Origin of the sequence: Mucilaginibacter sp. Mucisp86 (assembly GCF_047324315.1) — a bacterium.
GTDB lineage: Bacteria > Bacteroidota > Bacteroidia > Sphingobacteriales > Sphingobacteriaceae > Mucilaginibacter.
In genome coordinates, this window is record NZ_CP168503.1 from 6,743,401 (window position 1) to 6,974,086 (window position 230,686).

The window sequence follows — 230,686 nt, forward strand, 5'->3', positions numbered from 1 at the left end:
GTTGTCTCCAAATTGCCGTCTGTTAGTTGTTTCAAAGTAAAACTGCCTGCATTGGAAGTGATTTTTGGAGCCAGATCAGTCAATGAAATATCTGCCGCTGGTAAGCGGTACGCTACCACTGCCACATCTTCATAATACTCCGGCGGTGCAGCTGTTTTTAAACGGATGACAGAAGTTTCCTTTGGGATAGCCAGGTTTTGGAAATCCCCTGTCGTGGCAGGCGGCCTGGGCAATGTGCCGGTAAAAGGCTGCCCTCCTTTTAATCGCACCTCGCTCCAAATCAATTTTTTCATCCCGTCTTTAGCAGCTACCCAGGGCCCTCCGCTTTCACTCCAGCCCGGCGAACCGGCAATGGCCATTTCCAATTTTAACGAATCGGCCAGTTTGGTGGCTAACCTGAAAGCATCTTTCCATTCTGGCGTCATATACAATAAGCGCTTCGCAACAACTTGCGGAGTGACAACACCTGCATCAAAATTTTGAAAGCCGCCGATCCCGCTACGCTTCATCCATAACAGATCTTTGCGAATACCATCTTTGGTAATATTGCCATTTATCCAGTGCCACCAGACGCGTGGTTTGGCGGCATTATCCGGATGTACAAAACCTTTGTAAAGGCTACTTACAGGCACTTTACTACTTTGTGCATTTGCAGAAACCGGTACTGAAAGCGCCACGCTTATGCAAACCTTAGCGGCGAGATTCCTGATATTAAATGTCATTTGCCAGTTTATTTATTAATAGTTCGTATTTAAGTGGATTGTATTTCATGGAGCAAGTCATGTTCAGTTATCGCTGCCAATCCAATAAAACTTTTTATGAAGATTATTTTTCTTCAATAATTAGTACATCCCATGGTTCAATTTCAACAACGGCTTCCTGCATTATTACCTTCCCTGTAACTAATTCAATACCAGCCGTGTATGGATAAGTAACATTCAATCTTTGTGAACTATAATTATAATAGTAATGCACTTTTTTACCGGCATCATTATTGCCGCTTTTGGTAACCAGTGGCCAATGCATCTTTTGGTCAATGGTTTTAATTCCGGCCCTATCCATTTCCTGAAGAATTAATTTTTCCTGAATGGCATCCGAGACATTGGTTGCTTCATAAAGCAGTGTTCCCTTACCAAAGGTGTTGATAGTTACCGCGGGATATTTGCCAAAGTATGGATGATCATAAAAAGCCAGCGGTTTAGCCGTTTCGGGTATAAGGTATTCTCCCCAATCATAAACTTTATTCCCGGCTGTATCGACCCGGAACGGATTGTCTTTTAATGACAACGCTTTAAAATTCGTAAATTCCTGATAATAGAATCCGCAGGCTTTACGCAGCGGGCCAGGTGCAAGCATAGGGCGCACCATGGAGTTTTCGTCGCAAAACCCGCTTTTAAACTGCATGATCACATGACCGCCACCAGCGATATAGTTATTGATCTTATCCAGCAGGGTATCACTGGCAATGTACAGGGAGGGAATAATAATCAATTTGTAATCCCCGAAATTAGTACTCTCCGGAAAAATGAAATCTGTACCCACGCTGTTCCTGAAAAGCACCTTGTGGAACTGAGCAACCAGCTCATTCCGATATATATTGGCTGGTTTTCCCGGAATGCTGACCTTCGGATCTTTGAACGGCATCACATTCAGGCCGGTATTGGCATCATGACTAAAAAGGATGGCTACATCATTTTTGATCTTCAGATTGACCAGCTTACTGCCGAATCGTTGCAGCTCGTGGGCCGTTTTTGAATACTCTGCGTAGGCGCGGTTAGGCTGAAGGTCGTGGGAAAGAATTCCTTTCCAATAGGTTTCCTGACCGTAATGAATGGAATGCCAGTGCCAGTATTCCACCATATTAGCGCCTGATCCCATGTGGGCATAAACGTTCATCCTGAGCTGACCATCATAGGGAGGCGCTTGAGACTTTGAATCCCAGCCGGTGGTTTGGGCATTAGTTTCAGTGATAAGGTAATTTTTTCTTTTTACGGACCTGAAATAATCTCCCGCAAAAGCAATCTCTTCACCGGTCAGCTTATCCTGTGAACCATGATAAACGTTAACTGCCAGCACATCCATGTTTTTGGCGCTTTCCACCTGATCAATATCCTGGACCGCCGGCATGAAACAATGGGTCACAAATTGATCAGGCCGTTTATATGCCCTTACAATTTCCGTCTGCCAGTTCAGGTAGTCGGCTACGGCCTTGCGCTTAAAGCGCTCCCATTCCAGTTTATAGCCGGTATTGGTTACACCATCCCTTTCCGGAAATTCTTCCCAGCCATTCATGGTCATTCCCCAATAATTCAATCCCCATATTTTATTAAGCCGCTCTACAGTTCCGAATTTCTTTTTCAGATAGTCAACGAAGCTGATCTGAAAATCATAATTATTGGCATTATAAGAGGTGGTTTCATTATCAACCTGAAAACCAATAATAGCAGGATTTTTGGTGTAATGTTCCATCATCTTCCCGATGACCCGCTCTGCATAAAACAAAAATGCCGGGTTAGTAATATCCATGTTCTGCCGAATGCCATAATAGGCATTAGCACCTTTTTCATACTTCAACAGCACCTCAGGGTGTTTATGCCATAACCAGGCTGGTATAGAATAAGTAGGTGTACCCAAAATTACCTTTATGCCATTTTTGTGTAAACCGTCAATAATCCTGTCCATCCATGCAAAATCAAACTCCCCTTCCCTTGGTTCAAACAGGCTCCAGCTCGATTCACCCAATCTCACAACTGACATTCCTGATGCTTTCATCAGTTTAAGATCTTCCTCCAGGCGGTCTTCCGGCATATATTCCTGGTAATAGGCTGCACCATAAAGAATATTATCCAACTTTTTTGTTTGTGCTGAAACACGTTCAGTAAATGAGCAAACGGCCAGCAGGATAATAATTAATTTTTCACGTTTCATATTTTGTTCAATTCGGGCGATAGAACCAATTTTAATTCGACAAGATAAAGAGCGTCAGATAACCACTGACGCTCCTTAAGGAGGATTAAATTTTGTCATTGGTCAGTTTTTCTACCGCTGGGATTGGAAATACGGTAGATGGCGGCAGCCTCTTGCCTGCGGCAGGAAGCTCTGTTTTATATCTGCCTGTTCTAAGCAAGTCAAACCAACGCTTATCTTCAGCGAAAAACTCATAACCTCTCTCCCTGAATACCAAATCATCAAATGTAGCTTGAGTTAAACCGCCAGGAAGATCAACTGCCGCGTTAGCCGTGTTGATGCTAACGCCGTAACCTCTTCTTCTGACCATATTGACCGCGTTGTAGGCGTCAGAGGTCGGGCCGTTAACCTTATTTTCTGCTTCAGCGAATATTAACAGCACATCTGCATAGCGGTACAGAAAGAAATCGTTACCAGCTGCAGTCTCGGCAGGTGCAAGCGGGTCCCGGAATTTTCCATACAAAAGGTCATTAGGTGCTGCCACATTAATGACTACCGTTGCACCATTGATCACCGTTTTGTTGTAAAGTGTCCAAACTTTCCTTGGATCGTTGTTGTCCCAGTTTTTGATGAACGGCAACGTGCTTGTTGTCCCAAAATTTTCATTTCCAGTCGCGGCGAAACCCTGATATTGTGTAGTGGATGCCGAATATGATGGAAGAAAATTACCCAGTCCTACGGATCTTGTAAATTTCAGCGCAAAGACCTCTTCTGAACTGGTTGCTGAAGTAGGCGAAAAAATATCAGTAAATGATGGCAGCAGCTCATAACCATAGGTAGATTTATTATCCATTACTTCTTTAGCTTTAGTTCGCGCATCACTAAATCTGCCTAACGTTAAATAGACATCAGCAAGGGCCGTTTTTGCTGCGCCGGAGGTTGCTCTCCCGTATTGGGTCGTCGTCGCAGGCAGGTTTGCTTCGGCAAATTGGAAATCACTGATAATCTGGTTATAAATATCAGCAACCTCAGCCAGCGGCTGCCCAGTATTTTGAGCATCGGTGACCGGCACAAGCCTTAAGGGCACTTTTCCAAACGCCCTCACCAGTTGATAATAGGCTATTGCCCGAACAAATCTTGCCTCGGCAATATATTTGTTGCCATTGGCAAAGCTTCCGCTTGTCACTACCTGAATTAAGGTATTTGCCCTGGAAATTGCCTGATAAAATGTCGGCCAGAAATTATCCTGGTAGGTGACCTGGGTGAAATCGTAATTTGCAAAGGCTTCCTGGGGCGCATATCTGGAATGGGAGTAATCTTCCATCAGCGTCAATGCTGTGGTGTAATGTGTTTCCCATAAGCGGCCCCTGCTGCGCGTGAATGGTTCATACACGCCTACCGTTGCTGACTCTATAGAATTCGCGTCAAAATTCCCATAGGTAAGCTGACTTACTGGTTGTTCCGTAAGAAATTTTTTGCATCCCGTGCCAAACACCAGGACGGTGAATATTGTTATCAAAAAAAGCTTTTTCATAATTTAAATTCTAAGTATTTAAAATGTTACGTTAAGGCCGAAAGTCACTGTTTTGGCTGTCGGATAGGAAAAATAATCAACGCCCTGGCGGCTGTTTGTACCGCTGAAACTATTGATCTCCGGATCATAACCTGTGTATTTGGTGAAAGTGATCAGGTTTTGCCCGCTTACGTATAGCGACAGGCCACTTAACTTAGCGGATTTCAAAGGCACTTTATAAGCCAGCTTAATGTTCTTCATCCTAAAAAAAGATGCATTTTCAACAAATTGGTCAGATTCACGCGCTACAAAGCGGTTAGACGGGCTGGGATAATAATTATAAATGGTACTTAGTTTGTTAAAGTCAATGTAAGATGTTGTTAGTGCAAAGGCTGTAAGATTGTCTATTTTAGCACCATACACCCCGGCCCAGTTGGTGGTCAGGCTGAAGTTTTTGTATTTGACATCTATATTGGCACCATAAAAGAAGTTGGGCAGCGCGGATCCGGCAATCTGGTTATCGGCGGCGTTGATTAAACCATCCTTATTCACATCTTGATATACCGGCGCTTTACTGGCATCATAACCCAGGAATTTCGGTGTATAAAATGAAAATAAAGGTTGACCAACACGGATAATCGTTAAAGCGCTTACATTGGCATTTAATGGATCGGTAATAATATCCTGGTTTTTGTTTGTCGCTTTTACCACATTGATGTTCCTTGAAAAGTTAACATCCATGTCAATGGAAAAATCTTTTTTGTTCACAAGCGTTGCGCCAAATGTGAGCTCGAACCCTTTGTTTTGAACCCTGCCCACATTAGCTGAAATGGTGCTGAACCCGGAGGACTGCGGTAACTGAACAGTAGCCAAAAGGTTTTTTGTATCTTTATCATAATAATCCAGTGACAAGCGATACTTATCCTGTTTGATGCCAAAATCAATACCGATATCTACCTGCGATGTAGTTTCCCAGGTCAGATTTCTGTTTGGTAGATTGGGAGCTAAGCCCACCCCAATGCCGCTTCCGCTACCTTGAGCCGTATTAACAACGGTTGCCAGATAAAGCGACTGATAAGGACTAATGGCCTGATTACCGGTCTGCCCCCAGCTTCCTCTTAACTTTAGATTAGAGATGTCCGTGTTCTTAAGAAATTCTTCTTCATTGATGCGCCAGCCCGCAGAAAACGAACTAAAACCTGCCCATTTGTTTAAATCTGAAAAAACCGATGCGCCATCACGTCTATAGCTGGCTGACAATAAATACTTACTGTCATAATCGAGCTGGGTCCTGCCGAAAAAAGAAGCTATTGTCGTTTTATAAGCAGTTGTAAATGGCACTGCTGATATGGTTGCCGCCTGAATGGCATTGTCCAGCAACTGGTCTGACGGAAATCCCGTCCCGGCCAGAGTGATCGAACTGAAATTATCTTGCTGGGCAGAAAAGCCGATTACCGTTTCTGTTCTTAATTTTTTAAATGTCCTGGTGTAACCGACAAAATCTTCAAAAAGATACCCTGTTTTTTTGCTTTCCACTAACTTCGCAGACTGCGGTGTTAAGATCTTTAAAACAGATGGGAAATAAGTATCCCCCCTGTTACTGGTATAATTAAAGCCTAACCTGGTTGTATTGGTCAAACCCTTGATAGGATTGGCAATTAAATCAAACCCACCCTGATAATAATAGGAGGTGTTCCGGTTAAGTACCTGCAATATGGCTACCGGATTTTCGCCACCCGCACCGCTGAAACCATAAGGAGCAGCCCTTGAAAAAGAGCCGGTATTATCAAATACCGGGACTGTAGGCACGGCAAGCAAGGTTGCACCCAGCCCGCTGCCGGCCCCGCTGGTACCATTTGATCCGTCTGTATTATCAAAACCATTTTGTTCAGTCCTGCTGGCGGTTGAACGTGTTACCAGCGTCAGCCAGTTGGCTATTTTGGTATTCAGGTTTAGCCTGATGGCATATCTGCCAAAATCTGTTGCTTTGATAATCCCATCCTGTTTATTGAAATTACCCGATATATAGTACTGGTTGCCTTCTGTACCACCTGAAACACTAAGGTTATAACTTTGATTCAGTGCGCTGCGAAGTATTTCGTCTTGCCAGTCGGTGTTGGCATTTCCACCAATAGTAGCAAGCTGATTTAAATATTGGGTTACTGTAGCCGGATTTAGATTAATTGAATTATTCAGGTAACTGGTTACATAACTTTTAAATTCTGGCGCATCCATCACCGGAAGCTTCTTCCTGACGCTCTGAACCCCTAAATAAGTATCAAAAGTTACTTTCGCTGCTCCGGTTTTCCCTTTCCTGGTAGTAATCAAAACCACCCCATTAGCGGCTCTTGAACCATAAATGGAAGTGGCGGCAGCATCTTTCAATACTTCTATCGACTCAATATCATTAGGATTCAGACTGGCCAATCCGTTAGCGTTTCTGACATCTGAATTAAATTGTGGCAATCCGTCAATCACATACAACGGTTCATTTCCTCCGGCTATGGACGCAGCTCCCCTGATCTGAATACTGATACCCGCTCCCGGTTGTCCTGAAGTTTGCTTTACCTGAACACCGGAGAGCCGACCGGCCATCCCCTGTTCCAAAGAAGCAACAGGAGCCTCACCCATTACATCGCCTTTGATCGATGAGATTGCGCCTGTAACAGAAGTTTTCTTTTGCGTGCCGTAACCAATCACAACCACATCATTCAATGATTTAGGTTGCTCAATTAAAGTAACGTCGATAACCGTTTTGTTGTTAACTGCAATTTCTAATGGGTTATAGCCGATGTAAGAGAAAACAAGTGTCCCACTGGGATCAGGCAACTTGATCGTATATTTACCATCTGCTCCTGTTACCGTAGCGGTGGTGGTTCCTTTTAGTTTTACCGTAACACCTATTAATGTTTCGCCCTTAGCGTCTGTTACCATTCCGGTTACCGTGTGAGTAGCCGCAGGCGGCGGATTAGACCTTTCAGGCCCCGGCGTTGGAACTGGAAGAGGTTTAGGAATGATTACTATAGTTTTTTGGTTGATCTTATAACTGAATGGCTGATTAAAAAAGCATTGTTTTAGCGCATCTTCCAGGGATACATCTTTAACATGTAAATTTATATTTATGGCATTTTTAATCAGGTCAGCATCGTAAATGATGCTGTAACCACTTTGGTGATGAATATCGTTCAAAATCTCGCGCAGTGATGTATTATTCTTATTAATATTAATTTTTTGAGCGATGGAAGCCGCGCTCACCTGCATCAGGGAGATAAGACATAAAAATGTTGACAGTCTCATGATCAGTAACAATTTAGGGATACGGGATTGGTGCCCGCATTTCTTTGCAGTATATTTTTTATACATTTGAATGTTGGTTAATCTAAAAATTGGTTATTTGAACAGTGATCGTTTGCGGATATCTAACAACAGTTTCCATACTGTTGCCGGGGGCGGTGGTACGCTTCCGGCTATTTTGTTAGATGACCATTACGTAAGGTAAATTAGTCAGTCAATAAAATCCTCCTTCCTTCTATTTGATAATGAAAACCACCGGATTCACTCATATTATCAAGTAATTCGGTAATATTTTTATAGCGCGATATACTGCCGCCAAACTTTTTATTTTCAACGCTGCCATGGTAGCTCACTTCAACATCATACCAACGGGCTGCTATTTTCATCACATCTTTGATACTCGTATCTTCGAAAGCAAAATAGCCGTTTCTCCAGGCCATAACCTGTTCCATATTTGCTTTTTGCACGGCTATATTTTGTTGATTATTGAAAGCGACTCCTTGTAAACCCGGCGTAAGCATGGCTTTAACGGTGCCCTTATTAAGTTGTACTGAACCTTCTAAAAGTGTTGTTGTAATAGCCGCATCATCGTCGTAGGCCGTAACATTAAAATGGGTGCCTAATACTTTAACATCCAATTTATTGGTAGTGACTACAAATGGCATATGTTTATTTTTTGCAACTTCAAAATAGGCTTCTCCCTGTAGTTTAACAGCCCTGGTTTTACCGGTAAAAGCTGTAGGGTATACTATGGTAGATGCCGAGTTCAGCCAAACGTGTGACCCGTCGGGCAGTATAACCTGAAATTGTCCGCCACGGGGAGTGCTAAGTGTATTGTATTGAACTTTGCCATTACTAATGTTAGCGTCCTCGCGAGATGATTGATAAACAAGCTGGCCATCGGCTGTTTTGGATATACTGATTCCACCTGCTTTAGCCAATACGCCACTACCGGCATCTGTTAAATTAATCTTTTCGCCTCCGGGCAGCGTTAATATTGCCTTATTAGTACCCGGCTTTATAGGCCCTGTTTCTTGTTGCGCAGTCAATTGTGATTTAGCAGAATATCCCAATAGAAAATAACCACCAACAGAGAGTACCAAAAGAATGGAAGCTGCAGCTAACCATACCTTAACACTTACCTTAAATGACTTGATTTGACCACCCGGAACTTCAACCGGTAGAGCCAGACGCTCACGAAGTTCTTCAAACGATCGTTCAGCCGAAGATTTGATTTCCTCGGCATCGTCGTTAAGGTATTTTTTATTACCGGCATCATATTCATCGTACCAGCGTTCTACCTCCTGTTTTTCAGAAGGAGTACACTCGCCTGCTAAATACTTTGCGATAAGATGGCGTGGCTTATCGTTATTCATAATTGGTGCTTATAATTACATATTGCATCAAATTTGTAATCCCCCCATATGCCAAAAAAAAATTTAATTTCCATAAAAAACCGTTGATTTGCATAACCCAAATTATCAAACTAAGTGCCGCGCTCAACAGGATTTACGGACAATCAGTTGCTCGAAATGATACGAGACGGTGATGCTGTTGCTTTTAAATTGCTTTACCTGCGTTACTTTTCAAAACTCTGTAAATCAGGGTTTCAAAAAATCCAAAATGAAAAGATCGTAGAGGAAATTGTACAGGATATTTTCTTTGATCTTTGGCGAAAGCGGCAGGAACTTGATGCCAATCAGGAAATCGCCGCCTTTTTAAACGCACTTTTGAGAAATAAGATTTTACATGAATGGCGGGCAAACTCGATAAGGACTAAGCATGTAGCATTGTATTCCCAATTGAATAATTCAATCATAGATGAGAGTCTATCCGAAATGCATTCCGCACGTGAAATTCAGGAAAAATTAGCTATTGCGATCAGTAATCTATCTCCGCAATGCCGACAGGCTTTTGAATTGAGCCGTTACGAAGATCTTTCCTACCGTGAGATCAGCGAACGGATGGCAATTTCGGTTAAAACGGTTGAAAAGCATATAGGAAAAGCCTTAAAGATATTGAAACTTCAATTCAAAGAACATAACATTGGGCAAAACACACCGAAAAACCGGTCGGATCCATCGAGGCACATCTACATCGCCCTCCAAACTGATGAATAGCAGCTTTGGCCTTCGTGACCAACCTCATTAATAATTGGTTCATAGATTCCCTAAAAAAATATTCACCATCAGCGCCAAACGGTTCCGTGCCATATTTCCGGTCAAGTAGCCGGGCATATCCACCAATATGCCCGGCTATAAAGAAGGTGATATACCCGCACAATCTCCACAACCATCGGGTATGTACTTTGAACCACTCTATTTATTCTTTTTTATATCAGGAACCTATAACAAAAGCACTTAACGGAGCATTCCCGGTACCCCTGTAGGTAATCCTTGAGCCAGGTCTACCGAAATTTTATGTTTTCCCAGCTCCGCTTGAATGGTACCTGATGACCTGCTCGTAACGCTGAATATGACATGCTGTGCCTTCAGAAAACCTGTCTTTTTTCCTGAAACCTGAATATCTGCATCCCAGTACACCTTATGTCCATACGATCCGGTAGTTGAGGATTCACTTCCATTCAGAATAGATACACCGTCATCTGTAAAATTGAAGTATTTAATAACGCGGCGCGGCTCCCCGGGTGTTCCCTCCGCAGGTTTTACTGTGCTTATTTCTGCATAGCCCGAAACCAGGCCCTTAATTGTTCCTTGTTCAGGTACAGTCACATCAGGCCACTTAATATCTTTCAGATCGGTTGCCCACTTCATCTCCGGGCTGAATGGCACCAGGGGGATGGTAGGTTTCCTGGAGGTAAATCTGATCATCCGGAGGCGGCCACTTTGTTCTCCCGGTTTTACCTGCTTTGGGTCCTTTTGCTCCCAGAATACACCATGTGTACTGGTAGGGTCCCAGGTTAGGTTTCCAAAATGATTATACAGCGCAAAGTTATCTTTAGCAATGGTTATGTCCTGGCCGGTGTAACCATCCTCCGGCAGCCTTGCCCGGTCGCCATATTGATCAACCATGCTCAGCCCATAAAACCGCCTTGCCGGGTCAAAACCTTCAAATGCCGCATTCCGCAGTTCGGCCACCGCGGGCACCTGAGGTAAACCAGCGATAAGCGGGCGCGGAATTAATCCAAATGCATCCATTCTTGTGGTTTGCCTATGGGTCTGAAATATTACCCATTTGCCATCCGGCGAAGGATAAGTACCCTCCTCGTAGCTGAAATGCTTGGTAAGCCTGGTCACCTCACCTGTTGTAAGATCAATTTTAGCCAGGTCAAAGTTGTTGCCTTCAAATAAGGAACTGCACACAAGAGAACGTCCCCTATCTGCAAAACTTTTAACTTCGCCACTACCATGCAGGAAGGGTCTGAATGGATTAGGGTCCGCCTGATCTCCGGCTATTACTTTGGGATTTTTAAGTTCATAATGGTCGCCTTTTTCGTCAGAAACCCTGGTCAATTCACTTACCAAAACAAGCGCTCCTTTTGTAGTGATAAGCGTACCTGCAACATGAATCCCGTCCGGCGACATGTTTGAAGCTATCCGCATCAAGATACGAGAACCGGGTATGGCCGGATATACCAGTGGCAGGATCTTAGCTTCCTTACAATCCACTACTGATGGCGTGCATTCCAGTATTCCCGAAGGAGTATAAACCCGTTTTCCATCCGGAAGGGGTACCGGCATTTCGCCGCCGATCTCTTCTTTTAAGTCACAGGTCAGGCACTTAAACCCGCTCCCGTCATCCAGCATCACCCCAAGGTCAGTCTTTTTCTTTCCGGCCATGTGAATCTCCATGATCAGGTGCTTTGCATCCGGAAGATAATTGATCAAAACGGCGTCACTGACATTATCCGGAAGAGGTATTGTAGTAACCTTAAATGGTTCCGGCTTCGGAGCCGGAGGAAGTTTTGGTATAATGGAATAATTTTTGTCTTGTGCATATCCCTTAAAGGCTATAAGGAATGCTAAAATTACTACACCCGGTAGTAGCCTTTTTAACTTTTTCATAATGTTATTTTACTGGTTTTTAGTTTATAAATAATAGCCGTTGTGATTGCTTCACGACTCTTCAATTAATTGTATTAGCAGCGTATTGGCCAGGCGATAAAGCTTTGTTACTGACTGGTAATCCCATACTTTTTCATTTGCTTATTGATAAAAGAAGCTGCAGTTTTTGGACTGATCCTGTTAAAAATACCCAGGAACCTCGAATCAGAACCTACATATACCTGGTAATCATTATTTTCTATCCCCCTGACAATGATCTCCGCCGCTTTTGCCGGCGTTAGGACCTTCGATTCCGCGGATACCTGATTACTTTTTTGTGCCATGCTCATATTCATCGTGACGCCTGAATTCGCTGTGATATTGGTAGCCACAGCGCCGGGGAAAACTACAGTCACATGTACATTGGTATGTTGCAGTTCTGAGTGAAGTCCTTCTGTGAGCAACTTAACGGCTGCCTTCGTTGCGCCATAGACAGTTTGACCCGGAACCGGCAAAAATCCGCCCATACTGGAAACGTTGACAATATGTCCCTCAGCTCTGTTCAGTAAGTGTGGTAAAAAAGCCTTGGTGACAAACAGCGTTCCATATAAGTTGACATCAATTACCCTTTTAATGGTCTTATAGTCGAGATCTTTTAAATCAACAAAAGGCTGAATTATCCCGGCGTTATTGATAATAGCATCTACATAGCCATTTTTTTCAATAGCGTTCCCAACCAGTTCACCAACCGCAGCACTGTCGGTAATATCTACCGCGAATAGGCCCAAGTTGGCATCAGACGTTCCGCTAAGCGCTAAGGTTTCCTGCAATGCAGGCAAATTGATATCGACAGCAATTACCTTTGCCCCTTTTGACAGCAGATTCAACACCAGCTCCCGGCCAATGCCGCTACCACCACCGGTAACCAAAACCACCTTTCCTTTTACTTTCATATGCTCGTTATCTTATATTTATACTCAGTTAAAATTATAGGAAAGGCTTAAAAAATATGATCTTGGTTGTGTTGGCCTTGCGCCATATGTTGCGTTAGGATTCGCAGCAACCTGTGCCTTAGTTAAAGCCTCGGGCGATAAGTTACCGGGAAATCCTCCGGGAGCATACCAACCTGTCACACCAATGGAATTAAACACATTATTGATATTGAGATTAGCATAAAGCCTTGACGAAAGCTGATACCCGGCCTGGTAGTTAAATGTACTATATCCGGGTAGGGTAAATGCATTTGCAGCATTTGCAGCAGAGGAACCGACGTACCTCCATCCGAGAGAAGTCATAAATTTATTTAACCGGTACGAAGGGGTGATACTTGTCAGCACGGCAGGCGTCAGGCCTACCTTTCCGCCCCGCGTTTCCACAACCTGGTCATCGTCGGGGCCGGGCTTGCCTACATTCCAGTGCCGTTCTACCACCGAAGTTGCATGTTGCAGGGTAACAGCACCCCGGACGTTAATATGGTTGCCAATGTTAAAAACGCTTTCCATTTCTACCCCAATAGTGCGTTGTTCACTAAATACGGCCTTGGTATAATAGTAAGTATTAACCTGTACGTCCTGTGTATAGTCGAAAGTCGGTTTATTCGAAATATCACTGTAAAATGGTGTAAAATACCCGGTGAAACCTCCTTTCTGAACCTTATACCCAAGTTCGGCCTGCACAACGTGGATCGGGATAAACGATACCGCATCTGCCTGCGCCTGGGAGCTAACCGCGGTGACCGATTGCAGATCGGGCGCTTTGCGGCCTTCAGAGTAGCGTACATAGATTGCCTGTTCTTCCGAAAATTTATAATTCAGCGCTGCCGAATAGGATAAGCTTTTTACTGTTTTGTTAATGTTAAACGGCGTATTGCTTACGTAAACGTTGTTATCATAATAGGTGAGTAAGTTGTTATCATAACCGCCCGCTGCGGTTGCGTTGGCATCAATTACCGCATTATTGGACGAACCTGTAAATTGATTATAGTTATACCTGAATCCATAATCGAGCGTAAGGCGGTCTGTTAACGGGGACGACTGGCCGAAGAAAGCGTCAAACCTGTTGTTCGTAATAGCACTACTGCCGTACCCCGAGCCGTAAGCAGTAAAGCCGTTGGCGTCAGTAACCTTGGTAACCGCGCCCGAAAAGTTAGTATAGGTTAAGCCCAAAGGGTGCGGCTTATCTTCAAGGGTAGTAAAGGACTGACCGGCATAACCTTTTACAAAGCTGATATTGGAATGACCGACATAAACACCGGCATTAAAAGTTGTTTTACCCACCACCTTGCGCACGCTGAACTGCTCCATTACCTCCTTAACTTTATTATGCAGCGCATTGGCTAGTTCAAATAAAACCGGGGCCGATTGCACCTGGCCGTTGGGCAACTGGTTATAAGTCTTGGTGAAATTAATGCCTAAAAACTGGCCCGTCGGCGACAGGTTTGGGGACTGTACTACGGTAAGCATTTTTTGCCCTGTGGTCAGGTCTGTAAAATTATAGGTTCCGAATTTACCGGCTAAGCCCTGCAAGCCATAAAAGAGGATACCATCGGCAGAAAGGATGCCAAGGGGTGCAGCAGCATTCCAGGTTGCTTCCTTGTTGCTGTATTTAAAGTTATTAGTAATTGACCAGTTATTTCCCAGGCTTTGCTGATATTCCAACCCAATTGCCCTATCCAGGTTATGGATGAGGTTTGATGGCTGAAAATGGTTAACTTTTCCATCAGGCGTGTACTTAAAATCCAGCGTTTGGCTTGCCGGACCGGCCAAAGTAACGTTGTTGGAAAAATCGGCTGCCGGTTGTGGATTGATATAACCTGTAAAAGGAAGAAAGTCAAAATAGCCATTCTTATCGTCAAGGAATTTACCATATAACTTGATACGTCCCGTACCGAACTTTTTAACCATGTTAAATTTCAATTGTCCACCTTTATTCAGGGGATAGCCTGCATATCTGGCCCCATCGCTGTAGCGGTAAAATCCACCTATATCATAGGTTAGGTCGCCCGTTTTATTTAAGGGGCCGCCAATATTCAAATCGGCACGATAATAAGGATTAGAATTTCCTTCCAGTCCATATTTAACGATGGCTTCGCCTGCGAATTTAGCCCCGCCCATTTTGGAGGTATAGTTAAAAAGGCCGCCGGGGGCATCAGAGCCTGTAATTGAAGCTGATCCGCCACGTACCGCTTCTACTCTTGCAGTTGTGGCATCTGCGCGCAAAAAATAATCAGGACCATAATTAGCCCCGGTAAAATTGGTAACGGGCAGGCCATCTTCCTGCATGGATACATAGAAATAACCAATTGAGACGTCGTTCGAGGTAGGCGTACCCCTTACGGCAACCTGGTTACGGATTTCGCCGGCAGATGAATTGACATACACACCAGGAACATTCTTCAACAGATCAGCTGCGCTTTGAGGCGTTTGAATTTTTATTTGCTGGGCGCTGATTGTAGAGATGGCTATAGATGCATCGAGTCGTTTTCTTGAATCGAACACACCGGTTACAATAATCTGCTGCAGCTCGCTTACGTTATCTGTAAGCCTTATGGTTACTGAGCTGCCTGCTTTAACGGTTTGTTCGGCAGTCTTATAGCCGACCATTGAGAACATCAACACGGATGAGGGTGATGGAACTGATATGGTAAACTCACCTTTAGAATCTGTCGACGCGCTGCTTTTGCCGTCCTTTACATGGATGGTTACACCTGGCAGCGGATTGCCTTTCTCATCAGTAACTGTACCTTTTACCTGCTGTTGGGCGAAAGCAGGAAGGCAACAAAGTATCGCAAACGCTGCTTGCACAAGCACTTTTTTCGCGAGTTTACACCAAACACGTTTGTGAGTAAGTGTTTTTTTCATAATTTTAGGGAATTTTAATTAATAAAATAATCGGTTATTTGGTTGGTTAAAATATCACCGGTAATGTTTGCAGCATTACCGGTTCTTTTTTTGCGGTATTTATTTATCCATATTATCTGTTTAAGTGAATATTCTGTTACGGTTTTTTTATTATTAGCCTATAGGCTTCGTATGCTGATCTGCTCATCGAGCGCAATGCTCCCCTCATGCGTACAAATACCTCTGATAGCCAAGGCAATGGTATTTAGCAGTAAGTCGTAAGGTGATAAATTAAATGCCTTAAAATGTTCTGCACGAACAACAGCGGTATACAATACAAAAATGCTTTCAAGCACAACTTCGGGTATAATATCCTTTCTGAACAGCCCTTCCTTAATACCCCGGTTAATAACATTTAAGAACTCAGGCGTAAACCTTCCGCTGTTTGTCGCATTACTCCTGGCGGCTAAATCCGGATAATAGTAATACAGGTCATGGAAGAAAACTTTGTTGACCTGATACGAAACGTCAATTGACGTTAACCAAATATCGAAGAAGCGTGCAGCGGCATTTTGGGCCACGTTTAACTTCCTGAAATCCTGATATTGCTGGTTAAAGTACAGGTCCAGAGCATCAGCTAAAAGCTCCTCTTTGTTCTTAAAATATTTATAAAACGTTTTGGTCGAAATACCAAGGCCATCCACAATCTTTTGAACGGAGGTGTCCCGGATTCCGTATTGCAGGAATTGCCGAAGTGAAACTTCAAGAATTTCGGTTTTCATCATTATAATTGGTTGGAAAATATTTTTAGAGAAATATTTTCCATAAAGTAAAAGGAAAATATTTATAAAAACAAATTTTCCGTAGTTTTTCTTTAAAATAATCTGGCTTTTAACCTGAAGGGAATTTAAGTTGCGTCTTTATTTAAAAATACTGGTTTAATTAAAGTGAATCATCTTTTGGCTCGTGCGGCAGACAAAGACTGGTTGAAAACGTATTGACCACTGACTGATCAACCCATTCGAAAATTAAGAACCTAAATCTACTAGGATAAATCTGATTCATCCCCAGTAGATTTATAACTAAAAAAGTTGAGTAGTTTAGAGTACTACTCAACTTTTTCAGCTCCCCTAACTGGGCTCGAATCAATAGCTAATTTGAGCTGCGATCCAATAAGAGACTACTCTTAATTAGCTTTATAAATCGATAGATTTTGGTTTGGCTATTTAATCCCTCAATAATTAGATGTTTTATAAATAGGAAGCGCTTCATCTCACTGAGTCGCAAAAATGTAAGCGCCTGATTTATAAAAAAATTGTAGTGTTCGATAACCAAACACTACGATCACATAAAAGACCATTACTAATTAGCTTCAGAATCAGAATGATAATGGAGCAATCGCACTTTGGCCGTACGGGGTCAAGGTGTTGTGGCTTATCCACTATCAAAACCCGTTTTATAAAATTGCGTGCCCTGGCAAATACGCAAAATAGCGACGCGGTGGGTTATTCTGAAATTGATGTAATTACGGACTAATGATGGAATAAATCAGTAAACTTTTGGCACAACACACCAGATTGCTTTTATTCCAATCGGGTGAAAATACCCCATGTACAAAACACAGAGATATTAGCAGCCTTAGTACCGGATTACCGTAAAATAATCTTGCTGATCTGAATGAAAATGCAGGCTGCATAAAATTATTAACAGATACATCGTTATACCATCTGATACCCCGGCGCCATTTGGGTGCCAGGGTATTAAAGTTTTAACAGTGTATAATTATTTATCCCAAAATACAGGTGTATCCAGGTCATCGGTGCCTATGCTGGCTACGGCTGCCCGGTAATTATCAGCATTAATGGCCGACTCGGTTTGCGGGTAAGTGTACCTGCGAACGAAACTGCCTTTAATTTGCTTGCCGGGATATGTGTTTGGCGATAATGCCGGGAAACCGCTTCTCCTGAAATTAGCCCAGGTTTCAGCACCATTTCCAAATGAAGTTATCCAATACTGGGTATTGATCAGTTTCAAAGCATTGGCATCAGAATATGCAATTGTCGGGGTGTTTAAATAGGCGTTTTGTGCATCGCTGTTAATGACAGCAGCAGCGTCGTAGGTGGTAAATTGATCCATAGCCGCCTTAACACCGTTGTTGTAATAGGTACTTGCCGTACCTGTAATGTATCCCCTGAAAGCAGCCTCGGCCAACAACAACTGCGTTTGTGCATATGTTACGAAAAATTGCGGCGCCGTTATTTTACCAAATACGCTGTAATTCACCTGCGAATATTTGAATCCAGAACCGCTCACGCCGCGAAATCCCGGTGCTGTTGGTAGTGTACCGCTATCGTAGCCTATAGGCAACCCAAACTGGTTGGCTGATACTGTATCAGGCGTAAGGGACAATGCTTTTCCCGGATCGGCATACATGGCCGAGATGTACTTCAGCCTTGGGTCGCCGGTAGATTTTAATTGTGTAATAAACGGCTCGGCAAGATAGTAGGTGTTGGTTAACTGCTGAATTTGCTGCGTAACCAGGTTAGGATATGCATTGTTGTATTTAAGGTAACAGTTATCCGCGTTAGATTGCATTACCCCCCCGGTAACCGCGGCCTGCACAATAGTTTTTGCCTTGCCTGCATCTATTTTAGAATAACGCATACCTATACGCAGCAACAGTGAATAACCCAGGCGTTTCCATTGCGAAATATCTCCTCCATAAAACACATCTCCCTTAACAAGATCTTTCGCAGGATCTAATGCTGCGGTGGCCGTTGTCAGTTCGTTTACCAGATCAGCATAAATATCCTGTTGCTTATCGTATTTGGGCAGGAAGGCAGAATTGAGGTAAGCCTGCCCCGCCTGGCTGTATGGCACATCGCCATAAGTATCTACCAGCATCATATAATTATAAGCCCGCCATATCCTGGTTTCGTTGTACAAATTAGACCGCGAAGCGTTTCCTTTTAAATCCGGCAAAATGTGCTCAAGTAATTTTATGGTATTTGGATAAGCGTTATTCCACCGCATCACCGTATAGGTTTGATTTAATACGTTGAAGTTAAATGCCGAGGTAACCCCACCAAAAGGATCAATAAACTGCTGAACAACCGTAGGTTCAGTTTCCATTAATGCCGCATACGTTAAAACTTCCGCATTGGAAAACAAAAAAACCGGGTCGAGACTGGTAGTGTTATTGGGATTAACATTTAACTCTCTGAACCCTTTATCGCAACCTGTTGCAGCAAGCAGACAGGCAGCAACCAGTATGATCTTTATATAATTTTTCATGATCGTGCTTTTTTAAAATTTGACGTTTAGGTTAAATCCATAAGTCCGCGTTGTAGGTAGCGAACTTTGCTCGTAACCGGTTAAAATATCACCACTTGAAGAGATGGCCTCCGGATCGATATTTGGTGTATACTTTTTAATGACGAGCACGTTGTGGCATACTGCAGAAAGCACCAGCCCTTTTATAAATTTAGCTTTCATCATCTTCGAAAAGTCATAGCTAACCGAAAGGTTTCTCAACTTGATAAAGTCTGATTTATAAACGAACGGATCCAGGATGCCCTGCGAGCGATAATTGGCATAAAAGTCTTCAGCGTTCACTGCGGTAGTGTTAGGCGTGCCATCGGCATTCACCGCATCAAACTTTACGCCTCCTTCCCTGCCAACCAGCGATTCTTTTGACAAACCTTCGCGCAGGAAATTCAGGTTGGAACTTGACAATATTTTACCACCTTTTTTATAATCAATATGTGCCATCAGGGTAAACCTCTTGTAAGTAAATGTATTTACCCAACCGCCTGTAGCTTTGGGCAATGCACTGCCAAAAAGCGCAGGAGATGTACTTGCCACTGGTTTACCACCCGATACAATGATTTTACCATTGGCATCCCGGCGGTAAGTTGATCCTTGTATCTGATTTAACGGCAGACCAACCTGATCGACAATGGAGCCGAAGAATTCTCCTGCACCCAGTGTCAATTGTTTTTGACCGTTAGCCAGCGCTAAAACTTTAGACGAATTTATGGCTGTATTAAATGCTGAACGCCAGGTAAAATTCGGTCTTCTGATAGGTACTAACTCCAGCAAAAACTCCATACCCCGGTTTTGCAACTCGCCAAGGTTTACAATGGTACCGGTATAGCCCGACGCGTTGGAAATAGCAACGCTTAAGATCTGGTTAGTGGTATGCTTATCATATGCAGCAATGTCCAGGTTCACCCGGCTGTTAAACATGCGCAGTTCGAGCCCGATTTCTTTTTCTTTTACGCTGTATGGTTTGATTGACTGATTTGGCGTGGTTACGTTGCTGATACTCCCCAGCGGAATACCATTGAACGCGTTTTGTGAAAGTGTGAAGGTAAGCGAATTACTGTAAGGGCTAATACCGTTAGCACTACCCACGTTGGCATAGGTCGCCCTGATTTTTCCGAACGTTAGCCATGAAGGTGGATTCTTTAAAAACTCCGAAAAAACAAAACTACCACTTACCGATGGATAAAAATAATGGTTATGTTCAGGGCTTAGCACGGAGAACCAGTCGTTACGGCCGGTTACATTTAAAAACAAATACGATTTATAGCCAAACTCGGCGGTTCCATAAAGCGAGTTTACTGTTGATTTGGAAACCGCAAAGGCCGACGTATTGGTTACACCGTTTCCAAGAGTATAAAAATCCCTGACATAGAAATTTGTGGCGGTAACAGTATATCCTTGCGATGAAGAGGGAAAGGTATTTCCACCCACCGTGGCATCAAAAGAAAATGGCCCCCATTTGTGTCCGCCGCCTAATAAGAAATCGGCATTCAGCGCGCGGTAAGTATTGTCATTTGAGTTATAGCTGCCATTATAGAGGCCAACAGGCGCAGCTGCATTTGCCAGGGTTCCGGTTGGTGCATTTTGCTCATAATATGATGTACTGTATTCCATATTCACCCGGCCCTGCAAGTAAAGCCAATCAAAAAACTGGTAGCGCAGGGTTGCAGTACCTAAAAGGTGGTCTTTAGTTTGCTTTGTAAATTGCTTGTTCATGATCCAGTACGGGTTGGTAAGGGTAGTGAAACGTGATGTGGGCGTTTCGTTCCCATTGGCATCAACCGCAGCTGCCTTTAATACATCCAAACTAACCGAGTTTGAATAACGGTAGATATAATTGGTAACAGATGATCCCTGAATACCAATTACCGGTGGGTTGTTGTTATTCTCATGATCATAATTCACATAGATTTGGGCCGACAGTTTAGGTGTGAAGTTGTAGTTGAGCCCCAGGTTGAAGATCTTTTTGTGATAATCATTATTAGGTATTATGCCTTGGGCATCCTGGTTTGAGTATGAAAACCGGAAGCTGCCCTTATCGTTACCGCCGGAGAACGCGATGGTATTTGTCCACGCGTTGGCAAGCCTGAAAAATTTGCTGATGCGGTTTTTTTCGGGCGCGTAAGGGCGTTGTACTCCATCAAACTGGAAGGTGGGGGCATTATCAAACTTCTCCCCGAAACTCCATGCACCCGAACTTTGTGCCTGACCTTGTGTTTTGGGGCGCACATTATTTTCGCCCTGTCCATATTCGTACTGAAAGTCGGTAAAATCCAGTGCCTGGTTTTGCGTAAAGTTTGAGGTGAACTCAATGCCGATTCCGCTGTTTTTATTACCGCTTTTGGTGGTGATGATCAGCGCGCCGTTACTTGCTCTCGACCCGTAAAGCGCCGCAGCTGTGGCCCCTTTTAATACCGTCATCGATTCAATATCATCGGGGTTTATTTGCTGCATATTATCCCCAAGATCTACCGATTGTGTGTAACCGTTGGTACTTGACGGGCTTTGTGATAATGGAAGACCATTTAATACAATTAATGGCGCGTTATCGCCCTGGAATGCAGACTGTCCGCGCAACCTGATCTTGGTACTGCCTCCTGGACCGCTTGCCGGTGGAGATATATCCAAACCAGCAACCTTTCCCTCGAGCGAATTGACAAAGTTGGTTGACCGATTAGTGGTTATTTCGCCCACGCGTACATTTTCCGCCGCATAGCCTAATTTTTTAGATTCACGTTTGATACCTAAGGCAGTTACAACTATCTCGTTGATGGTGGTTGATTTTGGCTCCAGTGTAACATTGAGCGTGCTGCGTCCGTTGAGGGGCTCGGTTTTAGGGTTGTAGCCCACATAGCTGAATAACAAAACCGCGTTATCGGCAGATACCTGGATCTTGTAATTGCCGTTTGCATCGGTTACTACGCCATTCTTAGTCCCTTTTTCGCTTACGCTAACGCCGGCAAGCGGGCTGCCCTTTTCGTCGAGCACTTTACCGGTAACTGTTTGTACATTAATTTCGACGCTGGTCCGAACACCGACGGCATTTCCTGCCCGTACATCCGCTGCGCACATAAGTGTAAAAAGAACACTTATTACAATGGACAGCATCATCCCAGATGCTTTGATTCTTTTTTCCATGATTTTAGGTTTAATTCAATTGGTTAATCTTAATTCAACTACCTTCTCAATAATTGGTAATGGAGAAAGAGCTTGTTCCAAGCAGCGTTTTACTGCCGTTTTTTTGATTTTAGTATAGTTTTTTCTTCATGTTTACGCAGGTTTTGGGGTTTGAAATTGGTTTATATACATTTAGTAGGTATAATCTATTTAAAGCAAAAATCTAACAGCAAAACACCCGCAAGCCCTATTACAGCTACCAGGCTTTCCATCACAGTCCAGGAGCCGAGCGTTTGCTTTACTGATAACCTGAAATATTCTTTACATAGCCAGAAAGCCGTATCGTTTACGTGTGAGCCAAACAGGCTTCCCGCCCCTATGGCCAGCACCAGCAGATTGGTGTTAATGGCGGCATGATGAGCTATCGGGAATAACACTCCCGCGGCAGTTATACCCGCAACCGTGGCCGAGCCGAGGCAAAGCCGTAAACAAGCCGTGGCAAGCCAGGCAAGTAATAAGGGATGTATAGTGCTATTCATCAGCATGCCGGCAAGGGCATCACTTAAATGGCCATCTACAAATACCTGCTTTAACGCGCCCGCGCTGCCAATAATGAGCAACACCATGGCTATATCTTTTACCGCACACACGTAGCCATCCATTATTTTTGCCAGTGGTTTGCCTTTACGCAACCCAAGCGTATAGGTGCTTATAATGATGGTTACCAACATGGCAATAATTGGCTCTGCAAGCCATGAGGCCACATTTTTCACAAAATGCGCTTCACCAAAAAGCACAGGCAGCAAATAGGCCACGCCAATCAGTACCACAGGCAAAAGGGATGAGAATATGCTGTTAATAATACCCGGTAGCTCATCGGCAGGCAGGCTTACCAGACTATTGGCAAATTGAAAAACGTTAGGGCCTACTTTTTTTAGGGTAGCCGAAAATATCGGCCCCGCAATTATTATAGCGGGAATAGCAATGATAAGCCCGTAACCAAATGTTTTTATTACATCTGCGTGAAAAACGCTGATGAGTGTCATCGGCGAAGGATGCGGCGGTAAAAAACCATGCATTACCGATAAAGCTGTAAGCATGGGCATTCCAACATACAGCAATGGCAAACGGTAACTGTAAGCAACCGAAAAAATAATGGGCACTAACAATATGAAACCTACGTTATAATACAAAGGAATACCTACAATAAAACCCGTTAGGGCCATGGCGTAGCTTACATACCGGGCACCAAACAAATCATGCATAAAATGGGCTATGCGCTGCGCGGCACCGCTTTCGGCAACCAGTTTACCCAACATAGCTCCCAGTACAATAATGATTGCTACCGATCCTAAAGTATCGCCCAGTCCTTTGTTTATTGACGCAATAACCATTGTAAAAGGCATACCGAAGCAACAGCCTGCCACCAATGCCACAATGATAAAGGCGAGGAAAGCATTCACCTTTACCCACGTTATCAGCGCAACAAGCAGTAAAATACAAAGGATCAATACAAGTATTGTCATCGTTATCAGCTTGATTTAATGCGAATCGCGTGTTACAACAGATCCGGAGTTCCCTACCAGGAAATCGAGATCTGCCCCCTTATCGGCTTGTTGCACGTGGCGCTGGTACATGGATACATAACCCCTGTCGGTATGATAAGCAGGTTGTTTCCATAACTGCCTCCGTTTTTCCAGTTCAGCCTCATCTACAAGCAGGTCTATCCTTCGTGCGGGTACATCAAGGCGTATCAGGTCCCCGTTTTCCACAAGTGCCAGGTTACCGCCAACGGCCGATTCTGGCGACACATGAAGCACAACTGTGCCGTAGGCAGTACCGCTCATGCGTCCGTCCGAGATCCTTACCATATCTGTGATCCCTTTATCCAACAGCTTTTTGGGCAGTACCATGTTACCAACTTCAGGCATGCCGGGATACCCTACCGGGCCAACGTTTTTTAATACCATTACACAGGTTTCGTCAATATCAAGCCCAGGTTCGTCAACCCTTGCGTGGTAATCTTCAATAGTTTCAAAAACCACGGCCCTGCCGGTATGCTGCATCAGCGACGGTGTGGCTGCCGAAGGTTTGATAACCGCACCGTTAACGGCAAGGTTCCCTTTTAAAACGGCTATTCCCCCTTCGGGGATAATTGGGCTATGGTAGCCTGCAATAACCTCATTGTTATAGCAAATCCCGTCATCTTTTATATTTTCTGCATGCGATTTACCGGTTACAGTTATTGCATCCATGTCCAGTTCACTGCTTAGTTCCTTCAAAATAACCGGCATCCCTCCTGCATAGTAAAAATCTTCCATCAGGTATTTTCCCGAAGGCATCAGGTTGAGCAACAAGGGTATTTTGCTACCCAGCCTGTCGAAATCATCCAGGCTTAGGTCTACGCCGATACGCCCGGCAATTGCTGTAAGATGGATAATGAAATTGGTGGAACCTCCTATTGCCGCGTTTACTTTGATAGCGTTTTCAAAGGCGGCACGGGTAAGTATTTTCGATATCGTTAATCCCTCCTTTACCATTTCAACAATACGCCTGCCTGATAGCTGCGCCAATACTTTTTTCCTTGAATCAACCGCCGGGGTGGCCGCGGCCTGCGAAAGACACATCCCCAACGACTCGACCATGCAAGCCATTGTAGAGGCCGTACCCATGGTCATACAATGCCCCGCGCTTCTCGACATGCAGCTTTCTGCAGCAAGATATTCGTCGTTAGTTATTTTACCGGTTTTGAGGTCATCAGTCAACTGCCATACTATCGTACCCGATCCGATATCAGCGCCCCTGTACTTACCATTCAGCATCGGACCACCCGGAACCACGATAGTGGGCAAGCCTACGCTTGCGGCCCCCATCAAGGTTGATGGTGTGGTTTTGTCGCATCCGGTTAGCAGCACAACTCCGTCTATCGGGTTGCCGCGTATCGATTCTTCGGCATCCATACTGGCCAGATTGCGGAAAAGCATAGCTGTAGGTTTAAGCAAAGTTTCACCTAAACTCATAATCGGAAATTCCACGGGGAAACCGCCGGCCTCATAAACTCCGCGTTTAACAGATTCCGCAAGATCGCGCAAATGTGCATTACAAGGCGTTAGCTCCGACCATGTATTGCAGATTCCGATAACAGGTCGGCCGTCGAAAAGATCGGTCGGCATGCCCTGATTTTTCATCCAGCTCCTGTATAAAAACCCCATTTTACCTGTTTTTCCAAACCAATCGGCACTTCTGAACTGTGACATTTTATATTTTTTTATATTTAATTTATTTTGTTGCTGTGTTGCAATTACCTGCCCACCTGGTTTGTAAGTGTACCTATGTTACTTATGGAAATGTCTATCACATCGCCGTAGTTAAGTGTGAAGGAATCAGGCGGAACTATGCCGGTACCGGTCATTAGATATGCACCCGCAGGGAATGACATCTCCATAAAAAGGTAATTGGCAAGTTCGTGGTGGGTACGCTTCATCCTGTTGATCAAAATCGCTTCAGCAAACACCTTATCGTCCCCTCTTCTTATTTCAATTTGAATTTCGGTGTCAGGCGAAATAGCCGTATCCGGTACATAAAGACATGGGCCAATCGCTGCCGCGCCATCGTATGATTTAGCCTGGGGAAGGTATAACGGGTTTTCTCCTTCTATATCTCTTGATGACATGTCGTTACCTATCATATATCCTTCAATGGTGCCCCCGCTGCAAATGAATAACACCAACTCCGGCTCGGGAACGTTCCATTTCGAATCTTTCCGGATGCGAACATTACCGCCAGGTCCCACGGCTCGGGAGGCCGAAGACTTGAAAAATATCTCAGGGCGTTCGGCACTGTAAACCCTTGCATAAAAATCGCCGCCGCCGGCATCTTTGGATTCTTCCATTCGGGCGTCCTTACTGCGTAGATAGGTTACGCCCGACGCCCAGATCTCCTGGCTACCAATAGGTGTGCTTATGTGTTCCAGATCGTGAGCCAGCAAAGGGTTGGCCGTAATGTTTTGGAGATCTTTTAAAACCTCGCTGTACAATGCTTCGCGATTTATAAAACTATCCCAGTTCCAATCCGGCGAACTGTAAAGCAGGCCGTTATGTTTTACAATAACTTTGTTGGTGGTTTTAAATATATGCATAGCCATTTTGCGCTACCTGCGTTTGTGCGGTAGTTACTCGTTTATTAAAAAATGTAACAAATAGGTTACTTGGTTATGTACAAAGAATGCTAAACCAAATTGCTTTGTCTTCCAAAAAAACACAGTGTTGATTTTTACACAAAAGCTTGTGGCAAAAACCCGCGCTGCATCAACGCTCAGTTGTGTTTTGCGAAGCAGCCGTTGGGCCGGGTGCCGGCTTTTTTTTATGCCAGTACGAGGCCAGTAACGAGCCGGTGATATTCATAAAAGTTGAAAAGATAACCGGTGCCAGGCCCAGCGTAGCAATTTTTCCCATGCCTTTGGCAAGACCTGCGGCCATACCACCGTTTTGCATTCCAACCTCTATGGCAATGGTACGGCAGTCACGCTCTTCCATCCCCAACGCCTTTGCCGACCAAAAGCCCAGTAAATAACCGCCTATATTATGCAGCAATACCAATACAGCCAGCAGCAGGCCAACTTTAAGCAGGCTGTCCCGGCCCGCGGCAGTTATAATAATGATAATGCCAATGATACCGCCCATAGAAATAAAAGGCATTATCCTTTTTAGCCAACCACTACGTTCTTTAGCTACCGAAGAAAACACCACGCCTAAAGCAATAGGGATCATCACCATTTTAAAGATATCTGTTACCATAGCCCAGGGATCTATTTTAATAAGCGGACCGGCGAGTAAATTCATTAAAAACGGCGTTAATAACGGCGAAAGCAGGGTGGAAATACTGGTTATAGTAACCGATAAAGCCAGATTTGCCTTAGCCAGATAGGATATCACATTAGATGCCATACCATTGGGGCAGCAGCCTATCAGTACAATACCGGCTGCTATTTCGGCAGGCATTGCGGTTAATTTCACACTAAGTGTAGCTATGCTGAAGCCCAGTAAAGGCATAATGATAAAATGGCTCACCACCCCTATAATTATTCCCCCGGGCGATTTTAAAACGCCGAGAAAATCATGATAATGCATGGAAGTCCCCATACCAAACATGATAAGCTGGATAAGCGGGATAATAAGCGTGGCGTACTTAAAATTGCCATAACCGATAAAAAACGCAGGATAGTAAAGCGCCATGGCGGCTGCTCCAAAAATCAGCGTTGTATATGCAAAGCTTTTGGTTTTTGGCGAAGCGCAAAGACTTATGGCAAGCAGTACAAAAAACGTAAGCACATACGGCCCGGCATGCTCCAAACCCTTAGAAATCATGATCAATACGGCAACAAGCGCGGCAACGGTTAGGGTTGTGGTCACTTTATAAAAAGTTTTCATACCGCGTTGATCAGGCGAAAAATGGAACTCCGGGCATTGCATACTTCTTCAGCCCTTCCTCGTTAATCTCAACACCCACACCAGGCTTATCAGACAGCACCAGGAAGCCTTTCTCGATAAAAGGCTTGTCATATTGCACTATTTCCTTCCATTTTGGCTCGGTGTCACTCAATGTCTGCCACTCCAGGATATGGAAATTGGGTACTGAGGCACAAACGTGCGCAGTTGCCATCGCGCCAAGAAAGGACCCTACCATGTGCGGCGAAAACGGCACGTAGTATAAGTTGGCAAGGTTGGCTATCCGTTGCCCCTCACCCAGCCCACCACATTTTTGAAGATCGGGCATTACAATATCAATGCCAGCTTCCGAAAGCAGCCTGGTATAGCCATAGGCCAGGTAAAAATTCTCGCCGGCGCAAATAGGCGTGCTTGTTTCCTGGGTTATTGTTTTATACACATCAATATTATCCGCAGGAATAGGTTCCTCCAGCCACATCAAATTAAGGGGCTCCATCATTTTTGCAACCCTGCGACCGGTTGTGGCATCATAACGGCCATGCATATCCACACAGATATCAATATTCGGCCCAACCTCCTTCCTAACGGCAGCTATGGCATTATACATTCTGTCGAGCTCGGCGTTGCTGGCAGTCCAGTTATAGCGGTCAAACTTATTCGGGTCGCGGGCATCGTCAATATCAAATTTCACAGCTGTATATCCGCGGTTAACCGCGCCGCGGGCTGCTTTGGCATAATCTTCGGGCACCGGGTTTGTGGCAGTGTATAGTTCCGTATCGCAGTAAACACGACATTTATCGCGAAATTTACCTCCTAATAACTGGTATACAGGCAAGCCCAAAGCCTTGCCTGTCAAATCCCACAGGGCTGCTTCCACTGCTGTAAGCACCGCAACAAACATCCCGGATTGCGCCCCGGCGAAAAAGTTGGCTTTCCTTATCTCCTCAGCTATCCTGTTGGGATTTAAGGGACTCCGGCCTTTCAGCATCCACTCCAGGCGTTTAACCAGGTAATAAGTTCCCGCTATGGCATCAACCCCCTCACCCGAGCCCCAGATACCCTGGTTGGTATATATTTTTACAAAAAGCCCGCCGCCCGCATAGGCACACTTAACTTCGGTAATTTTAAGATCGGACGGGGATGATGCCTGCGGGGTACGCTCTTTGGCATCTATCAGCCCTTGTCCAAATGTTTTATTTAAGGGTGCGGCCAGTACAGCAGCACCGGCTAAAACAGTTTTCGATAGAAAGCTGCGCCTGTTTTGATAGTTTGACATACTTTTTATTTAGATAGATTTATTTACCAGGTTCGGTTTTTCAGGATATTTTGGACCTGCTCTTTGGGTACCGGCAATTCATTGATATGCGCGTTGAGCCATGCCGAAAAATCCTTTTCGATATCGGTGCTCCAGCGGGCATCTATTTGCCCGGCTGTGTATTTGCCTTCTTTTAAGCGCAGGTGGCCAAACATGTCCCTTAACCTCACTATTTCGGAGGTGGTTACTACCTTCTCGGCCAGGTGCGGCGGAATAAATATCACTACCCCATTCTCGCCCAAAACCACATCTCCTGGCATTACGGTAGCCTGCTTTATCCTGGTAGGCTGATTGATGCCGATAATCATGGTATTCAGATCGCCGGGAGGGTTATGGTACGATGGGTCGTAGCTTTCTACAAAGGATGTAAAGCCACCAATCTCTTTTAGTCCGCGCAGGTCTCGTACAGCACCATTATAAACTATGCCGTTGCCGGTTTTCGCGTAGATGGCATTGCCCACATTGTCGCCAATAGTAGGTCCGTTTTTGTGTGCGCCAAACTGATCGGCCACATATACATCACCTTTCACCAGCAAATCCACAGGCCAGGTGTTTTGCCCTTTTTTCCCCTGGGTTTTGCCCCTGTCATCAATCGCCTTCCATACATCTGGGCGGGCGGGCATGAAAACAGCAGTTACGGCGCGGCCTACTAAAACGCTATCCGGATTTATAACCAGCCAGTTCTCGGTTAACTGGTAGCCGTAGCCAGCGTTTTTTAAAACGGCCCAGGCTTCTTCAATACTAACAAGCTTCATCCGGGCCAGAATACCATCAGGCACTTTAGGACGGCCATCGGCAAAGCGTTCGCCCTTCCACTCCGGAGTAAGGAAGATCAATTCATCCCTTGAAATTTGTTGCGCAAACGTGCTATTAAAAAACAAACAACAATGCAGTAATACAATGCCCGCAATGCGAAAAAAAGGAATCCACTTTTTCATGATAAATTTTAATGAGCACACTATTTAGGGAATTAGCGGCTTTGGTTATTATTATAATTGGTTATGAATGCATACAAAGTATCATAATATTAAAACAGGAAAATACCATTAAAAAACAGCGTTGGTTTTTATACAAATCTTAGTTTTATATTATGTAAACTTGCTTTACATGGATATTCCTTTGGTTATCCTGCATCTGTTGCGGTACGGAGATTGCAGCAACGCATACCAATTATAATCCTGGATGAATCAACTGATACTTCGGCAGGGCATATCTAAAGAACTTGTGCATTTTCCGCATATTCTGGAGTTTGCCCACAGAAAGAATAATACTATCCAACTCAACTCCTTCAACAGCAACGTTACGGACTGCATTTGCATGTATTATATTTTGGAGGGGAAATTTACCTGGATGATTGATTCGCAACAACATACCTTGTATCCAGGTGATTTTGCAGTAATATTACCAGGGCAACGCATCGGTGGTGAAAGCGGGATATTAAATATCGGTGTGTTATTCGGGATAAAGATTTCAACAGAAGATTCCGGAAAGCTTTTACTGGGAAGATGGAGCGGGTTTACCAAAAAAGAAAAATTATCCATTAACCAGATTTTGCTTGTAAATAAGCAAAATCTCGTTTTAAAATTGAAAGAAGCGCAGGTATTAATGCACAATTTACAACTGGAATTGCAAAACGAGGAGGTTGGCTTTTACACCCGCGTAAACCAGTTGCTTGATGAACTTTTTGTACTGATCGGCAGGCAATTGATCAGGCAAAAAAATTCCAGGAGAGATTTCCCCCAAACATTCCTGAAGCTTGAACAAACCTTGCGGCAAAACCTTGCCCACCAATGGACGGTGGAAGAAATGGCAGCACTCACCGGGATGGGAACTACCGCCTTTACCGAAAAAGTAAAAAGCTACTCCGGGTTTTCGCCATTGAATTACTTAATCAACATCAGGATAACCGAGGCTACCAAGCTGCTTAAAAAAACCGAGTTGAATGTTACCGACATAGCACTCAGCACCGGCTTTTATTCGTCACAGCACTTCTCTACAACCTTTAAAAAACTTACAGGGTATACCCCGAGCGAATTCAGAAAAAATAAAACACCAGATTATCAGCATACATCATGAATTGTATCATCATTATAGAAATGGGCACGGCTGCTGTACGGGTCTTTGCCTTTGATCTTTCCGGTAATTTAATCAGTTCTTCAAAGGGGCACTACCCTACCTTTCACGAGCAGCCCGATCATAGCGAGCAGGACCCGGAGCAGATGTTTATTACCATGCTCTATATTCTGAAAAACCTGCTTATTGAAAAAATCTATCCTAAAAAATATACGGTAACCTGTATTTGCTTCGGCTCATCTATGCATAGTTTACTGGCAGTGGATAAAGACGGCATACCATTAGGCAACGCGATTACCTGGGCTGATAACCGGGGTAAAAAAGAAGCTGCTGATCTTAAAAAAAGCAGTCTGGGCGAGGAAATTTATAAAGCTACCGGAACCCCCATCCACCCCATGTCATCGTTGATAAAAATTGCATGGATGAAAAATCACGAACCTGAAAAATTCAGGATGGCAAAGAAATTCATGCCTATAAAAACCTATATAATTCAACAACTTACAGGTGCCTGCGTAATAGATTACAGTATTGCCTCTGCAACCGGGCTGATGAACATCCACAATTTAACCTGGGATGAAGCTGCATTGGAATTTGCTGGGATCACTCCCGGGGAACTTCCGGATCTGCACCCGGTTTTCTACTCGGGCGTAACACTAAAAAAGGAATATCAAAGGGTTTTAAAATTGCTGCCAACAGTTAAAATCCTGATCGGATCAAGTGATGGTTGCCTTGCCACCCTCGGTGCCGGTGTATGGGAAAACAGTATGGCTACCATTACTATTGAAGACAGCGGCGCCTTCCGGATCATCGGCGATAAAATAATAGAAGATCCCAAACAACAAATTTTCAATTACCTGCTTACCGAGAAACATATCATCACTGGCGGCCCCACAAGCAATGGCGGTGTGATATTCAATTGGTTTGCAAAGCAATTCGGTGATTTTCAGGAAGCTTTTGATATTGACCAGTCGATGGATATGCTGATAGAGGAAGCCGCCGGTGTTGAAGTTGGCTCGGGCGGGCTAATCTTCCTCCCATTTTTACATGGCGAACGGGCACCTATCTGGAACCCAAATTCGAGAGGGTGCTATTTTGGCGTCAATATCCGGCACGAGCGCAAGCATTTTATACGTGCCACGATAGAGGGTATCTTATTTGAGATGTACAGCATTGGCCGCACATTAGAGCAACACCGTCACATCGAGAGCCTCTCTATTAACGGCAGTTTTGCATCTATACCGTTTTGCACCCAGATAATTGCCGATATATTTAACAAGCCGGTTAGCACATTGAGCCATGCCGATAGCATTGGCAAAGGCGCATTTCTGTTAAGCGCAACCGAGATGGGCCTTTATCCTTCTTTGGAGGAAGCTTCCAAAACGGTATCCATGCATCAAACTTATTTACCCAACGCCGAAAATCACCGGATCTATGCTCAATACTTTAAAGTATTTGAAAGCCTGATAACGAAGGTCGGTGATGAATTTGATGCTATATCGGATTTGCAGCAGCGTTATAGTCAATGACCGTAGCATTGGGACGGAAGTTCATCTCATTTTATAACAAAAATTTACTTTACCTGATAGGCTAACCCCGAGGTACAGGCAGATTAGCTCTCCTGAATTATTGCTGTTTAAATGCTTTATTCGTTGCTCTAAATGCAGCAGAATATTTTGCAGAAACGCGAAGGGAAGAAATGGTTACTACCCTTATCACCATTGTTCGTCGGCTTATCACTGCAGGTATAAGGCCCGAGAGGTGAATGAAATTTTTATGGCACAGATGCAGCAGTTTGCGGTAAAGCCGGAATATGCCGACCTTTTTTTAACAGGCTATCATCGGTAGATATAATCAGGAAAAGCCTGGCAACTACGGCCGGGCTTTTTTACATAAAGCAAATTTCATTTAATCAAAAACCTGGTTTAAAAAATGATCAATATCATTTTTTAAACTGAATATCGTTATGCCCCGTTTGCCAATAGGAGCTGATATTTGTTTGCCACTTAAAAATCATCCCGGGTTTATATGGAAAGCGCGGCATTGTTGAACGCTATTATTGAAAACGCTATCGATGGAATTATCACTATCGACCACCGCGGACTGATCGAATCGATCAACCCCTCGGCATGCAAGCTGTTTCAATACTCGCCCGCCGAAGTGACCGGTAAAAACGTATCTATATTAATGCCCCCGCCTGATCGGGAACAACATGACGAATACATCAGGAGATATCAGCAAACCGGTCGCAGACATATCGTCGGCATTGGCCGTGAAGTAACCGGTTTGCGAAAAGACGGGACCCTTTTTCCGTTTCGCCTTGCAGTTAACGAAGTAAAATATTCCGGGCGTATAATATATACCGGCTTTATACACGATCTAAGCCGTGAAAAAGAAGCTGAAGACCAGCTGAAAGAGTATGCGGCCCACTTAGAAGATGAAGTGGAAGAGCGCACCCAATCGCTCATGCTATCGGTTAAAGAGCTTGAGAAAGCTAAAGACGAGGTAAGTATCTCGCTCGAAAAAGAAAAAGAACTGGGGCAATTAAAAAGTCGTTTTGTATCAATGGCTTCGCACGAATTTCGCACGCCATTGAGCGCGGTGCAACTTTCTGCCTCGCTTATTGAAAAATATGCCGGGCAATCGCAAACCAAAAATATCAGCAAACATGTGGGTAAAATTAAAAATGCTGTAGGCAATCTTACTACTATCCTGAATGATTTCCTATCGCACGAAAAACTGGAGGCCGGGCGTGTTGAGCCCTCTCCAACAGTTTTTGACCTCGTTAAACTGGCCGAAGAAATAACTGAAGAAATGCAGCTGATTGCCAAGAAAGATCAAAATATTATATACCTGCACACCGGCAGCAACAGCAAGGTTAACCTGGACCTAAACCTATTAAAAAACTGCATCATCAACCTCATTGCCAATGCCATCAAATACTCGGGCGAGAACACTTTTATCGAGTTTAATACTGAGTTAAGCAAAAGCGGATGCACCATCACTGTTAAAGATAACGGTATAGGTATTCCCGACACAGATCAAAAACATCTGTTCGGGGCTTTTTTCAGAGCGCATAACACCGGTAATATTCCAGGTACCGGTTTAGGCCTCCATATAGTAGCCCGCTACGTGCGCCTCATGAACGGCAACGTAACTTTTAAAAGCAGTATTAATAAAGGCACTTTATTCACTATTTCATTTCCCGAACAATGAGCAAAAAAGTTTTGATTATTGAAGATAATAACGACATCCGCGAAAACGTAGTTGAAATACTTGAGCTTGCCGGCTACAAAGTATTTGAAGCCGCCAATGGCCGTGTAGGGGTTGAACTGGCTATAAATAACATTCCTGATGTTATTTTGTGTGATATAATGATGCCCGAGCTTGACGGATACGGTGTATTGTATATGTTGAATAAAAACCCTGTTACGGCAACAATCCCTTTTATATTTCTAACCGCGAAAGCCGAGCGCATTGACTTACGAAAAGGCATGGAAATGGGAGCCGACGATTACCTTACCAAACCATTTGACGACATGGAATTACTGAATGCCGTTGAAAGCAGGTTAAAAAAAAGGGAGGCGCAGCAATCCTTCTACAGCAAATCGCTTGATAATTTGAATTTATTGCTTACTAAAAACAAAGGGCTTACCGAGCTAAAGCGGGTAATTGACGAACGCAAAACCCGGCAGTTAAAAAAAAATCAGGTATTGTATTACGAGGGCGATAAGGGGAATGGTCTTTACCTGGTTGTGAAGGGCCGTATTAAAAGCACCAAAATGGCCGAAGACGGCCGCGAGCTGATGACCGGAATTTACACAAGCGAAGAGTATATCGGCGTCCATTCATTTTTATCTAACGAAACATACAGCGAAACGGCTACCGCGCTTGAAGATAGCTTGCTTTGCCTGATCCCGAAAGATCAGTTGGATGAACTGCTTAATTTATACCCTGACGTTGCGAGGGAATTTATCAGGGTATTGGCCAACAACATCCGCGAAAAAGAAGAACAGCTATTACAATTGGCCTACCATTCGGTACGGAAAAGAATGGCCGAAGCTATGTTGCGCCTTAACAGGCAATATACCTGCAACGCCGAAAGTTTTAAGATCTCGAGGGAAGATCTTGCAGCTATGGCCGGGATGGCTACCGAAACGGTGAGCAGAACACTGTCTGATTTTAAAGATGAGGGATTGATTGATAAAAAAGGCAGTGTGATTACAATTTTAGATCCTGCCCGGCTTTCAAAAATGAGAAACTGATAAACATCACATTTCGGATTGATGAGCCTCATTCGGCAAGCCTGGCACCCGGGCTAACTTTGTTACATTAATATTATTGCAAATGAAAGCGGTAGCCTACAGTATAAAGCCTTTTGAAAAGGAGTTTTTGGCAAAAGCCAATCAAAAGAAACACGACATCACCTTAATATCCAATGCCCTCAGCATCGATACAGCCGTATTTGCAGAGGGAAAAGACGCAGTAATTGTTTTCACCAACGATGATGTATCGGCAGCGGTAATTAAACAACTTGCGAATTATGGTGTAAAACTTATCATAACCCGATCAACCGGTACCGATCATATCGATAAACAGATTGCCGCTACATACGGCATCAACATTGCAAATATCCCCTCCTATTCGCCTCAGGCCATTGCCGAACATGCGGTAGCGCTGGCCTTTGCGCTAAACAGGCAGATTATCAGGGCAGATAAACACAGTCATTATTTCGATTTCAGGAACGATGAACTGATTGGTTTTAATTTTGCCGGCAAAACTGTTGGACTGATAGGTTTGGGCAATACAGGCAAAGCTGCGGCAAAGATATTTAACGGACTTAGCTGCAACGTAATAGCTTACGACCCCGCATTTTCGGCCGATGTTGAACATATTACACCGGTAACTTTAGAAGAACTATTGGCTAATGCCGATATTATATCTCTTCATTTACCGCTTACAGCGGCCACAAAACATCTTATCAAAAACCAAACCATCAGCCAGATGAAAAATGGTGTGATGCTGATTAATACCTCCCGCGGGGCACTCATCAGAACAACCGATGCCATAGCCGCATTAAAGAGTGGCAAAATAGGTTATCTGGGCCTTGATGTTTATGAATTTGAAAAAGGCTTGTTTTTTGAAGATCATGAAAACGATGCCGTTAAAGACCCCATGCTACACAGTTTATTAAACTATCCCAATGTTTTGGTTACGCCGCACCAGGCATATCTAACCAAAGAAGCCTTGCAGGAAATTGCAGACAAAACCATCCGCAACCTGGATCAATGGCAAATAAATAAATACGCGGGCAATAATTGTGCATGCGCTAACAGCTGCCGCGTTGACCTGCCTACTGAAATTAAAATTTAATTTTATGGAACCATCACTAACAGCTAAATATAATGTGGCTGCTCCCCGGTACACCAGCTACCCAACTATGCCTTATTGGGATACCGGGGCTTTTACTAAAGAAGAATGGATAAAAACTGTAAACTGTTCATTTTGCGAGAGCAATACACAGGAAGGTATAAGCATTTACATTCATTTACCTTTTTGCGAAAACCTTTGCACCTATTGCGGCTGCAATACCCGGATCACCAAAAACCACAGGGTTGAGGAGCCTTATATTAAAGCCTTATTGCTGGAGTGGGCCATGTACAAAAATATTTTTGGCAAGAAGCCTGTGATCAGGGAGATACACCTGGGTGGAGGTACGCCTACTTTTTTTAGTCCGGCAAATTTAAAAGCACTTATTAGTGCTATCCTGCTGCATGCAGAAATACACCCGGATGCATCTTTCAGCTTTGAAGCGCATCCGGCCAATACCACCGTTAACCATTTGCAGGTTTTGTATGATCTTGGTTTCAGGCGGCTAAGTCTTGGCATCCAGGATTTCGACCCTAAGGTTCAGTTTATCATTAACCGCCAGCAAAGTATTGATCAGGTGCGTACGGTTACCGGGCAGGCAAGGCGTATAGGTTATACATCCATCAATTATGATCTGATATATGGTTTACCGCTGCAAACCTTAGCCGGCCTGGCTACAACCCTGCAGGAAGTAGCCGCATTAAAACCCGATAGGATAGCTTTTTATAGCTATGCCCACGTGCCATGGTTAAAACCGGGCCAGCGCCGCTTTACAGAACATGATTTGCCGGATGCAAAACTTAAAACTAAACTGTATGATGTTGGCCGCGCACTGCTAAAACAGTACGGCTATCAGGAAGTGGGTATGGATCATTTCGCTTTACCCGGCGACGAATTAATATTGGCTGAACAGGCAGGCAAACTCCATCGCAATTTTATGGGTTATACACATCAGCATACGCAATTGCTGGTTGGCTTGGGAGTATCCTCTATCAGCGATTCGCGATATGCTTTTGCCCAAAATGTAAAATCTGTTGAAGAATACCTTGAACTGGTAAAAAACGGCGAACTACCTGTTTTTAAAGGTCACCTGTTAACCAAGGATGATATCATTATCCGCAGGCATATCCAGGAGATCATGTGCAAAGGCCAAACCATTTGGAATCATCATGCTCAGCCATGTGAAGCATTATTAGATGGGATTGAAAGGTTACAGTTGCTGGCCGATGATGGGTTGATAGAACTTAATTCGTGGGGATTAAAAGTAACACCCGCGGGCAAAAACTTTTTACGAAACATTTGCATGGCGCTCGACGCCCGGCTTTGGGCCAATAAACCGGCAACACAGCTGTTTAGTATGGCGATATAGTACATACGTATCATCGGTCAACATATCAAACAGTTTTTTTTCGCAGCAGGCGCTAAGAATAAGGCTTTCTTAGCGCCTGCTTACTTAAACCTATCGGCAAATACCAACAGCCGATGATTGTTTAGCCGGGCTTAGGTATGGAATATCCAAATTCAATCCCCTCAAAACAAACCAAAAACCAAGGCACACCATCAGGTAAGGCACCGCCCTGTTTATACGTCGCCTAACAACAGGCCCTGCAAAGCCCGAACTAATGGTTGCAGCCAGCATCAAAGGAAATGTGCCCGCACCAAACCAAAACATATAGCCGGCAGCGTTGACAGGCGATGAAGTATTAATTGCCCCAACCAATGCCAGGTAAACAAAGCCGCAAGGCAAAAAGCCATTAAGCAACCCAACTACCAAATGCCCGGCACGATGCTGCAACGCGTAGTACAATAGTTTGTTAACTGGTTGTAATAAGCGGGGGATAAATGTCATCCCGGCCAACCGTAGTTTAAATAAGCGCGAAAAGCCGGCCATAATGATCAATATACCGCTTAACAAGCTTATGCCCTGCTGTAAACCGTAAAGCCATAGTTGTTTCCCGGCAAAGCCAATAAGCAACCCTAAAAATGTATAGGTAATTACCCTGCCGGTGTTATACTGCAATTTATCAGTTATAACATACCACCATCGGTTTTGCGAAACCGGTACAGCAAAAGCCAGCGGCCCGCACATGCCTATGCAATGTACACTGCCAAACAGGCCGATAAAAAAAGCTATCTGGTTGTTGCTCATTTTATAAATACCTCCTTATGATACAGGTAAGCTTTATGGCAACTCTCCCACTCCAGTATTAATTGCCAGGGGCCCTTGGCCATATCTTTCAAACTGATACTTGCAGTTTTGCCTGCACCATTATTAAATTGAAATGCTTTGTCCTGCGTTTTATCTGAAGGTCTCATAAAACTTATCCGGCCGGTTGCAGGCATGCTAAAAGCGATGCTGAGCCGATCGCCCTGCTGCGTTATTACCGGCTCGGCATGATCTTTAATTACCTGCTCTTCGCGGTTATGATCTTTGTTAAAGCTCATTCCTTTTTCATAGTACTGGTGGTCGTAGTCGTCAACCGGTACATTGAACATATAAATACACATGCTCAGGATGAACAGCATAAATATCGCCATTCCCATTATAATTCCTTTTCCCCAATTCATTTGCTTAATCATTTACGGGTCCTATAAAGTTGGTACTTACTGTCTGGATCACCTGGCAGCTAACTACCAGCTTTAAGCGGATTTTAGTTTTGGCGGCATGAATGTGCGACGCCGGGAGCATAATAAAAAACACAACTTTTTCTGTTGCCCCTTTACCGATAACATCCGGTGCCTGTATATATTTTATTTTAACCGACGGATCATCTGCCAAGATGGTTACTGTTTTCTCTTTATCGGTTTTATTGATGATCTCGGCGTTATAAATATTGCTAATGTAACCGTTGGGCTGTTGCTGGTACAGCATCCCGGCACTGCGCATTACGGTAAGATCCATATCTGTCCTGCTAAGAATAAAATAGCTTAAAACGGCTATTAAAACTGTTATCACCGCTGTGTAAGCCATCATCCGTCCGGTAAAAGTTGGCTTCTCTTTCAGGCGGATCATGTTTTCCGAAAAGTAGCCAATCAGGTTACGGGGCTTGTGTATTTTATCCATCACCTGGTTGCATGCGTCAATACAGGCCGTGCAATTAATGCATTCAATCTGTGTTCCCTTCCGAATATCAATACCGGTTGGGCAAACGGCTACGCACAGGTTGCAGTCTACGCAATCGCCCTTCAGGTTAAAAGGATCAGCCTCCCTGCTAAGCCTTCCCCGTGGCTCGCCGCGTACTTCATCATAAGCAACTACAAGCGTATGCTGATCTATCAAAACACTCTGCAACCGGCCATACGGGCATATGAGTATACAAACCAATTCACGTACCCTACTGTAAACCAGGTAAAACACGGCGGTAAACACCCAAATACTAATAAACCCCACCCAATGAGCAGTAACGGGTTCGGTAATAATGCTAATTAAACTTTCGCTGCCAATGATATAAGCGAGAAAAGTGTTGGCGATGAGGAACGAGATTAAAATAAATATAACGTGCTTGCTTACTTTTTTAATGATTTTTTCCTTATTCCAGCCGGCGGCGTCAAGCTTTTTGCGCTTGGGTGCATCCCCTTCTATCCAAATCTCTACCTTCCGAAAAACCATTTCCATAAAAATGGTTTGCGGACAGATCCACCCGCAAAAAATACGGCCAAACGCAATTGTGAATATCACCACGCAAACCAAAAACACCAAGGATGCCAGCACAAACAGGAAGATATCCTGCGGCCAGAAAACCTGCCCCAATAATACAAACTGCCTGTCTATTACATTAAGCAACAGCAAAGGCCTGCCATTGATCCGTAAAAACGGCCCGCTAAAAAAGAACAACAGGTAAAAATAGCTTAACCAACTGCGCCATTTGTAAAACCTGCCCTTTCGTACCAGCGGGTACATCCATTGCCTTTTCCCACTCTCCTTTCCTGCCAGTAAGCCTTCCATATCGGTTATATCTTAGCTATCGCTTTATCTTTTGCTGCAATACCATCTGTTTCTTTTTCGCCTTGGGGCTCCTTGGCACCGGCTGGATTAGTGCCATGTAATGATTTGATGTAGTTGGCAACATCCGCGATCTGTTTAGGCGATAGTTGCTTCTCCCAGGTTGGCATTCCCTTAGCCGGCACACCATACTTTATGGTTTTAAACACATCGCTTATCTTGCCGCCGTGCAGCCAGTAATCGTCGGTAAGATTAGGCCCAACCACACCCTGTGCATGATCGCCGTGACAGGGAACGCAACTTTGTTTAAATATTGCGTGCCCCGAGTTTAATACAGCCGGATCGCTTAGCTGCTTTACGGTATTTTCATCAACCCTATTGGCAGCCTTGCTCAGATATTGTTGTTTGGCGATATCGGCCTGGGCCATTTCGGTTTTGTATTCGTCATATTGTAACTGCCCGAAGCCAAATACATGATAAGTTAAGATATAACCCACTGCAAAAATGATAGTGATATAAAACAGGTACATAAACCAACCGGGTATAGGATTATCCAATTCCTGAATTCCGTCATAATCATGCGCGATGATCAATTCATTTTCTTCAGATAGTGGCCTTAACGACAGGATTTTGTTCCAGGTTTCGCCTTTGGGTTTCTTAACCTTTTTGACTGGTGTCAATTCGGCAATGATCTGCTCTTCGGTATATCCTTGTGCTTTTAGTGTTATCCTTGTAACTGCTTTAAGCGCACGAAGCAATACCAGCATCGATAAAATAAACAATACAAGCATTACGATAATAGCCCCAAAGCCTATCTCGTTCATTAAGTCAGCCGGAATTAAATTATCATCGGCGGCTAAGGCGGGCTGTACCGATAATATCAGTACAATTAAAATCAACGGGCTCTGGTATTTCATAAGTTACGGGTATTAAAAGTTTCGCCATTACCGTCGTGCAGGGGCAAATCGCGCATGTGGTCAACATGTTGTTTCCTCAATCTGAAAAGCATAACGGTCACTACTATAAAAAATACAAGGAAGATTCCGAGCGAGAACAGCAGGTACGCCTGGGCACCAGACAGGTTCTCTGTAAATTGCTTAAACATGACTTTATTATTTAGCAGCGGTTTTATTTGCCTTGATATCGGTGCCTAAACGTTGCAGATAGGCTATTACCGCAATGATCTCTTTATTATTTTTAACCTTGATATGATCGTTGTTCAGATTATCCGCAATTTCCTTTTCCTGCTTTTGCAGATCGGTGTTGGCCATTTTTTCATAACCTTCGGGATACGGAACGCCAAGAGTGCGCATGGCTTTTATTTTGGCGGCAGTAGTGGCCGTATCAAGGTTTTGAGTTAACAACCAATCATAATTGGGCATAATACTACCCGGCGACATCAGCCTCGGATCCATGAGGTGATTGTAGTGCCAGGCGTTACCATATTTACCGCCTTCGCGGGCCAGATCCGGACCGGTACGCTTCGAGCCCCATAAAAACGGGTGATCGTACACAAACTCTCCGGCTTTGCTGTACTCGCCGTAGCGTTCTGTTTCGGAGCGAAAAGGCCTAACCGTTTGCGAGTGACAATTTGAGCACCCTTCCCTGATATAAATATCGCGTCCCTGCAGTTCAAGTGGGGTGTAGGGCTTTACCGCAGCTATGGTTGGGATATTTGACGATATGGTTAATGTTGGCATCAACTCGATAAAAGTACCTACAAGTATTACCAGCAGCGCGGCAATCATCATTTGTATGGGCTTGCGCTCCAATGCCCTGTGCCATTTTTCCTGTTGGTTGGTTTTACTTAAAACAGGCAGCGGCATAGCCTGGGCCGGTTCATTCGCCACCAGTTTGCCTTGTAAGGCAGTGCGGCATAAGTTGTAAGCCATTACAATAACTCCTAACAGATACAGGGCGCCACCAACCGAACGCATTACATGCATAGGCAATATGCGCATGGTAGTTTCTAAAAACGCAGGATATTTCAGGATACCCTCGGGCGTAAATTCCTTAAGCATCAAACCTTGTGTAAACCCGGCCCAGTACATTGGCACGGCATAAAACAGGATACCCAAAGTACCTATCCAAAAATGGAACGAGGCGAGTTTTTTAGAGAAGAGCTCGGTTTTATAAATGCGGGGAATAAGCCAGTATAGAATGGCAAAAGTTAAAAAGCCATTCCAACCTAAAGCACCAACGTGTACGTGCGCTATAATCCAATCGGTAAAGTGCCCTATTGCGTTTACCTGTTTTAATGAAAGCATCGGGCCCTCAAAGGTAGCCATACCGTAAGCTGTAAGGCCTACTACCATAAATTTCAGGATCACGTCATCACGTACCTTATCCCAGGCCCCCCTAAGCGTTAACAGACCGTTAATCATACCGCCCCAGCTTGGTGCTATCAGCATAATGGAAAAGGCAACCCCTAATGATTGTGCCCAGCCCGGTAAAGTAGTGTACAGCAAATGATGCGGACCGGCCCAGATATAAATAAATATCAGCGCCCAAAAGTGAAGGATACTTAATTTGTACGAATAGATGGGCCTTTTGGCCATTTTAGGCAAAAAGTAATACATCATGCCCAGGTAAGGCGTTGTGAGGAAAAACGCCACCGCATTGTGCCCATACCACCACTGCACCAGAGCATCCTGTACACCTGCATAAACCATGTAGCTTTTAAAGGCTGATACCGGCAACTCGAACGAATTTACAATATGCAACACCGCTATGGTAACAAAGGTGGCAATGTAAAACCAGATAGCCACGTACAAATGCCGTTCGCGGCGTTTAAATATGGTACCGAACATGTTTATGCCAAATACTACCCAAATCAATGTAATGGCGATATCAATAGGCCACTCCAGTTCGGCATACTCGTGCGAGGTGGTTAACCCTAAGGGCAGGGTTATAACCGCCGATAAAATAATGAGCTGCCATCCCCAAAAATGTATTCGGCTGAGCGCATCGCTAAACATACGTGCTTTTAATAATCGTTGCAGCGAATAATAAACGCCCATAAAGATAGCATTGCCCACAAAGGCAAAAATCACTGCATTGGTGTGTAGCGGCCGGATACGGCCAAAGGTGGTGTATTGGTTACCCATGTTCATGGCCGGGCTATACAACTGTATAGCTACAATGAGGCCAACGGTCATCCCAATAATACCCCAGATCACGGTGGCTATACCAAAATTCCGTACAATCCTGTTGTCATAGTAAAATTTTTCGGGCTGCATAAAGTGTTTTTATTATGGTGTAAAACTATTGTCTTGCGCTAATCGGCAGAATGATGAGTGTTTGTGTAAATGATGATGTTGGTCACTTTTCAGGATCAGCATCATCCGGATCGTCCAATAAAATCCTTACTGATGGCGTATAGAGGTCTTCGTTTTGCCCGGTTCTCTGAGCCCAGAAAAAAGCAGTGAGAAATACCAGCGCAAGCAATACACTGCAGGCTATCAAAAAATAGATAATGCTCATGATAGTTTCCTTTTCCGGGCTGCAAAATGCGTAGCCAAACTGGTGAATGAAATAATAGTAACCGTACTTACCGGCATTAATATGGCCGCAAACAACGGTGAAAGCTTACCGCTAACAGCATAACTTAAACCGATAAGGTTATAAGTAAGTGAAATGACGAAAGATGCGTGAATGATACGGACGGTATCCTTCGAGAATTTTAAGAACTCGGGCAGTTTGGCAAATGACCGGCCATCCATAATGGCATCGCTGCCCGGAGAAAAGTTGTTAACATTATCAGTTATGGCTATGCCCAGATCACTTTGTTTAAGTGCACCGGCATCATTTAAGCCATCACCAATCATCATAACCTTGTTTCCCTGCTGCTGTGCCCGGTTAATGAAATCGAGTTTATCCTGGGGCGACTGGTTAAAAAACAACCTGTCCGAATGTTTAAAAAAACGGACGAGTTCGAAGCGCTCATGGTCCTGATCGCCCGATAAAAGGAACATTTCGTAGTCCTTTTCAAGCGCGCTGATGTTTTTTAAACCTTCGCGGTACTGCTGAGTGAGGGTAAAATACCCTTTATAATTTCCATCTATAGAAATGTGAACTTTAGTGCCTGCCGATGGTATATTATTGTAACTGCCAACATATTGTTCACTTCCTATCCGAACGTAGCAGCCGTTAACTAACCCAACTATGCCCCTTCCGGCAATTTCGGCCAGCCCTGTTACAGGAGCCCATTCATGGTTGCCCAGGTAACGGCAAATCATGCGGCTTAACGGGTGACTGGAGTGCATGCAGATATTATAAACAAGTGCTTTTTCATCATCATTAAGTTGCGCGTTAAGTTGAATGCCCTGGTTATTGCCGGTTGTTATGGTGCCGGTTTTATCCATAACAATGGTATCGATGGCTGCAAGTTGTTCAACAACTGCGGTGTTTTTAAGGTAAAACAGGTTGCGATCAAAAATGCTGAGCGCGGCCGACATAGTAAATGGCGTGCTTAATGCCAACGCGCAAGGGCAGGCTACTATAAGCACTGCCGTAAAGGCTGCTATCCCCCTGCTTATATCTGTTGGCAGCCAAAATAATAGCGAGCCGATGGCTATCAACAATAAAGCAACAGTGAAGTATTTGCTAACCTTTTGATTAAAGGTTTGCATGCGGTTATCCTGCTTACGTGTAAAAGCCTCGTTGTTCCAAAGCTGGGTAAGGTAGCTTTGCGACACAGGCTTTAATACCTCCAACTCAATGGCTTCGCCGGTTTGACGGCCTCCGGCATAGATAATCTCTCCCAGGGTTTTGGTAACCGGTACGGCTTCGCCGGTAACAAAACTAAAATCAATCAAAGCCTGCCCTTTCAGCAAAATGGCATCGGCAGGGATGATCTCGTTATTGCGGATCCGGATGCGATGGCCTGTATGCAAATCTGAAAGCGGCACGGGTTTTTCATCTCCTTCAACCATAGTATTTACGGCTACCGGAAAAAAAGAGCGGTAATCACGCTCGAACGAGATATGGTGATAGGTTTTCTTTTGCACAAATTTGCCTACCAATAAAAAAAACACCAACCCGCAAAGTGTATCGGCAAAGCCTGCGCCGGTGTGAGTTAACACTTCAAAAACGGTTCTTGAAAAAAGTACGGCGATGCCCAGGGCCAGCGGAAAATCAATATTCAGCGATTTGCGACGCAGGTTTTGCCAGGCCGAAACAAAGTATTCGCGGCCGCTGTAAAAAACTACCGGAAGGCAGAACAAGACGTTCAACCAACCGAAAAATTGTTTAAATGACTGTTCGTACAATGAAATACCAAAATATTCGGGAAAGCTGAGCAACATTACATTACCGAAACAAAACCCCGCAACGGCTATTTTTTGCACCAGCTGATCTTTACCGGTTGCATTTTGTTCTTTAATAACATCCTGTAAACTGATTAGCGGTTCATAACCAATATCATACAGCAACTCTACCAATTGCTGTAAACTTATCCGGTGATGATTGAAACGGATATTCAACTGTTTCTTTAAAAAATCGACCCGGCAATAATGTATAGCGGGATTGATCCTATTCAGCTTTTCCAGCAGCCACAGGCATGAGCTGCAATGAATATGCGGAATATAAAATGTGACCATGGTAACCCGCTCATCAGTATAATCGATCAGCTTATTTACTATCGATGGTTCGGACAGGTACTCAAACCGCCTGTCGGTTCGGGCACGGGTGGCGCCGGGGTGGTCATTATAATTATAGTAGTTACAAAGCTGGCTGGCTGATAACAACTGATAAACACTTTTACAGCCATGACAGCAGAAATGTTTATCATCAAGTATATAGTTTTTGGTTGTACAATCATCGCCGCAATGGTAACAGCTTATTTTTTCGAGCGTTGGGCTTCCTTTCATACCGGGATAGTTTCAACTTCAAAGCTGCCCCATAAATGCCATATAAATAATGATGAGCAATTGCTCAAAAAGTGATATCCGTCAGTTTTTGAAGTTGGTGCACCATATAGTTTTGCCAACAGGAACACTGGTTCCCTCAAAACAAAAGCTACATGAGCCATACATTTCATATCCCTGTATTAGGATTAGGATATTCTGTTGATACACCACTAAAAGTAGCACGCTACGGTATCTCGTCGGTTATTTCGATTGTTGATGATGAGTTGGTTGAGCGGATGCGGGAATATCACACTTTAAACAGCAGCCAGGCATTTGTGCCTATCCCAAAGTCGGAGCCCGATGCGCGCGCGCGGCGTATTACCGCCTATTTAAACCTGATAGGCCAATTGGTAGATGAGCAATTTGAACGGTTAAAAAATGAACCGTTCGAGCCCGGAACTGATATCACCCGGTACTTTGAACTTCTGCCCGATTCATCACAGCTTAAGCAGGGTTACGATCTGATGCTTGACTATCCGGACAATGAAGGCAGACAAATTTTTCAGGATGTCCTTCGCAAAAAGATCATGCCAGGCGCTATTGACGTAAATATCATGTCGAAAGTAGACAAAATGAATTTTGATGCCGATGGCAATTATCTTGGTGATGAAAATACAGATGCACTGGCTGCGCTACGGGGCTTTGCTGACAGCAACCTGCATTCTTCAATCATACTATCAGCCGGAATGAACCCCAGGCTTTATAGCTATCTCGAAACATTTGATGAATTTTTACCAGATAACGAAGGCCATTTTTTAAAACGCATCATCCTTAAGGTAAGCGACTTTCGTTCGGCATTTATACAGGCTAAATTCCTGGCAAAAAAAGGATTATGGGTATCCGAATTCAGGGTTGAATCCGGATTGAATTGTGGCGGGCACGCCTTTGCCACCGAAGGCTTTTTACTGGGGCCGATATTGGAAGAGTTTAAAGAAAAACGGACAGAAATGGTTGATGACCTTTTTCAATTATATCAAGGCGCGTTAGTAACAAAAGGTATCAGTTGCAAAGCCACGCCGCAACAGCGCCTAACTGTTCAGGGTGGCATTGGCACAGCCGAGGAAAATAGTTTTTTAATGGAACACTACCAGTTGGATGCCACAGGTTGGGGAAGCCCGTTTTTACTTGTGCCGGAAGCCACAAATGTTGACGAGCAAACGCTGATACAGCTGGCAGAGGCATCGCCCGATGATTTTTACGTAAGCGGAGCCTCACCTTTAGGAATCCTGTTCAATAACTTCAGGCCCAACAGTATGGAGCAGCTACGATTAAAACGCCTGCACTTAAACCGGCCTGGTAGTCCCTGCACAAAAAAATACCTCGTTACTAATACCGAGTTTACCGATCAGCCTATTTGCACCGCATCAAGGGAATATCAAAACTTAAAAATTAAACAACTGCGATCGCTTAACCTGCCACAAGCTGAGCTGCAACAACAGATTGATACAGTAACCGAAAAAATTTGCCTTTGTGAAGGTTTATGCACATCAGCCTTTATTAAAAATGGCATCCTCAGGCCTAAAGAAAACTCTGCTGTAGCCGTATGCCCCGGCCCTAACCTTGCTTATTTTAACAGGCTGTATACACTGGACGAAATGGTGAAACATATTTATGGCAAGCTGAACCTGTTGGATAAGGTAAAGCGCCCGCATATATTTATGAAAGAACTTGATCTTTATATCGAATACCTGCAGGCCGATATCAAATTGCACCTATTAAACATTACGGAAAAGAAGAAGAAACAGTTGAGCAAATTTAAAGCACAATTACAGGAGGGCATCGGTTACTACAAGGAGTTGCTTAATAAAGCGGCAGCGGTAACGAGCTTAGATTATCGGAATGAATTACTTGCCTTTGAAAATATTCTGAAGCACGTTCAGGTTCCCTGAGCGATGCAGCAAACCTAAATAACAATATTGAAGGCGAGTCAGTTACGTAATTTTCATATTCCCTCGGCCTCCATTTAATTAAAAGCCCTCAGATAAATCTGAAGGCTTTTTTTGCGCACATGCGGATCATGCTTTATAAGCTCCGCATAATTACATTTAGCCGGGTTGGTTGACAACACAAATGGGGGTTAACAGGGTTAACACAAATTTGGGTGATTTTCAGTTAAATTATTGATATTCAAATAATTAAGTCAAAAACAGTGTTAATCCCCTCCTGTACTGAATAAATTCAGACCAACAGCAGTTAAATAACTTAAAATCAATAATTTACAAAAACGCAAATAACAAATCGGCATAGTTACTAAAAATATTAGCAATTATACCAGTAATTCACTATCTTTATTTGAAAGATCACTAAACCTCATGAAAGCCGAAAACGCCTTAACAACATCCCCGCCTTCGTATGAAAAGATTAGCAATGTATTAAAGCTGCAAAAGATCACCTTGGCCGATATCGAAGATTTTACCGGTGCCGAACGTGATTACCTCGGGGAAATTACAACCGAAATGCTGCAACAGTTAAAAGGAGAAGAAAGAGACAACTATATCAATAAAATAGCGGCTATCATCCATCCAAGTACCAATGACCAGATCTGGGAACAGAACCACTTTGTAATTGGCCGGGCTATCACCAAACTGATAGGCCAATATGGTGCAATGCCCCCTAAATTTGCAATAGCACGCGAAACCGGCCTGAGCCGGCAAACCGTTGCCAAACACCTTGCAGACTATAAAGCACATCCGCAATACCATGCCGAAATGGAGCAGTTTAAATACCTGGCCCCTAACATACTGGCCGGCGTTTGTAAGCGGGCCTGCAACGGCGACGCGAAGGCCGCCCGGCTTTATTTTGAAATGGTTGGCGCATTAAACCAACAACAGCCCAGTACCGTTATAAACGAGCAAAACAACTACATCCAAATAAACAATACCATATTAAGCCAGGAAAACCTGAAACAGCTGAGCAAAGAACAGTTGAACCAGATTGAGCATATTATCAGCGGGATTGGGGGAAAGTGAATTTTGGTAAATGCTGTGTTTTTTGATTTTGGGTATTGACACAATTATTATGCTATACTGAAGGGAAATGGCCTCACGACTGGCTTATAACTGGCGCAAGTATGCAGCGCCGGCAAAGAGGTGGCGTACTTGTGACTTAAAACATCACGAGCACTCTGCCACAACATCCGGCGCTGCATCGCACCCTAAGGAGAAACTTTTATCAAAGCCAATTGATTTTGGAGCAATCAAAAACGTTTTATTTCAAATTGATCATTATCGGGAACTGGATATCGACTATAGCTATCATCTTCTTTCCACCTCCGGTATCAACATTAAATGATATATTGCAATGATGGCAGATTTTTTCATATTAATTAAAGACTGGGTAATTGCTTTAGGCGAAAAACATGAGGTTGACCCCTTATTGCTGGGCTGTCTTTATTTAATCAGTAAAGTATGCTTCGTAATTTTTATTGGCTGGATAATTAAAAACCTAAGGGCAAAGAGGGCCATCATGATGCCGTTGTTGCTGGCCTCTGTTAGTTTCAGCATACCTTACCTTTACCTGGTCATTGCCGGCCGCAATATCCCTGCTTGGGTATATGTGTTTATCGTGCTCATGTTTATGTATGGCGGGTATAACATTTGGAAAAAAATTAAATTGGTTTGAAAGCTAACTGACGCTAACCGCCAAACCAGCGCAAATCTGTAAACCTTTTTCACGACGATACAGATTGGATATACACAAGTGGTAACTCCCGCCCATGACCATATTGATACTTTTAAAATGTATAACGCGGGCAAAACATTTCTTTATTAAAAAAAAATTCCAGTTAGTCGCTTTTGTCGGTTTTTCTTCGTATATTAAGTTATGGGCAAACCAATAGAAACCTTTAGTAAAAAGGAACGGGAAAAGAAAAAGTTTAAAAAGCAACTCGATAAGAAAGACAAGGCAGAAGACAGGAAGGCAAACTCAAACAAAGGAAAAAGCCTGGAAGATATGATGGCTTATATTGATGAAAACGGCAATATCACCACAACTCCGCCTGATCCGAACAAAAAGAAAACAATGAATGCCGAAGATATCCAGATCGGCATCCCAAGGCAAGAGTACCTCGCTCCTGCCGATCCGGTACGAAAAGGCATTGTTGCCTTTTACAATGAATCCAAAGGTTATGGATTTATCAAAGATTTGACCACCCAGGAAAGCATCTTCGTACATGCCAATGGTTTAACGGAAGCCATCCAGGAGAATGACAAGGTAACCTTTGAAACCGAGCAGGGAGCTAAAGGCTTAAATGCGATTAAGGTGAAAAAGTAATAAATACCTGGTTAAAGCTATACGGTTACCGAAAGAACGATTACCAAGTATTATCGCCTTTCCTGCAGCGGGTTATAGGCAACCAGGTATTGTAATTCATTAAGCCGAATATCTTTGAGGCTAAGGGATGCTGTGGCCGGCAACATTAGTTCGGCCTCTACCTGCGCCAGCATGGAAGCAAGTTTTTCGGCACCCGCTTTAACAGAAACGCTGGCATGATACTGCTTTTCAATTGAATTTTTATCAGCCTGGCTGGCCAATTTGACCTGCCATGGCTTTTCGGATTTAAAACCGTTTTCAGCTGCGATATTCCTAAGGTCGAAAAGGTATTCTTTTACTTCTTTACTGATAACTACCTGCATTTTACTTCTTTTTGTTATTCGTTATTAATGACCGCATTTTCTATTAGCCCGGTGCTTTTTTTCGCCTGGTTCCGGGATGTGTAAATAAAAAGCATCCGGCTTTAGGGCCGGATGCTTTTACCAATGTGATATTTGATGATTAGATTACTTTAACATTGATGGCATTAAGACCCTTACGGCCCTCTTCTACATCGTAAGATACCTGATCATTATCACGGATCTCATCAATTAAACCTGTAGCGTGAACGAAAATTTCGCTCCTGTTGTCATTTTGTGAAATGAATCCAAAGCCTTTTGCGGCATTAAAGAATTTCACGGTACCTTCTTTTTGCATTATATCTTTTTTAATAAGTAGCCAAGGTACAAATAAAATTCGTTATTTTATCTAAAATTTAAATTTATTAACAAAAAATTAAATTCATCACAGCTGGCGGGTATGCTACGCACCTGCCAAGAGCGTGGCCTACCCGTGACTTTCAACTTTCAAAACGTCACGAGTACGCTGCCCAGAATATCCGGCGACGCATACCTCGCGCCAGTTAGGGGGCTGTCAATACCAACGCTTCCGCAAGCGGCAGCCTGAAGGCAGTGTACATAGCTTTAAGCGGCGAGAGGTATACAGAGCCGGGGATTTGGCTAAGTACTCTTGATTTTCATTTTTAAAACTGTACGGCTTGATAAACGCTTTCTCGCTTTATTCCACTACCGCAATAGTCATGTTTTAAAAGTTTTTATCATTTTTTAATAAAAATAATAAATGTCAATATTATAAGTTATAATTACATTGTTAATAAGCATCGTCACAGAGTTATGCCACATTAAGACATCAATCGGAAAACTGAACCTTACTTCAAAATCACAGATCATCCCTATGCCAAAATTTTTCCTGTTTTTTATCCTGATAAGTTTTTTGTCACCTATCGCCCATGCTCAAATCTTCGATAAAACTGAAACCGGCAGAATAGATACCACAAAAAAAAAGTTGCCTGGCCGATCATTATCCGGTTCTTTTGCACCCAAAATTGATCCGTTAAGGGAGAAAATATATCATCCGGATAGTTCCCATATTCCGCACAAGGCCGTTATGCGTTCCTTGATGATCCCTGGCTGGGGGCAAGTATATAACCATAGATGGTGGAAAGTACCTTTGATTTACGGAGGCTTGGGACTTCTGACCTCGGCAATAATCTACAATCAGCATCAATACAAAGAATATCTCACTATATCCCGATACCGTCAGGGTGATCCGCCAAGCCCTGGTGCCCCCTATTACGACAAATATATTCTTTTTAGAGATTATCAGGTTTCTGATGCCCGATTGAGCGATGTACGGGAGAATTCAAGAAGAAACAGGGATTTGAGTATAATGGGTTTTCTGGCAGTTTGGGGCATCCAGGCAATTGATGCTTACATTGATGCGAAATTTCTGCATTCTTATTCAGTCGATAATAATCTATCATTAAGAGCAACTCCCGGCGTTATAAATCAACAGGCATATGCACAAGATGTGAGCTTCAAATATATTCCAGGTATCAAAATAACCTGTAGCTTTTGATATAAATCTCTTGAAAAGCTTTGATACCCCCTCGAAAGTATAGGAAACAGTACCTTTATTATGAATTCCCATAATAAACAAAGATCCTTGTATTAATTATATTTTTTTGCTTATTTTAAAAATAACTAAACCGAATCATAAATGAAAACCCTACTTGAAATTATTTCCTGCCCTTTGAATTTACTTTTCCTTTTCAATCCAAAACATTTAACGATCATTTCTACCAACTAAGTTTCATTGTAGACCGCCACTTTTTATGGACCGACTTGATTATGGACAATGATTCTTAGATATCTGAAAATTTCCCTTTTTTTAACGCTTATATTTTCACATGTTGTAAAGGCTCAAAACAACCAGGTGCTCAGGGGTAGAATTCTTGACTCGGCCCTTACGCCGTTAAGTGGCGCAAACATATCCCTGATCAGTGGGAGAGATACTTCAAAATCAGTAAGTAATGATTTGGGAGAATTCGTTTTTAGGGAGCGATCAAAAGGAAACTATATACTGAAAATCAGCTATACCGGTTACTATGAGTATAAAGGTACCATCATGTTGTCAGATAGCCTGAAAACTGTTACTGAACTTGATATCAGGCTGAGGACCAATACACATAAGTTGGCGGAGGTGATCGTGAGGAGCCATACAACTCCTGTGATTTTTAAACGTGACACTACGGAATATGACGTTGATTATTTCAGGGGAGATAACGAAGAACTCATCGAAAGCCTGCTCAGGAGATTGCCCGGGCTGGAAATAGATGCCGATGGTAATCTGATGAGCGAAGGTAAGCCAGTGACGAACCTGCGCGTTGACGGGCAGGATTTCTTTACTGGTAACGTAAGGGAATTTATACAAAAACTACCGACACGTATATTTGATAAGGTCCAGATATTAAATGATTTTGGCCAGGATGCTTCATTTTCAGGCATCAAAACAAATTCTTCAATAAGAACTATAAACCTGGTTACCAAACCGGGGATGAATAAGGGTATTTTTGGAAACATTGATGCTTTAGCGGGTAGCAATAAGCTTGCGGGTGTAGCTGGCTCCGGAAATATTTGGAGTGGCGCAAAACAAATTTCGGCAACAGCCGACTTGAAAACAGCTAAAGATGTTATCGGTTCAAATATTTATAACAGAGCAGGCGTTACCTATGCAGACCGCTTAAGTGATCATTTTAAATTTGGAAGCTCATATAGTTACAACTCCTCCAGGGCAGGGGCGACCAATCAATCTTATTCAGAAACAATCACCTCATCAGGATTAATCAAAAATATAATGGACAATCAATCCGCTTCCCGGGGGGATAATCATACGTTTTCATTTAATTCCAGATATGAACCGGACAAGCAAACCTTTATAAAAATAGAAGGGAATATAAAAACCGCAAAAAATACTGACAGCTCAGGTAGCTTCTCACAACAATCCGGCTTGTTGCATCAGGACCTACGATCAAATATCACAGGTTTTCGTCGAAACCCGTCAGCAAGCGCAGAATTCTCAATTGGCAAAAGGCTTGATAAACATGGGCGCGTATTAACATTGAATACTCATTATTTCCAGGAAAATTCGACGGATGAGCATCAAACAAATCGGTTGATAGGTTATTATCAGTCGATAGGTGGCATTGCCAGTGATTCGATTTTTAATAGCGTTACACAAAGTCATTTAAAACGTACTGGTGTTGACGCTGATCTTTCTTATTTGCAGCCAACAGGGAAGAAAAGTTTTTTTTCAGCAGTTTACGAATTTTCAAAAACCAATCAAAGTTCAAGGTTATTTACCTTTCAGGATATCGGGCCTGACAAAGGCGGACGTCTTATCGACTCGTTGAGCGGAGCTGTCCATAACTTTAATATCAATCATAAGATTGACCTGAGAGAACAATTTGAAAGTGATAAATTCACCATTGCAGGTGGGATGAGTTTTCAACGAAATGCTATATCTGGAATATACCAGGGACGTATTGGCAATATTGGTCGTTCAGTATATAATTATGCGCCGATATTATCATTTACTTATAACCCCAATAAGCATGATAGCTTCGATCTGAAATATGCGGGATCCAGCGAGTCGCCTTCGATTGACCAGTTACAACCTGTAACGGATGCGTCAAATATTCAAAATATCATTATTGGGAATCCGGACCTGAAGCCATCTTTCAATCACCAGGGAGAATTAAATTTCAGGCATTATGGCATCCGTTCCAAACAAATGCTAACATTTACATTGGTCGGATCATTCACACAAAACGAAATCGTAAGCAATACGACAATCATTCGCGACACCCTGAATTCCTACAAACAGATAACGAGCTATGTTAACGCTAACGGAGGGCTTAATTTAAGAGGAAACTATAATTATTCCATGCAGATAAATTTGTCAACCAATTTTGTTCTGAAAATGACGTTTACCGGAAATGCTAATTTTTCAAGGCAGGTTGTATTTGTAGATAATCAGCGAACGTTTAACCATTCGACGAATTTCTTACAGGCGTGGAAGACAAGTTTCCGTAGAAAAAAGATGGAAACTGAAGCAGGTATAAACTATGCAATATCAGGTAATCAATATATTATCGGTAAGGGACTGAAAAACACTATCGAACAATGGAGCTTCTACTTTAGCGAACGTCTTTATATTTTCAAAAATAATACATTAGCAATTGACGCTAAAAAAAGTATCTCAAGCGGGTATTCAAACATAGGAAATACCAATCCATTTGTTGTCAATGGTAGCGTCAGCCAAACATTCTTTAAAAATAATTTAGTGGTAAAATTCCTCGCATCTGACATTTTTGATAAATCAAGCAGGATAAGCCAAACTATTTCGGGCAATACTATTTTCAATAATCGCTCGATGTATGTTACACGCTATTTTACCCTTAGCGCAGGTTTTAGAATGAGCAGATTCCCAGGAAAATAGATTGCTCATCATATGTAGACACATTTACCTAATATGATATATATTATTATCGGGCTATAGTCAGGCCCAGCCAGCGGTAGTTGTAATTAAGCTTTATTTATTGTGGTAATTTTATATGCCCGTAATTCCTGCTATTGCATGGCTTCCAGGCAAAGTTTAGGCGTGTGGCTGGTTTATTGAAAAACGACTTATACTTACATCGTTAGGTTCTGAATAGGAATTTTAAATATTAGCTATTGGCAGCCCCCGGCAGATTTATGATCATATTACATGATTCTTTAAAACGGAGTTATGCAGGAAATGCCATTTAGCATATAAGATATTCAATTATGTGTTAATCCAAAGAATGTTTTACGTAGCCGTCTTTCTAAACGGGTTTCCATAATTAAATGATGCGATATTTTGGTAAATGCAATAAAAGGTATAGAAATGATTTCTATACCTTTTATTGCATTTAAAATCCTATAGCTAATTTACTGCTACCGGAGTTATCTTTATAAAAGATACTTTGCCGTCTAATCCGTTGTTTGCATGATAGGTTACAGACACATAGTCATCATAAAAGCTTGACTCAAACGTCCAAACATAATATGCCAAACCAGCCGGTATGTCTTTTTTAACGGTAATTTCCACCCAGTCGTCGCTTTTGCTTGCATCGGGGCTATCGTACAGTTCATAATGTAAACCAGCCTGTTTTCCGTAGAAAAGTGCGGAACGTGCCCTGTCGTTGAAAGCCCCGCCGCCGCCCAGGGCACTGTTTGGCCATGTAGGAAACAAGTGATAGATATCTATGTTATTGGCTTGCCCTGAATGTGTGCCTAAAGCCGAATACGGAGTGTGGTAAGATGGTCCATTCTGTTCAATTAAACCAATAACACCGTCTGGGTTCAAAGATCCGTATTGTGTAAGATCTGCGGTGTAACTCACTAAACCGCCATTTGGTGGAAGTGGACCGCCACCGCCACCACCGCTTCCCGGATCATCTGGAGGGGGAGGAGGAGGTAATAATTTTGCGGGTGAGGCTGTCTTGGCGCTTTGGGCGCTCACGATTTGACCAGCGAACAGAGCCGTCGCCAGGCAACAAATTGCAATAAGGTTTTTCATAATATGTATTGATATATATTACAACCAAGATAACATCTTGGTTTTATACTCGCAATATTAATTTAATTTTTTTTCATAACAATTCAAAATTGGATAATTATTAAGAAAAATAAGTGTATTTATCGAAATATAACGGTATATATTTAAGATTATTTCTATTTTTTTTGTTTTAAATAAGAATCTTTTATTTTCATTCAATTAAAATAAATATGCAGGGTATAAATATTAAATTAAAGATGAATTATTTTAATAGCTTGTTTAAATTGTATAGAAACGGGTTGACTATATTTTGTAACAAGAGTTTGTAATTTCTGCATAATCTTCTGTCGTTATCGAACCAAGAAATGCCCGTTCCCCAAACTGTCGCGAGTATAAAGCGCCGACAAAGAGGATAGCATACTAATGACTTTTAACCCCCTAAACCTATTTTAAGACGATACAATTGTACCAAAACTAATTACTGATTGACACCGCAAATACCCAGCTTGCGTCATCAGTTTATTTTATCGTGATGTTTTAATCATGCCCCCACGCTAACAGACATATCCCGAATCTCATTTTCATTGAAAACCCACAGCAAAAGCCTGTACACATAGCCCTTCCAAAAAGGTTATTCCTTTTCAATGAGTATAAACAACCTCCAAAGTTGTCTCACAAAAGAAGACTGGTTAAGAATTGTAACTAAACCGTCTGATATGCTATTTGTAATATTGTCCACAAATTTTACCTATAAACAAAAAAATGAAAAGTAAATCAATTCAATTTGCCCTTTGTGTTGCGGCCTTACTTTGCGGGTGCAGCAAACCTGTATCTGTTAAGGGCGTAACAGTTCCCGGAAAAGACAGTGTTGCCGGCAAAAATTTAACCTCAAATTCGTTGGGCAGCGTAACAACCATTGTTCACCCGGGGATGCTGCATTCGGCAGCGGATTTTGCCCGTATGACGGCCAAAGTAAATGCCGGGGCACAGCCCTGGCTCGATGGCTGGAACAGGCTTGTTGCTAATGGCCACTCATCCCCTACCTATGTTCCCCGGCCGGTAGATACTATTGTACGCGGCAAGGCGGCAAGCGGCAAGGCCGAAAATTACATACTGGCCTGCCAGGACGCTGCGGCGGCTTATCAAAATGCATTACGCTGGAAAATTAAGGGCGATACCGCCTGCGGCAATAACGCGGTAGCTATTATGAATGCATGGGCCGCTAAATGCAAATTCATCGACGGCGACAGTAACAAACAGCTTGCGGCGGGGCTGCAGGGCTACCAATGGGCCAACGCGGCCGAAATCATGCGGGGCTACAGCGGCTGGTCGGCATCTGATTTTACCGCCTTTAAAAACTTTATGCTTAATGTGTATTACCCCGTATCAAGCGATTTCCTGGCGAGGCATAACAATACCTGCGGAACACATTACTGGCTAAACTGGGATATGTCGAACCTTTGTACAGTGCTGGCCATTGGCATTCTTTGTGATGATATCAGCAAAGTTAATTACGCCATCAATTATTACCAGCACAGTGGTGTTGGTACCGCGTATATAGGGCGTGTAACCACGGCTACCTATCCCAACGGAATGGACCAGGCGCAGGAAGCCGGAAGAGACCAGGGGCACGCCACGATGGAAGTCCCCCTCTTTGGCACTTTTTGCCAGATGTTATATAACCAGGGCCAAAACTTTTTCGACTATAACCCCTGGAACCATATTAACCCGCCGCTTTTGGGGGTAAGCGAATATATCGCTGCTTACAATATCAATACAACCAACACGGTTCCGTATACCACTTATAATAACTGTGAAAACTCCAACCAAACCGTTATTTCAAGCGGAGGCCGCGGCAATATTCGCCCGGGCTGGGAACTGGTGTATAACTACTACGTTAAAGTAAAGGGTAAAACAGCTAATTATACCACCCAGTTTGCAACCAAAGTGCGCCCCGAAGGCGGTGGCGGCGATTACGGAGGTAACAGCGGCGGCTATGATCAATTGGGCTTTGGCACATTGACCTTCTCACGGTAAACAAACAAAACAGATCAACAGGCAGGGGCTTCGTTAAACGCCAACGAAGCCCGTGCTTATTAATAAAACCGGCTAACCGGCGGAACACTGATTGCAGTATAGATTACCACAGGTATTCGGAAGATGAAGATCGGTTGAAAATGCTGATTAAAAAAGCCTATCATTGCTGTGAGGAGCGGCATTGGTAAAAGCACCTGGGGCGACGCGGCAATCCCGTAGCTACACAGGGCGGACATGCATTGGCTAAGAGATTGCCGCGCTACGCTCGCAATGACATATTTTTTTTAAAAAAACTGAGATAATTTCATCTTCCGAACACCTGTGTACAAGCCACCCATTACCGCACCATAGGAAGATATTTCTCCCTGTTTTCGATGATCACCCAGATCAGTACCGCCCAGAGCACGAGCACCATCGGTAATCCGGACGATAAAGAAATAACGGTTAACAAAATGCCAACCATTACGGGGAAAAGGATCACCGCCCCTAAAGCCCTGGAACGGGGAATAATCACCAGGATCCCCCCGGTGATCTCGGCAATGCCGATAAGTGGCATCAGCCATTTGATCTGCATAATAGCGCCGAACATAGCCACGGCATTTTTCGGCATGTCTTTAGGTACGGGCATGTAATTAAAAAACTTGTTGAGGCCGGCATTAATAAACATCAGCCCGAATAACAGGCATACAATGAACAGGATTGTCTTTTTCATGATTTATGTGGTTTAATTGTTTTTTTCAAGTTAATAACGGCAGCTTTACACCTTCACTTTTTTCCAGTTCCCTTTTTTGAAATAATACCAGGAAACCAAGGCTAAAAGCGCTTCGGCAGCCGGCACTGCTGTAATTGCACCTGCCGAGTGCATACCGAAGCCTTTGGCGAGTAAATAAGCTAAAGGCACCTGGAAAAGCCAGAAGCAACCGAAATTGATCCAGGTAGGCGTTTTGGTATCCCCGGCCCCGTTTAAGGCCTGGCTCATAACCATGGCGATGGCATAAAATATAAATCCCGAACCGATGATCCGGAGCGCCGTACTCCCGTAGTTCAAAATAACGGGCTCGGTTGTAAATACGCTGATGATGGGCCGGGCGAAGAACAGGAACAACAGCATCACGAAACTCATTAATATGGCATTATAACGCGCTGTAAGCAGCACACTTTGCGCTGCCCTGTCAACACGGCCTGCACCTAAGTTTTGCCCAACCAGGGTTGCAGCAGCATTGCTTAATCCCCAGCAGGGTAAAATAAAGAAAACGAAATTCCGGAAGGCAATCTGGTAGCCGGCCGAGGCTGCTGTACCACCGGTTTCCGCAACCAACCTTGTAAGGATGATCCAGCTGCCACTTGCAATGATAAATTGAAAAGTTGCAGGCCAGGCAACAGTGATGATGGTTTTTACAATCGCCGGATCCCAATTAAAGTGAGCCCAACGGAACTTCAAAATACCGCTGCCTTTAAACAGGTGGTACACCTGGAAAGTTACTCCGCAGCTCCTTCCGATGACGGTGGCCATGGCAGCGCCTTTTAACCCGAAAAAGTGAATAAAAACAGGGCAAAGAATAATGTTGATAGCGCTTGCGATCCAAAGACTTTTCATCGCCATAGCGGCATCACCCGCACCCCGAAAAATTCCGTTGATCAGAAACAACAGGATAATCACAAGGCTGCTGCCCAGCATGATCCGCGTAAAAACAGCGCCGTCCCTCACCACTTCTTCGCTTGCCCCCATCAACTTTAAGATTTCCGGTGCATATAAAACTCCAGCCAAGCTAACCAGGATAGTGGTGATCAGGCAAATTACCAGCGACTGGGCGCCGGCATGGGCCGCGGCTTCAGGTTTCTTTTCGCCTATCCTCCGCGCTACGATTGCTGTTGCAGCGGTGCTTAAGCCGATGGCGATGGAATAAACAATGGTAATCACCGACTCTGTTAAGCCTACCGTGGCTATAGCGTTTTGCCCGAGTTTACTTACAAAAAACATATCCACTACCGCAAAAACGCTTTCCAGGCTTAACTCCAGGATCATTGGAATAGCTAGTAAAAAGATGGCTTTCGGAATACTGCCTTGCGTATAATCCTGTTGCTCGCCATTAAGGGAAAGCTTAATGGCGTTCCATAGTTTCGAGCTTGTGATCTGTAATGTACTCATCGTTATTTGCTTATTTAAATTTTGTACGGTTGCCGGTTTACTTTGTTGTTTTTCGTAACACGATCCTCATTGATCATAAACTTAATCAACGATACAAAGATGTGATGCATGCCGGTATTTCGCAGCGTGCAAAAGCGACAATCCCGGGGGTATTTCGCGACAAGATTATTTCCGCAGCACGTCTGCTTCGCGCACAACCTCAAACCGGCGCGGGTATCAGCGTCGGTTAATAATAGTATTATCTTGTAAATAAGGTAAGTTACTTATCTTTAGCCAATGAGCAATGATATTTTCTTCCGAAAAATAAAAACTTATGCGCAGCTCTCGCCGCAGGCCGAAGCTGCATGGGCTGCTTTGCTCCGTGAAAATACCTATAATAAGGGCGACTATTTTGTTACAGAAGGCCAGACACCTAAAAAGGTGGCCTTTATTGTAAATGGCTTAATGTATCAATATTATGCTGCCGAAAACGGCGATATGGTGATTAAATATTTCTTCCCCGAAAACCGTATTGCCGGCTCAATGACTGCTACGCTCACACAGTCGCCGAGTAATTTTACCATCAAAGCGCTGGAAGATACCGATGTGCTTGAATATAATTTTATAGAGTTTAAAAAATTGGTTGCCATTTATCCCGATATCGCAGCCTTTTATATCCGCTACATGGAACAGCATTGGATAGTGGAAAAGGAACCTTATGAGGTATCACTGCGGTATGAATCGGCAAAAACCAATTACGATAATTTTCTCCGCAAATATCCTGGTTTAGTAAAACGGCTAAAGAAACAACACATCGCCGCTTATCTCGGCATCACCCCCACGCAGCTGAGCCGGATATTTTTTGCGAATAAGTGAAATTTTTCGCTTTTCTCAACATATGTAAATTTTTCTAAAAAACGGGTAGTGCAACTTTGTGCCATCAACAACAATAAAAAAATTAAAATCATGGCAACAAAAATTTTCATCAACCTCCCTGTTAAAGACCTGGACAGGTCAAAAACTTTTTTCAGCGGACTTGGCTATAGCTTTAATCCGCAATTTAGCGATGACAAAGCAGCCTGCATGGTGGTAAGCGAGCACATTTATGTAATGATGCTGGTAGAAAGCTATTTTAAAACTTTTACTAAAAAAGAGGTAAGCGATGCACACCGGGCAACTGAAGTATTGCTGGCCCTGGATGCAACCTCCCGTGAGGAAGTACAACAAACCATAGCAAAAGCAACCGAACTTGGGGGCTCCATTTATGCCGACCCGCAAGACCACGGCTGGATGTATCAGCACAGCTTTGCCGACCCGGACGGCCATCAATGGGAAATTGTTTATATGGACACAACCAATATGCCGGATTTTAGTTGAGGCTGAATGCTGTTTTTACCCTCTGTGGTTAAATTTTTATCACGGAGGGTAACCTGAAGCCAATGCATTATATTCCCCGACATATGATGCCGCTGGACTGCAGGCGCAATTTTGAGCCCGCAGTTATAATTCCGGATCACTGTAATTTATTTTCTTATCACTTCTTACAAACGGACCAACCATCAAAACTTCCACCTTCAGCAAATATTTCCTATCTTCATATCAAATACTCACTAAACCATATGATTAAACCTGTCATTGCCCGACTGATAATCCCATTCGTGATGCTATTTTTTGGGGTTTCAATATTGTTTTCAGGCTGTAAAAAAGATGCGGCCAAAAAACAGGCAGGTCCCGCCTGTTATGATTATATGACGATAGACTCGAACATGAGCTTCCGGGAGGCGGCTTATGCCAATTATTACTATTACAACAGCCAGCACCAACTGATAAGACATGTGGTTACCAGCGGCGGTGCCGTTGCCTGGAGCGATACTTTTGCCTACGATCATGGGCATGTGGTGAAGTCGTGGATGGCGCTGGGCAACAACACTTTCGCCAATTATTACACCCGTAACGAGTATGATTATAACGATACGTTGATGAGCGTCAGCCGGTATTACCTGGGTAATAAACTTATAGTACACAGCGCCTACACTTACGACTCCAAAGGGCGGCTTGCCAGCTACGCTCAATATTCAGACAATACCTCCCTGCAAACCGATGGCAACTATATTGATAATTTGGTATACGACGACAACGACAATTTAACCGAGCTTACCGACCAATACGGCAATGTAAAAGCGCGCTACGGTAATTACGACGATAAGCCCAACGTAAACTACAGGATGCCCTACGACTGGGCCTATGATATCTTCAATTATTTCAATCCATTCTCTAAGCATAACGTTGGCGTTCAGCATTTCTACACCTATAATACATATAGCGCAAAAACGGATACCAGCAATCATACTTTTACCTATACTTACACCAATGGCAAGGTAGCGACAGAAATTATTGACGGAAGCGTTTTAATGAAGTTGAGTTCGTTATGTAAATAGATTTGTCATGTGTTGGGTATTGGTCAGTTCCAAAACAGGTGTGGAGATGTAGTGCCGGCAAAGAACGTGGCTTACCCGTGCCTTTCATTAAATGGATTCGGGAGAGCGCAACAGAACTCCCCGCTATAAAAGCAGGCGCGCCCGTCAACCTGGATAGCGAGGTAAAAAAGTGATTTTCACCCATATTTTCGCACCTTAAACTGCAAACATCAACGCCAGTCTGATTATATTACGGGATTATTAGGATTGACTGAATGACCCGTACACTTTTACTCTCTTTATTGGCCCTGTTACCCATGGGCGGCTTTGCTCAGCAGTTTACATTGATAGTTGTTAAAGAAAATGCCCAGCCCGCCGATGGTGCCACCGTTAAACTGATACAGGATAACCGGCAGGTAAGCGCGGGTATAAGCAATGCCCGCGGCCAGGCCATGTTCCGGAACATCCCGCAGGGAACATTCAGTTTCTCGGTATCTTATACCGGTTATCAGCCCCAAACTACCCGCAGCTATACTATTGCCGGGCATATAAAGCAGGATACCATTCGCATGCAACCCCTGAGTACCGTACTGAAAGAGGTAAACGTCACCGCAAAAACACCTCCTGTGGAAGTGAAGCAGGGAAAGTTGATCGTCAACGTAGAAGCCTCGGTAACCAATGTGGGCGCTACCGTATTGGAAGTTTTGGAGAAATCGCCTGGTGTGATGGTTGACCGTAATGGCGGCATCTCTTTACAAGGCAAGCCGGGGGTGCTGGTGATGATAGATGGCAAGCCTACCTATCTTTCCGGCGCCGATCTCAATAACCTGCTCAGCAGTATGAGTTCCACCCAGGTAGCGCAGATTGAGCTGATTGCCAACCCCACGGCACGGTATGATGCCAGCGGGAATGCGGGTATCATCAACATCAAAACAAAAAAGAACCGGCAAAAGGGTTTTAACGGATCGGTTTCGGCCACGGTGGCGCAGGGTGTTTACTTCAAAACCAATAATACACTGTCGCTGAATTACCGCGACGGACGCGTCAGCACTTTCTTTAATTATAATATCAGCCGCCAAAAATATCTTACCAACCTGTACGCGCTGCGCAAATACACCGACGCGGGCGGAGCAATCACCTCAACACTGGATCAGCCGTCGCACTTTACCGGCACGTTACTGAATAATACGGCCAAAGCGGGGATTGATTATGATGTTTCGTCCAAAACCACGGTTGGTATTGTGCTTGGCGGAACCATTATCCACCGCGAGGGGAATAACACAGCTTCGGCACGCTGGCTTAACCCAAGTGGCGCGGCAGATTCAGTCATTGCTACTGATAACGCCAATAACAGCCGGTTTAAAAACGGACAGGTGAGCCTGAGCTTTCGCCATGCCATCAGCAAAACCCAGGACATCAGTGCTGATGCCGACTGGCTGCACTACAACATTACCAGCGATCAGAATTTTAACAACCGCCTGCAAACTACCGGCGGTTATAACGAACTTACGCGTGCCAGCATTCCCACAGGCATCACCATACTCTCGGGCAAAGCCGACTATACACTCAAAACCGAAAACGATGGCCAATGGCAACTGGGCTGGAAATCGGTACGGAGCAGTACCGATAACTCCGCAGATTATCAAAACTTCACCTCGGGCCAATGGGCCGACGACCTGACCCGCAGTAACCATTTCCTGTATAACGAGAATATCCATGCGATTTATGCGCTGTTGGAGCGGAAACACAAGGCAATTAGCTACCAGGTTGGCCTGCGTTACGAGCATACCGATTATCATGCGCATCAACTGGGCAACGTGCTTCAAAAAGATTCGGCCTTTTCACGCAACTACGGCAGCTTTTTCCCCAGCGGCTATTTCAGTTACCAGGCTGATACTGCCAATAATTTTACCCTAACCCTGAGCCGTCGCATTGACCGCCCGGTTTACCAAACGCTTAATCCATTCTATTTCATCATCAACAAGTACACTTATCAAACCGGCAACCCTTATATTTTGCCACAATACAGCTGGAACCTGGAGCTGAGCCATCAATACAAAAACCTGCTCACCACTACGCTGTCATACAGCAACATTAACAACTACTTTTCGCAGATATTTTTGAGTGATCCCGAACAAGCGGGCATCCTGCTGTATACTCAAGGTAATGTGGGGCGCACGTACATCATTGGTGTATCCGAAGCTATCACGGCGTCGCCCACCAACTGGTGGACGCTTACCGCACAGGCGCTGTATAATTACAAAAAACTGAGCGGCTTTAACGGCAATCATTACACATCAGATATTAACCAGCTTAACCTCAACGCCAGCAACCAGTTCACTATTAACAAACGTTTTACGGGCGAGCTATCTGGCTTTTACACCACCCGTGCCCGTAACGATGTGCAGGAACGGCTATACCCTACCGGTCAGCTCTCGGCAGGGCTGGGCATGTCGGTATTTAAAAAGAAAGCTAACCTGAAGTTGAGTATGCGCGATATATTTTACACCAATGCCATGGAAGGCTTAACGCAGTTCCCCAACGCCACCGAGTATTTTAAGATTAAGCGCGATAGCCGCGTAGTAGTGCTTGCGTTTACCTATCGCTTCGGTAAGAGCTACAAAACGGCTAAGCGCGATAATGGTGCTGCCGATGAAATGCAACGGGTGGGGAACGGGTAATGAAGGAGTTATTGCGTTTCCTTAATCTTGCGCTCGTTTGCAACGAGCACTTAATATGGCTTAGCGATTGCATCGCCAATTGCGTTATAAACGCAAATCCAGGTTACGCACCAGTTACAAACCATAGCTGTTGGGAAGATGAGGGATCGCTGGGACTGTTGTTTAAAAAGCCAAGTCATTGCTTCGTCGTTCCTCCTTATAATGACGCAATTGTAAGTTATTGATTATTAATGGTGTTTTTTTCGATCGTTTTTATAAAGTTGGCGTTGCCTGCGGCCCGGGCTGTACGCTCATACTGCACGGGCCTTAGCCACAAGGCCGGTATCCGCTCCCATCCCTAACGCGGCCCACGCGCACCATCGCCAAAATATATTTTATACGTCATGACGGTTTTTTTCAGGATTTCCCTGATGAGTACTCGCAATGACTTGGCTATGCAGATCGGACATGCATTGGCTACGAGATTGCCACGCTGCGCTCGCAATGACATGGCTTTTTTTTGTTTTTCCAGGAAACTTTCATCTTCCCAACACCTGTGGTTACAAACGAGCGCGAACTGGGAAAATGTCATTTCTAACCATTGAAGGGTGGGAAACAGCAAGGCAAGGGTACGAAATCTTATACGATATGCAAATTTACACGATAAAAGCAGGGCGTAGAAGATTTCTCTTCACCTGCCGACACACAAATCCCCTCTATGGTTCGTTCGACATCGTTTTTCAATTAGTAATAATCATTAAAGATGTGTACACTTAGTAGCCTTAAAGAAACATCACCTGCTGGCCTGATTGAGCCCATGCATCAATCCCTCCCACTAAGGGACGGATGCGCTTCAGCCCAACTTTGCGCAATTTATCTGCGTATCTTGCTGCGGTTATTTCATTCGGGCACGAGCAGTAAATAACAATCTCTTTATGCTGTGCATACCGATCGGCAATATCATTAAAACTATTTTCATCTATTGGGACTGAGCCCGGTATAAATCCATTTTTTGTGCGCTGATCTATCGGACGCGCATCAAGTATCACCGGGTTCGATTCTCCATCCAGCAATTCAATCAAATCATTTACAGTTACCCTATCCGTTTCAAACTGCCTGATAAGACGATAGCGCCGAAGCCATTTAAACAAAAGATATAAGCCGAATAAAACAACAACGAATAAACCTCCCAACTTACCGTAATGGCTTAATGCTGAGATCAAGCCGCCAACTTCATGTCTAAAAACTGCACCCAATGTTACTGCCGCACCGAGATAGATAAGTGCTGCGATGGACGAAAACAATACAAACAAGGTTACTTGCATGGCATAAACTCCGGCAACAACAGGCGCAAGCGTCGACAGCCCCGGAATAAATTTCACAATAGTTAACGCGGGGGCGCCGTAGCGTTCAAAAATATCGCCGGTGCTGCGAACACAGGTATCCGGTGAAATAGAAATTTTACATAACTTCCCAAGGATGCCCGTTCCGTATCTCTTCCCTGCAAAATATAATACAAGGTCTCCTGTTAATGTACCTAATGATCCGGTTAAAATTAGTATGATGATATTCGCTTCGGTTGGAGGGGTAACAGCTGTAGTTACGATCAGCACGGCAAATGCGGGCAACGGTAACCCTACGCTCTGTAAAAGCGTGATCAGGAATACCAGCCAGAGCCCATAGGTTTGTACTAAGTCAACTAATGTATTCATACTTAAGTTGCAGCTAAGATAAGACACTTAACTTTATTGATCAGTCCGATTTTGCGGATTAGCCATTATTTGACATCAAAAGTACGAACGGTTGGAAATAAGTGAATATTAAACAACTTGTGGTAAACTGAATAATATTTCAAACCATTCCAGAACAATCATTTCACATCTTCATGGCCATCGACAATGCCGCAACATTACTGAAATTAAGTTTTTTTAACTGAACCGAAGCGGCCTTCCCGTTTCCTTCTGTAATGCGGTAAAACTGGTTTATCTTCAAATTATGAAACCGCTGAACGGTATGGCTGCCAGCCCATGTAATCTCGAGCTCTTCGATAATGCCGGCATGTCCCACACCTATTTCCGCTTGTATAGGTGATGATCCAAAACTGCCACCAGAGTTAAGGTCCCTGTAAACACTTCTTTTAACTCCGTTATCAGTAAACGTTATTTTTAATTGACTGCCAATGGCGGCTTTATTGCTTTTTATGCCGTATGCCTTGATGTTTATCCAGTTGTTATTGTTTTGACCGGGGTTTACATACAAGGCACTGGTGTAGGCATCTCCTGCATAAGCGCCTCCCATTTCGATAAAGATATCCTGTAAACCACGGTTCCGGAAATCGGCAAACGCTACGCCGTGGCCTTTTTGCAGGTTGCCGGTTCCGGAAATGCTTGTTATGTCTTCAAATTGTTTTCCTTCAACGTTCCTAAACATCTTGTTTGGTATAAGGGAGCCAAAATCCGGGTTTCCTGTACCGAAATAAAGATCAGGAAAGCCATCATTATCAATGTCGCCAAAGTTTGCGCCCATACTGAACACCACCTTATCAAGACCTGTTTGTTTGGACACGTCCGTGAACGTACCATTGTGGTTATTTTTATACAGGTAGATATTTCCGGCGTTAGGTACAGGCTTGCCAAGCGCTTCAGCTGCAGCATAGTAGCCCAGCGGGGCATCGAATTTATAATCTGCAATCAGGATATCCTGCCAGCCATCATTATCGTAATCAAAAAACCAGGTTGTAAAGGTACTATTGGTATTCGCAAGGATCCCCGATTGCTTTGTAACGTCTTCAAAGTCGGGGATATTCCCAATCGTGCCTTTATTTTTTAACAGATACTTACGCCCGTCCATTGTCGAAATAAAAATATCCGGCCATCCGTCATGATTAAAATCTGCCGATGTAGCCCCTTTTACGTATGACATGATATCACAATGAGCTTGATGACTAACCTCGGTAAATGTGCCGTTACAGTTGTTCACGTACAGCATACTCTTATGGATATTAACGCTGTCACCGTTATTAAAACCCTCTGTCCCTACAAATACATCGAGCCATCCATCGTTATTAAAATCGGCCCAAACGGCTGCCTGGGTAGGGTGATAAAAAAGCAAACCCGCAGGTATCGTTACATCCGTAAACGTACCATCGCCATTGTTCCGCAATAATGAAGCCGGCTGATTGCCGAAACCGTTCTTTTTCCAGGCACCACGCAATACAAAAATGTCCATCCTGCCATCGTTGTTATAATCGGTTTGCTGGATATTCAATCCTCCGGTAAACTTCTGCAATCCGCTCGTTTCAGATTTGTCGGTAAATGTTCCGTCCTGGTTATTTTGAAAATAATGCATGTGGTCATCGAGCTCCGTTCCAGAGGTTACAATGTCCAAATAACCGTCGTTATTGAAATCGTCTGCTATAGCACCCCCTGCCCTGCTGTTCAGCTTAATACCCGCATCGGCAGCCATATCGGTGAAAGGTTTTATTTTTGCTGTACCCGCTTTGTCCAGACCGGGGATTAAAAACGGTTTAGGAACACTATCCGGGTAGCGGCCCAATGTCATGTAAGCGATATTGAGCATCCACCGCGATTCAAGGTCGGCCGGATGTTTTTTCAAAATTCGTTCATAAACTGCGATAGCATGTCGTGATCCGGTTTGATTCACGTGAATTGCATTATCCCTTATAGGATACGTACATGACATCCGGTTGTGATTCAGCATACAATTAGCCCGTTCACCCAAACGCATGTAGGCCAGGCCCATATCCGGTTCAAACAAATCGCCTTTTGAGCTGTCGGCGCCACTCACCATTTTTTCGTAGATGGCAACTGCCTGTTTTTCGTCGCCCGTTTCCAATAACAGCTTAGCTTTGGTATTTAAAAGAAAAAAATCGTTTTCCCGGCCAGGTTGCTTCAGTAAGCTATCGCATTGCGCCACCTTAGCTTCCGGACAAAACGGGTTACGGCTACTGTAATCCGCCTGGTTCAGGTTTGCTATGATCCTGATCATCTTTTGCTCCGATGATCCTCCACATGATAAAACCAATGCCATTGCGGGCATCAATACAAAAAAGACCGTATAAATATTCCTCCGCATTTTTTTGCTGGGGAAACTCAAGCCGATGAATATATTTTTTAACATCTCTTTGGTAATTATTGACCGAACTCCATCTTCTTAAGCTCTCAGCTGATGTAACGGTATCATCTGTAGCAGTAAATATTACTGCAGCCTGATCTCCCGGGCTTTGCCATTATTGGCAATAATCTTTACTTTTTGCGTACCGGGGCTTACTTTCAGGAACCTTGCCGATTGTGATAAAAAAGATGAGCCGTAATAAAACTCCTGCCGGGTAACCGAACCATCTTTTGCAAATACCTCAGCATACAGATCCTGCGGATCAATCTTTATTGTTTTTGCCGGTGTGTTAAGCTCTAATAACTTCAAATTGCCATTGTGCTCACTGGCCGACAGATAATACCGGTTATCCTTGCCCCTGAGTTTTACCAGGGCTTTCCCGTCGCCAGGAAAACAGATCCCGCTTTGCAATATCGAAAGCGGTTTAAAGCCACCCTTGCCATCTCCTTTTAAAAGCAGCCCGTTTAAGGCATCATACCTGCCTACCGACACATTTGTACCGTAATCGTTTCCATTAATAGCGACGTCTAAATTACCGTCGCCATCAAAGTCATCAACCACCATCCCGTTAATGGCAGACACCTGGGCATAATTTGGCAGGGGGTACATGTTAAATTTACCATTACCTAAATTTTCGAGGTAGCATGTCGTAAGCGTATTAGCCTTTAGCCGCAACGCGCTTTTCAATTGCTCAGGCGACAGCAAATCCTGCAATGTTGCATGCCCAAAGGAACGATAGTTCACAAATTTTTTCCGGAGACTGATCATTTGCTTAACGGCATCGTCACGAACAAAAGATGGAAATTCGCGTTTCACGCCATCTGTATCCGGAAGGAAGAGCGATGGAAAGGCATCGGTAGTTTTACGCTTGTCAAAGTCGCCGGCTGTAATATATACGGGCTCCTTGTCGGTGGCTTTAAAAAAGCTATTCTTTCCCAAATTGCCAACAATGTAATCGATCTTGCCGCAATGCCTGAAATCACCTGCTACAATAGAATTCCACCAGCCTATCTTATCAGCGATCCCTGAACCCGCTGTTGAGTTAACGAATTTGCCCTGAACATTTTTTATAAATGTGATGGGCATCCATTCACCGGCAATAACAAGGTCGGGCCAGCCATCATTATCATAATCAGTAACCAATGCATCGCAGGTTAATCCAAGGTTTTTCAAACAGGGGGCAACTGATGCCGTCACATCGGTAAATTGCAGTTTCCCGGGCTTGCTGTCATTCCGTAAAATAAAACTGGATACCGGGTTGGGATAATGCCAGGGATCAACGCGACCGGTTACCAGTAAATCCAGCTTACCATCCCTGTTATAGTCAAATGCTCTGACACATAGCTTACTTGTTAAATTACCGGGTAAGGCTCCCTTTTGTTCCCTGAAATGTCCCTGGCCATCATTCAGATAAATCCGGTCTGCATAGTTTTTAGAACCGGGGGCGCTTTCATATCCGCCGCTTGCAATATACAGGTCCGGCTTTCCATCGCCATCGGCATCAAATAATAATAAACTTTCATCTTTATAATTTGTACTGTCAGGCTTATCATCTATTAAGTTTCGCTGAAGAAACTTACCATTAGCCTGCTGCAGGAAAGCCTGGGCAGGAAATTTCTTATTACCGCCAATAGCAATATCATCGAGTCCGTTACCATCAAGATCTCCGGCTGCAAGGGCCGGAGCATATGCAGATAGTTTATGAGGTAATAGTTTTTGAATAGTAAAATCCGGGAAGTCACCTTCCTGGTGCCGGTAATTAATACCTGCAGAGCCCGTAATTTCTGTAAACAGGGCTCCGGTATTTTTATGTGGTACTACCCAGTTATAAGGCTGACTTGCGTTACTGACACTCACTTTAAGTGTTTGATTGGCCTTTACATTTTTTAAAACCTGTTTATAATTGTTCGGCCATCTGATCACTACCGAATCTAAAACATTATATTTTCCGAGGCCAAAATGTGCGAGGTTTTGAATGGACGACAAGTATCCGCGATAAGGATTATTTTCGTATACCTGATGTTGCCCGCCAGCGTAATAGATATCTACCCATGCACCTATACCATCCCTGTTAAAGCGGTCGCCACTCAATTTAACCTGCAGGTAATTTGATGGTTTGGGCGTCAACGCCCGGTTATTATTTTTATAAATGAGCGCCTCATCGTTGATGTTATTGATCACCATATCCATCGCGCCGTCATTGTCCAGGTCTGCATAGGCAGCGCCATTTGAAAATGTGGGTAAATCAAGTCCCCATTGGCTTGAGATATCACTAAAGTTTAAATCTCCATTATTTTGAAAGGCATAATTATGGATTTTGACCGTTGGGATCTGATCTATAACGGCCTTTTTTGAGGCTGTAGCATAAGGGTTGTTCCTGAAAACGATAAAGTCATGATCGGTAACATCCTTCGGAAACCCGTTGGTTACAACGATGTCGCGATAGCCATCATTATTGAAATCCGTTATCATTGGCGTCCAGCTCCAATCGGTTTCGGTTATCCCACTCAAAAATCCGGTTTCACTGAATATCGGGCCTTTAATAGAATCATTCTGTCCTAATGCAGGCCCCTGGTTTACCTGCAGGGTGTTACGGGCATATTGGTATTGATAAGCATAATGATTAAACATTTCATACGACTGGTAGCTTTCCGGCATCGACATCATTTTTTTCCGGTAATTATCCGGTGGCGACATATCCAGTTCAAACACATCGGCCAGGCCATCGTTGTTCAAATCTTCAATGTCCTGCCCCATTGCATTCATTGAAGTATGCTTAAAGTATTCTTTTGATCTGTTGGTGAAAGTACCGTCGCCATTATTAATGTAGAGGATATTGGGTGATATAAAATCGTTGGTAACGTAAATATCCTTCCATCCGTCTCTGTTTATATCCACAATGGTTGCAGCATGTCCATAACCTTCAATAGAGATGCCGGCTTTTTTTGAAACATCGATAAAAACCGGGTGCTTAAGTTTATCGTCCCATTTGTTTTCATATAACCTTCCGGTGCTTTTACCGCTGCCATCCGTAATTATAGGGCGAAACTGGTTTGCGTAATAGCCATCCCCCGGCCGGTTAACGGTGAGGTACATATCAAGCCTGCCATCATTATTGTAATCAAAAAAAGCGGCCATGGTAGAGTAGGCATGAATATCGAGGCCGTATTCTTTTCCTTCTTCTTTAAAGTGCGGTATCCCCTCCTTATCGGGGCCCTGATTAATGTAAAGCAGGTTTTGCCTTTTAACACTATCCTGCAACAGCGAATTGCATACATAAATATCCGGCAAGCCATCATTATTAATATCAATAACAGCAACCCCTCTGCCCCATTTTCCCAAACCATTTACACCGGCCTTATCGGTGATATCATCAAATTTGAAGTTGCCGCGGTTCAGGTACAGCCTGTTTGATACCGTGTTACCCGAAAAGTAAATATCCTGCAAGCCATCGTTATTGAAATCGCCAATACCTACGCCGCCGCCGTTATAAACGTTGGCATTATCAATCGGGTTGATAGAGTCGTTTTCGGTAATCAAATTATTGAAGGTGACGCCGGAGTGCGATGACGGTATCAATTCGAACAGCGTTTTCTTCTTTTTAGCGCATGAAAGAAAAACAACCGTAACAAGTAATAAAACCGGGTAAAATTTCTTCATTTATAAATTGGTTTATATGGAAAAGATAGGCTGTTATGCACAGCCTATCTCTTTTAGCAAGTCCGGAAATTGGTATTTTTAACCTTTTTGTATAAGCAAGATAGCTATTAATAACCAGGATTTTGATGCCCGTTTACCTTAGGGTTATTATCCAGCTCAGCCTGAGGAATTGGTAATAATTCATCCCTTCCCTGTTTGAAATACGGAAGCGGATCGGTGGTAAAGTATTGCTTTTTCCTCCAGCGAAGGATATCAATATTTCTTGTTTCTTCATCGCCCATTTCCACCATTTTTTCGTGCATGATGGCTTTCACAACATCGGCCTTTGAGCCAACCGGATATTGAGCGGTTGGGTAAGGCGGCATAGCAACATCTGCACGTGCACGTATCATGTTAAGATAATTGACCGCGGCAGCAGTATTGCCAAGCTCGTTTTCGCATTCGGCCAGCATCAATAAAACCTCTGCATAACGGATAATGCGCTGGTTATTGCCTCCCGGGTGAAAACTTGCTGCCGGCAAACCTTCTTTGTAAATGATCATGAATTTGCGGAAACTGATCTTCTTGGTAACTCCGTTCATCACAGAAGAATTACCGTTCTGGTCGCCGTCTGTAAGTACTGATGCGCCTTTGTTGTAAGTGTCGCCTGTTTGATAACAGGTGTAATGAAAACGGGGGTCAGATTTTGCAGCTCCGGTAGCGGTGTTCTCAAACTCGTTAATCAACTTATTTGAAGGGATGAGGTTTCTCCAGGCGATAGGATTGTATTCCTGGTTGCGTACGGTTGATTGGGCCTCTGTAGGGCTGTCGCCGCCCCAGTTAAAGCCGCTGTCGCCTTTGTCAACAAATACAATTTCAAAGATGGATTCACTATTAAATTCAGTTTCCTCTTCAAAATTATCAAGGTATCTGCCGGTAAGCGTGTAACCGTTTACTCCGGTTGTAGGGATTTTTAAAAGAGCTGCCTTTGCACCCGCATAGTCGCCGTTTTGCATGAGTACACGGCCCAACATGGCATTAGCCGCCGAGGCGGTTGCGCGTCCTTTATCAGTACCGGACTTTTCGGGCAAAACAGCCGCGGCATCCTGAAGGTCTTTGATAATCAAAGCATAAACTTCAGACTCGGTTGCGCGGGGCTGAAAATCGCTGGCGGTTTTAACCGCCGCAGTATAAAGCGGCACTCCCCCCCATTGCGAAACCAGGTCAAAATAAGCCCAGGCGCGTAAAAATTTAGCCTCTCCAACTAAACGGTCACGCAATGCCGTGTTATCCGTTACGTTGGGGCCATTTGCAATAACCACATTCGCCCTGAAAATAGTGGTGTACCAGGTATTCCAAACAGAACTTATCACCGGGTTTGTAGGGTCGCCGGTACCGTTAAGGATCTGTCCCCTGGGGGCCTCAAGCTGTCCGCCGCCGCTTGCCACATCGTCACTTCTGAGGTCGTGAATAAAAAACCATTCTCGTGATACCAACCCCAGCGAATGGATGGAAACATAAATGGCGTTTACGCCTTTAGTTAGCTGATCGCTGGTTTTATAATATTGGTTGGTTGTTACGTTATTAGGGTCGTTGGTGTTGAGAGAGCCTTTTTTGCAGGAATTAACCGTTGCCGTTACTGTAATTGCTGTAAGGGCCGACCACAGGTATATTTTCTTAATTTTCATCGTTGTAACTTTTTAAATTAATCGTTAAAAGGTTGCCTGTAAACCCAACTGAACTGTTCTTGGCTGCGGATACTGGCCGTAATCAATACCATTTGTGAGGGTACCATTGCGTGAGCCGATTTCGGGATCGAGACCTTTGTATTTAGAGAATGTTAACAAATTGGTTGATGCTACATAGATTCTTAGCCTGTTAAGCGCATTATCGGTTTTTGACCTTAACCATGAAGAAGGAAAGTTATAACCGATCTGCAGGTTTTTAACACGCAGGTATGAGCCGCTTTCAATCCACCTGGTTGAAGGCCGTACGTTGCTGTTCGGGTCGCCGGAAATGGCGCGCGGAATATTTGTACTGGTATTTGTAGGTGTCCATGCCTTTAACACATTGGTACCGGCGTTGAAAAGTCTTGGCATACCTTCAAGGATGATCCTTTCGGCATTGAAGATTTTGTTACCATACACACCCTGGAAAAAGACTATCGCGTCGAAATTTTTATACGAAGCGCTGTAGTTTAACGAATAGGTGAATTTTGGCAGATAACTGCCCAGGAAAGTACGGTCGGCATCGTTGATTACACCATCATGGTTCACATCCCTGAATTTTAGGTCACCCGGAGCTGCACCTGTTTGTTTAGCTGAATTGGTAACTTCGGCAGCATTTTGGAAAATCCCGTCAACAATATAGCCGTAAAACGATTGAACGGGCTGACCAACAACCGTATTGGTTATAGGGCCGCCGCCGCCGTAATCGGCGTCTCCGCCGGCAGTAATAGAAGCGTTTGCGGTACTAAGCGTTAAAACCTTGTTTCTGTTAAGGGAAAAGTTTCCGGTGATATCGTATTTAAATTCGCCGTGTGTCTTATGATAACCTAAACTAACTTCAAAACCACGGTTCCGCATCGATCCAACGTTAGCTAAGGTCCCGGCACCATTAAAACCAAAACTTGGCGGTGTAGGTACGGTTAATAAAAGGTTATCGGTTTTCCTGGTATAAACCTCAGCAGATAAAGTAAACACATCCTGGAACAAGCCCAGATCCAAACCGATATTGGTTTGCTTGGTTGTTTCCCATGACAGGTCAAGGTTGCTTAAGCCACTATAAAACGAGGCGTTTCCAAGATCGGCCAAAGAACCGTTGAACGGATAAGTAGCAATGTTAGACGAAATAGGCTGCAGGTAAGGATAGTTACCCAGTACAGTACCATTGATACCTGTTACACCATAGCCGGCCCTTAGTTTTAATGAAGAAATAGATTTGCTTCCTTTCATGAAATTTTCCTGGTCTACCTTCCAGCCTAACGATGCCGCGGGGAAGCTTTCATGTTTGTGTCCCGGTGCAAATACAGACAAGCCATCCCGACGGATAGAGCCGGAAATCAAATATTTACCTTCAAAGTCATAGCCTACACGGGCAACCTCCGAAATGAGGAGGTTTGTGCCATAAGTGTAATTTGTGTAAAGATTAGTTGCGCCATTTAGCGTTCTTACCGTGTTGGTGTTTTGGTTACCTGAAGATACCTGGTTATCGCCGCGCGAGCTTTGGGCCTCGTAAACTAAAACGGCGTTAACGTGGTGCGGGCCGAAGGTTTTATCGAAGGTAAGCTGTTGAGAGTAGAGCTGGGTTGTGCTTGTGCTCCTGCCGTAATTAATAACCGCTGTTGGCGATTGAGAAGTACCACCATCATTATAAATAGGTGTATACGTGTTGTTCAGATTAGAATTGTAATCAATACCATAAATTGATTTAAAGTTAAGCCATGGGGTAAATTTCAGGGTAGCGTAAGCGTTGCCATGAATAGTGTAACCATGATTGGTGTTATCAATCAGCTTAGCTGCTTCAATAGGATTGGTTGGGTCCGAACCGTCGAAACTGTTTAATGGCCCCATAAATCCGCCTGCATTATTAGGGTTGTAGATTGGTAGGTACGGCTGCATCCTTACCACATTGGTGATAGCAGTACGGTTACCCGCATCAACGCCGTAACGCTGATGATTGATAATGGCGTTAAAGGTCTCACCAAATGACAGGAATTTACTGATCGTATGATCGGCATTTACGCGAAATGCCTTGTGGTAGGCACTTAAACCCTGGGCAATACCCTGCTGGTCGAAGTAGTTTGCGGAAGTGTAAAACCGGGTTACGGCATTGCCGCCGCTTACCGCCACATTGTGTTGCTGTATTGGCGCATTGCTCCTGAAATAAGCGTCCTGCCAGTTAGTATTGGTTTGAGCAAAGGTTTGCGAACTGCCTGCATAAATTGGCTTGTTAAAGTTGTCTGACTGCAGGCGCGGCGGTAAGGCTATGCCGGCTGCACCATTAAGGGCGCGCTCATATTGCAGGTACTGCTGGGTGTTAAGCAGGTCATATTTTTTGATGACGTTTTGTAAGCCATAATAGGAGTCGATAGTTACTTCAGTACGGCTGTTGTTGTTACCTTTTTTTGTAGTGACGATGATAACACCATTTGTACCCCGCGAACCGTAGATCGCCGCAGCACTCGCATCTTTCAACACGTCGATACTTTGAATATCCTTAATATCAACGCCTGTGAGGCTACCCGGATATCCATCTACTATATATAAAGGATCAGATCCAAAATTCACGGAGCTGATACCCCGCAATGAAATAATAGCCCCGGTTCCCGGGCCGCCATTACTGGTCACGGTTAAACCTGCTATACGCCCCTGTAACGCTTCAATACCACCTACAGGTAAAGAAGCCAGGGTTTTACCGCTAACTGATGACACCGCTCCTGTAACTTTAGCACGTTTTTGTGATCCGTAACCCACCACAACTACCTCTTCCAGGTTTTTGGTATCTTTTTTCATTTGCACCTTCAGTTCAGTACTGTTGGTAACCGAGATCTCCTGCTGGGTAAAACCAATTAACTTAAACACGAGCACAGCTGAATTGCCGGGCACTGCTATTTTAAAGTTGCCGCTGGCGTCAGTAGTTACGCCTTGGGTTGTGCCTTTGATGGAAACTGCTACGCCAGGCAGGGGTTGACCATCATCATCGGTAACTTTGCCCGAAACGTTAAACGCGGGCTTCATTTTTAAAGCACCATTTTCATTAATAGTAATACCATTTAATGAACCTGCCAAACTGCCGGTACGTGCAATTGACACCGACGGCATTGCTAACGTGCACCCGGTTAGGATGAGCGTAGCGTAACGCCACCTTTTATTATAAATTTTTTGTAAAGAATACTTCATGTTGTTAAGGTTTAAAATTTTTATTTCGATAGAAAAAGGCGGTACTTCAAATTTGTGCCCAACGTTTTCCGTATCGTTTATATAGCAAATGCCTTAAAATCGCTCTGACTCACTTTTAGACACCGTTACCGGAATTAAAAGATGATATGCAAGTTGCCTGAAGCAGACCCGGGCTTAAGCCGGAATTGAAAATGTGTTTTTGTCTTTCCATAATTTTCGTTTTAAGTGTTTAATAATTAATATTTAGGTTTGATATTATTTAACATCATCGATCCCAAACGCATCACTTTGGCTATCGGCATTCAAATTGACACTGCCGATAATCCTTACAAAACCGTAAGCCGATTATTTCGCATTAAGCGAAAACAACAGATGCCACAATGACCCGCTTTTTATTACACAGTTTATAATTGGTATGCCGGTACACCGTTTTGTTGGCAGTACCTTTGTAATAACCTTCAGTTGATCAAAACAATGAGTGTAAAAGTATCTTTAGAGGTTTGGCCAATGGCGCAATTTTTGTTTAAATCTTACAACATTTGTTTAAGCCAACCTTGCATATCAAGGGTGCTTTTCAAGGTTCCGGCAGTTACGTGACTAAAAAAATGGAGTAGGCGCATCGGGTTTCTTTTGTTGAAAACAAATCACAATAAGCTGATTTACATGTAATTAAAAAATAAAAAAAGCCAAATACAAGTGGGTTTTCCTTATCAAAAACTTGTAATGATTTATGAATTTGGAGGGAAAACACAATTAATAACAATCGATTGCAGGACACTCAAAAATTACCATATTTAAGTGTTGTTAAAACAATAAATTTTACTGATCTGCAACGATAGAAATGCCAAATATTTAGCCATATCAGGCAGTTTAGCTTGTGCGTAAAATGAGCTTTTTACACACTTGTCGCACAACGACTGCCGGCAACTTCATTTAAATAGATGGTGTTGTTAAGCGTTGCTTTATGTCGTCTCTTTGTAAGGGCTGCAAAGGATTAATTTCATTTTCTAAGCTGTGTTTTGCGCTTATAGAAAACAAATAAGGACAGCCTCGCGCTGTCCTTACAACCAATTTTAAAGAAAGAAAAGTAATAAGGAGAGGTAATTTATTCTTGTTTATTATTTATGCTTAATATCCCTTAAACAATATGTAACGATGCATTTGGTTTATCAGATTGATGCGCCTCGATATTATTTATAATATCATTTAATGGTTACCTTAACTGTCTTTAGGTCGTTCTTATCCGAGCTGGTGCCATAAAGCACCTCATATTGGCCCGGTGACACTTTTACCATACCAGTTGCCTGATCAAAGAATTCAAATGTCTTTGGCGGCAAATTAATAGCCGCCAGTGTTGTTTTCCCGGCAGGTACAGTTATGCGCTTAAACGCACGTAAGGTTTTAACAGGCCCTTCTTCATCACCTGTTTTATGAACATATACCTGAATTATTTCTGTACCGTCACGCTTGCCCGTATTGTTTACCGGCACCGACAATTGTATAGATTGGTTAGCAGTAATGATACTTTTATTCAGCGCTGCGTCGCCTATCTGAAAATTGGTGTAACTTAAACCAAAACCAAATGGAAATAAAGGCTCCTGCTCCATAAAGCGGTAGGTACGACCTTTCATTTGATAATCGCTAAAGTCGGGTAACTGGTTAATACTTTTATAAAATGTAACCGGGAGGTGACCGGCCGGGTTATAATCACCAAATAACACATCGGCAACTGCCTGCCCACCTGCTTCTCCCCCATACCATGCTTGTAAAATGGCCTCACAGTTCCCGGTTTCCGGCACCAGGCCTACTGCCGATCCCGAACAGTTTATGAAAACCACCTTTTTACCTGCATTTTTAAGCGCTGCCAGGCAGTTGCGCTGCACAGCCGGCAATTCGATGTCGGTACGGTCACCACCTTTAAAACCGGGCAGTTGAATAGGCATTTCTTCGCCTTCCAGACGCGGTGAGATACCACCCGCGAAGATCACCACATCCGCATCTTTAACTTTGCTAACTAAGGCGTCGTAACTTATAGGCACTTCCTTGCCAAAGTTGAAGAACAGGTTTGCCGCCCAGTTGTTAAGTTGTTTATAACGTAATTCTATTTTATAGCTTTTCCCGGCTTCTGCCTGCAGCACATAACGTCCGGGCAGCAAACGCCAGCTGCCGTTACGCAATACACTCTTCCCGTCAACCAGGAGTTCGCCACTGCCGGTGCATTCCAGTTTAAAAACAATATCGCCTGTAGCAGATGGCTTATAAACGGTTTCGTACCGTGCAGAAAAATCTTCGGTATTAACACCCTGCGCAAACTGGTGCGCACCAAAGGTAGTAAGCGACATTGGCCCTGTTACCCGGGTGGTTATAACCGGGCTGCCCTCCATGTTGCGGTTATTCCAGTAAGTGGCCTTTATGCCGGGCTGGCCGTCTATACTGCTTTCGGCAATACCGGTTTCGGTAACCTTATCGTCCGTCAGGTCGCAGGCCTTGTCATAAATGATCTGGCCGGGACTTAATTTCGATCTGATCCCTTCCAATATATTGATGGTACTTGCCGGCGTACCGTTATAGTTACCCCAAAGCATTGGCGAATCATCGGCATTAGGGCCAATAATGGCTACTTTCTGTAGATTTTTGTTTAAAGGCAGGATGTTATTTTTGTTTTGAAGCAGCGTCATTGTCTCCCGCGCCATGTCAAGGGCCAGTTTCTGATGCGCAGGCGAATTAACTACAGAAAGCGGGATCTTTGTCCAGGGAACTAATTCGTCCTTATCCATCTCGCCCAGTTCAAAGCGCTGGGTCATTAACCGCACCACGCTGGCATCGATGTCTTTTTCCCTGATTAAACCGCGGGCAACGGCATCCGGGATCTTGTCAAAGGCGTAGCCTACGCACTCCACATCTGTGCCGGACAACACAGCCTTAGCCGATGCGTGCGCTGCATCCGATGAAGATTTATGGGTACGGTAAAAGTCGGTAATGGCCCCGCAATCAGATACAACAAGGTATTTAAAGCCCCAGTCCTGTCTTAATATCTGGCCAAGCAGCCTGCTGTTACCACAGCAAGGCTCATCATCAAGGCGCTGATAGGCACACATCACTTCCCTCACATCGGCTTCGGTAACAAGCGATTTGAAGGCCGGCAGATATGTTTCCCATAAATCGCGTGCGCTAACATTATTAATATTTAGTTCGTGCCGGCTCCATTCCGGCCCCGAGTGCACTGCATAATGCTTTGCACAAGCCAATAATTTACGGTACCGGGCATCTGCCGGCCCCTGCAATCCCTTCACAACTGAAACACCCATGCGCGAAGTAAGGTAAGGGTCTTCACCGTAAGTTTCCTGGCCGCGTCCCCAGCGCGGATCACGAAAGATGTTGACATTGGGCGTCCAAACCGACAGGTCATGAAAACGCTGGCTCTCGCCATGCTTTTTGTAATCATTATTTTTAGCCCGCGCTTCGTCAGATACGGCATCAAAAACATGAAATAGCGCCTCATCGTCAAACGATGCCGCCATACCGATTGGTTCCGGGAACACCGTTACCGGCCCCTGGTTGGCATAGCCATGCAGTGCTTCGCTCCACCAGTTAAACTTTTTGATGCCAAGGCGGGGTACTGCATCAGAAACATCTTTCATCAAGCCTACTTTTTCTTTCAGGGTAAGCCTCTTCACCAGGTCCTTCGCTCTCGCCTCCGATGGTAGCTTTGGGTTTTGATAAGGCATTTTCTGCGCATTTGCGCAAATAGTATAAAAAAGTAATGTGCTTATCAGTAAACTTTTTTTAAGGTTCATATAATAGTTTGTAGTTAGTCAGCTTCGCTCAGTCAAAAGTATTGAGCGACATAAACTTTATATGACACGCATGTTGAAAAGCTTAACACATTGGTTTACGACTGTTGGAACCATATAAGCGTTTTTAAAGCGTTATTTGTGGGTTACCAGGCTTTCGGTAGGTTATAAACGCTATCAAAGCCATAAGCCGGCGTCAACAACTGTTATAGTACTTTCAACAATTGTTGTAATAGCATATTTGGTTGTTCAGGTACTTTTATTGAGTAGCTGCCGGGCTATTTGCCCGATATAAAACCCTCAAAACATACAATGAATACAAGAGCCTTTTTTTTCACCCTGTTCGTTATAATTTCATTATTTACCGGCACTGCATCAGCCCAAAACAAAAAGTTTTACATCTTTTTGTGCTTCGGCCAGTCGAATATGGAAGGTAACGCCCGTATCCAACCACAGGATACCGTTGTTGACCCGCGCTTACAAGTATTGGAAACGGTTGACTGCCCTAATCTTAAACGAACCAAAGGCAACTGGTATACTGCCGTACCTCCTTTGGCACGCTGCAACACCGGCCTTACACCGGCCGACTACTTCGGTCGCACTTTAATAGCCACCCTGCCCCATGATATAACAGTTGGCATAGTAAATGTATCAGTAGCAGGTTGTAAAATTGATCTGTTCCAGAAAGAGACCTATAAAAGCTATGTTGCGACCGCACCCTCCTGGATGATAACCATGATCAATGAATATGGCGGAGATCCTTACGGCCATTTAGTAGAAATGGCTAAACTGGCACAAAAGCATGGGGTGATCAAAGGGATTTTGCTGCACCAGGGCGAGTCAAACCCTAATGACACGCTTTGGACGAAGAAAGTGAAAGGCATTTATGACATGCTGGTAAAGGACCTTCATCTGAAAGCCCGGAAAGTTCCGTTGCTGGCCGGCGAACTGGTTAACGCAGATCAGGATGGCAAATGTGCGGCGATGAACCAGATTATCGATCAGCTCCCGGATGTTATGCCCAATGCCTACGTGATCAATTCGGGCGGGTGCCCGGCTGCACCTGATAAATTACACTTCACAGCCGAAGGCTACCGGATCTTAGGCACAAGGTACGGATTAAAAATGCTTAATTTACTGGGTTACAAGCCCCAATCCACTGCCGATCCTGTACCGGCACAACCAACCGGGAGCACCGGCAAATAATAGCGTGCTCACTTTTATCCCCAAGAAGTTTTAAAAACATTCATTACCGTTGGTTTTAACCAACAGTAAAAGAGTTGAAAAGTCCAGGCTTTAGCCCAATTATACAGCAGATTTAGGCTGAAGCCCTCCTATCGCTACCCATTATCCCGTTGGTTGAAACCAACGGCAATGAAATTTTATCTATTTGTAAACGATATTCTTCATTTTCTTGCAGTTTCTAAGCAACGCTTTTAACGCTTACTTTTTTCACCCGGTATTCGGATGGTAAGATGTTATATTTTGCTTTGAATGATTTGGTAAAATAATGAGGCGTAGAAAAACCGATAGAATATGCGATCTCGGCAATGGTCAGATCGGTTTTCTCGAGCAATATAGTTGCCTTGTCCAGTTTTATCGAGCGGATGAATTCAACAGGTGGTTCCCCGGTGAGTTCAGTGATCTTGCTATAAAACGATCCCCTGCTCATGCTAAAGTGATGGCTGATCTCTTCGACAGAGAATTTGGGATTGTTCATATTTTTCTCAATATACATCACTACATCTTTGATAAACCGCTCTGACGAGGATTCTATATCCATATCCGCAGGAATAACCTTTATCTTCTTTTGGTAAGTTTCCTTAAGCGATTTATTTAAATGAAGCAGGTTTTTGATCTTGATATTCAGGATATCAAAATTGAAAGGCTTGGTAAGGTAATCATTCACACCCAACTCCAGTCCTGCAAGTTGATCCTTTTGGCTTGCCATCGCCGTTAACAGAATAATAGGTATATGACTGGTTCGCTTATCGGCCCTGAGTTTACAGCTTAATTGGATCCCATCCATATAAGGCATACTGATATCGCTGACTATCAGATCGGGATGTACAGCGAGCGCCTTGTGCCAGCCATCCCGGCCATTAACCGCCTCAGATACTTTATAAGTAGCTCCCAGGTTTTCGGCCAGATAATGCCGCATATCATCATTATCTTCAATGATCAGCACATGCAACCTGTCAATGCCTGTAGCAATTTCAGGCTGAGGTTTGCTGTCCGTATCGTCGCCGGTAAAGTTGGATGCCGTTTCGGGCTGATTTTGGTGGGCTATTGCTGTTTCGGATAGATCAATTACCGGCAGTGAAATGGTTAAAGAAAACGTTGATCCTTTACCCGGCTCACTTTCCACGCTAATCTGGCCGCCGTGCAGTTGTACAAGCTCGCGCGTAATGGATAAGCCTATCCCGCTGCCCTGGTTAAGTATAGCCGGCTGGGCATCTGCCTGGTAAAACCTGTCAAAAACATGACCAACCTGTTCGGCCGATATACCCGTACCGGTATCTGCAACTGAAATGCTAAGCTGGTATGAGCTGCCATCCGTCGAAATAACGGGAGCAGTAACTTCCACGGTAATTTGTCCCCCCTGCATAGTAAATTTAAAAGCATTGGATAGCAGGTTAAATAATATCCGCTCAACTTTGTCATGATCAAACTTTGCAAATAACCTTTCTCCGGTAGTCTTAAAAACGGTTGAAATCTTTTTTCTCCTGGCCAGATCGTAAAACGAATCGGCAACTTCACGAACAAAAGAAATGAACTCCCCTTCAACCAAATTCAATTTAAGTTCGTTCTCTTCAAGTTTTCTGAAATCAAGCAGCTGATTGACGAGATTAAGCAACCTGCGCGAATTTCTTTTGATAACGCCTAATTGCTCGGCAACAGGTTCGGTATTAGGCTGTTCCAGAAGTTTATCAACCGGTGCCATTATCAAAGATATCGGTGTGCGGAATTCGTGGCTCAGGTTGGTTAAAAACTTAATCTTCATTTCATCCAATTCATGACGGGCTTCGGCTGCTTTACGCTCCTGCTCATCGTGAAGCTTTCTTTTAAGCTTTTTGACACCCTGCCTGCGGATAAGTAATAACACGCCAAAAGCCAGCAGAACATAAAATATATAAGCATATATGGTCATCCAGAAAGGCGGCTTCACTATAATTTTAAGCGATGTACCTATATCATTCCATTTTCCGTCGTTATTGGCAGCTTTTACCCTGAAGGTGTACTCGCCCGGATCAAGATTAGTATAGCTGGCAGTTGTTGAAGTACCTGCATTTTTCCAGGAATTGCTGAATCCCTCTAATATATACGAATAACGATTTTGTTGCGGAAGCGTATAATTAAGCGCAACAAAGTTGATGGAGAAATCCTGCTTATACTTGATAGTGACTTGCTGCATCCCATTAATGTTAACAGGCAATGGATTGTCATGATCGGGCGAGATCCGCTTGTTATCTATACTTAGGGTAGTTAACACCACCGGCGGCAGTTTTTTGTTGAGCCTCACATCAGCGCTTCTAAAATAATTAAACCCATCCACACCACCGAAATAGAGCGTACCATCTGCACCAATAATGCCCGATCCGTTTAAAAACACATTGTTTTGAAGGCCATTATCATGACAATAAACGTAAAGCTTCTGGTCTGCCGGATCAATCCGGCCAATGCCCTGATTAGTGCTGAACCAAATATTACCCGTTTTATCCTGTAAAATTTTACAAATCACGCCGTTGGGTAATTGGCTATTATATTTAAAGGCGGTTACCTTTTTATGCCGGTAATCGTAACGGAAAAGGCCGTCGCCGTTTGTGCCTATCCACATATTTCCGCCGGCATCCTTTTTTATTGATAAAACTTCTGCTATTGGCAAGCCGGTGTTAGCCGGATTAAGAATATCAAACATTTTTGTACCGGGGTTATAAATAGCGATGCCTGTGCCGTACGAGCCAATCCACATATTGCCGTCACTATCCTCTTCAAAAGCCCTGATATAGCCGTTTGAGGGAAATTTATAACCTTTTACCGGCGAAATAGCCGGCGAAAATCTGCGGAAAGTATCTGCCTTAGCATCAAAAATATCAATACCCGCTCCATTAGTTCCAATCCATATGTTGCCAAGGTGGTCTTCCTTAAAACAGAAAATATTATTTTGACTGATATTTAGTTTTCCGCTGCCACTGGTAAATTGCGTATAGGCGTTTGTCGCTGTGTTTAGTTTAAAAAGCCCGTGCCCGAATGTTCCTATCCAGAGTTGCTGTTTATGATCAAGCAACATAGCCAGGATGGGCAAACCCGCCGAATTTATTTTCTCTTTGGGCTTTATGGGGATATGACTGAAACGGTTGGTTTTGTTATTGAAGATACTAAGGCCGCCGCCATCAGTACCTACGTACAGTTCATTATCGTTTTTTTGTGCAAATGACGATACGATAGGCGCGCTAAGACCAAAAGGATCTAACTCGGTTGATTGAACGTAATTAAATAAAGTCAGGTTCTTGTCGTATTTATTGATGCCGCCCATATAGGTCCCCACCCAATAAATACCATCGGGATCGATATAAATACTCCGGATAGATTTGCTGTTAAGGCTGTACGGGTCGCGCGGGTCATGACGGTAACGGACGGATTGTCCGGTATTAATATCCATGATATTAAGGCCCCCCTCTGTACCTACCCAAATATGATCTTTGTCGTCGGCAGCTATGCTGTAAACAATATCGCCGCACAATGAATGTTCGTCCTTATCATTATAACGATAGTTAATAAAGTGTTGACCATCTTTTGTTAAGCGGCTTAAGCCATTTGATGTACCAACCCACACGTCCCCTCTCTTATCTTGCCCAACTGTCATTACTACATCAGATGGCAAGCTGCCAGGATCTTTTTTTTGATGGCGGAAAGCTTTGAAACTCCTATGCGTTTCATCATACAAATACAAGCCCGCACTGGTACATACCCACATCCGGTTGTAGCTATCCTCAAAAATATAGCCCATACTTTTAACCGGTATCTGGCCTGGCTTATCTGCACCCGTTTCAAAATGACCGATATGTTCACGGTCCGGAGCAATCACATCAAGCCCATCCACGGTACCTACCCATATAGCGCCCTTGCTATCCGCGCGTATAGCAGTGATAACGCCCTGGCTTAAATGCTGTCCCTTTAAGGGCGAAGTAAAACTCTTGAAAGCATCCGCCGCCCGATCATAATAATAAAGACCATAACCAATAGTACCTACCCATAATGTACCTGTACGGTCAATGCAAATGCTGCTTATTTCGTTTGAACCGGGCTCAACCTGCCTTTTCATGCCCAGCGGATAAACTTTAAAGCGTTTGCCATCATATCGGTTCAAGCTTTCTGACGTGCCTATCCATATCATTCCATTAACATCCTTTATTATTGTGTTTACGGCGTTGCCCATTAATCCCTGCTTGGTGGTTAATGCTGTGAACTTGATATTAGGTTTTTGTGCATATACCTGGATACAGAATACGGTTAAGACAACCGGCATCAATACAATACGCGCAAAGCCGGTCAGCACGGCATACATCGTTACACGCGTACAGAATTTGGGTAAAGAATGCTTCATAAGTGACAGGTTACAATTTCCGGTGCAGACAAGCCGCAGGAAAAAATTGTTTATGAATTATGGTTTTAAAATTGGTTTGACTGATGCTTTTGAAATACATCACTATCCAAATTTACATTTTATGCCGGCGAAACAGGCAAACTTTTGTTCAAAGAAATAACACACTTGTTCAATTATATCAATAATTATTGTACAAAAGTGAATATAAACAATTTTATAGCGATGATGTCAACATACTTATTAACGACAAACGTTGTAAAATTATGCTAAAAACTGCGTACCCTGTTTTGGCCATAAAAATACCTTTACAATAAAAAAAACAGCCCCAAACAGCAGGATCGCCCTTATAAACTATTTTGAAAGACTTTATTCCTGATCAATGTTTCATTCATAACGAAAACCGGACCGGGTAAAAATTAAACAAAGCAACAATTAAAATATGTGTAATAAATACAATTAATTGCAATTTAATCATTAATCATGTAAAACAACATTTTACCTGCTTAAAACAGTCCGGACACTCAACTAATCCGCAATAAATAAACCTCAATATTCAATCATGAACGCCAAACATTTACTTCCCTTATTGGGCATTACATTTGCCTCCGGCCTCTGCATGGCACAAACGGCTTCAAATTCAATAGCCGACGATTTTAAACCATCCACCTATAATCAGCCGGGGCAAGAGTATCCCCAGGTGAACTCGCAGGGCTACGCTCGTTTTCGTATCAAAGCCCCGCAATCCGACAGTATCAAAGTCAGCCTTGGCCTTGGCGGACGCGGGGGCACTAAGCTCACAAAAGGAGCCGACGGGTTTTGGACCGGCACTACAGAGGGGCCAATGGATGAAGGGTTTCACTACTACCACTTAACCATTGATGGCGGAGTATTTAACGATCCGGGTACATTAAATTTTTATGGTTCTACGCGCTGGGAAAGCGGTATTGAAATACCCGCTCACGATCAGGATTTTTACGCGCTTAAAGATGTTCCGCACGGTAATGTGCAGCAGATCCTTTTCCCCTCCAAAAGCACCAATACTTCACGCAGGGCTTTCGTTTACACTCCGCCCGGATATGAAAAAGATAAATCAAAAAAATACCCGGTATTATACCTGCAGCACGGCTGGGGTGAAGATGAAACTGCCTGGAGCAACCAGGGCCACGCCAACCTGATTATGGATAACTTAATTGCAGGCGGCAAAATAGAGCCATTTATCATTGTAATGACTTACGGCATGACCAATGATGTGAGGCCAGGCCCCGGTGCATTAAAAAGCTTTAAGATAGAGCCGTTTCAAACAGTATTAACTGATGAGCTTATCCCCTACGTTGATGCCAGCTTCCGCACAAAGGCCGACAAGGCCCACCGGGCTATGGCAGGGTTGTCAATGGGTGGGATGGAAACGCATATGATAACGCTAAACAAGCCCGAACTTTTTGCTTATTATGGCCTGCTCAGCGGCGGCATTTATACCCCGGACGAACTTAAAGACAAGGCAAAACCTAAACTAATATTTATAAGCTGCGGCAGTAAGGAACGGCCCGAAAGCGTAAAAAACGCAGTAGCTACCTTAAAGGGTGCCGGATATGATGCGGTATCTTTTGTATCTGAAAACACCGCCCACGAATTTCTTACCTGGCGCCGAAGTCTTTATGAACTTGCCCCTTTGCTGTTTAAAGAATAAAGCTCTATCGCCCCTATAAATAACACAAAAGCCCTGTCGGTCTCTCTTGACAGGGCTTTTTTATAAATTCACAGAACCGATTTCATTTCTCAAATAATGAAAAATGTCATTTCGACAGAGCAGAGGGCCGGCTGAGTGTTGGCGCGAAAGAGAAATCTTCTACAACATACTGCGCGAAAAAGCAAGGAGCAGAAGATTTCTCCTCACTCCACCGCAGAAACCACCTCTGGTTCGATCGAAATGACATCATGGTTTTATTATCCCGAGCTTACATTAATTATGCTGCCCTAACTGATTAACAGCTCCTGATAAAACCACGTACTGCGCACAGCCGCCTATTGTTACTTCGTTCTCGCCCCAGAAAAACGGCCAGTCTTCCTTATTTTCCGGAAAATCAGGTTTAAGTAACAGGATACCAGGTACCACACCGCCAGGAATAAACCTGAAATCGGCGCGGTTATTACCATAGGTTACTTTTTTTGAACGGCCACCCACTGCTGATACGAAAGAAAGGTTGGAGTAAGGGTGACATCCGAAGATATAATTCAGTCCTTTATAAACATATTCAGGGCCGATGATATTGGGAAAATACTTGTTAGCGTAATAGTTGGTAATGGCGAAATTAATAACCTGCCCGCTACCACCCCATCCACCAGGAGTTACAGGCACACCATACGGGTTCTGCTTATCATACTCATCACACGAGGCTTTGTATTTTTGCATATATCCCGCTATTTTATCCTGGTAATCTTTATCCATATAAGGATAAGCATGTAACGCGCTTATCATAACAAAGCCGGGAAAACGGTCAAGCATGGGCATGATCAGCTTTTTGAAATGATCTGCAAACTGCGGATCTTTTGTTGTGATATATAATTGCAGGGCTGCGAGCATTTCGTTGCTGGTAGCAAACCTATTGCTTGCCTTTGCGGCAGAGTCCATGTGCATTTTCAGGCTATCATCCTCGTGCCAGAGTTTCCGGGCGCATTGCAGGCTTTGGGCCGACAGCGTATCATTATAACCTTTCAGCGCCCTGCTGGCAGCGGCAAGCGCAGCGGTAGCCTGGTAATCCAGGGCTATATTCCTGTTGGTAAATGCCCACCTGTCATCCATAGTACCACTTGATTTTCCGTCGGTTTGGTAAGGTTTTAACGAGGGGTTGTAAGGCAGGTTATCGGTTTCGTTAACCGCGTCTCCGAGGTGATGGTACTGGTGTAAATTGGGCACAATGATTCCGCGTGCCGCGTGGCCGATGTTCACAATCTGCGCTACCAGCGCAAGCGTACCATGTTCAAGTTGCTGCAAAACATCTGGTTTGCCGTCGGGCCGGTGTATATCTACGTAGCGGGTTGGGTAATCTACATAAGTTTCATCACGGTCGATCTTAAAATTCTCCCAGGCTTCCGCAAAACTCAGCACAACGCTGCAATGCGAGGGTGTTTCGATATCAAAATCGCCGGCATCAAACCAACCGCCAACGTTAAGTCCGGGGATCCGTTCAAGTGGTTTATATTTTGTATCGGTGGTAGGCCCCATTTTGTATGTATCAAAGTGCTGATGATTGGGAGGAGCCTGCAAAGCGTCGTCTAAAAAAGGAGCGCCGTGCCACACGCGGTAGGCCTCATTCACCATCATGTGATCCATCTGTACAGGGAACCAGACATCCATTGTTGGATGCCCGATATTTTCATAAACATTGGCATTGATTGGAAAAGCGTTGGTTTTTTGATCGCCATAGGCAATAACGTATAAACCGGATTTCTTTACGCTGCTGAAATCAAACTTCAAATAATTGTAACGTGTAAATTGCCCCCAGTGCTGCACTTCTGATTTTAATCGCTCAACATATTTTCCATCTGGTGTTACTTCAAAAAGCGTTGCGCTTTTTAGCGGTGTATCGTTTTTATCAAGTTCGATCACGGCAGTCTTTTGCTGCTCCGGGCGATAGCCCACCTGTGAAAACTCAATTACTGGTGCACGTTTCCAACCGGGTACGGCATTAGGCTCGATATACCAGGTTAATACCTTGCCTGTTTTACCTACAGGTAACAAGCTACGCACAATAAACCATCCGTTTTGCGCAAGGCTCCGGCCGTCAAACAACATTAGGTCGGCATCAGTCGATTGAATTTTGATATTGCGTTCGGGATCTTCAGGAGCCATCACCAGCGTTCTGCCGGAGGCAAGCGGTGCCGGGTCAATAAATTCATTGCGGCCGCGATCATCAAATGTGCTGTGACCTGCAAACTGCGGAATCTTCTGGCTTGAAGGAAGCATTTTGGTTAAACCTGCCGGATACAGCGGAAATTCGCCCGGTTTTCCATCAATCAAAAATGTTTTCTCAAAATAGGCCGATGGTATCACTTCGAGGTTAAAGCCTGCCCTGCCGGCCAATTTTTCAGGAACCGGCTTGTCGAGATATAAACTCAACTCAACGCCGTTACCTTTTGGTGTCACGCTAACCTTTGAATCAAAATCATAACCTTCATAACGCATGGTTACGTCGATGCGATGGTTAACGCTATCCACTGTACGATTAACCATTGTGGGCACCAGATCCCACTGCTCGGGGGTATTTTGCAGGCGTACTGCTCCACCTGTAATGGTGCGTACACCATGGTGTATCAGCTCTACCCCTGCTGTTTTCTCGTCCTGAAAAATCCCGTTGTACTGATTACTGAATACCAGGACGTTTACGCCGGGTGTTTCGAAATAGCCCAGCTTGTTTAACTTTAGTTTTTGAGCCGTGACATGGATAGATGACAGGCAACAGATTAATGCCATCACCACCATAACCGGCCTTGATGAGTAAATTTTTAATTTCATGGTTTATAAGATTGATTATAAGCGTTTCTGATCGGGGATACCGATTATCGACCGTACGAAAGTATCCGTACAGAAAATGGCCTGCTACCACAATCCAATATTTTGATACCACGAATGTATCTGTGCGCCGCAGCTATATGATTGTTACAATTGATCCGGAGAAACCACTCTGCGGGAGGCCTAATCCAGTCAAATATAATTGAAAATCAGTAACTTAATAAACACACCGACAACATCGGGCGCATAATCGCTGTGTTTACCTTTCGCTCATTGATTTTCGCCAGCCGGTTTATTAATTATTTTTTTTCGGTTAAACATTCGTTCTATCATTATCATAATTTGTGTTAACCGCGGCAAAAGTGCTTCCCCTACTTTCGGGTATTCCTCAAACGAGCAAAAACTAATACAATTTTAACCGCTTTAGCTTCTGTTAATCTGAGGAGAGATCAGTTCCGCAGATTAACAGATAAAAAATTATGAAAAAGATAGCCTACCTTACCGCCATTGGCATTTTGCCTGCCATGATGGCCATATCACAGCCTGCGCTTAAACACTCGCCGGCTGGATTTGACACTTATCGTGCAGGGATAGCACACGGAAAATTAGATACCGTTACTTATAATTCAAAAACAGTCGACTCCAGGCGTCGCGCTGTAGTTTACCTGCCGCCGGGGTATACTGCAAAAAAGACCTACCCTGTTTTGTACTTGCTGCATGGTATTGGCGGCGATGAATTTGAATGGCTTAACCAGGGCACGCCACAGGTGATACTGGATAACCTGTATGCAGATAAAAAACTGGAGCCAATGATTGTGGTACTGCCCAACGGCCGCGCCATGAAAGATGACCGCGCCACCGGCAACATAATGGCACCGGATAAAGTTGCCGCCTTTGCAACTTTCGAACACGACCTGTTGGACGATCTGATCCCATACATCCAGAAAAAGTACCCTGTTTACACTGACCGTGAACACCGGGCACTGGCCGGCTTATCGATGGGTGGCGGACAATCGCTCAATTTTGGGCTGGGTAACCTGGATAAATTTGCCTGGGTTGGGGGCTTTTCATCCGCACCAAACACTAAAAAACCTGAAGAACTGGTACCCGATCCGGAAGCTGCAAAAAGCAAACTTAAACTGCTCTGGATCTCCTGCGGTGATCACGACGGGTTAATGTCGTTCAGTAAACGTACCCACGACTACCTCGAGCAAAAAAATGTACCGCATATTTTCAGCGTTGAGCCGGGGATACATGACTTTAAAGTCTGGAAGAATGATCTTTACCTGTTTTCGCAATTCCTTTTCAAACCTGTTGATATCGATAAATTTAATACGCTGATCCTGGGCGGCCCTGCATCTACCAATATCCGGGGCGCAAAATATCCCTTTATTCTGCCCGACCACCGGGTGCAATTCCGCTTTAAGGCACCTGATATTCAGAAGGTACAAGTTGATCTTGGCAAAAAATATGATATGGCAAAAGACACCGCCGGTTATTGGACAGCCACAACTGATTCTATTGGCGAGGGCTTCCATTATTATTCGTTGATTATAGATGGTGTTGCTACAACCGATCCTTCAAGCCAAACCTTTTATGGTATGGGTCGTATGGCCAGCGGTATTGAAATACCTTTTGAGGGCGGTGATTATTATGCTGTTAAAAACATTCCGCACGGCGATATCCGCATCAAAACTTATTTTTCAAGCGTCACCAAATCGTGGCGGAGGCTTTTTATTTACACGCCACCGGGTTACGATGCAAGTCAGGTTAAATACCCTACGCTATATATATTACATGGCGGCGGTGAAGATGAAACCGGCTGGGCAACCCAGGGTAAAACCAATATGATCATGGATAACCTGATTGCAGCCAAACAGGCAAAGCCAATGGTTGTAGTAATGCCCGATGCCAATTTTAGCGGTGCAGGCTTTGGTGAAGCCGGGCTCAAAACCTTTGCAAATGAAATAAAACAGAACATCATTCCTTTTATAGAAAAAAACTACCGGGTTGACCGCACCGCACAGGGCCGTGCACTGGCCGGTCTTTCTATGGGTGGGCTTAATACCCTTTATACAGGCATATACAATACCGATATGTTCAGTTACCTGGGCGTATTCAGCTCGGGATGGATTTTGCCGGTACAAAATAGCATCGCCGATGCGCAGTATGATTTTATGAATAAAAACACGGCTAAAATCAATACTAACCTTAAGGCATTTTGGATAGCCATGGGCGGCAAGGAGGATATCGCCTATAAAAACTGCCAGATCATGTTAGCAAAGCTTGACGAGATGAAGATAAAGCATACTTACTATGAATATCCGGGCGGGCATACCTGGCCTGTATGGCGAAATGATCTTTACAAATTTGCTCCTATCCTGTTTAAGTAATCGACGATCAAAAAATCCAACCGGAAATTCAGCACATGAAAAAATTTAAGTTTTGGCTATTATTAGGGTCTTTGATAGGTTTCGCAGCGCTATCGGACGCGCAAAATCCATTAATCAGGGACCAGTTCAGCGCCGATCCTTCGGCCCGTGTTTTTGGCGACAGGGTTTATGTTTACCCCTCGCATGATATTAAGGCAACGCCGGGCCATGGCCGGCCCGGTTGGTTTTGCATGGAAGATTATCACGTTTTTTCATCGGCTAACCTCACCGATTGGACCGATCACGGTATGATCATCAGCCAAACCACGGTACCCTGGGCCGAACCAACATCTTACAGCATGTGGGCGCCCGATTGCATTTTCCGCAACGGGAAATATTATATGTACTTTCCCACTACTGCGAAAGGCAGCGAAAACGGCCGTGGGTTTACCATAGGTGTGGCCATAGCTGATAAACCTTACGGCCCGTTTATACCGCAGCAGGAGCCTATAACAGGCGTGCACGGCATCGATCCTAATGTGTTTATCGATAAAGACGGACAAGCATATCTGTATTGGGCACAGGGTAACCTGTACGCGGCAAAGCTTAAAGAAAACATGCTCGAGCTTGCTTCAGAGCCCATAATTTTAGCTAACCTGCCAGATAAAGGGTTAAAGGAAGGCCCCTACCTGTTTGAACGTAAGGGTATTTACTACCTCACCTATCCGCATGTGGCCAATAAAATTGAAAGGCTGGAATATGCTACCGGCAACAACCCGATGGGGCCCTTTACATTTGCAGGGGTGCTGATGGATGAATCGGCTTCCGGCTGCTGGACCAATCATCAATCCATCATCCAGTTTAAAAATCAGTGGTACCTGTTTTATCATAACGATGATCTGTCGCCGAATTTCGACAAAAACAGGTCGATAAGGTGCGACAGCCTCTTCTTCAATGCCGATGGAACGATTAAAAAAGTTATCCCAACCCTGCGTGGCGTGGGGATAACCAAAGCCTCAGAAAAAATACAAATAGACAGGTATAGCGATAAGGATAGTACTGTGCAGATCTCCTTTCTTGATACAGCAAAAAGATTTGACGGATGGAAAACCACTTTAAAAGACGCCGGCAGTTGGATCCGTTACAATCGGGTTGATTTTAATGGCAAAAAATTTAAAGAAATGCAGGTTATGGCTAACTCGGAAGGCCCGGCAACCATAGAAGTACGGCTTGGTAATGCCACCGGACAATTATTGGCTACCGCGAACATTGGCAAAGGAAGCGACTGGCAGCTTACACAACACCGTCTCACCTCGCTTCCACCCAAAATTGCCGACCTGGTGATCGTATTAAAAAGTGGTACCGGTGCCAATATCGACTGGATAAGTTTTAAATAAATCAAATTACATTAGCCCAACTGTTCCATACCGAAATGAAACTTAAAACTCTGATAAATTTTGTATCTCCGTTGTTGCTGGTGAGCTCCGCCGCTTTTATGTCATTTACAGGCCGGCAGGCATTACATCCAGGAACGGAAGAAGGTCAGGTTTCTCACTCGCCACACAAGCCGGATAAAGGATTGAAGGATTATTACCGAAAATATTTTCCTATTGGCGTAGCGGTTAACATGGCGGCACTTAGCGGGCATGAGGCAGAACTCGTTGCAAAGGAATTTAACAGTGTTACGCCTGAAAATGACATGAAGATGGGGCCTATCCATCCGCGGGAAAATGAATATAACTGGAAAAACGCCGATGCGATAGTAGCATTTGCACTGCAGCACCACATGAAAATAAGGGGCCATAATTTGCTGTGGCATGCACAGGCACCTGTATGGATGTTTAAAGACAGCACGGGCAAACAGGTAAGTAAGGAAGTTTTACTGAAAAGGCTCAAAGACCATATTACGGCAGTAGTCACTCATTTTAAAGGCAAGATATATGCATGGGACGTAGTTAACGAAGCCATTGATGATAAGCCCGACAACTACCTGCGTAACTCATTATGGTATCAGATCTGCGGCGAGGATTTTATTGCCAAAGCCTTTGAATATGCCCATGAAGCAGACCCTGATGCCCAGCTTTTTTACAACGATTACAATAGTGAAGTTCCATCCAAACGCGACAAGATCTGTAAATTGCTCAAAAACCTTAAAGATGCCGGCGTGCCGGTAACCGGAGTAGGTTTACAGGGCCACTGGAAATTAACAGACCCAACCATTCAACAAATAACCGAAGCTATAGATAAATACGCGGCACTTGGATTAAAACTACAGATCACCGAACTGGATGTTACGGTACGAACAGCCCAGCCTCGTAAAACAGGAGATCAAACAATGCAGGATTCGTCTTACACGGAAGCCATGGCCGCTCAGCAAGCAGAGAGGTATAAGGCTATCTTTGAGATCTTCAGGAAATACAAAAGGGTAATAACCGGGGTTACTTTTTGGAACGTGTCTGACAAGCACAGCTGGCTCGACTATCGAGGCGGTGGCATTGCCGGCGGCGCTGCTGCAACCCATGCAACAAGCCGTACGGTTATCAAAGCTTATCCGCTGCTGTTTGATGAAAACCTTCAGCGTAAAAAGGCATATTGGCCGGTAGTTAACTTTTAAATGTTTTGAATGGAATCTTATCAAAAAAAAGGCATCGTACTCCGCAAGCTGATATTAACTTACCTGATATGGCGGATGGCAGTTTTGCCGGGATTTGCACAAACTGCCCAAAACCCTATTATCTATGCCGACGTTCCGGATGTGTCGATGATCAGGGTTGGCGATACTTATTATGCAAGCAGCACCACTATGCATCTTAGTCCGGGGCTGCCGATCATGAAATCAAAAGACCTCGTAAACTGGCGTATAGTAAGCTACGCTTATAGTACGCTTGACGATGGGGATGCCCTTAACCTCTCAAACGGGGCAAACGCCTATGGCCGGGGATCCTGGGCAAGCAGTTTGCGTTACCATAACGGAACATTTTATGTGTCCACCTTTTCGGGTACAACCAATAAAACATACATCTACAGCACAAAAAACATCGAAACAGGCCAATGGAAAGTAAAATCCTTTACGCCGGCGCTGCATGACCATTCATTGTTTTTTGATGACGACGGAAAAGCCTATATGGTTTACGGGAGCGGCAAAATTATGCTGGCCGAATTGAATGAGGACCTATCCGGCGTCAATCCTGATAAAAAACCGCAAATCCTTATCGGGAATGCAAGCGCCGTTGCTGGTCCCAACATTGGTTTGCCTGCTGAAGGATCGCAGCTGTTTAAAGTAAACGGGAAATATTATCTTTTCAACATCAGCTGGCCAAAAGGAGGAATGCGTACTGTTTTAATACACAGGGCAGATCAACTCACCGGGCCCTATGAGGGCCATGTAGGCCTCCAGGATAAAGGTGTGGCGCAGGGCGGGCTTATCAATACCCCTAACGGCATTTGGTATGCCTATTTATTTCGTGATTTTGGCGCCGTTGGCAGGGTGCCGTACCTGGTACCGGTTAAGTGGACTGATGGATGGCCTGAATTGGGTATCGACCATAAAGCACCCGATACGCTGGATTTACCTGTAAGTAAAGGCTTGATTCCGGGTATTGTATCATCTGACGAGTTTGGCCGAAAAAACGGAGAGCCGGCGCTGCCGTTAGTATGGCAATGGAACCATAACCCAGATGATCGGCTGTGGTCGTTCAAAAAGCGGCCCGGCTACCTGCGATTAATCACCGGACGAACAGACAGTACTTTACTATCGGCGCGTAACACATTAACGCAACGCACCATTGGCCCTGAATGTTCGGCAACAACTTTAATTGACGTTTCCAACATGAAAGACGGCGATTTTGCAGGTCTGGCATTACTGCAACAGCGATATGGCTTCGTCGGCGTTAAATCAGACCATGGCTCCAGGCAGATTGTAATGATTAATGCCCAGACCGGTGCTGCTGCAGAAGCGGCCAGCATACCTTTAAAACAAACGACTATTTACCTTAAAGCAAGCTGTGATTTTACTAACCGTACCGACAAAGCTCACTTTTTTTATAGTCTCGACGGACAAAAATGGGAGCCTATCGGTACGCCCCTGCAAATGGCTTATACAATTCCTCATTTTATGGGGTACCGCTTCGGCCTGTTCAATTACGCAAGCAGACAAACGGGCGGTTATGTCGATTTTGATTTTTTCCACATCAGCAATACACAATAATAGCTATAAACCTAATCGTCTTTTCAGAATAATACAGAGATCATGCTGAATATTCCGGATCGTTGGTTTCCGTCAGACACCTATGAGTTGCTGTCATAGCTGTTGAAAGCATACCAGGACGGGTCGGATTTATGCCAATGAAAGTCTGATTAATATTAATCCTGCTAAGGGTGTTTTATATAATTTCGTGCAACCAGATAACCGTATTACAACCTTTGCTTTGAGTTATTGTAAAAAGCCTTTATAAACGCAAAGATGGTTGTGTTGTCAATTATATAAATAGCTAATTCTGAAACTAAATTATGTTCAAGCAAAAAATAAAAATTATTGCAACCGGGCTTACGTTAACTCTCATGAGTTATTCTTCTGCTGTAAAAAGCCAGGAAATGGGCGATGCAGAAAAAAAATCAATGGAAAAAGGTAAGATTTACCCCTCGTTAAAGGGTGTGGGGCAAGGTGTATCCGGGCCGGGCTCCAATCTTCCGCCCGAAAAGATGCAATGGTGGGAAGATCAAAAATTTGGGATGTTCATACATTGGGGCTTATATGCAATCCCGGCCACGGGTGAATGGACCATGTTTAACCAAAAGATACCGGCCGAGGAATACGCTAAATTAGCAGACCAATTCAATCCGAAGCATTTTAGCGCCGCAGAATGGGCTAAGGTAGCAAAAGAGGCGGGCATGAAGTATATGGTAATGGTGAGCAGGCATCATGATGGTTTTGCCCTTTGGAACAGCCCTTCAAGTTATAAGCATTTTGATAGTTGGGAAACTGCTGCTCACCGCGATTTTGTAAAAGAGTATACAGATGCCTGCCGTAAAGCGGGTCTATACGTCGGTATTTATTATTCTCCTCTGGATTGGCGTTTTCCTGGTTATTTCGACCCTAAGGGGCTTCCTGACAATGCTGCCCTGCTCAAGAAACAAACGTATGGGCAGGTAGAAGAACTAATGAAAAACTATGGCAAAATAGATATTTTGTGGTACGATGGCGGCTGGCTGGCGCATAAAGGTACTGATGCCGATGCGGCATGGTTCTGGGAACCATTAAAACTTAATGCCATGGTACGTAGCTATAACCCCGACGTGGTTATTAATCCAAGATCAGGAATGGTAGGAGATTTCCAAACCGATGAAGGCGGCGCGGATGTTAAAGGCCCTATTATTCCCTTCCCATGGGAAAAATGCCTGAACCTTAACGAAACGAGTTGGGGATATAATAAAGCCCAACGGTTGATGCCGCTGGAAAAAATTATAACTATGCTCGTTAACACGGTTGACCGAGGCGGGAACATGTTATTAAATGTTGGACCCGACCCGGACGGTGTTATTCCTCCAACACATGTGGACCGGCTGAAGGAAGTGGGAAACTGGTTAGCAAAAAATGGTGAAAGTATCTATCAAACTCGTTCCGGGCCTTTTCAACCTGTTGATGATTTTTATGGCGCTACTTACAAAGGCAATAACATATACATCCACCTGCTAAAAATGCCGGAGGGAGAAACTGTTATTAAATTACCGCCAATTAAACAGACTGTTACCGCATGTTCGGTGCTGAAGGGTAAAAAAGTTAAATTCCATCAGGATGTAACCGGTATCAATCTCGACCTAACCGGGGTACAATTAGATCCAATCGTAACCACCCTGGTATTGAAAACTAAAGCTAACTAACAACTTTAATAAATAAACGAGCGATTCAACAATAGCTTACTGGAGAGGTTGTATCATAAATCAAATTGACGCCCCCTGGTGTTGTGTTAACTATAAATTGAAATTTAGTCGATAATATATACAAAGAGGGGTTAACACTTTTTTCGCATAAAAAACACTCAAACACTTGATTATGAACTATATAATCAAAAATTAGCATTAATTTGTGTTAACCCTGTTAACCCCCAATTTGTTAATAAAGTTAATTAAATAGAAACTATATATCGCTTAAGTATCAGAATAAGCCCAAAAAAGCTGTATCACAACGGGGAAATCGCTTTTAAACTTGTCGTTTATAGCCTCACCTAAATCCTCTCCTTTGGAGAGGATTTAGGTGAGGCTTAGTTTTCGAGCGAAATCGAGTGTACTGGTTTAAACGCGATTTTCCTGCCGTATCACAATTTACGATACAGCCTCTTATTTTCCCCATAACAAAGCCCGGCACTCACTCAACCGCCCATTCGAACCCCATTTTGTTATAGATCAGGTAAGCCAAACCGATCATCGTTTAGGGGGATTCAATACCAACATCTTTTTATCCCTAACAACCGGTAAAGCCTGATCTAATCGTCCAAAAGTTGTTTTGTTTTGACAAATAGTGGTATTTGCCCGTTACCGGCATATCTATTTTTGGCCTGAAACGCTTTTATAAACCACAGTAAGGATCACATGAATATAAAATACAAAGTGTTGTTGCCGGGTGTAAGCCTTGCAATTTTATTGGGGTCGGCAGTGCTTAGCCGTTCTGCCACGCCACGGCATAAAATACACGGCATCACTCAAAGCGATACTACAGTAAACCTCTCCCCCTACTTCATTCCGGCAACAGCATTAAAAAAGACGCCGGACGGCGAAGGGTTTATCAGGCGTTGGCTATTACTGGAGCCAATTAATAAACCCAATCGAAGCAATACCGTATTTACCGACAGTTATCTCAGGTCGGCATTTACTACCAGTTATTTTCAAAACCAGTTTACAGGAGTTCCTAAAAATGGTGAAAAGGTAAAGGTTGAGGGCCAGGAACTAACCTGGCATGCACTGGAGAGCAACAATTTCAATGTTAAACTTTTCAGGTTTGCAACCGGATTAAAAAAGCCAACCTATGGTGTTTTGTTTTGGGCAGTGACCATTATCAACAGTCCGCGCGAAATTAAAAATGTAAGAATGGCCGTAGGATCAAACTCGGCATCGATGTGGTGGCTAAATGAAAAGGAAGCTATTCTATTATCGGGCGACAGGCGTATGGTAATGGATGATTGTGTATCACCCCGTCTTACAATTAATAAAGGGAAAAATATTATCCGTGGCGCGGTGATCAATGGCCCCGGAATGAGTGATTTCTGCATCCGCTTCCTTGATGAAAAAGGGATGCCCGTAAAAGACCTCACAATTAGTTACGAATAAATTTATTGATCAGCTGACTATGAACTTCATTACTAAAATATCAGGGGCTATTGCCTCGCTTTCAATATGTGCAGCGAGCGCTGTTTTCGCTCAAGTAGGGAAACCATTTATACATGATCCATCAACCATTATGTTATGTGATGGTAAATACTACACATTCGGCACCTTTGGCGGGGGATTGATATCCGATGATGGCTGGACATGGAACAGCGGTGCCGTAAGGCCAGGCGGAGGGGCAGCTCCGGATGTTGTAAAAATCGGCGACCGTTATCTGATAGCATATGGCGCGACAGGCGGAGGCTTGGGAGGCGGCCACAACGGCAGGATCCTTACCATGTGGAATAAAACGCTCGACCCGAAATCGCCCGATTTTAAGTATTCGGAAGCTGTAGTTGTAGCTTCATCCGACGGAAAGGAAGATAATGATGCCATTGATCCGGGGCTTTTGCTTGATCCAACCTCCGGAAAGTTATGGTTATCATACGGTACTTATTTCGGATTTATCCGCCTGGTAGAGCTCGACCCCAAAACCGGCAAACGGATGCCTGGCAACAAACCCATAAACATTGCCATTGATTGCGAAGCCACCGATCTGATGTACCAGGACGGATGGTATTACCTGCTTGGCACACACGGCACATGCTGCGACGGCCCAAATTCAACCTATAATATTGTGGTTGGCCGTTCCAGAAAAATAACCGGCCCCTACCTTGATAACGTGGGGCGGGATATGCTAAAAGGCGGTGGAAAAATGGTGCTTGCGGCAGGCAAAAAACTGATAGGTCCGGGGCACTTCGGGCGTATTATACTTGGCGATGGCGTTCAGAAAATGTCATGCCATTATGAAGCCGATTTAGACAGGAACGCCTATAGCGTATTGGGCATCCGTCCTTTGCTCTGGAAAAACGGCTGGCCGGTTGCAGGCAATATTTTTAAGGAAGGAACTTACGAAATCACCTCAGAAAGAAGAGGATATGCACTCGAATTAGCAGTTGATTTTGTACGAATGCCGGGCGGGATGCGATTTAACCGAAATAATGACGAACCTGTAAAAGTTGTTCCTCCCCAGGAGCTAACAGACGTGGTCAACACCTGGCCTACCGGAAATATCAGTGTCAGAATAGGCGATTATATGTCCCGGCCACATCAAAAATGGACAATCACGGCAGTACCCGACGCAGGAGGATATCCCGGAAGCCCCTATTATAAAATTGGGATAGCAGGAACCAACAGGGTATTGGCGTCCACAGCCGAAGCTGAAGTAATAACACTACCGGCATTTACCGGCACACCCGAACAGTTATGGCGGATAGACCAGCTTACCGATGGCGCCTACCGGATAATGCCCAAGGCTATTCCTAATTCAAAAGAGCCGCTGGCGCTGGTATCTTCAGGAGATAGCACACCGACACTCGCAAAATTTGATATGCGTACTGATAATTCAAAGTGGACTTTTAATACTGATTGATGCTTATTTTACAAAGACAGCGCCAGATGTCTGATATTGTTAAAATCAAGAAGCCGCCTCATGTCAATTACGAGACGGCTTTTTTGAGTTTAAAGTTACTGTTTTTTAACTCTTTACTTCTTGGTGGCCATACTTAACCTGTGTTGCCAACCACGTTACATTATTAGTTCCAATCGCCACTGATATCTTTTGCTATCGCAGAGTTAGCGTTCTTTTCTGCCAATGGTATTGGGAACAGCACATTTTTATCCTGAAAAGGTTGCGTGCCATCTTCAATTTGTCTTTCGGCGTTAATAGTTTGCTTCGCGATGCCCCAGCGGATAAGGTCAAAATAACGGCTTTGTTCGCCTGTTAGTTCTAATTGTCTTTCGCGCATTAATATGCGCATGGCGTCGGTTTGGCTACCTAACGTTGTGTAAAGCGGCGCATTAACGCTTGGCCTGCTACGCACCTGATTAATTAAGGCCAGAGGCTTATCACCAGTATTGCCCTGCTGAATATAACTTTCGGCCAACATCAGCAACACATCCGCATAGCGGATCACCTGTCCGTTGATACCGCTTTGCGGGCCGCCAAAAGTAGCTACCTTGTTATAATATTCGTACTTAAGCCATTCGTAACCTTTTGTAGCGAAAGGATAAGCTATCGGACCTGTTGCGCATTGCTGGCAATACTGCGTCTGCCCGCCGCTTGCGGCATCGCCGTAAAAAGTAAAAGCGGCACGTGAATCAACGTAATTAACTGATGGATTTTGCGGGTTAGGGTAAGTGAACGCTTTAACAGCAGTTGTAGTTACATAAACATTGTTCCAATCGTTAAAGCCATATGATTGTGCGCGAACGGTATGTGTTGCCTTGCCGCCCCAGGTTTCCTGGCCCCCAAACATATAATACTGGTTACCAATCCCCCAGTCTGTCCACTGTTGGTTCATTACCTGGAAAATACTTTCAGGGTTCAAGGCAGGATTATCCTGGTTAGGATCGTCAAACAGGTCATTATAAACCGGTGCCAGTGCATAGGTAAAAGGCTGCTGTGTTAGTTTGGTGAGTTCGGTCTGGGCCTGGCCCCATTTTTTTTCATAAAGGTATGATTTGCCCAGCAACGCCACCGCGGCGCCTTGCGTAGCACGGCCATAGCTGGTTGCAGGGTAAGATATTGGTAAACCCGCTTCGGCATCCTTCAAATCCTGTTCAATAAATGCCCATACATCTGCAACTGACGATCTCGGCATATTGATATCGGCAGGTGTTGGCAAGGGTAAATATTTAGTACGTAAAGGTACCCGTCCAAAACAATTAACCAGGTTAAAATAAGCATAAGCTCGCAAAAATTTAGCCTCAGCAATATATTGCGCCTGATCGGTTGTTTCTGATGCATTGGCAGGCTTCCACACCTGTGCCCTGTCAATAACTACATTGGCCCGTGCAATTAACTGGTAAAATGCCGACCAGGTATTGTTCATCACGTCAAGGTCCGGGCCAAAATTATACTGGGCCACTTGCAAATAATCACCCAAAAGGGGCTGGTTGTTTTTAGCGTCATACCCAAGAAGGTCGAAAGTAGTGTAATAATCACCAGACCAAAAGCCCGTATGCAGCAAAGCGGCGTAGGTGGCTACAACAGCCTGGTTTATTGCAACATCGCTGTTAAAATAAGTATCGTAAGTATAAGCACTTTTATTTGTCAGATTCAGATCTTTTTTGCACCCTATTGAGAAAGCAAGAAGTGCTGTCATCAAAAGGAATTTTATATATTTTTTCATGTTTTTATTTTTAAAGAATGCCTTTTAAAATGCTGCCTGTATCCCGAATAAAAATGTGCGCGGTTGCGGTACCTGGCCATTATCAATATTGCGGTTAAAAATAGTGTCGTTTGAATTGTTATCGCCATAAACTGTACTTAACTCGGGATCATACCCTTTGTAACCGGTGATCGTAAACAGATTTTCGGCAGCAACATATATGCGCAGTTTGCTTAAAACAGACCCTGAAAACGATTGCAGTGTGGCTTTACTAAAGGTATAACCCAGGGTTACGTTACGTGCACGCAAATAGGAGCCGTTGTCGATAAAAAAGTCTGAAGGCCTTAAATTTCCCGATCCGGTTGCATTTTGTCCGGCTCTCGGCAAAAGGGCATTGTCTCCAGGTTTTTCCCATCTGTTTAATATAGCTGTCGAGGCATTATGCCCTGTTCCAGCAAACTCCAGACTTGACCTCAAATTGTTTCCAATCTGAACTCCCTGCACGCCCGACAATACCATATTAAGGTCAAAATTATGATAACTGGCCCCGAGGTTAATACCATATATGAACTTTGGAATAGGGCTCCCCAAAACCTGTTGGTCTTTGCTGTCAACAACTCCATCGCCATTCAAATCTTTGAATATAAAATCGCCGGGAAGCAAACCTGTTTGATAAACCGCGTTGGGGTCGCCGGTTTTTTGCTGTGCCGTTTTATTCAGGGCATCAATTTCTGCCTGGTCTTTAGCTACATGGCCAACCCTGTAGCCATAAAATGAACCGATTGGATAGCCTGCTTGAGTTAATGTGTAAATCGCCCCTGTTCCACCTACAATGGGTGTTGGCGATTGGGTGCCTAATGATATTGTTTTGTTATTATTGTAAGCACCGTTTACACTTACATTATAACTAAAACCATTTTGGGGTTTTGAACGGTAACCTAACTGAAACTCGAAACCTTTATTTTGTGCATCTGCCGCATTGACAATCTCGTTGCTGTTCGATGTGTTTATACCCACACCTAAACTTGGCGGTAAAGGTATCGCTACTATGAGGCCGCTGCTTTTACGGTTATAATAATCGGCTGAGAAAGTTAACTGGTTATTCAGGAACGCAAGATCAATACCTGCGTCGGTCTGGTCGGTTGTTTCCCAATGCAATAAAGGGTTGGCGATAGTTATTACTGTTGTACCGTTAACAAACTGTTCATTCTGGCCAAACGAATAAACGAGGTTTCCCGGCGGCCCGTTAAAGGTAAATACGCTGGTATTTGTAAGGCCAAATCTGTTATTACCTGTGCGGCCCCATCCTACGCGCAGTTTACCATCACTGATAAACGGCAACGCCGATTTAACAAAATCCTCCTGGGCAAAACGCCATGCAAAACCGCCACCCGGAAAGTTACCATAACGGCTTAACGGTCCAAAGTTTGACGAACCATCGCGCCTGATACTACCCGAAAGAATGTACTTATCATTAAACGAATAGATTAAACGGGCATAATAAGAAATAACGTTGCCAAATTGAGTGTAATAGCCCGATGAATTACCCTGCACAGTAAGCGTAGGCGCTACACCGATATCTCTTACAGCATCGGATAACATCCCGGTGCCCAGCACGCTAAGGTATTTGGTACTGCCTGCATCAATATAACTGGTACCCGCTGTTAATGAAATATTATGTTTTCCGAAGCTGTGATTATATGATAAGTAATTTTCGATGGTATAATTAGAATAGTTATTTGACGCGCGGCCTGCCTGCCTGGTGTATGCCAGGTTGTTGGAGGTAACATATGGTATCTGGTACGAATCGTTCACGCTGTTGCCATATACACCCGATACCTGCGACCGTAACGTCAACCCGTCGATAATTTTCACCTCGCCAAACACCTGCGGAAATAAAACCAGGTCGTGGCTGCTTAAGGTTTGCACACCTAAGGTCTGCAATGGGTTTACTGCATTGCTGTTATCGTCAACGTTGGTAAGGATAGAATAACCACCTGGGATAGACGCATCATAAACAGGCTGATACGGTGCATAACCAAGCGCGTTACCAATACTTGTTACCTGACCTGTAGTTTTTGTGTACCGCAAATTTAAGGTTTGGCCAAAATGGAAACGACCCAATTTTTCGTCTAATACAAACCGGTTATTAAACCTCCTGAAATTATAATCTTTAACCACGGCTTGCTGCGTAACGTATCCTGCCGACATGTTATAGGTAACCTTGTCGCTCCCTCCGCTCACGCTCAGGTCGTTTTGTGTTGATACGGCTGTTTTAAAAATCTCCTTTTGCCAATTGGTTCTGTCAACTAAAACGTATGGCGTGTTAAGTTTTGCCGGTACCGGGTTGTTATTGGTAGCGTCAATATCTTTAAGGAGCTTTACATAGTCGGCGGCACCAAGCAGATCAAGGTTTTTAGTGACGTTTGAAACACCTGCCTGCGAATTAAATGTAATTTGGGTTGACCCTGCCTTGCCTCTTTTAGTGGTGATGATCACAACGCCGTTTGCAGCAGCTACGCCATATATAGCTGTAGAGGCAGCATCCTTTAGTATGGTTATATTTTCAATATCCTGGGGGCTGATGGCGTTGAACAAATTGGCATCGCCCTGGATACCATCAATTACGTAAAGCGGACTAACATCCGTAAATGAACCTGTACCGCGCACAATAATTTGGGCACCCGAACCCGGCACGCCATTTGCCTGCATTACCTGAACACCAGCAGCCTTTCCTATTAACAATTGAGCCGGACTTGTAGATGTGTTTGCCCCTGCATCTTTAGCGGCTACCACATTTACCGAACCTATCAGGTCCTTTTTCCTCGCTGTACCGTAGCCAATTACCACTACTTCGTTAAGAGCTTTACTGTCACTTTGCAAAGTTGCGTCCAGTACAGTTTTTCCGTTTAATTTAACCTCTTGTTTTGTGTAACCTACAAAAGAAAATACAAGGGTGGCATCCCCCGTTACGTTGAGTGAATAAGAACCATCAGTGTGGGTGATAACACCATTTTGCTTTCCCTTCTCTGTCACTGTAACCCCGGGAAGCGGGCTGTTATCATCAGCAGATCTTACAACCCCTTTAATAGTGATTGTTTGTGCCATCACGGGCAATGTACTAATAAACACCAGCAGTAGCAGAAGGTGCCGCAATTTAGCTGCGCTTAGCAGCCTCGTAAAATTTGTAATTTTCATTTTCATAATTGGTTTTTGTTGTTAAGTGAAATTTTTATTCAACCAAATTAATTGTTAAATAAACACGAATATCAAAATACAATCGATTGCGAACGTTTAGCAAGCATCTTAAACCTGATTGTAAGAAAATATTAAATGGGCTTTATGGTTTATGTAATAAGTAAATTGGGCGTTCAAAAATACTTGGCCGGATAGCGCCATTTGTTAAAAAATAGGTATACAAATGTTTCAATTTGCATATTTTTAATATTCTTACCATGTATCCGGCGATAACCACATATCGATATTTAGCTCTTCCCGGCATTTTGGATATTAGTGTTCAACAAACAATTGTTTGTGTTAAGTGCCTAAGGCGCCCGGGCTATGACCTTCGCATTGGAATAGTTTTGTTATTCAAGTTGTCATCGCCGAGTATGCCTATGCGGTAGAAAGGCGGCATTTTAAGAATCGACAACGTTGCTATGGATTTAGCAAACGCAGTATTTGTTATCCCTAACGGCCCCCTCTGTTTCCGGTAAAAAAAATTTCTAAAAGTTTTACCGGGCAGCCGGGTTCTAAACGCAGGAATAATTTTCAGGTTAAAACTGGGGCTTACTTCCGAAAAGTGCACAAAAAAGGGCCTTTTTGAGGCCCTGAATAGTATTTATATATATAGAATAACATTTTTAGCCGATCCCGTTATCGCAACGTATTGGAACAGATTTAAGCCCTCAATTATTCAAAAGTCTTATTTCATAAACAGGGCCGGCCATCGCCCCTTTATCCGCCTGGAATTTTATCCGGAGGCCCTGATCTGCGTTGTATTTCAAATCTGCCGGCAAATCATATTCAACGGTATAAAAAGCGTCACGTTTACCGTCCTTCAAATCAACTTTCACCAGTTCCTGCTCATTAAGAAAAATGCTGAATTTATGGTTCCTTTCCGTACCAAAATACGTAACACTAATTTTTTTTGCGGCTTTATCTTTATCATTCAGCTTATAACTGAACCAGCCGGTTGCAGCCCTGAAATGTTTGTTAAAATTAACATCAGCAAAAGAATTTTCCTTTTCCATGAAATGATCTGACTCGGGCTGTTGCTCGCCCGGAGTTACCATATCGATGGTATTGGTGGACAGTTTCGCTTCCTTCGCGTCCTCCTCTGCTAACTTAGCCTGCAATTCGTCAAAGCCCTTGGCTGATTCTTTTCGCCAGTATACTACATAACGAGCATCCTGGATCTTATAAAACGGCACCAGCTTCAGGTTTCGGTATTTAACCGGATATATTAGCCGCTTGGCAGTAAAGGACATTGGTTTATTTTTATCACCAACTATCATCGGGGCATCATTAGCAGAATCGCTTACAAAAACCGGCATATCTGTAAGCTTATACAGGTTGCCCGTAGCAACATGGCCCATCCTGCTGTCATCGGCCTCGCGGCCTTTCTGAGCAAGCGTATCAATCACAGAAGCAAGTACAATCGGGCCGTGCAGCACGGATTCATAATTGGAGCCGTCAGGAAGTTTCTCCGTCGTCGTCTGCATAGGCAGTTGAACAGTAATGATATCCCCTTTCCGCCATTTTCTTTTTAACTGCACATATGACGACGGCTGCGACGTAATTTGTACAGGCCGGCCGTTGATGTTAATTTTAAGCGCACCGTTTTTTACCCATGATGGATATCTGATATTTATCCCGAATGCGCTGTCGCCGGCCTTCTGGATCTTCAGTGTTGTTGTTTCCTCATCAGGGAACCCGGTTTCCTGCCTTAGTTGCAAACCATTTTGCTTCCATATAAGTTGAGACGGGATGAACAAATTAACAAACAGCTCATTATCTGAATGGCTATAGATCATTTTGCCATACTTCGAATGATTTTCCATACCAGAGCCAACGCAGCACCACATACTTGTTTGTGGCTGGGAGTACACCCGGTAATGCCCGGGGCGCATTGGTGTAAAATACACAAAACCGCCCTTACCCGGCCGCTGGGTTGTAAGGATATGATTATACAACGCCCGTTCATAATAATCGATATAGGCAATATCCGGATCTGACATGTACAGATCTTCGGTAAGCTTAAGCATATTGTAGGTATTGCATGTTTCGGGGCCTTCCACACTGGAGATCATGGTAGAGAAATCTGCAACAGGGTTAAAATGTTCCCTTACGCTATTGCCACCTGTCGCAACCGAGCGGTGGTGCACCACGGTTTGCCAAAAGAATGCTGCAGCATGATTGTAGGCGGTATCACCACTGTAATCAGCAATCCGCTTAAAACCTATCACTTTCGGGATCTGTGTATTTGCATGTAAATTGTCCAGTTTATCCTGATCTTTTTCAAGCGGTTGAAGAAGTGCCTTGTGAGAGAAACTGTAAGCCGCGTCAAGGTATTTCTTTTCGCCGGTGATGCCGTATACATCTGCCAATACCTCATTAACACCTCCATGTTCATTTCCCAGGAGTTGCTGCATTTGTTGCTGACTGAGTGCAGTACTGATACTACAAAACCAGTCTGCAAGCTTGATCAGCATGGCTTTTGCGGTTTGGTTATTTTCATACAACCAGGCATCGCGCAACCCGGCGAATACTTTATGAATATTATAGAATGGAACCCATTTCTTATTGAAATCAGTAAAATCCCCCTTCATCACCTGGGGCCAAAGTTCACGGCTTCCGGGCACCCCTCCCAGGTATCCGTCACCATTTTTATCCTGGCACAATTTAAGCTCATTGACCATATAATCAAGGCGATGGCGTACACGGTTATCACCTGTAGAAGCATACATCATAGCCAGAGCAGAAAGATAGTGGCCGCCGATGTGCCCATCCAGGCCGGAATCCTCCCAATTTGTGTAACTTTTAGCTTTTTGCGGTAATCCGGCTTCCCTTTGAAAAGGCGCAAGCAGGCGGTCGGGCTGCAGGGCAAGCATATAATTAAGATCTGTTTGCTCCTGATCCTTAAAAATCCCCGGCAATAGCCTTACATCCTGCAGAGGGAAACTTTTGACAACTTGCTTTTGTTGCGCCCGCAGCAAAAATGGGCTAAGAATTAATAAAAAAGCGATGCGTTTCATAATTGGGTTTTCATCGGCAAGATACGTTATTAAGTGTTAAAAAAACAATAAAAAATAACGTTGCGGAAAAAGTCCACCATTTATAAGAGGCTGTTTAAAATCGACGGGGAAGTTTTTTGTAGATACGCATCAATGCGTCTCCCGGCGGACAGGTCGATTTAAAAGGCTAAAGAGAATTGATGAAAAAGCAAAAAGCCTTCAAATCGCTAAATCTGAAGGCTTTTTTGCTTTTCTAAGCTATCAATAGTTCAAAAAAAGACCATAATGGCTACATTATATTTTCACAAAGCCCCATTGCTGATTGCGGCCCCCGGAATAAGTCCATTGCTCAACTGCGGTGCCGTTATTAAGCGAAGCTCCCGTTACGTCCAGCGCCTTCCCGCTATTTGCATTGATAATTTTATAATATCCGTTGTCGGTTAGCTGAATTGACCATTTTTGATTTGCGCCGCCGGTATAATCCCATAACTCTACCTGTCCGCCGTCAGCTCCGCTCCAGCCATAAACTTCAAGGCACTTTCCCGTGGCATGCATAGGGGTTAACCTGTAATAGCCGCCTCCCGCATCTTCCACCTTAAATTGTTGGTTTGCACCTGTAACGTAATCCCACTGATCGGCTTGTGTTTGATTGGCAGTTCCCCAGCCCGCAAATTCCAGGGCTTTGAAACTGTTTCTGCTGTAAATCTGGTAAACCTGTCCAACCTGAATTATTGAAGATGTGTTATTTTGAGCTCCCTGCATAATGGCGGCTAAGCCTTGCTGATCGTAAATGCTGTTGTTCTGCCTGTTAATAATTCTACCCGGGTTGGTTGAGTCCGTACCACCGGAATCAAAATAAAATGGTTTTAACCCATATTGTAATGCCTGGTGGACAAAATAATTAAGGTAATAACCCCGGCTTGCAAGTTGCAGGTTTAGCGCATCGCCGGTAAGGCCTAATCTGCGGTTTACTGCATATTCTCCAAGCATAACAGGAATGCCCTTATCAACAAACTTTGTTTTCATCAACGAAAGTTCTGAAGTCATATACGACTCTTCACCCCAGGTAGCATTTCGTGAAGCATCGGTTGTAGAATGATACCCACTGCCCCAATAATAGAACATATTACCCCAGCTTGCATCCGATGTCAAAAAACAAAACTGAGCCGGATCATAATAATGTACTTCAACCATTAAACGGTTGCTCGCCGGATCAGTTGGAAGCGTATTCATCAAAGTGTTGGTGCCATCAATGTTAGTGCTTGGCCCTTGCACAAGCAGCACCCTGTAACTGTTATGCCCCCCGGTTGACCTCACCGCGTTAACAAACGTTTGATGATATGAAAGCAGCACACTCATTCCTGTGGCATCTGATACAGCTGGTTCATTTGCGCTGGCAAATATCACATGCTCGTCAAAACCGCGCATTTGCGTAGCTATTTGCTCCCAAAAAGCTTTTTGCTTGGCATTAACTGCGGCCTGTGCTGCAGTGGTGCAATTATTTTCCAGCCATCCGCCGTCCCAATGTATATTTAATATTACATACAAACCGTCATTAACGCAATATTGAACAACCTGTTGCACCCTGTTGAGCCATGATTGCTGAATTTGCCCCGTGGTTTGGTTAGAATACTGATCCCAATCGCAGGGGATACGAACTGCGGTAAACCCGGCTTTCTTAACTTCGTCAATAAGTGCCTGGGTTACCAAAGGGTTACCCCAGGCCGTTTCGCTGCCTGTTGCTTCGAGTGTATTACCAATATTCCACCCCAATTGAAACTTTGCTGCAAGCTGGGCCGCTGTACTGGTTACACCGGTTTGATCGGGCGCAAGAGGCGAGGTATTGTAACTTGGATAACTTGTTATAGCCAGTGTTTTAACTGTTTTGGGAACAGGCGGCCTCACTTCCGGGCTGGCAATTTGTTGCTTTTGGCAACGGGTAAACAATAAAATTACGGCTACGCCGAAAAAATAGTTAAGTGTTCTCATATTTAAATATTAATTGGTTTATAGCAAAAAAAGAACAATTAAACAGCGCACATAAACAAACGCCTTTTTAGCGATTGTGCTTTCGCTTCAAAATGTGCAGGGTTGTTTTTGGTTTAAAGCCACTTGTTGGCTATTGGTTTGGGAGCCAAAGATATAGGCCGGTAAGGCCACAAAAGTGAATAAATAGGGTAACAAATGTTTAATTTTTAAGAAATAAGGACATGATAACTTTATTCTTTATACTATAAAGACAACAAAATAGACCATATAACGAAAATTATTATCAACTGAGTTTAAGGCCTTTTTGATTAATGTTATATAAAATGATCTATTTATTCCTTTAAGTTGTAATTAGTGGTAATTTAGTAACGTTATTAATACCTCAACCTGCTTTAAATGATCAACAAAATAGAAAAAACGGCCACAACCATCTCTGTAGGTTCGCCACTGCAAAATTTCGAATTCTATTCATCACTTACTATAATAACAGCAATAGTGATTTTTCAAATCAGGTCGGCAACGAAGAAAAAGAAAACCTAAATATTATTTAAGTACTTGGAAAGTATCTGCAGAGTATAGGAGGATAGTAAATGTTGAAAATCGGTATCCTCCATTTGCCAACTTTAGTGTTGGTTGGATACGTTATTGAGCGAACCGGGGTGCAGGACAAATGGGGATGCAGGCAGCTCACTTTAGGCTATTATATATCAAAACAGTTTAAGAAGTTGTTTTAAATCTGATTGTTTTAAACAACTTCTTAATCAGCAAGCTTAGTTAAGATAACAGAAACTTGATGGTTCACCAATAAAATTTGGGTACAAAGTTTCTTATTCAATTAAAATTTATCGAACACCAGCTTTACCCTCGGGCGAACGCCTCCATTTAAAATAAGTGTCCAATACCTTTAACGCTCCCGCGTCCGGAACAGGGCCGATATGTGCAGTTTGGGAAAAATACATAACCGTGGGTTGAGCAATACTGAACGCTGGCCAATTAGCTGAGCCGGGCCCATTGGGATCGCTATACTTCGCAAAGTTTGTCCAATAAGTACTCATCGCATCCGAGATATCCAGATCTGCTTTACTTGTTTGCGGATTTGAAGCATCAAGCGTTCCGAATACATAAGCAACTTCCTGCGCATGCGGCGATCCGAAACCTTCTTGAGGGGAACCTACGGGATATTCAGGGTGCTGATCGAAATAATAATAATAAACCTTCGATTTGCCTCTACTTGCCTGTAAGGTAGCCCAGCTCCATGTTTGCCAGCCAAATGCCGCATCACGGGTCAGATCGCGGGCTGTTTTCGCAACTGTACCTGTGCCGGAAGGATAAGCCTTAATTAGTTCATCGGCAAACTTTCCATAGCGGTTCCGTACGGCGGTAATATAATCTTCGGTGGTTTTGGGCGGAGAAAAACTGGCGCCTTCGTCAGAATTGTAACCTATTAATACGGGCGTATCATTATACTTGCCGTCCTCATAAAGTTTATGCTGATCATCGGGAATTACCCAACCATCAACAATAGGCCATGCCAGCCCACGTACTCCCGGAAGCTTATCGGCATCCACTTTTCGCAAATCGGCAATTGACGAAACCCCGGCACCTTTAACATAGGCTTCACCTGCAGCTTCTGCATCATGCAGGGTTTTCATATTTTCGCCCGGGTAAGTCGTAACGCGTGTAGGGCCAAATGAGCCACCGCTTTCGGAAATGGCCCCCACAAATAACCCTTTAGCTAACGGACTTGCACATAGCATGCTAACTGCGATCCCCCCTGCCGATTCACCGAAAATAGTAACCCTGCCAGGGTCGCCGCCAAAAGCAGCTATGTTTTCTTTAATCCATTTAAGAGCAGATATCATATCCAACAGGCCGTAGTTGCCCGATACATGGTTTGAGCTTTCGGCACTTAATTCGGGGTGCGCCAAAAATCCGAGCTGGCCTACGCGATAAGCGATACTTACCAGCACTACACCCTTTTTCGCCAGCTTTTCGCCATTATAACCAGGTTCGGCAGTGCCACCCCAATTAAAAGCTCCGCCGTAAATCCATACAAGTACCGGAACTTTGTCGCCCGGAGACTTAGCCGGCGACCAAACGTTCAGGTACAGGCAATCTTCGCTTTTTCCTGAAAAAGGGGCTGCTCCCTGTATGGGTTCCGGCGCAAATTTATCAGCCATACGGATGCCATCCCATTTTGCAGCAGGCTGTGGGGCACGCCAGCGCAATTCGCCAACCGGCGGCGCAGCAAACGGAATACCTTTATAAATTGAAAGGCCATTTTCAACTGTTCCCTGTAGCAACCCTTCTTTCACCTTAACCGGGGCGGGTTGTGCTTTAACAACGGCAACAGCAAATACTAAAATAAGTGTACAAATCAAATGTCTCATAAAATCATGGTTAGCTTACTAAAACTAATTTAAGCCCTTTTGATTCACAACTATCTGAACTAAGGTTGTATAGTTTCGTGAAATAATGTTCAGCACCGGCGACAAAAGCATCAACCATGAGCTTCATATAAATACAAACCCAGTAAATTGAATAGCTGTTAAAGCTTAATCATATTGATCAGGAAAACATCATTTTCCCTGATCTGAAGTTTCTTTGAAAACTTTCCTGAAGTCCCTACTGTGATATCCTCTTTCAGAATTGCAGCACCATTATTCTGCCTTTTAAGCGAATCAACCTGGGCTCTGCTAAGCTGATCCGGTTTATTAAACGAAAGATAGCTGGTGTAAGGATCATTTACTTTATACCCTGTTTGGTAAACCTCTAACCTGTATTTTCCACCGGGCATGCCGGCTATAACCAATTCAACGTCTCCTTTTGACTTAGCGGGCAGATCACGGATGTAATAAGATTGGTTATTAACAGAATCGGGTAAGGTATAAGTATAATCCCATAGCAGCACCTGAACGTCACCTTTTTTATTTTTACAGGCCCAGGATGAACTGTCCTGGTTAGCTATCTCGGTTTCACCCAATTTATTTAAAAAGGAATAAGCAAAAAAGGCCGGCTTCTTTATTCCCTGCGTGTTTAGCAAACCAAACCCGCCGTGAAAGGGCGTAAACCTTGGCCCTGCCTCTTCAAAAATGTCGGTAAAAGTCCAATACGACATGGAGTTGGCGGCAGCCCCTGTTTGTTTAAGCTTTTCAAGTATGTATGCCGCCTCGTGATAACTATCATGTATCGGATCGGCAGGGGTATATGATGAGCTCCATTCTGTGTAATGTAGTTCGAGGTCGGGAATTGCAGATTCTTTTATTTGTTTGCGTGAATTCCATACGTCGCCGCTAACGCTTTCTTTATTTTTAGCAAGTACAGTGCCGGTTGAACCATATTCATCTAAAAAGCCCTGATTAACGCCGTAGGCATGTGTGCTGACAAAATCAATCGGCACCGAATTTTTGCTACAGAAATTTATCATTTCCGGTACCCACGCTGCTCCTGCTGTAGCAGGGCCGCCAACTTTATAGGCCTGGTTTACACTTTTAATGGCTTGTGCGCTATAATGATAAAGCTTGAAGTAGTCATCCTGAGAACCTGTCCAAAAGCCATCTTTCAGGTTGGGTTCATTCCAAACTTCAAAATACCATGTCTTAACCTCATCAGTTCCATAGCGTTCGGTAAAATGCTGAGTGAGGTTCCTGATCAAGCCTTCCCATTTCTTATAGTCTTTGGGCGGTGTTACATTCCCTCTCCACCAAAAAATGGTTTTATTACCACTTGCCAGCGCACCGGGCATAAACCCTAATTCTACAAAAGGCTTCATGCCGATACTCAAAATATAATCGTACAGGGCATCAACATATTGATAGTTATATTCCGGGTTTCCATTCCTGTCCTCGCGGTAAACAGCCATATCATCTGTAAGCAGGCCGTGCATCCTGATATATTTGAAACCGCATTCATTTCGTACAACGGCCAATTGTTGCTGCCAATCAGCCCTCAAACCCTCATTTGCACGCCCCGCCCCCACACATTCTTTAAACGAGGTATTAAAACTTCCCTTTTCTTTTTTAAAATCAAGGCTGATTATCCTTTTTGCCTTAGGCGTTTTATTTAGATTGTTATTTTGGGCAAAAACATTGCTAAAAAGCAGGCTACCTAAAATAATCGGTAAAATTTTCTTTTTCATATTGAGCATTGAATACTCCCTATACCAGGAGACAATTGATAATTAGATTTTTATTCCGGATTTAATCGGTTAACAAGTGATTTAAAGGTTAAAATTTCAGTATTACTTTTTCCCCTTCATATTTTACCTGCTGCACGTCGTTCAATTCAAATTGCAGCGGAACGGCTTTATCCTTGTTAACCCATATTACGTTAAACTTTCTGCTGCTTATCATATTGGCAAAACTTCCTTTCCTGTCGCCAATGGTTAACGTTTTTTTTGCCTCATTATAAGTCAATTGTATCGTACTAAATGCGCCTTTTTCATAATTATAGTTGGTGCCCTCATCCTCATAAAGCGTAAATTCCGCATCCTTACCCATGTATACGTATAAGGTGACCGGATCGGCCGGTTTTTCACCGGTATATTGTATCTCAGGACCAAAAGGGATAATTGAACCTTCTTTTACATATACCGGGATGCGGTCATAAGGTGCATCTGCCGTTATGGTTTGCCCTCCGGCTGTGTATTTACCATCATATAAATTATACCAGCCGTTCCCCTTTGGTAAATAAACACCTCTGTTAGTGGCGTGATATTTATAAACCGGGTTAATGAGCAAAGCCGTTCCAAAAAGATACTCATCGGCTATATTTTTTACGTTTTCATCCTGCCCGTAATCCATTATTAAACCGCGCATCAGGGTATAATCACGATGGTATGCCATGCCTGCTAAACTGTAGATATAAGGCATTAAGCGATAGCGTAGCTTATCATAATAAAGCATACTCTGGTAAGCAGGATGGTTTTCGGGAGCTACGTTATAAATTTCGCGGTACGGAAACTGGCCATGCACTCTAAATAAAGGTACAAATGAACCAAACTGGTACCAGCGTGTTATTTGCTCTCGCCATTCGGCCAAATCTTTTTCGTTTGGTTGCTCGTAGCGATGCTCTACCGCAAAACCACCAATATCCATAGTCCAGTAAGGTATACCCGACAAGGCAAAGTTGATCCCGGCCGGGATCTGGTTTTTCATATCGTCCCAACGGGCAGCAATGTCGCCGCTCCAGGTAGCTGTTGCATAGCGCTGCAAGCCTGGATAAGCTGAACGGGTTAGCAGGAATACACGCGTATTTGGATTGGTTCCGCGTTGCCCCTCATAAATACCTTTTGCATTTTGCAGCGGGAAAGCATTAAAATATTGTGTTGACGACCCCAAATAAGTGGGATTCATAAAATCTTTGCGGCTTTGTACATTCAGGTTCGAAGTTACATCCGGCTCTGAAGCATCCATCCACCATGAATCCACTCCTTTGGTATACAGTTTTTCATTCATCAGCCTCCAGAAAGCCTCCCTTGCTTTTGGATTGAAAGTATCATAGAACGTAGAAAAGTACCCCTTACCTACCCAATCCCGTTGGCGGTTTGCTATATTACGCTTATACAGCCAGCCATTTTTATCAAAGTATTTATAATTTTCAATTCCTTCATAAAATTTAGGCCATACAGAAATCATAAAGTGAGTGTGGTACTGATCGTGTAGTGTGCTGATCATTCCTACAGGATTCGGGAACCGGTTTTCGTCAAACTCCTGGCTGCCCCATTGGTCTTCTTTCCAGTATGACCAGTCCTGAACAATGTTATCCAGCGGTATTTTCCTGTCGCGGAATTCCTTTACAGTATTCAGTACATCATCCTGGGTTTTATAGCGCTCACGGCTTTGCCATAAACCCATTGCCCACTGTGGCAAAATCACAGCTTTACCCGTAATGATGCGATATCCGCTGATAACGTCGTCAGCATTTTTTCCATATACAAAATAGTAATTGAGCTCATTGCCCGATTCTGAGTCGAATGCGTATTTATTTTGCCGCTCCTGGCTTAGTGGACTTAACCACTTTAATGCGATGAATGATTCATCTGCATCGGGTAGCCATTCAATTTTAATGGGGTATTTTTTATTTTTAATCAGATCGACATTTAATACCGCGGTACCCGGGTTCCAGCCCTGCCTCCAGCGATCGGCCAGTAATTTACCATCTATCCATATTTTTACATAACCTGCATATTTGAGCCAAAACTGATGGCTGCCGGTGTATGCTGATGATATGGAGCCCGTCCAGCTCACTTTTCCTTCTCCCAATTTATAATCCTTGGGGAAATTCTTCATATCCTCCAAAAAAGAATAATCGATGTTTGATTCCGGACGCTGCACAAAAACAGCAGTAGAATCTGTCTTTTTAACATAGGTAGCAGTTAGCCAGCCTTAACTCCCATCTGCGGCAAATAGCTTCAACCCCGAAATAGACTGATAATCGCGGATATCGCCAAATTTAGTTAGAGAGTAATTATCCCACAGGATACCATAATTTTTACTTGAAACCAGGAATGGTACAGCTACCTCTGTATTGTTCTGGAACAATTCCAGATGCTGGTTTTTAAAGTTTACGATCCCATTTTGATGCTGACCTAAACCATAAATGGCTTCATCGGCCGGGCTATTAAAGCTTTGAACAATATGATATGAGCTTTCACCATTATTTGATACAGGAAGAAATGTCCGGTCGGCGCTTTCACCTAAAATAAGCTTATTTGCCTTATCGGTAAAGCTCACCGTACCCTGAGGCAACAAAACATGTGTAATGACCGATGATGTTGAAAGCAATAACTGATTACCTTTTTGAACAACACTCCAGGAAACAGGAGATTTGGCACCGTCAATTGCCATTAAGCTTTTACTTGTTGAAAAGGAGCTTTCGGGAGTTGCCGTTACATGAATAATTTTATCAGAAATAACCTGCAACCTGAGCAGGCCGGCATCCTGCGCTGATTTTTTAGGCAGTTTAACAATAATTCCGTCGGTTACTTTTTTATAAACATTCTGGGCAACAGCAGGCGTAAATGAAGCAGCTGAAAAAAAAGTACAAGTACACAGTAGTATACGCTTTAGCATAGTATTAATTAAATAGGTTATAATATTGGTTACACCAATAAACAGGTCCATAATAGCACAAGACGATTACAAAATCTTCTCGTTTTTCGATGGGGCTAAAGGTAAAAGTGGTTACACAATCGATTGTTTACAAATAGGGCCACAAATGTTAATTAACCATTTTTAGTCGATTAACATTTGGATAGCTTCCATAAGAATGAGATAAACAAGCAGACTTCTTTACATATCCCTCAATAACTTAATGTTAAACCAAACGGCTAAGTGACCGAGGCCTTTGATGTGTTTCTATAAAGCTGTTTAAGTTTGATGACAAACATAGGAGACGCATAATTGCGTCTCGCGTATACAAGTCAAGGTAGTTAAACCTCTTGCAAAGCGGCTTTTCCTGTGGAAGACGCAATTATGCGTCTCTGCATAAAAAAACTGTCAAGTTTAAACAGTTCCAATGATGGCATTACAGTTTATTAAAAGACATTGACAACGCCAACCGTATCCTGCGTACTATATTATGTTGCTTTATAAATGATAAGTGTTTCCACACTACTTCATAATAAATTAATTGTCTTTCATGGCAAATCTCTACCAATAAAGTGCCCAATTACTCAAGTTAATCTTGAATTCCTGCTCCTTTTTTAACCCATTTTGTTAATCATTTTGGCTTGTTTTCGTCTGAATTCCAACAAACAATCAGTTTAAAATACTGAAAATCAACACATTAACCAAGATTAACATTTGTATCCCTATTTGTAAACAATCGATTGCGACGAGCCCTCTAATTTTATCTTCTATAAAGCGGCATTTGTTCTATGTCACTGCCGCCTGTCTGATACCAACACAATGGTTAAGACGAGATAACCAATTTTAATAGTAACCTAATTTAAACTAAGCATTATGCTCAAACGCGTACTTATAAGCACCTGTGCTATTCGCACGGTAGATCGTTAAAATCACACTTCAGGAATCATTATAAATATTTCATTCGCAGTCAGGCTATGCTTGTATTGCATGCGAATTTTAAAAGCATGCATGCGTGATGAACTTGCTTCAAGATGTCATCGATTCCCATCAACAGCTTTAGTGTGAAACATAGCGTAGGTGTATCAAAGCCAAAAACTTAATAAACAAACCAATTAACCAAACAATTATGAACCCCAATTAACATGGAAAAAGATTTACGAAAAAGATTAAGACATGTATTACTCCTGTTTACAGCTTTGCTGCTGTTAAACCTCACAGGTTTCGCACAAAGCGTTAAAATTACAGGTAGAATTACCGGCGCGGACAATAACCAGCCGCTGCCAGGCGTAACCATTAAAGTAAAGGATTCGCCAATAGGCACGCTGTCTGGAGCGGATGGCAGTTACACCATCAATGCCAAAAATGGTGACATCCTGATTTTTAGTTTTATAAGCTATAATTCGCAGCAAATATACGTGGGCTCATCTACGGTTATTAATGTAGCCCTCAAACCTTCAACCAGCGACCTAAACGAAGTTGTTGTAATTGGTTACGGCACACGGAAAAGAAATGATCTTACCGGCGCGATATCGTCGGTGACAGCTGCAGACATTTTAAAAGCGCAACCAACCACATTTGATCAAGCCTTGCAAGGAAGGGTAGCAGGTGTAGTTGTGCAACAGGTGTCGGGCCAGCCTGGTGGTGATGTTAACGTTCAAATCCGTGGTTTAGGCGGCTTTACAGGCGCACCTCCGCTTTATGTAATTGATGGTGTACAGATCCCGCCGAATGGACAATCGGCCATTCCGGGCAATGGCACTAACCCGTTATCCAGCATCAACCCATCAGATATTGCTTCGATAGATGTGTTAAAAGATGCTTCGGCTACGGCCATTTACGGTTCGCAAGCATCTAACGGCGTAATTATTATCACCACTAAAAAAGGGTCTGCAGGTCCCCCGCTTATCAGTTATGACGGCTATCAGGGTTGGCAAAAATTGCCTAAATATTATGACGTAATGGATTTAAGACAGTACGCCACCTTCATGAATGAGAAATCGGCGATTATCGGTTATGACCTGCGGCCGCAATATGCAAATCCGCAATATCTTGGACCGGGTACCAACTGGCAAAAAGCGCTTTTCCGTACAGCTCCAATGCAAAACCACAATTTATCCATCAGCGGCGGCGATAATAGAACAAAATACTATATATCAGGAACTTATTTTTCACAAACAGGTATAGCACTGGGTTCGGATTTTAAACGTACTTCGGTTAAAGCAAATATTGATAATAAAACCACCGATTGGTTAAAGGTTGGCATCAACTTGAATATGGCGCATGTAGCCGAAAATGTTACCACTTCCAATACAGGTGTGATCTTGCAGGCGCTTAACCAAACGCCCGATGTGGCTGTAAAAAACCCTGACGGCACATGGGGAGGTAATGATCCTAATATTTATGGTGCCGTGGGCACTAACCCCTTTGCAATAGCAACAATTGTTAAAGATTTTAAAAGCCGCTACCAACTATTTAGCAATGCTTACGCAGAAATTCAATTTACAAGGGATTTAACCCTGCGTAACGAGGTAGCCGGGAACTTCGATTTTGCAACTGAGGATTACTTTAACCCAAGCTATGTTATGGGTGCTTATACCAAGAGCAATAATAGCGGTACGGCTTCAAGCGCACAAAATTTTTATAACTCAATTTCAAATTATTTAACCTATCAGCATACGTTTGCAAAAAAATATTGGGTAAACGTAGTTGCCGGCCATGAAGCCCAATTACTTAAAAATAGCGGCATATCGGCTACACGAACCAATTTTGCAAGTAATAACGTACAAACAATCAGCAGCGGTGACGCAACAACTGCAACTAATACGGGTGTTAAAGGACAGGGCGCTTTAGAAGCCTATTTTGGCAGGGCTAACTTTACTTATGACGACCGCTATTTGTTAACTGCAACCGTACGTCATGACGGTTCATCGAAATTTGCTGAAGCCAACCGGTGGAATACTACCTACTCCGGCGCGCTTGCCTGGAAAGTTAACCACGAAAGCTTTCTTAAAAATGTAAAAGCTATCAATGATCTTAAGCTTAGGCTCGGCTACGGATTGGTAAACAACCAAAATATTGCTGAATATGCTTATGGTTCAACGCTAAGCACAATATCCACCGGTTTATCGGGTAATTCGCAAATAACTACAACAACCGGAAACCCGAACATCAAGTGGGAAACTACAAAATCATATAACGTTGGTTTAGATGCGACTGTGTTAAACGGAAGGATCAGCTTAACCGGCGATGTTTATTACCGCAAAACCAATAACCTTTTGCTTAGTCTTACCCTACCGTATTATTCAGGCACATTTGCTGCCGGCGGATATTCACCCGGCGCGGTGCAGGCCCCATATGTAAACGTTGGCGCAGTGAGCAATAAGGGCTTTGAGTTTTCACTTAACACACAAAATATCCGGTCAAAAAACTTCAACTGGAACACCAACATCAACTTTACCAGAAATATCAATAAAGTACTTGCTTTGGTTGACGGCACCCCTGCTATATACGGAACAGTTTCCAAAACAGTTGTTGGCCGCTCAATCGGCGAATTTTATGGTTACCAGGTACTGGGCATTTATAAAAACGCCGCCGATTTTGCAAAATACCCGGCATTGTCTCAAAATGGTAGCGGCCCTATACCTATAACGCCTGGCTCAGGTGGTGTTTGGGTAGGTGATGTTATTTTTAAAGATATCAATGGTGATGGCAAAATTGACGCCAGCGACCAAACCTTTTTGGGCTCGCCTATGCCTAAATTTCAATTTGGTATCAATAATAGTTTCAACTATAAAAACTTCGACCTGAATATTTTTATGGCCGGCAATTATGGTAATAAAGTTTATAACCAGTTAAAGGTTAACGGCGATAACCCGAATCAAAACTTTGGCTATTTCCCGTCTGTGTTCAACTATGCAAAAATCGGATTGATTGACCCGGCTGGTTCAAGCTCAGATATTAATAACGTATACATTACAAACCCATCTACAAATATTGTCCGTATTAGCCAGGCCAGCGGTAACGATAACCAGCGCTTCTCTGACAAATACATAGAAAACGGCTCATTTTTAAAGTGTAAAAGCATCGCTTTAGGATATAGTTTTTCAAATAACCTTTTAAATAAGATCAAATTAAGATCATTAAGGGTATATGTCAACGTAACCAATGTGTTCACCATTACCAAATATACCGGCTACGATCCTGAGATTGGTTCATGGAACCCATTAGCAGCAGGTATAGATAATGGATATTACGCCCAGCCGCGTGTTTACACATTTGGCCTCAATTTATCCCTAAACAATTAAAATCAAGATTTATGAAACGTATCAAAATAAATATAGCACTGCTGGTTATCGGTATAATTATGATAAGCAGCTGCAAAAAAGATTACCTCACCCGCCCCCCTTTAACCGGTATCACTACCGATAACTTTTACAAAAGCGGTTCGGATTTAAGATTGGCTACGGCTACACTTTACGCGCAGCCCTGGGCTACCTGGAACAACTTCCCATTGCTTGGTATGGGAGATATCATGAGCGGCAACATGTTACAGCCATATAATGGCGACCTTGTTCAGCTCACTACCTTTTCCATCACGCCACAAAACGGAACATTAACATCGGCATGGCAAAGTTTTTACAATGTTATAGGACATTGTAATATCAATCTTAAAGCTATTAATACCAAAATGCCGGATAGTGTATCTGTAAAAAGTAAAACAGGCGCCATTGGCGAAATCAGATTTATCCGTGCTACTTCTTACCTTTATCTTGCCCAATTATGGGGCGCTGTGCCGATTATAGAAGATAATGACAAACTGATTGCCAATCCATTGGTACCTCGCCATAAGCTTGAGGATGTATATAAGTTTATTATTAACGATTTAAGATACGCGGTTGCTAATTTGCCCCGAACTGATCAGCCTGGCCGTGTTACAACCTGGTCGGCACAGGGTATGCTGGCAAAAGTTTATTTAAGCAGGGCCGGTTTAAACCAAAAGGGCTCACGCAATCAATCTGATCTGGACAGCGCCGCGTACTATGCCGGCAATGTTTGCAAAACCAGCGGTTTATCTCTTTTGCCAAATTACTATAATCTTTTCCGGACACAGTATAATGATAATTCTGAATCATTATTTGCCTATCAATGGGCACCCGGAGTAGGTTACGGACAAGGTAATGCCATACAAGCCCAATTTGCACCAAGCGGCAGCCTTGTTACCGGCGGCGGTGGCTGGGGCGGAGCAATTGGCCCAACAATAGATCTTGCAAACCAATATACTACCCAGGACTCCGTACGCCGCAAAGCTACATTTATGCTTACCGGTGATAAGTATCCTGAGCTTAACGCGGCAGGCGGCGGCTACACGGCAACCGGTGTAAACGTTAAAAAACACGTAGTTGGCACCGCGGCAGATAATAATTCGCCCACGATGGACCTTTGGTCATCTATTGAGCATAATGCTGTATTACGCCTTGCAGATGTATATTTAATTTATGCCGAAGCATTATTAGGCAATAATGCATCTACTACCAACGCTGATGCGTTGATGTACTTCAACCAGGTACGCAGCAGGGCAGGTGTTGATGTTGTTACCCAGCTTACTCCTGATATCATCATGAAGGAAAGACGGATTGAGCTGGCGTTTGAAGGCCAGTACTGGTTTGATTTGGTGCGCCTTTCTTATTACGACCCTAACAAGGCAATCTCGATAATTAGTAAGCAAATAACACCTACAAAAGATGCAGTGCCGTATATCCCCCGTTCGCAATTTAGCTATGATCCTGCTACGGGAGTTAAAACAGCGTCAGCCAATAGCCTGATTATAACGCCGCCAAGCATTAATACGTTCACGCTGCCTATACCGGCAAATGAGCAAACGGCGGATCCTAAGTTGTTGGAGGCCCCTGTACCGTATTATTAATTGCAATCAGAATCGTTTAGATAATTCTTAAAATCATGAAAAAATTAAATTATTATATCAAAAGCTGCCTGCTGCTTGCCGTGCTTGCTGCAGTGGTTTTTATGCAGTCTGGCTGCAAAAAGGATGATTCGTCATCATCAAAGGGTACCCCGGTAATTACCTCTATTCGCAATTATGTTGCCCATCCCGGCGATTCACTCTTAAGCAGCGTGGGTACAGGCCAATGGATAGTTATTTCGGGTAAGAACTTAAAAGGTGCGCTTGCTATCAATTTTGATGGTGTAAAAGGATCTTTCAATGATGCCTGGTTTTCCGATACAAGCGCTATCGCGCTGATTCCGGCTGTTATTGCGTTCCCGACCGTACCTTCAGATAAACTGAATACCATACAGTACATTACCAACCATGGCCAAACCACGTTTTCGTTCCCTATAGTCGCCCCTGCCCCCACAATTTCAGGCGTTTCCAACGAGGAGGCCAATCCGGGCGATTCGGTTAGGATCAACGGGCTTAGCTTTTTCTTTGTTAAAAGTGTAGTTTACGGCGGAATTAATATTACCAGCTTTAAATCGTCAAATGACGGTACCAGCATCGCCCTTGCTGTGCCTGCGGGCATCGCGCAAACCGGAGGTATTGTAAGTATTGAAACAAAATCAGGTAAAGCTGCTACCGTTTATTCGGTGCATAATTTCGTAAACGGAGTACTGAATAATTACGATAATATAAACAATTTTTCGTGGGGATCGAATACTTCCAATAGTTCTGCCAGCTATCCCGGCAACACAGGTTATTACGGTATTATGAACGCGTCAAATGTTCCTGCCGGTGACTGGTCATGGTGGAATGGCGGCCGCTCAATTAATATAAATTCGGCACAATGGGTACCTCAAGCTAATTTAAAAGACACCTTGAGCCATTATGCTGTTAAGTTTGAGATATCAGCTACCAAGCCATGGACAAACGGCTCAATCCAAATTTTGAAAGATTACGGTAGTTATGCAGCTCTTTATCGCCCATGGAAAACGGCTTCGGGCGCAACCGCCGCATTTACAACTAAGGGTTGGCAAACGGTTACGATTCCGTTTACAAGCTTTGTTGATAATAAAGGCTTCCCTGCCACAAGTCTTACGGATTTTCTTGGTTCAACCGGTGCAGGCGGCATTGAATTCCAATTTATTAATGATGGCTCAAGTACCGTCCAAAATTTCGAGGCCGCTATTGATAATATCAGGGTAGTAAGAATTAAATAAGCGAGAGAGTTAGTTGATTATAAGTGAATGCGCGGGGGCCCTAACAGGTCCCGGCATTTTTTAACCAAAACTCATAAGTGCAAAAAAAACCGCAATCAGCGCAATTCCGCAAAGAATTTAACTGCTCATAATAAAAGCAGCGGTTATCACAAAAAGTAAAAGTTAGTTGAATATAAGGTGGATGCCTGGGGCTGTAAACCGGCCCCGGCATTTTTTAACAACGACGAGCCAACAGTACTATACACAATAACCTGTGCTGCCTACATCACATGATTATATATCGTAGTTTTTCAAATACGTACCTAACCCAAATCCATATCGCATGCAAAAACAAACAAAAAGTTTATTACCAAGCATTTAAAAAATGAAAAAAACATTTTTCTTAAAACCAGTATTTTTAATAACGGCTGTATTGATATCCTTTCTCTCGTGTAAAAAAACGAATAATGCACCGCCGGAACTTACGGTAAACCAAACAGCAATAACTTTTACACCCGAAGGTGGCACACAGGATTTCTCTATTTCCTGCAATGCAACATGGAATATTGTTAATCCAGGCTCTTCCTGGCTGCAGTTAAGCACTACCTCGGGCAATAGCGGCAGTATCGTTATTCATATCAAAACGTTATCAGAAAACGGTACAGGATCAACCCGTTCAAGTACCTTAACCATAAACTCATCAAACGGACAGGCGAGAACGTTAAAAGTATCTCAAACGGCTAATCTCTTTCCTGATTACAATACTTCGCCAATCGCTCCGGATGCAACCGGCATGAGCAGCAACGCAGTTCAGCTTGCCGCGAAGATAAAATTGGGATGGAATATTGGTAATACACTGGAAGCCTCGGGCGGTGAAACAGGTTGGGGCAACCCGCTGATCACTGAAGATTATGTAAAATTTGTAAAACAGCAGGGGTTTAATGCCATACGCCTTCCCTGTGCCTGGAACATGGGGCATTTAAGTAACCCGGCAACCGCGCAAATAGATCCAAACTGGATAAAAAGGGTAAAGGAAGTTGTAGGGTATTGCGTAAATAATGATATGTATGTGTTGCTGAACATACACTGGGATGGCGGCTGGCTTGAAAATAATATTACCCAGGCCAAACAAGATTCTGTTAACGCTAAGCAAAAGGCATTATGGGAACAAATTGCAACGGCCATGCGCGATTTTGACGAACATTTGATGTTTGCCAGCGCCAATGAGCCTGCAGCAGATGATGCCGCAACAACCGCAATACTTTCTACCTATCATCAAACCTTTATTAATGCGGTTAGATCAACCGGTGGTAGAAACGCTTACCGTGTATTGGTACTGCAGGGGCCATCTACTAATATGGAGAAAACAAGCGATTTTATGACCACTCTTCCGCATGATCAGGCTACAGCCAAACTGATGGTTGAAGTGCATTACTACTCACCATTTCAATTCTGCTGCCTGCTTGACAATGATGCAAGCTGGGGTAAAATGTTCTATTATTGGGGCACAGGGCACCACTCGGCTATCGAACCTGAGCGAAACGCCACCTGGGGCGAAGAAGCCGATGTTGACGCCTCATTCAACCTGATGAAGACGAAATTCATTGACAAGGGAATTCCTGTCCTTTTAGGTGAATATGGTGCATACAGGCGCGACAACACAGCGCATGTCCCTTTAGATTTGCCAACACACGAAAGTTCGGTAGACTATTGGATCACTTATGTTACAAAGCAAGCTACAACGATAGGTATGCTGCCATTTTTCTGGGATACAGGCGGCGCGCTTGACAGAAGAAATTATACTGTAAAGGATCAGCGTACAATAACCGCTATCAAACAAGGAGCAAATTAAAAAAATGCCCGGGACTTCAACTGCTCCCGGGCATTTTTACGTTTACAAGTTAACTTGGCGTCCTCAATCTCATCAGCGCCGGATTCAATAGCTGTTTAACTTTTTAGCCAAATTAAAGATCAGCAAGACTCAGCATTGGCGGTAGGTTCAATTACTTTTTCCATCTTTAGCTGGATTTCTTAAATTACAGATCTTCATTGATTGACAGATGATCCGGTTTGATTTTTATAAAAATAAATATGGTAAAGAATTGCTCATTGATTGCTTTAATGTGGCCGAAATAGCCCATCGAAGTTTATCATTGCAAGAGCTCCACGCAACTTCCTTTTATGAGATGTTTTTCTTTAAGGAAGTAGCCGGCCACATTTTACTGGAAGATATCAAACTGGAACTTGCCGGACCGGTAGCTTTACTCTTACCCCCTGCCCAACCGCGGCAATGGCACTTACAGGGCTCCGCCGAAGGTATGGTTATAATATTTGAAGGGGAGTTTATGGAAGCTTTTCTTAAAGATAATTATTTTCTGAACCGGCTTTATTACTTTGGCAACTATGAAGCTTCAGCCACTTTACCCTTAAAAGAAGAAGAAACAAATATATTGCTTGAGTTATCGAAAAACATTAAAAATGAAATTGATCTGCTTGCCACTGATAGTTATCACTTATTGAGGGCATATCTTTACCAACTGCTTATCTTGGTTAACAGAAGCTATACAGATCATTACCAATTAAAGGGAAACCTTTATCGAAACATTGAAATTTTAAAATTCAGAGAATCATTGAGGCAGAATATCCGGATGAAGCAAACGGTTAAACAATATGCAGATTTGCTTGGCATTAACCGAAACCGCCTTAATCATTTATGCCAGGAAACCTTTGGAAAAAATGCGCTGGCAATAATCCATGATGAACTGCTGAAATCCTGCAAAAGCGATTTATTAACCACCGGCAAAACCATTTCGGAAATCAGTTATGAACATAACTTTTCCGCGCCATCTAACTTTGTTCGCTTTTTTAAATCATTAACCAAACAATCCCCGGCCAGTTATCGCCAGGAATATGCAAATTGATAACAACTAAAGCATACTGATAGTATTGCCGGTTTTCGCGGTTTTAGTTTTGCATCGTAATATTTAACTCAATAAAACGATGACAAATCAACTTCCAAAAGCAACCAGCTACATAGTAAAAGGCAAAGGCGATGTAAGGGTTCACACGCTGGTGTCTCCGGCACCAATGTTTGCCAACGCAACACATATTATCGAACTGCCTGAAGAATTAATTCTGGTGGATGGACAGTTTTTCGCTCAATATGGCCAGGAATTTCGTGCATTAGCCGACAGTCTTCAAAAGCCTATAACCCGTTTTTATATAACGCATGACCATCCCGATCACTACCTGGGCATGGGCGACGCATTTGCGGACGTACAAGTTTACGCGTTGCCGGAAATTATAGAATCGCTGTTAAAAAACGGCCCGCATGAATTACAGCAAAAACAACAACAAATGGGCAGCCTGATTGCCGGTAAGCTCGCGCTTCCCACAGAAGCTGTTGAGCTGGGAGAAGAAATCATAGGCGGAACCAGGTTCGTTTTTGAACGTGTTTTAAATACCGAATCGCCAAGCGCATTGGTTATCAAGCTTCCTGAGTTAGGAATTGTAATTGCCCAGGACATTCTCTACCACAATGCCCATGCCTTTATTACAGGGCCTGTTAATGGCTGGAAAACAGCATTGAAGGAACTAACGGCAATTGAGGGATATGATATCTTTTTACCGGGGCACGGTACGCCTGCCGACAAAGCTGCCATTGACAATGCGCTGATCTATCTTGACAAAAGCAGCAAAATCTTCTCCGAAGCAAACAACGCAGAAGACTACAAGCAATCCCTGTTAGCTGCATACCCTTCCTACGCTGCTGCAAAGCTGATAGATATTTATAGCCCAATCCTTTTTGGCAGCCAGGAACATTAAAACAAATACCAAAATTGCAGGCAACACTCTTCAAAAAAAGTCAGTCCCTCTGCTTAAACGGGAGGGCCTGACTTTTGATTTATTCATCTTAAGCAGATTTTAGTCAGCGAGATCAATCCTAAAACCTGATACCTTCCAGTCTGGCAAGTTTACAGGCTTTTTGATAACAAGCGCATCTGCTTCCTGCTGCCACTGTATCTTTTCTTTACTGCCCAAGAGTTTCACGGAGCGTATTTTTTTTGTATTTACTGTTGATGATTTACCCAGCGACTTAATTCGAATATCCGCGGTCGGTATGTCAAGCAGAAATGCGTATAACTTGTTGCCATTACTTGTGAAGCGGATATCTTCGGACGTGTATTTCATCCGGTCTTCATTAAAGTTGTCGGTTTTAACTTTTACTGCATTCCCCGGGCGTTCTCCAAATATTTTCCATGGACGTGATCCGTAAATCCCTTCACCATTGGCGGCAGTCCACTTACCTATCTCATCAAGCGTATTTAACATATCGGGCTCCAAATCCCCTTCAGGTGTTTGCACAATATTAATTAACAGGTTTCCATTTTTACTTACTATATCTACCAGCATCCGTATGATATCGGTACCGCTTTTGTAGGTTTGGCCGGTGCGGTAAAACCAGTCGCCTATAGAAGTATCTGTTTGCCATGGGTAAGGGCTGATGGAATCCTGAACACCCCGTTCAAGATCCTCTACCCACATACCCTGCGAAGGTTGCTTACAGTTATACACAGCGGTGAACTGCCCATTGTTGTAGGCCATATTTCCGTTGTAAAAATTGGCTAACATGTCCCTGCCAATATCTCCAAACGGGAACCCACCATCTGAGTAAAGCAGGTCGGGGTGATAAGTATCTACCAGTTCTTTAATAGACTTATACCAGGTTCGCTGCCATTCAGTATCCGTAGTATACCAGCCGCGGTCATCTGCTTTTGCTTTAGGATGGTATAGGTCAGCATAAGCTGGATCGTTCGCATCATATGGAACGCCTTTGTAAGCGCCGGATGTATCGGCATTATGTGCCGGTTGGTACCAGGTATAGCTTGCTCCCAAATGCTCGGAAACGCCGAACTTAAGGCCATTCTTTTTAGCCTCTTTTTGCCAAATGCCAACTACATCTTTATGAGGCCCCATTTGTACAGCATTCCACCGGTGCAGAGAAGAGTTCCATAAAAAGAAATTATCATGATGGGTGCCCATGCTAACAAAGTATTTTGCCCCGGCCTTTTTATATAGCGCCATCAATTTTGCAGGATCCCATTTTTCAGCCTTCCATAAAGGTATGATATCCTTATAACCAAACTTTGACGGGTGCCCGTAATGTGCAACGTGATATTTATTTTGTTCGCTGCCCTGAATGTACATGTTACGGGCATACCAATCACCCTGGCGTGGTACGGCCTGCGGCCCCCAATGCGCCCAAATGCCAAATTTGGCATCTCTGAACCACGCAGGATATTGGTAGTGTTTAAAAGAACTATCAGAAGGCTTGAAGGGGCCGTTATTAATGGATAGTTCTTGTCCGTGCAGCATTAACGTCATCCCGGACAGGACGAAGCTAAGTGCGAAAATCTTTCTAAGGTTAGTTATCATTTTTTCAGGTATTTATATTTAATTGGAAAATCTATCGCAGTTCAATAAACTCGGGCTCATAGGGCGCAAGTGAAAAGTTTCCGGCATAATCTTTATCAAACAATATACTTTTAGATGCATGTTTAGGGTCGATAGTCTGCGGGTTGCCGGTTAAATTTAAATAAAGTATATGCTTGTTATCAATAAATCTCGCCATAACCCCTTCCGGCACTTCAGGGCCTTGCATAAGTGAAAGCGGTTCTTTTAAACTATCAACCAAATTTTCAATCAACGCAGATTTAGCGGGAAGCCCCACATATATAGCGGTCCCCTTGCCATATTTGTTAGTAGTTATAGCCGGGTAGCTTTTATCTAAACTGGTTATATTGCCAAGCACTTTTGCACCCTGCGGATAAATGACATCGAAACGGGTTGATTCAGTTTTAATGTTCTTAGAACCGAAACTAACCTCTATATCCTTGTTTTGGAAGTGTTTTGCCGAGATCTCGTTAAAATTCTCGGTTTCTTCATACCCTGAAACACGGATGCCGAAAACATCGCTTAACAAACCCGGATGAGTTGTAGAAAAAACCTTTCCTGTTTCATTTGTAACCGCCGAATTGGCCGTCATGATGACGGTACCGCCGTTATAAATAAATTCCCTGATCTTTTTAGCGGTTGCTGAGTCCATAACCGTAACGCCAGGGATTACCAGTAATTTATAGTTTAATGAGCTTTTGGTAATTTCAACCACCCGTATATCTATGTTCTTTCTAAAAAAAACATTAAAACATTCGGCTAACTGTGCATCATGCTTCTCAGGGAATGCGTTGCTTGCTATTTGACTTGGGAAAGAAAATGCTAAACCAACATCTGCCTTAACTTTATAAGGAAAAAACTTTTCAATTTTCTTAAACTCGGAAGCTATTTGCTTGTATTCGTCATACTTCCTGTTTACTCCGCCATCCCAGTCCATCATGCCTTCCAGGTATTGCTCCTCTCCACTTGGCATACTTTGCCAGGTCCAGCCGCAAACCATTTGGTTGCCGTACATCAGTGATGCATAAGCGGATTTCCTGATGGAATTTGGAACGGCTGTCATTGTGGTAAACTCCGTGCACCAAAAAGGGTTTGTACTTTCAAACTGGATCCTGGCGATTCCAAATGTGGCATCCATCAATCCATAATTATTTACCAACGAGTTTCCCGGGTAGAAGCCGCAGCCTTCACGGGTCATTTTTCCTGAATAGGCAATTTGCGAATAATCGAAATAACGCTTATCGCTGTAGTACCAAGCGTTTGTATTCACAAATGCTTTGGGAGCATTGGTATTGACTTTATCAATCACTTTTATCAGAAATTCGTTGATCTCATCTGATTCAAACCGGCGGAAATCCAACACTCTTTCAGGCGGTCCGCTGATATTGCCAGATGCAGGTAGGCCAACCTCATCAAACTCATTAATTTTTCGCGACCAACGCTGACCAGCCCATGCAATATTCAACTGCGCTGTGGTTTTATACTTTTGTTTCAACCATTCAATAAACCGTAACCTCGCCTGCTCCGAATAAGATATCGGCCCGTCTCCCGACTCGTTATCGATACCAAAAGCAAGCAAGGCAGGATGGTTACCATATCTCTTTGAAAGTGCATTGGCATATCTTATAGCATACTTTTGATAATCAGGATCCCCGATATCTTCCATATAACGGTGGTTAGGATATAACCTGTTGCCCGAAGGATCGGTGACGTTTATGGAAGAAAATTTATGCTGCAACCAGATCGGGGCCGGACGAATGGCGATATCTAAAATTACTTTAATACCGGCTTTATCCATCAAGTCCATTAGTGTATCGAACCATTTGAAATCAAAGTTCCCCTCGGAAGGCTCGTAGCTATCCCAGGCCAAATGCCCCATCCTTACAACCCTGAAGCCCGCGTTCTTCATCAGTTGGATATCACTTTTCCATTTTTCTATATTCTTATCATCATGTGGGTGATAATTAGTTCCTACAAACAACCGCTGGGCATTTAACCTGAAGCTAATTAACAACAGGATGGTAATAATCGAAATATAGTTCGTTTTTTTCATGTCTGATTTATCGTTCAGGTTCTGCTTTTTAGTTTCTATACTTAACTATTCACAAGCATTAATTCCCAATTGCTTTAATAGCTAAAGTTGCTTCAGAGAGATCTACCGAAGTAACTGTAAGTTTAATATCACCGGCATTATGGGTGCTCCTGATAACAATCATGGCCTGCCCGTGCCATGCTTTGCGTGAGTTGCCTGTATATGGGTCCGTATCTTTAATGTCTGCATTGTCAACACCTGCTATTATGCCCGGCCCCTCAATATTAAAATTCAAACGATTTGCAGCATTCGGCTGAATTACGCCATCCTTATCCGTTACCTCAATTCTTACATAAGATAGATCCTGCCCGTTAGCCAGTATTTCTTTACGATCGGCAATTAGTTTGATCTTTGCGGCCTGGTCGGAAGTTTGCAAAACAGCCGTTTCTGTTTCCTTATCATTTTCGACGGCGACTGCCTTTAGGTTTCCAGAAACATACGGCACTGAGAAAGTAGCTTTATATTCCTGATTTTCTGTTGTGGACTTTTCACCGAGAAGTTTACCATTGAGGTACAGCCTCACTTTGGGATATTTTGAATATACCTCTACGTCAATATTCTTCCCCTCAAAACCTGGCCAGGTCCAGCTTTCCCAGGTAGGCCATACCGACCACCAGGTTTCTTTGATTTCCAATGGCTCCGGTTTGGGTTCGCGGACAGCCATATATAGCTTCTCTTTATTATTGTACAGCAGGCTCCTGTAATGTGATATCGGCTTCCTCCATCCGGTTAAATCTATATCTCCGCAATATGCACCATGCCAGGGGAAAAAATCATTTTCCCAATGCTCTCCGGGCACATCGCCCGAATAATACCAACGGCCAATCCCCGATTCGCCTAAATAATCTATCGCCGTCCATACAAAATCACCTATGATGTAATTGTTGTTTTGTACCAGTTTCCAGTTGGCGAAAGCATCGCGCGGATATGATTCTGTCTGAAAAATAACGCGGGAAGGAACCCTTTCATGATCAGCAGGCGCACTTTTCAGTTGATAATTATAACCGCAAACATCATGAACCGCCATAAGCGAATCCAACGATTCCCAGTCGTTACCCCATTTTACAATTGCCGATGTTACAGGCCTTGTGCTGTCAATGTTTTTAACAGTGCCCGCAAGCATTTTAGCGGTCACAACAGCCTCTGGCTTATTTCGCTCAACCACCTCATTACCGATACTCCACATAAAAATTGATGGATGGTTCCTGTCGCGCAGCACCATTGTTTCCAGATCAAGTTTAGACCATTTATCAAAATATACCGAATAATCGTGCTTGTTTTTACCGATTCTCCAGCCATCAAAAGCCTCATCAATAACTAATAAACCCAACCTGTCACAAGCGTCTAAAAAGGCCTCGGAAGGGGGATTATGAGATGTTCTTACTGCGTTAAACCCGGCAGCTTTTAACAACTCCACCTTACGCTCTTCTGCCCTGTCAAAAGCGGCGGCTCCCAGGCAGCCATTATCATGATGTGCACACCCACCGCTTATCTTGACAGTTTTACCGTTGAGCTGGAAGCCACGTTCGGCTGTAAACTTTAAGGAACGAATACCGAATGTGGTTTTCATTTCATCTGCGAGCTCATTACCTTTCGACACCTGGATCTGTGCCTGGTATAAATTGGGGGTTTCCGGTGTCCACAACAGGGGATTTGATACTTTTATAGTTTGTGTTATTTCCTTTTCGCTATAAGCCGGTAATGTTAACCTCATCATGTTATTCCCCGCATCTTTAAAACGCCCGGATAGCAGCCGGGTGTTTACGGCAATACTTTGTGAAAAGGCCGTTTCGTTTTTTATCGTAGCCTTAACCTGTACAGAGGCCTGTTTTGAAGATACCTGAGGCGTTGTAACCGCAACTCCCCAATCGGCTATGTGTAAAGGATTGGCAATATTCATCCAAACATGGCGGTAAATCCCCGAGCCACTGTACCACCTGCTGTTTATTTGTTGTGAATTATCTACACGAACAGCTATCACGTTTTCTTTACTAAAATCCAGGTAAGGTGACAGATCATACCTAAATGAAGAATAACCATAAGGACGGACTCCGAGTGATTTCCCGTTGATAAACACCTCTGAATTCATGTAGACGCCTTCAAAATAAATGGAAACGCTTTTTCCTTTCCATGCAGGCATGGCATTAAACGTTTTCCTATACCAGCCAATGCCTGCTGGAAAATAACCGCCTGCACCACCTGTTGGGTTTTTAGGGTTTATCTTTCCTTCGATGCTCCAGTCATGTGGCAAGTCAAGACTACGCCAGTCTGTATCGCTAAAATTTTTCAATTTAGCCAAAGAATCATCGCCCAGCTTAAATTTCCAATTGTAATCAAACAGTTGTTTTCGTTCAATACCACCCGGCGTTTGTGCGAAACTTACCATACCGCCGGTCAAGGACAGGATGACTATGATTATTGCTTTCATAAAAATGAAATGTTTAACAAGGTTATTTAACTACAATTTTTGTTGTATGAATAATATTACGGGATGAATTACCTAGCTCAAGAATGTAGTCGCCGGTTTCAGCATTCCATCCCTTCTTTGATTCATCATAAAACGCAAGGTCGGCAACTTTTACCTGCATTTCTACCGTCTTTGATTCACCGGGTTTTAAAAATATCTTTTCAAAAGCTTTAAGCTCTTTTTCTGGACGCAAAACCGAACAAACAGGGTCATTTACATACAATTGTACAACTTCGGCGCCTGATTTGTTGCCTGTATTCTTGATCGTAAAAATCGCATGGATTGTTTCATCCTTTTTATAGCTTGATTTATCTGTGGAAAGTTTGCTGATAGAAAAATCAGTATAGGAAAGACCATAGCCGAAAGGGAATTGAGGCTCTATTTTTTTAGTATCATACCAGCGATATCCAACCAATACACCTTCTTTATAGTCAGCCGTAAGGCCCTCACCAGGATATGTATCCAGGTTAAATGCAGGCGAATCATGTAACGAGACAGGGAAAGTAAACGGCAGCTTGCCCGAAGGATTGATAACTCCCTTTAATACATCGGCCAACGCATTCCCCGCTTCCGATCCGTTAAACCATGACCACACGATAGTGTGATTTGATTTTTTAATTTCACCCAGATCATACGGTGCGCCGGCCATAATGACAATAATAGTGTTAGGGTTAACGGCGCTCACCGCATTAACCAGGGCCTGTTCGCCAAAAGGAAGCTCCAGGGTCTTGCGATCATGGCCCTCGCTCTCATATTCACGGTTTGAGCCTACACACAAAATGGCAACATCGCTGGTTTTTGCAAGCGCTACGGCCTCATCAATCAGGTTCTGATCAGGTTTGTCGTAGCCACGGTTTTGTTCGTCAGTTTTACTTGCCATGTAATTTGCCCTGTAACCCTGCGCAAAACTAATATTGGCGGTTTTACCGAATCTTGATTTTATACCCTCCAGCGCGGTAACCTCATATTTAGCCTTTACACCCGCACCATAACCTCCCAAAGCAAATGTACGTGTGGCATTATCGCCTATAACAGCGATGCTTTTAATTGCACTTGTTTTTAAAGGCAATAGATGGTTGTCGTTTTTTAGCAGAACGATAGATTCCGATGCAATTTCGTACGCGGCTTTGGCGTGTTCAGGCGTGGCTATAGATCCTTTAGGATGATTGGCACTCATGGAGGTATGATACATTAACCATAAAATCCTGCTCACTTTATCGTCAATAGTTTTTACAGAAACCTGGCCTGCTTTAACAGCTGCCAACAAAGGTTTGGCAAAATACCACTGATCATACGGCCCGCTTGATCCCATTTCAATGTCAAGGCCGCTGTTTGCAGCAGCAACCGTATGGTGCGTCCCGGCCCAGTCAGACATGACCACACCTTTAAAGCCCCATTCATTTTTTAATACCTTGTTTAATAAAAAATCATTCTCTGAACACCAGTAACCGTTCAACTTATTGTAGGCCGACATAACCGTGTAAGCATTCCCCTGCTGTACCGCCGCTTTAAATGCCGGGAAATAAATTTCGCGTAAAGCTCTTTCATCAACTAAAGTATTTACGCTATCACGGTTAAGCTCCTGGTTATTTGCGGCAAAATGTTTTATACAGGCTGCTACATGCTGGCTTTGAATCCCTTTTACGGATTGAATAGCCAATTGGCTGTTTAGATATGGATCTTCAGAGTAATATTCATACGTACGACCGCAAAGGGGCATCCTGCAGATGTTAAAGGCTGGCGCAAGCATTATAATCTTTTTACGGGCGTTCGCTTCCTCCCCTATCACTACCCCATATTTATTAGCCATTAAGGGGTTCCATGTAGCCGCTATTGCCGAACCATTGGGCAAAAAAGTAGCGGAGTCAGTTGTCCAGTTAGCCGAAGCCCAGTCAAAACGTTTTATTTCTTCGCGCACACCTAAAGGCCCGTCATCGCATGTGAGTTCAGGAATGCTCAAACGGGGTACACCTGCCGAAGAAAACAAGGCATTTCCATGCAGCATTGCTATCTTCTCCTCAAGTGTCATTTTACTGATGATACCGTTGATCTTAGCTTTAAGGGCCGCCTCGTCTTTACTTTGTGCCGAAACTTTACCGAACAAAAAAAGCGCTATAATACAGGCAATTGTATATTTCATAAATATTATTTCTTTAGAGTTACTTTTTAACATTATTTAGCTACTATCTCAATAGCCGACAGCTTTAGTCCCGGTGAGGTTGCTTTTAAAACTATAGTTCCGGGTTGCCCTGTTGATTGCACGATAACCTGGGCGTACCCGCTAAACAGTTTTCGTTTGTATTGGGCCGCAGGGTAAACCAACTGAATCAGACCGGGATCGGTATTAACGCCTGCCCAGATATTAGCTTTAAGCAACGGCGTGGCCACAATAGCGATGGTGTTGTTACCAGGGTGCAGTAGTGCGGCTTCAAGTTTAAATTCAGTTTTCCCGGCATTCTCTTTGATTTCATGACCTATCTCTTTACCGTTGATATAAATGCTTTGTACCTTGCCTATATTTTTATTAAAAAATGTAGCAGTAGCGGCAGCACCATCGGCAGGCATGACGAAACCCGCCCTGTAAACTATCGCTTTCACCTTTCGGCCAAATTCATCGTCCCGGGTATCTTTAAAAGCACTTTGCCAGCTACTGTCATCGTAGTCGGCTGCAACCTCGGCATTCACATTTAAATCATCTACGAACTTCTCTTTAAAACTGCCTATCTGAACCAGGTTGATCCGTTCTAAGTATTGGTCAGGCTCCAACGAGGTGGGATCTCCGTTACCAACACCGATAATTTTACCCGGCCCTTCAATTGAAAAGCCTATCTCATTATTGGCCGTTGGCACCCTCAGCTTATTTTTATCAGTAGTTTGTACCGTAATTAAAGCGATATCCTTGCTATCGGCTTTGATGACATCCCTGTTAGCCCGTAAATTAATATTGACCGGATCCAGGGTAGTTTTAACAACGTCGCTACCTGCTTTTATACCTTTTTTATAACCTATCGCTTCAAGCGTTCCCGGCTCATATTTCACCTGCCATTCCAGGTGCCCGTTTAAATCCATAGTTTTTTTACCGAGGCTCTTTTTATTCAGAAAAAGCTCTACCTCGTCGCAATTACTATAAGCACACACCCGTATTTCCCGGCCTTCTTTACCGCGCCAGTTCCAGTGCGGCAGCAGATGCACAACAGTTTGATCAGTCCACCATGACTTTAAATAATAGTAATCGTCTTTGGGGAAACCGCAGGCATCAAGCATCCCAAAATATGACCCAACAGAAGGCCATCCGAAAGGTGTGGGTTCACCCCTGTAATCAAAACCTGTCCAAATGAACATTCCTGCCAGGTACGGACGCGCAGCGTAGTATTTCCAGCCCTGTTCCAGGCTGTAGAAAAAATCATTTTGCTTTCTGTCATACGCTACAAGCTGATGCTTGTCCATATCATCCTCATAAATTCCCCTTGAAGCAACTGTTGACCCTTCTTCGGTACCCCAGCTAAATTGGTTAGGGTACTTTTTATGTTGTTCGTCGGTATTTTTAGTAGCAACATAATTATATCCCAGCACGTCTATCACGGTTGATATTCCCGAGCCAATCCCACCGCTTATGGCTGCGGTGATGTAGCGCGTTGAATCAACCGATTTGGCAAAAGCCTGCATCGTAGCAGCTATTCGCGCCCCGGTAATATTACCTTCAATGCCCCACTCCTCGTTCCCTATCGACCAGCTGATAATGCTGGGATGGTTACGGTCGCGCCGGATCATTCTTTTCAGATCATTTAGTTGGGTTGATGCCACACCCATTAAGCGGTTTTCGTCAATAACCAGCATCCCCAACTTGTCACATGCGTCCAGCAGTTGGGGTGTTGGCGGATTATGCGAACAGCGATAGGCATTACAGCCCATTTCTTTTAAGGCACGAATCCTGAATTCCTGCAAAGCATCAGGGATGGCGGCACCTACACCGGCATGGTCCTGGTGATTATTGGTACCTTTAATTTTAACATGCTTTCCATTCAGAAAAAAACCCTCATTGGCGTCAAACCTGATGCTACGGATCCCAAAGGTTGTTCTATAGCTATCTGTAGCTGCTCCGCCTTCTTCAACAGTAGTTACCAGCTTGTACAGGTTTGGACTTTCGATACCCCATAGCCTGGGGTTACTAACGGCTAAAACACTTTTGATATCCTGCGACGCGAAAGGCTTCAAACTAAGCCCGGTAGTTGTTTTTGTTGCGATGGTTTTTCCATTATCATCAATAATAGTTTGGGTTACATTAAAATTCTTTGATTCTTTATCGTCGTTGATGATGGCGGATGTTGCAGTAACATCGGCGATGTTGTTTTTTACCTGGGTTGTAACAAATGTTCCGTCAGAAACGATATGCAGTTGACCTGTTTTATTAAGCCAAACATGGCGATAGATACCTGCACCTTCATAAAACCAGCCTTCTTCCATAGTTACATCGGCTCGTACAGCGATGACGTTATTGCCACCATAGTTTAAGTATTCAGAAATATTATATTCAAAGCTGTTGTACCCACTCGGTTCGGTGCCCAGATAATGGCCGTTTACCCAAACTATACTGTTCCGAAAAACGCCATCAAATGCAATAGATATCCGTTTACCAAGATCATTAGCCGGAACAACAAAACTTTTGCGGTACCAGCCCACACTGGCTTCAGGAAAGTTGCGGCCGATTGCTTTTGATCCGTGACTGAAACTACCCTTGGGGCTAAAAGGTTGCTCAACGGCCCAATCATGCGGAAGATTAATTTTACGCCAGCCCCTGTCATCAAATTCCGCTGATGCGGCGCCATCCCCGTAACCTGTTTTGGCCAAATAAGAGAAGCCACCCGTGCCGTTGTAAAAATCTTTTGAGGGATCATAAGCATGGCCTAAAGCAAACCGCCAGTCATTATCCATAGATAGATGTTGGCGTTTTGAAGCTAATGTTTCGGGAGATTGGGCAGCAGTTTTCTCTGTAACAACGAAAGCTAAAATTAAAAAACACAGTAAACGGATAGGTTTCATTTTGTAAGTATGGATTTGGATGAGGTTATGAATATGAATATCAATGGTGAAAGTGCAAACAAGTACTAAGCAGCGGGTTTATTATCCTTGAATAAGTTTTCAATTAGCACCTGCTACAAGGGCATTAATGGTACGCTGATCAAGTATCTTATTATTTCGCCTGTCTATAGCAACACCTATATCCCAAAAAAATGGCTTAAGTCCGTTTGCAATAGCCTCGCGGGTAGTAAATTTTATCCAATAATCTACTGCATCATTGTGAACAGCTAAATCTTTTGGGGTTGCTCGTCTGTAAGCACCATATTCTCCCATAATAACAGGAATGCCCTTATCAACAAATTTGGCTTTCATAAGCTGAAATGCGCTCTTAACTTCAGACTCTTCTCCATAGGTTGGGTTCCTTGAGGGATCCGACAATGAGTGATGACCGCTTCCCCAATAATAAAACATGTGTCCCCATGATTCGTCTTTCTCCATCAGGCAGAAATTAAAGGGAGAATAATAATGTACTTCCACCATCAACCGGTCTGCCACCTCGTCCTTTGGCAGTGAGCCCATCAGCTTGTTTGTTTTGGCGATATCAGTGCCCGGCCCCTGAACAATCAATATTCTGTAAGCATTTCTGCCGCCTGTTGACCTCACTGCATTAACAAAAGTTTGATGATATGAAAGCAATACCGCCATTTGGGCCACATCGTTTGTACTGGGTTCATTAGCGCTTGCAAACATCAGGTGTTCATCAAAATCACGCATTGTTGTAGCTATTTGTTCCCAAAACGCCTTTTGCCTGGCATTAACCGAATCTTTTTTAGCAGTTGTGCAGTTATTCTCAAGCCAACCGCCATCCCAGTGAATATTGAGCAGCACATACATATCGTTTTTTACACAATATTGTACTACTTGTTTTACGCGGTTTAACCATGCATCCTGTATTTTGGCGCTTTTTGTATCTGAATATTGGTTCCAGGCACAGGGGATGCGAATACCATTAAAACCACTCTGCTTAACCAATTTGATATAATCCTCTGTGATTAAAGGGTTACCCCAGCCGGTTTCGCTGCCGGGCGCTTCCATCGTATTGCCAATGTTCCAGCCTAATTTGATGTGTGCTGCCTGTTGCGCTGCAGTATTACTCATTCCCGTTGTATCGGGAACTTTCGGTGATATATTATATGATGGATAAATTGTACTGAAGACAACGCTTGTATCCTTTATTGCTTTTTGAGGAATATCACAAGAAGCGGCTTTAAACGGTGAAGCAATCGAAAAAATAGCAGAAGTACACCATAGTATACGTTTTAACATCATAGTTAATTAAGCAGGTTTTGTTTAAAAATTGGCTGTAACCAATGCCCAGCTTTAATTGCATGTAGCAATAAAATGAGTACTGATTTATCCTGCTAAACTAAAAGCCGCCGTGCAATCGATTGTTCACAAATAGGGACACAAATGTTAAGATACCATACCACACTTATTTACAACACTTTAAACCAAACAACCTACTTTAAACCCGTCAGATTTTAAACAGATGTTATCAAAAATTTAACAAAAAGAGTCAAAAGCAGAAGTTAAACCCATAGTAAATACCCGGTAAAACGTTTTAAAAACGGTTACGCGACTTCGCGCACAGACTGAAACCTCACTCCAAAGGAGAGAGAGTACTTTTTCTTAAAGTCCTTTTAGAGAAAATTTAGTTGAGGCCGTAAGCGACAAATTTACAAGCGATTTCGTTACCATAAAACTGACCGCAGGTTTATAAAATCTATTTGTTTTTGTTGCTGGCATACGCCGACGGGAGGCAATTAAATTCGGCCTTAAAGCATCGTACAAAATACTTTTGGCTTTTAAAGCCTACCTTGTATGAGATTTGTGATATGGTTAATTGTGAGCTTTCAAGTAACTGAGCAGCACGTTTCAGGCGGATGGTACGAATCAGATCGACGGGAGATTTCCCTGTTAAAGTAAGCGCCCTTTTGTATAAGGTAACGCGGCTCACACATAATTCGCTGCTCAATTCCTCAACGGAGAACTCGGCATTATCAATGTTTTTTTCGATTAGCTGTACCGCTTTTTTAATAAACGCCTCATCGAGTGATTCGGTTTCCACTTCTGTTGGTTTAACATCAAGCTGCTTTTGGTAGGCCTTACGCATATCTTGCTGCATGGCCAATATGTTTTTTAATTTAGAAGTGAGGATCTCGAAATTGAAGGGCTTTGTCAGGTAATCATTGGCGCCGGTTTCGAGCCCCTGCAATTGCAACTCTTCATCTGTAGCTGCGGTGAGCAGCACAACGGGTATATGCGATGTTCGTTTATCGTTACGTATTTTACGGCACAAATCGATACCATTCATCTCGGGCATGCTGATATCGCTTACCACAAGGTTAGGATGAAGGGCCAGGGTTTTCTGCCAGCCTTCCTTTCCATTAGCAGCTTCGATAACGGTAAACGTATCATTTAAATTGTCTTTCAGATAGAAACGAAAATCCTCATTGTCTTCAACCAGTAAAACAGACATTTTTTTAATTGTATTGCTGCCTCCTGTCTGCACCCCGTCGGGGATTTCAGTTATTGACGCTTTGCTTAAATCAGGATCACTCAAGCATACTTCTTCCTCTGTTGCTAAATCAACCGGTAGGAGGATTGTAAAATAGCTGCCTTGCCCGGGCTGGCTTTGTACGGATATCTCGCCATTATGCAGCTTTACAAATTCTTTAGTTATTGCCAGCCCTATTCCACTACCCTGGTTAACCATAGATCCGGGCACTTCGTTTTGGAAGAAGCGTTCAAAAATCCGGCCCTGTTTATCTAATGGAATTCCAATACCCGTATCAATAACCTTTATCTCAAGTTGCCGTTCTCCCGACGCATTTTCAATTATCGCCAGTAAAACACTTATATTACCGCCATCGGGCGTAAATTTAAACGCGTTGGAAAGCAGATTGAAGATAATTCGCTCGATCTTATCATGATCAAAATTGATAACCAGACTTTGAATTTCCGAATCGAATACCAGCCTGATGTTTTTTTTCTCGGCCACATCCGAGAACGAATAAACCATTTCGTTAATAAAACTTATAATGTCCCCGCTCCGGGCATGCAGCCTAAGTTCCTGCACCTCCATTTTCCTGAAATCGAGCAACTGGTTTACCATATTGAGTAAACGTTTGGCATTGCGATTGATCATTTGCAACTGGTTCCTCTGCTCTTCAGCCTCAGTTTGCTTTAATATCTTATCAACGGGTGCCATAATCAACGATAAGGGGGTCCTGAACTCATGGCTTACATTGGTAAAGAACTTGATTTTCATCATATCAAGTTCATGCATACGCCGGGCCTCCTGGCGCTCATTTTCGATTAACAATTTAGCCTCGCGTTTCTCCTTTTCGATTTCAAACTGCCTTCTTATTTTTTGAATTCCGCGCCGGCGCATGAAAAATAGGATTCCAAATAAAAGCAATATATAAATAAAATAGGCTATCGTCGATTTCCAGAACGGCGGCAATACCTTAATCTTCAATGTTATATAATCAGGATCCCACCTTCCCTCCTGGCTAATCGCCCGTACTTTAAAAGTATAGTCGCCGCCGTCAAGGTTGGTGTAGGTGGCTTTTCGCGTAGCATTATCGGCATCAATCCAATCCTTATCAAAGCCTTCCAACATATACTGATGTTTTACTTTGTTGGGATTAAAGAAATTAAGCGCGGCAAACTCAATGGTAAATACATTTTCGCTGTGTGTCAGTGTCAGTTGGCGGGTTACCGAAATAGCTTTTGATAATACAACATGCCCGTTAACTTCTTCATTGGCTTTGACACTTTTGTTATACAACAAGAAATCGGTAAAAGTTAGTTTAGGTTTATTGATATTGGCATGTATGGCTAACGGGTCGAAAATATTGAAACCATGACCGCCGCCAAATATAAGTTCGCCCTTGCGGGTTTTGAGCCCTGCCTGGTCATTGAATTCCCTGCCTTGCAAACCATCCGTTTCATCAAAATTCTCAAACCTAAAAGCGTAAGGAGCCTTTTGGGTAATAAGCGTTACCCTGCTTAAACCATTAGCAGTACTTAACCACATCCTTCCGTTGTTGTCTTCCTGTATATCCAGTATGGCATTTTCAGGCAGCCCGTTTTGTTTTGTGAGCGACGTAAACTTATTGGTTTCGGGGTTAAGTATGCTTAACCCGTAGCGTGTTGCTATCCAGATGAGGCCGCGCCTGTCCTGGTTAATACAGTTGATGGTGTTAGCGATTAAACTGTTAGGATCATCTTTGTTTACGCTGTAATGCAAAAACCGCCCCGTACTTTTTAAGATTACATCGATACCAAAGTACCCCCCTGTCCAGATATTGCCTTTGCGGTCCTCAAACAGCGCAGAAACGTAAAGACACCTGATATCTGTTTGTTTAAAGGGAGGGGAAAATTTCTTTTTTTCCCTGTCAAATATCTGCAGCCCCGCCGCAAATGTCCCTATCCATAATCTATGCGAAGAGTCTTCAAAAATGCTCATCACCCGGTTATCAGCAAGGCTCCCGGCTACCTTATCATCATGTTTATAATGGGTAAATGTTTTTCCGTCAAAGCAGTCCAGGCCGCCAAAATAAGTGCCTATCCATAGTTTCTGATCATGATCGATACATAAACTAACAATAATGTCGTTGCTTAGGCTGTTTAAATTTCCTGCTTCGTACTTATATTGTTTGAAACTGCCGGTTTCACGGTTAAAGCAGATCAGGCCCCCTCCGTTTGTGCCAATCCAGATATTACCGTTTTTATCTTCAACAAACTTGTTAGCATCTTCGAAGCCCAAGCTTTTGGGGTCTGAAGCGAAATGCCTGTATAACGGAAAACGGATAATGTTTTTATGATAATAACTTACACCTTCTTTAAATGTACCGGCCCACATAATACCCGCATCGTCTTTATAAAGATTGATAACGCTGTTTTGGCTTAATGACTTGGCATCGTCTTCCCGGTTCAATAAATAGGTAAATTTGGATATTTTTTTATCAAACAAGGTTATGCCGCCATGGTCGGTAGCTATCCATATCAAGCCGTCGTCTGCCTGGATAATGTTGCTGATGATATTAGATTTTAATTTGGATCCGGCCGACTCTTTACCTACAAGTTTTAATGTCCCGTTTGAGGGGCTATAATAATAAGCGTTGGCGTAAAAATTAGGTGCGTAAAACCATAAATCGCTATCCTTGTCGACGGTGATGGCATAATATGCATCTTTGATACTAACAGCTTTGGTAAAAATATCTGTACGGTAGGTAATTTTATTCTGCCCGATATCGAGCTTTTCAACCATGCCGTTACGATAAGTCAGCCAAATATTACCGGTAGCATCCTGTGTTATATCCGAAAGAGAATTTGAATATAATGATGTGCCTGACCGGTCGTGACAATACCGACGGGTTGTTTTACTAATTTCATTATATCTGTAAAGACCCGAATCAGGGCACAAAAACCAAAACTCGCCTTTGCCACCACGCACTATTTTCGATACGTTAGGATATGCCGGAATTTTTAATGAGTTGGTAACTAATGCCATATCACTATCAAACTGTTCCGTTTCCGGGTCGTAAAAGCAATATCCGCCACGCGTTGACACCCATAATTTTTTGCCGGGGCCTTCAAAAATACTGCTTACAAAGTCATCATTAAGCGACTTATTGTTATTAGCATCATGTTTAAATACTTTAAAACTATAACCGTCATAACGGTTGAGGCCCGATGCAGTACCAAACCACATAAAACCTTCAGAATCTTTAAAAATGCAGTTAACCTGGTTGTGAGACAAGCCATTGCTTCTGTTTAGCTGCGAAAACTGGTATTTGCCATTTTGAGCAAAAGCAACATTAAGCATTAACAGTAATATAAGCACGCTTAGTGATAATTTGTATCTCATAGCTTAGGGGTATTCATAAAAATAAGCAATAAAAGATAGAGTTTGGCAAATATCAAATTTTAATATGCAAAGCAAAGCTCATTGATGCCCTGTATTCACGCAAAGTTTTGAGATATTCCTTCTTTATATTGGTTGATTCAAACCTACAGTAAGCCTCCATCTAAAAACTTAATTAAAATGGACTTTTTATTGTAAAAATCCGACTTTACTATATTTTAGATATTGATATGCATTTAGGTATATCAAAGCAATTTGCATATTTGTGGTCCAGATGATCAAAAGAAATTTAAAACATACTTTCTCGCTTCTTAACGTTGACTATGTGAGGCTTAACTGTAAATGGAATTACAGGAATGTGATAAGCCCTTACTACCGTATTTATTATATAGATGATGGCGAAGGTGAAATATCAGATGCAACCAGTTCGTTAAAGCTTGAACCGGGTTATCTGTATATCATCCCAAGTTTCACGCTATGTAACTTGGAGTGTGGTGATTATCTGGGTCAATTTTTTGTTCAGTTTTTTGAGGATTCGATAGACGGGAGCTCGCTGTTTGCCAATAACAGGGCTGTGTTAAAAACCAAAGCTACCGAAATGGATGTAAACCTTTTTAACCGGTTACTTCAAATTAACCCGGGGAGGGGAATCAACCGGTCTGACAATCCCCAGGTGTATGAAAAAGATATTTATTATAAGGAATATCAGGAACTTAACAATCAACAAAACACATCAACATATCTGGAAACCCAGGGTATCCTGATGATGCTAACTGCAAAATTCCTGAACCCTCAATTGTTCAAAAGCCCCGAACATAAACTTATCCCGGTAAAAATTGCAGAAACATTAAATTATATCCTTGTTAATTTACATTTGGATCTTTCAGTTCACCTGCTTGCATCCAGGGCAAATCAAAATGTCGATTATTTTTCAAGGCAATTTAAACAGTACACAGGAACCAGGCCATTAAATTATATCAATGAAAAACGCGTTGAGCGTGCACAGTACCTGATGGCGACAAGCCGCATGTCCTATTCAGAAATCTGTACTCAAACCGGATTTGATAACCTTTCTTATTTTTCAAAAACATTCAAAAAGCTTACCGGCATGTCGCCCAGCGAGTATAGAAAGCAGATGTACCAGGTTGGTTTTAATCATTGATCAATAAGATACAGATATCATGATAGCCGGGAAAAATATGGCTGTTATTAAAAAGCCTGGTCTGAAATAACCATCGCCAATGCATTTATAGACACCAGACCTTAAATAATTAATGTGTAATAGCTCGTACAAGCTATTATCTTTACTTCAGCATCAACAACCACTAAATAAACAAGTTACAATCAGACTCAAAATATACACCTCGATTTAGCAACCTCAATTCTTTTCGATAATTCGCATTTTCCCCCGCGCAAAAAGTCGGTTTTATACAAAAAAAAGTCCCATTAGGCCAATTATTTAGCTATTAATTCAAAGAAATTTGGATGATTATCAATTATTGATCCGATAACGCGAATTGCTGATTAACCAATTATAGATAACCAGGTATAGAAATTTATTTAAAAGCTTCGGCTATTCATCCGCATGGCTGATCGGCGTAGCTGCTTTTTCTAACGGTCAAACTTAATTATGAAAAGAAGAACATTAATAAAAGGCTTAGCTACAGGATTCTCATCCTTGTACCTGTCAAGGGCTTTTGGCAATAGTTTGCTGCAACCAAATTTAAATGCTAACATCGCCGCAGGCCCTTTCAAACCCGATTGGGATTCATTAGCCCAATACCAGGTACCTGATTGGTTTCGCGATGCCAAGTTTGGCATCTGGGCACACTGGGGACCGCAATGCCAGCCCGAACGTGGAGACTGGTACGCGCGTGGCATGTACCAGGAAGGCAGCGACCAGTATAAATACCATGTTCAAAAATATGGGCACCCTTCAAAATTTGGTTTTAAGGATGTGATCAACGATTGGAAAGCCGAAAGCTGGGATCCGGATGAGCTGGTTGGCTTGTACAAACGTGCAGGTGCGCAGTACTTTTTTGCCATGGCCAGCCACCACGATAACCTTGATTTATGGAACAGCAAGTACCAGGCGTGGAACTCTGTTAATGTTGGCCCTAAGAAAGATATTGTTGCAGGTTGGGCAAAAGCAGCAAAAAGCCATGCGCTTCCCTTCGGATTGAGTGTTCATGCCTCACACGCCTGGACATTTTACGAAACATCACAGGGGGCCGACAAGAGCGGCGAATTCAAGGACATACCTTACGACGGCAAAATAACTAAAGCCAGTGGCAAAGGAACCTGGTGGGAAAAATTGGACCCTCAGGAATTATATGCTCAAAACCACGAGGTAAGTAAAACCTGGAACTGGGACTGGGTTAATGGCTCAAGCGTACCTGGCAAAGCCTATTGCGATAAATTTTTAAACCGCACTATAGAACTTATTGATAAATACGAGCCTGAACTTATCTACTTTGATGACACTGCGCTACCTCTTTGGCCAATAAGTGATGCCGGCTTAAAAATAGCGGCACATATGTACAATACCAGCATTAAAAAGCATGGTAAACTACAAGCGGCATTATTTGGTAAAGTATTGAACGAGCAGCAGCGAAAATGTATGATATGGGATATTGAACGGGGACAGAGTAATCAGATAGAGCCTTTGCCATGGCAAACAGATACCTGTATTGGTGCCTGGCACTATGATCGCCGCATATTTGATGATAAACATTATAAAAGCGCCAAAACTGTAGTTCATACCCTGGTTGATATTGTAAGTAAAAACGGTAACCTTTTGTTAAATATTCCTGTCCGCGGTAACGGCACCATTGACAGTGAGGAACGAGCTATAGTTGAAGGTGTAGGCGCCTGGATGCAGGTTAACAGCGAGGCAATTTATGGTACCCGCCCCTGGACTGTATTTGGAGAAGGCCCGGCAACGGATTCGGCGGCACCTATTAATGCTCAAGGCTTTAACGAAGGTAAAGGCAAGCCATTTGGCGCCGAAGATATCCGGTTCACCACAAAAGGAAAAACCCTTTATGCTACTATGCTGGGTTGGCCCGCCGGGAACGAAGCGCTTGTTAAAAAGTTAGCAAAAAACAATCAACTGGGTAACGTCAGCAGCGTAAGCCTGCTCGGAAACGACAAGTTGAGCTTTGAGCAGACAGAAGCAGGCCTTAAAGTAAAATTGCCTGAAAACGCTCCGTGTAAAGATGCATTCGTTTTAAAAATAGAAGGCGCTATCTAATCAATGTCATGAACTTAAAAACTTTTTACGTACTGATTACTGCCGCCTCATTCGCAGTTCCGTCATTTGCCCAAACTTTTAAGCTGGTATCGCCCGATAAAAAAAATATTGTGGAGATAAATAACACCAACAGCCTGCAATATGCTGTATCCAGCAATGGTTTAATGATCATCCATCCTTCTTCACTTGGTTTCGAGTTTAAAAATGAACCGGCTATGGGTGCCAATATGGCTGTAACCGGTCATGTAGAGCACTCCGTTAACCAAACCTGGGTACCGGTAGTAAAAACGAAACATAGTACCATAGCCGATCATTACAATGAACTGGAACTGTCGCTGGTAGAAAAATCGGGGCCTATGCGCCGGATGAAGATCTGGTTCAGAGCTTATGATGACGGAATTGCCTTTCGCTACCAGTTATTCGGGGCCGACAACATTGGCGACCGGCAGATAGTAAAGGAACTGACCAGTTTCAACTTACTTTCAAAAGCCAAAACCTGGGTGGCAGACTATGGTAGTTATACCTCCTCTCAGGAGACTGAATTTCAACCGACAAGCCTAAACCATATCACAGAAAAAACAATAGCCGGCTTACCCCTGCTCGTAGTGTTAGATCAGAGCCATTATACAGCAATTACAGAAGCTAATATTGATAACTATCCCGGATTTTATATAGGCTCGCAAAAAACAGATACCAGTGCAACTGATAAAATTGACCTGGTTACCAAATTATCCCCTCTGCCCGGCGAAAATGAGAACGGGGTTAAGGCGCGTTTTGCTAATAACCTGCTTACCCCCTGGCGTGTAGTCATGCTGGCAGCTTCGCCCGGTAAATTAATCGAATCGGAACTAATCCAGAACCTGAATCCGCCCTGCGCATTAAAAGATGCAAGCTGGATAAAGCCTGGCATGAGCGCCTGGGATAACTGGTGGAGCGGCGAGGTAAAAATGGATATGCCTACAATTAAAAAGTATATCGACCTGGCGTCGGCACAGCATTGGCCGTATATGCTTATCGACTGGCAGTGGTACGGGGCATTTAACAAACCCGAAGCTGATATTACCCAACCTGCCCCGCAATTGAACATGCCTGAGATTTTAGCTTATGCCAAAGCCAGGAACGTTAAATGCTGGCTTTGGTTATACAGCTCAGATGTTAACCGGAATGACAATTTTGAAAAGGCTTTCCCAATTTACCAGCAATGGGGCATTGCCGGGGTTAAAATTGATTTTATGGACCGGGACGATCAGCAAATGGTAAACTGGTACCGCCGCATTATTAAAACTGCCGCACAATATCACCTGATGGTTGATTTTCATGGCGCTTATAAACCCGATGGTATTGAGCGTACCTATCCCAACATGATAACCCGGGAAGGAGTTTTAGGCGAAGAATATTCCAAGTTTTCGACCAGGATAACAGCAGGGCACAACACCACCCTCCCATTCACGCGTATGCTGGCTGGGCCAATGGATTATACTCCCGGCGGTTTTTTAAATGTAAAAAAGGAAGAGTTCAGAAAAGGCAGCCCTACCCAGGTAATGAACAGCCGCTGTGCCGAACTGGCAAAGTTTGTAATTTACGAAAGCCCCTTTATGGTTTACTGTGACGCACCTGAGCACATTTTGGGTAAGCCGGGAGCCGATTTCTTAAACAATATGCCTACCGTTTGGGACGATACAAAAGTACTTGGCGGATACCCGGGTCAATATGTCATCATTGCCAAAAGAAGCGGAAAGGACTGGTACGTAGGCGCAATGACCAACGACTCAGAAAGGGATATCCAATTAAAATTGGATTTTTTGCCAACCGGTAAATATGCTTTATCGTCATGGGCGGATGTATTATCCTCACCTCAAAGTTTAACCCGGGCTGAAACAAAGGTATCGGCAAATTCGGTTATGAATATCCATTTAGACACCGCAGGCGGATGGGTAGCTAAAATAACTACCAGTAAATAATTGAGAACCTTAACGCAGCAACAAAATTTAAATACAATGACAAAGAATAAAACTCTTTTTCCATTTATATTAATAACCAGTTTATTCTTTTTATGGGGTTTTGCCCATAACCTCGACCCGATATTAATACCCCATTTAAAAAAGTCGTTTACGCTTACAACAGTCCAGGCTACACTGGTGGATTCGGCCGTATTTATTGCCTATTTTTTAATGGCTTTGCCGGCTGGCTTCATCATGAAAAAATACGGCTACAAAACAGGTATTATTACCGGGTTGCTAATTTTCGCATTTGGGTCCTATTTATTTATACCGGCAGCCAATACCCAACAGTACACATTTTTCCTGGTGGCTTTATTTATCATTGCTTGCGGGTTAACCATCTTAGAAACAGCCGCCAATCCCTATGCTTCTTCACTAGGAGATCCCGCGACTTCTACACAAAGGCTTAACTTTGCACAATCATTTAACGGACTGGCTGCTACCCTGGCCCCTATAATTGGCGGGCGTATTATACTTACAAAAGGTTACACCCCGGCACAATTAAGCGTAATGACAGAGCAGGGCCGTAAACTGGCGCTTGCCGCCGAAGCGTCATCCGTAAAAATGCCCTATTTTATATTAGGTAGTGTACTGGTGTTCATCGCCATACTTTTTGCATTTACACGTCTGCCCCGGATCCAGCAGCATGAAGGGCATACTGCCAGTAAAAACATTTTCCATGCCCTGAAGCACCGTCATCTGGCCTGGGGTGTTGCCGCACAGTTTTTTTACGTGGGCGCTCAGGTTTGTGTATTCAGTTTATTTATTCTTTATGCTACAAAATCTGCCGGACTTACAGAGATGCAAACGACCTACTATCTCGGTTTGTGCGGCGCTGCATTCCTGATAGGCAGGTTTATTGGTACTTTCCTGATGAGATATTATAGCTCAGCTATTTTACTTGCAGTTTATGCTGGTATCAATATTTTGCTATCCGCAATTGCCATTTTTGGTCATGGCATGATCACAGTATACACAGTAATAGGTATCTGTTTCTTCATGTCCATTATGTTTCCAACAATTTTTGCCCTTGGCATAAAGGACTTAAAAGCCGATACCGAATTTGGCAGCAGCCTGATCATTATGTCCATCGTCGGCGGTGCTGTTTTACCGAGGGTGTTTGGTTATATCAGCGATGTAACCGGTAATATTCAGTATGGCTACCTGGTACCGTTGGTATGCTTTGCGGTGGTGGCCTTTTTTGGATTAAAAGGCCATCGTGTAAAAGTGAAGCCAGAAAATGTACCTGTTTCGGCCATTCTTTAACAATTCCCCATTTTCAATATGCAGGAAATTAATTTACCTAAAGTAATTTTTGGAACCAGCGGATTAGGAAATCTATACGTAGCGCTTTCTGATGAAGTTAAATGTTCAATTGTTGCGGAAAGTATCAGGCATTCGCCTAAACCGGCTGTATTTGATTCTGCCGGTAAATATGGCGCAGGGCTTGCGCTCGAATCGTTAGGAACCGCTCTGGCACAATTGAATGTAAAGCCTTCGGATGTACTCATCAGCAATAAATTAGGCTGGCTGCGTACTGCGTTAACAACCGCGGAACCTACTTTTGAACCTGGTGTCTGGCGCGACCTTAAATATGACGCCGTTCAGCGAATAAGTTATGAAGGCATCCTGGAATGCTACGAACAGGGGAATGAACTGCTGGGCGATTATCATGCACAACTGGTATCTGTGCATGACCCGGATGAATATCTTAACGCCGCAAAAGATGAGCATGAACAGGCAAAGCGCTACCACGATATTTTAGATGCCTACCACGCGCTGAATGAGTTGAAACTGAGTGGTAAAGTAAAAGGTATCGGCGTAGGTTCGAAGGACTGGCGGATCATCAAAAAAATAACTAATGATGTAAAGCTGGATTGGGTGATGATAGCCAATAGCATGACAGTTCACAGCCATCCCCTGGAATTAGTTGAATTTATGCAGCACCTTGAAAAGCAAGGAACTCAGATCATTAACTCCGCTGTTTTTAACGGGGGCTTTTTAACAGGATCTGCTTATTACAATTACCGGTTAACGGATCCGGTAAAAGACAAGCATTTATATCATTGGCGGGAGTTGTTTTATGGTTTATGTGCAGACTATAAAATAAAACCCGCAGATGTATGTGTTGCCTTTGGGCTAAAGGCACCTGGTGTTAAAAGCATTGCCATGAATACAACCAATGCCGAACGGGTGTCCCAAAATGTTGCTTTAGCCTATTTAACAATTCCTGCACAATTTTGGAAAGAAATGAAAGCATGTGGTTTAATTGACGAGTCGTACGCCTCCACCTACTTGTAAAAAATAAAATGTCACTATGAAAAGATACTGTTTGGCCCTTGATTTAAAGGATGATCCGCAATTGATAGCACAATATGAGCACTGGCATAAGGCAGAAAACAGCTGGCCGGAAATACGCAAAAGCATACTGGATGCAGACATCCTCGATATGCAGATCTATCGTACCGGAAACCGGTTATTTATGATCATGGAAACGAGCGATCATTATGACGCAGATAAAAAGGGAGCAATGGACGCGCTAAACCCGAAGGTACAGGAATGGGAACAGCTGATGTGGCTATTTCAGCAGCCCCTTCCCTGGGCTAAAGAGGGAGAGAAATGGGTACCTATGGAACAAATTTTTAAACTTTAAAATAAAGGGCATGCAGATAATAGTTTGCGAGGAACCGGGACAGCTGGCTTTTAAAGAGCAGGAAAAGCCTGAAATTAAAGAAGGCTATGCACAAATCAGGATAAGGAGAATAGGAATTTGCGGGACAGATCTGCATGCATTTGAAGGAACGCAACCATATTTTAGTTACCCGCGTGTTCTGGGCCATGAGCTTTCCGGCGAATTGGTTGAAACAGGCGGCGCACCAGGTTTTCAAAAAGGAGAGGTTGTTACATTCATCCCCTATTTCAACTGTGGCTCTTGTATAGCGTGCAGGTCGGGCAAGCCCAATTGCTGCGCGAAGATCAACGTTTGCGGCGTGCATATTGATGGCGGAATGGCCGAATACCTGAGCGTGCCAACTTACTCGCTTGTACATGGCGAAGGCTTAAGCTATGATGAACTGGCTTTAGTAGAGCCACTTGCTATCGGTGCACATGGTGTAAGACGGGCAGATGTTAAGCCTGGAGAATACGTTTTGGTTATAGGCGCAGGACCAATAGGCCTGGGGATCATGGAATTTGCCCGTATAGCCGGCGGCAGAGTGATCGCGATGGATTTAAATGCCGGGCGGCTTAAATTTTGCAGCGACAAATTAAAGGTTGATCATATCATCAATGTATCTGCTGAAAATGCAATGGAGCGATTAGCCACCATAACACAGGGCGATATGCCCACGGTAGTTATGGACGCAACCGGCAGCTTAAATGCAATTAATAATGGTTTTAATTATATGGCCCATGGGGCGAGATATGTACTTGTTGGCTTGCAAAAGGGGGAGATCAAAGTTAGTCACCCCGAATTTCATAAACGCGAGGCGACGCTGATGAGCAGTCGAAATGCAACCAGGGAAGACTTTGAGCATGTGATTGCATCCATAAAAAAAGGTTTGGTACAGCCTGCAAACTATATTACACACCGGGTACGTTTTGATGAGGTGAAGGATAACTTTGAAAGCTGGCTTGATCCGGCAAACGGGGTTATTAAAGCGATGATAGAGATTTAAGTAAAATTGGGAACAACTGATAATTAGATTTCAGCATAACCTGTTAACATCACATCATCGCTTTTCAAAGCGTCAAAAACGGGATAAGGGGGCTCAATTTGAGCCGGTTTGTGTATATTATCGATTTTGAGCCTCCTGCCCATTTCCGTTATCTCCTTGTTTCAAATCGTCATTGTTTACGCCGCGCCTCTTTTTAGGCATCTGAGGGCCAAAGCTCATTTTACCAAAATTATAAGCAAAGCTCACTCCAAAAGACCTAAACGGTACCGAAAACCTGCTGGTTTGCGTAAGCGGGCCACTGTTGATATTGGAAGTAAAATTTTTGTAATCATTAAAAGGCTGGGTAATGTTCAACCCGATAGTGCCCCGTTTTTTCCATACATCCTGTTTTAAGCCAACAACCCATAAGTTAAACGAAGGGTTGGTTCCCTGGAAAGTTCTTCTTGCCGAGTTCTGGATCAGAAACGTTTCGGCAGAAAGCGTCTTGTTTAATTTTACAGTGCCGCTGATAAAGGCGTTGTATTGTACATAGGTTGACTGGTTTCCTTGCTGCAAACTACTTACAACTTGCGGCTTATAGGTGAACGCATTCACATTTCCTCTTATGGTCAGGATCCTGAACAGTTCTGTTGATCCGAAGAAAGTAACACCCACCGAATTATTGTTACCAACGTTAAGATAGTTGGTGAGCGAAACATCCCTGGTAACCGGGTTGCCGTTATTATCGATGGTAGTGTACGGTACTGTGCTTACATAACTTTCAATTATATCATCCGTTTTACGGTAATAAACCGAGGCATTAATTACGCTGCTTTTGATAAAGGTAGAATAGGTCATTTCTACCGTTTGGGTAATTTCGGGTGATAATTCAGGATTGCCCTGGCTTTGATTAAGCGGATTACTGGTATTCAGGAACGGGTTCAGATATTGCAAACTTGGCCTTTGAATGCGTTTACTGTAGCTAAGCTTCAATGTTTGAGTTGGTGTCAAAGCTTTCGAGATCACGAAACTTGGGATAAAGTTGGTATAGCTATTATGAAAAGGCGACAGGCCAACGCTGGTATTACCCGAGTTTCCATCAATTTTTGTATTCTCCAGCCTGGCGCCTCCCTGAACAGTAAAACCATTTTTTAAGTTTACGGTAAGTAAACCATAGCCCGAATACACATCCTGGTCATAGCTGTAAGTATTAGACGTTGCCGCGTTAAATACATATGCTCCGGAGGCATCGGGGTTAAAGAAATCATATTCGCTGGAAATTCTTCTCAAAATGCTTTTCGCACCTGTTTCAAGCTTAAATACTTTGCTGATTGGCAGTACATAATCGAGCTGATAGGTGTATTCGTTATTGGTACCATTGTTTACCGCACGCTGGTTTTGAGTAAAAGCAGAATATTCAGACAGGTAGTTTACATCAGAGGTACCATGTGTCCACTGAAAGGCAAAGCTCAGCTCTTCGCCCTCCTTTTTAAACTTATGCGTAAAGTCATTGTTCCAGTCAAAATTGGATACTTTAAATTCATTGCTGGTTAAAGCAGTATAATCGATATTTCCTTCGGATGCAGAATTATTGCTGTTAACCGAACTTCCGTTATTCTTAAACGCGCCCCCTCTCAAACTAAAGGTGGAGTTAAAAGTATTTTGATCATCGAAATCATATCCAACCGAAGCCGAACCATTGGTGAAATGGCGGTTGGAAGTACTTTGTCCGTTTGAGGACGACGAGGTACCCAACTCGGTATTCTGACTGCTGAATGATTGATAAGTAGTTTGCGGCCATCCCACGTTATAACCCAGGTTTGCGGTAACGCTCAGTTTGTTTTTATTAAAATTGATGTTTCCGCTTTCATTATTTTGGCGGGTACCCACACCGGCATTGATGGAACCGCTTACTCCGGCCACTTCCTTCTTTTTGGTAATGATATTAATGATCCCTGCCGACCCTTCTGCATCGTACTTGGCCGATGGAGCGGTTATTACCTCAATATTTTTAATCTGATCGGATGGCATAGATTTCAACACATCCGCAGCATTGGTCACCAAAGCACCTGAAGGCTTACCGTTGATCAGGATCCGCACATTTTGGTTTCCGCGCAACGAAACATTGCCATCCATATCAACCGAAACCATTGGCACTTTCCGCAAAATATCAGAGGCGTTGCCGCCTGCACTGGTTACGTCTTTCTCTGCATTAAAAACTACCTTGTCAATCTTATTTTCAATCAAAGCGCGTTGCCCGGTAACCTGCACGTCAGCAAGCATTTTAGCGCCCGGCGAAACAATTAACTGCCCTAAGTTGCGGTCGGGTTTACCTGGTGTTATCACAACCCCTTCAATATTTTTGGTAGTATAACCTATAAAAGCAATCTGAAGGCGGTAAGTGCCTGGTGCTATCCCCGTAATTTTGAAATTACCTTTTGCATCGGTCAGGTTGCCGTTTACCGGGGCAGCTACGCCGGCTTTAAATAAGCTCACGGTTGAATAATCCAGGGGCTTTTTGGTCAGCGAATCGATCACGGTGCCAGAGATGAGGCCATTGCTCTGAAGCATGCCGGAGGGCGGACCGGCCGGCTGCTGGGCCTGAACTATGCCTGGTGATGTCAATAAAAACGCCATCAGTAACAGCGACAATATAATGGTGGTACTTTTAAAGTTTGATTTGTAGTTTTCAGGTTTCATATCCGGAGCTTTGAAACAAAGCAACATAAATCCACCTACCCAAAATTGTCTAATAGACGGTTTGGCGTTAATAATAGACCAAACGACCTTAAAAATCTATGGCTTCAAAATCAGGCATTTTTCAGAACAAAACAACGAATAAGATCATTGATTATCCCGCGCCCTGTCATGTCATAGATTAAAACTGCCATTCTATCTATTAAAACCTGCAAGCCATCTATTACCTCAAAAACTGAAATAAAATATTTTGTCATTTGCATGATCCCGGTGAGATGGGATTTAGTTGATTACTGTATTTGATACGGTAAGGTGCGTTTTGCCTGAGAAACAAAACGCACTATTTTTCTGCTATTTTTACAGTAAAAATCCAATTATGGCGCTTTCTGACTTAAAGAAGATCTTTTTTTCGGTTCACTTATACATAGTGATCAGTTTGCTTGCGCTAATGTTGTTCCCATTATCATGGCCAGTAAAACTGCCTACCGAATTTTGGATAAAGCAGGTGCTGATCCACCTGGTTTGGGCAGCCCTGTTTTATGCCAACCTGTTGTTTTTTACTCCGAAGCTATTATATCGCAATAAAGCTATCCTGTTTGTTCTTCTTTTAATAGCCTCTCTTTTTGCCGTTGTTTATTTAAACCTTTGGCTTGATGAGGTAACCGGATGGAAAGCGGCCTTAGGCAGGCTGTTTAAAAACTGGGGGAAAAAATCGGCAGATGACGGACATAGTTATAATTACTGGATCATTATTTCAACCCTCGTGGTGCTGGGCGTTAGCACCATCATCGCTGTATCCAAAAAGATCAAGTCAGATCAGGATGCTTTAAAGGCAACCGAGCAGGAAAAGATAAGTTCTGAACTCTCCTTTTTAAAGGCGCAGATCAACCCGCATTTCTTTTTCAATATTTTGCATACCATTTATGCCCTGTCTGACAGTAACCCCTCTGCTTCAAAAGACGCCGTTTATACGCTATCCCACATGATGCGCTACGTGATCTACGAAACGAAGAACGATTTAACCGATCTTGAAAAGGAGATTAAATTTGCCGAGGATTACATTAAACTCATGAAGTTAAGGCTGAGCGACGACGTGCAGGTGATTTTTGAAAAGCAAGCCAATTTAAGAAACTGTGAAGTTGCACCTATGCTTTTTTTGCCATTTATCGAAAATGCTTTTAAACATGGTATCAGCGCCGTTCATCCGAGTTATATTTACATCGATATCGGCCAGGAAGCCGGTAAACTAAAGCTGGAAATCAAAAATTCGCTGTTTGAAGAACAGGCGGCTTACCTGGAAGACAGCAACGGCATAGGGATTGCCAATACAAAGAGGCGGCTTGATCTCTTATACCCGGGGCGGTATGCGTTAAAGGTTAACCGCGATTTAACAGCTAAAGAGTTTACTGTAGTTTTAACCTTCCAATTAAATGAAAATTAACTGCATAGCTGTTGATGACGAACCTGTAGCGCTGAGGTTGGTGACATCCTACATTCAACAAACACCTTTCTTAACCTTAACCGGCACTTTTACCAACGCTATCGAGGCGCTGAAAGCAGTTCATGACAGGCCCGAAATTCAGCTTATCTTTTTAGATATTCGGATGGCCGATCTCAGTGGAGTAGAATTGGCGAGGGTGATTGAACAAACCGGGAAAAAGAAAACCCTGCGAATAATTTTTACCACCGCCTACGACCAATACGCTTTGGAGGGTTTTAAGGTAGACGCGCTGGATTACCTGCTGAAACCCTTCAGCTTCGTTGATTTCTCCAAAGCAGCTACTAAAGCCTATGACTACTTTGTGATGCTTCAGAGTAGCAACAGCACCTTGAATCCTGTAACGCCGACCGAAAGAATGGAGAAAAGTTATATTTACCTTAAGGTTGATTATCAGTTGGTAAAAGTTAATATAGCAGATATTTTGTACATAGAAGGCCTGAAGGATTATGTAAAGATTTTTCTCGCCAACCAGGATAAGCCCCTGCTTACGCTTACCAGTTTGAAAAACCTGGAAGAAAAATTGCCATCGGCTGCGTTTATCAGGATTCACCGGTCATTTATAGTTTCAAAGGATGCGGTTAAATCGGTTACTAAAAACTCCGTTCAGATCGATAACACCACTATCCATGTTACAGAGCAATATAAAGAGGTGTTTACTGCTTTTCTGAAGGATTGGAATTGATCATTTGCTTTGAGATTAGCGCCATTTCCAAATTAGCTTAGCTACCCATTTTTCCACTTCGTCTTTTGCTCGTTTCTCTTTTTCTCATTCTATCAAAGCCCCCATAGCCCCTGCCCTTTTAAAAATTTAGCTTTTTAAAAATAACCTGCAACTTATTACCGGATAGCGGCGTCTTATAATTATCAAAACCCGATCATATGCTCAAAAACTACTTAAAGATCACCTGGCGTAACCTTTTGCGTCAAAAAACATTTTCTTTGATCAATATCCTGGGACTGACTATCGGCATGGCAAGTGCCGCGCTGATCTTATTGTGGATCCAGAATGAGCTCAGTTTTGATCAGTTCCATGAAAAGCGTGACCGTCTTTATTCTGTTTATAACCGCTCAAAATTTGACGGAAAATTATGGAGCTGGGAAACCACGCCCAAAATAATGGGCAGGGTAATGAAAGAAGAATTACCTCAACTGGAAAAAGTAGCCAGGGTTACAGATGCCAGTTTCTTATTTACTATCGGCGATAAGCACCTGACCGCCGCAGGTGATTTTACAGATCCGGACTTTCTTTCCATGTTCAGCTTCCCATTGATCAGTGGTGACAAAAAAACCGCTTTGAACGAAGTAAACAATATTGTGATAACGGAGAAATTTTCCAAAAAGCTTTTTGGTCAGGAAAACGCGATTGGCAAAACAGTTAAAATAGACAGCAATTCCTATTTTAAAGTTACCGGCGTAATGAAAGACCTGCCGAATAATACCCGCTTTGATTTTGAATACCTGTTGCCATGGTCATACCTGAAAAAGATAGGCCAGGATGACGAATATTGGGGCAATAATTCCATTCAAACGTTTGTACTTTTAAAACCCGGCGTAACGGAAGCCCATGCTGACGATGCTGTGCTTAATTTTACCAAAAACCACTCCGATACCAAAGACATTCAGCAGTTTTTGCACCCTGCAAGCAAATGGCATTTGTATTCGCATTTTGAGGACGGGAAAATAGTAGGCGGAAGAATTGAACGCGTAAGGGTATTTTCCCTGATCGCCGTGCTGATCCTCGTTATCGCCTGTATCAATTTTATGAATTTAAGTACGGCCAGGAGCGAGAAACGTGCCAGGGAGGTAGGGATCCGCAAAACCGTAGGCGCGTTGAGGGGATCGTTGATCTGGCAATTTTTAGGCGAATCCATATTGATAGCCACTATCGCAGGTATTTTTGCCATTATAATTGTGCAAATCAGTATGTCGGGTTTCAACCAGCTTACGCAAAAGCAGTTATATGTACCCTATAGTAATCCGTACTTCTGGCTTATCGCGCTGGGCTTTATCATAATCACCGGCATTATTTCAGGAAGTTATCCGGCGTTATACCTGTCTTCGTTTAGGCCGGTAGCCGTATTGAAAGGCACTTTTAAGGCAGCTAACGCTTTGGTTACGCCGCGTAAGTTACTGGTGGTTATTCAATTTACATTTGCTGTAGTACTGATCATTTGCACTATCATTATCCGTCAGCAGTTACAATATGCCCAGGACAGGGACACCGGTTATAAGAAAGATAACCTGGTTTACACTTTTATATCAGGCGATATCGCAAAGCATTACGCATCTATCAGGAACGAATTACTTTCCAGCGGTGCTGCAACCTCTGTATCCAGAACAAATTCGCCTATAACCCAACGATACAGTGATAGCTGGGGTTTCAACTGGAAAGGTTCATTACCTAAAAACAAGGTTGATTTTATTATTTACAGCTCTGACGGGAGCCTGATTAAAACCATGGGGCTTAAACTGGTAGCCGGCAGGGATATCGACCCTGTAACTTACCCTACAGATTCGACCGCCATGCTTGTCAATGAGGCTTCGGTCAAGATCATGAATCTGAAAGACCCCGTTGGGCAGTCCATTACCCAGGGAGAAGGAAAAGACATCAAGACCTGGCATATTGTTGGCGTAGTAAAGGACTTTATAATTAGCTCGCCTTATGAACCGGTACAGCACATGCTGATTGAAGGGCCCAGTTCGTGGTTCAATATTATCCACTATAAGCTAAATAATGCCAATTCAACAAAAGAGAACCTGCGTCGTGCTGAGGCCATATTCAAGAAGTATAATCCCGATTATCCGTTTGAGTATAGTTTTGTTGACCAGGAGTATGCCAAGAAATTTGGCGATGAACAAAGAATAGGGACACTGGCCAGCCTTTTTGCCGGTTTAACAATCGTTATATCCTGCCTCGGATTATTTGGACTGGCTGCTTATATGGCGCAGAATCGGATTAAAGAAATTGGCATCAGAAAAGTGCTTGGCGCATCAGTAGCCAACGTAACCACGCTCCTCTCACGGGATTTTTTGAAGCTTGTTCTGATTTCATTTTGCATCGCCGCTCCAATTGCCTGGTATTTGATGTACCAATGGTTAAAAGGGTACAGCTACAGGATCAGCATCAATGTATGGGTATTTGTCATGGCCGCCGGGCTTACCTTGCTAATATCCGTTTTAACGGTAAGCTATCAGGCCATCAAAGCAGCATTGACAAACCCGGTGCAAAGTTTAAAAGGCGAATAAATTTAGATTGTTATCGAACAAGTTTAAGCGTCTTTCGCTTAAATAAATTACAACCAAAATAAGTGTCCACGCTTACGTTTATAACATATTACGGAAGCGTGGGCACTCAATTAAAGCTAACCGCTTAATCGTGCGAGTTTTTGAGCCCCCCAATTTTATTGGGCAACTAAAAATGCTGTCTTTAAACCATCTGCTGAAGCCGAAAGCTGAATTTTGCCGGACTTTGAACCAGCCTTAATCAAAAATGCCGCAACCCCGGCTTCGGCTTTTACTTCTTCCGCTCCAATCACCTCCCCTGCTCCCTTTAGGTTTAGTTTGATCAGGTTGGTTGCGTCCGGGATAACGGTTCCATTTTCATCAGTTACTGAAGCATAAACAAACACTACATCGTTTTTGCCTGCAGCAAGCGGTTTTCCGCTGTAATCAACCCTTAGTTTAACCAGTGATGGCTTTCCCGGTGTTTTGCGTTCGCTGGTAGTTACCACCTGCCCTTTGATGTATCCCTTTGCGGTTAATGTACCGGGGGTATAAGCTGTATTAAACGTAAATGGTGCATGTTTAAGGTTATTGCTCATTGTACCTGTATCCGGCTTTTGCTTTGCTATCGACCTACCATTCAGGAACAATTCTACTTCATCGCAATTACTGTAGATCGTTACAATTTTGGTAGCCCGATTATTCCAGTAATTGGCAATGAATAACACCGGTTTAATTTCGGAAGCGTCCCTCTGGCTTTGGTAAAAGTAATAGGCAAATTTGGGTAGTCTGAAAATATCCATGATACCTGACGATTCAATATCCGGTGCATAGCCGCGCTTATAATCAAACATAAGCCAGTTGGCATCACCCGTAATTTTTCCGTTAAGGTTATCGTTATGCGATTCCTGGAAGTTTAAAGCCTGCTGCAACATCCGTTTTTCGCCATCGCCACGCAACTGGCGTGATGTTTTTTCCTGATCAGTAAGGTCTTTATACTGGGTTTGGTTAAAACCTGCGTTTTGGGCATAGTATTCCCAGTCGCCATATTCGGCAATCAGGATAGGTTTCTGGTTAAACTTTTTCCAGTAATCAGGGGCTTTGGCGTGCTGGCGTGCCGGGATAAACACATCATATACCGCGTTCATCCAGCCGCAGGTGTAGGTATCGGCATAAGGCAGTTCCTGGTGAACAATGGCGTGCGCCTTTTCCATATAATCGCGCTTCATGTCAGTTTCGTTAAGCGAAGCTTCCCACAAAATAATAGATGGATGGTTCCTGTCACGGTGCAGCATATCCGTAATAGCCTGCAAACTGTTTTTCTGAAAAGTTTCATCGCCAAAAAACTGCCAGCCGGGGGTTGAATCCATTACAAAAATCCCCAGTTCATCGCAGGCATTTAAAAACGCAGGCGACGGTGGATAATGCGAGCATCGCACAAAATCAAAACCGGCCTGTTTAATTTTATAAGTATCGCGGTATTGGGCATTATCGCTCAGGGCATAGCCTATATAAGGATATTCCTGGTGGCGGTTGGTACCGCGCAATACGTATTTACTGCCATTAAGGTAAAAACCATCGGCCTTAAAACTGATCTGCCTGATACCTGTTTTTATCGACACCGAATCAAGCAATACACCATTGCCTTCAACCCCTACCACAACTTTATACAAGTACGGATGTGCCGGCGACCACAGTGCTGGTTTTGTTATAGTTATGCTTTTTTCAAAAGTATTGCTGCTGTTCGGTTTGATAGCAATTGCAGGCATGTTAATCAAGCCAACAGATTTACCCGAAGCATCATAAACCGTTGCTTTCAATTTAACAGACTGCTTTGTGGCATGATCATTTTGTACCTGTACCTTAATGTTTAAGCGCGCACTTTTTGATGAGATGTTGTCATAGTGCAGCGATACCCCGCCGCCGTTCACCTGCCCGGCGTTAACAGCATCGGTTATATAAACCTTATTTTTTTTGATGAGCCAGGCATTGCGGTAAATGCCGCTGTAAAAGTTAAAATCCAGGTCTTTAATAGGCTTGCCCGGCGGAATCACCGGGTTGTCCTGATTATTGAGCCTGATGACAAGGCAGTTTTCTTTACCGTATAGAGCCTTATTACTGATATCGATATAAACGGGCAGGTAACCGCCTATGTGTGTTTGCAGGTGTTTCCCATTCAAATAAACATCGGCCAGGTTCATAGCCGCATCTATACGGATGGCGATGTATTTGCCAGCGTCTTTTTTATCCAGCGTAAAAAACTTACGATAAAAACAGATACCCTGCCATTGCTGGGCGGTTTTAATAACCGGCTCAATATTGACAGTATGCGGCAGACTCACCTGTTGCCATGATAAAACACCCGCGCGGTTAAAAAGTTGGTTATTGACACTGGTGTCTGCATTTTTCACAAACTGCCAGTTATTATTGAAAAGGGTAACAGTTATTTTTTTATCGCCTTTGCTTTGCGCTTGCGCGGCTGTAACCGTGCTGGCAGCGGCAAGGGCCAACAGAATAATTTTCTTCATTTAGTGGAACTTACTGGCTAATGTGGTATTGATTTTTGATGCTATCATAGGTAGCCATATGCGCATTGGTGTTTCCCTGTTTATCAACAAAGGGTTCGCCCCAGCTAAAGGGCTCCCAAATAAAAGCGCCTTTAACTTTATTACCGGGTAATGAAAAGGCTATATCATTTACCTCGCGCTTGTGTTGTGAATATTCAGCAACCATTACATCTTGTTTATAACGAGCAGTAAGGTTGGTGAGGTTGTTTTTTAAACTATCGGGGGTGCCGTGCCATTCGGGATAATATGACTCGCCAATAATGTCGAAATTCACCCCGCGTTTAAGCATATTATCAACAAAGTAAATGGATTCGGCATTTTGCCCGCCGCAGGCTATGTGCAGCATTATCCTGATGTTGCCGCTCACCCCTCTCACACCGCTGATACCTGCTTTTAAAAAACCGGCCAGGGTATCCAGATTTTTCAATCGACCATCGGGCCATAAAATGCCGTGGTTAATTTCGTTGCCTACCTGCACCATATCGGGCAGGGTGCCCTGCTTTTTAAGGGTCAGCAGGGTAAGCCGCGTAAATGCTTTTATAGAATCTTGCAATTGCTGGTTGTTAAGCTTTTTCCAGGCAGCAGGTTTATATTGCTTACCCGGATCGGCCCAGGTATCGCTGTAATGAAAATCAAGTAAAAAGCCCATGCCGGCTTCTTTAATACGCAAAGCCATCTTTTTGGTATCCTCCAAACCACAATAGCCTTTTGCCGAGTAACCGCTATCGGCCTTGGGATTATTGAAGATGCGGAGCCTTACATAGTTAAAGCCATGATCTTTCAAAATGGTAAAAGGATCTTTGCTTACGCCGTTATCATTAAACTTGCGTCCTTCAGCCTCCAGTTGGGGGATAAAGGAAATATCGGCACCCATGATCTGCTTAAACTTAACCGGAACATTTTTGGCCGGCGAATATTTAAAAGCCGATAATGCCCCGATACTTACCAGGCCAATTGCTATTAATACCAGTTTGCGTGTACTGATCTTCGTTTTCATATAAATTGTGTTAATAATCAAAATTACATAGTAAAATTGGTTGGGTGTATTGAGCTTTTTCAATTCCCTCCCTCGGGAGGGGCGTTTGGAATGTGCGGTGGCAGGGAGGGGTTTATACGCTTGCCCTAAAGAATAAGCCTGGCGATGAAACCCCTCCCTACACCCTCCCAGGGGAGGGAATCGCACAATCCCGTGCTTTTTTAGTCTATACACCCAACCAATTATATTTTAATGCACAAACGCATCCATGGCAACGGTTGGTTTACCGCTGCTATCGAACGCGGCCATAGTGTAGCCTTGCCAGCTGCCATATGACTCCGGTTCCCAATAAAATACACCCAGGCCTCCCGATACCGATTTGGTTTTAGCTATCAGATCGGTTAAAAATGCCTTGCCGGTTGTTGGCGCAGACACATCCATACCAGCTTCGCATATCATTACTTCCTTGCTGTAACGAGATACCATATCCTGCATGTTAGCCAAAACCTGGCTGTTTATGGTAGACCAGTTACTGGTTGACGGATATACCGAAAACCCGCATACGTCCCAGCTTGCGCCGTTGGATTTCAGTCCGTCAAAGATCCAGCGGGTGGTGGTATTATTAAACCCATTGGCCACGTGTACAATAACTTTTGCCGATGGGAAAATAGCTTTGGTAGCATTATAACCACAATTCACCAACCAGGCAAAGTTTTTAAAGTTTGTTGCCGATACCGAAGCGCGGCCATCCTGCCATAACATACCATCGCTGGTTTCGTTGCCTACCTGTACCCATGTTGGGGTTATCCCGTTTGATTTAAGGGTGTTTAAGGTATTATAGGTGTAATTGTACATGGTGGTCATTAAAGAGGTAAAATCAAGACTGGCCCATGCAACAGGCTTGGTTTGGTTACCCGGATCGGCCCAGGTATCGCTGTAATGGAAGTCGATAAGGATGCTCATGCCCGCAGCCGCGGCCCTTTTGGCTTTAGCTACCACATCGGCGGTTGAATTGTAGGTTGATGAAGGATTTACCCATACCCTTAAACGGATGGCGTTAATACCCTTACCTCCTAAAACAGTAAACAAGTCTTGCTGGGTACCGCTGCTGTTGTAAAACTTTTTGCCCGATGCTTCCATTTGCGTTACCCAGCTCACATCTGAGCCGTAGGCAAATGAGGAAGTAGCTGCGGTTTTCAACTTACCTGTAGCGGTGCTTTGCGCAGCGGCTTGCTTGTTGGCAACTTCTTTGGTGCAGCTCATGCTTAGGCAAAGCATAACAGCTGACGACAGCGTGATGATTTTTCTCATAATTTGATTGATTTATTGGTATTTGTAAAAAATTGGTTTCGTGCTGAATGGCATGAACTATTTAAATGCATCAAGCGCCACTGTAGGCTTGCCCGATGTGTCAAACGCCCCGAGACCATAACTTTGCCAGTTATAGGCCTCCGGTTCCCAATAAAAAACTCCTAAACCCTGTCCGCCGTTCACCGTGCCAACCTTGCTTAATAAGTCTGTTAAAAAGGCTTTGCAGGTTGTTGCTTCGGCGGCGGGCATTCCCACTTCAACTATCATTACCGGAGAACCATACCTGGTAAACATATCATTCATGTTAGTCAGGCATTGTGCATTATAAGTTTGCCAGTTAGTTGTTGACGGATATAAGGACATGCCTATAATATCCCATTTGCCACCATTGGCTTTCAGGCCATCAAACATCCAGCGGAACAGGTTGTTATCATAACCATTCGCCAGGTGAACAATAACTTTTGTAGTGCTGCTTACTGATTTTACGGCATCATAACCCGTGGCAACCAGCGCCGCAAAATTGGCCATGTTTTTTGAAGCGCGGCCATCTTCCCAAAGCATGCCGTCGTTGGTTTCATTGCCAACCTGCGCCCAGTCGGGCGTGATGCCCTTTGCTTTCAGAGCATTCATTACGCTTATGGTATAGGTACTTAGCGCAGCTTTCAGCTCCGCAAAACTGAGACTTTGCCACGCGGCAGGCTTAGGCTGCTTACCCGGATCGGCCCAGCTATCACTGTAATGAAAATCGATCATGATCTTCATGCCCAGTTTTTGCGCGCGCTGGGCTTTGGCTACTACATCATCTGTATTGCACCAGTCATCAGTTGGGTTAACCCAGCCGCGGAGCCTGATAGCGTTCATACCTTTATCTTTCAAGATCTGGATCAGGTCCTGCTGGGTGCCATCGTTGTTATAAAATTTATAGCCCGATGCTTCCATTTGGGTAAGCCAGCTCACATCGGCCCCTTTTACAAGGGCCGATGTGGTGGTTTTAGTAGTATCGCCCGTATCAGGCTTTTTTGTGCCGGTTGAGCCGCCATCCTTTTTACATCCTGCCGCTACCATTAATAGCATCATCCCGGGCAATACAATATTCCTGATATCCATAGCAATCAATTAATAACCGGGTGTTTGGGTTAATTTGCCTTTGCTGGCGGTAATTTCATAAGTAGGCACCGGGAACAGGTATGGCCCTGCGGCTTTGCCTACCGAGGTTAAAGCGCTTTGCCACTGACCATGCCTTACCAGGTCCATCTTGCGCTCGCCTTCAAAATAAGTTTCCCAGCCTTCTTCTTTTAGCAGCCAGGTATCAAAAGCCTGTTTGGTTGCTGTGGCCGATGAAGGCACGTTGCCTATAGCCGCACCACCATGAGCCAAACGTACCTGGTTAACTAATCCAACAGCCTCGGCAGTGGGGCCGCTGTTTTGGTTGATAGCTTCGGCAAGCTGTAACATTACATCGCCAAGGCGGGCTTTAGGAATGTCATTACCCTGGTAAGCATTTAATGATGCGCCACCAAGGTCAGGGTATTTGGCTATAACCGGACCTGATAAACCGTTAGCCTCATTACGTACTACCCCGCTTTTGTTGGTATAACTGGCAACAAGCAGATTTCTGCGTTTATCGGCCGCGTCAAAAGAATGATAAAACGCCCAGGTTGTTGAAACAGGCGCATCGCCGCCGGCAAATGAATCTTTTACACGGTTGCCCGGATAATCTTTGGGATAAGTATAAAACACCCAGGGGTTAAAACTGGCGTGGTTTTCGTTACCATCCTGATCAGGTACGCATGATATGGCCCACATGGTTTCGTTATTCCTTTCAGTTGCTTCCATGAACAGGCTGGCATAATCGGTTACCAATGAATAGCCCATGGTCATGATCTGTCTGCCTATTTTTTCGGCATTAACAAAATCCTTTTCGTTCATATAAGTACGCATCAATACCGTAAGTGCGATAGCCTGATTAAAGCGGCCGTAATCTGATGGTGATTTTGGTAAATTTTCGGCTGCGTAGGTCAGGTCGCCAACTATCGACGCTAAAAATGCTTCGCGGGTTGGGCGGGTCAGGTCAGTTTCAGCAGCAGTGTTGATCTTTGATGCATCCAATATTACCGGCACCGGGCCATACAATTGCAGCAGGTAATACATATTCCATCCGCGCGACATGCGTGCTTCGGCAGTCAGCTCCTTTTTAGCGGCATCGCTGATGGTTGATTTGTTGATATCGTCAATGATCTGGGTAATGCGGGTCACAAACCTGATCTTTTCAAAATGGTTATTGCCCGTGCCCTGGTTTGCTAAAAATGTAAAACTTGCGGTGCTGAACTGGGTAAAAATACCACCCCATCCTGTAAAAACATTCATCTGATCGGTAGGGTAATCAAACATCATGATATCGCCGTACTCCGGGCTAAACCAATCGTTTTGATAACCGGCCGGATCATTGTATCCCCATTTTGACTGGAAAGGTTTATAAACCTCGGTAACGTAATTCACAAAATCGGCCTCGGTTTTAGGGAAATTGGTGGTTGATAACGAACCGTAAATTTGCGGCTCCAACCCTTTTCTACAACTGCTTACCGTTACAGCAGCAGCCATTAAGCATATGGTTATAATTTTTTTCATGTTGATTGCTGTTTTAAGATTAAAAACCGGCCCTTAAGCCAAATGAAAATGTCCTGAACATTGGGTATGGGGCATAGCCGCCTTTAACATTGGTGTAGCTTACCTCCGGGTCAACACCTTTGTATTTGGTGATGATGAACAGGTTTTGTGCATCGGCAAATACCCGTACAGATTTGGTGAACTTATTTAACCACGGCGAATTAAAGGTGTACCCCAGCGTAAGGTTACGGCAGCGCACAAAATTGGTGCTTACCAGGTTAATGTCCGAGCCCTGTGGCAGGCCGGTAGCGCTTTCTATGTAGTTTACACCCGGCCTTGTACCGCTTTGGTTTACTGATGTCCAGGCGTTCAATGCCTGTATGGTGCCACTTTGGGTACTTGATACTATACTGTTAGGATCGCCCCATGCATTATTATAGTTTATTCCCTTACCGCCAAACTGACCGTAAAAGAAAATGCTTAAATCGAATTGTTTGTAGTGGAAATCGTTACCAAAACCAATGCTGATCTTAGGGTCTGGGTTTAATTTGGCAATATCGGCACCGGTTAATTTGCCGTCGCCATCGGCATCAACATAAATTGGCGAGCCGGGCAGGTTAGCGCCGCCAGCGGTTGGCTGCGAAGCCGGTACGGTTTGGCCCGGCTGTAAAAGGCCTTTTGTTTTAAAATAGTAGATCTCATTTACAGGATCGTTAACAGCCTGGTAAGTTACGCCCTGGTAGGCAAGCAGGTTATCATACACAAAGCGGCTTTTCCACCTGTAGGTATAGTGAGATACGTTAATGGCCGAGTTCCAGGTGAAATCATGTAATTTCAAATTTTGCGTGCTTAACGAGATATCATAACCCTGCCTGTATTGATGACCACCGTTAACTGGCTGAGTTGACAGGTAGGAAAGCGGAGCGGTTGGCCCGGTTGTGCGAAGCAGGTTGGTGATATCATCTCTGAACACATCTACCGAACCGGTTACACGGTCTTTAAATAAACCGAAATCTAAACCAATATTCTTGTTCTCTGTTTTTTGCCAGGTTAATTCAGGGTGATCAATGGCATAACGGGCTATTGTAGCATAGTTAACGGCGCCATTGGTAAAGAAAATAGTATTGCCATCAGGAGCGTAACCGCCATAACCTGCCGAGCCAATGGTACTACCGGTTGTACCTGCGCTGGCGCGAAGTTTAAGCAGGCTCACAAAGTTTACGTTTTTCATAAAATCTTCGTTGGTGATCTTCCAGCCAATGGAAGCCGAAGGGAACGAAGCGTATTTTGTATTAGGGAAAAATAAGCTGTAACCATCATAACGGTATGACAGTGTCAACAGGTATTTATCTAAAAAGCTGAACGAGCTCCGCGCAAAGTATGAACGCGTTTTGCTGGCCGTTTTTACCGAAGTGATACCGATATTGGCCGTTTCGGCAGATAGGTTGGTTGCGCCGATTACATCGGCGCCACCGGCACCCTGACTACCAAATGCATTGTAAGTATTTTTATACTGACCCGCGCCTGCAACCGCATCAATGTTTAAAAATTTGGCTATATCTTTTTTAAAGGTTACGGTAGCCTCCAAAGTCTGGTTTTCACGATTGTTGTAGTTCATAGATGCCCGCGACAGGTTTTGCGAAAAGTAGAAAACCGTGCTCGGCACAAAAAAGGTGCGGTTGGCCGCCTCATAATTATCGCCAAACAACAGGTGCCCGGCCAATACGCCCGGGATTACTTTCAAATCAGCAGATAAATTGGCGTTTAATGAATGATAGCTGGTATTGTCCTGCACATCCAATAATGATACAGGGTTGGCAATAACCCCGTAACGGGTGTAATTACCGCTTGCATCACGTACCGATACGTTTGCAGGATAGCCCAAAGCGGCCTGTATAATACCGAATCCCTGGGTTCCAGAGCCGCCTGTTTGCCCGCCTGATGACGAGTTTAGATAGCTATTGGTATTACCGGTAAAGTTTGCATTCAGGGTTAAAAATTTAGCCGGGGTAAATGACAGGTTAGCGCGGCCGGTGTATTTATTGAGGCCCGCTCCTTTTAACGTACCGTCTTCATTATAATATCCACCCGAAAAATAGTAGGTAGCTTTTTCACTACCGCCGTTGATATTTACCTGGTGGTTGTTGATAGCACCCGTGCGGAAGATCTGGCCCAACCAGTCGGTGCCATTACCTGCCGCTGCAATATCGGCAGCGCTGTATTTTGGTGTTGGCAAGCCCGATTGCGGGTTGGGGCCGTAAGGTTGCTGCTGTTTGCCTGCCAGGTATTGATCAAAAATAAGCTGGTTGTATAAGGTTTCGTACTGATTGGCCTTTAATGGTTGCAGGTAAGGGTAGTTTTTCTCAAACGAATAACTGCCGCTGTAGGTAATATTCAATCTGCCTGCTTTACCTTTTTTGGTAGTGATGAGGATTACACCGTTGGCTGCATTTACACCGTAGATGGCGGCACTGGCATCTTTCAACACCTCGATAGATTCCACATCATCGGGGTTTAAACCGGCAAGGCCGCCACGGCTTACACCATTGGTTTCACCTGCAATGGTACCGTTACCAGGCTCAAGTCCATCGCCCGGAAATATCACCCCATCAACCACATACAGCGGGTTACCGCGGCCGCGGATAGACAGGTTGATATTACCGCCCGGCTGTGAACTCCCCTGTGATACCTGCAAACCCGAAGCCCGGCCAAACAGCAATTGAGGGATAGAGTTATTGGCCGCCTGCGGGATCTTTTTAGGATCGACCTTGGTTACCGCAGTAGTAATATTTTGGCGGGTAGTAGTACCGTAGCCGATAACCACCACCTCGTTAAGACCGTTCTGTTTGGTATCTAAGGTCACGTTTAAAGTACTGCCGCTTACGGTTACTTCCTTGGCGTCATAACCCAAACCGCGGAACAATAATACTGTACCGCTGGCTGCTTTAATGCTGAATTTCCCGGCAGCATCGGTAGCCGTTCCCTGCGATGTTCCTTTGATACTAACAGAGATACCGGGTACCGTTGTACCATCTTCTTTTGAGGTAACTGTACCGGTTACTGTTTGCTGAGCATAAACACCGGAGACAGACAGCATAGCCAGCGTAAACACCAGCAGGCATAATCTTCTCCAAAATTGAAAAGTAGAGTTTTGCATATTTGATTTTTTAATTGGTTTAAAACAGGCTTTTTCCACATAGCACAGATGCATGCGGCGGCGATATCAGGCGTGCGGATTTAATTGCTGCATCAAATTTTAGCAGCCGCACACATCAGTTCATGAAAGAAAAAGCATTTGGTTTACTGTACAAATGACAGGTTTAAATAATGATCGGCTTTGTGCAGATGTTCATTTTTTTGGTTCAAACTGTTATTTATTGCTATAAAAACAGCCGGAGAGCACTTTTTAGCTGTATTTTTAACATTTATTGTTAATATTGTTCAATACCAATTGAAACCTAATAATTGCGTTTGATTTTTCAGTTTGAATTGCCCGTGTCGCGTAGTAACATATTTAAGCTAAACAGTTGGCTGTACAGCATAGGGATGCTTGCCTGCGGATTGACAATGGGCTTGTTTTGTTTTACGCGACATGTATCGGCACAGGTACCCAAACTAAAGTTCAGCCATATTAACAGCCTGCAGGGATTATCAAACAATACCATTGAAGCTATTTATCAGGATAAGCGCAAGTTTATATGGTTTGGTACCCGCGACGGGCTAAACCGATACGATGGTTACCAGATCACCGTATTTAAAAACAGTGCTACCGATGTAAATACCATCAGCGATAACTACATCCGTTGTATGTTTGAGGATTGCCGTCATAACTTATGGGTAGGCACCAGTAATGGCTTAAATAGGTTTAATGCTTTCAAAAACACTTTTACCCGTTATAAACACAGCACAGCCAACAACCAAAGCATTTCAAACAATATTGTAAACTGTATTTATAGTGATAAAAAAGGCAACCTGTGGATAGGCACTGCCGATGGCTGCCTCAATAAATACGATACGGCAAATAACAACTTCGGCCATTTTTATTATGATAGCGGCATGGCTAAAAGTGAAGAAAGCAGGCAGATCAACTACCTTTATGAGGATAGCCATAATAACCTTTGGGCAGGTACCGGCAGTGGGTTAAAGATCTTTAACCGGGTTAATAATACATTTAGAAATGCTATAAATGGATTAGGAGAGATCAGCAACCCGGTAAACCGGATCCAGGAAGATAGCCTGCAGAACCTTTGGCTGGGCATAGAAAATGGCGGCCTCATGGTGCTCAACTTTAGGGATAAGACCATTAAACGTTACCAGCATGAGCAGCAGGTTAATGGCAGTCTTGCAAACGACCAGGTGAAAAGCCTGCTGGTTGACCGGAAGGGCAATATCTGGGCGGGCGGCATTAACGGCGGCTTAAGCCTGTTCAACCCGCAAAGCGGAACATTCAGCAATTATCAAAACGTATCCGAAAACTCGAACAGCTTATCGCAACGCACGGTATCAGCTATTTTTGAGGATGATCAAAGTAATTTGTGGGTAGGTACTCATCGCGGCGGGGTTAATTTGTATACCCCTAAAGCCAATAAGTTCAGGCTGCTGCAAAACGAATCCGATAATAATAGTTTGAGCTATAATGACGTGCGCGTTTTTTGTGAGGACGAAGCGCACAATATATGGATAGGCACCGATGGCGGCGGCATAAATGTTTATGATCCCCATAAAAACACCTTTAAACATTACCGCTATAACCCGAATAATAATAACAGCCTTGCTGTGGATGCCGTGCTGGATATTTTGGTTGATAAAAACAAGGTATGGGTAAGTACCTGGGGAGGCGGGTTGAATTGCCTTGATAGAACAAGCGGTAATTTCACTCACTTTACCAACAACCCCGCCGATAAAAGCACCATTAGCTCAAATTATGTTCAAAAATCATTTAAGGATAGCGAAGGCAACTTTTGGGTGGCTACTTATTACGGAGGCCTTAACCTGTTTGATCAAACAACACACCGGTTTACCAGGTTCACGGAAACTGCTGATAAAAAAGGCCGTATCCAGGGCAACAACATCGTATCCATCAATGAAGACCGCAACAAAAACCTGTGGATAGGCACCGATGATGGCGGGCTGAATTGTTATAATCTTCTTACAAAAAAAATCAGTCATTATTTTACCAACCTTGAAAAGCTGCCCGACCTGCGGGTGATATTCATTGATCATAAAGGCAGGCTGTGGCTTGGTCAAACCGGGCTCTATTTGTTTAATGCTGCTAAAAACAAGTTCGAAATTTATACCAATAAAGCCGGACTTGGTACAGAATTTATTAAAAGTATAGAAGAAGATGCCACCGGCAATTTTTGGATCTCCGGTTCAAATGGGTTGATGAAGTTTAACCCAACAAATCTGCAGTTCAGCAAATACAATGCTGCCGACGGTCTGCAGGGCCAGGAGTTTGAAGCCAACTCATCATTAAAAGCAAAAAACGGGTACCTGTATTTTGGCGGAGTGGATGGCTTTAATGTTTTTAACCCTTCGGCCATCGTGGCCAATCCCTACATTCCACCGGTTTATATTACGGGGCTGCAGTTATTCAATAAAATAGTTGAACCTAACGCGCCGGGGTCGCCTCTTTCAGGCGATATCAGCTTAACAAAATCGGTTACTTTAAGCCACGGGCAATCAACCATTGCCTTGTACTTTGCCGCGCTCAATTATACCGCTGCCGAAAACAATAAATACAGCTACCGGCTGGAAGGCCTCGACCCCAACTGGTATTACACCGCTGAGCGTAAAGCAGCCTACACTAATTTAGAGCCGGGAACTTACACGTTTACGGTACGGGCAGCCAACAACGACGGCTTATGGAATCGCACCGGTACCTCATTAGTGATTATCATCACCCCGCCATTTTGGGCTACATGGTGGTTCAGAACATTGATGATCGCGGTTATCCTTTTCAGTATTTATGAAATACTGCGTTTTAAAAAGAACCTCGACCTGCGCAAGATCGAAGAAAACAAACGCGAGGAGATGCACCAGTTGCAGCTCCAATTTTTCACCAATATCTCGCATGAGTTCCGTACACCGCTTTCGCTGATATTAGGTCCGCTGGAAACATTGCTTGAAAAAGGCAAATCGGCCACCAGCCAGTATTACGAAGTGATGTACAGGAATGCCAACCGCCTGCTCCTGCTCATTAACGAGCTGATGGATTTCCGGAAAGTAGAATCAGGCGCACTTAGCCTGAAGGTTACACCAGGTAATCTCAATACTTTCATCAATGAATTAGCTGCCGAGTTTAAAGAAGCGGCCATTCAAAAAGACATCAGTTTAAATGTAGTATTAAACAATCCCTTCGATAATACATGGTTTGACAGGCAGGTACTTGAAAAAATTGTGCTCAACCTTATCAACAATTCGCTGAAATATACTCCTGCTAAAGGGATGGTAACGGTTGAGGTGCTACACAATTTAGCAGATTTCAAATCCGGTTTTGAAAATGAGCTGGTATTAAAAAATAATTTCAGGGCGGGCAGGTATGCTTACATCAGGATCTCGGATAACGGCATCGGCATTTCTAAAGATTCCATACAGCATTTGTTTGAACGTTATTACCGCATTACTGAAACTCACCTTGGCTCGGGCATAGGTTTGGCCTTTGTGAAAAGCCTTACCGTGCTTCATAAAGGCGACATTTATGTATATAGCCAACGATATGCAGGTACTGATATCATCATCGGTCTCCCTGTTTCAGAAATTGACTACGGCCAGAAGGAAAAATGGAGTGAGGTCACAGAACCGGGCGGCACCAGATTGGAAAGCATCCAGATGGAGCTCCTCGCCCCTGCCGGACCGCTTTATCCGGTAAAAACACAATCGGCGGCTAACAACGGTCGTAAATACCAGATCCTGATTGTAGAGGATAATGACGAGATCAGGGCGTTTATCAAAAACTCGCTTGAGGGAAATTACATAATAAACGAAGCTATTGACGGGCACGACGGCCTAAGCAAAGCCAAAGAACAGTTACCCGACCTGATTATCAGTGATGTGATGATGCTGGGCATGAACGGTATAGATTTTTGTCATGCCATAAAAGAAGACCTGGATACCAGTCATATTCCCTTCATCATGCTTACCGCTAAAACTAACTTACAGGCCGAAATTGAGGGTATTGGCTCGGGAGCCGACCTGTATCTGCCCAAACCCATCAGCATTAATTTGCTTACCCTATCCATCCGAAATATTTTTGAGCAACGGCAAAAGCTGAAAGATCGCTATCTTAAGAACCATCACATTGAGGTGCGGGAGCTGGTGCATTCATCAAAAGACAAAGAATTTATGGATAAGCTCCTGTTGATTATTGATAAGGAGTTAAGCAACCCGGATCTTGATATAGACCAGCTTTGCAATACCATAGGCATGAGCCGTACCAAGCTTTACCATAAAATCAAGGAAATTTCGGGCCAGGCGCCGAACGAATTTATCAGGAGCATCAGGCTAAAAAAGGCCATCGAGATCATGACCCATGAGGACGTACTGTTAACCGAGGTAATTTATCGGGTAGGTATCCAAACGCAATCGTACTTTACAAAGGCTTTCAAAAAAGAATACGGCAAAACACCAAGCCAGTTTATACAGGATTTGACACGAACAGATAGAAACCAGAGTTGATTATTCGGTCATAAAAGCCCGAACTTAAAAAACTGCAGGTAAACAGCGAGGCCGTATCATAAACTGATTGATACGGCCTCGCTGTTCAGATTAATAATAACAAGTATTAATAACCGGGATTCTGCACCAGTTCAGGCGAATTCCTGTCAATTTCGGGCTGTGGAATCGGCCAGAAATCATAGTTATCGGCATACTTGGTTTTCACAGTCGGGAATAATGGATTTTGAACAAAGCCGTTCAGCTTCTGTGTAGCAATCCCCCATCTCCTCAAATCAAAATAACGGATCCCTTCCAAAGCAAATTCAACCCTCCGTTCATGACGCACCTTTTCTCTGAACTGAGCCTGAGATAGGCCGGCAGCCAGGTCGGGCATATTAACCCTTCTCCTAACCAGGTTAATTGCATTGTAAGCGCTCGCATCTGGGCCTACAGCCTCGTTTTGCGCTTCAGCATACATCAGTAATACATCTGCATAACGCAATAAAACAAAGTCATTATCGCCTTTTACTCCGTAATCAGGGTCTACAAGCGTTGGATCAAGCCATTTTTTTACGGCATAGTAACCTACTATCCATGAATCTTTTCCAGGATGAGCCACGGAATATGATCCTGTAAACGGCCATCCCTGCGCTTTGGTATCGCCAGGAAAAAACAGGGTCATCCGCATCCGGGGATCCCGGTTTTCAAATGGTTTTCCCTTTACATAAACAGCAGATGAGGTTGTGTCCTTACCGTCTGCAGCTTCATATTCGTTAACCAAATCCTGCGTTGCCAATTCTCCTTTCCAGCGTTGCAGGGGAACGCTAATACCATTGTCCTGATGCGACAGATTTGGCAACTGGTATTTAACCGAAAACATAATTTCCGGGCTGCTGTTTTGAGCAGGTTTATAAAAATTTGAAGGATAAGAGGTGTTTAAAGAAAATTTTCCGCCTGCAATAATGGTGCTGGCCAAAGCGGCCGCATCGGCATATTTCTTCTCAAATAACAATGCCCTCACTTTATAACCCTGGGCTGTAGCTTTAACAGCATGTCCGTTACCATAGGTAACATCCGGTAAACCGGCAATTGCCAGGTCAAGGTCGGCCTCTACTTGTTTCAAAACGTCGGCCCTGGTAGATTTGGCCATGTGCTTCTTATAATCCAACGTAAAAGGATCGGCAGTAGTGATGATCACATTTCCGTATAATATTGCAAGCCAGTAATAATTGAAGGCACGCAAAAAATAGGCTTCTGCTTTATATTGTTTTAGCTTATCGCCGGTAAGTACCTTATCAACGTTTGCCAGAAAATAGTTAATAGAGGCTATAGCTGTATAATTATTAACGTAGTAGGACGACTGATATAGATTATAGGTATCAAAAACACCGGGAGATAAACCTGAAGACAGCGCACTGGTGCCGCCACCATAGTTATATTGCCCGTAAGAATTGTCGCTGAAATTATCCCATGCAACTACTTCATATTGAGATGTGGAGTAGCTCCCTCCCTGCGCATATAAGAAATTGTAACATCCTGTTAATGCCAGGTCGGCATCACTTTCTGACTTCCAAAAATTTTGAGTAGAAAGTTTATCTGGTGGATTAAGGTCAAGGGAACTTTTCTTGCAGGATACCAGCATGACTACCACCGTCATCAGTATGTATATATACTTATTATAAAGTTTCATAATCGTTTTCTTTAATAATTTTAAAGTTTAATGGAGGCTCCAAAGGTTATCGTTCTGTTTTGCGGATAAGTAACATAGGTTCCGTCTCCTACCCGTTCAGGATCAAGGCCCGGGTATTTGCTGATGGTGAATACGTTATCGGCAGCCACAAAAACCCTCAATGATTTTATCGACACCTTTTTCAGCATAGCTAAAGCAAAATTATAGCCCAGCTGTAAACTTTTAAGACGAACAAACGAGGCATCCTTTAAGAAATATGTAGAAGGATAATTTTGAACGGCAGCATAACCATCGGCAACGTATATCTTAGGCATTGTATTGGTGTGGTTAGTTGGAGTCCAGCGGTTTAGCCAATCTGTAGTTGGCACAGAACCTTGTCTGAAAGGTTCAATACCCCAGCCATTAACATAAGCCTTTTGCCCCTGTGAACCGTATAGTTGAGCGCTGAAATCAAAGCCCTTATAAGCCGCGCCGATATTAGCCGAATACTGATAAGAAGGGAATTTACCGCCCACATAGGTCCTGTCGTTGGCATCTATTTTACCATCGCCGTTAACATCTTTGATCTTCAGGTCGCCGGGAGTAGGTGTAACCGGTTGTTTAGGTGAATTGTCTATCTCCTGCTGACTTTGGAATATTCCATCCCACACATACATGTAGTAAGCATCCAGTTCATGTCCTTCCTGCCTGATGGTATGGTCGCTGATATCCTTTGATCCGTATCTTTCAAGCTTGTTTTTATAAGTTTGAAGATTTACGCCTACGGTATAAGAAAAATCCCTGCCAATCCGGTCGTTATATTGCAAAGCAAACTCGAAACCTTTATTACGGAGCGCACCATCATTGATTGTAGGCGCGTTTAGCCCGATATAGAATGGTACTTGCGAGCTTCTTAAAATATCGAAAGTATATTTATTGAAATAATCGGCCGAAAAAACGAGCTTGTTATTGAAGATCGTCATATCGAGGCCAATATCCGCCACCCGGGTAGTTTCCCAGGTAAGGCCCGGATCAACCAGGGTATTTGCGACAAATCCTGAGGAAACAGAACTTCCGAAGGCATAATTAGCACCGGACAAAGTTGACTGATATGGATAAGTTCCGATATTCTGATTACCTAACTGCCCCCACGAACCGCGGATTTTAAGGTCATTTAACCATAAAACATCCTTCAGGAAATTCTCTTTAGAAACTCGCCAGCCGCCAGAGAATGAATAAAACGTACCATACCTTGAGTTTGAAGGCAAACGGGATGTTCCGTCATATCTGATGTTAGCGCCCAGTAAATATTTATCTGCATAATCGTAATTGGCACTGCCGTAAAACGAGCTGATTGCCCATGCCGATGATGTGCCATTATTGGTTTGCCCGTCTGAAGGGCCTGCATTCAGTTCACGCAGATAATTTGTTACATATTGGGTACGAGATGCGTTTAAATTGCTGGCGTTATTGTTTTCCCGCTGATAACCTGCGAATGCAGAAAAATTATGTAGTCCAAGGCTCTTTTTATAAGTCAGCTGACTATAATATACCGTATAAATATTGTCTGAATTGCCCACATTTAAACCCGGCGCCCCATCATCAAGGTTTCCCGCAGGAGACATATCACTATAATAATATGTAGGAATTACCGGCCTGAAATCATTGAATTTATAGTAGCCATAGTTAAACCCTCCTTTATTTTCCCATCGCAAACCTTTAAAAAGATCGATATCCAGGGATAGGTTGCCTTGCAGATAATAATCGTTGCCCCGGGTTCTGATGTCCTCGCCTACGATAGCTGCTGGATTTTTATTACCCTGCTCGTTGGAGTAAGCTTTTTTTATCCATCGGCCATCAGCACTTTGGGCAGGATATAAAGGTGATTGGGCCAGTGCGGAGAGGAATTGGTCGCTTGCACCATTTTCGGGAGTTAATTTTCTTCCGTACCGCATCTGTATATCCGATCCAAAAGTTATACGTTTATTTAGCTTTGAGCTTAAACCCAATGAAAACGTGTATTTTGAATAGTCAAATCCCCGCATTACACCGGGTTGGTTGGTGATGCCCACGCCAACACTATACGTTGTGCTATCTTTGCCCCCGCTCATGTTCAGGTAGTGGTTTTGCGTATAAGCCGTGCGAAATATATCATTCAACCAGTTATGATTCGGGTACTTTACCCTGTCGGTTGCGTTTTGGTACAGATTTATTTGATCCTGGTTATACAAAGGTGCAAGCGAAGAGTTTGTCCGCGCCTCATTTGACAACTGCATATACGTGGCAGAATTAGTGACTATGTCCGGGAGCTTAGTAGCTTTGGAAATACCCAGATTGTATGTATACTGGATAGCCAGGCTACCGGCCTTACCTCTTTTGGTTTTTACCACAATTACGCCGTTAGCACCGCGCGAACCGTAAATTGCGGCCGAAGAAGCATCCTTTAATACAGATATCGATTCGATATCGTTGGCATTCAATACATCAAGGCTCCCCGGAAGGCCATCAACAATGATCAATGGATTTGACCCAGCCCCGCTGAATGTACCAACGCCCCTGATTGTTAACTGAACATTTTCATTTCCGGGCTCTCCGGAACCTTGAACAACCTGTAAACCCGGTAACTTACCCTGCAGCAAAGCCGTAGGTGAAGTAGCTACTCTTTTATTAAGCTCATCGCCCGAAACCGTAACTACAGCACTGGTTAATTTATGCCTGCTTTGTGTGCTGTAACCAACAACAACAACCTCGTTGAGGGCCTTGTTATCTTCCTGCAATTGAATATTGACAACTTTTTGACCATTTATCGCTACCTCACGGGTTACATAGCCTAAATAACTAACAATTAGCGTCGCATTATAATCGGGCGCATTTATGGTATAATTACCCTGGCTATCGGTTGCTACGGCAACAGTAGTTCCCTTTATCTTAATGGTAACCCCCGGCAATGCTGCTCCCTTATCATCGGTAACCTGTCCGGTAACCTTCACTTGCATTACCTCCGGGTCATCGCTTTTATTTTCACTATTTTCAGAACCGGTATCGGCGGTGGTTCGGAGTTTGGTCAGGATGATTTGATTGTTAACGACTTCAAAGCCAATACCATTAGCAAGAAAAACCTGCTCCAATATCGTTTTTAAATCTTTCTGCCCTCCCGCAGTAGTAACCTTTCTTTGATTGTTTAAGGTTTCTTTGAAATAGACAAACTTAACGCCCGCTTTTTTAGAGAGCATATTAAGAAAAGACTTCATATCCATATCTACTGCGGAGATATCAACCTGGCGGGCCAGGGCGCCCTGCGCACGCGTGGTGCCGGCTACTGATACACCCGCAAATATGATGGCCAACAAAATCTGGCAACAGGATAACTTCATAATTTTATACCAGTTGATCGATATTAGTAAATTAATATTCATACATTAGTGTGTTTTATTTGGTAAAAAAATGAGACAAAAACGCCCCCGCACCTCTACGAAAGGTGTGTAATGCTACACGGCCGGGGCCCGAAGAAAGCGTGGTCACGACACGCTTTCTTCATTATACATAAGTGGTGTTTGCTGAGGTTAATCTTTCTTCATAATTTAACTTTAGGGTTAATAATAATTGGTTAATTGGTTGTTAAGGCTCTTTGTAACACAAACTTCTTCCCATCGGTTACATAGCTAACGTTGAGGAGTTTTTCAAGTACTTCCATTATTTCGGGCAGACTTTGATTGCTGAAATCAGCCTGCAATTTGGCTTCTGCAAGATCATGGTCTCCTTCAGGCAGCATAATTATCACATCAAATTGCTGTTGAAGCACCCGGACTGCATCCCTAAGGGCCACACCGTTAAAAGACAGGCTTGCTTTTTCCCAGATTTTTAACGCTGAGTGCTTTTCTACCAAGCTAACTTTAAGTGTATCAGTCTTTTTTGCGGTCACTTGCCAAACTGCCTTTTGCTGAGGATGAAGCATAACATCCATATTATTTTTATCCCGATCAGCTATTGCAACAGATACCTTCCCGGTAACTACAGCCACTTCGGCACGAAGCGCATGTTCATTATCTTTTACACTAAAGCTGGTTCCCCATACTTTAGTCGACATATGTGCTGTGCGTACAATAAAAGGATGTGCATGATCTTTCTTCACGTCAAAAAAAGATTCGCCGGTAAGCGAAACAGTCCGGAACTGACGATTAAATGCATGGTCGTACGTAACTATTGTGCCCGGGCTAAGCCAGGCCGTACTGCCATCGGGCAGCGCTACTTTTTTTATGTTTTGCCCTGTATTTACTATCCTGATATTGTCACTCCCAACTTTTGATTGATTTGCTGCCGGTTGTTTGAACCATAAAAGGCCAACAGTAATAAAAATCAAAATACTGGCTGCTATTGCACCAGCCCGGTAATAATTAAACTTTTTTATAGGAGGTTCGAACAGGCGTATCTTTTCGCGTATTCCTGACATCAACCGGTCCTCTAATGCCTGTTTTGCCTCCGGCGAAAGCTGCTCATAAGCGTCCGGTTCATTTTCAGGTGCGTTAAACCAGTTAAGTACCGTCGCCTCTTCGTCAGCATTACATTTCCCTGCAAGGTATTTTTCAATCAGTTCCGGTGAAATAGGGTGCATGGTGTTAATATTGTCCTTTTAATAACTAAGACAGTTAAAACTCAGGTAACACCCAAAAGAATTTGATTTTTATTTAAAAAAAGTTTTCAGATAGAGTAAAGTGTATATAATAGCAATTGTAAACAATTGATGGAGAGATAATCGCAAAAATCGAAGCGCCCGGTTCATATGATTTTCTACCGTTTTCTCTGTAATACCCAATTCGGCCGCTATTTGCTTGTTTGATTTGTAGTGCTTCCGGCTGAGTTCATAAACCGTCCTGCATTTTTCGGGGAGCAAATGAAGGTTCCGGTCAACTTCCTGCCCTATTTCTTTGACAATCAGGATTTCCTCCGGGGCGGTTTGTAAAACAGGCGTCGCTAAACGCAAAACTTCAGTAGCCCTCTCGTGAAGTAACTGCTTATGGATGTGATTCAATACTAAGTTTCGCAATGCGACATACAAATAGCCACTCAATGTCGACTTTATAAACAACCCTCCTCGCTTAATCCATAAATTCACAAACAGGTCCTGCACCAGCTCCTCTGCTATTTCTGCTTCGCGGCACCTTTTTAGCGCAAATGAGTATAAAGCCCCGTGATAACGGTAAAAAATTTCCGTAAATGCTGCATGGTCAGAAAAATTTAACCGCTCAACCAACTCTTCATCGGTTAATGTTTTCCAATTGTTCATGCTGAAACTAAATTTAAAATTGGTTATTGGGGCAAAAAAGCGCACCGGGATTCAAATCTAAAATAGTATTTTAACTTTTCATTAACATAATCCGACTTTCTTATATACAAATCAGGCATTTTATTAAGGCCTTTATACACTTTTATTTTTTAACTATTTGTATTCAAAAGATATAACACAGCCCCTGGATATTTATCGCCTTATAATTTGTCTACCTAATTCGTTTTTCATACATTCGCCGCCCGCATTTTTTAGCGCATTACTTCACCTGCAATGAACAAGTTTTTATACGGCATTGATTTTGGAACAACCAACTCAGCATTGGTTATTTACAACGAAGAAACAAACGAGATACACAGTACAATTATCATTCCTTCACTCATTTATTTTTACCAGCAGCCGGGCGCGGGAAACAAGCCTAATTACGTAGTAGGCGAAGCCGCCATCTCCGCTTATCTCGCGGATGATATGAAAGGACGATTTATCAAATCTGTTAAACAAATTTTGCCGAGAAGCAGTTTTATAGAAACCCGGATCCAAAACAAAAAATATAATGCTTCGGAGCTTGTAGCGATCATCTTAAAAGAACTGAAGGAACGTGCCGACCAGATCATCGGTGAAGATTGCAGGAAAGCAGTTATTGGCAGGCCTGTTTTTTTTGACGATGATGATGTTAAAAAAGATGCCTTAGCGCAAACACGCCTTACTAAGGCAGCGGATCTTGCCGGTTTTGAAAACATTCGTTTTCAGTTTGAGCCTATCGGGGCGGCTTTTGCATACGAGAAAAGCCTTTCAGGAAAGGAAAATGTACTGGTAGCCGATTTGGGTGGAGGAACTACCGATTTTACATACCTGGTACTGGACCCTGAAAAGGCCGGAATGAAAGACAGAAAGAACGATATCCTCGCCAACGGAGGTATTTACATTGGTGGAGATAGTTTTGATTCGGCTTTTATGTGGGATAAAGGCACCCCCTATTTTGGTAAAAACACCACCTATGAAGCTACTCCGGGTAAAGTACTAACTGTACCCAAATCGCTTTTCGCCAATATTTGCTCCTGGGAGCAAATGAATTTCTTTAACAGCCAGCGTATTCAGCGGGATATTGAAGACTACTTTTACTTTTCGGGTAATGATCCACAATTCAAAAACCTGATCACCCTTATCGAAAACAATCTGGGATATTCGGTATTTCAATCCATCGAAGCAACAAAAATACAACTTACAACCGCCGACAGCGCCGTGTTTAGCTATCAGAAAATGGATATCAGTATTGATGAAGAAATAGCCCTTACCGATTATGAACAGATCATAGCTAAAGATGTAAGCCGGATTGCCAGCTATCTGGACGAATTTATGTTGCAAAACAGCATTGAACCAGGCAACATCGACAGCCTTTTCTTAACAGGCGGTACATCTATGGTAGGAAGTATTCAAAAACTATTTAAAAACCGGTTTCCACATATCAAACTCAACTCCAGCGACAATTTCAGGAGCGTAGCTACAGGCTTGGCATATAGCGGTTATCTGTTTGATGAATAAGGACGTTGCCAGTTTTTATATGATAAAAGAAACTGTTTAAATTTTGTTTGAGGAGTTTTTAGGTAGAGACGCATCACATGCGTCTCCTACATTTTACAACAGTATTAGGTTACCCAGCCCTAAACAGGGCATCAAAAAGCAAATCGCCCCTCATTAATAACGAATGAGGGGCGATTGCTTTTAAACCTTATTTACCGGCAACTAATCACTTAGCGGCAGCCGCTTCAGGAAGCAATTGCATGCGGATATAGTTTTTACCACTTAGGTATTTTTGGGCGGTAGCTTTCACGCTTTCCACAGTTACATTGTTCAGATCCTTGGTATAGGTATCCAATTGGTGCAGGTCTTCTTTATCATTGATCTGCCCGCCGATATAACCCAGCCAAAAGCCGTTAGTGCGTACAGCTGTTTCGCGGCTGCGGATGCTTTCGGCGCGCCATTTGTCGATATTTACCTGCGCAGGGCCGTTGGTTTTGATCTTGTTGATCTCATCAAGGGTTGAAGCAACCAGTTTATCAGCATTTTTAGGATCGCAACCAAAGTAAACGAATATAGAATAGCGTTGGGTTGGGAACTTACTATTATTGGCAAATGCACCCGGTGAATAAACACCACTTTCATCTTCCCTTAAACGTTCAATCAACCTGATCTCTAAACACTCCTTCAAAGCATCCAGCTGAATCTTTTCGGCAGCGCTGTATTCAAACGGGCCCGACCAGATCAAATCAACCGTGGCTTTTGGCTCCGAACCTTTATATACGTTTTTAGCTATCTGCCCTTCGGGGATGTGGATACCTAAATCTTTAGCCTGTTCGCCCAGGTTTTTGGCCGGTAACGAGGCTATGTATTTTTCAAGCAGCGGTTTAATTTTTTCGATGTCTATATTACCAACAAAAGTGAAGGTCATGCCCGATGCATCAGCAAAGCGCTCTTTATAAATAGCATACTCACGATCAAGGCTGATCTGATCTATTTTGGCAATGCTTGGGCCGGTACGGCGAACGTTATGGTTACCCAACACCGCGCTTAAGGTATCCTGGAACACGGCATTAGGATCGTTCAGCCTGTTGGCAAGTCCTGCTTTTGAACTGGTGATAATCCCCTGGAACAAATCGGCATCTTTACGTGGCTCGGTTAAATAGCCATAAATAAGTTCAAAAGCCGTTTCCAGATCTTTAGGGGTAGAACTACCACTAACACCCTGCGTACGTTCGCTGATGTATGGACTAACGCTAAGTTGTTTGCCGGAAAGGTATTTTTCCAGTTGAGTAGGATTGTAATTACCTACACCAAATGATTCCACCATACCCGATGCGTTTTTAGCCGACTCAAAATCAGCATCGCTGTAAAGCGATGTACCACCCGGTGCCGAAGCGCTGAATACAATTTCGTTATCCTTAAAATCGGTAGGTTTAAGTACAACTTTGATGCCGTTACTTAAAGTTAACGTGGTTGTACCTAAAGCAGCATCCTTAGTTTCGGCAGTGATTTTACCGGCTGCAGGTGCGTTGGCCAGCAATGGCTGTTTGCTTACCTCATCATTGTAAGGTTTCAGGTCTTCTGCCTCAACATCTTTTATCCAGGTATTAACCACCGCTTCGGCAGGCAGAGTAGCCTTATCCTTTTCGGGGGCAAGTAACATCACATCGCGGTTAGTGTTTTTGATGGATGTTTTGGTAATGGCATTCACTTCGCTAAGCGCTATACCCGGCAAGTCATTTTTTACCAGGTCATACTCGTAGCTTATACCAGGCGCGGCGGTTCCTTTTAAAAAGTATTGCAGATACTCGTTCACATAACTATCGGAATTGGTTTTATTCTTTTCCTTCAAAGCAGCTTCCATATCGCTCAGGAAACTTTGTTTGGCACGGTCAAGCTCGGTTTGAGTAAAGCCAAACCGTTTGATCCTTTCTGTTTCGCGCCATGCGGTTTTGAAACCTTTTTCAAGCTCTCCGGGCTTGGCTACGGCATATACGCTGTAGGTATCTAATCCACCTAAAAAGCCGCTCAGGTCGGCGCCGCCCTGTAAATATGGCGGATTAGCCTGGCGCATAATTTCGGCATAACGGGCACCTGACATCCGGTTAAATAAACCCCGAATGATGCTTTGACGATATTGAGAAGCGGTATGCAGATCAAGCGCCGGTTGTTTCATGAACACCTGGGCCACAGTTACCGTCATTTCCTTATCAGTAATGGCAATGAACTGATTTTGTCCTGTTAATGGTACTGTATATTTGGTGCGCGGCTTTTCCACGGCAGGCTTCTTAAGGTCGCTAAACTTAGCCTTAACGATTTTCTCCATCTCGTTCACATCAATGTCCCCCACTACGATCAAAGCCTGAAGATCCGGGCGGTACCAGTCATGATAAAAACGTTTGATGGTTTCAGGCTTAAAGTTGTTCAGTACTTCATCGGTACCAATAGGCAGGCGTAACGAATAACGCGAGTGGTTCAGGATCACCGGCAGGTAGGCGCGTTGCATACGCTCCTGCGCGCCCTTGCCCAAGCGCTTTTCTTCCAATACAACACCGCGCTCTTTATCAATCTCAGTCGGGTCTAAAGTAGCGTCCTGTGCCCAGTCGCGCATGATCTGGATGCCATTCTTCAGAACTTCCGGATTATCTGACGGGATTGGTAACTGATACACCGTTTCATCAAATGAAGTATAAGCATTCAAATCGGCGCCAAAACGTACGCCAGATTTTTGCAGATAACTCACCAATTCATTTTTAGGAAAATGCTTGGTGCCGTTAAAGCTCATGTGCTCCATAAAATGCGCAAGGCCACGCTGGCTGTCATCTTCCAATACCGAACCAATTTTGTTGGCCAGGTAAAACGTAACGCGTTTTTTGGGCTCTTCGTTATGACGGATATAATAAGTAAATCCGTTTGGCAGCTTGCCTGTGCGAACAGCAGGGTCAAGAGGTAAATTCTTTTCGGCTACTGCCTTTGTTGTTGCTTTAACCTGGCTTACCTGGGCCCAAGTGGGCGCAGCCTGAAACGACCAGCTAAGCGCAAGGCTTACGCTGGCCAATAAAATAGTACTTTTTATGTTTTTCATATTTTGTTGATCGGGTTAGGATTCAGCGCTAATTTAAAAAAGAGCCGGTATTAAAACCGGCTCTCCGGAAATTAAACTAACTAAACTGATGGAAAACGTCCTACCGGGACTCTCTTTATGATAGCCAATGCTATCCTTTTATAATTTTTCAACTGTTAAAAATCTTTTTAAGCTGTATATCGATATCAGAAGCGGTTGGGTTTATTAAAACCACATTACCCTCAGCATCCACCACAACTGCAAACGGCACCGACTGGATACCTAAAGCATTCATGATCACTGATGCATCTTTACCGTCCTCATATTTATCTATCCCCTGCTCCCATGGCATTGCTTCTTTAAGCATGGCATTTTTCCAGGCCTTACTATTCTGGTCGATTGAAATGCTAACTATCTCAAATCCTTTAGCGTGGTATTGCTTATATAATGCTTTAAGGTGCGGAATAGCCGCCCTGCATGGCATACACCACGAAGCCCAAAAATCAACCAGTACCGCTTTGCCCTTAACCGATGACAATTTGATAGATTTCCCATCGGCCCTTTGTAACTCAAAAACCGGCAATGGTTTTCCAACCATTAAGTTTTGACCAAAGGTAACCGTATCATGCTTTTGGGATGATAAAGCCTTTCCGTCTGCCTTCCATCCGGTACTTAGCGCAATTGCTACCGGTGTTACCAACAACAACCTTTTAAAATTTATTTTCATTTGGCTGGATTATAAAACCTGTATTTCAATTATTTTTCTTTTTGGCGGGAAACATTTGTTGTTATCACAAACCTGGTAGTAAAGCCCACATTTAATTACCATGCCGGGCTTTAGCGAGGCTGCATTTATTTCCGTTTTAAATGTTGCCTTATCTTCCCAAACAAACATGCCTTCACCTCCGGTAAATGGTACCCCGGCCGATGCCTGCCACTCGCTGCTCGTTATGCCTTTAGGCAGCTCGATAGTGGGCTGCGCGGTAATAAAAGGGCTATCTTTAGGTACATACGCATAAATATGCCAGCCTTGTAAAATATCGGCTTTAACAACTACTTGTTTTTTCCCGTTTGCATCGTCAACCAGGGTGGCGCTCACTATCACCGGATCTGCACGAGTTGGTACTGTTACCGCGTTTACAGTTTTAATGTCGCCGGTTGGTGCGGGTGCGATTGCCGATGTTTCTGTTTTGTAGGTATTCACCATAAATTTGAAACCGCCGGCTTCGGTATAATAAAGGTTGGATTTGTTTTTAGTTAACCATATACGCCATTCCTGAGCTGATGTGAATTGTTCGGTAGTATACCTTTCCAATACCCTTTGAGCCAGGGCAGGCTCCTCCCCTTTCTCAAGCATGCCGATACATTTTTCAAGCAGTTCGATTTTGCGGTTAGAGATTCCCAGTTTTTTCGCATCCTCATCAACCTGCAACGAGTAAGCATCAACTGGATAAAAGTATTCGAGATTATCCCGATAATACTTATGATAGGCCTCTACGTTGGTACCAAACATATCATACATGCCGCTGCCAGTCCAGCTTTTAAGGTAATCGTCAAAGCTTTGTACATCGTCGGATACAGGCATCTTTAAAAACGCCTCGTTACCTTTACCAATATCCTCGCCATTTGCCTTACGGTCTTTAAGCTCCTGCTGCATTTTAAGCAGGCGGGCGTTGCCTTCTTTCCGGGCTATCAGCGTTTTTTGGTATAAAGCTTTATCACTACGGTAAATCATTTCATTTACCCACTCACGATTCTCTATTTGCACTTTTTTCATGATAGGTGCCCGGTGATCAAACTTTTTGATGTAGCAAACGGTGTTTACAAATACATCTTTAGCTTCCTCAGTCATGTGATTTGGCGAAGCAGAAAATCCCCACATAAAATAGTTCCCATGCCTGCCTAATGCAACTGCTTCGGCATTTTTCAAACAAACACCGCCACTTATAGCTTCGGCATCCGGCGAATCATTAAATCCTTCACCGTGTGCCACCATGCCAATAATGTATTTATCCTTAGCTACAGGATCTTCTTTGATAACCTTCCACATAGGCAATTCCTTGGGCGTGGTTGCACCCTGAAAACCGTTAAAAAAAGACCCCGGCGTAGGCCTGTTAACCAGTGTTAACTTCACTTTTAGGGGCGTGTTAAATATGGCGTGAGTGGTTTTGATGTTCAGCGCATCGTTTTCCAAACACTGGCAATACCAATCAAACTTAAGGCCTATCGGCATACCCATATCAGGAGCAAGCTGATGCATCAAAATTATAGGCCTGTCAAAATTGGCAGGCAATTTTATAGGGCCTGCATCAGCAATGGTTACATCAACATTAGCAGACATTGAGGCATCGTAATCTCTCGCATCCACTACGTCAACTTTCTCAAAACGTGTTTCTAAAAATGCTTTAAAATCGGCCATGCGGGTTTTCCAGGCTTCATCTACCGCACCTGCGGCTGTGCTGTAGTATGTAATATGATCAGGCTTGGGTTTGGCCGGATCATAACCTACATATAAAACATGGAGCGCTATTTTACCAGCTCCATGTTTTATGACATTACCAAAAGTGACCGTGCTAAATATAACGCAAAGCAGCAAAGTCAATGTGACCTTTTTCATATCTGTTTAATTAAAAAGTTCGGCAAGTTTGGTATTCAGGGATTCATCGCGCAGGGTATTGCCGATGATCTTACCGTCTTTGTCAAGCAAAAAGCTTTGCGGTACTGCCCTTACACCATATAAACGGCCAACAGCATTGTTCCAGCCTTTGAGATCAGAAACCTGGATCCATGGCAAACCATCTTTGGCAATAGCGTCAACCCATTTTTCCTTTACGTTATCAAGCGAAACCGAGATGATCTCGAAACCTTTATCCTTATAAAGTTCGTATTGCTTTTTCAGGTTAGGATTACCGGCGCGGCAGGGAGCGCACCAGCTTGCCCAAAACTCAACCAAAACATATTTGCCTTTTAAATCGCTCAGGGAAACCGGCTTTCCACTCACGTCATTTTGAGTGAAAGCGGGAGCTTGCTTCCCAATAGCGGTGATACCTGCAGCCTGAATACGTTGCTCAAGCTCCTTACCTACATCGGTGCCGCGCAGCGAGGCGTTGAGTGCTTTAAACACAGGGCCAACTTTATCAACATCAACCTTGATGCCTGCCGACTCAGACAAGCCAACTAAGCCGAAATATGAGTTAGGATTATTTTTGGCGAAAAGAAATTGCTTTTCATTTCTATCGGCAATCCTTTTGCGATAACGCGCGTCAATAGCTTTTACAAAAGCGGTATCCTTTTGCTGCTCAGGCGTAGCGCGTGAAAATTCGGCATTAACAGCTTTGGTTAAATCCATTATGGTACCGCCGATTTGTTTGTTGTAAGCCTGAAACTCATCATACACTTTTGAGCCGGTAACTTTGGCGTTCACCAATGAATCGGCCGAGGTATATACCATGTTTTCCTTACCAAAATAAATGTAAACCACATCGGCATTGGGGGCATAAATAGCATGTTGCTTACCCTGACCTGTATGATCAAATGCCATGCGGCTGGTAGTTATACCTGATACATTGCCCGTAAATTTGAATGTACCATTGGTAACCACGCACGAATCTTCGTGGCTTGTGCCATTATCCATATAATCGATATAGGCTTTGGCAGGTTTATCCAGTTTACCAATATGGCCGGTAATACTGAAGTTGGCTTTCTGTGCCATACTCACGGCAGGCAAAAGAATGGCGATAGCCAGAAATCGTTTTTTCATTTTTCTATTTTTTAAGCTTTAAAAGCCGTAACATTTATTTTATTGAATTATTAAAGGGCCGGATTTTGGCTATAAGCAGCCCAAAGCTCATCAACCGTTTTGCCTGTTAAGGTTTTCCAGGTTTGATCTGAATAAGTATTATCGCGGCAGGCTGCATCCAGGCTTTTTACTATACCAGCTTTAACATGCTTATCAAGCCAAACCAGGAAACGGGCGGTTATGCGATAACTGCCTGTATAGTTTTGATCTGCGCTATAAGCGGGCAATGACCAGCCGGCGGTTGCATTATCAACCCCAAGGGTGTACCTCGCGTAGTCCGCAATTCCTTCAACCAGCCAACCGGGATTACTTCCCTTATAGGCCTGTACAATATGCATTACCTCATGGGTAACCACATCGAGGTCTGTAGGCGTGGCGAGCATCCATTTGGGGTTAATGCGCACGATGGCATTCCCGGTTTCGGCAACACCGGTGTACGATGGATCGATGTTGAAATGAACCTTTGTAGCCGTTTTGGGATTATAAATTGATGCCTCCTCGGGATAAACCTTAAAAAAGGCGTCAATCACCCTGTCTTTTACTTTGTTACCGGCATCTGTAGCAAAATCGGGCGAGTAATTGGTGAAGATCAGGGTATATGGGCCTTTGGTTACCGAATCCTGCGACAGGTAGTCATGAAAAACGGGCTTAACCTGCGGTTGATCCTGATCATCAGCCAGTTTGTTTTTATAGCATGCGCTGGTTAAAGTCATGACTGTGGCCATCAACACAAAAACTTTCATGCTGTTATTTAATATTTTCATATGGTTTTTATAGGTTACTTTCTTATCTGATCACTATGTCTATTGGTTCGCCAGGTATACCGGTTATTGTTTTGGTGATGTTGCCGGTTTTAGAAACACTAACATCAAGCGTATAAACTGCGCCGCCGGCCCCTACGGTAAGGGTGTTATCGTCCAAGCTGATCTTGATCATGGATACCTTTTTACCGCCAAAGTCTGCGTCGAGCTGTCTTATATCCTCGTTAATTGGGTTATAGCGGTATATTTTCCCTTTTGATGAAAAATAAAACACGTTTAAGCTGTTCTCCACCCACTTAGTATCATCATCAATTAAGGCGCTGCCTTTAAATGTGCGTTTGCCCAGGCCTTTAAATGTCCGGTCATCGCCCATAGGGTAGCTAAAACTTAGTTCGGTTATTGTACCCGTCGAAGTTTTAAAGAAAGCGTAGGAAGGGCCCCCTTCGGTGGGCTTCATGAATAACAAATTATCGTATCCTACATTTTTAGGATCAAAGCCGGTACTTGCAGTATCAATTTTATAATTGGTGCCAGAGTAAGTACCATCGGATCCAAAGGTGATGAAGGCTTTTCCTTTAACATTATAACCGATAAAAAATGAGCTGCCGTGCGTAAAATATTTCGACATGGTATAATCGCCGCCCTGTTCGTTGGCAAATTTGCCATAGTCGTCAGCAAACGGAGCTGTTGAGGACACACCTACATATAGCTTACCATTAATAACTCCCGTTGGCACTGTTCCCATTTGTACAGGTCCTAAAAACGGCTCCAGGTAACCTGTATTGATAACAGCCGGCGGCGAGAAGAATTGTGCTGCAAAATCTGTCCGTTTTAACAAGGTACTGGCATTAAGCACCACCCCGCTTTTATTAGGATCGTTGCTTAGCACCCAATATTCCTCTTTGGTATTAGGCTGGTAAGGCAATGGTTTTGAATAATACAGCTCAACCGGATTGATAGGCAAATCGTCTTTATTAAGTGATTTATAGATATCGCCCAACACCGTTTTATCCGGTTTCACAAATGATAGTTTGGTAACCCCGTTATCATTACTCAGCACTATGCTTCCCGCCGAAAACTGGGTTGTGCCTGTTATTTTAAAAGGAAAATTGTAAAACAATCCATTCTGCTTATCGGTAATGGTAAGCTTACACGCACGATCGCCCGGACCTAAATTGTAAACTATTTTCAAGGGGTAACCTTTGTAAACCGCCTCACGAAGTTCCTCCTGCACGGTGATGTGCCATTCAAAATCAAGATCCTTTAAGGGATCGGCACCTGCAAGGGTAACTTTGGGGTTTATGGTGAGCGTATCGCCCAGCAGGGCTGCAAATGTGGCGTTATTAATGCCGGTAACTACCGGCTCTGAAGGTGGCGAGTATATATAATTGCCCAGGTCTTTTTTACATGAAGTATAAAATACCGTTATGAGCGCCAATATAGCTATCGATTTAAATTTCATGACCTAAGTGTTTAATTGATAATAACCTGTTGCCCATTTTCGTCAACAAAGAAGTACTTGTCTGCCTGCACGTAATACTTGAGGTAGAATTTCTTATCGGGCGAAGAAGTATTATAAAAATCATAATCATTACTTCCGTCGGCCCGCTTAGTAAGTACATAACCTTTTTCCGGGTATCTTGCTACCCAGGCAAATGGATCATTAATAAAGGTCCGCACGTTATCTATGTAATACAATGTGCGCGGGATCTGGAGATAAGCATTTGGTTTTGACATATCAACCAGATCGGTAGTACCCGAAGAAATCAGGAACAACTGGTGTTTTATCCTGCTGTAAGGGCCAAGGTTACCCATCCAGTAAATCCACCAGGCCGGCTGTTCCAAACGTGATGAATAAAGGATGGATCGCATCCTCAACGCTACTGGCAACGACGAATTAAAGTCCTGCCCACCCGAAACAAGGATGGTAAGAACAACCGATTTATTTGCAAGTTCCGGGTCGCTGTTTTTGATGATCACCGGAACCTTTACGGTACCCGAATCGGCAGGCATAATATATGATGGCTTAAGCGCTTCATAATGCAATCCAACTTTGGCCGTGGTGGCTGTATCAACTACGGTTATCGCAAACTTTCGTTCAGTTTTTGACCTTTGCCCCGAAATTATGACCGGTACCCAAATGGTATCCTGCGCCAGGGTTGGGTTGTAGGCGAAAGAATAGGTTAATACCGATGTATCCTGGTTACCGTCCTTATCCTTGTAATTCAGGTAAATATTATCCCTGGAGCCATATGTAAGTAATTGGTCTTTTTTGCAACCGAAAAGGGCTGCAACGACCACTAAAACAAAAAATATATTTCTTTTCATTGTTAAAAATGGTATGAGATCAATTATTGTAAGCTGTTTCATCGTCAGGGATCGGGAACACGTAAATACTGTTTGATGCCGGATAGATCTGGCCGCTGGCCGCTACTATATCAAGGTTCAACCGTTTATACATGTAAAATATCTGACTCTCTCCGTAAAACTCCTTACGGGCTTCTTTAACCAGCTCATTCATAAAAGCTGATTTACCCAAAGTATTCGGCAATAAGTCGATAATACCCCTATGGGTTCGTACTGTATTTAAATACTCAATGGCCTTTGTCGGGTTACTATCATAGCTTGCTTCGGCTGCTATGTAGTAGGCTTCAGCCAGGCGAAAAGACGGCGCCATTAACGGGTGCAGGTTTACCTGCGGCGAACTGTTAACCAAATATTTAACCAGATAACTTCGATTGGGCGTTACATCTGTAGCCGTAAAAAACCATTGCCTGTAGCGCCAATCCTCAGCTCCTACGGTGCTTTTTTCATAGATATTATCTAACTGCAGCGGTGTTGGCTGATACTGAGCGGTGTTTGTAGCACTGAACAGGGTAACAAGCGCATTGTTGTCGTTAGCATGCGGGGCATACCAGCCAAATACCAGCTCGTTGTAAAATATCCTGTCTTTTTGCTCAACGTTATTGTTAAAAGCATCATCTTTTTGAGTCCACGGAAATTTATTGGAGGTTATTACATCATTAGCGTTGGAGAGTGCATTCTGATAATCATTTTTGTACAGGTAAACCCTTGCCAGTTCGCCGCATACGGCATAATAATTAATCCTATGTCTGCGGTTTTGTAAAAACAGGGTATTGCTGGTAGTTTCTGTTTGTTTAAGGCCCGTATAACCATCAGGATAGGTTTTGTTAGGATATCCAACAACATACCCGGCAGGAATAATAGGATCAGTATTGCTTAACAGCGTACGTGCATTACGCAGATCAATAATTGCATAATTAATAACGTCGCCTACCGATGAAAACGGTGTGCTTTTAATGCTGACATTAGTTACATATGGAATGCCTTTAGCATTTGGATTGTATTTATACGAAGCGGCGAACATGCGTAAAAGATCAAAATGCAGGTACGCGCGCAGGGCAAGTGCCTCGCCTTTAATGATGGCGTAATTGTTACCTGAAAACACAGCCTTTTGCTTATCTATCACCTGCAGTATCTCGTTACAGTTGCCGATAGCGCTGTAAACCGCCGACCAGATCTGGCTGTTTTTATCCTTTAAGATGCTTTGGCTATACTGAAAAGAAGCGATCTTCTGAAAATCGGTGTTAGAGAACGAATAGTTCTGCGCCATGATATCCAGATTACTGAACGTGAGGTTGCCACCGTACATATCCGGTTTGGTGCACCTGGTATAAACACCGTTTAACGCCTCCTCAAAACCATCTTCGGTGGTAAACAGCTGCTCTTTGGTTACATCAGATTCTGGCTGTACATCCAAAAACTTTTTGCATGATGTAAACATTAGCAACGGGATTATAAAAATTAAATATCTCTTCATGGTTATGTGTTAAAATGAACCCAGTAATGAAAATGTTAAGCTGCGGGCGAAGGGATAATTGATACCCCGCTCTGCCTGAATAGTTGAAGCCCTGAAAACATCGTTGGCCGTGGCCGCCAGTCGCAGATTTTGAAGCCCCAAACGGCGGATGGCCTTTGGCATAAAATCATATGACAGATAAAGCGACTGTAGCTCGATCAGGTTATCTTTTTGTACAAACCGTGATGACACGTAGGTATCCGTTAGGTCGGTAATGTTTTTGAAAAATGTATGATCGCCCGGTTGCTTCCACCGTTGCTCCAATACGCGGCTATCAACGTTAAAGCGGGGATCGGCATTTTCAACCCTGTCGATAAGCGTTTGGTTAAAGGCCTGCCCGCCAAAACGGTAATGGAAACTGAAGCTCAGCATAAACCTTTTGTATGATACCGTGCTGCCGAAAAATCCCTCGGCCTTGGGCGTGGTATTGCCTACATCCTGTACATCCTTAACATCCCACACATAAGTTAGGGTACCATCTTTTTTCACCAGAATTTCTTTTCCGTTTTCAGGATCGATACCCAATGATTTCACTGCATAAATGGTGTTCAGTGATTTACCTTCAACATACCGGGTTAGCGGCGTTGAAAACGCGTTGTTATCCTTATTGGTCTGGAAGTTATCTATGTTATTATTGAAAGCTTTAAGCGCATCGGATATGCTCACTATTTTGTTAACGTTATGGGCAAGGTTACCTGTCAGGTTAATGTTCCAGTCGGATGTATGAAAAACCTGTGCTACAAGGTAAAGCTCATAACCTTTGTTGGACATATCGCCAAGGTTATCTTTATAGGTGGTAAAACCTGTTGATGGCGCAAGGTTGATATCGGTGATCAGTCCTTTGGTGAGTTTGTAATAGTATCGTGGCGAAATAACTATCCGGTCTTTAAACAAACCTATATCCATACCTACATCAGAAGTGCGGGTTTTTTGCCACTCCAGGTTGCTGTTGCCGTAGCCCAATATGGTAGCGCCAATACCGGTTGAATACCAGTTTTGCGTATCATACGAATAAATTGAGCGTGACTGGTATGCAGGGAAGCTGATAGAACCAAGCGTTGCGATACTTCCTTTAAGGCGTAACTGGCTTATTACATTCGAACCCTGAAAAAAGCTTTCCTTATGAATGTTCCAGCCGATACCCAGGGACCCAAAAGGGGCGTAACGCCTGTCGGCCCCAAAGGCAGATGAACCGTCAACCCTAACTGATGCGTCTAAAAGATATTTATTTTGGAACGCGTAGTTGCCCGAAAAGAAAGCGCCTGCTGTTCTTGTTTTTGTCACATCGCCATAAGGGCCTGAATTTTCTTTATAAGTACGGGCGAATCCAATATTGGTAAACCTGTCATTTGAGAAACCTTGTGCCGAAAACGATTTAATATCGGACTTTGAAGCCAAAATATTAGCGCCCAAAACGAGGTTGAAATAATGATCGCCCAATTGCTTGTTATAATTTATGGTTACGTTACCATCAAGATTAAGGCTGGCGTTGGTACCATAGTCATAAGTACCCCTTGTATTCAACTTATCTAAAGCATAATTGTAAAAAACACTGCTTAGCGGCGATACATAGGCATCGGTTGTTGAATTGGTTTTGTTAACGCTCATTAACGCTCTTAAGCGCAACCCTTTGGTTATTTTATAGTCGGCAGAGAATGATTCCAATATTTCCGTGTAAGCAGCCTTATTAAAACTACTCAAGCTGGCTTCATATAAAGGATTAAATACATTTTCGGTAACATATTGATCAGTTCCTGTACGACCGGTGTTTACACGCCAGTTGGCCAGTTCCTGTACCAGCCTGCCAGTGCTATCCCTTATTGGGAAATATGGATTGGCATTTACGTAGGTCGAAAAATCGCCATAAGGAGAGTTAACCTGGTTAACTTGAGTGATGGTCAAATCGTTCCTGATGATAAGCTTTGAACTTGGATTATAGGTAAAATCAACCCCTCCACTGTACCGTGTATTGTCAGAGCCTTTCATAACACCAGGCTGGGTCTGGTAACGCAGATCGATACCATACCTGAACGATTGATCGCCACCCTGCGCGTATACCGAATGTTTTTGCTGGTAGGCATTTCTTAAAGGCTGCGACAACCAATAAGTATTAACACCACTCGCTACATTTTTTAATCGCGTGAACAGCTGAGCGTCAAGCTCATCTTGTTTTGTATCACCGCTGGTAGATGTTTGGGTATCATATAAACCAACCAATTGTTCATAGGCTACCTTTTGCTTAGCATTAAGCACATGATAATCGGACAGATCGGGGCCGTTGAAGGTAAGTTCGTAATTGTATGATAGCTGCAGTTTTCCTGCAACTGGAGCCTTAGTAGTAATAACCATTACACCATTGGCAGCCCTCGAGCCATAAACCGCGGTAGCGGCACCATCTTTTAATAAGGTAACTGATTCAATACGGTTGATATCAAGGTCAACTACTTTTTGAAGCGATACTTCAAAGCCATCAAGGATGAATGCCGGCAGATTATAATTGCTTGAAAGGTTATTACGATCAAGTATATCATCGCTTATGGAAGGAATAGCTGTGGCACCCCTCACATTGATCTTTGGCAATTTATTAGGATCAGAACCTACGAGGTTATTATCAAGTACTTTAAACGACGGATCAAACGAGGCTATACTTTTGATTACGTTTTGCGGGTTATTACGCTTCAAATCAGCACCGCTTACCGTGATAGCATTACCGGTATAATTATCTTTTTTGATAATCTGGTAACCGGTTACCACAATGTCTTTAATGTTATTAATATCAGGCAAAAGCTTCACTACAATCGATTGGCCTGCTACCACCTTAACTTCTGCCGACTTGTAGCCCATAAACGAGAATATTAATGTTTGCCCTGCATCTGCCTGTACATTAAATTCCCCTTTATCATTGGTTTGGCCTATTACTCCCCTGCCCCCTTTAAGAGCAATGTTTACGCCTGGTAAAGTGGTTTTACTTACAGAATCCAACACACGCCCACTCACCGGAATCTTGTTCATAGGCGCAACCGGCGCCGGCCGCGGCTCAGGTATCTTATTTTGAATTACGATGGTTTTAGATACGATGGTAAAACTCAGATCAAAATCTTTAAGACACGCATTAAGCACATCAACAAGCTGCGTGTCATGAAAATCGGCATCAACTGTTTTGCCTTTTAAATTCACTTTCTCGCTATAAAAAAACAAATAGCCGGTTTGACGCTTTATATCCTTAAAAACCGATTCGAGGCTTTTACTTTTACCAGATATAGTCACCGTTTGAGAATAACTTGCAGCGGATAAGTGTAACGCGCCAACAAGCAATAGTATAGTGGTGAGTTTCAATACTAATAAGAATTTGCACTTTACCCCCCGTATTGCACGTACGGTGTTGTAAAGAAAAGTTAATTTCATATTTTTGAATAAGATTGGGTTAATAAAATGCAGCTCAGGGCTTCGACATCTTGTGCTGCCTGACCTATTTTAAACCGGAAGCGGTGAGAGGCTTCCGGTTAACTTTTGGTCTGTTAATATGAGATTGGTCTGAGATTTATCGTAGTTGTTTATCCATTAAGTTTTGTTTTAGTGATTAGCATTTAGTTTGTTTAGTTGTAAGTAAGTATAAAGTTTAAGGTTAAGGTTAAGGTTAAATATTATTTGCTGTACGATACCTTCACCGTTTTGCCCTCCACCGCAAACTTCATGTTGTTAAGCTCCAGGATCCTGAAAACATCGGCCAGGTTACTGCTCCTTGAAATTTCACCGAAAAATTTCTCCACTGGCATATCGCCTTCATAAACCACATCAATATCATACCAGCGGCTAACCTGGCGCATCACCTCGCGAATATCCTCATCTGCAAATGAGAATACGCCGTTTTTCCAGGCCACTTCCTTATCAATGTTTACCTGTTGTTTGCTGATAGCACCATTACCTGTACGGTTTATTAGCGCCTGCTCGCCCGGAACTATAAGCATTGAGCTTGTTGCCGATGTCACCTTTACCGAACCTTCCAACAACGTGGTTTTAACCTGGGCTTCATCGGCATAAGCATTGATATTAAAATGCGTACCTAATACCTCAATAGTTTGCAAGGCCGATTTTACCCTGAATGGCATTGCTTTGTTTTTTGCCACTTCAAAGTAGCCCTCGCCGTTGAGTATTACCTCACGCTCTGCTCCTTTAAACACGGTTGGATAAGTTATTGACGATGCTGCGTTAAGCCATACGTTGGTACCATCCGGCAGGATGATTTTGTATTGACCGCCTTTAGGTGTGGTAACGGTATTTTGAGCAGCTTGATCCTGCCCTGTTGCATCGGCCTGATAAACTATCTGACCATTGGCTGTTTTGCTGATTTTTACACCGGCCTGTTTAGCTATTTGCCCATTGGCAGCATCATCAAGCGATATGGTTGTACCGTTGGCTAAAATGAGCGTCGCCTTGTTAGTGCCGGGCATTATACCTTTATAAGTATTTGCCGCAAAATTATCGGCCCTATGATTGTTATGAATAAAAAAGTAAGCACCAACCGAAATAAACAACAGAATTGAGGCGGCCACGGCATACCTGATCCAGCCAGATCTTGAAGGCATCATAACCGGCTTTTTTTCGTATTGTGCTATCCTTTCATCAACGTTTGCTTTAATGGCATCCTTCAGATACAGGTAGTCGGCCTCATTTTCATCAGTAATGAGGTCATCGTTTAAATCAAACAGGTTATAATACGACTCCAGGAATTTAATCTCTTCCTGAGTAGCCTCGCCAAGCCTGTATTTTGTTAGTATTTGTATAAAATATTGTTTGTTCGCCTCGTCCATTTACATCCTTTATATATACATGAGTCGGCAAAATGAAAATAGCCCATGTTAATTGAAAATATTTTTAATGTTTTCTTTAAAAATAATGTACGTTTAAAGTCAAAACAATGAAACATCGATAAGCAATCGGCATTATTGATAAAAATAATGCATTATCATTAAAGAAAAAACGTTTTATCAACCTCTTTGATAAAAATAAAGCAATACATGGAGTAAGAAAAGTGATTTACGAAGTGTAGCAAGGGCCTTCCCCATCTGATTACGGACTGTTTTGGGTGAGATTTCCAACTGATCGGCAATTTGCTGGCTTGAGAGGCCTTCATTAAAGCGCAAATTGAATATAATGCGCTGCTGAGGTGGTAAAGTATCTATAAGCTCATTAAAGGCTCTCAAAAATTCATCATGAAGTACATTGGCATCAGCGCGACCTAAAGGGCTTTCAATTTCCTGGGCGGTATCGGGCAGCGCTGCATAGCGCGACTCCTTTTCCATGTATTTGAAAACCCCGTTGCGGGCCGCAACCAGCAAATAAGCCGGTAAGTTTTCAATTGGCGATTTGGAGCCCCGCACCCATAACTGCACAAAAACATCCTGGGCTATATCCTGCGCGCGCTCGGCATCATTGAGCCTTTTGTATGCCGCATTATAAACCTGTTTCCAGTACTTGTTATATAAAGCATCAAAAGCGGACTTATTTCCGTTGCTAATTAGGATCAGAAGTTCGGTATCGTCGGCTGATAAATCAAGGGGAGCCATGTGTTATTTAAATTTCCTATATATTCCAGGTTAGTTTACACAAACATCATGGTGGTTTAATGCTTAGTTTATGCGCTAAATCCAAATATAGAAATTATCCGGTAAATAAAACCGGCAGGTTTACGTTAGCTTAATTTTAGTTGCGAAACGTCAAAAACAGAGCGGGCCTGACCGTTTTATCCTGGGTATTTTGGTCAGGGACCCGCAGAAAAAAAAACATCTCAATAAGTGAGATCAACCACAAACTTTAATATTACTATGCGCTTTACGAAAAGACAAGGAAAGGCCTTAAAAATTAATGCGCAGCCTTCATCTTTCGATAAAGGTTGCGCATATTTGCCACTTTCCACCGCAAACAAGTTCACTTACTATTTCAAATGCCAGGTAATATGATCTGTTATTAATTTACCATTCCGGTATCCTTCTGCTTTTAACTCATTGGCCCCGGGCTGCAGATGTACATTTTTAAAAACAAGATCATACCGGGTAGTCCCCGTTTCAGGCTGGGCAATTTTATGATTATTAAGATACAGGCTAACATTTTTTAAATTGGAGAACACTTTCACAGTTGTTGTAGCCTCAACCCTTACCGAATCCCGGCGGCCGCTGATGTAAAGTACTGGCTCCTCGCTCCAGTTAGCCTTATACCAGTAAAATGCATCTTTCTTTATTTTACGGTCATAGGTGATCAATCCCTTCATGTTACGGGCAGGTACGCCACCGCCATTTGCCGATGGTACCGAAAAATCAAACATATTCCAAACATATGATGCTACCAGGTAAGAATGTTTGGCTATAATACCCCATTGTATTTCATGAAATTTGGTTTGATAGGTCTCCGGCCAAAATTGAGCACCCGGATCGCCCGTTTCGCCAACATTTTCCTGTTGCTGGTTTACGTTAGCCTCCGTTCCGTACTCGGAGAGCACAACTTTATGATCGGGATAATTTTTCTCCAGTCCGGTAACCCAGTCTTCCAGATCAGGTATTTTACCTTCGTACCAGCCGTAATACCGATTGATACCCTGAATGTCGGCGGCCAGGTTTGAGGGGCGGTCCATTTCCCCGTAGCCACTCACGCTCGCGGTAAAACGACCGGGGTCTTCCGTTTTGGCAATATCATTAAGCTCACGTGTTAAAACCGGCACAAAACCATCTGCCGAGCTGGAATAAACTTCATTGTGCAAACCCCAGTTGTAAATTGACGGGTGATTATAATTCTGCCTTATCAATTCGGTAAGCTGCTGTTTAGCGTTCTCCCCTTCCTGGGTTGATACTGCGTTTACAAATGGAATTTCGGCCCAAATCACAAAGCCCATACTATCGCATTTGGAATAAATATATTCGGCCTGTTGATAGTGTGCAAAACGGATGGAAGTTGCCCCTATCTCATAAATCATATCCAGATCAGCCTTATGCTGCTCATTACTCAGGGCGCTCCCATAATCCTGCCACTCCTGGTGGCGGCAAACACCATATAAACGATAAGGCTGCCCGTTAAGATAAAATCCTTTGCCTGGCACAACTGAAAAATACCTTAGCCCCAGCGGCTGGGTAACTTCATCAATTGTTTTTCCCTGTTTAATAATTGATGTAGTAAGCGAATACAGATAAGGATCTTTTCGGCCGTTCCATAAATGAGGGTTGTTTAATGATAATTGCTGCGCAACTATGTTTATACCTTGCGGCTTCACCAGTTCGCTTTGCTGTACTTCTTTTACTATTTTGCCGCCCCTATCCCTGATTATCGTTTTCACGGTTACCTCCTGTATTTGGGCCTCTTTGTTTTCAATTTTAGCAGTTACGCTCAGGTTAGCTTTTTTGGCATTTACATCCTGTTTAATATAAATACCGGGCGAAGCATAATCAATTGTACTGATATTGATTTTACCCGTTACAATTAAGTTTACCGGGCGATAAATGCCTCCATACACACCAAACAGTTTATTATTAATGGGAATAATGTCCGGCCGTTCTTCATTATTTACTTTTACCAGTATAGTGTTAACCGTATCATACCGCAGCGAGTTACTGATATCAAAGCAAAAAGCAGCATAAGCCCCTTTGTGCTCCCCAATCAGTTTATTATTTACGTATACATCTGCAACTGTACCCACCCCTTCAAAACGAATAAAAACACGTTTGCCTTTCCAGTCGTTATTTGCTTTAAAGTCTTTTTTGTAAAAAGCATCGCCCATATAAAAACCTTTTCCTTTCTGGATATCCTTATTATTCCAGGTATGCGGAACGGAGACGTTTTGCCAGTCGGCAGTAGCTAATGCGATGTTAGTTTTATAGGTAGCCTTTTTAAACTGCCAGTCCTGATTAAAAGGTATAAGCTGGCGGGAAGTTGCTGGAATTTGTTGCGCGGCGCTGCGTTCATTGTTAAAGCAAACGGCTGTAATTAATAACAAAAGGTATTTTACACAATTATATTTCATATTCATTTATAATGCCTGCTTAGGTTTTTGCTTTTTCATAGCCACCGGTTTGGCCTTTTGCCGCTTCACCTGTTTCTAAAACAATAACAAAAGGTTTTTTAGGAGTTGTTTGCTGATTAAGGTGAATAAAATATGTGGATGCGCCTATTTCTTCAGGCGTATAATTGGAAGCCGCATTATCCAGGCCATACGCTTTCCGGATCACCGTATGTGATGGAGTGACTACCCTTAACAATCCCGACACAGGTATATTGAATACCAGCATATATATTTTGTTGCTCGCGGTACTCTTTATAAAATAACCCCAATCCTGCTTAATGAAACCAGCATACTCTCCGCTGTAAATAGCCTCTTTATTGACGGCCATCCAATCGCCTATGGCTTTAGCCAGGCTAAGTTCTTCTGCTCTCAGGGTTCCATCAGGCTTAGGGCCAAAATTGAGTACAAAATTACCATCCAGCGAAACACATTTAGCCAGCATCTCCAGCAACTCGTCGGCGGTTTTTATATGCCCCTGCCATGTTTTGGCGTAGCCCCATTGATTTTCGGGAATAGTCATTACGCAATCCCAGTCATTGCCGTGAACGTCCGTTATTTTTTCCGGAATTTTGCGCTCCCAGCCTTGCTCGTAATCACCCATCAGGTTACCGTTCGAGTCGAAATGGCGTTTACCATATTCATCAGCCCGAAAGCGGCTGCCTATGATCAGACCCGGGTGTAGTTTTCGCATTTCGGTTTCCAAAGAGTCGGCAAAAGCCGCTTGTTTAACCCATGATTTATCCCAGGTACCATCAAACCAAAGTCCTTTAGCCGATGGATACCGCGTTAACAGCTCAAGCAGCTGGTTACGGGTAAATTGTTTAAAACGATTAAAGGCGATGCTATCATCACGGGTTTTGATATCATACTGCCAATCGGGATTGTGCCAATCCATAACGGAAAAGTATAATATCACATCTATCCCCTGTTTATCGTAAGCCTTTACCAGCGGACCGATAATATCTTTTTTATAAGGCGAATTAGCTACCGTAAAATCGGTGAATTTACTGGGCCATAAACAAAATCCATCGTGATGTTTGGTGGTAATGGTAACATACTTCACCCCCATTTGCTTAGCCACTGCGGCCCATGAATCCGGGTTGAATTTTGCTGGGTTAAACCGGTAAATTAAAGAGTCATAAGCCTGCGGCGATACTTCTTTCCAGGTCCTGATCCATTCGGCCGCGCCGTTATATATTTTGCCGTTCCATTCGCCGGCAGGTATTGAATATAAGCCCCAATGTATAAACTGCCCTAAACCATAAGCCCTCCACCGGGCCATGTCAGCATCGCTTCGACGCCCCAGCCTATGGGCGCCGTGTTGCAGTTGGATTATCTTTTTTTCCGGAGATGTTACCTCCTGGGCATGTACACTTCTGCCCAAAAGAGAACAACATGCGGTAATTATAATCAATAATATCTTTTTCATCATACCAGCTCTCCTCGCTTCATCACTAATATCTCTTATGCTTAATTGAACAAGCGGTCTTAACTCAGGTTAAGACCGCCTGAATTTTAATATCCCGGGTTTTGTGTTAAGGTCGCTCCTTTATTTACATCAATTTCTGATTGCGGGATAGGCAGCAGCATATTATAATCTTTGATAGAACCGGCGGAGGTTGGGTTGTATTTTTTCACCCTTTCTACCAAAGTCCCGGTCCGCATCAGGGTTATACGCCTGTCTTCCTCTCCTATCAGTTCGCGGGCTCGTTCATCCAAAATAAAATCCATATCAATATCCGATGCCTGTACCTGCGGCGCATTAGCCCTGGTACGGAGCATATTGATATCGGCAGCCGCTCCGGCTGTATTACCTTGCTTAAACTGGGCTTCGGCCAGTAAAAGGTAGGTTTCGCCAAGGCGCATATAAATACGGTCTTTATAGGTGATAGTGCCAAATGGATCGGCGCTGGTGTATGAGTTCCATTTGGTGGTATGTGCGTATATATTTTGAATGGTATCGGTGTTGGAAGTAACCACAACCGGTTTTCCGTAATTAGCTGATGCCGGGTCATTATAGTAATACTTACGCTGAATGTTGTAGCGGGAATTCCGCATATCGTTATTCAAATTCAAGCTATATGTCCACCAGTTGGTAGGCCTGATGCGGCCAATACCACGCCCTCCTAACGAGTCGGCAACCAGCATACCCGGAATGTTTACATAAAACGGCACCCAAACCCTTCGGTGCTGATCTGTCGGGCTGTAACCGCCGGGGATATTAGCCTCTTCCACTACCCAGATTGCTTCGGTATTTCCCTGGCTGCGGCGCATGTTACCATAAATAAACATATCAGAAAAAGCATCGCCTGGCAACAGCGAATTAATGCCATAACGATTGCTTACCAATTTGTAAGCACCGCCGGTAATTATTTTGCTCAATTGGGTTTCTGCAAGGGCTGGTTTATTGGCCCGCAGATAAGTGATAGCCAACAATTGTGCGGCTGCGGCGCTGTTAATGCGGCCTTCGGCAGTAACATGGGCGGCATCGGGCAAATTTGCAGCGGCAAAATTGAGGTCATTGATCTGTAAATTGATGATGGTATCTAAAGGAGCCCTTACATAATCTGTTTTAGGGGCGGTTATTGGCGCAGTTATTAAAGGCACGCCCCCAAATAATGTCGACAAAAAATTGTAGGCATAAGCCCTGAAAAACTTTGCCTCGGCTATGTAGCCATTAGCTTGTGCCGTAGTTAAACTCGTGTTGCCAGACTGTGCCGCCTGTATAATTACGTTTGAGGCATTGATAACCTGGTATCCCCAGCGCCAGAAGCTAAGTGAGGCCGCATCCTGCGAATTTAGCTGCGAATAAGTTTCGTACGGGGCCATGGCCGATGTTGTTTGACCGTTACGGGCCACATCCGTACCGGTTTGCAGCAGGGCTATTATGCCCTGATCGCCCTCATACTGGTCTCTTACTATCTTTTGCAGCCCGGTTACCGCTGCTTCAAAGCTTAAAACATCTTTTAGCGTAGATGGTGTATACTGCGTCCGGATGTCTTCGTCCAAAAAACTTTTTTTACAGGAGTTAAATGCAAGCATTCCTGTTATACCTATGAGAAGCAATGAAAATAATCTTTTCATGATTTAGTTTTTAATTATTGTAAAGTAATGTTGATACCTAAAACCGCAGTGGCTACCAGGGGATAGAACGAGCTGCTTTGATTGCCGGCGTAATTATAAAAATCGGTTTCGGGATCCCAGCCTAACCATTTGGAGAAAGTAGCGATGTTGCGTCCGCTGGCATAAACCTGAAAATTGGCTATTTTTAATCCCTCAAGCATCTGCTTTGGGAAATTATAACTTAGGGTAACATCCTTAATACGGGTATAAGAGCCCGAAACCGGATAAGTATACTGCCTTGAATTGGTATAGCTCAATGATGGCCGGGTATTACTTTGGTTAGCTGCAGTCCAGTAACCTATCCCTGCCGGAAGATTGATACGCCCTGCCTGATCCCTGTAATCATAGATAGGATTGGGTTTAAGTGCCCCCTGAAAAGTTTGTATAAACGCGCTTAAAGTGAAGTTTTTATACCTGAACGTATTGGTCATGCCGGCAATGTATTTAGGCAGCCTTGAACCCAGATAAGTACGATCAGCAGTATTGATCTTGCCATCGCCATTTAAATCGGCAAACTTCAGGTCGCCGGGCTTGGCGCTGGGGTCAACAGTAAAATCGTCTCCTTTTTGCCATATGCCTATTAGCTTATAATCATAAACAGCCTGTAATTGCTTGCCGAGGAAAAGATTATTGGTGATATCGTCTTTATTATCGCCGTATAATTGAACCAATTTGTTCCGGTTGGCCGAGAAATTGACGTTGGTTTCCCATGAAAAATTAGTTCCTCTGATGTTCCTGCTGGTGATGGAAAACTCAATACCTTTGTTGGCAGTTTTACCGATATTATCCAATATGGTAGTATATCCGGTGATATAAGGGATTTTACGGGATAGCAGCAGGTTATATGTTTTGGTATCATACGCATCGATAGAACCAGTGATACGATCTCTGAGAATAGAAAAATCAACGCCGATATTAAGGCCTTTGGTACTTTCCCATTTTAAATTGCCATTACCGATAGCGCTTGGGACTAAGCCAACAGTGGTAGTACTGCCGTAAATATATTGAGTTGAGCCCAATGTAGTTAAGGTATTATAGGATGATACCCCCTGGTTACCCGATATACCGTACGAAGCACGTAGCTTTAATTGTGATATAGAAGATATTCCTTTCAGAAATGACTCTTCGTTTACGTTCCAGGCTAAGGCAACAGATGGGAAAGTACCATATTTATGGGCAGCGCTAAACCCCGAAAAACCATCACGACGGGCAGTAGCGGTCAGTAAATATTTACCGGCGTAGCTGTAGTTGATACGCACCATTTGCGATAGTAAAGTGCTTTGTGTATAACTTGATGCAGTTTGCTGAATTTGCGCCGACCCTACATTATAAAAATTGGTTAAATCATTAATGAAGGTATTGGCATTTAACGTATTGGTAAAAGTATAGTCCTTTTGCGAACTGTATAGGCCGGTAAAATCAATAGTGTGTTTGCCGAAGCTCCGGTTATAACTAAAAATATTTTCAATGAGCCAGTGGTTTACCTCTGAATTAGATACAGTAGCATGGCCAATAGCATCGCCAGTGTTTCTGCCTGTATAATCGCCGCTCATACCTGGGTTGTAAGCATAACCCGTATTTAATCTGTATTTAAAGCCCTTAATAAAAGCCGGTTTAACCTCTGCATAAAAGTTACCGTTCCAGGTTCTGTTTCTGTTAATAGTAGGCTGATAAAGCCCCAATAACGGATTGGTATATAATGCCTCCGGATACATCGGGTAGATCTGGTAACCACCTTGTGCATTATATTCCTGTCCATACGGACTCATGGTGGTAGCCATATACAGGTTGGATTTACCGCCATCGTAATTATTGTTATTGAAGAACATGTTGGCCCCTGCACTAAGCCATGATGTTATATTGGCATCAAGATTTGAGCGGATATTGAAACGATGAAACTGGTAGCCCTTTAAAATGCCCTTTTCCTGGGTATAATCACCCGAAACATAATATTTAACATCGGCAGTACCACCGGATACATTGAGGGAATGATTTTGAATAAAACCCTGCTGCGAAATTGCCTTGATCCAGTCGGTTTCCTTTCCATTCTTATAATTATCCTGTTCATACAAATTAGGTACAGGCGCCGGGGTTTTACCAGCTTGCGCGTCATAATCCAGGTTTTTCTGTACATATTCGGCGCCCCCCATTGGCTTCACTTCATGAGCCATATATTCGGGACCAGCCCATGCGCTATATTGTACGGCCGGCTTGCCTGTTTTACCCCTTTTTGTGGTTACGATGATCACACCATTTGAACCCCTGGTACCATAAATAGCTGTAGCTGAAGCATCCTTTAATACCTGCACCGATTCAACATCATTGGTATTGATATCGTTGTATGAACCATTATAGGGCACTCCATCCAAAACAACCAGCGGCGAATTACTTGCTGTAATAGAATGCAATCCACGTACATAGATAGAGCTTACAGAACCAGGTGCAGATGACCCTGAAGTTATGTTCATTCCGGAAACTGAGCCTTCAATAGATTGCAGGATATTGGTAACCGGTAAATTCTCCAGGCGTTGTTTTGATATAGAGGTGATTGAACCGGTAACATCACTTCTTTTTTGGCTACCATAACCTACCACTACCACCTGCGACAGTTCCTTTGAACTTTCCTTTAACGTGATGGTTAATGTAGTTTGATTAGCAACAGGCACCTGCTGATCCTCGTATCCTATTGATGAAATAACCAGTACACTGGTTGGCGGGATATTTTTCAGTTCAAACTTTCCTTCGGCATCGGTAACTGTGCCCCTGTTACCACCCTGTACCCTGATGGTAACACCCGGAAGTACCTGCCCCGCTGCATTAACCACAGTACCTTTTATATTGATATTGGCTAAAACACTAATAACAGGGAAAGGCTGAACGACCACGTTCTCATCCTGTTTTTCGGCAACTTTAATCACTATGGTTTTTTCGAAGAACGTATAATCAAGCGCTGTGCCCAGCAAGCATTGTTTAATAACCTCATCTAAAGATGCGTTAACAAATCTGGCATCAATTTTTGATGAAGCGTTCAACTTACCGGCCTGGTACAGTACGTCATAGCCGGTTTGTTTTTTTATTTGTTTAAAAACCTGTTTTAATGTCACATCTTTTTGTGTGAGATTAAGTTTTTGGCCAAAAGATGAAGCACTTACCTGCATCATCGTGACAAATAATAAAAAAATGGTAAGTTTCATCATCAACAGTAATTCTGGTACGCGGCATTGCAGCCAACGTAAAAATTCAGGGTAAAATTTATACATTTGGGTATCTGTTTAAGTTAGAAATGGTATTCGACACACTTGTTCGGTTTAATCAGATGACTTTTCAGGGGTGCTTCCAACACCCCTGTTTTCATGACTGATTACCCGGTCTTTTTAGCTTTTTATGGGAATTTCTGCTTCTTGTTCATTTGGTTAATTGGTTTATGGGTTAATTGGTTATAACTATCACATTATCCTGAACCTTGAAATGGGCTACATTAGTTAGCTCAAGCGTTTTAATAACCTGCGATACATTTTTATACTTTGATACCGTACCGCTAAAATTCAAGGCCTGCAGAGATCTATCTTTAAATTCAACCTTAACATTATACCAGCGGGATACTTTTTTCATGATGCTTTCCAAATTTTCATCACTAAATTGGAAGTATCCGTTTTTCCAGGCAACAGCATCGTCGGTATCCACTTCCTCAACATTCAAAATACGGGTACTAACTGTAGACTGCTGCCCGGGCTTAATAACTATGTTTTGATGATTTGTCGCTGCTGTAACCTTCACCGAGCCTTCAATTAATGTGGTAGCAGTAGCTTTTTCGTCGGTATAAGCGTTAACATTAAAATGTGTGCCTAATACTTCTACCAACTGCTGCCGGGTTTTTACCCTGAACGGAGCCGCTTTATTATGAAACACCTCAAAATAGGCTTCGCCAATTAGCTCTACCAGGCGTTCATTACCTGCAAATGTTACGGGATATTTAAGCGAAGAACCTGCGTTTAACCAAACGTGGGTACCATCGGGCAATACAACCTGGTATTGTTCGCCCATAGCAGTGCTCAGGGTGTTAAATTGCATTACAGAGCCGGTAGGTTTAGCATTGTGACTTGTGGTATAAATAAGCTCACCCTTGCTGTTTTTACTAATGGTGACCCCGGTTTCATTGGCAAGCTGGCCATTAAGCGTTTGACTTAATATCAATTTTTTACCATTTGCCAGCGTGAGGGTAGCCTGATTTTTCCCGGGTGCTACGTCATTACTGGCTAAGCGGCCAGATGTTTCCGACCCTTTTTTATACGATAAGAAATAACCACCAACCAAAACAAATATGGCCAACGAGGCCGCGACAGCCATGCCGTACCATAAATATGATCGGTTATTAGATCCTGGATCCTTTTTTATGCGCTCCCAAACCTCGTCAACATCATTTTCACGTTCTTCATCATCCATTAAAAATGGAGATGCCTCATTATGTTCACGATACCAGCTTTCTAAAAAAGCTTTATCTTCGGGAGTGGCATTACCAGCCCTGTAGCGTGCCAGCAATTCATTTAATTCACGTTCTTCCATCCTCATTAAAGGTTTTTAATGCCTTAATTATTAGTAAGGAAATGTCAGGAACGAGAACAGGTAGAAGAAATTGAAATATTTTTTTGAAGGGAATTAACGATATAATAACATAAGCAGGCAGGCCAGGATACCCAATTTTACTTTCAGGATCCGCAGGGCGTTGGTGATCTGCTTACTTACTGTTTGCTCTGATATCTGCAGCTTCCAGGCAATTTCTTTATGGCTCAGGTGTTCTTTTCGGCTCAGTTCAAATACCTGTTTCATTTTAGGCGGCAACATCGCTATCTCTTTTTCAATATGCGCCTTCAACTGATTTTCCCGCACCCTGTAATCGGCTACCACACTTTCACGCAGTGAAAACGATTTCATGGAATTAAGATACTTTTCCTGTACTTGGCCGCGGGTTATTTTATTTAATATGGCATTCCGAACGGCCCCATACAGGTAACCGGGTAAATTTCCTGTAAACTCAATATGCTGCCGCTTTGCCCATAAATAGGTAAAAACCTCCTGGATAATATCCATGGCTTCTTCCCTATCACGAAGTTTGTTTACCGCATGCGCGTGAAGGATATATTTATAACGGTCGTAAATCTGTGCATAGGCTAAATGATCGCTCTCTTTTAGCAGAACGATCAGATCATTATCTGTTAAATTATCATAACCTGTCATTGCCTAATATTTTAAAACACGGTCCGTTTTTAGCAAAAGCGTAGCTTTAATCAGCATTGGCTGGCATAACGCAATACATGATCAAATCATTAACGGCTTGTTATTAAATCTTAAAGAATATTGGAAGTTAGGTTATCGGTTTTCCTTTCTGAAAATTAAAGGGTCACAAACACTCCGCAAACGTTTGTGTTCAAATGGATGCTCCTTGCTCAGCTTTATGGTACAACTACTAAAAATATCGTTATAACATATAAAAACTCCCCTCTTAATAAATCTGTCAACCACATTTAACGGATATTATTAAAAAAAATAAAGCCTGTAAGCTTATTCATGATATCAGATTGTATTTAACTTCAAACAAACGTTTGCATACACAAAAAACAGCATTTTTGAATGCTTTGAACGTATATATTGGAGAGTAAGCGGTGCTCTTCATCAGCCTTTTTGAAGATATTTCATCATCCGGGCTCCTATGTGTAAACCCTGAAAACAACAGAGGATCTTTGTTACCTGTTTATGGAAGTACGTAAATGAATATTCCAATCCGGCTGTATATTGCTTCAGGCTGCTACCGGTATCGTAAACCAGAAAGTGCTGCCGATCCCCTGTTCGCTTTCAACCCCGATTTCACCGCCATGTTGTTTCACAATCTCGGCGCAGATATATAGCCCCAGCCCCAGCCCGGCCTGGGGTGCGCCATTTTCTGAACGGAAATACCGCTTGAAGATATGGGGCAATTGATTAGGCCCAATGCCGGGGCCTCTATCTGTAACGTAAATGCGTACAACATCCGTCAATTGGTGTATCCGGATTAAAATAACCGGGGAATCCGGGGCGTATTTTATCGCATTTTCTACCAGGTTAACCAATACCTGTTCTATTTTTTCCTTGTCAGCGAATATTTGAACGGATAGATCACCTTCAATATCCAGTTCATGTTTGCCGGAAACCTTTACAAAATCGCAACAGTTACTAATAAGCTCTCCTAAATCGAAAAACGTTTTTTCGAGATTATATTTTCGCGCGGCAAGCCGGCTTGTATCAAACAGATCATTCACCAAATACGTAAGTTTTTTCACACTCCTGTTAGCCTGTTCAACCATTGCTTTTTGCAAACCAACGGGGCCATCCTGATGGGTATGTAAAACCTGAATCGCAGCTTTTAAAGCCGTAACCGGAGTGCGCATTTCATGACTGGCTATGGCAATAAATTCGTCCCGTTGCTGTAACAACGAAAGATTATCTAACCTTAGCTGTGTTTGTTCCATCGCCACGTCCGCAAGTTTTTTTAAAAGCTTTTTTTCCTTTTCGGCAAGTGAACGGGGCTCGGTATCAATGAGGCACATCGTACCAATAATATAACCGTCTGGCGTAATTATGGGTGCCCCGGCATAAAACCGGATCCGCAATTTATCAGTCACGTAAGGATGGTTAACAAAAAGTTCGTGTTTATGCGTGTCCTCAACCAGGAGCAATTCAGGCTGAAGTATCGCCACCGAGCAAAAACCCACACTCCGGCTCACATATTGAAGCCCGTTCAGGCCAACCTCTGCTTTAATAAACTCGGTATCCGCATTCAAAAAAGAGATATGACTGATGGGACATGAGAACAATTCACATGCAAGCTCGCATATACTATCAAAGGCTTTCTCCCGGTGTGAATTAAAGATCTGGTAACGTTCTAACGCTGCAATTCGCTCTGTATCATTATCCGGTATCAGGTTAATTCCATAAACATTATTCATAAGGCGGTTGTAGGTTTCACAAAAGCTAATATATAATATTTATTAATTAAATTTTATAAGCAACGCGCAAATACATTGTTACCATAGATTCGTTATTATGTAATTGTTTCCAAATCCTTTAAATGTTCATCAATTAACTACTTATCAGGTTAGAAAAGGCAGGCTAACGATATTCAACGAGATTCTCCCTGAACAGATGTTGTATTAATTTAGTAAAATCTGGGTTTGCTGCAATTAGCTGATATCTATTTTCGCTCTTAATCAAATTGTAAACAATCAGGTTAAACGATAGTAATCGCAAAGCCGCATATCTTTTAATTAATGTTAAAACAACAATCATTATTTTAGTAAATAAATTCAAATCAAAAATTTAATGCAAAAACATTGAAAAAAATCACAAATTAAATTTATAATTGTATTTAAAACAATTATAACATAAATTAAGCCAAACAACAGAAACAGGACTGTGGTGGTGTCTGTAATAAAAATATTTGATCATGAGATTGGTCAGATTTAGTTGAATAATGAACGTTCCGAGGTGAGATTTGGAACGTTTTTTAAAAACATTTATTACCAAAACAACAAGCCAGGAAGAGTTCCCGGGCCTGTTGATTCCACCGAACAAAGCTGCTTATATATAAATCCAATATAACCTATTACCATGTTAACTTTTAAAAGATTGCTCTTGCCATTAGGCATTGTATTGAACGGCCTTCTTTCGCCGTCGCTGCTTTATGGACAAACCAAACCAAAACTAACGCTCGACTTAAGCCGTGCCGCCGCTCATGTTAGCCCGCGTCTTTACGGGTTAATGACCGAGGAAATCAATTACTCATATGACGGGGGCATTTACGGGGAACTTGTTCGCAACAGGGCATTTCGCGATCATGCCGACAAAGCTGATCATTGGTTTCTGATTAAAGCAGACGGCGACAGTGCATCGATGAAACTGGATACCAAACACCCGGTAAACCAGGCTTTACCAGTCAGTCTTCATCTCAAAACTACCTCAGCAAATACACCTGCTGGCATTGCGAATGATGGTTTCTGGGGCATCCCGGTAAAACCCACAACAACTTACAAAGGAAGCTTTTACGCTTTTACAGAAAATGCTGCGAAAACAGCTATCAGCGCCAGCATCGAATCAACTGACGGCAAAACAGTTTATGCAAAGGCCGAAATTATGGGCATAGGCAGTTCATGGAAAAAATTCACCTACACGCTTACTACGGCACAAACAGCAAAGCCGGCTGCAGATACAAGGCTTGTGCTCAGGCCTGCAACAGCCGGAAGTTATTTCTTCTCGCTTGTATCCCTGTTCCCTCCTACCTTTAATAACAGAACCAACGGCAACCGCCCGGATATCATGCAGCTACTGGCAGATATGAAACCATCGTTTTTAAGACTCCCGGGCGGGAACTATCTTGAAGGCGGGATGTTTTCAACCCGCTTTGATTGGAAAAAAACCTTAGGACCGATAGATTATCGTCCGGGGCATATGGGCACCTGGGGATACCGCTCCTCTGACGGTATGGGATTGCTGGAATACCTGGAATGGTGTGAGGACCTGCACATGGAACCTTTGTTAGCCGTATTTGCGGGCTATGCACTTAATGGCGACTATCTGGAAAAAGGGCCGCTATTAAAGCCATTTGTTGATGAGGCGCTGGAAGAAATAGAATACGTAACAGGTGATACCACCACCGCTTGGGGTAAAAAAAGGGCACAAGACGGGCATCCGGCCCCCTTCCCCCTTCATTATGTTGAAGTTGGTAATGAGGATGGTTTTGACAAATCCACAAGTTACAATGGCCGTTTTGAGCAATTTGCAGATGCCATTAAAGCAAAATACCCAAACCTGCAGGTAGTTGCAACCATGGGCGGTAAAGATTGGCTTGGCACAAGATACCCGTTTGATGCCAGCAAGGCAGATGTTGTTGATGAACATTATTACAGAAATGCATTTGAAATGGAAAGCGATGCCGACCATTATGACAACTATGACCGTAAGGGTCCTAAGGTTTTTGTTGGCGAATGGGCAACAAGAGAGGGCTCTCCAACCCCAAATTTCAACTCGGCATTAGGTGATGCGGCCTGGATGACCGGAATGGAACGTAATTCAGACATCGTTATCATGTCATGCTCCGCACCTTTATTTGTTAACGTAAATCCCGGCGGAATGCAATGGGCATCAGATCTTATCGGGTATAATACACTTAGCAGCTATGGGTCACCATCATATTACGCACAGCAAATGTTCAATACCTACAAAGGTGATGAAATAATAGCCATTCAGGGCGAGGGCATTCCTACCCAGCTTCAGAAACTGAACCACAAAGACTCACTGGCATCTGTAAAGCCTAAAACTTATCCCGGATTGTTTTACGTTGCAACCCGTGATAGTAAAACAGGTACTGTGTATTTAAAAGTTGTGAACTGCCTGGCGACGGCACAAAACATTGATCTTGAGCTAAACGGAGCAACAAAAGTTAAACCGGCTGCTAAGGTAATTACCATGAAGGCGGATAAGCCCGAAGATACCAATACCATTACAGAACCCAAAAAGATTGTACCTGTAAACTCAAAATTCAATGGAGTTAAAAATTCATTTAATTATGCGTTTGAGCCATACTCCATTACCATTCTTCAACTGGAAACAAAGTAACGGCTGAGCATCCCGGACATAGTATTATCTTAACGTAAAAACCCGCGCCTCTATTGAAGTGCGGGTTTTAATATAAATATGTATCAAGCTTATAAAAAAGCGAATGATTTTCAGGCGTGAAACCTATCTCTGTCCATACTGCAACGCGTAAGGAATTGGTGTTATTTTCTTTTTGGCAATATTATCGGGCGTTACATACACCAGTTCAAGCTTACGGCCACCTTCTTTTTGAAAATACTCTATTCGTAAAGGGTAAAATCCTTTTTTCAGAGGGACAATATATGATCGTTCGATATCGCCATCGTGCAAACCATCAAGATCAATCATAAGCTTGTTATCCAGGTACACTTTGCAGCCATCATCCGAGCCTAATCCAAATATGTAATAGCCATCCTGTTTAACTTCTATTTGTCCGTCCAAAACTAAACCGAAATTGTTTTGGCGGGGCTGTTTATCGATACTGAAAGTACTATCGGCTACGCCTTCTTTAACAGGTTTCAAAGTCTTAAAATCGGGTAGCTTATCCCATTGTCCCTCATAATAAGCATAATGAAATCCACCTGATTGATAGCCCTTTTTGAGCGATTTTGCAGGCAGGTAATTGCCCTCTTTAAATTCGCCACTGGTAGTTTTGTTGAATTTTGCACGACCGGCTATCTGTCGCATGGTAACTTTAGCCGCGCCTGATAATTCTAACTCGGGCTTTACCACAGGCGATGTTAACAATGGCTCTGAACCATCAAAGGTATAATGCACTTTTGTTGTATCGTCGAAATACCAAATCTTTATTGGTTTGCTTTTTAGCACAATTCCGTTTGAGGGATGAAACTCCAACGGTTTACCGCCATAGTCGCTATAGGCAAATCTCAAACCGTCGTACATATTTTTAAGCCGTACGGTACCGTGCGACTCTTTGGGATAAGCTTTTACCACCCAATCAAAACCTGCCGGCGCATCTTTTTTCAGGAGGCTATCCATTGCATTAATGTTCATTTCCTTCATTCCCTGTCCCTCACGGCCGCCAATGTAAAGCGCCTTTCCCTTGCCTGCCAGCGAAGGCAGTTTCTCCTTAACCTGTTTCAGCATAACGCCATTATCCCACCAATAGCTCGGATCGCCGGCTATATAATTACTAAAAAGCTGCGGCTCGTTTAACAAGGCATAAGTTACAAACACACCGCCGAATGAATGACCGAAAAGCGTATTATCGCCATCAGAAGGATAGGTTTTATCAATGTAAGGTATCAGCTCATCTTTAAAAAATTTCAAAAATTTATCAGCCCCACCTGATGTTTTATTTCCTCCATTATGCGTAGGTAAAAAATCCTTACTACGGTCAGTATTTAATACGCCAACAATGATCATTGGTGGCATCGTATGCTCATCTGCTATAAAGTGCTGGATATCGCGCCCTAATTTTATATTCCAGTCGTCGGTTATGTATAATACATCGTATTTGGTTGCTGAACCGGCTTTATAACCATCAGGCAGTATAACCTGGATAACCCGTTTTTCATTTAATATAACCGAATTGATTGAGTCGCGTTTACCGGGCATGTCTTGTGCCGCCGCGCGGCCGAACTGGTTAAATATTAATACAACAGCAACGGCAAAAAAAAGGTAAGGCCTGGCATTCATAATGGTGAGTATTTGGTTGAAAGTAAGACAACACATCTATTAAGATAGTTACAGTAAAGCCCGGTAAAAAAAGAGGCTGAGCCTTTTAGTGGGCTCAACCTCTTTTAAATTATTGAAAAATTGACATCTACTTACGAACCTTCATATCCGGGAGCTTTAGACAGCGATACCTCCGTTGTTGATAGCTTATAAATTACCGGCTTATGCCCGATGATTGTAATGCGATATGGCACAGCACCTTTGGAGAAATCTACCTTTTTGCACGGCTTTATGGATCCCCCCGGCAGATCGACAAATAGTGGTTTAAAAAGTCTGGGGTTTGAGCCTGACGCCAACGGCATACGAACCTCCTTTTTAACCGTATCAATTACTAATTGGTCAACAGCCAACCCCTCCCCCTTAATGCTTTGAAGAACCGCGTCCACCGGCATAAACCGGCTAATCAGTTTCTTCATTTCACCTGATGTAACAGGCATAACTGTACCGTGCCGCGGCTTAAAATTCATAGATACCTCTTCATCTATAACCTTAAAGTTTTTCAGGTCGGTAGATTTTGTAAACTGGTAAAGGCCGCTGGTATACATGTCATACATCAAAATAAATCCGGTACCATCGTTCAACTTAAACGTACCCGCCCCTTCAACCGGCCGGGTAGTTTGCTGAACATATTCGTCGCTTTGAAGCTTGTAACCACTGGTTAAGCTTTTGGAAACAGCGATTTTAATGCCCGGTACACGGTCTTCTGTTTTGAAAAACAAATAATATGTATCGTCTTTTTTCTCTATGTCGCCATCAATACAAGCTGCATTATCCGGACTAAAGAATAGTTGCTTAGGTTCACCTTCAAAATCGGTAAACTCATTATTGGCATATATATAGTGTATCTTATCCGGTTGGTTACCGTATTTTAAAGAAAAGTAAACCATATATTTTTTAGCAACCTCATCGTAAATGGTTTGTGGCGCCCACACACGTAAAAGACTATCCTGGTTCGGAAAACGTTTTTGAAAGTTAATATGAGAGGATGACCAGTGGATCAAATCAGTTGATTTAAGCAACACCAGTCCGCGATTGGAATTCCACCCGTTAGCAGAAACCATGTCTGTGGCAACCATATAAAATGTTTTCCCGTCGGCGCATCGCAATATATGAGGGTCCCTGACACCACCGGTTTCGCTGATCGCCGAACTATTTACAACCGGCTCATTATGGTTTAACGCCCAATAATGATATCCATCTGTGCTGATTGCGAAGCGGATGGCTTCCTCGCTTTTTTGATTGCCGGTAAAGTATGTAAACAGGTAGCCTTTGTAGTCTAAATTAGGTTTCCGATCACTTTTTTGCGCCAAAACTGTCAATTGGCTGCTAAACGAGAAGAAAACAAATAAGGCAATATTTATCGTAATTCTTGTGTATTTCATATCAAAATAAAAAATCGTATCGTATTTATTGCAACTGGTCTAAAATAGGTTTACTCAATGCGGATATCTCTTTGTTTCCGGGCTTTAGCAGTTCAAAAATTAAAATTTCGTTTTTCCCGGTATGCAGCCACTCGCGGGGCACATATAAGGTTTGCTGAGGGCCCGTTCTCCAATACCTGCCTAAGTTGTGCCTGTTAATCCACACCACTCCTTTGCCCCAATCAGTCATATTAAGATAAGCATCCCCTAATACAGATAAGGAAAAGGTGCCCTTTTTCATAACAGGCGCATTTAAATCAAGTAAATCTATTTTTGGGGTGTAATGCCCCCATGTATTAAAAGGCAAAGGGAAATTTTGCCAGTTTTTCACTTCGTTATTCTGAAAAATCACTTTGCCCACAATGCCTTTTTTATTCTGTAATAAATATTTACCAAAATTGATGCGACCGAGGTTTTCAACCAAAATATCCAGTGTTACAGTTCCATCGGGCAGCCTGAGGCTCATACTGTCCAGCCCCGTACGGCGATCCAGGTTCCCGACCGTTTTCCCATTAATCATCACTACAGCGAAATCTCTAAGTTCTTTCACCTTTAGGACACCTGATTTTCCGCCTTCAATTTTTGTACGATATAGCATAAAACCATAATCAAGCTTCATATCCTCAAAGGTTAGCGGGCTTTCGCTGCTCTTGCCTTCAGGCTTTAAGTCGTTAAGGCCGGCTACATTTTCAAGCTCAATTTTGGGTATCGAAATGGTTGGCTTTGCCAAAGGAACAGGCGGCAAATTAGTACCAGCTGATAAATGCTTTTGAATTACATTTCTGAAGGCTACAAATTTGGGCGTGGGGTTTCCGGCTTCGTCAAGCGGCGCATCATAATCATAACTGCTGATTTGAGGTTCGAAGGGAGATTGGTCGTTATAATTGGCCCCATTCATAAAGCCTCTTGTCGTACCGCCATGAAACATGTACATATTTATAGAGATCCCGGCTGCGAGTACCGAATCCAGTTTACCGGTATATTGATCTGCCGGTACTGTATGATGTTTTGTGCCCCACCAGTCAAACCAGGCCGGGTACCATTCGGCGATATAATAAGGCCCTTTGCCATTGTGGTTTTGATTGATAAGTTCCTTTACTTTAGCCGGATCATCCAAACCATTAACTGCCGGAAGCAAACCCGGCAAATGGCCTTTTACCAGATCAGTAGCCGGATCACAGGTATATAACAACCCATCAAACCCGGCATCCTTAAACATTTTTTGATTAATGGCCAGGTACTCCTTATCAGCACCATATGATCCGTATTCATTTTCAATTTGCACCATCAGGATGTTACCACCGTGGTTTACCTGGTATGGCGACAATCTTTTGCCCAACTCTTTGATGTAACTTTCGTATTCACTTAAATACTGAGCGTTTTTACTTCTGACAATTAACCCATCTTCATTCTCCAGCCAATAGGGATAGCCGCCAAATTCCCATTCGGCACATACATAAGGACTTGGGCGTAAAATCACCCATAAACCTTCCTCCCGGGCTATTTTAATAAACTCAACGATGTCATTGTTACCCGAAAAGTCAAATTGCCCTTTCTGAGGTTCATGCAGGTTCCAAAAAACATAGGTACCTATGGTATTAAGTCCCATAGCTTTTGCCATTTTCATTCTGTCGCGCCAGGCTTCTCTTGGAATCCGGGGATAATGCAGTTCGCCGGAAATCATCTGGAAAGGCTTTCCATCTAAAAGAAAGTCTTTATCTCCTAAGGTAAATTGATGTTTAGATTGAGCTTTGGCCAGGTTACCAACACACAAAATGGCCGCTATAAAAAAAAGAGTAAATGATCTCATTAAAAAATATGTAAGTGTTATTGATTTACTAATTGGCGCATCACTGAAAATAACATGGTAGCAATTATGCTTACCTGATATTTTGGTTATTAGCTGATGTGCTAAAATGAATGTAAAATCAATTAATAAAAAGGGGGGTAACCAGCCAAATTGAAGGGACAAACCGCTAAAAACAGGCTAAAAAGTTCTTTTTCGAAGTTTTCGGCTAAGCTAAAGAAGATATCTGTATACGACGAGCAATAGATTGCCAACTGAATAATGTTCTTTTTACATTTTCAGATGGAGGGTGACCAAGCGGCTATCTATCGGTTTATTTCCTTTCGGCCCCTTGGTTAACCATGGCATTTTTGAAATTCTTTCTGAACTTTTTGATGTATTCGGAAGGTTTTAAATCAAACACCTTCTTAAACTGTTCGCGAAAATATTTGATGTCTTTTATTCCAACGGCGTAAGCGGTTTCCAATATATTTAAATCGCTGTGAACAAATAACTGCGCGGCTCTTCGCAACCTGATAGCCCTTATGAAGCTATTGGCCGGCTGCCCTGAAATCATTTTAATTTTCTTGTAGATCCCCGAATAAGACATATTTAATTCGGATGCTAAGGATTGCAGGTTAAAATCAGGATCAGTGATATGCTCTTCCACAATCCGGATACAGGAATCCAGGAATCGTTTGTATTCTATAGATATCGTGTGCGGGTTATTGTTCAGCGTAATTTCATTATAAAAATATTGCTGAAGTGTATTTCGGCTTTTAAGCAGTCCGCTAACTCTTGCTTTTAGGATATCTTTGTCAAAAGGTTTTCCGATATAATCATCTGCGCCACCTTCAATGCCCTTTAATTTAACCTCGTTTGATGCACTCGCGGTTAAAAGGATAACAGGGACATGAGAGGTGGTCATATTCTCTTTAATAGCGGCGCAAACTTCTATTCCGGTCATACCCTGCATCATTACGTCGCATATCACTATATCGGGCCATTGCTCATTAATAATTTTGATCCCATCCTCACCGTTTGGAGCTACAAGAACATTGTATTCAAGTTTAAATATCTGGCGGAGGTATTCTCTCATATCCTCGTGGTCATCGATAATTAGCAGCGTCTTGAGTTCAGACACTGATACCTCCTCACCTGGATCTTCCGTGGATATTATATCACTGGCTGTAGTTTCAGAATCTATCAGCTCCTGTAAAAACTCGGAAGTAGTTGTTGGTTGTTCTGAAATAATCTGATCTTTCAGATGTACTTTCCCTTTTTTTAAAGTGATTGTAAAGGCTGTCCCCTTTCCTGCCTCACTGTGATATTCAACGGTTCCGGCCTGACGCTCTACAAAATTTTTAACAAGGTAAAGTCCGAGCCCAAATCCACCGTTTGATGTACTGGCCAAATCAGATACCTGGTAAAACCGGCTAAAAAGCCTGTCGCCCACTTCAGATGGAATTCCGCAGCCCGTATCCTCAACAATTATTGAAACCGCCTTCTCAGATTCTTCTGCATAAATGCGAATTTTTCCGAGTTTTGGGGTGAACTTCATGGCGTTCGAAAGTAAATTAAACAGCACTATCTCTGTTTTTTCCCGGTCTATATAAACATTCAAGCAATCGCTTGATGATGCGAACTCAAGATGGATCTGTTTTCTTTTTGCTTCATGTACAAAACATAAATAAACCTCCTTACACAAATCGACTATATTAACATCATTTATTCTCAGCTGATCAGATTCTGATTCGGCCTTTTTGAAAAGAAGTAACTGATCTACCAGGCCTAATAGCCGGCGCGCGTTTCTGTAAACGATGGTTAAGTTGGAGGTATCCATCGCCTTTTTTTCATTATACAAAAGCTCCTTAATAGGATTAATGATTAACGTTAACGGCGTCCTGAACTCATGCGAAATATTGGTAAAGAAAGCAAGCTTACGTTCGCTGAGTTCCTTTTCCTTTTCGCTTTCATAATGAGCTATCTGGATTTCATATTTTAGTTTGGCCTGGCGGTCCCGGTATAAAAGATACAGATAAACTATCCCGCCAATAAATATAGCGTAAATGGTATAAGCCCACCATGTACGGTACCACGGCGGCGAAATAATGACGATCAGGGATTTAGGTATCCTGTTCCACACGCCATCATTGTTGCTTGCTATAACTTTAAATATATAAGTTCCGGGATTAAGGTTGGTATAGGTAACCCTTCGCTGGTTACCATTAAAATTCCATTTTTCGTCAAAGCCTTCCAGCTTATACCTGTAACCGTTTTTCTCTGAATGGGTATAGTTGAGCGAAACAAATTCAATAGAAAATACATTTTGATCATAATTCAGGAAAGCGGTATCTGCTGTGCCGACCGGCCTTTTCAATGGCGAATCCGCACCAGGCTTTACAGATTTATTAAACACCTGAAAATCGGTAAAATAAACCTGCGGGATTTTATCGTTCAATTTAATTTTTGACGGATCGAAAACCACGACGCCTGAATTCCCTCCTAAATAAATCTGTCCATCTGCAGATTTGTAAATAAGCGAATGCGAAAACACACCGTCACCCTCATCAAAATTAGTGATGGCTAACGTTTGGGGGGTAAACTTTGATACCCCGGTAGCAGAATTGATCCAAAGATTTCCCCGGTCATCTTCAACCACATTACTAAACACGTTGCTGGCAAATCCATTTTTACGTGAATAAGTAATAAAAGAATCACGTTCGGGAACGTATTTATTCAACCCATCGGCCGTGCAGATCCAGATATTCTTTTTACTATCCTCAAATACACAATGCACAATATTATTGCTCAGGCTACCTGCAATTTTATCATTATAGGTATAGTGGTGAAAAATCCCGGTTTTAGGGTCAAAACGATCAACCCCGTTTCCGCTTGTTCCAATCCATACATTGCCTTTGCTATCTTTTAAGAGATTATAAATATGGTTGCTCGCAATTGAGTTTGGATTTTTATCATCGTTATAATAATGCTTAAATTGCAGTGTTTCTTCATTGTAGATCTTTAAACCAGCATCTGTGGCGAGCCAATATTCATGCGGCCTTACTTCAAGAATATCCCTGAAAACATCTTCATTAAAGAAATTGCTCAGGGCTGAATGATGAAAGTGGTGTATAAACCTGTTGTTACTGCTGTCAAACTTATCAAACCCATTTTCGGTTGCTGCCCATAACACACCTCTGTTGTCTAAATATATTTTGCCAACCTGATTACTGCTGATACTTGACGGATCATTGGTATGCTGAAACAGCTTTTCTGTCTTTTTTATTAAATCAAACTGATAAAGCCCTTCGTTGGTTGCCAGCCACAACATATTGCCTTGCAATAACATGCTTTTTGCTTCGCGCGGTGCAATTGATAAGGGGATGAAGCGGAATTTGTATTGTGTAAAATCAACTTTTGTTAAAGCGTCTTTACCGCAAAGCCACATGATCCCCGCTCCATCATTATAAATGTAACCATCGGCAGTACTATTAACGTTGCCAATTTTTCGCCATTGGCCATTACCCTTATTTATAAAATAGAAACCGCCGTTACTTCCAACAACCAGGGTGGAGTCATTAGCCTTATCAATGCTAAAGGCCCCTATGTTGATATTATCGTGGCTTGAAAACCGGGTGTATTGCTGATTTTGAGGATTAAAACAAAAAAGGCCGCTCCAATAGGTACCCACCCAAATGCAGCCGTCTTTTTGATCGTAAAAAAGGCTCCAAATATCGTTGGGGCTCTTCTTAAGCAGAGATTCGGTTTGCGGATAATTACTGAAATGCTTACTAACCTTATCGAATTTATTTAAGCCACCGTTCCAGTTTCCTAACCACAGGTTTTTCTTATCATCCTCAACAATTGCATTTACCGATTTGCCTTTTATGGAAAATCGATCACCCGGATTAGGTTTATAACTAATGAATGATCGCTTATTGGCCACATATTGATTAAAACCATCGTCTGTACCTATCCAGATCGTTCCTCCCCTATCGCAGAAAACAGAGAAAATCTTATTGTTACTTACCGACTCTCTGATCTTATCGCTATGATAAAACCGTTCAAATTTCTCTGTATTGGGATCCAAAACATTTAAGCCGTCCATTGTCCCAACCCATATCTTTCCGTTTTTATCTTCGGCCAGCGCACTGATAAAATTTGAACTTATACTTGATGTGTTTCCGGGAATGTTTACTAAACTTTCAAAAGTATAGCCATCAAACTTACAAAGCCCGTTATCTGTTCCTATCCACATATATCCCCGCCTGTCTTTAAGTGCCACTGTTACATTTTCGGATGGCAGCCCATCATGAGTGGTGTATGATTTTAACGCAAAATTCCTTACATCATTGGTTGAAAAGGTTTCCGGAACCTGCGCGTTCACAGCAGTTACAAACAGGAGGTCAATCAGGAAAAACAAGACAGCTTTATACATAAATCCGTTATCACTTTTAATTAGATAAATACAACACACCGTATTAACACTAACAATTTTTACAGTATAAGTTAGGCTTCACAACCTTTGCTTCGTCAGGTTATTCACTAAATATTGTACTTAATACACTTATAACCTTCGGAATAAAGACAATTCAGCAATATAAGAATGGATCTTGTTAGCTGTACTACAAGTGCCGACGAATAATCTTTTAATGTCGAAGTATTAAATTTTTGTTTGATACATTTTCCTCTTCGGATCATTAATAATCAAGCATCGTTTATTCTTCAATAAATGATCCACAATCCCCTTAAATTTTGGCAGAAGCTCTCGTCTTATCCTGAAGCATTAAGTTTATAAGGCATCCAAATGTAAATAATTATTAATTGTATTTATAACAATAATTTTAAACAAACAGCATTGATGCGCAATTTAAATCAGCTGAGAAAAAAGAGATAAAAAAGCTGAGCTATTGTGTTAAAAACGAATAAAATGCCACTTTATCCCCGCAATATTGAGGCTTTACCCCCTTTTCAGTTTCTGCTTTTTAAAAGAAATTAGGTCAACCATATAAACACGGATTTTCCATTTCCATTATTACTTACAGCCATTTTTATTGGCTAATTAAATTACTGACCGTTACATCCGGCAGTAATTGAGGGTTAGTTATTGGCCAGGGAAAATCTGATTTTTTTCAAGACATCTA

Annotated in this window: 135 protein-coding genes and 2 pseudogenes (1 of these 137 cut by a window edge); 49 read left to right on the top strand and 88 right to left on the bottom strand. The window is 43.2% G+C overall.

Annotated elements, in window-relative coordinates:
* The 5 genes from ACEN9X_RS28010 to ACEN9X_RS28030 all read right to left on the bottom strand — a co-directional run.
* Positions 1-722, bottom strand: the 5' portion of a protein-coding gene (locus ACEN9X_RS28010) for a glycosyl hydrolase (protein WP_413668272.1). Its footprint begins 2,656 nt before the window's first position; 722 of the gene's 3,378 nt are visible here — the first part of the coding sequence; it begins with the start codon at positions 720-722; its stop codon lies off the left edge, out of view.
* A 103-nt stretch (positions 723-825) separates the two neighbouring features.
* Entirely contained in the window at positions 826-2,928 is a 2,103-nt protein-coding gene (locus tag ACEN9X_RS28015) for a beta-galactosidase (protein WP_413668273.1), read from the bottom strand.
* 85 nt (positions 2,929-3,013) lie between these two features.
* Positions 3,014-4,441, bottom strand: a complete 1,428-nt coding sequence (locus tag ACEN9X_RS28020) for a RagB/SusD family nutrient uptake outer membrane protein (protein ID WP_413668274.1) — start codon at positions 4,439-4,441, stop codon at positions 3,014-3,016.
* 18 nt (positions 4,442-4,459) lie between these two features.
* Positions 4,460-7,783 (bottom strand): TonB-dependent receptor, encoded by a 3,324-nt coding sequence (locus ACEN9X_RS28025; RefSeq protein WP_413668275.1) that lies wholly within the window; start codon positions 7,781-7,783, stop codon positions 4,460-4,462.
* A gap of 137 nt (positions 7,784-7,920) precedes the next feature.
* Entirely contained in the window at positions 7,921-9,090 is a 1,170-nt protein-coding gene (locus tag ACEN9X_RS28030; protein WP_413668276.1) for a FecR domain-containing protein, read from the bottom strand.
* 156 nt (positions 9,091-9,246) lie between these two features.
* On the opposite strand from ACEN9X_RS28030, the gene ACEN9X_RS28035 reads away from it, so the two are divergent.
* Positions 9,247-9,834: an RNA polymerase sigma-70 factor gene (locus ACEN9X_RS28035; protein ID WP_413668277.1), complete on the top strand. Its 588-nt coding sequence runs from the start codon at positions 9,247-9,249 to the stop codon at positions 9,832-9,834.
* Between the two features lie 240 nt (positions 9,835-10,074).
* Here the strand turns inward: ACEN9X_RS28035 and ACEN9X_RS28040 are convergent, their stop codons facing one another.
* From ACEN9X_RS28040 to ACEN9X_RS28095, 12 genes are all read right to left on the bottom strand, one after another.
* Positions 10,075-11,739 (bottom strand): TolB family protein, encoded by a 1,665-nt coding sequence (locus ACEN9X_RS28040; RefSeq protein ID WP_413668278.1) that lies wholly within the window; start codon positions 11,737-11,739, stop codon positions 10,075-10,077.
* A 107-nt stretch (positions 11,740-11,846) separates the two neighbouring features.
* On the bottom strand, positions 11,847-12,671 hold the full coding sequence (locus ACEN9X_RS28045) for an SDR family NAD(P)-dependent oxidoreductase (RefSeq protein WP_413668279.1): 825 nt from the start codon (positions 12,669-12,671) through the stop codon (positions 11,847-11,849).
* 24 nt (positions 12,672-12,695) lie between these two features.
* Positions 12,696-15,578 carry a TonB-dependent receptor domain-containing protein gene (locus ACEN9X_RS28050; protein WP_413668280.1) on the bottom strand — a complete coding sequence of 961 codons (2,883 nt, stop codon included), beginning with the start codon at positions 15,576-15,578 and terminating at the stop codon, positions 12,696-12,698.
* A gap of 158 nt (positions 15,579-15,736) precedes the next feature.
* On the bottom strand, positions 15,737-16,342 hold the full coding sequence (locus tag ACEN9X_RS28055) for a TetR/AcrR family transcriptional regulator (protein WP_413668281.1): 606 nt from the start codon (positions 16,340-16,342) through the stop codon (positions 15,737-15,739).
* 997 nt (positions 16,343-17,339) lie between these two features.
* Positions 17,340-18,851 (bottom strand): SusD/RagB family nutrient-binding outer membrane lipoprotein, encoded by a 1,512-nt coding sequence (locus ACEN9X_RS28060; RefSeq protein ID WP_413668282.1) that lies wholly within the window; start codon positions 18,849-18,851, stop codon positions 17,340-17,342.
* 12 nt (positions 18,852-18,863) lie between these two features.
* The gene (locus ACEN9X_RS28065; RefSeq protein ID WP_413668283.1) at positions 18,864-22,022 is read right to left on the bottom strand and encodes a SusC/RagA family TonB-linked outer membrane protein; all 3,159 of its coding nucleotides are present in this window, start codon (positions 22,020-22,022) and stop codon (positions 18,864-18,866) included.
* Between the two features lie 185 nt (positions 22,023-22,207).
* Positions 22,208-23,527 carry a gluconate:H+ symporter gene (locus ACEN9X_RS28070; protein ID WP_413668284.1) on the bottom strand — a complete coding sequence of 440 codons (1,320 nt, stop codon included), beginning with the start codon at positions 23,525-23,527 and terminating at the stop codon, positions 22,208-22,210.
* Positions 23,528-23,542: 15 nt separating this feature from the next.
* On the bottom strand, positions 23,543-25,258 hold the full coding sequence (locus tag ACEN9X_RS28075) for an IlvD/Edd family dehydratase (RefSeq protein WP_413668285.1): 1,716 nt from the start codon (positions 25,256-25,258) through the stop codon (positions 23,543-23,545).
* Positions 25,259-25,302: 44 nt separating this feature from the next.
* Positions 25,303-26,139, bottom strand: coding sequence for a fumarylacetoacetate hydrolase family protein (locus ACEN9X_RS28080; protein ID WP_413668286.1), 837 nt, complete (start codon positions 26,137-26,139; stop codon positions 25,303-25,305).
* 169 nt (positions 26,140-26,308) lie between these two features.
* A complete protein-coding gene (locus ACEN9X_RS28085; protein ID WP_413668287.1) occupies positions 26,309-27,430 on the bottom strand; it encodes a bile acid:sodium symporter family protein in 1,122 nt (373 codons plus the stop codon).
* Positions 27,431-27,440: 10 nt separating this feature from the next.
* On the bottom strand, positions 27,441-28,724 hold the full coding sequence (locus ACEN9X_RS28090) for a mandelate racemase/muconate lactonizing enzyme family protein (RefSeq protein WP_413668288.1): 1,284 nt from the start codon (positions 28,722-28,724) through the stop codon (positions 27,441-27,443).
* A gap of 23 nt (positions 28,725-28,747) precedes the next feature.
* Complete coding sequence (locus tag ACEN9X_RS28095; protein ID WP_413668289.1) at positions 28,748-29,701, bottom strand: RraA family protein; 954 nt, start codon at positions 29,699-29,701, stop codon at positions 28,748-28,750.
* 244 nt (positions 29,702-29,945) lie between these two features.
* Between ACEN9X_RS28095 and ACEN9X_RS28100 the strand changes: the two genes are divergently transcribed.
* The 6 genes from ACEN9X_RS28100 (at position 29,946) to hemN (ending at position 37,572) form a co-directional block, all read left to right on the top strand.
* A complete protein-coding gene (locus tag ACEN9X_RS28100; RefSeq protein WP_413668290.1) occupies positions 29,946-30,839 on the top strand; it encodes an AraC family transcriptional regulator in 894 nt (297 codons plus the stop codon).
* Complete coding sequence (locus ACEN9X_RS28105; RefSeq protein ID WP_413668291.1) at positions 30,836-32,362, top strand: gluconokinase; 1,527 nt, start codon at positions 30,836-30,838, stop codon at positions 32,360-32,362. Before ACEN9X_RS28100 ends, ACEN9X_RS28105 begins: the two co-directional genes overlap by 4 nt.
* 499 nt (positions 32,363-32,861) lie before the next feature.
* The gene (locus ACEN9X_RS28110; RefSeq protein ID WP_413668292.1) at positions 32,862-34,049 is read left to right on the top strand and encodes a PAS domain S-box protein; all 1,188 of its coding nucleotides are present in this window, start codon (positions 32,862-32,864) and stop codon (positions 34,047-34,049) included.
* On the top strand, positions 34,046-35,098 hold the full coding sequence (locus tag ACEN9X_RS28115; protein WP_413668293.1) for a response regulator: 1,053 nt from the start codon (positions 34,046-34,048) through the stop codon (positions 35,096-35,098). The genes ACEN9X_RS28110 and ACEN9X_RS28115 overlap by 4 nt, the downstream gene beginning before the upstream one ends.
* Positions 35,099-35,180: 82 nt before the next feature.
* Positions 35,181-36,206 (top strand): 2-hydroxyacid dehydrogenase, encoded by a 1,026-nt coding sequence (locus tag ACEN9X_RS28120; RefSeq protein ID WP_413668294.1) that lies wholly within the window; start codon positions 35,181-35,183, stop codon positions 36,204-36,206.
* A 4-nt stretch (positions 36,207-36,210) separates the two neighbouring features.
* Positions 36,211-37,572, top strand: a complete 1,362-nt coding sequence (gene hemN / locus ACEN9X_RS28125) for an oxygen-independent coproporphyrinogen III oxidase (protein WP_413668295.1) — start codon at positions 36,211-36,213, stop codon at positions 37,570-37,572.
* A 90-nt stretch (positions 37,573-37,662) separates the two neighbouring features.
* On the opposite strand, the gene ACEN9X_RS28130 is transcribed toward hemN, so the two are convergent.
* The 9 genes from ACEN9X_RS28130 to ACEN9X_RS28170 all read right to left on the bottom strand — a co-directional run bounded on the left by ACEN9X_RS28130 (position 37,663) and on the right by ACEN9X_RS28170 (position 46,186).
* Positions 37,663-38,352, bottom strand: a complete 690-nt coding sequence (locus tag ACEN9X_RS28130; RefSeq protein ID WP_413668296.1) for a sulfite exporter TauE/SafE family protein — start codon at positions 38,350-38,352, stop codon at positions 37,663-37,665.
* Entirely contained in the window at positions 38,349-38,771 is a 423-nt protein-coding gene (locus ACEN9X_RS28135) for a FixH family protein (RefSeq protein ID WP_413668297.1), read from the bottom strand. The genes ACEN9X_RS28130 and ACEN9X_RS28135 overlap by 4 nt, the downstream gene beginning before the upstream one ends.
* A gap of 4 nt (positions 38,772-38,775) precedes the next feature.
* On the bottom strand, positions 38,776-40,149 hold the full coding sequence (ccoG, locus tag ACEN9X_RS28140) for a cytochrome c oxidase accessory protein CcoG (RefSeq protein ID WP_413668298.1): 1,374 nt from the start codon (positions 40,147-40,149) through the stop codon (positions 38,776-38,778).
* 5 nt (positions 40,150-40,154) lie between these two features.
* Positions 40,155-41,063, bottom strand: coding sequence for a cbb3-type cytochrome c oxidase N-terminal domain-containing protein (locus ACEN9X_RS28145; protein WP_413668299.1), 909 nt, complete (start codon positions 41,061-41,063; stop codon positions 40,155-40,157).
* Positions 41,060-41,251 carry a hypothetical protein gene (locus ACEN9X_RS28150; RefSeq protein ID WP_413668300.1) on the bottom strand — a complete coding sequence of 64 codons (192 nt, stop codon included), beginning with the start codon at positions 41,249-41,251 and terminating at the stop codon, positions 41,060-41,062. Before ACEN9X_RS28150 ends, ACEN9X_RS28145 begins: the two co-directional genes overlap by 4 nt.
* A 7-nt stretch (positions 41,252-41,258) precedes the next feature.
* Complete coding sequence (gene ccoN, locus ACEN9X_RS28155; protein WP_413668301.1) at positions 41,259-43,385, bottom strand: cytochrome-c oxidase, cbb3-type subunit I; 2,127 nt, start codon at positions 43,383-43,385, stop codon at positions 41,259-41,261.
* A gap of 82 nt (positions 43,386-43,467) precedes the next feature.
* Positions 43,468-43,629 (bottom strand): cbb3-type cytochrome oxidase assembly protein CcoS, encoded by a 162-nt coding sequence (ccoS, locus tag ACEN9X_RS28160; RefSeq protein ID WP_413668302.1) that lies wholly within the window; start codon positions 43,627-43,629, stop codon positions 43,468-43,470.
* Positions 43,626-46,016, bottom strand: a complete 2,391-nt coding sequence (locus ACEN9X_RS28165; RefSeq protein WP_413668303.1) for a heavy metal translocating P-type ATPase — start codon at positions 46,014-46,016, stop codon at positions 43,626-43,628. The genes ccoS and ACEN9X_RS28165 overlap by 4 nt, the downstream gene beginning before the upstream one ends.
* Positions 46,013-46,186, bottom strand: a complete 174-nt coding sequence (locus ACEN9X_RS28170; protein WP_413668304.1) for a hypothetical protein — start codon at positions 46,184-46,186, stop codon at positions 46,013-46,015. Before ACEN9X_RS28170 ends, ACEN9X_RS28165 begins: the two co-directional genes overlap by 4 nt.
* Between ACEN9X_RS28170 and ACEN9X_RS28175 the strand changes: the two genes are divergently transcribed.
* From ACEN9X_RS28175 to ACEN9X_RS28195, 5 genes are all read left to right on the top strand, one after another.
* Positions 46,169-47,944 (top strand): hypothetical protein, encoded by a 1,776-nt coding sequence (locus ACEN9X_RS28175; RefSeq protein ID WP_413668305.1) that lies wholly within the window; start codon positions 46,169-46,171, stop codon positions 47,942-47,944. The genes ACEN9X_RS28170 and ACEN9X_RS28175 overlap by 18 nt on opposite strands.
* Positions 47,945-48,367: 423 nt before the next feature.
* Positions 48,368-49,024: a hypothetical protein gene (locus ACEN9X_RS28180; protein ID WP_413668306.1), complete on the top strand. Its 657-nt coding sequence runs from the start codon at positions 48,368-48,370 to the stop codon at positions 49,022-49,024.
* A 67-nt stretch (positions 49,025-49,091) separates the two neighbouring features.
* Entirely contained in the window at positions 49,092-49,346 is a 255-nt protein-coding gene (locus tag ACEN9X_RS28185; RefSeq protein ID WP_413668307.1) for a hypothetical protein, read from the top strand.
* Positions 49,347-49,355: 9 nt separating this feature from the next.
* Entirely contained in the window at positions 49,356-49,676 is a 321-nt protein-coding gene (locus ACEN9X_RS28190; protein WP_413668308.1) for a hypothetical protein, read from the top strand.
* A 201-nt stretch (positions 49,677-49,877) separates the two neighbouring features.
* Complete coding sequence (locus ACEN9X_RS28195; RefSeq protein ID WP_413668309.1) at positions 49,878-50,327, top strand: cold-shock protein; 450 nt, start codon at positions 49,878-49,880, stop codon at positions 50,325-50,327.
* Between the two features lie 50 nt (positions 50,328-50,377).
* Here the strand turns inward: ACEN9X_RS28195 and ACEN9X_RS28200 are convergent, their stop codons facing one another.
* A complete protein-coding gene (locus ACEN9X_RS28200) occupies positions 50,378-50,689 on the bottom strand; it encodes a hypothetical protein (protein WP_413668310.1) in 312 nt (103 codons plus the stop codon).
* 139 nt (positions 50,690-50,828) lie between these two features.
* Positions 50,829-51,023 carry a cold-shock protein gene (locus tag ACEN9X_RS28205; protein ID WP_377022066.1) on the bottom strand — a complete coding sequence of 65 codons (195 nt, stop codon included), beginning with the start codon at positions 51,021-51,023 and terminating at the stop codon, positions 50,829-50,831.
* A 537-nt stretch (positions 51,024-51,560) separates the two neighbouring features.
* Here ACEN9X_RS28205 and ACEN9X_RS28210 point away from each other — a divergent pair.
* From ACEN9X_RS28210 to ACEN9X_RS28220, 3 genes and pseudogenes are all read left to right on the top strand, one after another.
* A complete protein-coding gene (locus ACEN9X_RS28210) occupies positions 51,561-52,244 on the top strand; it encodes a DUF5683 domain-containing protein (RefSeq protein ID WP_413668311.1) in 684 nt (227 codons plus the stop codon).
* A gap of 279 nt (positions 52,245-52,523) precedes the next feature.
* Positions 52,524-52,865 (top strand): annotated as a pseudogene (locus ACEN9X_RS28215) (carboxypeptidase-like regulatory domain-containing protein); the annotation flags it as partial.
* A gap of 153 nt (positions 52,866-53,018) precedes the next feature.
* Positions 53,019-55,166 carry an outer membrane beta-barrel protein gene (locus ACEN9X_RS28220; protein WP_413671165.1) on the top strand — a complete coding sequence of 716 codons (2,148 nt, stop codon included), beginning with the start codon at positions 53,019-53,021 and terminating at the stop codon, positions 55,164-55,166.
* Positions 55,167-55,634: 468 nt separating this feature from the next.
* On the opposite strand, the gene ACEN9X_RS28225 is transcribed toward ACEN9X_RS28220, so the two are convergent.
* The gene (locus ACEN9X_RS28225; RefSeq protein ID WP_413668312.1) at positions 55,635-56,213 is read right to left on the bottom strand and encodes a hypothetical protein; all 579 of its coding nucleotides are present in this window, start codon (positions 56,211-56,213) and stop codon (positions 55,635-55,637) included.
* A 798-nt stretch (positions 56,214-57,011) separates the two neighbouring features.
* Between ACEN9X_RS28225 and ACEN9X_RS28230 the strand changes: the two genes are divergently transcribed.
* Positions 57,012-58,286, top strand: coding sequence for an alginate lyase family protein (locus ACEN9X_RS28230; RefSeq protein WP_413668313.1), 1,275 nt, complete (start codon positions 57,012-57,014; stop codon positions 58,284-58,286).
* Between the two features lie 337 nt (positions 58,287-58,623).
* On the opposite strand, the gene ACEN9X_RS28235 is transcribed toward ACEN9X_RS28230, so the two are convergent.
* Positions 58,624-58,998: a DoxX family membrane protein gene (locus ACEN9X_RS28235; protein WP_413668314.1), complete on the bottom strand. Its 375-nt coding sequence runs from the start codon at positions 58,996-58,998 to the stop codon at positions 58,624-58,626.
* 45 nt (positions 58,999-59,043) lie between these two features.
* Complete coding sequence (locus ACEN9X_RS28240; protein WP_413668315.1) at positions 59,044-60,435, bottom strand: MATE family efflux transporter; 1,392 nt, start codon at positions 60,433-60,435, stop codon at positions 59,044-59,046.
* A 29-nt stretch (positions 60,436-60,464) separates the two neighbouring features.
* Between ACEN9X_RS28240 and ACEN9X_RS28245 the strand changes: the two genes are divergently transcribed.
* The 5 genes from ACEN9X_RS28245 (at position 60,465) to ACEN9X_RS28265 (ending at position 65,512) form a co-directional block, all read left to right on the top strand.
* Complete coding sequence (locus tag ACEN9X_RS28245) at positions 60,465-60,665, top strand: hypothetical protein (RefSeq protein ID WP_413668316.1); 201 nt, start codon at positions 60,465-60,467, stop codon at positions 60,663-60,665.
* Between the two features lie 46 nt (positions 60,666-60,711).
* Positions 60,712-61,290 carry a Crp/Fnr family transcriptional regulator gene (locus tag ACEN9X_RS28250; RefSeq protein WP_413668317.1) on the top strand — a complete coding sequence of 193 codons (579 nt, stop codon included), beginning with the start codon at positions 60,712-60,714 and terminating at the stop codon, positions 61,288-61,290.
* Between the two features lie 90 nt (positions 61,291-61,380).
* The gene (locus tag ACEN9X_RS28255) at positions 61,381-61,791 is read left to right on the top strand and encodes a VOC family protein (protein WP_413668318.1); all 411 of its coding nucleotides are present in this window, start codon (positions 61,381-61,383) and stop codon (positions 61,789-61,791) included.
* Between the two features lie 242 nt (positions 61,792-62,033).
* Positions 62,034-62,852 (top strand): hypothetical protein, encoded by an 819-nt coding sequence (locus ACEN9X_RS28260; protein ID WP_413668319.1) that lies wholly within the window; start codon positions 62,034-62,036, stop codon positions 62,850-62,852.
* 254 nt (positions 62,853-63,106) lie between these two features.
* A complete protein-coding gene (locus ACEN9X_RS28265; protein ID WP_413668320.1) occupies positions 63,107-65,512 on the top strand; it encodes an outer membrane beta-barrel protein in 2,406 nt (801 codons plus the stop codon).
* Positions 65,513-66,273: 761 nt separating this feature from the next.
* Here ACEN9X_RS28265 and ACEN9X_RS28270 read toward each other — a convergent pair.
* The 6 genes from ACEN9X_RS28270 to xyl3A all read right to left on the bottom strand — a co-directional run bounded on the left by ACEN9X_RS28270 (position 66,274) and on the right by xyl3A (position 81,962).
* Positions 66,274-67,203, bottom strand: a complete 930-nt coding sequence (locus ACEN9X_RS28270) for a rhodanese-like domain-containing protein (protein WP_413668321.1) — start codon at positions 67,201-67,203, stop codon at positions 66,274-66,276.
* A 163-nt stretch (positions 67,204-67,366) separates the two neighbouring features.
* The gene (locus tag ACEN9X_RS28275; RefSeq protein ID WP_413668322.1) at positions 67,367-69,631 is read right to left on the bottom strand and encodes an FG-GAP-like repeat-containing protein; all 2,265 of its coding nucleotides are present in this window, start codon (positions 69,629-69,631) and stop codon (positions 67,367-67,369) included.
* 78 nt (positions 69,632-69,709) lie between these two features.
* Positions 69,710-73,285 (bottom strand): VCBS repeat-containing protein, encoded by a 3,576-nt coding sequence (locus tag ACEN9X_RS28280; protein ID WP_413668323.1) that lies wholly within the window; start codon positions 73,283-73,285, stop codon positions 69,710-69,712.
* Between the two features lie 107 nt (positions 73,286-73,392).
* A complete protein-coding gene (locus ACEN9X_RS28285; RefSeq protein ID WP_413668324.1) occupies positions 73,393-74,952 on the bottom strand; it encodes a RagB/SusD family nutrient uptake outer membrane protein in 1,560 nt (519 codons plus the stop codon).
* A 24-nt stretch (positions 74,953-74,976) separates the two neighbouring features.
* Positions 74,977-78,165, bottom strand: a complete 3,189-nt coding sequence (locus ACEN9X_RS28290) for a SusC/RagA family TonB-linked outer membrane protein (protein WP_413668325.1) — start codon at positions 78,163-78,165, stop codon at positions 74,977-74,979.
* Between the two features lie 1,202 nt (positions 78,166-79,367).
* Entirely contained in the window at positions 79,368-81,962 is a 2,595-nt protein-coding gene (xyl3A, locus tag ACEN9X_RS28295; RefSeq protein ID WP_413668326.1) for a xylan 1,4-beta-xylosidase, read from the bottom strand.
* A 309-nt stretch (positions 81,963-82,271) separates the two neighbouring features.
* Between xyl3A and ACEN9X_RS28300 the strand changes: the two genes are divergently transcribed.
* Positions 82,272-83,165, top strand: a complete 894-nt coding sequence (locus tag ACEN9X_RS28300) for a sialate O-acetylesterase (protein WP_413668327.1) — start codon at positions 82,272-82,274, stop codon at positions 83,163-83,165.
* Positions 83,166-83,382: 217 nt separating this feature from the next.
* Here the strand turns inward: ACEN9X_RS28300 and ACEN9X_RS28305 are convergent, their stop codons facing one another.
* Positions 83,383-87,567: a two-component regulator propeller domain-containing protein gene (locus tag ACEN9X_RS28305; RefSeq protein WP_413668328.1), complete on the bottom strand. Its 4,185-nt coding sequence runs from the start codon at positions 87,565-87,567 to the stop codon at positions 83,383-83,385.
* A 559-nt stretch (positions 87,568-88,126) separates the two neighbouring features.
* Between ACEN9X_RS28305 and ACEN9X_RS28310 the strand changes: the two genes are divergently transcribed.
* Positions 88,127-89,254, top strand: coding sequence for an alpha/beta hydrolase-fold protein (locus ACEN9X_RS28310; RefSeq protein ID WP_413668329.1), 1,128 nt, complete (start codon positions 88,127-88,129; stop codon positions 89,252-89,254).
* Positions 89,255-89,527: 273 nt separating this feature from the next.
* Here ACEN9X_RS28310 and ACEN9X_RS28315 read toward each other — a convergent pair whose 3' ends face one another.
* Complete coding sequence (locus tag ACEN9X_RS28315; protein WP_413668330.1) at positions 89,528-92,080, bottom strand: glycoside hydrolase family 9 protein; 2,553 nt, start codon at positions 92,078-92,080, stop codon at positions 89,528-89,530.
* Between the two features lie 476 nt (positions 92,081-92,556).
* On the opposite strand from ACEN9X_RS28315, the gene ACEN9X_RS28320 reads away from it, so the two are divergent.
* From ACEN9X_RS28320 to ACEN9X_RS28350, 7 genes are all read left to right on the top strand, one after another.
* Complete coding sequence (locus tag ACEN9X_RS28320; protein WP_413668331.1) at positions 92,557-94,470, top strand: alpha/beta hydrolase-fold protein; 1,914 nt, start codon at positions 92,557-92,559, stop codon at positions 94,468-94,470.
* A gap of 35 nt (positions 94,471-94,505) precedes the next feature.
* Positions 94,506-95,846, top strand: a complete 1,341-nt coding sequence (locus ACEN9X_RS28325; protein ID WP_413668332.1) for a family 43 glycosylhydrolase — start codon at positions 94,506-94,508, stop codon at positions 95,844-95,846.
* Between the two features lie 35 nt (positions 95,847-95,881).
* Positions 95,882-97,063, top strand: a complete 1,182-nt coding sequence (locus tag ACEN9X_RS28330; RefSeq protein ID WP_413668333.1) for an endo-1,4-beta-xylanase — start codon at positions 95,882-95,884, stop codon at positions 97,061-97,063.
* Positions 97,064-97,072: 9 nt separating this feature from the next.
* Positions 97,073-98,656 (top strand): glycoside hydrolase 43 family protein, encoded by a 1,584-nt coding sequence (locus ACEN9X_RS28335; RefSeq protein ID WP_413668334.1) that lies wholly within the window; start codon positions 97,073-97,075, stop codon positions 98,654-98,656.
* Between the two features lie 353 nt (positions 98,657-99,009).
* Entirely contained in the window at positions 99,010-100,329 is a 1,320-nt protein-coding gene (locus ACEN9X_RS28340; protein ID WP_413668335.1) for an alpha-L-fucosidase, read from the top strand.
* Positions 100,330-101,037: 708 nt separating this feature from the next.
* Positions 101,038-101,772, top strand: coding sequence for a hypothetical protein (locus ACEN9X_RS28345; RefSeq protein ID WP_413668336.1), 735 nt, complete (start codon positions 101,038-101,040; stop codon positions 101,770-101,772).
* A 19-nt stretch (positions 101,773-101,791) separates the two neighbouring features.
* Positions 101,792-103,240, top strand: a complete 1,449-nt coding sequence (locus tag ACEN9X_RS28350; RefSeq protein WP_413668337.1) for a family 43 glycosylhydrolase — start codon at positions 101,792-101,794, stop codon at positions 103,238-103,240.
* 163 nt (positions 103,241-103,403) lie between these two features.
* Here the strand turns inward: ACEN9X_RS28350 and ACEN9X_RS28355 are convergent, their stop codons facing one another.
* The 9 genes and pseudogenes from ACEN9X_RS28355 to ACEN9X_RS28395 all read right to left on the bottom strand — a co-directional run bounded on the left by ACEN9X_RS28355 (position 103,404) and on the right by ACEN9X_RS28395 (position 120,279).
* Positions 103,404-105,002, bottom strand: a complete 1,599-nt coding sequence (locus ACEN9X_RS28355) for a RagB/SusD family nutrient uptake outer membrane protein (protein WP_413668338.1) — start codon at positions 105,000-105,002, stop codon at positions 103,404-103,406.
* A gap of 24 nt (positions 105,003-105,026) precedes the next feature.
* Positions 105,027-108,179: a SusC/RagA family TonB-linked outer membrane protein gene (locus ACEN9X_RS28360; protein ID WP_413668339.1), complete on the bottom strand. Its 3,153-nt coding sequence runs from the start codon at positions 108,177-108,179 to the stop codon at positions 105,027-105,029.
* A 710-nt stretch (positions 108,180-108,889) separates the two neighbouring features.
* Positions 108,890-111,238: a beta-L-arabinofuranosidase domain-containing protein gene (locus ACEN9X_RS28365; RefSeq protein ID WP_413668340.1), complete on the bottom strand. Its 2,349-nt coding sequence runs from the start codon at positions 111,236-111,238 to the stop codon at positions 108,890-108,892.
* 273 nt (positions 111,239-111,511) lie between these two features.
* Positions 111,512-113,206, bottom strand: coding sequence for a cellulase family glycosylhydrolase (locus tag ACEN9X_RS28370; protein WP_413668341.1), 1,695 nt, complete (start codon positions 113,204-113,206; stop codon positions 111,512-111,514).
* Positions 113,207-114,048: 842 nt separating this feature from the next.
* Positions 114,049-115,596, bottom strand: coding sequence for a carboxylesterase/lipase family protein (locus ACEN9X_RS28375; RefSeq protein ID WP_413668342.1), 1,548 nt, complete (start codon positions 115,594-115,596; stop codon positions 114,049-114,051).
* 158 nt (positions 115,597-115,754) lie between these two features.
* Positions 115,755-117,344, bottom strand: a complete 1,590-nt coding sequence (locus ACEN9X_RS28380) for a GH39 family glycosyl hydrolase (protein WP_413668343.1) — start codon at positions 117,342-117,344, stop codon at positions 115,755-115,757.
* Between the two features lie 88 nt (positions 117,345-117,432).
* Positions 117,433-118,077, bottom strand: coding sequence for a DUF5110 domain-containing protein (locus tag ACEN9X_RS28385; protein WP_413671166.1), 645 nt, complete (start codon positions 118,075-118,077; stop codon positions 117,433-117,435).
* Positions 118,069-119,571 (bottom strand): annotated as a pseudogene (locus ACEN9X_RS28390) (TIM-barrel domain-containing protein); the annotation flags it as partial. The pseudogene ACEN9X_RS28390 and the gene ACEN9X_RS28385, both read right to left, overlap by 9 nt.
* A 21-nt stretch (positions 119,572-119,592) precedes the next feature.
* Positions 119,593-120,279 carry a hypothetical protein gene (locus ACEN9X_RS28395; RefSeq protein ID WP_413668344.1) on the bottom strand — a complete coding sequence of 229 codons (687 nt, stop codon included), beginning with the start codon at positions 120,277-120,279 and terminating at the stop codon, positions 119,593-119,595.
* 1,160 nt (positions 120,280-121,439) lie between these two features.
* Between ACEN9X_RS28395 and ACEN9X_RS28400 the strand changes: the two genes are divergently transcribed.
* From ACEN9X_RS28400 to ACEN9X_RS28425, 6 genes are all read left to right on the top strand, one after another.
* The gene (locus ACEN9X_RS28400) at positions 121,440-124,601 is read left to right on the top strand and encodes a SusC/RagA family TonB-linked outer membrane protein (protein ID WP_413668345.1); all 3,162 of its coding nucleotides are present in this window, start codon (positions 121,440-121,442) and stop codon (positions 124,599-124,601) included.
* An 11-nt stretch (positions 124,602-124,612) separates the two neighbouring features.
* Positions 124,613-126,220: a RagB/SusD family nutrient uptake outer membrane protein gene (locus ACEN9X_RS28405; RefSeq protein WP_413668346.1), complete on the top strand. Its 1,608-nt coding sequence runs from the start codon at positions 124,613-124,615 to the stop codon at positions 126,218-126,220.
* Positions 126,221-126,255: 35 nt separating this feature from the next.
* Positions 126,256-127,470, top strand: a complete 1,215-nt coding sequence (locus tag ACEN9X_RS28410; RefSeq protein WP_413668347.1) for a glycan-binding surface protein — start codon at positions 126,256-126,258, stop codon at positions 127,468-127,470.
* Positions 127,471-127,834: 364 nt separating this feature from the next.
* Positions 127,835-129,301: a cellulase family glycosylhydrolase gene (locus ACEN9X_RS28415; RefSeq protein WP_413668348.1), complete on the top strand. Its 1,467-nt coding sequence runs from the start codon at positions 127,835-127,837 to the stop codon at positions 129,299-129,301.
* A 208-nt stretch (positions 129,302-129,509) separates the two neighbouring features.
* Positions 129,510-130,370 (top strand): helix-turn-helix domain-containing protein, encoded by an 861-nt coding sequence (locus tag ACEN9X_RS28420; RefSeq protein WP_413668349.1) that lies wholly within the window; start codon positions 129,510-129,512, stop codon positions 130,368-130,370.
* 79 nt (positions 130,371-130,449) lie between these two features.
* The gene (locus ACEN9X_RS28425) at positions 130,450-131,274 is read left to right on the top strand and encodes an MBL fold metallo-hydrolase (protein ID WP_413668350.1); all 825 of its coding nucleotides are present in this window, start codon (positions 130,450-130,452) and stop codon (positions 131,272-131,274) included.
* A gap of 99 nt (positions 131,275-131,373) precedes the next feature.
* Here ACEN9X_RS28425 and ACEN9X_RS28430 read toward each other — a convergent pair whose 3' ends face one another.
* The 7 genes from ACEN9X_RS28430 to ACEN9X_RS28460 form a co-directional block, all read right to left on the bottom strand.
* Entirely contained in the window at positions 131,374-132,885 is a 1,512-nt protein-coding gene (locus ACEN9X_RS28430) for an alpha-L-fucosidase (RefSeq protein ID WP_413668351.1), read from the bottom strand.
* 31 nt (positions 132,886-132,916) lie between these two features.
* The gene (locus ACEN9X_RS28435) at positions 132,917-134,956 is read right to left on the bottom strand and encodes a beta-galactosidase (protein ID WP_413668352.1); all 2,040 of its coding nucleotides are present in this window, start codon (positions 134,954-134,956) and stop codon (positions 132,917-132,919) included.
* A 58-nt stretch (positions 134,957-135,014) separates the two neighbouring features.
* Positions 135,015-137,423 (bottom strand): glycoside hydrolase family 2 TIM barrel-domain containing protein, encoded by a 2,409-nt coding sequence (locus tag ACEN9X_RS28440; protein ID WP_413668353.1) that lies wholly within the window; start codon positions 137,421-137,423, stop codon positions 135,015-135,017.
* Between the two features lie 22 nt (positions 137,424-137,445).
* Positions 137,446-139,602: a glycoside hydrolase family 3 C-terminal domain-containing protein gene (locus ACEN9X_RS28445; RefSeq protein WP_413668354.1), complete on the bottom strand. Its 2,157-nt coding sequence runs from the start codon at positions 139,600-139,602 to the stop codon at positions 137,446-137,448.
* 32 nt (positions 139,603-139,634) lie between these two features.
* Positions 139,635-142,502 (bottom strand): beta-galactosidase GalA, encoded by a 2,868-nt coding sequence (gene galA / locus ACEN9X_RS28450; protein ID WP_413668355.1) that lies wholly within the window; start codon positions 142,500-142,502, stop codon positions 139,635-139,637.
* Between the two features lie 99 nt (positions 142,503-142,601).
* On the bottom strand, positions 142,602-143,639 hold the full coding sequence (locus ACEN9X_RS28455; RefSeq protein WP_413668356.1) for a glycoside hydrolase family 5 protein: 1,038 nt from the start codon (positions 143,637-143,639) through the stop codon (positions 142,602-142,604).
* Positions 143,640-144,264: 625 nt separating this feature from the next.
* Positions 144,265-148,419, bottom strand: a complete 4,155-nt coding sequence (locus ACEN9X_RS28460) for a two-component regulator propeller domain-containing protein (protein ID WP_413668357.1) — start codon at positions 148,417-148,419, stop codon at positions 144,265-144,267.
* A gap of 271 nt (positions 148,420-148,690) precedes the next feature.
* On the opposite strand from ACEN9X_RS28460, the gene ACEN9X_RS28465 reads away from it, so the two are divergent.
* From ACEN9X_RS28465 to ACEN9X_RS28495, 7 genes are all read left to right on the top strand, one after another.
* Positions 148,691-149,578, top strand: a complete 888-nt coding sequence (locus ACEN9X_RS28465) for a helix-turn-helix domain-containing protein (protein ID WP_413668358.1) — start codon at positions 148,691-148,693, stop codon at positions 149,576-149,578.
* A gap of 468 nt (positions 149,579-150,046) precedes the next feature.
* On the top strand, positions 150,047-151,669 hold the full coding sequence (locus ACEN9X_RS28470; RefSeq protein ID WP_413668359.1) for an alpha-L-fucosidase: 1,623 nt from the start codon (positions 150,047-150,049) through the stop codon (positions 151,667-151,669).
* Positions 151,670-151,677: 8 nt separating this feature from the next.
* Positions 151,678-153,630 (top strand): glycoside hydrolase family 97 protein, encoded by a 1,953-nt coding sequence (locus tag ACEN9X_RS28475; protein ID WP_413668360.1) that lies wholly within the window; start codon positions 151,678-151,680, stop codon positions 153,628-153,630.
* A 36-nt stretch (positions 153,631-153,666) separates the two neighbouring features.
* The gene (gene fucP, locus ACEN9X_RS28480) at positions 153,667-154,935 is read left to right on the top strand and encodes an L-fucose:H+ symporter permease (RefSeq protein WP_413668361.1); all 1,269 of its coding nucleotides are present in this window, start codon (positions 153,667-153,669) and stop codon (positions 154,933-154,935) included.
* An 18-nt stretch (positions 154,936-154,953) separates the two neighbouring features.
* Positions 154,954-155,970 (top strand): aldo/keto reductase, encoded by a 1,017-nt coding sequence (locus tag ACEN9X_RS28485; RefSeq protein WP_413668362.1) that lies wholly within the window; start codon positions 154,954-154,956, stop codon positions 155,968-155,970.
* A gap of 16 nt (positions 155,971-155,986) precedes the next feature.
* Positions 155,987-156,322, top strand: a complete 336-nt coding sequence (locus ACEN9X_RS28490) for an L-rhamnose mutarotase (RefSeq protein WP_413668363.1) — start codon at positions 155,987-155,989, stop codon at positions 156,320-156,322.
* 10 nt (positions 156,323-156,332) lie between these two features.
* A complete protein-coding gene (locus ACEN9X_RS28495; RefSeq protein WP_413668364.1) occupies positions 156,333-157,346 on the top strand; it encodes a zinc-binding alcohol dehydrogenase family protein in 1,014 nt (337 codons plus the stop codon).
* Between the two features lie 117 nt (positions 157,347-157,463).
* On the opposite strand, the gene ACEN9X_RS28500 is transcribed toward ACEN9X_RS28495, so the two are convergent.
* Positions 157,464-160,025 carry a TonB-dependent receptor domain-containing protein gene (locus ACEN9X_RS28500; RefSeq protein WP_413668365.1) on the bottom strand — a complete coding sequence of 854 codons (2,562 nt, stop codon included), beginning with the start codon at positions 160,023-160,025 and terminating at the stop codon, positions 157,464-157,466.
* Positions 160,026-160,398: 373 nt separating this feature from the next.
* Here ACEN9X_RS28500 and ACEN9X_RS28505 point away from each other — a divergent pair, with 373 nt between their 5' ends.
* The 3 genes from ACEN9X_RS28505 (at position 160,399) to ACEN9X_RS28515 (ending at position 164,769) form a co-directional block, all read left to right on the top strand.
* A complete protein-coding gene (locus ACEN9X_RS28505) occupies positions 160,399-161,463 on the top strand; it encodes a sensor histidine kinase (RefSeq protein ID WP_413668366.1) in 1,065 nt (354 codons plus the stop codon).
* Positions 161,453-162,205, top strand: coding sequence for a LytR/AlgR family response regulator transcription factor (locus tag ACEN9X_RS28510; RefSeq protein ID WP_413668367.1), 753 nt, complete (start codon positions 161,453-161,455; stop codon positions 162,203-162,205). The genes ACEN9X_RS28505 and ACEN9X_RS28510 overlap by 11 nt, the downstream gene beginning before the upstream one ends.
* Before the next feature lie 197 nt (positions 162,206-162,402).
* Entirely contained in the window at positions 162,403-164,769 is a 2,367-nt protein-coding gene (locus tag ACEN9X_RS28515) for an ABC transporter permease (protein ID WP_413668368.1), read from the top strand.
* Between the two features lie 155 nt (positions 164,770-164,924).
* On the opposite strand, the gene ACEN9X_RS28520 is transcribed toward ACEN9X_RS28515, so the two are convergent.
* The 6 genes from ACEN9X_RS28520 to ACEN9X_RS28545 form a co-directional block, all read right to left on the bottom strand.
* Complete coding sequence (locus ACEN9X_RS28520) at positions 164,925-167,273, bottom strand: glycoside hydrolase family 2 protein (protein WP_413668369.1); 2,349 nt, start codon at positions 167,271-167,273, stop codon at positions 164,925-164,927.
* A 10-nt stretch (positions 167,274-167,283) separates the two neighbouring features.
* Positions 167,284-168,309: an arabinogalactan endo-beta-1,4-galactanase gene (locus ACEN9X_RS28525; RefSeq protein ID WP_413668370.1), complete on the bottom strand. Its 1,026-nt coding sequence runs from the start codon at positions 168,307-168,309 to the stop codon at positions 167,284-167,286.
* 228 nt (positions 168,310-168,537) lie between these two features.
* Positions 168,538-169,599, bottom strand: a complete 1,062-nt coding sequence (locus ACEN9X_RS28530; RefSeq protein ID WP_413668371.1) for an arabinogalactan endo-beta-1,4-galactanase — start codon at positions 169,597-169,599, stop codon at positions 168,538-168,540.
* Positions 169,600-169,656: 57 nt separating this feature from the next.
* Positions 169,657-170,706 carry an arabinogalactan endo-beta-1,4-galactanase gene (locus ACEN9X_RS28535; RefSeq protein ID WP_413668372.1) on the bottom strand — a complete coding sequence of 350 codons (1,050 nt, stop codon included), beginning with the start codon at positions 170,704-170,706 and terminating at the stop codon, positions 169,657-169,659.
* Positions 170,707-170,715: 9 nt separating this feature from the next.
* A complete protein-coding gene (locus tag ACEN9X_RS28540; protein ID WP_413668373.1) occupies positions 170,716-172,227 on the bottom strand; it encodes a RagB/SusD family nutrient uptake outer membrane protein in 1,512 nt (503 codons plus the stop codon).
* A 19-nt stretch (positions 172,228-172,246) separates the two neighbouring features.
* Complete coding sequence (locus ACEN9X_RS28545; protein ID WP_413668374.1) at positions 172,247-175,363, bottom strand: SusC/RagA family TonB-linked outer membrane protein; 3,117 nt, start codon at positions 175,361-175,363, stop codon at positions 172,247-172,249.
* A gap of 308 nt (positions 175,364-175,671) precedes the next feature.
* Between ACEN9X_RS28545 and ACEN9X_RS28550 the strand changes: the two genes are divergently transcribed.
* Complete coding sequence (locus ACEN9X_RS28550) at positions 175,672-179,883, top strand: two-component regulator propeller domain-containing protein (RefSeq protein ID WP_413668375.1); 4,212 nt, start codon at positions 175,672-175,674, stop codon at positions 179,881-179,883.
* A gap of 106 nt (positions 179,884-179,989) precedes the next feature.
* Here the strand turns inward: ACEN9X_RS28550 and ACEN9X_RS28555 are convergent, their stop codons facing one another.
* From ACEN9X_RS28555 to ACEN9X_RS28570, 4 genes are all read right to left on the bottom strand, one after another.
* A complete protein-coding gene (locus ACEN9X_RS28555) occupies positions 179,990-181,552 on the bottom strand; it encodes a RagB/SusD family nutrient uptake outer membrane protein (protein WP_413668376.1) in 1,563 nt (520 codons plus the stop codon).
* A 20-nt stretch (positions 181,553-181,572) separates the two neighbouring features.
* The gene (locus ACEN9X_RS28560) at positions 181,573-184,905 is read right to left on the bottom strand and encodes a TonB-dependent receptor (RefSeq protein ID WP_413668377.1); all 3,333 of its coding nucleotides are present in this window, start codon (positions 184,903-184,905) and stop codon (positions 181,573-181,575) included.
* A 233-nt stretch (positions 184,906-185,138) separates the two neighbouring features.
* Positions 185,139-186,143 carry a FecR family protein gene (locus ACEN9X_RS28565; protein WP_413668378.1) on the bottom strand — a complete coding sequence of 335 codons (1,005 nt, stop codon included), beginning with the start codon at positions 186,141-186,143 and terminating at the stop codon, positions 185,139-185,141.
* 69 nt (positions 186,144-186,212) lie between these two features.
* Complete coding sequence (locus ACEN9X_RS28570) at positions 186,213-186,815, bottom strand: RNA polymerase sigma-70 factor (protein WP_413668379.1); 603 nt, start codon at positions 186,813-186,815, stop codon at positions 186,213-186,215.
* Positions 186,816-187,088: 273 nt separating this feature from the next.
* Here ACEN9X_RS28570 and ACEN9X_RS28575 point away from each other — a divergent pair, with 273 nt between their 5' ends.
* Entirely contained in the window at positions 187,089-188,357 is a 1,269-nt protein-coding gene (locus tag ACEN9X_RS28575; protein WP_413668380.1) for an Hsp70 family protein, read from the top strand.
* 205 nt (positions 188,358-188,562) lie between these two features.
* Here ACEN9X_RS28575 and ACEN9X_RS28580 read toward each other — a convergent pair whose 3' ends face one another.
* The 18 genes from ACEN9X_RS28580 to ACEN9X_RS28665 form a co-directional block, all read right to left on the bottom strand.
* Positions 188,563-191,421 (bottom strand): M16 family metallopeptidase, encoded by a 2,859-nt coding sequence (locus ACEN9X_RS28580; RefSeq protein WP_413668381.1) that lies wholly within the window; start codon positions 191,419-191,421, stop codon positions 188,563-188,565.
* A 148-nt stretch (positions 191,422-191,569) separates the two neighbouring features.
* Positions 191,570-192,127, bottom strand: coding sequence for a TlpA family protein disulfide reductase (locus tag ACEN9X_RS28585; protein ID WP_413668382.1), 558 nt, complete (start codon positions 192,125-192,127; stop codon positions 191,570-191,572).
* A gap of 9 nt (positions 192,128-192,136) precedes the next feature.
* On the bottom strand, positions 192,137-194,017 hold the full coding sequence (locus tag ACEN9X_RS28590; RefSeq protein ID WP_413668383.1) for a protein-disulfide reductase DsbD domain-containing protein: 1,881 nt from the start codon (positions 194,015-194,017) through the stop codon (positions 192,137-192,139).
* 6 nt (positions 194,018-194,023) lie between these two features.
* Complete coding sequence (locus ACEN9X_RS28595; protein WP_413668384.1) at positions 194,024-195,160, bottom strand: redoxin family protein; 1,137 nt, start codon at positions 195,158-195,160, stop codon at positions 194,024-194,026.
* 50 nt (positions 195,161-195,210) lie between these two features.
* The gene (locus ACEN9X_RS28600) at positions 195,211-195,963 is read right to left on the bottom strand and encodes a basic secretory protein-like protein (protein ID WP_413668385.1); all 753 of its coding nucleotides are present in this window, start codon (positions 195,961-195,963) and stop codon (positions 195,211-195,213) included.
* 22 nt (positions 195,964-195,985) lie between these two features.
* On the bottom strand, positions 195,986-197,422 hold the full coding sequence (locus ACEN9X_RS28605; RefSeq protein ID WP_413668386.1) for a PKD-like family lipoprotein: 1,437 nt from the start codon (positions 197,420-197,422) through the stop codon (positions 195,986-195,988).
* A gap of 11 nt (positions 197,423-197,433) precedes the next feature.
* Complete coding sequence (locus ACEN9X_RS28610) at positions 197,434-198,288, bottom strand: DUF4843 domain-containing protein (protein WP_413668387.1); 855 nt, start codon at positions 198,286-198,288, stop codon at positions 197,434-197,436.
* A gap of 19 nt (positions 198,289-198,307) precedes the next feature.
* A complete protein-coding gene (locus ACEN9X_RS28615) occupies positions 198,308-199,801 on the bottom strand; it encodes a RagB/SusD family nutrient uptake outer membrane protein (protein ID WP_413668388.1) in 1,494 nt (497 codons plus the stop codon).
* Positions 199,802-199,810: 9 nt separating this feature from the next.
* The gene (locus ACEN9X_RS28620) at positions 199,811-203,245 is read right to left on the bottom strand and encodes a SusC/RagA family TonB-linked outer membrane protein (RefSeq protein ID WP_413668389.1); all 3,435 of its coding nucleotides are present in this window, start codon (positions 203,243-203,245) and stop codon (positions 199,811-199,813) included.
* A gap of 239 nt (positions 203,246-203,484) precedes the next feature.
* The gene (locus tag ACEN9X_RS28625) at positions 203,485-204,651 is read right to left on the bottom strand and encodes a FecR family protein (protein WP_413668390.1); all 1,167 of its coding nucleotides are present in this window, start codon (positions 204,649-204,651) and stop codon (positions 203,485-203,487) included.
* A 177-nt stretch (positions 204,652-204,828) separates the two neighbouring features.
* Positions 204,829-205,407: an RNA polymerase sigma factor gene (locus ACEN9X_RS28630; protein WP_413668391.1), complete on the bottom strand. Its 579-nt coding sequence runs from the start codon at positions 205,405-205,407 to the stop codon at positions 204,829-204,831.
* A gap of 368 nt (positions 205,408-205,775) precedes the next feature.
* Positions 205,776-207,848, bottom strand: coding sequence for a glycoside hydrolase family 2 TIM barrel-domain containing protein (locus ACEN9X_RS28635; RefSeq protein WP_413668392.1), 2,073 nt, complete (start codon positions 207,846-207,848; stop codon positions 205,776-205,778).
* Between the two features lie 19 nt (positions 207,849-207,867).
* Positions 207,868-209,169, bottom strand: a complete 1,302-nt coding sequence (locus ACEN9X_RS28640) for an alpha-L-fucosidase (protein WP_413668393.1) — start codon at positions 209,167-209,169, stop codon at positions 207,868-207,870.
* A gap of 233 nt (positions 209,170-209,402) precedes the next feature.
* Positions 209,403-210,971 carry a RagB/SusD family nutrient uptake outer membrane protein gene (locus ACEN9X_RS28645; RefSeq protein ID WP_413668394.1) on the bottom strand — a complete coding sequence of 523 codons (1,569 nt, stop codon included), beginning with the start codon at positions 210,969-210,971 and terminating at the stop codon, positions 209,403-209,405.
* A 14-nt stretch (positions 210,972-210,985) separates the two neighbouring features.
* Entirely contained in the window at positions 210,986-214,270 is a 3,285-nt protein-coding gene (locus ACEN9X_RS28650; RefSeq protein WP_413668395.1) for a TonB-dependent receptor, read from the bottom strand.
* Positions 214,271-214,439: 169 nt separating this feature from the next.
* Positions 214,440-215,573, bottom strand: a complete 1,134-nt coding sequence (locus tag ACEN9X_RS28655) for a FecR family protein (protein WP_413668396.1) — start codon at positions 215,571-215,573, stop codon at positions 214,440-214,442.
* 93 nt (positions 215,574-215,666) lie between these two features.
* Entirely contained in the window at positions 215,667-216,245 is a 579-nt protein-coding gene (locus ACEN9X_RS28660) for an RNA polymerase sigma factor (RefSeq protein WP_413668397.1), read from the bottom strand.
* A 560-nt stretch (positions 216,246-216,805) separates the two neighbouring features.
* A complete protein-coding gene (locus ACEN9X_RS28665; protein ID WP_413668398.1) occupies positions 216,806-217,990 on the bottom strand; it encodes an ATP-binding protein in 1,185 nt (394 codons plus the stop codon).
* 661 nt (positions 217,991-218,651) lie between these two features.
* On the opposite strand from ACEN9X_RS28665, the gene ACEN9X_RS28670 reads away from it, so the two are divergent.
* On the top strand, positions 218,652-220,655 hold the full coding sequence (locus ACEN9X_RS28670; RefSeq protein ID WP_413668399.1) for an alpha-L-arabinofuranosidase C-terminal domain-containing protein: 2,004 nt from the start codon (positions 218,652-218,654) through the stop codon (positions 220,653-220,655).
* 123 nt (positions 220,656-220,778) lie between these two features.
* Here the strand turns inward: ACEN9X_RS28670 and ACEN9X_RS28675 are convergent, their stop codons facing one another.
* The 4 genes from ACEN9X_RS28675 to ACEN9X_RS28690 all read right to left on the bottom strand — a co-directional run bounded on the left by ACEN9X_RS28675 (position 220,779) and on the right by ACEN9X_RS28690 (position 229,980).
* Positions 220,779-222,293: an alpha/beta hydrolase-fold protein gene (locus tag ACEN9X_RS28675; RefSeq protein WP_413668400.1), complete on the bottom strand. Its 1,515-nt coding sequence runs from the start codon at positions 222,291-222,293 to the stop codon at positions 220,779-220,781.
* Between the two features lie 131 nt (positions 222,294-222,424).
* Positions 222,425-223,714, bottom strand: coding sequence for a glycoside hydrolase family 43 protein (locus ACEN9X_RS28680; RefSeq protein WP_413668401.1), 1,290 nt, complete (start codon positions 223,712-223,714; stop codon positions 222,425-222,427).
* A 25-nt stretch (positions 223,715-223,739) separates the two neighbouring features.
* On the bottom strand, positions 223,740-225,563 hold the full coding sequence (locus ACEN9X_RS28685; RefSeq protein WP_413668402.1) for a glycoside hydrolase family 35 protein: 1,824 nt from the start codon (positions 225,561-225,563) through the stop codon (positions 223,740-223,742).
* Positions 225,564-225,873: 310 nt separating this feature from the next.
* Positions 225,874-229,980, bottom strand: a complete 4,107-nt coding sequence (locus tag ACEN9X_RS28690) for a two-component regulator propeller domain-containing protein (protein WP_413668403.1) — start codon at positions 229,978-229,980, stop codon at positions 225,874-225,876.
* Positions 229,981-230,686: the final 706 nt, after the last annotated feature.

Coding starts and splice junctions, on each gene's coding strand:
- ACEN9X_RS28430 (WP_413668351.1), bottom strand. CDS start 132,885: ATGATAACTAACCTTAGAAAGATTTTCGCACTTAGCTTCGTCCTGTCC.
- ACEN9X_RS28355 (WP_413668338.1), bottom strand. CDS start 105,002: ATGAAAAAATATATAAAATTCCTTTTGATGACAGCACTTCTTGCTTTC.
- ACEN9X_RS28460 (WP_413668357.1), bottom strand. CDS start 148,419: ATGAGATACAAATTATCACTAAGCGTGCTTATATTACTGTTAATGCTT.
- ACEN9X_RS28425 (WP_413668350.1), top strand. CDS start 130,450: ATGACAAATCAACTTCCAAAAGCAACCAGCTACATAGTAAAAGGCAAA.
- ACEN9X_RS28515 (WP_413668368.1), top strand. CDS start 162,403: ATGCTCAAAAACTACTTAAAGATCACCTGGCGTAACCTTTTGCGTCAA.
- ACEN9X_RS28150 (WP_413668300.1), bottom strand. CDS start 41,251: ATGTTTAAGCAATTTACAGAGAACCTGTCTGGTGCCCAGGCGTACCTG.
- ACEN9X_RS28505 (WP_413668366.1), top strand. CDS start 160,399: ATGGCGCTTTCTGACTTAAAGAAGATCTTTTTTTCGGTTCACTTATAC.
- ACEN9X_RS28120 (WP_413668294.1), top strand. CDS start 35,181: ATGAAAGCGGTAGCCTACAGTATAAAGCCTTTTGAAAAGGAGTTTTTG.
- ACEN9X_RS28395 (WP_413668344.1), bottom strand. CDS start 120,279: ATGCTAAAGCGTATACTACTGTGTACTTGTACTTTTTTTTCAGCTGCT.
- ACEN9X_RS28185 (WP_413668307.1), top strand. CDS start 49,092: ATGGCCTCACGACTGGCTTATAACTGGCGCAAGTATGCAGCGCCGGCA.
- ACEN9X_RS28400 (WP_413668345.1), top strand. CDS start 121,440: ATGGAAAAAGATTTACGAAAAAGATTAAGACATGTATTACTCCTGTTT.
- ccoS (WP_413668302.1), bottom strand. CDS start 43,629: ATGAGCATTATCTATTTTTTGATAGCCTGCAGTGTATTGCTTGCGCTG.
- ACEN9X_RS28090 (WP_413668288.1), bottom strand. CDS start 28,724: ATGTCAAACTATCAAAACAGGCGCAGCTTTCTATCGAAAACTGTTTTA.
- ACEN9X_RS28455 (WP_413668356.1), bottom strand. CDS start 143,639: ATGAGTAATACTGCAGCGCAACAGGCAGCACACATCAAATTAGGCTGG.
- ACEN9X_RS28630 (WP_413668391.1), bottom strand. CDS start 205,407: ATGGCTCCCCTTGATTTATCAGCCGACGATACCGAACTTCTGATCCTA.
- ACEN9X_RS28145 (WP_413668299.1), bottom strand. CDS start 41,063: ATGAAATACCAGAGCCCGTTGATTTTAATTGTACTGATATTATCGGTA.
- ACEN9X_RS28465 (WP_413668358.1), top strand. CDS start 148,691: ATGATCAAAAGAAATTTAAAACATACTTTCTCGCTTCTTAACGTTGAC.
- ACEN9X_RS28645 (WP_413668394.1), bottom strand. CDS start 210,971: ATGAAAAGATTATTTTCATTGCTTCTCATAGGTATAACAGGAATGCTT.
- ACEN9X_RS28575 (WP_413668380.1), top strand. CDS start 187,089: ATGAACAAGTTTTTATACGGCATTGATTTTGGAACAACCAACTCAGCA.
- ACEN9X_RS28230 (WP_413668313.1), top strand. CDS start 57,012: ATGAAAAGTAAATCAATTCAATTTGCCCTTTGTGTTGCGGCCTTACTT.
- ACEN9X_RS28320 (WP_413668331.1), top strand. CDS start 92,557: ATGAAAAAGATAGCCTACCTTACCGCCATTGGCATTTTGCCTGCCATG.
- ACEN9X_RS28685 (WP_413668402.1), bottom strand. CDS start 225,563: ATGAGATCATTTACTCTTTTTTTTATAGCGGCCATTTTGTGTGTTGGT.
- ACEN9X_RS28270 (WP_413668321.1), bottom strand. CDS start 67,203: ATGAATACATTAGTTGACTTAGTACAAACCTATGGGCTCTGGCTGGTA.
- ACEN9X_RS28635 (WP_413668392.1), bottom strand. CDS start 207,848: ATGAAATATAATTGTGTAAAATACCTTTTGTTATTAATTACAGCCGTT.
- ACEN9X_RS28315 (WP_413668330.1), bottom strand. CDS start 92,080: ATGAAATTAAAAATTTACTCATCAAGGCCGGTTATGGTGGTGATGGCA.
- hemN (WP_413668295.1), top strand. CDS start 36,211: ATGGAACCATCACTAACAGCTAAATATAATGTGGCTGCTCCCCGGTAC.
- ACEN9X_RS28650 (WP_413668395.1), bottom strand. CDS start 214,270: ATGTATAAATTTTACCCTGAATTTTTACGTTGGCTGCAATGCCGCGTA.
- ACEN9X_RS28520 (WP_413668369.1), bottom strand. CDS start 167,273: ATGAAGAAAATTATTCTGTTGGCCCTTGCCGCTGCCAGCACGGTTACA.
- ACEN9X_RS28110 (WP_413668292.1), top strand. CDS start 32,862: ATGGAAAGCGCGGCATTGTTGAACGCTATTATTGAAAACGCTATCGAT.
- ACEN9X_RS28310 (WP_413668329.1), top strand. CDS start 88,127: ATGAACGCCAAACATTTACTTCCCTTATTGGGCATTACATTTGCCTCC.
- ACEN9X_RS28590 (WP_413668383.1), bottom strand. CDS start 194,017: ATGAAAAAGGTCACATTGACTTTGCTGCTTTGCGTTATATTTAGCACG.
- xyl3A (WP_413668326.1), bottom strand. CDS start 81,962: ATGAACCTTAAAAAAAGTTTACTGATAAGCACATTACTTTTTTATACT.
- ACEN9X_RS28040 (WP_413668278.1), bottom strand. CDS start 11,739: ATGAAAAAGTTAAAAAGGCTACTACCGGGTGTAGTAATTTTAGCATTC.
- ACEN9X_RS28100 (WP_413668290.1), top strand. CDS start 29,946: ATGAATCAACTGATACTTCGGCAGGGCATATCTAAAGAACTTGTGCAT.
- ACEN9X_RS28035 (WP_413668277.1), top strand. CDS start 9,247: ATGATACGAGACGGTGATGCTGTTGCTTTTAAATTGCTTTACCTGCGT.
- ACEN9X_RS28605 (WP_413668386.1), bottom strand. CDS start 197,422: ATGAAATTTAAATCGATAGCTATATTGGCGCTCATAACGGTATTTTAT.
- ccoN (WP_413668301.1), bottom strand. CDS start 43,385: ATGCAGCCCGAAAAATTTTACTATGACAACAGGATTGTACGGAATTTT.
- ACEN9X_RS28240 (WP_413668315.1), bottom strand. CDS start 60,435: ATGAGTACATTACAGATCACAAGCTCGAAACTATGGAACGCCATTAAG.
- ACEN9X_RS28610 (WP_413668387.1), bottom strand. CDS start 198,288: ATGAAAAGAAATATATTTTTTGTTTTAGTGGTCGTTGCAGCCCTTTTC.
- ACEN9X_RS28325 (WP_413668332.1), top strand. CDS start 94,506: ATGAAAAAATTTAAGTTTTGGCTATTATTAGGGTCTTTGATAGGTTTC.
- ACEN9X_RS28420 (WP_413668349.1), top strand. CDS start 129,510: ATGATCCGGTTTGATTTTTATAAAAATAAATATGGTAAAGAATTGCTC.
- ACEN9X_RS28585 (WP_413668382.1), bottom strand. CDS start 192,127: ATGAAAATAAATTTTAAAAGGTTGTTGTTGGTAACACCGGTAGCAATT.
- fucP (WP_413668361.1), top strand. CDS start 153,667: ATGACAAAGAATAAAACTCTTTTTCCATTTATATTAATAACCAGTTTA.
- ACEN9X_RS28615 (WP_413668388.1), bottom strand. CDS start 199,801: ATGAAGAGATATTTAATTTTTATAATCCCGTTGCTAATGTTTACATCA.
- ACEN9X_RS28015 (WP_413668273.1), bottom strand. CDS start 2,928: ATGAAACGTGAAAAATTAATTATTATCCTGCTGGCCGTTTGCTCATTT.
- ACEN9X_RS28105 (WP_413668291.1), top strand. CDS start 30,836: ATGAATTGTATCATCATTATAGAAATGGGCACGGCTGCTGTACGGGTC.
- ACEN9X_RS28655 (WP_413668396.1), bottom strand. CDS start 215,573: ATGGAAGAACGTGAATTAAATGAATTGCTGGCACGCTACAGGGCTGGT.
- ACEN9X_RS28620 (WP_413668389.1), bottom strand. CDS start 203,245: ATGAAATTAACTTTTCTTTACAACACCGTACGTGCAATACGGGGGGTA.
- ACEN9X_RS28050 (WP_413668280.1), bottom strand. CDS start 15,578: ATGAAAAAAACACTTACTCACAAACGTGTTTGGTGTAAACTCGCGAAA.
- ACEN9X_RS28410 (WP_413668347.1), top strand. CDS start 126,256: ATGAAAAAATTAAATTATTATATCAAAAGCTGCCTGCTGCTTGCCGTG.
- ACEN9X_RS28165 (WP_413668303.1), bottom strand. CDS start 46,016: ATGAAAGGAAGCCCAACGCTCGAAAAAATAAGCTGTTACCATTGCGGC.
- ACEN9X_RS28625 (WP_413668390.1), bottom strand. CDS start 204,651: ATGGACGAGGCGAACAAACAATATTTTATACAAATACTAACAAAATAC.
- ACEN9X_RS28235 (WP_413668314.1), bottom strand. CDS start 58,998: ATGAAAAAGACAATCCTGTTCATTGTATGCCTGTTATTCGGGCTGATG.
- ACEN9X_RS28115 (WP_413668293.1), top strand. CDS start 34,046: ATGAGCAAAAAAGTTTTGATTATTGAAGATAATAACGACATCCGCGAA.
- ACEN9X_RS28045 (WP_413668279.1), bottom strand. CDS start 12,671: ATGAAAGTAAAAGGAAAGGTGGTTTTGGTTACCGGTGGTGGTAGCGGC.
- ACEN9X_RS28675 (WP_413668400.1), bottom strand. CDS start 222,293: ATGAATGCCAGGCCTTACCTTTTTTTTGCCGTTGCTGTTGTATTAATA.
- ACEN9X_RS28380 (WP_413668343.1), bottom strand. CDS start 117,344: ATGAAAAAGAAAATTTTACCGATTATTTTAGGTAGCCTGCTTTTTAGC.
- ACEN9X_RS28075 (WP_413668285.1), bottom strand. CDS start 25,258: ATGTCACAGTTCAGAAGTGCCGATTGGTTTGGAAAAACAGGTAAAATG.
- ACEN9X_RS28470 (WP_413668359.1), top strand. CDS start 150,047: ATGAAAAGAAGAACATTAATAAAAGGCTTAGCTACAGGATTCTCATCC.
- ACEN9X_RS28130 (WP_413668296.1), bottom strand. CDS start 38,352: ATGAGCAACAACCAGATAGCTTTTTTTATCGGCCTGTTTGGCAGTGTA.
- ACEN9X_RS28595 (WP_413668384.1), bottom strand. CDS start 195,160: ATGAAAAAACGATTTCTGGCTATCGCCATTCTTTTGCCTGCCGTGAGT.
- ACEN9X_RS28335 (WP_413668334.1), top strand. CDS start 97,073: ATGGAATCTTATCAAAAAAAAGGCATCGTACTCCGCAAGCTGATATTA.
- ACEN9X_RS28220 (WP_413671165.1), top strand. CDS start 53,019: ATGAGCGAAGGTAAGCCAGTGACGAACCTGCGCGTTGACGGGCAGGAT.
- ACEN9X_RS28580 (WP_413668381.1), bottom strand. CDS start 191,421: ATGAAAAACATAAAAAGTACTATTTTATTGGCCAGCGTAAGCCTTGCG.
- ACEN9X_RS28280 (WP_413668323.1), bottom strand. CDS start 73,285: ATGAAGAAATTTTACCCGGTTTTATTACTTGTTACGGTTGTTTTTCTT.
- ACEN9X_RS28405 (WP_413668346.1), top strand. CDS start 124,613: ATGAAACGTATCAAAATAAATATAGCACTGCTGGTTATCGGTATAATT.
- ACEN9X_RS28085 (WP_413668287.1), bottom strand. CDS start 27,430: ATGAAAACTTTTTATAAAGTGACCACAACCCTAACCGTTGCCGCGCTT.
- ACEN9X_RS28565 (WP_413668378.1), bottom strand. CDS start 186,143: ATGCACCCTATTTCACCGGAACTGATTGAAAAATACCTTGCAGGGAAA.
- ACEN9X_RS28385 (WP_413671166.1), bottom strand. CDS start 118,077: ATGCCTTATATCTACAGTTTAGCAGGCATGGCATACCATCGTGATTAT.
- ACEN9X_RS28680 (WP_413668401.1), bottom strand. CDS start 223,714: ATGAAATACACAAGAATTACGATAAATATTGCCTTATTTGTTTTCTTC.
- ACEN9X_RS28205 (WP_377022066.1), bottom strand. CDS start 51,023: ATGCAAAAAGAAGGTACCGTGAAATTCTTTAATGCCGCAAAAGGCTTT.
- ACEN9X_RS28545 (WP_413668374.1), bottom strand. CDS start 175,363: ATGCAAAACTCTACTTTTCAATTTTGGAGAAGATTATGCCTGCTGGTG.
- ACEN9X_RS28525 (WP_413668370.1), bottom strand. CDS start 168,309: ATGAAAACGAAGATCAGTACACGCAAACTGGTATTAATAGCAATTGGC.
- ACEN9X_RS28250 (WP_413668317.1), top strand. CDS start 60,712: ATGAGCAATGATATTTTCTTCCGAAAAATAAAAACTTATGCGCAGCTC.
- ACEN9X_RS28440 (WP_413668353.1), bottom strand. CDS start 137,423: ATGAAAGCAATAATCATAGTCATCCTGTCCTTGACCGGCGGTATGGTA.
- ACEN9X_RS28435 (WP_413668352.1), bottom strand. CDS start 134,956: ATGAAAAAAACGAACTATATTTCGATTATTACCATCCTGTTGTTAATT.
- ACEN9X_RS28060 (WP_413668282.1), bottom strand. CDS start 18,851: ATGAAAAATTATATAAAGATCATACTGGTTGCTGCCTGTCTGCTTGCT.
- ACEN9X_RS28170 (WP_413668304.1), bottom strand. CDS start 46,186: ATGAAATGTATGGCTCATGTAGCTTTTGTTTTGAGGGAACCAGTGTTC.
- ACEN9X_RS28555 (WP_413668376.1), bottom strand. CDS start 181,552: ATGAAACTTTATAATAAGTATATATACATACTGATGACGGTGGTAGTC.
- ACEN9X_RS28290 (WP_413668325.1), bottom strand. CDS start 78,165: ATGAAGTATTCTTTACAAAAAATTTATAATAAAAGGTGGCGTTACGCT.
- ACEN9X_RS28275 (WP_413668322.1), bottom strand. CDS start 69,631: ATGTTAAAAAATATATTCATCGGCTTGAGTTTCCCCAGCAAAAAAATG.
- ACEN9X_RS28475 (WP_413668360.1), top strand. CDS start 151,678: ATGAACTTAAAAACTTTTTACGTACTGATTACTGCCGCCTCATTCGCA.
- ACEN9X_RS28530 (WP_413668371.1), bottom strand. CDS start 169,599: ATGAGAAAAATCATCACGCTGTCGTCAGCTGTTATGCTTTGCCTAAGC.
- ACEN9X_RS28065 (WP_413668283.1), bottom strand. CDS start 22,022: ATGGAAAAAAGAATCAAAGCATCTGGGATGATGCTGTCCATTGTAATA.
- ACEN9X_RS28285 (WP_413668324.1), bottom strand. CDS start 74,952: ATGAAAATTAAGAAAATATACCTGTGGTCGGCCCTTACAGCAATTACA.
- ACEN9X_RS28365 (WP_413668340.1), bottom strand. CDS start 111,238: ATGAAACGCATCGCTTTTTTATTAATTCTTAGCCCATTTTTGCTGCGG.
- ACEN9X_RS28265 (WP_413668320.1), top strand. CDS start 63,107: ATGACCCGTACACTTTTACTCTCTTTATTGGCCCTGTTACCCATGGGC.
- ACEN9X_RS28135 (WP_413668297.1), bottom strand. CDS start 38,771: ATGAATTGGGGAAAAGGAATTATAATGGGAATGGCGATATTTATGCTG.
- ACEN9X_RS28350 (WP_413668337.1), top strand. CDS start 101,792: ATGAACTTCATTACTAAAATATCAGGGGCTATTGCCTCGCTTTCAATA.
- galA (WP_413668355.1), bottom strand. CDS start 142,502: ATGAAACCTATCCGTTTACTGTGTTTTTTAATTTTAGCTTTCGTTGTT.
- ACEN9X_RS28180 (WP_413668306.1), top strand. CDS start 48,368: ATGAAAGCCGAAAACGCCTTAACAACATCCCCGCCTTCGTATGAAAAG.
- ACEN9X_RS28490 (WP_413668363.1), top strand. CDS start 155,987: ATGAAAAGATACTGTTTGGCCCTTGATTTAAAGGATGATCCGCAATTG.
- ACEN9X_RS28190 (WP_413668308.1), top strand. CDS start 49,356: ATGATGGCAGATTTTTTCATATTAATTAAAGACTGGGTAATTGCTTTA.
- ACEN9X_RS28640 (WP_413668393.1), bottom strand. CDS start 209,169: ATGGCCCGGTGGAGGGCTTATGGTTTAGGGCAGTTTATACATTGGGGC.
- ACEN9X_RS28080 (WP_413668286.1), bottom strand. CDS start 26,139: ATGCATATATTTAAAACCACCAACAAAGTTATTGTAAAACATAACGGC.
- ACEN9X_RS28345 (WP_413668336.1), top strand. CDS start 101,038: ATGAATATAAAATACAAAGTGTTGTTGCCGGGTGTAAGCCTTGCAATT.
- ACEN9X_RS28020 (WP_413668274.1), bottom strand. CDS start 4,441: ATGAAAAAGCTTTTTTTGATAACAATATTCACCGTCCTGGTGTTTGGC.
- ACEN9X_RS28300 (WP_413668327.1), top strand. CDS start 82,272: ATGAATACAAGAGCCTTTTTTTTCACCCTGTTCGTTATAATTTCATTA.
- ACEN9X_RS28195 (WP_413668309.1), top strand. CDS start 49,878: ATGGGCAAACCAATAGAAACCTTTAGTAAAAAGGAACGGGAAAAGAAA.
- ACEN9X_RS28445 (WP_413668354.1), bottom strand. CDS start 139,602: ATGAAATATACAATTGCCTGTATTATAGCGCTTTTTTTGTTCGGTAAA.
- ACEN9X_RS28175 (WP_413668305.1), top strand. CDS start 46,169: ATGAGCCATACATTTCATATCCCTGTATTAGGATTAGGATATTCTGTT.
- ACEN9X_RS28500 (WP_413668365.1), bottom strand. CDS start 160,025: ATGAAACCTGAAAACTACAAATCAAACTTTAAAAGTACCACCATTATA.
- ACEN9X_RS28540 (WP_413668373.1), bottom strand. CDS start 172,227: ATGAAAAAAATTATAACCATATGCTTAATGGCTGCTGCTGTAACGGTA.
- ACEN9X_RS28340 (WP_413668335.1), top strand. CDS start 99,010: ATGAGTTATTCTTCTGCTGTAAAAAGCCAGGAAATGGGCGATGCAGAA.
- ACEN9X_RS28200 (WP_413668310.1), bottom strand. CDS start 50,689: ATGCAGGTAGTTATCAGTAAAGAAGTAAAAGAATACCTTTTCGACCTT.
- ACEN9X_RS28570 (WP_413668379.1), bottom strand. CDS start 186,815: ATGAACAATTGGAAAACATTAACCGATGAAGAGTTGGTTGAGCGGTTA.
- ACEN9X_RS28360 (WP_413668339.1), bottom strand. CDS start 108,179: ATGAAAATTACAAATTTTACGAGGCTGCTAAGCGCAGCTAAATTGCGG.
- ACEN9X_RS28070 (WP_413668284.1), bottom strand. CDS start 23,527: ATGACAATACTTGTATTGATCCTTTGTATTTTACTGCTTGTTGCGCTG.
- ACEN9X_RS28330 (WP_413668333.1), top strand. CDS start 95,882: ATGAAACTTAAAACTCTGATAAATTTTGTATCTCCGTTGTTGCTGGTG.
- ACEN9X_RS28510 (WP_413668367.1), top strand. CDS start 161,453: ATGAAAATTAACTGCATAGCTGTTGATGACGAACCTGTAGCGCTGAGG.
- ACEN9X_RS28670 (WP_413668399.1), top strand. CDS start 218,652: ATGTTAACTTTTAAAAGATTGCTCTTGCCATTAGGCATTGTATTGAAC.
- ACEN9X_RS28495 (WP_413668364.1), top strand. CDS start 156,333: ATGCAGATAATAGTTTGCGAGGAACCGGGACAGCTGGCTTTTAAAGAG.
- ACEN9X_RS28690 (WP_413668403.1), bottom strand. CDS start 229,980: ATGTATAAAGCTGTCTTGTTTTTCCTGATTGACCTCCTGTTTGTAACT.
- ACEN9X_RS28375 (WP_413668342.1), bottom strand. CDS start 115,596: ATGAGACATTTGATTTGTACACTTATTTTAGTATTTGCTGTTGCCGTT.
- ACEN9X_RS28305 (WP_413668328.1), bottom strand. CDS start 87,567: ATGAAGCATTCTTTACCCAAATTCTGTACGCGTGTAACGATGTATGCC.
- ACEN9X_RS28255 (WP_413668318.1), top strand. CDS start 61,381: ATGGCAACAAAAATTTTCATCAACCTCCCTGTTAAAGACCTGGACAGG.
- ACEN9X_RS28210 (WP_413668311.1), top strand. CDS start 51,561: ATGCCAAAATTTTTCCTGTTTTTTATCCTGATAAGTTTTTTGTCACCT.
- ACEN9X_RS28560 (WP_413668377.1), bottom strand. CDS start 184,905: ATGAAGTTATCCTGTTGCCAGATTTTGTTGGCCATCATATTTGCGGGT.
- ACEN9X_RS28095 (WP_413668289.1), bottom strand. CDS start 29,701: ATGAAAAAGTGGATTCCTTTTTTTCGCATTGCGGGCATTGTATTACTG.
- ACEN9X_RS28370 (WP_413668341.1), bottom strand. CDS start 113,206: ATGAGAACACTTAACTATTTTTTCGGCGTAGCCGTAATTTTATTGTTT.
- ACEN9X_RS28025 (WP_413668275.1), bottom strand. CDS start 7,783: ATGTATAAAAAATATACTGCAAAGAAATGCGGGCACCAATCCCGTATC.
- ccoG (WP_413668298.1), bottom strand. CDS start 40,149: ATGGAAGGCTTACTGGCAGGAAAGGAGAGTGGGAAAAGGCAATGGATG.
- ACEN9X_RS28600 (WP_413668385.1), bottom strand. CDS start 195,963: ATGAAAATATTAAATAACAGCATGAAAGTTTTTGTGTTGATGGCCACA.
- ACEN9X_RS28030 (WP_413668276.1), bottom strand. CDS start 9,090: ATGAATAACGATAAGCCACGCCATCTTATCGCAAAGTATTTAGCAGGC.
- ACEN9X_RS28485 (WP_413668362.1), top strand. CDS start 154,954: ATGCAGGAAATTAATTTACCTAAAGTAATTTTTGGAACCAGCGGATTA.
- ACEN9X_RS28535 (WP_413668372.1), bottom strand. CDS start 170,706: ATGGATATCAGGAATATTGTATTGCCCGGGATGATGCTATTAATGGTA.
- ACEN9X_RS28660 (WP_413668397.1), bottom strand. CDS start 216,245: ATGACAGGTTATGATAATTTAACAGATAATGATCTGATCGTTCTGCTA.
- ACEN9X_RS28055 (WP_413668281.1), bottom strand. CDS start 16,342: ATGATGAAAACCGAAATTCTTGAAGTTTCACTTCGGCAATTCCTGCAA.
- ACEN9X_RS28260 (WP_413668319.1), top strand. CDS start 62,034: ATGATTAAACCTGTCATTGCCCGACTGATAATCCCATTCGTGATGCTA.
- ACEN9X_RS28415 (WP_413668348.1), top strand. CDS start 127,835: ATGAAAAAAACATTTTTCTTAAAACCAGTATTTTTAATAACGGCTGTA.
- ACEN9X_RS28665 (WP_413668398.1), bottom strand. CDS start 217,990: ATGAATAATGTTTATGGAATTAACCTGATACCGGATAATGATACAGAG.